This is a genomic window from Proteus sp. fly-1089, assembly GCF_040138965.1.
Lineage (GTDB): Bacteria > Pseudomonadota > Gammaproteobacteria > Enterobacterales > Enterobacteriaceae > Proteus > Proteus vulgaris_B.
Map to the genome: position 1 here is coordinate 1 of NZ_JBEETS010000007.1, position 230,686 is coordinate 230,686.

At 38.5% G+C, this 230,686-nt stretch carries 206 protein-coding genes and 2 tRNA genes; 91 read left to right on the forward strand and 117 right to left on the reverse strand.

Annotation, left to right across the window (positions count from 1 at the left end):
• Window positions 1-191 precede the first annotated feature (191 nt).
• From ABN080_RS14335 to acs, 5 genes are all read right to left on the reverse strand, one after another.
• Window positions 192-332: a hypothetical protein gene (locus tag ABN080_RS14335; protein WP_196554471.1), complete on the reverse strand. Its 141-nt coding sequence runs from the start codon at window positions 330-332 to the stop codon at window positions 192-194.
• Window positions 333-583: 251 nt separating this feature from the next.
• The gene (locus ABN080_RS14340; RefSeq protein WP_340894387.1) at window positions 584-2,167 is read right to left on the reverse strand and encodes a phosphoethanolamine transferase; all 1,584 of its coding nucleotides are present in this window, start codon (window positions 2,165-2,167) and stop codon (window positions 584-586) included.
• Window positions 2,168-2,574: 407 nt separating this feature from the next.
• Window positions 2,575-4,230, reverse strand: coding sequence for a cation acetate symporter (locus ABN080_RS14345; protein WP_072068967.1), 1,656 nt, complete (start codon window positions 4,228-4,230; stop codon window positions 2,575-2,577).
• On the reverse strand, window positions 4,227-4,538 hold the full coding sequence (locus ABN080_RS14350) for a DUF485 domain-containing protein (protein WP_072068966.1): 312 nt from the start codon (window positions 4,536-4,538) through the stop codon (window positions 4,227-4,229). The genes ABN080_RS14345 and ABN080_RS14350 overlap by 4 nt, the downstream gene beginning before the upstream one ends.
• A 158-nt stretch (window positions 4,539-4,696) precedes the next feature.
• On the reverse strand, window positions 4,697-6,655 hold the full coding sequence (gene acs, locus ABN080_RS14355; RefSeq protein ID WP_340894384.1) for an acetate--CoA ligase: 1,959 nt from the start codon (window positions 6,653-6,655) through the stop codon (window positions 4,697-4,699).
• A 372-nt stretch (window positions 6,656-7,027) separates the two neighbouring features.
• Here acs and sodA point away from each other — a divergent pair, with 372 nt between their 5' ends.
• Together sodA and yiiM are read left to right on the forward strand one after the other, a co-directional pair.
• Window positions 7,028-7,651: a superoxide dismutase [Mn] gene (gene sodA, locus ABN080_RS14360; protein ID WP_197269733.1), complete on the forward strand. Its 624-nt coding sequence runs from the start codon at window positions 7,028-7,030 to the stop codon at window positions 7,649-7,651.
• Between the two features lie 108 nt (window positions 7,652-7,759).
• Window positions 7,760-8,434, forward strand: a complete 675-nt coding sequence (gene yiiM, locus ABN080_RS14365) for a 6-hydroxyaminopurine reductase (protein ID WP_196554466.1) — start codon at window positions 7,760-7,762, stop codon at window positions 8,432-8,434.
• Window positions 8,435-8,510: 76 nt separating this feature from the next.
• Here yiiM and trpS read toward each other — a convergent pair whose 3' ends face one another.
• The 11 genes from trpS to ABN080_RS14420 form a co-directional block, all read right to left on the reverse strand.
• Window positions 8,511-9,539 (reverse strand): tryptophan--tRNA ligase, encoded by a 1,029-nt coding sequence (gene trpS, locus ABN080_RS14370; protein WP_072068962.1) that lies wholly within the window; start codon window positions 9,537-9,539, stop codon window positions 8,511-8,513.
• Between the two features lie 7 nt (window positions 9,540-9,546).
• A complete protein-coding gene (locus ABN080_RS14375) occupies window positions 9,547-10,251 on the reverse strand; it encodes a phosphoglycolate phosphatase (protein WP_196554465.1) in 705 nt (234 codons plus the stop codon).
• Window positions 10,251-10,922, reverse strand: coding sequence for a ribulose-phosphate 3-epimerase (gene rpe / locus ABN080_RS14380; RefSeq protein ID WP_072068960.1), 672 nt, complete (start codon window positions 10,920-10,922; stop codon window positions 10,251-10,253). The genes ABN080_RS14375 and rpe overlap by 1 nt, the downstream gene beginning before the upstream one ends.
• 44 nt (window positions 10,923-10,966) lie before the next feature.
• Complete coding sequence (dam, locus tag ABN080_RS14385; RefSeq protein WP_196554464.1) at window positions 10,967-11,782, reverse strand: adenine-specific DNA-methyltransferase; 816 nt, start codon at window positions 11,780-11,782, stop codon at window positions 10,967-10,969.
• An 82-nt stretch (window positions 11,783-11,864) separates the two neighbouring features.
• A complete protein-coding gene (locus tag ABN080_RS14390) occupies window positions 11,865-12,806 on the reverse strand; it encodes an SPOR domain-containing protein (RefSeq protein ID WP_197269734.1) in 942 nt (313 codons plus the stop codon).
• A 170-nt stretch (window positions 12,807-12,976) separates the two neighbouring features.
• Window positions 12,977-14,071 (reverse strand): 3-dehydroquinate synthase, encoded by a 1,095-nt coding sequence (gene aroB / locus ABN080_RS14395; protein ID WP_349441352.1) that lies wholly within the window; start codon window positions 14,069-14,071, stop codon window positions 12,977-12,979.
• 54 nt (window positions 14,072-14,125) lie between these two features.
• Complete coding sequence (gene aroK / locus ABN080_RS14400) at window positions 14,126-14,647, reverse strand: shikimate kinase AroK (RefSeq protein WP_036914409.1); 522 nt, start codon at window positions 14,645-14,647, stop codon at window positions 14,126-14,128.
• 580 nt (window positions 14,648-15,227) lie between these two features.
• Window positions 15,228-16,334: a type IV pilus secretin PilQ gene (gene pilQ, locus ABN080_RS14405; RefSeq protein ID WP_349441353.1), complete on the reverse strand. Its 1,107-nt coding sequence runs from the start codon at window positions 16,332-16,334 to the stop codon at window positions 15,228-15,230.
• On the reverse strand, window positions 16,331-16,861 hold the full coding sequence (locus ABN080_RS14410) for a hypothetical protein (protein WP_349441354.1): 531 nt from the start codon (window positions 16,859-16,861) through the stop codon (window positions 16,331-16,333). Before ABN080_RS14410 ends, pilQ begins: the two co-directional genes overlap by 4 nt.
• The gene (locus tag ABN080_RS14415) at window positions 16,858-17,430 is read right to left on the reverse strand and encodes a PilN family protein (protein WP_349441355.1); all 573 of its coding nucleotides are present in this window, start codon (window positions 17,428-17,430) and stop codon (window positions 16,858-16,860) included. Before ABN080_RS14415 ends, ABN080_RS14410 begins: the two co-directional genes overlap by 4 nt.
• Before the next feature lie 8 nt (window positions 17,431-17,438).
• Complete coding sequence (locus ABN080_RS14420) at window positions 17,439-18,242, reverse strand: hypothetical protein (protein ID WP_196554459.1); 804 nt, start codon at window positions 18,240-18,242, stop codon at window positions 17,439-17,441.
• 115 nt (window positions 18,243-18,357) lie between these two features.
• Here ABN080_RS14420 and mrcA point away from each other — a divergent pair, with 115 nt between their 5' ends.
• A complete protein-coding gene (mrcA, locus tag ABN080_RS14425) occupies window positions 18,358-20,892 on the forward strand; it encodes a peptidoglycan glycosyltransferase/peptidoglycan DD-transpeptidase MrcA (protein WP_349441356.1) in 2,535 nt (844 codons plus the stop codon).
• 78 nt (window positions 20,893-20,970) lie between these two features.
• On the opposite strand, the gene nudE is transcribed toward mrcA, so the two are convergent.
• Complete coding sequence (gene nudE, locus ABN080_RS14430; RefSeq protein ID WP_072068952.1) at window positions 20,971-21,519, reverse strand: ADP compounds hydrolase NudE; 549 nt, start codon at window positions 21,517-21,519, stop codon at window positions 20,971-20,973.
• 353 nt (window positions 21,520-21,872) lie between these two features.
• Between nudE and umoB the strand changes: the two genes are divergently transcribed.
• From umoB to pckA, 4 genes are all read left to right on the forward strand, one after another.
• Window positions 21,873-23,981, forward strand: a complete 2,109-nt coding sequence (gene umoB, locus ABN080_RS14435) for a flagellar biogenesis regulator UmoB (protein ID WP_072068951.1) — start codon at window positions 21,873-21,875, stop codon at window positions 23,979-23,981.
• A gap of 72 nt (window positions 23,982-24,053) precedes the next feature.
• The gene (gene hslR, locus ABN080_RS14440) at window positions 24,054-24,467 is read left to right on the forward strand and encodes a ribosome-associated heat shock protein Hsp15 (protein ID WP_072068950.1); all 414 of its coding nucleotides are present in this window, start codon (window positions 24,054-24,056) and stop codon (window positions 24,465-24,467) included.
• A 26-nt stretch (window positions 24,468-24,493) separates the two neighbouring features.
• Window positions 24,494-25,378, forward strand: a complete 885-nt coding sequence (hslO, locus tag ABN080_RS14445; RefSeq protein WP_340894365.1) for an Hsp33 family molecular chaperone HslO — start codon at window positions 24,494-24,496, stop codon at window positions 25,376-25,378.
• A gap of 204 nt (window positions 25,379-25,582) precedes the next feature.
• Window positions 25,583-27,202 (forward strand): phosphoenolpyruvate carboxykinase (ATP), encoded by a 1,620-nt coding sequence (pckA, locus tag ABN080_RS14450; RefSeq protein WP_349441357.1) that lies wholly within the window; start codon window positions 25,583-25,585, stop codon window positions 27,200-27,202.
• Between the two features lie 193 nt (window positions 27,203-27,395).
• Here the strand turns inward: pckA and ABN080_RS14455 are convergent, their stop codons facing one another.
• Both ABN080_RS14455 and ABN080_RS14460 read right to left on the reverse strand, forming a co-directional pair.
• Window positions 27,396-28,097, reverse strand: a complete 702-nt coding sequence (locus ABN080_RS14455) for a pirin family protein (RefSeq protein WP_349441358.1) — start codon at window positions 28,095-28,097, stop codon at window positions 27,396-27,398.
• Window positions 28,098-28,700: 603 nt separating this feature from the next.
• Window positions 28,701-29,915, reverse strand: a complete 1,215-nt coding sequence (locus ABN080_RS14460; RefSeq protein WP_349441359.1) for a BaiN/RdsA family NAD(P)/FAD-dependent oxidoreductase — start codon at window positions 29,913-29,915, stop codon at window positions 28,701-28,703.
• 309 nt (window positions 29,916-30,224) lie between these two features.
• Between ABN080_RS14460 and pitA the strand changes: the two genes are divergently transcribed.
• Entirely contained in the window at window positions 30,225-31,724 is a 1,500-nt protein-coding gene (gene pitA, locus ABN080_RS14465) for an inorganic phosphate transporter PitA (protein WP_196554477.1), read from the forward strand.
• 69 nt (window positions 31,725-31,793) lie between these two features.
• On the opposite strand, the gene uspB is transcribed toward pitA, so the two are convergent.
• A complete protein-coding gene (uspB, locus tag ABN080_RS14470) occupies window positions 31,794-32,126 on the reverse strand; it encodes a universal stress protein UspB (RefSeq protein ID WP_072068946.1) in 333 nt (110 codons plus the stop codon).
• Between the two features lie 405 nt (window positions 32,127-32,531).
• Here uspB and uspA point away from each other — a divergent pair, with 405 nt between their 5' ends.
• Complete coding sequence (gene uspA, locus ABN080_RS14475) at window positions 32,532-32,966, forward strand: universal stress protein UspA (protein WP_072068945.1); 435 nt, start codon at window positions 32,532-32,534, stop codon at window positions 32,964-32,966.
• A 252-nt stretch (window positions 32,967-33,218) separates the two neighbouring features.
• Window positions 33,219-34,559, forward strand: a complete 1,341-nt coding sequence (gene gdhA / locus ABN080_RS14480) for an NADP-specific glutamate dehydrogenase (RefSeq protein WP_349441360.1) — start codon at window positions 33,219-33,221, stop codon at window positions 34,557-34,559.
• A gap of 55 nt (window positions 34,560-34,614) precedes the next feature.
• Here the strand turns inward: gdhA and rsmJ are convergent, their stop codons facing one another.
• Window positions 34,615-35,379: a 16S rRNA (guanine(1516)-N(2))-methyltransferase RsmJ gene (rsmJ, locus tag ABN080_RS14485; protein WP_349441361.1), complete on the reverse strand. Its 765-nt coding sequence runs from the start codon at window positions 35,377-35,379 to the stop codon at window positions 34,615-34,617.
• A gap of 3 nt (window positions 35,380-35,382) precedes the next feature.
• Window positions 35,383-37,425, reverse strand: a complete 2,043-nt coding sequence (gene prlC, locus ABN080_RS14490) for an oligopeptidase A (RefSeq protein ID WP_284551276.1) — start codon at window positions 37,423-37,425, stop codon at window positions 35,383-35,385.
• Between the two features lie 241 nt (window positions 37,426-37,666).
• On the opposite strand from prlC, the gene ABN080_RS14495 reads away from it, so the two are divergent.
• Window positions 37,667-37,761 (forward strand) — tRNA-Sec (locus ABN080_RS14495).
• Window positions 37,762-38,080: 319 nt separating this feature from the next.
• Here the strand turns inward: ABN080_RS14495 and ABN080_RS14500 are convergent.
• Window positions 38,081-38,452 (reverse strand): YibL family ribosome-associated protein, encoded by a 372-nt coding sequence (locus ABN080_RS14500; protein ID WP_340894357.1) that lies wholly within the window; start codon window positions 38,450-38,452, stop codon window positions 38,081-38,083.
• Between the two features lie 110 nt (window positions 38,453-38,562).
• A complete protein-coding gene (gene yajD, locus ABN080_RS14505; RefSeq protein ID WP_006534437.1) occupies window positions 38,563-38,910 on the reverse strand; it encodes an HNH nuclease YajD in 348 nt (115 codons plus the stop codon).
• Window positions 38,911-39,075: 165 nt separating this feature from the next.
• Between yajD and ABN080_RS14510 the strand changes: the two genes are divergently transcribed.
• Window positions 39,076-39,609 carry a DUF2058 domain-containing protein gene (locus tag ABN080_RS14510; RefSeq protein WP_196554451.1) on the forward strand — a complete coding sequence of 178 codons (534 nt, stop codon included), beginning with the start codon at window positions 39,076-39,078 and terminating at the stop codon, window positions 39,607-39,609.
• A 101-nt stretch (window positions 39,610-39,710) separates the two neighbouring features.
• A complete protein-coding gene (locus ABN080_RS14515; RefSeq protein WP_349441362.1) occupies window positions 39,711-40,193 on the forward strand; it encodes a cold-shock protein in 483 nt (160 codons plus the stop codon).
• A gap of 10 nt (window positions 40,194-40,203) precedes the next feature.
• On the opposite strand, the gene ABN080_RS14520 is transcribed toward ABN080_RS14515, so the two are convergent.
• Window positions 40,204-40,929: an RluA family pseudouridine synthase gene (locus ABN080_RS14520; protein ID WP_349441363.1), complete on the reverse strand. Its 726-nt coding sequence runs from the start codon at window positions 40,927-40,929 to the stop codon at window positions 40,204-40,206.
• Window positions 40,930-41,064: 135 nt separating this feature from the next.
• Between ABN080_RS14520 and ABN080_RS14525 the strand changes: the two genes are divergently transcribed.
• From ABN080_RS14525 to ABN080_RS14540, 4 genes are all read left to right on the forward strand, one after another.
• Window positions 41,065-41,310, forward strand: a complete 246-nt coding sequence (locus ABN080_RS14525) for a DUF2543 family protein (protein WP_072068933.1) — start codon at window positions 41,065-41,067, stop codon at window positions 41,308-41,310.
• A 196-nt stretch (window positions 41,311-41,506) separates the two neighbouring features.
• Window positions 41,507-42,247: a MurR/RpiR family transcriptional regulator gene (locus ABN080_RS14530; RefSeq protein ID WP_072068932.1), complete on the forward strand. Its 741-nt coding sequence runs from the start codon at window positions 41,507-41,509 to the stop codon at window positions 42,245-42,247.
• 334 nt (window positions 42,248-42,581) lie between these two features.
• Window positions 42,582-44,138, forward strand: a complete 1,557-nt coding sequence (locus ABN080_RS14535; protein WP_196554448.1) for a PTS transporter subunit EIIC — start codon at window positions 42,582-42,584, stop codon at window positions 44,136-44,138.
• 12 nt (window positions 44,139-44,150) lie between these two features.
• Window positions 44,151-45,521: a class-II fumarase/aspartase family protein gene (locus tag ABN080_RS14540; protein WP_196568360.1), complete on the forward strand. Its 1,371-nt coding sequence runs from the start codon at window positions 44,151-44,153 to the stop codon at window positions 45,519-45,521.
• 87 nt (window positions 45,522-45,608) lie between these two features.
• Here ABN080_RS14540 and ABN080_RS14545 read toward each other — a convergent pair whose 3' ends face one another.
• A complete protein-coding gene (locus ABN080_RS14545) occupies window positions 45,609-46,925 on the reverse strand; it encodes a sodium-dependent transporter (RefSeq protein WP_349441364.1) in 1,317 nt (438 codons plus the stop codon).
• Window positions 46,926-47,542: 617 nt separating this feature from the next.
• Here ABN080_RS14545 and fdhF point away from each other — a divergent pair.
• Window positions 47,543-49,711, forward strand: coding sequence for a formate dehydrogenase subunit alpha (fdhF, locus tag ABN080_RS14550; RefSeq protein WP_349441365.1), 2,169 nt, complete (start codon window positions 47,543-47,545; stop codon window positions 49,709-49,711).
• A gap of 85 nt (window positions 49,712-49,796) precedes the next feature.
• Here fdhF and fdoI read toward each other — a convergent pair whose 3' ends face one another.
• Genes fdoI through fdnG form a run of 3 tightly spaced genes read right to left on the reverse strand, consistent with a single transcriptional unit; the run spans window position 49,797 to window position 54,440 of the window.
• Complete coding sequence (gene fdoI / locus ABN080_RS14555; protein WP_196554476.1) at window positions 49,797-50,456, reverse strand: formate dehydrogenase cytochrome b556 subunit; 660 nt, start codon at window positions 50,454-50,456, stop codon at window positions 49,797-49,799.
• On the reverse strand, window positions 50,453-51,382 hold the full coding sequence (gene fdxH, locus ABN080_RS14560; RefSeq protein ID WP_349441366.1) for a formate dehydrogenase subunit beta: 930 nt from the start codon (window positions 51,380-51,382) through the stop codon (window positions 50,453-50,455). The genes fdoI and fdxH overlap by 4 nt, the downstream gene beginning before the upstream one ends.
• A gap of 10 nt (window positions 51,383-51,392) precedes the next feature.
• On the reverse strand, window positions 51,393-54,440 hold the full coding sequence (gene fdnG, locus ABN080_RS14565; RefSeq protein WP_349441367.1) for a formate dehydrogenase-N subunit alpha: 3,048 nt from the start codon (window positions 54,438-54,440) through the stop codon (window positions 51,393-51,395).
• Between the two features lie 505 nt (window positions 54,441-54,945).
• Between fdnG and ABN080_RS14570 the strand changes: the two genes are divergently transcribed.
• The gene (locus ABN080_RS14570; RefSeq protein WP_349441368.1) at window positions 54,946-55,662 is read left to right on the forward strand and encodes a hypothetical protein; all 717 of its coding nucleotides are present in this window, start codon (window positions 54,946-54,948) and stop codon (window positions 55,660-55,662) included.
• 95 nt (window positions 55,663-55,757) lie between these two features.
• Entirely contained in the window at window positions 55,758-57,743 is a 1,986-nt protein-coding gene (locus ABN080_RS14575; protein ID WP_349441369.1) for an acyltransferase family protein, read from the forward strand.
• A gap of 77 nt (window positions 57,744-57,820) precedes the next feature.
• Here ABN080_RS14575 and ABN080_RS14580 read toward each other — a convergent pair whose 3' ends face one another.
• The 3 genes from ABN080_RS14580 to ABN080_RS14590 are packed head-to-tail and all read right to left on the reverse strand — an operon-like array spanning window position 57,821 to window position 60,656.
• Window positions 57,821-58,534, reverse strand: coding sequence for an MgtC/SapB family protein (locus ABN080_RS14580; protein ID WP_196554440.1), 714 nt, complete (start codon window positions 58,532-58,534; stop codon window positions 57,821-57,823).
• Between the two features lie 39 nt (window positions 58,535-58,573).
• The gene (locus ABN080_RS14585; protein ID WP_349441370.1) at window positions 58,574-59,821 is read right to left on the reverse strand and encodes an MFS transporter; all 1,248 of its coding nucleotides are present in this window, start codon (window positions 59,819-59,821) and stop codon (window positions 58,574-58,576) included.
• A gap of 13 nt (window positions 59,822-59,834) precedes the next feature.
• Entirely contained in the window at window positions 59,835-60,656 is an 822-nt protein-coding gene (locus ABN080_RS14590; protein WP_349441371.1) for an MBL fold metallo-hydrolase, read from the reverse strand.
• A gap of 345 nt (window positions 60,657-61,001) precedes the next feature.
• Here ABN080_RS14590 and ABN080_RS14595 point away from each other — a divergent pair, with 345 nt between their 5' ends.
• On the forward strand, window positions 61,002-63,206 hold the full coding sequence (locus ABN080_RS14595) for an extracellular solute-binding protein (RefSeq protein ID WP_340894337.1): 2,205 nt from the start codon (window positions 61,002-61,004) through the stop codon (window positions 63,204-63,206).
• A 70-nt stretch (window positions 63,207-63,276) separates the two neighbouring features.
• Here the strand turns inward: ABN080_RS14595 and ytfE are convergent, their stop codons facing one another.
• From ytfE to norV, 3 genes are read right to left on the reverse strand one after another with little or no spacing between them, the layout of a single operon-like run.
• Complete coding sequence (gene ytfE, locus ABN080_RS14600; RefSeq protein ID WP_349441372.1) at window positions 63,277-63,939, reverse strand: iron-sulfur cluster repair protein YtfE; 663 nt, start codon at window positions 63,937-63,939, stop codon at window positions 63,277-63,279.
• A gap of 25 nt (window positions 63,940-63,964) precedes the next feature.
• The gene (gene norW, locus ABN080_RS14605) at window positions 63,965-65,119 is read right to left on the reverse strand and encodes an NADH:flavorubredoxin reductase NorW (protein ID WP_349441373.1); all 1,155 of its coding nucleotides are present in this window, start codon (window positions 65,117-65,119) and stop codon (window positions 63,965-63,967) included.
• Complete coding sequence (gene norV, locus ABN080_RS14610; RefSeq protein ID WP_349441374.1) at window positions 65,116-66,564, reverse strand: anaerobic nitric oxide reductase flavorubredoxin; 1,449 nt, start codon at window positions 66,562-66,564, stop codon at window positions 65,116-65,118. The genes norW and norV overlap by 4 nt, the downstream gene beginning before the upstream one ends.
• A gap of 190 nt (window positions 66,565-66,754) precedes the next feature.
• On the opposite strand from norV, the gene norR reads away from it, so the two are divergent.
• On the forward strand, window positions 66,755-68,269 hold the full coding sequence (gene norR, locus ABN080_RS14615; RefSeq protein WP_349441375.1) for a nitric oxide reductase transcriptional regulator NorR: 1,515 nt from the start codon (window positions 66,755-66,757) through the stop codon (window positions 68,267-68,269).
• Window positions 68,270-68,370: 101 nt separating this feature from the next.
• Here norR and ABN080_RS14620 read toward each other — a convergent pair whose 3' ends face one another.
• The 4 genes from ABN080_RS14620 to ABN080_RS14635 form a co-directional block, all read right to left on the reverse strand.
• A complete protein-coding gene (locus tag ABN080_RS14620) occupies window positions 68,371-68,940 on the reverse strand; it encodes a molecular chaperone TorD family protein (RefSeq protein WP_197269755.1) in 570 nt (189 codons plus the stop codon).
• Between the two features lie 79 nt (window positions 68,941-69,019).
• Complete coding sequence (locus tag ABN080_RS14625) at window positions 69,020-69,919, reverse strand: dimethyl sulfoxide reductase anchor subunit family protein (protein WP_349441376.1); 900 nt, start codon at window positions 69,917-69,919, stop codon at window positions 69,020-69,022.
• Window positions 69,916-70,557 carry a DMSO/selenate family reductase complex B subunit gene (locus tag ABN080_RS14630; protein WP_072068909.1) on the reverse strand — a complete coding sequence of 214 codons (642 nt, stop codon included), beginning with the start codon at window positions 70,555-70,557 and terminating at the stop codon, window positions 69,916-69,918. Before ABN080_RS14630 ends, ABN080_RS14625 begins: the two co-directional genes overlap by 4 nt.
• Window positions 70,554-72,974 (reverse strand): DMSO/selenate family reductase complex A subunit, encoded by a 2,421-nt coding sequence (locus ABN080_RS14635; protein WP_349441377.1) that lies wholly within the window; start codon window positions 72,972-72,974, stop codon window positions 70,554-70,556. Before ABN080_RS14635 ends, ABN080_RS14630 begins: the two co-directional genes overlap by 4 nt.
• A 447-nt stretch (window positions 72,975-73,421) precedes the next feature.
• Between ABN080_RS14635 and ABN080_RS14640 the strand changes: the two genes are divergently transcribed.
• Window positions 73,422-74,207, forward strand: coding sequence for an AraC family transcriptional regulator (locus ABN080_RS14640; RefSeq protein WP_072068907.1), 786 nt, complete (start codon window positions 73,422-73,424; stop codon window positions 74,205-74,207).
• A gap of 73 nt (window positions 74,208-74,280) precedes the next feature.
• Here the strand turns inward: ABN080_RS14640 and ABN080_RS14645 are convergent, their stop codons facing one another.
• The gene (locus ABN080_RS14645) at window positions 74,281-75,780 is read right to left on the reverse strand and encodes an MFS transporter (RefSeq protein WP_349441378.1); all 1,500 of its coding nucleotides are present in this window, start codon (window positions 75,778-75,780) and stop codon (window positions 74,281-74,283) included.
• An 86-nt stretch (window positions 75,781-75,866) separates the two neighbouring features.
• On the opposite strand from ABN080_RS14645, the gene ABN080_RS14650 reads away from it, so the two are divergent.
• Window positions 75,867-76,421, forward strand: a complete 555-nt coding sequence (locus tag ABN080_RS14650; RefSeq protein WP_349441379.1) for a TetR/AcrR family transcriptional regulator — start codon at window positions 75,867-75,869, stop codon at window positions 76,419-76,421.
• Between the two features lie 59 nt (window positions 76,422-76,480).
• Here the strand turns inward: ABN080_RS14650 and ABN080_RS14655 are convergent, their stop codons facing one another.
• From ABN080_RS14655 to ABN080_RS14670, 4 genes are read right to left on the reverse strand one after another with little or no spacing between them, the layout of a single operon-like run.
• Window positions 76,481-77,236, reverse strand: a complete 756-nt coding sequence (locus ABN080_RS14655; protein WP_349441380.1) for an iron ABC transporter ATP-binding protein — start codon at window positions 77,234-77,236, stop codon at window positions 76,481-76,483.
• A gap of 1 nt (window position 77,237) precedes the next feature.
• Window positions 77,238-78,245, reverse strand: a complete 1,008-nt coding sequence (locus tag ABN080_RS14660) for an iron chelate uptake ABC transporter family permease subunit (protein ID WP_072068903.1) — start codon at window positions 78,243-78,245, stop codon at window positions 77,238-77,240.
• The gene (locus ABN080_RS14665) at window positions 78,232-79,194 is read right to left on the reverse strand and encodes an ABC transporter permease (RefSeq protein WP_349441381.1); all 963 of its coding nucleotides are present in this window, start codon (window positions 79,192-79,194) and stop codon (window positions 78,232-78,234) included. Before ABN080_RS14665 ends, ABN080_RS14660 begins: the two co-directional genes overlap by 14 nt.
• Window positions 79,195-79,203: 9 nt before the next feature.
• The gene (locus ABN080_RS14670) at window positions 79,204-80,163 is read right to left on the reverse strand and encodes a siderophore ABC transporter substrate-binding protein (RefSeq protein WP_109409029.1); all 960 of its coding nucleotides are present in this window, start codon (window positions 80,161-80,163) and stop codon (window positions 79,204-79,206) included.
• A 452-nt stretch (window positions 80,164-80,615) separates the two neighbouring features.
• Between ABN080_RS14670 and ABN080_RS14675 the strand changes: the two genes are divergently transcribed.
• The 6 genes from ABN080_RS14675 (at window position 80,616) to chbG (ending at window position 85,976) form a co-directional block, all read left to right on the forward strand.
• Window positions 80,616-80,942, forward strand: a complete 327-nt coding sequence (locus ABN080_RS14675; RefSeq protein WP_072068900.1) for a PTS sugar transporter subunit IIB — start codon at window positions 80,616-80,618, stop codon at window positions 80,940-80,942.
• Between the two features lie 94 nt (window positions 80,943-81,036).
• Window positions 81,037-82,395, forward strand: coding sequence for a PTS N,N'-diacetylchitobiose transporter subunit IIC (gene chbC / locus ABN080_RS14680; RefSeq protein ID WP_072068899.1), 1,359 nt, complete (start codon window positions 81,037-81,039; stop codon window positions 82,393-82,395).
• A gap of 60 nt (window positions 82,396-82,455) precedes the next feature.
• On the forward strand, window positions 82,456-82,803 hold the full coding sequence (gene chbA / locus ABN080_RS14685; RefSeq protein ID WP_072068898.1) for a PTS N,N'-diacetylchitobiose transporter subunit IIA: 348 nt from the start codon (window positions 82,456-82,458) through the stop codon (window positions 82,801-82,803).
• A 10-nt stretch (window positions 82,804-82,813) separates the two neighbouring features.
• A complete protein-coding gene (gene chbR, locus ABN080_RS14690; protein ID WP_349441382.1) occupies window positions 82,814-83,662 on the forward strand; it encodes a transcriptional regulator ChbR in 849 nt (282 codons plus the stop codon).
• 160 nt (window positions 83,663-83,822) lie between these two features.
• On the forward strand, window positions 83,823-85,178 hold the full coding sequence (locus ABN080_RS14695) for a 6-phospho-beta-glucosidase (protein ID WP_349441383.1): 1,356 nt from the start codon (window positions 83,823-83,825) through the stop codon (window positions 85,176-85,178).
• Window positions 85,179-85,214: 36 nt separating this feature from the next.
• Window positions 85,215-85,976, forward strand: coding sequence for a chitin disaccharide deacetylase (chbG, locus tag ABN080_RS14700; protein ID WP_349441384.1), 762 nt, complete (start codon window positions 85,215-85,217; stop codon window positions 85,974-85,976).
• A gap of 70 nt (window positions 85,977-86,046) precedes the next feature.
• Here the strand turns inward: chbG and ABN080_RS14705 are convergent, their stop codons facing one another.
• From ABN080_RS14705 to ABN080_RS14765, 13 genes are all read right to left on the reverse strand, one after another.
• A complete protein-coding gene (locus ABN080_RS14705) occupies window positions 86,047-86,403 on the reverse strand; it encodes a DUF365 domain-containing protein (protein ID WP_349441385.1) in 357 nt (118 codons plus the stop codon).
• Between the two features lie 279 nt (window positions 86,404-86,682).
• A complete protein-coding gene (locus ABN080_RS14710) occupies window positions 86,683-87,234 on the reverse strand; it encodes an Ail/Lom family outer membrane beta-barrel protein (RefSeq protein ID WP_349441386.1) in 552 nt (183 codons plus the stop codon).
• Between the two features lie 256 nt (window positions 87,235-87,490).
• On the reverse strand, window positions 87,491-87,979 hold the full coding sequence (locus ABN080_RS14715; protein ID WP_349441387.1) for a hypothetical protein: 489 nt from the start codon (window positions 87,977-87,979) through the stop codon (window positions 87,491-87,493).
• Window positions 87,980-87,996: 17 nt separating this feature from the next.
• Window positions 87,997-88,680 (reverse strand): hypothetical protein, encoded by a 684-nt coding sequence (locus tag ABN080_RS14720; RefSeq protein WP_340894307.1) that lies wholly within the window; start codon window positions 88,678-88,680, stop codon window positions 87,997-87,999.
• A 26-nt stretch (window positions 88,681-88,706) separates the two neighbouring features.
• Complete coding sequence (locus ABN080_RS14725; protein WP_349441388.1) at window positions 88,707-90,263, reverse strand: formylglycine-generating enzyme family protein; 1,557 nt, start codon at window positions 90,261-90,263, stop codon at window positions 88,707-88,709.
• Window positions 90,253-91,488 carry an ABC transporter permease gene (locus tag ABN080_RS14730; RefSeq protein WP_349441389.1) on the reverse strand — a complete coding sequence of 412 codons (1,236 nt, stop codon included), beginning with the start codon at window positions 91,486-91,488 and terminating at the stop codon, window positions 90,253-90,255. Before ABN080_RS14730 ends, ABN080_RS14725 begins: the two co-directional genes overlap by 11 nt.
• Complete coding sequence (locus ABN080_RS14735) at window positions 91,469-92,161, reverse strand: ABC transporter ATP-binding protein (RefSeq protein ID WP_349441390.1); 693 nt, start codon at window positions 92,159-92,161, stop codon at window positions 91,469-91,471. Before ABN080_RS14735 ends, ABN080_RS14730 begins: the two co-directional genes overlap by 20 nt.
• Complete coding sequence (locus tag ABN080_RS14740) at window positions 92,161-94,164, reverse strand: vWA domain-containing protein (RefSeq protein WP_349441391.1); 2,004 nt, start codon at window positions 94,162-94,164, stop codon at window positions 92,161-92,163. The genes ABN080_RS14735 and ABN080_RS14740 overlap by 1 nt, the downstream gene beginning before the upstream one ends.
• A 9-nt stretch (window positions 94,165-94,173) precedes the next feature.
• Window positions 94,174-95,181, reverse strand: a complete 1,008-nt coding sequence (locus tag ABN080_RS14745) for a hypothetical protein (protein WP_349441392.1) — start codon at window positions 95,179-95,181, stop codon at window positions 94,174-94,176.
• A gap of 3 nt (window positions 95,182-95,184) precedes the next feature.
• Entirely contained in the window at window positions 95,185-97,893 is a 2,709-nt protein-coding gene (locus ABN080_RS14750) for a putative virulence factor (RefSeq protein WP_349441393.1), read from the reverse strand.
• A gap of 2 nt (window positions 97,894-97,895) precedes the next feature.
• Window positions 97,896-100,880 (reverse strand): virulence factor SrfB, encoded by a 2,985-nt coding sequence (locus ABN080_RS14755; protein ID WP_349441394.1) that lies wholly within the window; start codon window positions 100,878-100,880, stop codon window positions 97,896-97,898.
• 3 nt (window positions 100,881-100,883) lie between these two features.
• On the reverse strand, window positions 100,884-102,359 hold the full coding sequence (locus tag ABN080_RS14760; RefSeq protein WP_349441395.1) for an SrfA family protein: 1,476 nt from the start codon (window positions 102,357-102,359) through the stop codon (window positions 100,884-100,886).
• A gap of 582 nt (window positions 102,360-102,941) precedes the next feature.
• The gene (locus ABN080_RS14765; protein WP_349441396.1) at window positions 102,942-104,465 is read right to left on the reverse strand and encodes a vWA domain-containing protein; all 1,524 of its coding nucleotides are present in this window, start codon (window positions 104,463-104,465) and stop codon (window positions 102,942-102,944) included.
• A 433-nt stretch (window positions 104,466-104,898) separates the two neighbouring features.
• Here ABN080_RS14765 and ABN080_RS14770 point away from each other — a divergent pair, with 433 nt between their 5' ends.
• The 6 genes from ABN080_RS14770 (at window position 104,899) to ABN080_RS14795 (ending at window position 110,702) form a co-directional block, all read left to right on the forward strand.
• Window positions 104,899-105,681 carry a class I SAM-dependent methyltransferase gene (locus ABN080_RS14770; RefSeq protein WP_349441397.1) on the forward strand — a complete coding sequence of 261 codons (783 nt, stop codon included), beginning with the start codon at window positions 104,899-104,901 and terminating at the stop codon, window positions 105,679-105,681.
• Between the two features lie 15 nt (window positions 105,682-105,696).
• The gene (gene nikA, locus ABN080_RS14775) at window positions 105,697-107,271 is read left to right on the forward strand and encodes a nickel ABC transporter substrate-binding protein (RefSeq protein ID WP_349441398.1); all 1,575 of its coding nucleotides are present in this window, start codon (window positions 105,697-105,699) and stop codon (window positions 107,269-107,271) included.
• 62 nt (window positions 107,272-107,333) lie between these two features.
• On the forward strand, window positions 107,334-108,260 hold the full coding sequence (opp1B, locus tag ABN080_RS14780) for a nickel/cobalt ABC transporter permease (RefSeq protein WP_349441399.1): 927 nt from the start codon (window positions 107,334-107,336) through the stop codon (window positions 108,258-108,260).
• A gap of 2 nt (window positions 108,261-108,262) precedes the next feature.
• Window positions 108,263-109,132, forward strand: coding sequence for a nickel/cobalt ABC transporter permease (gene opp1C / locus ABN080_RS14785; RefSeq protein ID WP_349441400.1), 870 nt, complete (start codon window positions 108,263-108,265; stop codon window positions 109,130-109,132).
• The gene (locus ABN080_RS14790; RefSeq protein ID WP_349441401.1) at window positions 109,110-109,925 is read left to right on the forward strand and encodes an ABC transporter ATP-binding protein; all 816 of its coding nucleotides are present in this window, start codon (window positions 109,110-109,112) and stop codon (window positions 109,923-109,925) included. Before opp1C ends, ABN080_RS14790 begins: the two co-directional genes overlap by 23 nt.
• 24 nt (window positions 109,926-109,949) lie before the next feature.
• Complete coding sequence (locus ABN080_RS14795; protein ID WP_349441403.1) at window positions 109,950-110,702, forward strand: ABC transporter ATP-binding protein; 753 nt, start codon at window positions 109,950-109,952, stop codon at window positions 110,700-110,702.
• Window positions 110,703-110,753: 51 nt separating this feature from the next.
• Here the strand turns inward: ABN080_RS14795 and ABN080_RS14800 are convergent, their stop codons facing one another.
• Window positions 110,754-111,182, reverse strand: coding sequence for a hypothetical protein (locus tag ABN080_RS14800; protein ID WP_349441404.1), 429 nt, complete (start codon window positions 111,180-111,182; stop codon window positions 110,754-110,756).
• Window positions 111,183-111,617: 435 nt separating this feature from the next.
• Here ABN080_RS14800 and ABN080_RS14805 point away from each other — a divergent pair, with 435 nt between their 5' ends.
• The 9 genes from ABN080_RS14805 to ABN080_RS14845 all read left to right on the forward strand — a co-directional run bounded on the left by ABN080_RS14805 (window position 111,618) and on the right by ABN080_RS14845 (window position 121,877).
• On the forward strand, window positions 111,618-113,204 hold the full coding sequence (locus ABN080_RS14805; RefSeq protein WP_197269768.1) for an FGGY-family carbohydrate kinase: 1,587 nt from the start codon (window positions 111,618-111,620) through the stop codon (window positions 113,202-113,204).
• Between the two features lie 50 nt (window positions 113,205-113,254).
• On the forward strand, window positions 113,255-114,901 hold the full coding sequence (locus ABN080_RS14810; RefSeq protein ID WP_072068876.1) for a signal transduction protein: 1,647 nt from the start codon (window positions 113,255-113,257) through the stop codon (window positions 114,899-114,901).
• 10 nt (window positions 114,902-114,911) lie between these two features.
• Window positions 114,912-115,841 carry a dihydrodipicolinate synthase family protein gene (locus ABN080_RS14815; RefSeq protein WP_072068875.1) on the forward strand — a complete coding sequence of 310 codons (930 nt, stop codon included), beginning with the start codon at window positions 114,912-114,914 and terminating at the stop codon, window positions 115,839-115,841.
• 22 nt (window positions 115,842-115,863) lie between these two features.
• The gene (locus ABN080_RS14820; protein ID WP_349441406.1) at window positions 115,864-116,916 is read left to right on the forward strand and encodes a sialidase family protein; all 1,053 of its coding nucleotides are present in this window, start codon (window positions 115,864-115,866) and stop codon (window positions 116,914-116,916) included.
• A 20-nt stretch (window positions 116,917-116,936) separates the two neighbouring features.
• Entirely contained in the window at window positions 116,937-117,911 is a 975-nt protein-coding gene (locus ABN080_RS14825; RefSeq protein ID WP_231619347.1) for a tripartite tricarboxylate transporter substrate binding protein, read from the forward strand.
• 61 nt (window positions 117,912-117,972) lie between these two features.
• Window positions 117,973-118,434, forward strand: coding sequence for a tripartite tricarboxylate transporter TctB family protein (locus tag ABN080_RS14830; RefSeq protein ID WP_072068872.1), 462 nt, complete (start codon window positions 117,973-117,975; stop codon window positions 118,432-118,434).
• A 19-nt stretch (window positions 118,435-118,453) separates the two neighbouring features.
• Window positions 118,454-119,971: a tripartite tricarboxylate transporter permease gene (locus tag ABN080_RS14835; protein ID WP_072068871.1), complete on the forward strand. Its 1,518-nt coding sequence runs from the start codon at window positions 118,454-118,456 to the stop codon at window positions 119,969-119,971.
• A 54-nt stretch (window positions 119,972-120,025) separates the two neighbouring features.
• Window positions 120,026-121,030 carry a LacI family DNA-binding transcriptional regulator gene (locus ABN080_RS14840; RefSeq protein WP_340894274.1) on the forward strand — a complete coding sequence of 335 codons (1,005 nt, stop codon included), beginning with the start codon at window positions 120,026-120,028 and terminating at the stop codon, window positions 121,028-121,030.
• A 256-nt stretch (window positions 121,031-121,286) separates the two neighbouring features.
• Window positions 121,287-121,877, forward strand: coding sequence for a DUF4291 domain-containing protein (locus ABN080_RS14845; RefSeq protein WP_349441409.1), 591 nt, complete (start codon window positions 121,287-121,289; stop codon window positions 121,875-121,877).
• 47 nt (window positions 121,878-121,924) lie between these two features.
• Here the strand turns inward: ABN080_RS14845 and metF are convergent, their stop codons facing one another.
• Complete coding sequence (gene metF, locus ABN080_RS14850) at window positions 121,925-122,824, reverse strand: methylenetetrahydrofolate reductase (protein ID WP_072068868.1); 900 nt, start codon at window positions 122,822-122,824, stop codon at window positions 121,925-121,927.
• Window positions 122,825-123,101: 277 nt separating this feature from the next.
• Between metF and ABN080_RS14855 the strand changes: the two genes are divergently transcribed.
• Window positions 123,102-123,455 carry a DUF488 domain-containing protein gene (locus tag ABN080_RS14855; protein WP_196554405.1) on the forward strand — a complete coding sequence of 118 codons (354 nt, stop codon included), beginning with the start codon at window positions 123,102-123,104 and terminating at the stop codon, window positions 123,453-123,455.
• A 123-nt stretch (window positions 123,456-123,578) separates the two neighbouring features.
• Here the strand turns inward: ABN080_RS14855 and glpD are convergent, their stop codons facing one another.
• From glpD to gntX, 6 genes are all read right to left on the reverse strand, one after another.
• Entirely contained in the window at window positions 123,579-125,072 is a 1,494-nt protein-coding gene (gene glpD / locus ABN080_RS14860) for a glycerol-3-phosphate dehydrogenase (protein WP_349441411.1), read from the reverse strand.
• Between the two features lie 287 nt (window positions 125,073-125,359).
• Window positions 125,360-126,118, reverse strand: coding sequence for a DeoR/GlpR family transcriptional regulator (locus ABN080_RS14865; protein WP_006534541.1), 759 nt, complete (start codon window positions 126,116-126,118; stop codon window positions 125,360-125,362).
• A gap of 38 nt (window positions 126,119-126,156) precedes the next feature.
• Window positions 126,157-126,996 carry a rhomboid family intramembrane serine protease GlpG gene (gene glpG, locus ABN080_RS14870; RefSeq protein ID WP_196554403.1) on the reverse strand — a complete coding sequence of 280 codons (840 nt, stop codon included), beginning with the start codon at window positions 126,994-126,996 and terminating at the stop codon, window positions 126,157-126,159.
• Window positions 126,997-127,015: 19 nt separating this feature from the next.
• Entirely contained in the window at window positions 127,016-127,342 is a 327-nt protein-coding gene (glpE, locus tag ABN080_RS14875; protein ID WP_072068864.1) for a thiosulfate sulfurtransferase GlpE, read from the reverse strand.
• Between the two features lie 179 nt (window positions 127,343-127,521).
• A complete protein-coding gene (nfuA, locus tag ABN080_RS14880; protein ID WP_072068863.1) occupies window positions 127,522-128,100 on the reverse strand; it encodes a Fe-S biogenesis protein NfuA in 579 nt (192 codons plus the stop codon).
• Between the two features lie 60 nt (window positions 128,101-128,160).
• Complete coding sequence (gene gntX / locus ABN080_RS14885) at window positions 128,161-128,853, reverse strand: DNA utilization protein GntX (RefSeq protein WP_196554402.1); 693 nt, start codon at window positions 128,851-128,853, stop codon at window positions 128,161-128,163.
• A 36-nt stretch (window positions 128,854-128,889) separates the two neighbouring features.
• On the opposite strand from gntX, the gene bioH reads away from it, so the two are divergent.
• On the forward strand, window positions 128,890-129,660 hold the full coding sequence (gene bioH, locus ABN080_RS14890) for a pimeloyl-ACP methyl ester esterase BioH (RefSeq protein ID WP_349441413.1): 771 nt from the start codon (window positions 128,890-128,892) through the stop codon (window positions 129,658-129,660).
• A 44-nt stretch (window positions 129,661-129,704) separates the two neighbouring features.
• Here the strand turns inward: bioH and ABN080_RS14895 are convergent, their stop codons facing one another.
• The 6 genes from ABN080_RS14895 to yihI form a co-directional block, all read right to left on the reverse strand.
• Window positions 129,705-130,163 carry an OsmC family protein gene (locus ABN080_RS14895; protein WP_072068860.1) on the reverse strand — a complete coding sequence of 153 codons (459 nt, stop codon included), beginning with the start codon at window positions 130,161-130,163 and terminating at the stop codon, window positions 129,705-129,707.
• Between the two features lie 181 nt (window positions 130,164-130,344).
• The gene (locus ABN080_RS14900) at window positions 130,345-130,575 is read right to left on the reverse strand and encodes a FeoC-like transcriptional regulator (RefSeq protein ID WP_072068859.1); all 231 of its coding nucleotides are present in this window, start codon (window positions 130,573-130,575) and stop codon (window positions 130,345-130,347) included.
• A 19-nt stretch (window positions 130,576-130,594) separates the two neighbouring features.
• Window positions 130,595-132,922: a Fe(2+) transporter permease subunit FeoB gene (gene feoB / locus ABN080_RS14905; RefSeq protein WP_349441415.1), complete on the reverse strand. Its 2,328-nt coding sequence runs from the start codon at window positions 132,920-132,922 to the stop codon at window positions 130,595-130,597.
• A 48-nt stretch (window positions 132,923-132,970) separates the two neighbouring features.
• Window positions 132,971-133,207 (reverse strand): ferrous iron transporter A, encoded by a 237-nt coding sequence (gene feoA / locus ABN080_RS14910; protein ID WP_036914344.1) that lies wholly within the window; start codon window positions 133,205-133,207, stop codon window positions 132,971-132,973.
• A gap of 409 nt (window positions 133,208-133,616) precedes the next feature.
• Window positions 133,617-135,062 (reverse strand): DUF4026 domain-containing protein, encoded by a 1,446-nt coding sequence (locus ABN080_RS14915; protein WP_196554400.1) that lies wholly within the window; start codon window positions 135,060-135,062, stop codon window positions 133,617-133,619.
• 235 nt (window positions 135,063-135,297) lie between these two features.
• Window positions 135,298-135,795: a Der GTPase-activating protein YihI gene (gene yihI / locus ABN080_RS14920; RefSeq protein ID WP_072068857.1), complete on the reverse strand. Its 498-nt coding sequence runs from the start codon at window positions 135,793-135,795 to the stop codon at window positions 135,298-135,300.
• A gap of 188 nt (window positions 135,796-135,983) precedes the next feature.
• On the opposite strand from yihI, the gene ABN080_RS14925 reads away from it, so the two are divergent.
• Window positions 135,984-137,456 (forward strand): glycosyltransferase family 39 protein, encoded by a 1,473-nt coding sequence (locus tag ABN080_RS14925; RefSeq protein ID WP_196554398.1) that lies wholly within the window; start codon window positions 135,984-135,986, stop codon window positions 137,454-137,456.
• A gap of 2 nt (window positions 137,457-137,458) precedes the next feature.
• Window positions 137,459-138,007 carry a GNAT family N-acetyltransferase gene (locus ABN080_RS14930; protein WP_072068855.1) on the forward strand — a complete coding sequence of 183 codons (549 nt, stop codon included), beginning with the start codon at window positions 137,459-137,461 and terminating at the stop codon, window positions 138,005-138,007.
• Between the two features lie 49 nt (window positions 138,008-138,056).
• On the opposite strand, the gene ABN080_RS14935 is transcribed toward ABN080_RS14930, so the two are convergent.
• The 4 genes from ABN080_RS14935 to yefM form a co-directional block, all read right to left on the reverse strand.
• The gene (locus ABN080_RS14935; RefSeq protein WP_072068854.1) at window positions 138,057-138,368 is read right to left on the reverse strand and encodes a monooxygenase; all 312 of its coding nucleotides are present in this window, start codon (window positions 138,366-138,368) and stop codon (window positions 138,057-138,059) included.
• Window positions 138,369-138,447: 79 nt separating this feature from the next.
• Window positions 138,448-139,806: an NCS2 family permease gene (locus ABN080_RS14940; protein ID WP_072068853.1), complete on the reverse strand. Its 1,359-nt coding sequence runs from the start codon at window positions 139,804-139,806 to the stop codon at window positions 138,448-138,450.
• 156 nt (window positions 139,807-139,962) lie between these two features.
• Window positions 139,963-140,217, reverse strand: a complete 255-nt coding sequence (locus ABN080_RS14945; protein ID WP_349441416.1) for a Txe/YoeB family addiction module toxin — start codon at window positions 140,215-140,217, stop codon at window positions 139,963-139,965.
• Window positions 140,214-140,465 (reverse strand): YoeB-YefM toxin-antitoxin system antitoxin YefM, encoded by a 252-nt coding sequence (yefM, locus tag ABN080_RS14950; protein ID WP_072068851.1) that lies wholly within the window; start codon window positions 140,463-140,465, stop codon window positions 140,214-140,216. Before yefM ends, ABN080_RS14945 begins: the two co-directional genes overlap by 4 nt.
• A gap of 191 nt (window positions 140,466-140,656) precedes the next feature.
• Between yefM and ABN080_RS18270 the strand changes: the two genes are divergently transcribed.
• On the forward strand, window positions 140,657-140,995 hold the full coding sequence (locus ABN080_RS18270) for a DUF1240 domain-containing protein (protein WP_502935118.1): 339 nt from the start codon (window positions 140,657-140,659) through the stop codon (window positions 140,993-140,995).
• 2 nt (window positions 140,996-140,997) lie between these two features.
• Window positions 140,998-141,402 (forward strand): DUF1240 domain-containing protein, encoded by a 405-nt coding sequence (locus ABN080_RS14955; RefSeq protein ID WP_349441417.1) that lies wholly within the window; start codon window positions 140,998-141,000, stop codon window positions 141,400-141,402.
• Window positions 141,403-141,652: 250 nt separating this feature from the next.
• Here ABN080_RS14955 and ABN080_RS14965 read toward each other — a convergent pair whose 3' ends face one another.
• The 11 genes from ABN080_RS14965 to greB form a co-directional block, all read right to left on the reverse strand.
• On the reverse strand, window positions 141,653-142,399 hold the full coding sequence (locus ABN080_RS14965) for an amino acid ABC transporter permease (protein ID WP_349441418.1): 747 nt from the start codon (window positions 142,397-142,399) through the stop codon (window positions 141,653-141,655).
• Between the two features lies 1 nt (window position 142,400).
• On the reverse strand, window positions 142,401-143,138 hold the full coding sequence (locus ABN080_RS14970) for an amino acid ABC transporter permease (RefSeq protein WP_115351110.1): 738 nt from the start codon (window positions 143,136-143,138) through the stop codon (window positions 142,401-142,403).
• 107 nt (window positions 143,139-143,245) lie between these two features.
• Window positions 143,246-144,085, reverse strand: a complete 840-nt coding sequence (locus tag ABN080_RS14975; protein WP_197269777.1) for an ABC transporter substrate-binding protein — start codon at window positions 144,083-144,085, stop codon at window positions 143,246-143,248.
• A 215-nt stretch (window positions 144,086-144,300) separates the two neighbouring features.
• The gene (gene phoU / locus ABN080_RS14980) at window positions 144,301-145,035 is read right to left on the reverse strand and encodes a phosphate signaling complex protein PhoU (protein ID WP_196554392.1); all 735 of its coding nucleotides are present in this window, start codon (window positions 145,033-145,035) and stop codon (window positions 144,301-144,303) included.
• 14 nt (window positions 145,036-145,049) lie between these two features.
• The gene (gene pstB, locus ABN080_RS14985; protein ID WP_006534565.1) at window positions 145,050-145,826 is read right to left on the reverse strand and encodes a phosphate ABC transporter ATP-binding protein PstB; all 777 of its coding nucleotides are present in this window, start codon (window positions 145,824-145,826) and stop codon (window positions 145,050-145,052) included.
• Between the two features lie 30 nt (window positions 145,827-145,856).
• Window positions 145,857-146,759, reverse strand: a complete 903-nt coding sequence (pstA, locus tag ABN080_RS14990) for a phosphate ABC transporter permease PstA (protein WP_072068844.1) — start codon at window positions 146,757-146,759, stop codon at window positions 145,857-145,859.
• Window position 146,760: 1 nt separating this feature from the next.
• Window positions 146,761-147,720: a phosphate ABC transporter permease PstC gene (gene pstC / locus ABN080_RS14995; RefSeq protein ID WP_072068843.1), complete on the reverse strand. Its 960-nt coding sequence runs from the start codon at window positions 147,718-147,720 to the stop codon at window positions 146,761-146,763.
• Between the two features lie 81 nt (window positions 147,721-147,801).
• Window positions 147,802-148,842: a phosphate ABC transporter substrate-binding protein PstS gene (gene pstS / locus ABN080_RS15000; protein WP_072068842.1), complete on the reverse strand. Its 1,041-nt coding sequence runs from the start codon at window positions 148,840-148,842 to the stop codon at window positions 147,802-147,804.
• A 209-nt stretch (window positions 148,843-149,051) separates the two neighbouring features.
• Window positions 149,052-150,392 carry a two-component system sensor histidine kinase EnvZ gene (gene envZ / locus ABN080_RS15005; protein WP_349441419.1) on the reverse strand — a complete coding sequence of 447 codons (1,341 nt, stop codon included), beginning with the start codon at window positions 150,390-150,392 and terminating at the stop codon, window positions 149,052-149,054.
• The gene (ompR, locus tag ABN080_RS15010; RefSeq protein ID WP_036933800.1) at window positions 150,389-151,111 is read right to left on the reverse strand and encodes an osmolarity response regulator transcription factor OmpR; all 723 of its coding nucleotides are present in this window, start codon (window positions 151,109-151,111) and stop codon (window positions 150,389-150,391) included. The genes envZ and ompR overlap by 4 nt, the downstream gene beginning before the upstream one ends.
• A gap of 150 nt (window positions 151,112-151,261) precedes the next feature.
• Window positions 151,262-151,741 (reverse strand): transcription elongation factor GreB, encoded by a 480-nt coding sequence (gene greB / locus ABN080_RS15015; protein WP_006534574.1) that lies wholly within the window; start codon window positions 151,739-151,741, stop codon window positions 151,262-151,264.
• Between the two features lie 180 nt (window positions 151,742-151,921).
• Between greB and ABN080_RS15020 the strand changes: the two genes are divergently transcribed.
• The 5 genes from ABN080_RS15020 to hemN all read left to right on the forward strand — a co-directional run bounded on the left by ABN080_RS15020 (window position 151,922) and on the right by hemN (window position 158,668).
• Window positions 151,922-154,258, forward strand: coding sequence for a Tex family protein (locus ABN080_RS15020; protein ID WP_349441420.1), 2,337 nt, complete (start codon window positions 151,922-151,924; stop codon window positions 154,256-154,258).
• A 469-nt stretch (window positions 154,259-154,727) separates the two neighbouring features.
• Complete coding sequence (locus tag ABN080_RS15025) at window positions 154,728-155,402, forward strand: CsgG/HfaB family protein (protein WP_072068839.1); 675 nt, start codon at window positions 154,728-154,730, stop codon at window positions 155,400-155,402.
• 18 nt (window positions 155,403-155,420) lie between these two features.
• Complete coding sequence (locus ABN080_RS15030; protein ID WP_371032846.1) at window positions 155,421-155,780, forward strand: DUF4810 domain-containing protein; 360 nt, start codon at window positions 155,421-155,423, stop codon at window positions 155,778-155,780.
• Window positions 155,777-156,433, forward strand: a complete 657-nt coding sequence (locus ABN080_RS15035; protein WP_072068837.1) for a DUF799 domain-containing protein — start codon at window positions 155,777-155,779, stop codon at window positions 156,431-156,433. Before ABN080_RS15030 ends, ABN080_RS15035 begins: the two co-directional genes overlap by 4 nt.
• Window positions 156,434-157,294: 861 nt before the next feature.
• Window positions 157,295-158,668 carry an oxygen-independent coproporphyrinogen III oxidase gene (gene hemN, locus ABN080_RS15040; protein ID WP_349441421.1) on the forward strand — a complete coding sequence of 458 codons (1,374 nt, stop codon included), beginning with the start codon at window positions 157,295-157,297 and terminating at the stop codon, window positions 158,666-158,668.
• A gap of 19 nt (window positions 158,669-158,687) precedes the next feature.
• On the opposite strand, the gene glnG is transcribed toward hemN, so the two are convergent.
• From glnG to glnA, 3 genes are all read right to left on the reverse strand, one after another.
• Complete coding sequence (gene glnG, locus ABN080_RS15045) at window positions 158,688-160,112, reverse strand: nitrogen regulation protein NR(I) (RefSeq protein ID WP_196554387.1); 1,425 nt, start codon at window positions 160,110-160,112, stop codon at window positions 158,688-158,690.
• Window positions 160,113-160,122: 10 nt separating this feature from the next.
• Complete coding sequence (glnL, locus tag ABN080_RS15050; RefSeq protein ID WP_196554386.1) at window positions 160,123-161,169, reverse strand: nitrogen regulation protein NR(II); 1,047 nt, start codon at window positions 161,167-161,169, stop codon at window positions 160,123-160,125.
• 183 nt (window positions 161,170-161,352) lie between these two features.
• Window positions 161,353-162,762: a glutamate--ammonia ligase gene (gene glnA / locus ABN080_RS15055; RefSeq protein ID WP_349439491.1), complete on the reverse strand. Its 1,410-nt coding sequence runs from the start codon at window positions 162,760-162,762 to the stop codon at window positions 161,353-161,355.
• A gap of 359 nt (window positions 162,763-163,121) precedes the next feature.
• Between glnA and typA the strand changes: the two genes are divergently transcribed.
• From typA to rluF, 5 genes are all read left to right on the forward strand, one after another.
• Window positions 163,122-164,957 (forward strand): ribosome-dependent GTPase TypA, encoded by a 1,836-nt coding sequence (typA, locus tag ABN080_RS15060; RefSeq protein WP_072068832.1) that lies wholly within the window; start codon window positions 163,122-163,124, stop codon window positions 164,955-164,957.
• A gap of 476 nt (window positions 164,958-165,433) precedes the next feature.
• Entirely contained in the window at window positions 165,434-166,051 is a 618-nt protein-coding gene (gene yihX / locus ABN080_RS15065) for a glucose-1-phosphatase (protein WP_349441422.1), read from the forward strand.
• A 67-nt stretch (window positions 166,052-166,118) separates the two neighbouring features.
• The gene (dtd, locus tag ABN080_RS15070) at window positions 166,119-166,556 is read left to right on the forward strand and encodes a D-aminoacyl-tRNA deacylase (protein WP_072068830.1); all 438 of its coding nucleotides are present in this window, start codon (window positions 166,119-166,121) and stop codon (window positions 166,554-166,556) included.
• A 36-nt stretch (window positions 166,557-166,592) separates the two neighbouring features.
• A complete protein-coding gene (gene fabY / locus ABN080_RS15075; protein ID WP_072068829.1) occupies window positions 166,593-167,507 on the forward strand; it encodes a fatty acid biosynthesis protein FabY in 915 nt (304 codons plus the stop codon).
• 194 nt (window positions 167,508-167,701) lie between these two features.
• Window positions 167,702-168,583: a 23S rRNA pseudouridine(2604) synthase RluF gene (gene rluF, locus ABN080_RS15080; RefSeq protein ID WP_196554384.1), complete on the forward strand. Its 882-nt coding sequence runs from the start codon at window positions 167,702-167,704 to the stop codon at window positions 168,581-168,583.
• A gap of 81 nt (window positions 168,584-168,664) precedes the next feature.
• Here rluF and ABN080_RS15085 read toward each other — a convergent pair whose 3' ends face one another.
• The 4 genes from ABN080_RS15085 to ABN080_RS15100 form a co-directional block, all read right to left on the reverse strand.
• Entirely contained in the window at window positions 168,665-168,904 is a 240-nt protein-coding gene (locus ABN080_RS15085) for a hypothetical protein (protein ID WP_197269784.1), read from the reverse strand.
• A gap of 87 nt (window positions 168,905-168,991) precedes the next feature.
• Window positions 168,992-170,668 (reverse strand): AsmA family protein, encoded by a 1,677-nt coding sequence (locus tag ABN080_RS15090; RefSeq protein ID WP_349441423.1) that lies wholly within the window; start codon window positions 170,666-170,668, stop codon window positions 168,992-168,994.
• Window positions 170,669-170,774: 106 nt separating this feature from the next.
• Entirely contained in the window at window positions 170,775-171,323 is a 549-nt protein-coding gene (locus tag ABN080_RS15095) for a hypothetical protein (protein ID WP_349441424.1), read from the reverse strand.
• Window positions 171,324-171,477: 154 nt separating this feature from the next.
• Window positions 171,478-172,869: a uracil-xanthine permease family protein gene (locus ABN080_RS15100; protein WP_197269786.1), complete on the reverse strand. Its 1,392-nt coding sequence runs from the start codon at window positions 172,867-172,869 to the stop codon at window positions 171,478-171,480.
• A 241-nt stretch (window positions 172,870-173,110) separates the two neighbouring features.
• Here ABN080_RS15100 and gltS point away from each other — a divergent pair, with 241 nt between their 5' ends.
• The gene (gltS, locus tag ABN080_RS15105) at window positions 173,111-174,325 is read left to right on the forward strand and encodes a sodium/glutamate symporter (protein WP_072068823.1); all 1,215 of its coding nucleotides are present in this window, start codon (window positions 173,111-173,113) and stop codon (window positions 174,323-174,325) included.
• A 150-nt stretch (window positions 174,326-174,475) separates the two neighbouring features.
• On the opposite strand, the gene recG is transcribed toward gltS, so the two are convergent.
• The 6 genes from recG to ABN080_RS15135 all read right to left on the reverse strand — a co-directional run bounded on the left by recG (window position 174,476) and on the right by ABN080_RS15135 (window position 181,324).
• Window positions 174,476-176,563 carry an ATP-dependent DNA helicase RecG gene (gene recG / locus ABN080_RS15110; protein ID WP_349441425.1) on the reverse strand — a complete coding sequence of 696 codons (2,088 nt, stop codon included), beginning with the start codon at window positions 176,561-176,563 and terminating at the stop codon, window positions 174,476-174,478.
• 4 nt (window positions 176,564-176,567) lie between these two features.
• The gene (gene trmH / locus ABN080_RS15115) at window positions 176,568-177,290 is read right to left on the reverse strand and encodes a tRNA (guanosine(18)-2'-O)-methyltransferase TrmH (protein ID WP_349441427.1); all 723 of its coding nucleotides are present in this window, start codon (window positions 177,288-177,290) and stop codon (window positions 176,568-176,570) included.
• A 2-nt stretch (window positions 177,291-177,292) separates the two neighbouring features.
• Entirely contained in the window at window positions 177,293-179,419 is a 2,127-nt protein-coding gene (spoT, locus tag ABN080_RS15120; protein ID WP_072068820.1) for a bifunctional GTP diphosphokinase/guanosine-3',5'-bis pyrophosphate 3'-pyrophosphohydrolase, read from the reverse strand.
• A gap of 29 nt (window positions 179,420-179,448) precedes the next feature.
• Complete coding sequence (rpoZ, locus tag ABN080_RS15125; RefSeq protein WP_006534607.1) at window positions 179,449-179,724, reverse strand: DNA-directed RNA polymerase subunit omega; 276 nt, start codon at window positions 179,722-179,724, stop codon at window positions 179,449-179,451.
• 54 nt (window positions 179,725-179,778) lie between these two features.
• The gene (gmk, locus tag ABN080_RS15130; protein ID WP_072068819.1) at window positions 179,779-180,402 is read right to left on the reverse strand and encodes a guanylate kinase; all 624 of its coding nucleotides are present in this window, start codon (window positions 180,400-180,402) and stop codon (window positions 179,779-179,781) included.
• A 304-nt stretch (window positions 180,403-180,706) separates the two neighbouring features.
• Complete coding sequence (locus ABN080_RS15135) at window positions 180,707-181,324, reverse strand: trimeric intracellular cation channel family protein (protein ID WP_072068818.1); 618 nt, start codon at window positions 181,322-181,324, stop codon at window positions 180,707-180,709.
• Window positions 181,325-181,460: 136 nt separating this feature from the next.
• Between ABN080_RS15135 and ABN080_RS15140 the strand changes: the two genes are divergently transcribed.
• Complete coding sequence (locus ABN080_RS15140) at window positions 181,461-182,747, forward strand: YidR family protein (RefSeq protein WP_349441428.1); 1,287 nt, start codon at window positions 181,461-181,463, stop codon at window positions 182,745-182,747.
• Window positions 182,748-182,926: 179 nt separating this feature from the next.
• A complete protein-coding gene (locus tag ABN080_RS15145) occupies window positions 182,927-183,367 on the forward strand; it encodes a selenium binding protein (RefSeq protein WP_349441430.1) in 441 nt (146 codons plus the stop codon).
• 80 nt (window positions 183,368-183,447) lie between these two features.
• Here ABN080_RS15145 and glyS read toward each other — a convergent pair whose 3' ends face one another.
• Together glyS and glyQ are read right to left on the reverse strand one after the other, a co-directional pair.
• Window positions 183,448-185,520: a glycine--tRNA ligase subunit beta gene (gene glyS / locus ABN080_RS15150; RefSeq protein ID WP_115351126.1), complete on the reverse strand. Its 2,073-nt coding sequence runs from the start codon at window positions 185,518-185,520 to the stop codon at window positions 183,448-183,450.
• Between the two features lie 9 nt (window positions 185,521-185,529).
• On the reverse strand, window positions 185,530-186,435 hold the full coding sequence (gene glyQ / locus ABN080_RS15155; protein ID WP_004246832.1) for a glycine--tRNA ligase subunit alpha: 906 nt from the start codon (window positions 186,433-186,435) through the stop codon (window positions 185,530-185,532).
• A 237-nt stretch (window positions 186,436-186,672) separates the two neighbouring features.
• Here glyQ and ABN080_RS15160 point away from each other — a divergent pair, with 237 nt between their 5' ends.
• Complete coding sequence (locus ABN080_RS15160) at window positions 186,673-187,233, forward strand: DNA-3-methyladenine glycosylase I (protein WP_349441431.1); 561 nt, start codon at window positions 186,673-186,675, stop codon at window positions 187,231-187,233.
• A 194-nt stretch (window positions 187,234-187,427) separates the two neighbouring features.
• The gene (locus tag ABN080_RS15165) at window positions 187,428-188,687 is read left to right on the forward strand and encodes a valine--pyruvate transaminase (protein WP_349441434.1); all 1,260 of its coding nucleotides are present in this window, start codon (window positions 187,428-187,430) and stop codon (window positions 188,685-188,687) included.
• 265 nt (window positions 188,688-188,952) lie between these two features.
• On the opposite strand, the gene ABN080_RS15170 is transcribed toward ABN080_RS15165, so the two are convergent.
• Window positions 188,953-190,611 carry a putative transporter gene (locus tag ABN080_RS15170; RefSeq protein WP_197269791.1) on the reverse strand — a complete coding sequence of 553 codons (1,659 nt, stop codon included), beginning with the start codon at window positions 190,609-190,611 and terminating at the stop codon, window positions 188,953-188,955.
• A 382-nt stretch (window positions 190,612-190,993) separates the two neighbouring features.
• Here ABN080_RS15170 and ABN080_RS15175 point away from each other — a divergent pair, with 382 nt between their 5' ends.
• Window positions 190,994-191,329, forward strand: a complete 336-nt coding sequence (locus tag ABN080_RS15175) for a YceK/YidQ family lipoprotein (RefSeq protein WP_349439485.1) — start codon at window positions 190,994-190,996, stop codon at window positions 191,327-191,329.
• Window positions 191,330-191,403: 74 nt separating this feature from the next.
• On the opposite strand, the gene ABN080_RS15180 is transcribed toward ABN080_RS15175, so the two are convergent.
• On the reverse strand, window positions 191,404-191,709 hold the full coding sequence (locus ABN080_RS15180) for a DUF5339 family protein (RefSeq protein ID WP_197269793.1): 306 nt from the start codon (window positions 191,707-191,709) through the stop codon (window positions 191,404-191,406).
• Window positions 191,710-192,009: 300 nt separating this feature from the next.
• On the opposite strand from ABN080_RS15180, the gene ABN080_RS15185 reads away from it, so the two are divergent.
• From ABN080_RS15185 to ABN080_RS15220, 8 genes are all read left to right on the forward strand, one after another.
• Window positions 192,010-192,086, forward strand: a tRNA-Pro gene (locus ABN080_RS15185).
• Window positions 192,087-192,962: 876 nt separating this feature from the next.
• Window positions 192,963-194,570 carry a dipeptide ABC transporter periplasmic-binding protein DppA gene (gene dppA / locus ABN080_RS15190; RefSeq protein WP_197269794.1) on the forward strand — a complete coding sequence of 536 codons (1,608 nt, stop codon included), beginning with the start codon at window positions 192,963-192,965 and terminating at the stop codon, window positions 194,568-194,570.
• Window positions 194,571-194,723: 153 nt separating this feature from the next.
• Complete coding sequence (dppB, locus tag ABN080_RS15195) at window positions 194,724-195,743, forward strand: dipeptide ABC transporter permease DppB (RefSeq protein WP_072068808.1); 1,020 nt, start codon at window positions 194,724-194,726, stop codon at window positions 195,741-195,743.
• A gap of 10 nt (window positions 195,744-195,753) precedes the next feature.
• A complete protein-coding gene (dppC, locus tag ABN080_RS15200) occupies window positions 195,754-196,656 on the forward strand; it encodes a dipeptide ABC transporter permease DppC (protein ID WP_349441435.1) in 903 nt (300 codons plus the stop codon).
• A 12-nt stretch (window positions 196,657-196,668) separates the two neighbouring features.
• Window positions 196,669-197,652, forward strand: coding sequence for a dipeptide ABC transporter ATP-binding protein (gene dppD, locus ABN080_RS15205; protein WP_072068806.1), 984 nt, complete (start codon window positions 196,669-196,671; stop codon window positions 197,650-197,652).
• Window positions 197,645-198,646, forward strand: a complete 1,002-nt coding sequence (gene dppF / locus ABN080_RS15210; protein WP_349441437.1) for a dipeptide ABC transporter ATP-binding subunit DppF — start codon at window positions 197,645-197,647, stop codon at window positions 198,644-198,646. The genes dppD and dppF overlap by 8 nt, the downstream gene beginning before the upstream one ends.
• Before the next feature lie 523 nt (window positions 198,647-199,169).
• Window positions 199,170-199,880, forward strand: coding sequence for a HAMP domain-containing protein (locus ABN080_RS15215; RefSeq protein ID WP_109409039.1), 711 nt, complete (start codon window positions 199,170-199,172; stop codon window positions 199,878-199,880).
• Between the two features lie 174 nt (window positions 199,881-200,054).
• Complete coding sequence (locus ABN080_RS15220) at window positions 200,055-201,569, forward strand: insulinase family protein (protein ID WP_340894211.1); 1,515 nt, start codon at window positions 200,055-200,057, stop codon at window positions 201,567-201,569.
• Between the two features lie 103 nt (window positions 201,570-201,672).
• Here ABN080_RS15220 and ABN080_RS15225 read toward each other — a convergent pair whose 3' ends face one another.
• The 4 genes from ABN080_RS15225 to ABN080_RS15240 form a co-directional block, all read right to left on the reverse strand.
• Window positions 201,673-202,683, reverse strand: a complete 1,011-nt coding sequence (locus ABN080_RS15225; RefSeq protein WP_349441438.1) for a serine hydrolase domain-containing protein — start codon at window positions 202,681-202,683, stop codon at window positions 201,673-201,675.
• Between the two features lie 79 nt (window positions 202,684-202,762).
• Window positions 202,763-202,972 (reverse strand): 2-hydroxymuconate tautomerase family protein, encoded by a 210-nt coding sequence (locus ABN080_RS15230; RefSeq protein ID WP_196554369.1) that lies wholly within the window; start codon window positions 202,970-202,972, stop codon window positions 202,763-202,765.
• 70 nt (window positions 202,973-203,042) lie between these two features.
• Window positions 203,043-204,062 carry an inner membrane protein YhjD gene (gene yhjD, locus ABN080_RS15235; RefSeq protein ID WP_196554368.1) on the reverse strand — a complete coding sequence of 340 codons (1,020 nt, stop codon included), beginning with the start codon at window positions 204,060-204,062 and terminating at the stop codon, window positions 203,043-203,045.
• A 327-nt stretch (window positions 204,063-204,389) separates the two neighbouring features.
• Entirely contained in the window at window positions 204,390-204,779 is a 390-nt protein-coding gene (locus ABN080_RS15240) for a DUF1090 domain-containing protein (protein ID WP_164526823.1), read from the reverse strand.
• A gap of 180 nt (window positions 204,780-204,959) precedes the next feature.
• Here ABN080_RS15240 and ABN080_RS15245 point away from each other — a divergent pair, with 180 nt between their 5' ends.
• From ABN080_RS15245 to fic, 5 genes are all read left to right on the forward strand, one after another.
• The gene (locus tag ABN080_RS15245) at window positions 204,960-205,802 is read left to right on the forward strand and encodes a 23S rRNA (adenine(2030)-N(6))-methyltransferase RlmJ (protein ID WP_072068799.1); all 843 of its coding nucleotides are present in this window, start codon (window positions 204,960-204,962) and stop codon (window positions 205,800-205,802) included.
• Window positions 205,803-205,946: 144 nt separating this feature from the next.
• Window positions 205,947-207,302, forward strand: coding sequence for a glutathione-disulfide reductase (gene gorA, locus ABN080_RS15250; RefSeq protein ID WP_349441439.1), 1,356 nt, complete (start codon window positions 205,947-205,949; stop codon window positions 207,300-207,302).
• 638 nt (window positions 207,303-207,940) lie between these two features.
• Complete coding sequence (locus tag ABN080_RS15255; protein WP_349441442.1) at window positions 207,941-209,362, forward strand: NAD(P)/FAD-dependent oxidoreductase; 1,422 nt, start codon at window positions 207,941-207,943, stop codon at window positions 209,360-209,362.
• A gap of 44 nt (window positions 209,363-209,406) precedes the next feature.
• Window positions 209,407-209,904 (forward strand): RidA family protein, encoded by a 498-nt coding sequence (locus ABN080_RS15260; protein WP_072068788.1) that lies wholly within the window; start codon window positions 209,407-209,409, stop codon window positions 209,902-209,904.
• Window positions 209,905-210,039: 135 nt separating this feature from the next.
• Window positions 210,040-211,116: a protein adenylyltransferase Fic gene (gene fic / locus ABN080_RS15265; RefSeq protein WP_349441443.1), complete on the forward strand. Its 1,077-nt coding sequence runs from the start codon at window positions 210,040-210,042 to the stop codon at window positions 211,114-211,116.
• 62 nt (window positions 211,117-211,178) lie between these two features.
• Here fic and ABN080_RS15270 read toward each other — a convergent pair whose 3' ends face one another.
• Window positions 211,179-212,159 carry a LacI family DNA-binding transcriptional regulator gene (locus ABN080_RS15270; protein ID WP_164526821.1) on the reverse strand — a complete coding sequence of 327 codons (981 nt, stop codon included), beginning with the start codon at window positions 212,157-212,159 and terminating at the stop codon, window positions 211,179-211,181.
• 216 nt (window positions 212,160-212,375) lie between these two features.
• On the opposite strand from ABN080_RS15270, the gene ABN080_RS15275 reads away from it, so the two are divergent.
• The gene (locus ABN080_RS15275; protein WP_197269797.1) at window positions 212,376-214,037 is read left to right on the forward strand and encodes an alpha-glucosidase; all 1,662 of its coding nucleotides are present in this window, start codon (window positions 212,376-212,378) and stop codon (window positions 214,035-214,037) included.
• Between the two features lie 43 nt (window positions 214,038-214,080).
• Here the strand turns inward: ABN080_RS15275 and mobB are convergent, their stop codons facing one another.
• A complete protein-coding gene (gene mobB, locus ABN080_RS15280; protein ID WP_196554363.1) occupies window positions 214,081-214,611 on the reverse strand; it encodes a molybdopterin-guanine dinucleotide biosynthesis protein MobB in 531 nt (176 codons plus the stop codon).
• 11 nt (window positions 214,612-214,622) lie between these two features.
• Window positions 214,623-215,207: a molybdenum cofactor guanylyltransferase MobA gene (gene mobA / locus ABN080_RS15285; RefSeq protein WP_196554362.1), complete on the reverse strand. Its 585-nt coding sequence runs from the start codon at window positions 215,205-215,207 to the stop codon at window positions 214,623-214,625.
• 220 nt (window positions 215,208-215,427) lie between these two features.
• Between mobA and ABN080_RS15290 the strand changes: the two genes are divergently transcribed.
• The 4 genes from ABN080_RS15290 (at window position 215,428) to polA (ending at window position 220,790) form a co-directional block, all read left to right on the forward strand.
• On the forward strand, window positions 215,428-215,697 hold the full coding sequence (locus ABN080_RS15290; RefSeq protein WP_196554361.1) for a YihD family protein: 270 nt from the start codon (window positions 215,428-215,430) through the stop codon (window positions 215,695-215,697).
• A 14-nt stretch (window positions 215,698-215,711) separates the two neighbouring features.
• Window positions 215,712-216,707: a serine/threonine protein kinase gene (locus ABN080_RS15295; RefSeq protein WP_196554360.1), complete on the forward strand. Its 996-nt coding sequence runs from the start codon at window positions 215,712-215,714 to the stop codon at window positions 216,705-216,707.
• 20 nt (window positions 216,708-216,727) lie between these two features.
• On the forward strand, window positions 216,728-217,351 hold the full coding sequence (gene dsbA, locus ABN080_RS15300; protein WP_072068781.1) for a thiol:disulfide interchange protein DsbA: 624 nt from the start codon (window positions 216,728-216,730) through the stop codon (window positions 217,349-217,351).
• Between the two features lie 640 nt (window positions 217,352-217,991).
• Entirely contained in the window at window positions 217,992-220,790 is a 2,799-nt protein-coding gene (polA, locus tag ABN080_RS15305; protein ID WP_349441445.1) for a DNA polymerase I, read from the forward strand.
• Window positions 220,791-220,842: 52 nt separating this feature from the next.
• Here the strand turns inward: polA and ABN080_RS15310 are convergent, their stop codons facing one another.
• Together ABN080_RS15310 and def are read right to left on the reverse strand one after the other, a co-directional pair.
• Window positions 220,843-221,301, reverse strand: a complete 459-nt coding sequence (locus tag ABN080_RS15310) for a hypothetical protein (protein ID WP_349441447.1) — start codon at window positions 221,299-221,301, stop codon at window positions 220,843-220,845.
• A 169-nt stretch (window positions 221,302-221,470) separates the two neighbouring features.
• Window positions 221,471-221,989, reverse strand: coding sequence for a peptide deformylase (def, locus tag ABN080_RS15315; RefSeq protein WP_072068779.1), 519 nt, complete (start codon window positions 221,987-221,989; stop codon window positions 221,471-221,473).
• A 286-nt stretch (window positions 221,990-222,275) separates the two neighbouring features.
• On the opposite strand from def, the gene spfP reads away from it, so the two are divergent.
• Complete coding sequence (spfP, locus tag ABN080_RS18275) at window positions 222,276-222,323, forward strand: small protein SpfP (RefSeq protein ID WP_438361642.1); 48 nt, start codon at window positions 222,276-222,278, stop codon at window positions 222,321-222,323.
• Window positions 222,324-222,474: 151 nt separating this feature from the next.
• Here the strand turns inward: spfP and yihA are convergent, their stop codons facing one another.
• Window positions 222,475-223,107, reverse strand: a complete 633-nt coding sequence (yihA, locus tag ABN080_RS15320) for a ribosome biogenesis GTP-binding protein YihA/YsxC (RefSeq protein WP_109408929.1) — start codon at window positions 223,105-223,107, stop codon at window positions 222,475-222,477.
• 270 nt (window positions 223,108-223,377) lie between these two features.
• Between yihA and ppiA the strand changes: the two genes are divergently transcribed.
• The 3 genes from ppiA (at window position 223,378) to argD (ending at window position 226,229) form a co-directional block, all read left to right on the forward strand.
• A complete protein-coding gene (ppiA, locus tag ABN080_RS15325) occupies window positions 223,378-223,947 on the forward strand; it encodes a peptidylprolyl isomerase A (RefSeq protein ID WP_349441449.1) in 570 nt (189 codons plus the stop codon).
• A gap of 374 nt (window positions 223,948-224,321) precedes the next feature.
• Window positions 224,322-224,897: an aminodeoxychorismate synthase component II gene (locus ABN080_RS15330; protein WP_196554357.1), complete on the forward strand. Its 576-nt coding sequence runs from the start codon at window positions 224,322-224,324 to the stop codon at window positions 224,895-224,897.
• A gap of 117 nt (window positions 224,898-225,014) precedes the next feature.
• On the forward strand, window positions 225,015-226,229 hold the full coding sequence (gene argD / locus ABN080_RS15335; RefSeq protein WP_349441451.1) for a bifunctional acetylornithine/succinyldiaminopimelate transaminase: 1,215 nt from the start codon (window positions 225,015-225,017) through the stop codon (window positions 226,227-226,229).
• Window positions 226,230-226,325: 96 nt separating this feature from the next.
• Here argD and crp read toward each other — a convergent pair whose 3' ends face one another.
• Complete coding sequence (gene crp / locus ABN080_RS15340; protein WP_004246872.1) at window positions 226,326-226,958, reverse strand: cAMP-activated global transcriptional regulator CRP; 633 nt, start codon at window positions 226,956-226,958, stop codon at window positions 226,326-226,328.
• A gap of 313 nt (window positions 226,959-227,271) precedes the next feature.
• On the opposite strand from crp, the gene ABN080_RS15345 reads away from it, so the two are divergent.
• A complete protein-coding gene (locus ABN080_RS15345; RefSeq protein ID WP_197269801.1) occupies window positions 227,272-227,679 on the forward strand; it encodes an OsmC family protein in 408 nt (135 codons plus the stop codon).
• A gap of 88 nt (window positions 227,680-227,767) precedes the next feature.
• Here the strand turns inward: ABN080_RS15345 and ABN080_RS15350 are convergent, their stop codons facing one another.
• From ABN080_RS15350 to ABN080_RS15360, 3 genes are read right to left on the reverse strand one after another with little or no spacing between them, the layout of a single operon-like run.
• Window positions 227,768-228,637, reverse strand: a complete 870-nt coding sequence (locus tag ABN080_RS15350; protein ID WP_072068774.1) for a phosphoribulokinase — start codon at window positions 228,635-228,637, stop codon at window positions 227,768-227,770.
• Between the two features lie 60 nt (window positions 228,638-228,697).
• Window positions 228,698-228,919 carry a YheU family protein gene (locus ABN080_RS15355; protein ID WP_036933921.1) on the reverse strand — a complete coding sequence of 74 codons (222 nt, stop codon included), beginning with the start codon at window positions 228,917-228,919 and terminating at the stop codon, window positions 228,698-228,700.
• Window positions 228,916-229,896: a hydrolase gene (locus tag ABN080_RS15360; protein WP_072068773.1), complete on the reverse strand. Its 981-nt coding sequence runs from the start codon at window positions 229,894-229,896 to the stop codon at window positions 228,916-228,918. The genes ABN080_RS15355 and ABN080_RS15360 overlap by 4 nt, the downstream gene beginning before the upstream one ends.
• A 99-nt stretch (window positions 229,897-229,995) precedes the next feature.
• Between ABN080_RS15360 and ABN080_RS15365 the strand changes: the two genes are divergently transcribed.
• On the forward strand, window positions 229,996-230,601 hold the full coding sequence (locus tag ABN080_RS15365; protein WP_072068772.1) for a LysE family translocator: 606 nt from the start codon (window positions 229,996-229,998) through the stop codon (window positions 230,599-230,601).
• Window positions 230,602-230,686 lie beyond the last annotated feature (85 nt).

Below are 230,686 nucleotides of genomic sequence, written 5' to 3' on the forward strand. Positions count from 1 at the left end.
CATGTGAGAGTAGGGAACTGCCAGGCATTAAATAAGACGAGAAAGCCAACCCAATGGGTTGGCTTTTTTGCGTTTGGGGTTTTTTAACACATACATTAATCGCTAATTAATTGAATTTAATCGTGACTATATAGAAAAAAGACTAAAGGTATGAGTCGCATATTTTATTTAGAGTATTAATAAGATAATTGCTAAATAATACCTTGTCCCCAACGAGAAAATTGCTCAATACCCATCCGGTTTAATATATAACGAAACCAAACACTGTAATTTTGTGCGTTCTCTTCAATATCTTGATAAAGAGAATCGAGAGAGATCCAGCGATAATTCATTACTTACTGTTGTTATATTATCCGCAGTAAAATAGCTACTCTTCATGTTGTTAAATTTATTTATGGCACTTCATTAGTAAATTATCTTTTATAAGCATCAATATCACTTAATTTGATGCCTAGTATTCTGTTTTTTTATTTATCGTTATCTCAGACGGATGTTATTAGAAGTAAATAATGAAGATATAAAAACACACTCTTTATATTGAGTGCATTCTTTATTTAGGTTTAGATATTTTTTAATGAATATGTTATTGAGGTTCTTGTTCTTCAGAACTCAATAAATCGTAATTCAAGAGATTTTTATTACCATCAATGACCATTATTGGTGATATGGATTGATAACAATCATTTAATGGCGAGTAGCATTTATTGGGAGAAGTATGTTCTATGCCAAGCCAACTACTTAATAACCAATAATTATTTGCGGTTGAATAAGGCTTGCTCAAAACCTCATTACTCATTATTGGTTTTATTGTAGAGGGGCTATACCAAATGAACAAAGGAATATCGTAAGCTTCTTTTCGTGGTGTATTTACACCATGATGATAACGAACCTCTCTATTCTTATCGATGCGCTGTAAAGCATGATCTGCAAAGTATAGAATAGATGAGGGTTTATCTTTTACTTTTTCAATAATGTTATTAATTAACTTATCTGTATAAGCGATAGAGCTGTCATAACAATTATCATCTTCTTGTTGTGTAAATTTTTTTAAATCTTGATTTGGAAATCGGTTACAAGCAGGTTCATGGCTACCATAAGTATGCAAAATAATAAATTTTTTCTGTGTAGATGGTTCATTAAGTGCTTTATCTAAATAAGGAAGTAGCTCTTCATCATAGCCAATAAAATCATTCCACTTTTTATTCTGTGCCATATTAGCAATGACCGAGATTACACTTGTCTTTTGATTCCCTTTCCCTTGATTACTTAACCAATAAGTTTTAAATCCAGCATGATTAGCGAGGGAAACAATATTATCAGCGTAATGATTTTTATCCTGTAATTGCTCTAATCCTATATTTGATAGAGAAATTGGTACAGAAAGAATGGTTACAGGGGCAGGAGAGTAAACATTCTCAAAAAGAATTAGATTATTTTTTTCTTTCATTAAATTTGGAGTTGTATCATGAGGATAACCATAAATACCTAAATGGTCACGTCGGACAGATTCTCCAATAATAAGAATATAAATCTCTGTATCATCATCCTTTTTACTATATTGATAATTAACTTTTTGAGAAGCAATTCTTTTTATTTGACGATTTTCATGAAACGTTCTAACCAGTGCTGCTGCATTATAAAAAGGTGTATTTAAAAGAGTATATTCAGAGACTAATTTAGTCTTGTTATCATTTCTTAATGCTAAGTTTTTATATATAGGAATAATCGCTATTAATATAATAATCGCAATAACACTATTTATCGTAGTTTTTAAATGAGAAAATCGAGCGCTTTTATGGATAAGAAAATAATAAATAGAGAAGCTACAGATATAAAATAATACGTAATATTTATTATAAGAAAGCATACCAACAGTCTCACTGCCGTTAGTATTTATAAACGTTTCTGCGATAGACGAGGAAAATGCAATATCGTGTTCACGATAGAAAAATAGAGAAATAGACAGATTTAAAGACCATAGTGCACTAATTATAAATGTTACTATTTTTCCTAGAATTGAACGATAAATTCCACTACACATCAGCATAAGTAGCCAACCGATGAGAACAATATAAAGCTTTTGTTCTATGTACAACGTTGAGCCACCAAGTATTGCTGGTGTTATAGATAAAAGAAATAAAAGTATGTAATAAGTTAGTCGAGACATAATCTATTTAAAACTGTCACCTCTTCTTATGTAGAACAAAAAGTTAACCATTTACCTTTTGACAATACAAGGCTTGTTTAACTGAAATGTGTCTGAATTTAGTATTATTACGACTTTTCTAGCTTTTTTGTATTATTAATAAAGTTATACAGTGAATAAATAATAATAAATTTTCTTTGTAATATGTTGATTTTATTTTGTTTTTTATTTCCTTTAGTGAAAAAGAGTTAATAAACAGCAAGCTATTAAAATAAACGTATAGATATGTATTTAAAAATTAGATTTATTCTAAATAAGTAAAGGGGGATAAATATGATCGGAATGTATATCAATAAAATAAAAGTGCCCTTCTTTTTTATAAAAGAATGAGCACTTTTGTCGTAAATTGTTAGTGGTTTTTATGACTTTTAGTGATCTTTACCTTGTTCAATTCCTAAGCCAATTTGAGAGCGAATAAATTGTGCTTGAAACTTCGCTTTTTCTTGCTCACCTAAAGATGATTTATCTGTAATTGAAAAAATCCATGAAACAACAAATGCTATTATCATTGAAAATAATGCTGGATACTCATAAGGATAGATAGGTTTTTCGTGACCTAAAATACTGACCCAAATTGTTGGCCCTAAGATCATTAATGTTACGGCTATTAATAAACCAGACCATCCCCCAGCTACAGCGCCACGTGTTGTTAGCCCTTTCCAATACATTGATAACAAAATGATTGGGAAGTTACAGCTTGCGGCTATTGAGAAAGCGAGTCCTACCATAAAGGCAATGTTTTGCTTCTCAAATAGAATACCTAAACCAATAGCGACTATCCCCAATATCACAACAGTTACTTTAGATACATTAAGTTCTTTACGTTCATCAGCATGGCCATTTTTAATGACGTTAGCATAAAGGTCATGAGAAACAGCTGATGCACCGGCTAAAGTCAACCCTGCAACAACAGCTAATATAGTGGCAAAAGCAACCGCAGAGATAAAACCTAGGAAGAAATTACCCCCAACAGCATCAGCAAGATGAACTGCCGCCATGTTTGTGCCACCAATTAAAGCGCCAGTGGCATCTTTGAACACAGGATTAGGGCTAACGAGTAGGATAGCGCCGAAACCAATGATAAAAGTAAGAATATAGAAATAGCCGATAAAACCTGTTGCATAGAAGACACTCTTACGGGCTTCTTTGGCATCACTAACCGTAAAGAAGCGCATGATGATATGAGGAAGTCCTGCTGTACCAAACATTAATGCAAGACCTAAAGAAAGTGCAGAAATAGGATCAGAAACTAAGCCTCCTGGGCTCATAATTGAGGCTCCTTTTGAATGCACATTTACAGCTTCTTTAAATAAGGTATTGAAATTAAAATCTACCGCTTTCATGACCATAACAGCCATAAAACTTGCACCAGCGAGTAATAAAATAGCTTTGATGATTTGTACCCATGTCGTTGCTAACATGCCGCCAAATAACACATACAGCACCATGAGAATACCGACGAGTACCACAGCAATATGATAGTTTAAGCCAAAAAGTAGCTCGATTAGTTTTCCTGCGCCGACCATTTGTGCAATCAGATAAAGAGCCACCACAACTAAAGAGCCTATAGCAGAGAGTGTTCTAATAGGCTTAGGGCTTAATCGATAAGAGACGACATCAGCAAAGGTATAACGTCCTAAATTACGTAAACGTTCAGCAATAATAAAAAGAATAATCGGCCAGCCGATGAGGAATCCTATTGAATAAATCAGACCATCGTAACCAGAGGTATAAACGAGTGCGGAAATCCCTAAAAAGGATGCTGCTGACATAAAATCGCCTGCAATAGCCATCCCATTTTGAAAACCTGTTATTTTTCCTCCAGCCGTATAATAGTCTGAACGTGAACGAGTACGTTTAGAGGCCCAATAAGTGATATAAAGCGTTAAACCGACAAATATCAGAAACATAATAATAGCCTGAATATTCATCGGTTGTTTCTCACCACCTTCCGTTATTGCAGCCGCATAAACAACGGTTGAAGAGAGGAGAAATAGGCTTATTGTGTAGAGTAATTTGCTCATTTTTCTACCTCTTCAATAATCTCGCTTGTTAGTTTGTCATACTCTGTATTGGCTTTTACAACGTAAATACCAGTTAATAAAAATGAAGTAATAATTAATCCGATGCCAATAGGAATACCTCGTGTAATGTAACTCCCCTCATACAAGGGAGTGCCGAGCCATTGTGGATAGAAGGCAATAAGTAAGATAAATGAAACATACATAACGAGTGTAATAATTGAAAGTGTCCATGAAAAACGACTACGTTTTTTAACCAGTTCTTTAAAGCGAGGGTTATTTTCTATCTCTTGATAAATATTGGCATTCATCAGAGTTCTCCTCTATATAATTGTTTGGTTGATCACTTTATTTAGAGGCTTAAATCCCCCGCATTCCATGATTTTCAGGTAAGAGAGCCTAGCAAAGGCATTTTCATGCCTTTGCAGTGTCGTATCACGTTTTTAAATGACAGTTATATTGTTGTATGTTAAGCGGTAAGTGATAGAGACTGTTTTTCTTCTAACAGTTTCTCTACAACACCTGGATCGGCGAGTGTTGAGATATCTCCGAGGTTAGTTGTGTCACCAGAGGCAATTTTACGCAAGATGCGTCGCATAATTTTCCCCGAGCGCGTTTTGGGTAAAGAATCTGTCCAGTGAAGAATATCAGGTGTTGCAATTGGCCCTATTTCTTTACGTACCCAGTTACGGACTTCTGTATAAAGCTCAGGTGTTGGCTCTTCACCATGATTTAACGTGACATAAGCATAAATAGCTTGCCCTTTAATATTATGAGGAATACCCACTACTGCTGCTTCAGCAATCTTAGGGTGAGCAACGAGGGCAGATTCTATTTCTGCTGTTCCTAATCGGTGGCCTGAAATATTCAGGACATCATCAACACGTCCTGTTATCCAATAGTCACCATCTTCATCACGGCGAGCACCATCACCAGAAAAATACATTCCTTTAAAGGTTGAAAAATACGTCTGCTCAAAGCGATCATGATCACCAAAAAGCGTTCTTGCTTGACCAGGCCAAGAATCAACAATCACCAAGTTACCTTCACAAGCACCTTGTTGTATTTCTCCCATATTATCGACAATGGCGGGCTGAACACCAAAGAAAGGTCGTGTTGCAGAACCTGGTTTTAAGTCCATGGCACCAGGTAATGGGGTTATCATGAAACCACCAGTTTCTGTTTGCCACCATGTATCAACAATCGGGCATTGGCTTCGGCCCATTTTCTGATAGAACCATTCCCAAGCTTCAGGGTTAATAGGTTCACCTACAGAGCCAAGAATGCGTAGAGAAGTGCGTTGAGTTCCTTCAATCGCTTTATCGCCTTCAGCCATTAATGCACGAATTGCGGTAGGAGCTGTGTAAAGAATATTGATTTGGTGCTTATCAACGATTTGAGCCATACGGTTAACTGCTGGGTAATTAGGTACACCTTCGAACATGACTGTTGTTGCGCCATTTGAAAGCGGGCCATACAGTAAGTAACTATGGCCTGTTACCCAACCCACGTCAGCAGTACACCAATAAATATCACCTTCATGATAATCAAAGGTGTATTTAAACGTCATTGAAGCATAAACAAGATAGCCTCCGGTAGTATGTAACACACCTTTAGGTTTACCTGTTGAACCCGATGTATACAGAATAAAGAGTGGATCTTCTGCATCTATAGCTTCGATATCACACTCAGTACTTACACCTTGAATAATCTCATCCCACCAAATATCACGACCTTCAATCCATTGTTCGGTATTTCCTGTTCGGCGAAGTACAACAACATGATTAATCGGCGGAATATCGGCATGATTTAATGCATCATCGACATTTTTCTTTAGAGGAATAGCACGACCTGCGCGCAAGCCTTCATCAGCAGTGATAACTAATTTGGCTTTTGAATCAATAATACGACCAGCAACGGCTTCTGGTGAGAAACCACCAAAAATAACAGAGTGGATTGCACCAATACGAGTACAAGCGAGCATAGCAACTGCTGCTTCAGGTACCATCGGCATATAAATCGCCACAACATCGCCTTTTTTAATTCCTAGATTTTTTAATACATTAGCGAATTGGCAAACATCTTGGTGGAGTTGTCGGTAAGTGATTTTTTTCGACTCATTAGGTGAGTCACCTTCCCAAATAATTGCAGTTTGATCACCCCGTGTTTTAAGGTGGCGGTCAAGGCAATTTTGGCTGATGTTTAGCTGTCCATCTTCAAACCAGCGAATGCGTACATGGCCTGGATCAAATGAAGTGTTTTTTACCACAGTATATGGTTTTATCCAGTCAACAATTTTTCCTTTATCTGCCCAAAAGGCCTCAGGATTTTTGATAGATAATTCATAGTCTTTTTGGTATTGCTCTTTATTAATCAGGGCGTGTTCTGCAACGGTTGCAGGAATATGATGTTGGTTTATTTTTGTCATAATAGTTCTCCTCACTATTGTTAATACTATGTCAAAAAGTCGTTAACAAAAGAGGGGAAATAAAAATTGTTTCTTTTTTGCGCAGAAGATCACGAATTAATGGAAATGCTTTTCATGGAATGTTCAATTAGTGCTAAAGCAAGGTGTGCATTATTTAGCTTTATTTATCTTGTTTAATAGAATTATTATTTAATAAAAGGCTTTTAAATTAAAATAATATACTGTGAAAATTAATTAACGAGTGCTGAATAAAAAAACCACAAAAATAATATGGATATGATAATGATTTTCATTAACGTTTTTTTCACTATAATGAAATGAAAAGATAAATCACATGATGTGATCCAAGATAAAACAGCACTGGAGATTAATATGAGCTATACATTACCTGCACTGCCTTATGCTTACGATGCATTAGAACCTCATTTTGATGAGCGCACAATGGAAATTCACCATACAAAGCATCATCAAACTTATGTGAATAATACCAATACTGCATTAGAAAAATTACCTGAACTTGCTGGTTTAGATATTGATGAACTAGTTAAAAATCTTCATAAAGTACCCGCTGATCAACGTACATTCTTACGTAATAATGCAGGTGGCCACTCAAATCACTCTTTATTTTGGAAAGGTTTAAAATTAGGAACCCAATTACAAGGCTCACTAAAAGAGGCGATTGAACGCGATTTTGGTAGTGTTGATGCTTTTAAAGAGTTATTTGAAAAAGCAGCGGCTAGTCGTTTTGGCTCTGGCTGGGCATGGCTGGTATTAAAAGACGACGGTAAGTTAGCCGTTGTTTCTACAGCCAACCAAGATAGCCCATTAATGGGGGAAGAGTTAGCGGGTGCATCTGGCTATCCAATTGTTGGGTTAGATGTGTGGGAACATGCTTATTACTTGAAATATCAAAACCGACGCCCTGATTATATCAAAGCGTTCTGGTCAGTTGTGAACTGGGATGAAGCGCAAAAACGTTTTCAGAGCAAAGCATAATTGAATTGATAATTTCTTTTCTATTTTCAATGCCGACAATTGTCGGCATTGTTTATTTTGAACACTCTCTTTACTATGGGTCATTGTTTTCTGTTTAGGTAGTGAGCCATGCGTTATTTTCCTAGTGTTTTTATCGGCAACATCACAACAACGTCTAATGGATTTACCAGTGCGATCACCAAAAGGCTGGTGGATGGTCATATCAAACTCACTTCTCTGGGATTAGAAGGAGATGAGCAAGCAGAAAAGAGCTTTCACGGTGGCCCTGATCGCGCACTTTGTCACTATCCTAAAGAACACTATCTTTATTGGGCTGAGCAATTCCCACAATTGATGGATTTTCTTCATGCTCCTGCATTTGGTGAAAATATCTCAACAACAGGTATGACTGAAGAAAATGTTTTTATTGGTGATATTTACCAATGGGGAAATGCTTTTATCCAAGTTACACAACCTCGCTCTCCTTGCTACAAACTTAATACAGTGACAGAAGTCAGTAACTTTTCGCAAATTATGCAAGATAGTGGTTATTGTGGTTGGTTATATCGTGTTGTGAGTACAGGAGAAACAGGTAGCCATCATCCTCTAGTCTTGGTTTCAAGAAACAGTGATATCTCTGTTAAAGAAGCGATTTCAATTGCTTTTCATATGCCTTTTGATGAAGAACTTTATCGTCGTCTATTAGGTGCAGCAGGATTATCTGCGAGTTGGAGCAAAACTATGCAGTTAAGACTGCAAAATCAAACTATTGAGAGTTTTAATCGGCGCTTGTTTAAAGAATAAATAGTTAATTTTCTCTTTACTAAAAAAAACACCTCTCTAAAAATAGGCGAGGTGTTTTTTATGTATTAACAGAAAATTACGGATGAGCAATAAACCCGATTGCGTCATAAACCTTGTCTAAGGTTGCTTGAGCGCGAGCTTTAGCTTTGTCTGCACCTTCTTTCATGATTTTATTAAGTAGAGCATCATCATTACGGAATGTGTTAAATCGTTCTTGAATGTTGGCTAGCATTTCAGAGACAGCATCTGCGACAGCACCTTTTAGATGACCGTACATTTGGCCTTCAAATTCAGCTTCTAATTCAGGAATCGTTTTACCTGTTACACCTGCTAAAATATCTAGTAAGTTAGATACACCCGCTTTGTTTTCAAGGTCGTAAATAACACGAGGTGGCTCTTCTGAGTCAGTCATTGCCCGTTTGATTTTTTTAGCTGCCGCTTTTGGATCTTCAAGCAATGCGATAACGTTATTACGGTTATCATCAGATTTAGACATTTTTTTAGTTGGATCTTGTAATGCCATAACACGCGCACCACCTTTTGGAATAAAAGGATCTGGTACAGTGAAGATATCGCCATAAATAGCGTTAAAACGCTGAGCAATATCACGGCTTAATTCAAGATGTTGTTTTTGGTCAATACCAACAGGAACTTGATTTGTTTGATAAATAAGAATATCTGCTGCCATTAATACAGGATAATCAAATAATCCAGCGTTAATATTTTCAGCATGACGTGCTGATTTATCTTTAAATTGAGTCATACGGCTCAATTCACCAAAATAGGTGTAACAATTGAGTGCCCAGCTTAATTGAGCATGTTGTGGAACATGTGACTGAACAAAAATGGTGCTTTTTTCTGGATCAATACCACAAGCAAGATAGAGCGCCAGCGTATCTAGCGTTCGTTTTCTTAATTCTTTTGGATCTTGACGAACTGTAATGGCGTGTTGGTCAACGATACAGTAAATGCAGTCATAATCATCTTGCATTTGTACCCATTGACGTAATGCACCCATATAGTTTCCGATAGTTAACTCACCAGAAGGCTGTGCACCACTGAATACAATTGGTTTTTTTGCCGTTTTTTCTACTGAAGTCGTCATGTTAGTTCTATTCCACAGTTGTCATTGGCGTGATGTCGAGGATTGAGAGCAAATCAGCAAAATTATCAAGTGTATAATCAGGTTTGCTATCTGCGATAGATACGCCGTAGTTATAGCCATAGGTCAAACCTACGCAAGGGCATTGTGCCTCTTGTGCTGCAATAATATCGTTGCGAGAATCCCCAACAAAAAGGAGTTCTTCCTTTTTAACACCAAATGTACCCATTGTTAAATATAATGGTGCTGGATGCGGTTTTTTTTCTTTAACATCGTCTCCTCCTAGCACCAAGGAAAAATACTTATCAATTTTCAGTTGCTGCAATAGTGGAGCTATAAATGGTGATGGTTTATTGGTGACGATACCTAATGGAATATTATGTGAAGCTAATACTTCAAGCGTTTCTTTAACGTGTGGGAATAAATCACTACCTGTTTTGACAGAAGTTGCATAATGTTCATCAAAAAGATCACGCATTTCTTTTAATAAGGTTTCTGTGACATCCTCAACGCCAGCATTATGTAAAGCACGCGTAAGCAGCATATCAACGCCATTACCCACCCAAATAGTGACATTATGTTTTCCAGCAGGAGGAAAGCCTTTTGCTTTTAATGCGTAATCTGTTGCTTCTGTAAGCCCTACTGCGCTGTCAGTGAGTGTGCCATCAAGATCAAAGGCGATAGCACGGATACCTTTGAGTTTTTTATCTATCATTACGATACCTTTTTTAATTCACGGCGCATATTGTCGATAACATGTTTATAGTCAGGCTGATTGAAAATAGCCGAGCCAGCAACAAACATATCTGCACCCGCTTGGGCAATTTCAGCAATATTATCGACTTTAACACCGCCATCAATTTCTAAACGAATGTCATAACCACCATCATCAATCATCTTACGAACTTGGCGTAATTTATCGAGAGTGTTAGGAATAAATGATTGGCCACCAAAACCTGGGTTAACAGACATCAGCAGGATAAGATCTAATTTATCCATAACATAGTCGAGATAGTTTAATGGGGTTGCTGGATTAAGCACTAAGCCTGCTTTACACCCACAGTCTTTGATTAATTGAATGGTACGGTCAACGTGGTCACTGGCTTCTGCATGAAATGAAATATAGGTTGCGCCTGCTTGTGCAAAATCAGGGATGATGCGATCAACTGGCTTTACCATTAAGTGAACATCAATAGGTGCAGTAATTCCATAGTTACGTAAGGCTTTACATATCGGTGCACCAAACGTTAGATTTGGAACATAATGGTTATCCATGACATCAAAGTGGACAACGTCAGCACCCGCAGCAAGTACTTTTTCAGTATCTTCACCAAGGCGTGCAAAATCAGCAGATAAAATAGAAGGGGCAATCAGAAAATCTTTCATCGCATTCTCCTGACAACACTCCCATTGTCGGGAGGTGTTAACGATTATTTATATAAGGCAAGTAATTCGTTCACTTTGCTACGACCGAGTGTGTTGCTACTGATTGTTCTTCTGACTTTCACACTGTGTAGCTCTTTTGCGTCTATATACCACTCTTTTGTTAACGCAGTTTCATGATTTGATATTAACACGGGTATCTGTCTCTCGTAAGCCAGCATCGAGGCAAGTTGAGCCAGATGTTCCTGCTCTTGAAAACTAAAGCTATTTGTATGGTATGACGTGAAATTTGCAGTGGGTGATAATGGCGCATAAGGAGGATCACAATAAATGACGGCACCTTTTTCTGCATTTGTCATAGTTGATGAATAGCTTTGGCAAACAAATTCAGCTTTTTGCGCTTTTTCAGAAAACCAAATTAACTCTGTTTCAGGGAAATAAGGTTTTTTGTAACGGCCAAAAGGGACGTTATATTCACCTTTGGAATTATAACGACATAACCCATTGTAGCAATGACGGTTAAGATAGAGAAATAAGACACTACGTTGATAAGGGTCAGTTGAGCGATTAAACTCTTGTCGTAGTTGATAAAATTCCTCTGCGATATTCATTTGAGGGGTAAATAATAAGCGAGCATCCTTCATAAATTTTTCAGGATGTTGCTTTACCGTATTATAGAGATGGATTAGATCACTATTTATGTCGGCAAGAATATATGAATCGTATTCTGTATTTAAAAAAACAGAACCAGCACCCATAAAAGGTTCAATTAAACAGTTACCCTCAGGTAGATGACGTTTAATATCATCTACCAAAGGATACTTACCACCAGCCCATTTTAGGAATGCGCGCTTTTTTTTCATGCCGTCCAAATTTCTCAATCGTTTCAGAGTCGCCGATTGTACTCTGTTTCAGACAGCATATCAGCGGTGAACCTCGTCTTAATTATTTTTTTAGATCCTGATGAACATGTTTCATCGGCCTAACCCAAGGTTGTTTCGCTTGTACCGGTGCAGGTAATGAAGAAACAGCCTGTTTAGCTTCGCTTATATTACGATAGTTACCATAGATGAGTACATACCAAGGGTTACCATTACGCTGAGTTTTATAGATAGCGTAGTTTCCATTGAGGTTCTTTTTAGCGAAAGCTTCTAAGGTATCTTGGCGACTTGCGCCACTTAATTGCAATGTATAATTTGAAGCTGGAATAGAACTTAAATTGCCAGCAGATAATGAGCCTGAAACAACCGGTTTAGCGGCTGGTTTAGATTGTGTTGTTGCTGGTGGTGTTACCGGCTTTGTTGGCGGTGTTTTTACTTCAGCAGGTTTTTGTACAGGTTGCACTGGCTTGGTTGCTGGTGGTTGTGTAGCAGGCTGTACGGGTTTTGTTGGTTGTGAATTTAATTGTTGCTGTTGGCCTGTTGCTTGGTTTATACCCGCTTGTTGTTGATTTAAAGAATCAACAATATCACCAGGGATCTCAACACGTTGACCTTGTGAATCAATCATCGGTGGTAAATTTTGTGAAGGGGGAGTCACCGATTGAATTTCTTGCCCAGAAATAGCTTGAGGTGTTGATGGTTGCCCATTTTCTGTAGGTGTAACGGATGACGGTTGTTGAGACAGATCGATATTTCTTTCTGTTCCAGTTGGTGACGTAGGTTCAGTTGTTTCTGGTGATTTTAATGCAGAGCTAATTGCAATAATTAACAGAATAAGCACTAGGACACCCACACCAATCATCATCTGTTGACGGGATACAGAGAAGCGTGCATTTTTTAATGGGTTGTTACGAGGTCGGTTGGTTCGACGTTCAGGTCTATCCGATGTATCAGGTTTGAGTGAATTATCACCCTTAGTTTCATTATCAGGTTTGAACTCGTCCATTATGCCCTCCGTCAGAGCGTCAAAAAGCGAAAAATATTCTATTCAGCCTTAGCCATTACCTCATAGTATAAGGATGAAACGCTTTTTCTGAAACGTTGCATTTGACAATATTAACCAGAATTATCCTTAAGTAGGCATTCTGGTTTGCTTCTAGTCAGGTAATGGGGAGCTTAATTTGCATTAATGCAAGATGTTATCGCTTTGTGGACTTGTTCGCGAGAAATATCCGCACGTAATTCAGATTGACCGATGCCTTTTGGTAAAACGAGGTGTAATTTGCCACCAGAGACCTTTTTATCTCTCATCATATGAGGTAAATAGTCATCAGGTGTCATTTCTACAGGGCCATTGACGGGGAGATTTGCTTTCTCAAGTAATTGAATAACACGTTGTGTTTCTTCTTCAGTAAATTGACCGAGTGCTTGAGAGGTTCTTGCCGCCATTACCATACCTGCTGCAACGGCTTCACCATGCAACCAAACACCATATCCCATATGAGCTTCAATAGCATGCCCATAAGTGTGGCCTAGATTGAGTAATGCACGTAAGCCACTGGTTTCTTTTTCATCTGCGGCGACAACTTCAGCTTTTAGCTCACAACAACGACGGATACAAAAAGCCATAGCTTTAGGGTCAAGCGCCAAAAGTTTATCAATATTATTTTCAAGCCAGATAAAGAAGTCTTTATCTAAAATGATGCCATATTTAATAACTTCAGCTAAACCAGATGAAAGTTCACGAGGTGGTAATGTGGCAAGGCAATCGAGATCAATAATGACAGAAGCTGGTTGGTAAAATGCACCAATCATATTCTTACCAAGAGGGTGATTAACTGCTGTTTTTCCGCCAACGGATGAGTCAACTTGTGATAACAACGTGGTAGGAACTTGAATAAAGCGAACACCTCGTTGGTAACTTGCTGCCGCAAAACCAGTTAGATCACCAATAACACCTCCGCCTAATGCGATAAGTGTAGTGTCTCGATTGTGATTTTTTTCTAATAATGCAGTAAAGACATTGTTCATGATTTCAAGCGATTTATATTGTTCGCCATCAGATAAAATCACGCTATCAACCAAAACACCTTGTTTTTTCAAGGTGTTTATTACCTTTTCTAAATAGAGAGGAGCAAGCGTTACATTCGTAACTATCATCACTTGCTGCCCTGATTTTAATGGTAAAAAAGTATCAGGTTGATGAAAAAGGCCAGAAGCAATGGTAATGGGATAGCTTCTTTCACCTAATGTGACAGTGATTTTTTCCATAACAGTGGCCTTCTTCTTATTGTCTTTACTTAACCTTATAAATAGCTGAATTTATTAGTTTTGTTCTAATAATTCAATTATTTGATTGGCTACAATTTTTGCACTCTGATCATCAGTATGAATTGTGATGTCAGCAATCTCTTCATAAAGAGGATTACGTTCTTCAGCTAATGTCTCTAAGACATCACGCACAGGTTCAACACCTTGCAATAAAGGACGTTTTTTATCACGTTGGGTACGAGCGAGTTGCTTTTCAATGTTTGTTTCTAAATAAACAACCACACCACGAGCAGATAGTCTGTTACGGGTTTCTCGCGATTTCACCGAACCGCCACCTGTAGCAAGTACAATGCCTTGCTTTTCAGTGAGTTCGTTGATTATTTTCTCTTCTCGTTGACGGAAGCCTTCTTCGCCTTCTACATCAAATACCCAACCTACATCCGCACCTGTACGCCGCTCAATTTCCTGATCGGAATCATAAAACTCCATACTAAGTTGTTGAGCTAACTGACGACCAATAGTGCTTTTGCCGGCACCCATAGGCCCAACCAGAAAGATATTACGTTTCTCTGCCATGTTTTTGGTATTACTAAGATATTCGTTAATGATAACCCGCCCCGCCAAATTCATTCAGCGACGGGACCTAAACTGAAATTTATGAGTGTTTATCTAATTCACACCTGATAACATTTGTTATCTACTCTCATAATAAGACTGAGTTCTTTCAGTAGATCGCTATAAAATAACCACATGCTGTTGCAAACAACAACATAGGATAAAAATCCCTTTGCCTACAGTACATAACAAAAACTACTAAAAAAAGTAATCATCTTTGTTGGCAACGCGAAGATTCTAACACAATTTAGTCGGAAAACTGCATCTGATAATATTGTCTTTTTCGTCATCAAGCGATCAATATTACATATAAAAAGCCCTACCTCCAAGAATAGAGGAAGTGCATAAAATGTATCCGTATTATCATTGTGATGTTTCAGGTCCACTCAAATTAGCTAACCCTTGTAAGCTAAATCGTCCTCATCGTCAAATCTATAAATACTGATTATAAGAAAAAACAATGAATAACTCTCAGTTTAACTCTAGTGATAAATGGGTAACTTTTTGTATTTTATGGTAAAAGTTTTTATCATATAAAAAGTTAGATTAATTTGGGTGTAATAAAAATAACCAATTCATGGCGACTATGCTGATCTCTTTTATGGCTAAAAAGTATCCCTAATAATGGGATAGATGATAATAAAGGGATTTTTGCTGTATGCTCTTGCTGCTTTTGTTGAAATATTCCTCCTAACATAATGGTTTCTCCATCATTAATAGTGACTTCTGTACTGATCTCTTGCTTGTCGATAGAAAGGTGTTCACTACCACCTTGAACAAGGGCGATACCCGGTGTGTTTTGACTGATTTTAAGTATTAACCTTATTTTTTTATTTCTCTGAATAATCGGGGTGACTTCCATTCCTAATACAGCCTCCTTAAATTGAACTCGAGTGGCTTCATTATCTCTGCTGACATAGGGAATTTCCGTTCCTTGTTTTATTGAGGCCGTTTTCTCATGAGCTGCTGTTAGTCTTGGACTCGCAATAATTGATAGCTGCTTTTCTTGTTCTAATGCACTTAACTCAAGTTCTAATAGGCGACCATTAATCCTGGCAATATTAAAGGCAATATAGTGAAGTGGATTTTTGGTATTTTGATGAAGCGATAATGCAGACAGCGAAGGTATTGATAAAGCAGAGTTAGGATTTATTGGTGTAGTATTAGGTATTGTCGATACTGCTTCAGTATTTGTAGTTTTTAATGCTTGTAAGCCCAATTGGGTACCTAATTCATTTAACGCATCTTGACTGCTACTGACGATATGCGCAGTGATATGAACTTGTTGTTGTGGCGTATCTTTTAATTTTAGCCAATCTGCGATTTCAGAAAGTGCTTTGTCATTATCGACAATTGAAAGGCTATTCGAGTCACTATCAGCAATGATCCGGCCTTGTTTACTTAATAGTGGGATCGCATAAGTGCTAAGTTGCTTCGCTAATGTTTCTGCATCAGCATAATTTAACGGATAAAGTCGATGGTGTAATGGTTCAATTTGCTGTGTGTCTTCCCATGGTTCTTCAGCGGATATTGAAGGTATCTTTTCATGATTAATGGCATTAGAAACGTCAGGGAAGAACGGATCTCTCAGGTGAGCCAAAACACAAGTTGTCATACATAACATTATAAAGAAAACCAATGTTTTCATGATATGCCACCTTGTTCTAATGAGAGTTCTTTTAGTGCCATCAGTGTGATTTGAATAGAAAGTAACTCTGTTTTTGTTGGAGTAATATCGAGCGAGATAAGCAATAATCCGGTTTGATTAAGGTGTTCGAGTAAAGTTAACAAGCGAGTATAAGACAAAGTAAAAGTGAGCTTATATAACGAATTAGGTGAGTTTTCCCAAGTTTCAGGGATAAAATGATAGGTAATAAGTAGGTGTTGTAGTTGCTCATGAGTTGATGAATTATTTAATGAAATATGATAATCAGCTTGTTGTGCAATAAGTGATTCAAGTGATGGTGCTGTCTCTAACGTCTTTTGATAATGATGAATACGAGAGAGCCTTTGGGTTGTTTCCATTTGCTGTTGAGTTATTTCTTGTTGATAACCGCTATAAATAAAGAAGTAATAAAGTAGAAAAATAGTCAAAGGTATTGTTAAGCTCAGTAATGTTATTTGCCACATGGCGAGAGAAATCACAAATTGTAACCATTGCACATTTATCTTCATGGTACTTCCTCGACATCTTTTTTATTCCACGGTTCGCCGATTTCCCATTTTCCCGTTAAATGAACTTCGGTATAGGACGGGGAGATTTTGCTTTGTTGTAAATGATCCAACGATAGAGTGGTAAGAATGGGGTGATGTTTAAAATGGGTTATAAAAGAGAGAGATTGTGTTTTGGGTAAAATAAGATCTAAAGAGTGGCGATTATCCGTATCAGAATAATGACTTATCCATACAGCAGCAGGGAGATAAACTTCAATAGCCTGAAAAAAGCGTATGTAATGTAAATAACGTAACCAATTTTTATAATAAAGCGAATAGCGCTGAGAGCATAAGTCGGTTTGTTCTTTCTGTTGTTGATAAATATTGAGTTGTTCGAACAAACTTTTTTCTTGTTGCTGTGTTTGAGTGTGTAATGCTGAGGCTGTATTTCGCTTTTGGGCTAAATGATAGGTGTAATAACCGCAAATTATTAGTGTGATAGTGATAAAAATTAATGTTTGATAAGTCCATATTACGATCCTTTTTCTAAATAAATTGTGGCGCCAAGGTAGGTAATTTACTTGATACATGATTTCTCCTAAGGACGTAATGCTAAACCAAGAGCGATAAGGGAAAGTGTGTTTTCTTTTGTGGTTGGTTGAAATAAATAATGGGAAAAATCAGGCCAAAGAGGCATTGAATGGCTAAATGCTGTCGCATTATCGCCAGCAAAATAGCACTGTTCTTTAGACCAATGATATTTCTCTATTAGCTGATAAATAGCGGTTTGTTGTTCTTGCTGATCTTGATAAGGAAGAGTGCCGTAATGGGGCATTTCATCATCAGATGAAACCCAAAATAGTGTGTTATTTTTACAGTAAATAAGCTTGTTTTTAGGTGAGATATTAAGGTAAGTGGCTAAATAGCGTAGCGCACACGCGGGTAAATCAATTGCAGAGAGCGCTAAGTTTATTTCAGAAAACAAGGCTATATACTTATCTAATGCGATCTTATGACACAAATGGATAGCGAGTTTGCCGTTATTTTGCCGATAGTCAAAATTAACAGGGTTTTTTGTATTTTGTGTGTAAGATGTGGCTCGTAACTGTGCTAACCGATAACATGCCGCCGATGTAAGGGAAATAAGCGGTGGCAGTGGGATTGTCTGATAACTTTCATAAATATCAGGTAATGAGAGAGTAATATTGTTAATAAAAGGGAGATCTTTGCGCCAGTTTATTAAGATATTTCTTAATTTTGTATCATCTGAATCATCATTGAGAGGTAAAGGGAATTGCCAAAATGCGCTGATCTTCCATTGTTTATTCTGCTGAAATACCAAAACAGCATTGATATGATGAGTGTTAATTTCAATACCAATCTGGTAATTGTGTGTTTCCATAAATGATATCCATATCTATTGATGAGTAATTGCCTATTTTCAAAGAGGCGTTACCTTTATACTACGCACTGTTTGTTTATAAACCGCCCAATTCACACTACATGGGAAATTTAAGGTGAAGTTCTTAAAATATTTTTTCATCTTCGTTTTGGCTTGCATAATTTTGGGAGCAGCCTCGATATACGGTATGTATAAGTATGTTGAGCCTCAGTTACCCGATGTTGCGACATTAAAAGATGTTCGTTTACAAACCCCTATGCAGGTTTTAAGTGCAGACGGAGAATTAATTGCGCAATATGGCGAAAAACGCCGTTTACCGCTAACGCTAGAGGAAATGCCTCCTCAATTAATTAATGCTTTTATCGCAACCGAAGATACCCGTTTTCGTGAGCATCACGGTATCGATCCCATTGGGATCTCGCGTGCGGTAGTTGTTGCATTAACATCAGGACAAGCTTCTCAAGGTGCAAGTACCATTACGCAACAGTTAGCTCGAAATTTCTTTTTAACGCCTGAGAAGAAATTAATGCGAAAAATTAAAGAAGCCTTTTTGGCTATTCGCATTGAAAAAGAGTTAACCAAAGATGAAATTTTAGCGCTGTATCTAAATAAAATTTATCTGGGTAACCGTGCTTACGGTGTAGGTGCTGCGGCGTATGTTTACTTTGGTAAAAGTGTGCATGATCTTAGCCTTAATGAAATGGCAGTCATTGCTGGTTTGCCTAAAGCACCTTCTACACTAAATCCACTCTATTCTTACGATCGTGCCTTAAAACGCCGTAATGTTGTTTTATTGCGTATGTATGAAGAGAATTACATCACTCGAGCACAATATGAAAGTGCAAGAGCAGAGCCTATTGTGGCTAAATACCATGCACCTCAAATTGATTTTTCAGCCCCATATCTCACTGAAATGGTGAGAATGGAGATGTATGAGCGTTATGGTGAAAATGCTTATACTGATGGCTATAAAATTTACACCACTGTTATTCGTAAAGATCAATTAGCAGCAGAAAAAGCCTTACGTGACAATGTGATTGATTATGATATGCGCCATGGCTATCGCGGTGCTCAAGAAGTCCTTTGGCGTGAAGGGCAAACGCCTTGGGATAATGATGCGATCAGTAAAAAATTAAAAGAAATTCAAACTTATGGGCCATTGATCCCAGCAGTTGTGTTATCTGCAGACGCTAAAGAAGCGAAAGTAGTTTTAAAGAATGGCGATAACATTACCTTAGATTTAAAAGCAGTTCGTTGGGCTCGTAAGTTTATTTCAGATACCGCTCAAGGCGCGACACCAACAAAAGTTGATGCAGTAGTTAATGTTGGTGAGCAAATTTGGGTTCGTCAAAATAATGATAACAATTGGGTATTAGCGCAGCTTCCAGGCGTTAATGCGGCATTTGTTGCATTAAATCCACTCAATGGCGGTATTATTGCGCTTGTAGGTGGTTTTGATTTTGAAATCAGTAAGTTTAATCGCGTTTCTCAATCATTGCGCCAAGTGGGGTCGAATATTAAACCTTTCTTGTATGCGGCTGCGTTAGATAAAGGACTTACTTTATCAACACTCCTTAATGATTTACCTATTAGTCGTTGGGATGCGGGTGCAGGTACAGATTGGCGACCTAAAAATTCACCACCAACTTATGCGGGCCCTATTCGTTTACGTCAGGGATTAGGTCAATCTAAAAACGTGGTGATGGTACGTGCAATGCGCGCAATGGGTGTGGATTATGCCGCTGATTACCTCTTACGTTTTGGTTTCCCTAATCAAAATATTGATAGAACAGAATCTTTAGCATTAGGATCACCATCATTTACACCAATGCAAATGGTACGCGGTTTTGCTGTGATGGCGAATGGCGGATATTTAATTGAGCCTTACTATATCCAACGTATTGAAAATGCAGAAGGTGAAGTGTTGTTTACTGCAGAGCCAAAAGTAGCCTGCCCAGACTGTACAGATATTCCGGTTATTTACGGCGATACCATGCGTTCTATCGCTCTATCTGATGATTATATGGAAAACGTTGCTCAATCTAATAAATCACAGCCTGTGGATGCAGCGCCTGAAATTGAATTAGAACAAGCTCCGTTAGCTGAGACTGTTAAAGAAAGCCCATACGCACCACACGTTATCAGTACACCACTGGCTTACTTAATGCATGATGCATTAAGAACAAACCTTGTGGGTGAACCGGGATGGTCTGGTACAGGTTGGCGGGCTGTTCGTGATCTAAAACGCCAAGATATTGGTGGTAAAACAGGAACAACCAACAGTTCTAAAGATGCATGGTTCTCGGGTTATGGTGCAAATATTGTTGCCACTGCTTGGATTGGCTTTGATGACAGTAGCCGTAACTTAGGACGTACTGCGGCTAGTGGGGGGGAGGCTGGCGCTAAAACAGCGCAACCTATTTGGAATGACTTTATGAAAGTCGCACTTGATGGTGTACCTGTGAATATGATGCCTGCACCAAAAGGTGTTGTTGCTGTTCAAATAGATAGAAGAACGGGTAAACTCGCCGGTGATGGCCCATCGATGAAAGAGTATTTTATTGAGGGCACACAACCCACAGAAAGAGCAAAAAGTGAAGTGGGAACACAGATTTTTGAGGATAATGGTGAATCTAACGAATTATTCTAATTAATCGAAAAAATCGGATGTAAAAATGAAGTAACCCCCAATAGTTGGGCAACCAATTACTGGGGTTTTTTTATCTATTTATTTATTTTGTAAATAGCGCTGTGCGAGAAAGAGGGCACTGACACTACGTGCTTCAGTAAAATCGGGATGATCCAGTAAGTCCATCATTTTGGCGATAGGCCAACGTACTTGAATTAGCGGTTCAGGTTCATCGCCTTCCAGTTGCTCAGGGTAAAGATCATGAGCAATGACGATATTCATTTTGCTGGAAAAATAAGAAGGTGCCATAGAAAGCTTTGCTATTTCTGTTAAAGAGTGGGCACCATAACCAATTTCTTCTTTGAGTTCGCGGTTTGCAGCTTGTAGCGCATTTTCGCCAGGATCAATGGCACCTTTAGGAAAACCGAAGTCATAATTTTCGATACCAACAGCGTATTCACGAATAAGTATAAGGTTGTCATCAATGATCGGAACAATCATAACGGCTTCGCGGTTCGCTGGTTTCATGCGTTCATAGATACGTTTTTCCCCGTTACTGAACTCCAGATTAACGGATTGGATCTGAAATAATCGAGAACGGGCGATGTTATCAATGTTTAATATATTGGGTTTTTTAAGTTCTTTCATAACAGCCCCTGGCAGAATAGAGATTAACCTGAATTTAACACATTAATGACAAAATAAATCTAACAATTAGATTTAGCTTTTAAGTGAAAATTGAGTACACTCCGCTACTAAACCTAGTTATTTATTGATTTTTTGAGAATATTATTATTTATTGATCCGCTATTTTACCTGAAGATAGCGTTGTTAGTGGATATAAAGTTGATAAGATAAATAAATTATAACGCGCCAATAAAAATATAATCTATTGTATTTAAATAAAAAATAGAACAAAAGAATAGGAATTGCCTTATGTTAGGCAGGGTTTTAAATTTGTTATTGTTACTACGCAGCATCAGTATAAGCATGGGGAAAAAATGAGATTATCAGTCATTATATTGGCTATCTTAATGATAAGCCTATTTATAATGGCCGCCTTTCTATTCTTTAAAAGAAGGCGGCTTGATGACTCACATCATCTTCCATCTCTTGCCAAACCAACTTATCGCAAGCTCACTTCAGATGACTATGGGCTTATTAGTGATTATTTATCTTATTTTGGTACGTCGGATTTTTCTTCTGGATATTCATTACAAAACTTCCCCGAAATGCCAATTAAAGGCGAAGTCGTTACAACATTAAGAAATATCGTTAACCGTTTTGCGGGCTCATCAGAAGGATTAAATCATTGGCGTTACTATATTGATGCTGTAGAAATTCACATTCCCCCACTGCTTGTTCCTTATCTTCAACAAGAAAATGTCCTCGATGTTGTGTGTACGCCATCTATCCCCATCGTAATTGGTGTTAATGGGCACTTTTTGAAAGATGAAAAAATTCATTTTTCTGCGCTGAGTTTAAAGCAACTTTCTGAACCTATCTTGGCAAATGGTTCATCCACGATCCAAAAGAATGAAGGTGATGCTGCCCATCTACTGCAAATTAGAGAAGAAACTAACGAAGAATACCGATTACATAACTCATCTGGCTTTTGGGATGGTTCTTTTGTTTGTATAGGGCTTACATTATGGCTAACGGCCCTAATGATGCCTCAGGTTTTCCTTCCTTGGATCTTAGCAATAGGAAGCTCATTTCTTGCCATTGGTATTTTCCTTATTCACAATCCTTTGATTAAACCTCGTAAGCAAGAGGTCCATTGTTTTAAAGGACGTTTAAAACGCTGGGGGCTTTTCGGTAATTTTGATCATGGGCAGGTGAAAAATGTTTCTTTAGGGGGGATTGATCTTATTTATCCACCTCATTGGGAGCCTTATATCCAAGGTTATATTGATAAAGTAACCTATTTAGAAATGTACCCTAGTCATCATGTTATAAAGCAAGGAAGTTATCTTTCATTACATGATGAAGAAAAAAATTATCCTTATAAACGGTATATTAAAAATATTATTTTCGTTTTTTGGAGCTTATTTATTATTGGCATGTTGTATCTTTATCAGCCACTTTCTCTTTCAATGAAACTCAGTTTTTCATGGCTTAAAGATACAGAACCTCATTTAGTAACCAATTTTACCGAATTAGAAACAACCGATTTGCATGTTGGGGATATTATTCAGGCGAAAGGGGTGGGTATGTGTTATATGCCACCTAATCTATCAAGTAAGAATAATAAAACTATTTTTGCACCTTTTGATTGTTCAGGTATTTACTGGAACAACAGCAATCCAATGCCGATGCCTGAGTCGAGCACAATCGAAAAAGCAGCTGCTTTATTACATATGGTTGAAGAGCAGCTTCATCCCGTTTCTAATAACCGAGTTAACCCAAGTTTAGGTCAAGCAATTACTAAATCAGGGATGAATCTTTTAGATAATTTCGATGGTATTGTGTTGAAAACACAGGATTTATGCCCGAGAGAGAACGAATGCATCCGCTTGAAAATGGCGTTAGTTAACTTGAGTAACGTCAATGACTGGGCTGCATTAGTTCAACGCGCGGAGAGTGGTAAACTAACGGGTACCAATGTTTTATTACGTGCAGTAAGTGCTGAGGCCTTGGAAAAGCTTATCGACACCACCACATCTTCTTTTATCTACCGAGAAATAGATAAAGCCGCAATTCTGTTAAATAGTCCGCCACCAGGTGGTGTGCTATTAATCAGTGATGAAAGAAAACAGCTCGTTGATTACGCGTCAAATTCAAACTCAGTGTTTGAACCCACGCCGTTAGAACAGTGGCGAGAGTTACAGCGTTTATCCGATATTTTATTACATACACCTTTTGATACGGGTGGAGTAATAACAGGTATGGTTGTTGATGCTAATGGTACGTTACAGATATTTTTACATAGCCTACCTGATTCAATGACAATGTTATATTACATCGGTAATACGTTATTATTGTTTCTTGCTATCGGGTTCTTAGTATTGAACCTATTTCTTATCATCCGGCGTCGGCGACAAAACAATCAACGCATGAATAAAATCAGTCTCTATTATGAGCACTGTTTTTATCGCCCTCCTCAGTAAGTCCCTTGTTGTGGAAGGCTATGTGTTTTCACTATCGCCTTCATAAAAGAAGTTGAAGTTAAGGAGAAAGGGATGAGTCAACCATCACAAGAAAGTGGTGTCCGTTTAGATAAATGGCTTTGGGCTGCTCGTTTTTATAAAACGCGCGCCATTGCTCGCACGATGATTGAAGGTGGTAAAGTCCATTACAATGGTGTGAGAGGCAAGCCAAGTAAAATCGTTGAAGAAGGCGCAGAAATACGTCTACGACAAGGTAATGATGAACGGACAGTAACCATTCTAATGGTGAGTTCACAGCGACAAGGTGCTACACAAGCGCAAGCACTCTATTGTGAAACACCAGAGAGTATTGCGAAAAGAGAAAAAATTGCTCTAGCGAGAAAAATGAATGCGTTAACAATGCCTCATCCTGAACGTCGCCCTGATAAAAAGGAAAGACGCACCTTACTTCGCTTCAAACAGACAAATTTACAAGAATCGGATTAACCGATTCCCTGAAATGAGAGAACGTTATGTCTAAAAAAGACTCTTTATCACGTTTTTTATTTGAAAAAAACGCGGTACGTGGTGAATTGGTCAATGTGACTGAAACCTATCAATCAATGCTTGAAAATCACCATTATCCTGAGCCAGTTCAATGTCTTCTGGGTGATTTGCTGGTGGCAACCAGTTTGTTAACAGCAACGCTTAAATTTGAAGGAGATATTACTGTTCAAATACAAGGCGATGGTCCAGTACGATTGGCTGTTATCAATGGTAATAATAATCAACAAATGCGCGGTGTGGCGCGAGTGGGCGATGATGTAAAGGCTGGAAGTACATTAAAAGAGATGATCGGGAATGGTTTTATGGTCATCACAGTAACACCAGAGAAAGGTGAACGTTATCAAGGTATTGTTGCTCTTGATGGTGAAACTATTGAAGCTTGTATTGATAACTATTTTAAACAATCAGAACAGTTACCAACTCGCGTATTTATTCGTAGTGGTATGCAAGCGGGTAAGCCTGCGGCTGCGGGAATGTTATTGCAAGTATTACCAGCATCAGAAGAGTTCACTGCGGAACATACGGCGGAACATTTTGAATTACTTACACAATTAACTCACACTATTAAGGCTGAGGAGTTATTTACGCTGGATACTAAAGAGATCTTACATCGTTTATATCACGAAGAAGATGTCACTCTTTACGAGCCTCAAGCAGTTGAATTTCATTGTACTTGTTCGCGTGAGCGCTGTGAAAATACATTAGTAACATTATCTAAAGAAGATGTGAACCACCTGTTGCAAGAACAGGGCAATATCGATATGGAATGCGAATATTGTGGAACTCATTACATCTTCACAGAGAGTGATATTCATAATATCAATAAGTTAGATGGATCTGAATTGCACTGATTCGATTTAGCAAGGTGATTTTATCAAAAGGACGCTATTTTGCGTCCTTTTTTATTCAACAATTTTTCTGTAGTTTTGTGCATTAGCTCTCGTTCTTAACATAAAAAAATTATAAATTTTCAAAATATTGATAACAATCGCTGTTAATTACTCGTAACACCCTAATATTGCTCGTAGAAAGGTCTATTTATCAGGAGCGAAACTATGAGCGTTAAAGGTCTTACCCCTAAGGATCTCCAGCAGTACGGTATTAAGGACACAAGTGAAATCATTTATAACCCAAGCTATGAGCTGTTATTTAATGAAGAAACCCAGCCAGGATTAACTGGTTATGAACGAGGCACATTAACCTCGTTAGGCGCTATTGCCGTTGATACAGGTATATTTACTGGACGTTCTCCGAAAGATAAATACATTGTTCGTGATGATGTTACTCGTGACACAGTGTGGTGGGCTGATCAGGGAAAAGGTAAAAATGATAATAAGCCACTCTCACAAGAAGTGTGGTCTGACTTAAAATCATTGGTAACCAATCAGCTATCAGGCAAACGTTTGTTTGTTGTTGATGCATTTTGTGGTGCGAATGCGGATACACGTTTAAAAGTACGTTTTATCACGGAAGTTGCTTGGCAAGCTCATTTTGTTAAAAATATGTTTATTCGCCCTGAACAAGAAGAGCTGGAAAATTTCACACCAGACTTCATTGTGATGAACGGAGCAAAATGTACAAATCCAAATTGGAAGGAACAAGGACTTAATTCTGAGAACTTCGTTGCTTTCAATTTAACTGAACGCATTCAGTTAATCGGCGGTACTTGGTACGGTGGCGAGATGAAGAAAGGTATGTTCTCTATGATGAACTACTTCCTTCCTCTTAAAGGTATGGCTTCTATGCACTGCTCCGCAAACGTTGGCGAAAGTGGTGATGTGGCTATTTTCTTTGGTTTATCCGGTACAGGTAAAACAACCCTTTCAACGGACCCTAAGCGTAAGCTAATTGGTGATGATGAGCATGGTTGGGATGATGACGGTGTGTTTAACTTTGAAGGGGGTTGTTATGCGAAAACGATCCACTTATCAAAAGAAGCTGAACCTGATATCTATGGTGCAATTAAACGTGATGCACTATTAGAAAATGTGGTTGTGTTGTCGGATGGTTCTGTTGATTTCGACGATGGCTCAAAAACAGAAAATACTCGTGTTTCTTACCCGATTTATCATATCGATAATATCGTTAAACCAGTTTCTAAAGCGGGCCACGCTAAGAAAGTGATTTTCTTAACTGCAGATGCTTTTGGTGTGTTACCTCCTGTTTCACGTTTAACGCCAGAACAAACGCAATACCACTTTTTATCGGGTTTTACCGCTAAGCTTGCGGGAACAGAACGTGGTGTAACAGAGCCAACACCTACATTCTCAGCTTGTTTTGGCGCGGCATTCTTATCTCTGCATCCAACACAATACGCTGAAGTATTAGTAAAACGTATGCAAGCATCTGGCGCAAAAGCCTATCTGGTTAATACAGGTTGGAACGGCACAGGTAAGCGTATCTCAATTAAAGATACTCGCGCTATTATTGATGCCATCTTAAATGGTGATATTGATAAGGCACCAATGAAAACATTACCTGTGTTTGATTTAGAAATCCCAACAGTGTTACCCGGTGTTAATAGTGAAATTTTAGATCCTCGTGATACTTATGCTGATAAAGCACAATGGGATGTGAAAGCAGACGATCTTGCTGATCGTTTTGTGAAAAACTTTGATAAATATACAGATACTCCAGCTGGCCAAGCTCTGACAAAAGTTGGACCAAAACGTTAATTTCTTAGAGTATTAGTAAAAAGAGTATTAGTAAAAACACCAAATTTATAGGATATGATTTTGGTGTTTTTTTATTTGAGGTATTAGAGATAAAAAAAATCCCTGAAATGCGAGAGTATTTCAGGGAGTAAAAAGGAAATAAAGTGAAACTATACTATTAGAGAAAAAGTGGCTTTAGAGGGTGATAACCCAACTATGCTTTTACAGGAGGCAAATCAAACAATAAAACTTCACTGTCTTCATCACCAACAAAACGGATCATATCTTCATCAGCAATAGCTACACCATCACTGGTGGTCGCAATTATGTCATTTATGGCTATTTTTCCTTTTACAACTTGTAGCCAAATATTGCGTCCCGCTTCTACTTGATATTGTGCTTCTTCACCTTTTTTCAGGTTCCAACGCCATAAGGTCATATCTTGGAATACTTTTAAAGAGCCATCACGGGCATCTGGCGACAAAATAAGCTGTTTACTTACTGTTGTATCAAAACGACGTTGATCGTAGCGTGGTGTGATACCGACAGTATTTGGCATAATCCAAATTTGGTAGAAATGTAGCCCTTGATCACTATTCGGATTATATTCTGAATGGGTGATCCCTGTACCTGCACTCATTATCTGAAACTCACCAGCAGGAACATTTTCTTTATTACCCATACTGTCTTTGTGCTCGATATTACCTTCAAGGACATAGGTTAAAATTTCCATGTCTTTATGAGGGTGAGTACCAAAGCCTTCACCAGGTATTACACGATCTTCATTAATCACGCGTAATGCAGAAAATCCCATAAAATCACGATCGTAATAGTTTGCGAAAGAGAAGGTATGCCAGCTATCTAGCCAACCATGATTAGCGTGTCCTCTTTCATTTGCTTTGCGTAGATAAATCATTATGTGTTTCCTTCTCATCAGTTGTTGAACACAGTTTACGCAATAGCACAAAGTAGAAAAGCGGAGGAATTTAACCTGAAGATCCAAATAATTTGAATAAAGAGAAACAAGAACATCGAATAAGTTTTAGAAAAGAAAAAAGCCAGCACCCGGCTGGCTAAATAAAACACTGGAAGCAATGTGAGCAATGTCGTTCTTTCATATCACCCTGAAGGTGGTGCGTCTGAAAGTGTTATTGATGATAATAGTTCTCAGTATCATTTGTAAAGCCTTTTTTTTAAGCAATACAGAAAAAAGCAATGAAAAGCTTTTAACTTACTGATTAACGAGTCGTTTTATTTTAATGATTTTTTAAAATAGTAATATAACCAAATAGTTAACAATATTTTTTATAAGGTTATTTGTAGGGGAAAGGACAAGAATTACACTATAAAACCAGAACAAAAGAAGGGGTATGAGCCATTTTGAGTCGCTATTCAGTGATAAAACAAAGTCCAGCTATCACTGATTGATGATAACTGGGTTTTGTTATGTAGAACTTATAAGTTTATAGAATTATAAAACCAATATTTATAACTTTAATATTGGTAAATTTATTCATTATTACTCAGAAAAAGTTGATTTGGGTGTTGAAATAAGGCTCTGAGCACAGGCATACGCCGAACTCCATGCCCATTGGAAGTTATATCCACCTAACCAACCGGTTACATCCACTACTTCACCAATGAAATAGAGTCCTTTTACTTTAGTGGCTTCCATTGTTTTAGAGGAAAGGGCTCGAGTATCTACGCCACCTAGAGTGACTTCCGCAGTACGATATCCTTCAGTGCCATTAGGCTGAACTTGCCATTCTTGTAGCAACACTGCAATTTGAGTAATACGTTCATTGCTAAGTTGAGTGAGAGGAACATCAGGTAACTGTTTATTTTCTATCATTATTTCAATAAAACGCTTTGGTAATAAGCGGGATAATGTATTTTTTAATGATTGATTTGGGTGCTCTTGGCGTTTTTCTTGTAGAAGATTTTCAAGATCAACATTCGGAAGTAAGTTAATACTTACATACTCTCCAGGTTGCCAATAACTAGAGATTTGCAAAATAGCTGGCCCTGAAAGGCCTCTGTGAGTAAAAAGAATGTTTTCTTTAAAACTCGTTCCACTTTTTGCTGTCACAATAGCGGGTACAGCAACGCCTGATAGTTGGCTAAATTGCTCAAGCTGAGGTTTATGCAGTGTAAAAGGCACTAAGCCTGCACGAGTGGGTAAAACAGGAAGACCAAATTGTTCTGCGACTTTATAGCCAAAAGGAGTAGCACCTAAACCGGGCATAGAAAGCCCACCACTGGCAATGACAACAGAAGAGGTCACAATTGCTTTTCCATCAACAAAAACAGTGAAGCTTTCATTTTTTTTCTCGATTAACGTTACCTCGCTACGTAAGCGAACACTCACTTTCCCTTTTTGACACTCAGCAAGTAATAAATCCACAATTTGCTGTGCTGAATCATCACAAAAGAGTTGGCCTAATGTTTTCTCATGATAGGCAATGTTATGTTTTTGCACTAACTCAATAAAATCCCATTGCGTATAGCGAGCAAGTGCTGACTTACAAAAATGAGGATTCTCTGATAAATAGGCTGAAGGCTCAATGTACATATTGGTAAAATTGCAACGACCGCCTCCTGACATAAGAATTTTTCGACCTGCTTTTTTACCGTTATCTAGCACTAAAACAGATAATCCTGCTTGTCCTGCTAAAGACGCACAAAAAAGCCCCGCGGCACCTGCACCTATAATTACTGTATCGTATGATCCCACAATGATGTCTCGTTCTTGGTTTTCTCTGACTACTTAATCAATGATTTTCGCGTAAGATCAGAGTATTTTTGTAAAATTATATGGAGAAATCTGCATTTTTCACCTAAATTCGTATTAGCAAGGAAAAAAATTGTCAGAAATTTACTTTTTTTTTATTTTTATTAATTAAATGATATATAAGGAATTATCTTAAAAAGGCTCTGATTTTCTTGGTTATCAAATCAAAAAAAGGTTAAATTTCGCTTCCACCGTTCGCATTTGTCGCTGATAATGCGCCGCGTTCATGTCCAACTAACTGGCTTAACGTCTATGCTACATTTGTTTACTGACCTAGAATTTCATACAGGTTTAATGTTGGTTTTAGCACTGCTTTTTGTGCTATTTTATGAAGCTATTAACGGCTTCCATGATACCGCAAATGCGGTAGCAACTGTTATCTATACTCGTGCTATGCGTGCGCAATTTGCGGTCGTGATGGCGGGTGTATTTAACTTCCTTGGAGTTTTGCTCGGTGGTTTGAGCGTAGCTTATGCTATCGTTCACTTGTTACCGACAGATCTTCTGCTGAATGTGAGCTCAGGTCATGGCCTTGCTATGGTCTTCTCGTTGCTGTTAGCTGCCATTATCTGGAACTTAGGTACATGGTATTTCGGCATTCCAGCATCAAGTTCACATACGCTGATAGGTGCTATCATTGGTATTGGTTTAACAAATGCTATCGTGACAGATTCGTCTATCGTTGATGCGTTAAACATTCCAAAAATGATCAGTATCTTCCTATCGCTCATTCTTTCTCCAATTATCGGCTTGGTTATTGCAGGCGCGATGATTTTTTTACTGCGCCGTTACTGGAGTGGTACGAAAAAACGTCGTCGTATTCACCTGACACCAGCTGAACGTGAAAAACAGGATGGTAAGCGTAAGCCACCATTTTGGACTCGTACTGCACTGATTTTATCTGCGGTTGGGGTCAGTTTTTCTCATGGCGCAAATGATGGGCAGAAAGGTATCGGTCTTATCATGTTGGTATTAATTGGCGTGGCGCCTGCGGGCTTTGTCGTCAATATGAGTGCTAGCGGGTACGATATCACCAAAACACATGATGCCGTTGTGCACTTACAGCAGTATTATGAGAAGCATCAGCCAGCATTACAGCATGCTATCGAAAATACACCAGGAGTGTCAGCACAAACTGATCCTAGTGATACCGATTTCCATTGTAACAGCGCGAGAACGCCAATTGTTCTGAATCAAACAGAACAAATGCTGGCAAATATTAGTTCTTATGATGAACTAACAGCAGACCAGCGTGCTCAAATGCGTCGATTACTAATGTGTATCGCTGATACCGCAACAGAAGTGGCTAAATTACCTGAAACTAGCGCCCAAGATGCACGGTTCTTAAAAACATTGAGTCGTGACCTGCTAAACACTGTGGAATATGCACCGATTTGGATCATTGTTGCAGTGGCATTAGCGCTCTCTATTGGGACAATGGTAGGTTGGAAACGTGTTGCAGTAACGATTGGTGAAAAAATTGGTAAAAAAGGTATGACTTATGCTCAAGGGGTTTCTGCTCAGGTAACAGCAGCAGTGTCCATTGGTGTCGCAAGTTATACGGGTATGCCTGTATCAACAACACAAGTTTTGTCATCTGCCGTTGCAGGTACAATGATTGTAGATGGTGGTGGAGTTCAATCGAAGACGATAAAAAATATCGGACTTGCTTGGATCTTAACATTACCAGTTAGCATTGGTTTATCAGGTTTACTTTATTGGATATCACTGACATTCATTGTGAATAGCTGATAAACAATAAACTACCCAAGTTTGTTTATAAACGGTGACTTTTAGTCACCGTTTTTTTGTTTTTGTCACCTACCAAATAAGCATCGCAATTAAACTTGCTACAGCCAAAATACAAAAACGGCTAACAAGATAAAATTGCCGATAAATTCGCTCGCAACGCATAATCACTTCAGGATTATGATGGTTGGTATATTGGCGTTGGTTGATGTAGCGGATAAGTCGCAATTGTTTTGAAAATTGCCCATGCATAGTAAAAAACCCATTACCATCTACTGATTGATAGAGTAACGGATCAGATTGGCGCAGTATTGTGAGTAACACCCGAATAGATGAAAAATAACGCATCATATTAATCAGGCAAAGAATACAGAGCGCCCAAAAGATAACAATGACATTAAACATAATCCCCTCCCTAGAATAATAGATTCAGAGATGAGAAAACCTTTACCCATAGAGGTTATTTTTTCTCTTATTTAAGTTTAGGTGAAATTAAGCAATAAACAAAAGTGACGTGTTCAAGTTGTTTCCTTTTTCAAAAAAATGGATAAAAAATAACTCTAAAAGGGTGTTTTTGTTGTTTTTTATACTCAATTCTCATTATTATGATGATATTGTCGGTGAATGACATCGTGATAATCTAAAATGGTGTATATTGTTATTTATCGATAGATGCTTTCTTGATGAATTTGACATAAGTTGTGATCAAGGCGACATCTAACTTTCATCTTAAAACGTTATATTTAATATATAGGATTTAGGCTTAACCGCCTTTCCAACCGATTAATCAGCTTATGGAAGGAGTTTACGATGGCTTATAAGCATATTCTAGTGGCAGTTGATTTATCCCCTGAGAGTAACGTCTTAGTACAGAAAGCTGTATCTATGGCAAAACCCTATAATGCCAAAGTTTCCTTAATTCACGTTGATGTTAACTATTCTGATCTTTATACCGGTCTAATTGATGTCAACCTCGGTGATATGCAACAACGTATTACTGATGAAACCCGTAACGCGTTAAAAGACCTCTCAGATAAATCAGGTTATGAAATTCAGGAAACCTTGAGTGGTAGCGGTGATTTAGGCCAAGTTCTGGTTGATGCGATTAAAAAATACGATATGGATTTAGTTGTTTGCGGTCATCACCAAGACTTCTGGAGCAAATTGATGTCATCAGCACGTCAATTAATTAATACTGTGCATGTTGATATGTTAATTGTTCCTCTGAAAGATGATGAAGAATAATCGCTTGCTTGTTTAAGCAAAAAAAATGCCTGCTTATGCAGGTATTTTTTTGTCTAAAATTCCTATTTTTCCTGCTGTTAAGTGGAGTCAACCTTTTTTTTTTGTCTAATTATGAAAAAAATGTCTTGAAGTGTGAATGTATTTTAATGATATATTCAAGAAGCAAAACAACATCAACCTCACAAAACCCAAAAATATTCCGAATAAATGAGGTTATGCCAACATCACATTACACAAAAAAGGAATAGCGGAATGAATATATCTGGCTCATTGTCTTCGTTTTTAGAAGGGGTAGAAAAATATAACGCTCATCAACCTGAGTATCATCAGGCTGTTCGTGAAGTTTTTACCACTTTGTGGCCTTTTTTAGAAAAAAACCCACAATATCGTGAACAATCATTACTTGAGCGCTTAGTTGAGCCTGAACGTATTATTCAGTTTCGCGTTTGTTGGTTAGATGATAAAGGGCAAGTGCAAGTTAACCGCGCATGGCGTATCCAATTTAACTCAGCTATCGGGCCTTACAAAGGTGGTATGCGTTTTCATCCTTCTGTGAATCTCTCTATCCTAAAATTCTTAGGGTTTGAGCAAACATTTAAAAATGCCTTAACGACATTACCAATGGGTGGCGCGAAAGGTGGCTCTGACTTTAATCCTAAAGGCAAAAGCCATGGGGAAGTCATGCGTTTTTGTCAGGCTTTAATGACTGAACTTTATCGTCATTTAGGGGCTAACACAGATGTTCCAGCAGGAGATATTGGTGTGGGTGCGCGTGAAGTTGGCTTTATGGCAGGCATGATGAAAAAACTGTCTAATAGTAATGAATGTGTATTTACAGGCAAAGGCCTTTCATTCGGAGGTAGTCTAATCCGCCCAGAAGCCACTGGATATGGTTTAGTTTACTTTACTAATGCGATGCTTAAACGTCATGGTATGTCTCTTGAGGGGATGCGTGTGGCAGTTTCTGGTGCAGGTAATGTAGCGCAATTCACTATCGAAAAATGCTTAGAGCTAGGCGCTAAGGTTATCACAGCATCCGATTCAGGTGGTACGGTTGTTGATGAAGCCGGATTTACTACTGAAAAACTCGCACGTTTAACTGAAATTAAAAATAATTATAGTCGTGTTGAAGAGTATGCGAAAGAATTTGGTTTAACCTATCTTGAAGGGCAACAACCTTGGGCAGTTCCTGTTGATATTGCTCTACCTTGTGCAACACAAAATGAATTAGATATAGAGGCGGCAAAAGTCTTGATCAAAAATGGCGTTAAAGCCGTTGCTGAAGGTGCGAATATGCCAACAACGATTGCAGCAACAGACGCCTTTATCGAGGCAGGTGTCCTTTTTGCACCAGGAAAAGCTGCCAATGCGGGGGGGGTTGCAACCTCTGGTTTAGAGATGGCGCAGAATGCGGCACGTTTAAGCTGGAAAGCCGAAAAAGTGGATGCTCGCTTACATCACATTATGTTAGATATTCACCATGCTTGTGTGAATTACGGTGGTGAAGGTAAGCAGACTAATTATATTCAAGGTGCGAATATTGCAGGCTTTGTCAAAGTTGCGGATGCAATGCTGGCTCAAGGCGTGCTGTAAATCTCATTGATTCTGAACGGGTGTTTAACACCCGTCAGATTTCAAACTAATTTCTTTATCCTTGTATGTCAGTGTTTACACAAGGGTAAATATCAAAACGGTGATTTTTTGTTGTTATATTGGCATGTGCAGGCTGATTATTTAATGGTTCAGCATAATCAGGACGTTTTACGACAACACGTTTTTTTGCCAAAGTCATTGCGGGTTCTAGCAGTGTATCTGCATCTTCATCAGCACCGACTAAGGATTGGAACACTCGCATCTCTTTCTTTACTAATGCGCTTTTTGCTTTATGTGGGTACATCGGGTCAAGATAGACAACATCAGGAGGAGGCGTGATCTCAGTGAGTGCTTGGGCAGAAGAAGCATGAATTAACGTCATTCTCTCTTGCATCCATTCACCAATATCAGCATCGAGATAAGCACGTTTTAAGCCATCCTCAAGTAATGCAGCAACCACGGGGTGACGCTCTACCATTCTGACTTTGCAACCAATAGACGCTAAGACAAACGCATCACGACCAAGTCCTGCGGTTGCATCAATTACATCAGGCAGGTAGTCTTTTTTGATCCCAACTGCTTTTGCCACCGCTTCACCTCGACCACCGCCAAATTTACGACGATGAGCCATGGTACCCTCTACGAAATCTACATAGATGCCACCTAATTTAGGTTCATCTTGTTTGCGTAATTCAAGGTGAGTCGGCGTTAACACTAAAGCCATTGTTTGCGTTTCGTCGTGAACTAATCCCCAACGTTGCGCTAAATCAGATAAGGCGCTGTTATCAGCGCCTTCTTCACAAAGTAAACAGATATTCACATATCATCCTTTAATGCCGTAGCCTTTAAGCATAGCATCAAGTTTTGGCTCACGACCACGGAAGCGTTTGAACAGTTCCATTGGCTCTTCAGAACCGCCACGAGTTAAAATATTATCTAGGAATGATTGGCCTGTTTCGCGATTAAAAATCCCTTCTTCGGAGAAACGAGAGAAGGCATCCGCTGCAAGCACATCAGCCCATAAATAGCTGTAATAACCTGCGGCATAACCACCTGCGAATATATGGCTAAAGGCATGAGGAAAACGAGCCCAAGGTGTTGACGGAACAACAGATACTTGATCTTTCACACTGGTTAAGGTTTCCATTACACGCGCCCCTTTTGCTGGGTCATATTCTGCATGTAAACGGAAATCAAATAGACCAAATTCTAGTTGACGTAACACAAACATTGCAGACTGATAATTTTTTGCTTTAAGCATATTATCAAGCATTGCCTGTGGTAATGGCTCGCCAGTTTCATAATGACCCGAAATAAAGGCTAATGCTTCTGGCTCCCAGCACCAGTTTTCCATAAACTGGCTTGGTAATTCAACCGCATCCCATGGCACACCGTTAATGCCAGCAACATCAGCAGTATCAATTTGCGTTAACATATGATGTAGGCCATGACCAAACTCATGGAACAGTGTGGTGACTTCGTTATGAGTAAACAGTGCAGGTTTATCACCTACAGGTTTATTGAAGTTACAGGTGAGATAAGCAACAGGGTTTTGTAGCTTGCCATCGGCATGACGCATTCTTCCCATGCAGTCATCCATCCAAGCACCACCACGTTTGTGTTCACGTGCATACAAATCAAGATAGAAGCTACCGCGCAAGGTGTTACTTTCATCGTAAAGCTCAAAGAAACGAACATCATCATGCCAAGTGTCGATGTCGTTACGCTCTTTAGCTGTTAAACCATAGATACGATGAACAACTTCAAATAAGCCACTTAAAGCACGTTGTTCAGGGAAGTAAGGACGCAGTTGCTCATCATCGATTGAAAACAGGTGTTGTTTCTGTTTTTCGCTGTAATAAGCCAAATCCCATGATTCTAATTTATCAACACCATAGTGCTCTTTTGCAAATTGGGTGAGTTCAGCTAACTCTTCTTTACCTTGTGGGTGAGCGCGTTGTGCTAAGTCAGTTAAAAAACTAAGGACTTGTTCTGGAGACTCTGCCATTTTAGTGGCAAGTGACTTTTCAGCATAATTTTTGAAACCAAGGAGTTGAGCGAGTTCGTGGCGTAATGCAAGGATCTCAGCGATAATTTCGCTGTTATCCCACTGACCTGCATTTGGGCCTTGATCAGAGGCTCGCGTACTATAAGCGATACTCATCTCTTTTCTTAGTTCACGATTATCAGCATATGTCATGACAGGCAGATAGCTTGGCATATCAAGCGTTAATAGGTAGCCTTCTTGCTCTTTGGCTTGTGCGATAGCTTTTGCAGCATCAATAGCACTTTGAGGCATACCGGATAAATCTTCTACATCAGTAATTAGTTTAGACCAACCCATCGTTGCATCTAATACGTTATTTCCATATTTAGCGCCTAACTCAGACATACGCGCGCTGATTTCACCAAAACGCTGTTGTTTCTCTTTGGGTAAGCCGATACCTGATAATTCGAAGTCACGTAATGCGTTTTCAATCGCTTTTTTTTGTGGTTGAGTTAGTGCATTAAAATTAGCACTTTCTTTAATTGATTTATAAGCTTGATATAAGCCTTCATGTTGTCCCATCCATGTACTGAATTCAGACAGCAATGGTAAACTTTGCTCATAGGCTTCACGTAGTTCAGCACTATTTTTGACAGAGTTTAAATGGCTGACTGGAGACCAAACACGAGAAAGTTTATCGCCCGCTTCTGCTAATGGCTGGCAAAGGTTATCCCAGTTAAATTGAGTATTTTCAGCCAGTAATTTTTCAACTGTTTCACGGTAAGTTGTTAACACTTCTTTTAATGCAGGAACAACATGTTCTGGTTTGATCTGGGAAAATGCAGGTAATCCCGTTGTGCTAAGTAATGGATTTGACATAAAAAACATCCTGTATTTTGGTTTGCAGTGACGTAAAACACACCACTGAGTTTATTCGTTATAGATAGTAAGATGAGGATGAAACTGTATAAGTTCAATAGTATCGCGGTAATTATCCGAAGTTTTACTCAAAAACGGGATTATTTTATTTGAAAGGGGTTTTATTGATTTGATGCACTTGGGATTAAAAATAATTCAGCGTATAATCATCCCGTTATTTCCTTTTGACCCATTCAAAAATGGAAGATCATCGTCCCCGGTGGGGCGGCTGGACTTCAAATCCAGATGGGGCCGCCAGCGGTCCTTGGCAGGTTCGACTCCTGTGATCTTCCGCCACTTCTTATTTCATCACTTCTTTCTAATAAAGCATCTAATTCTTTCTTTATCATATTGTTTTTCATAGTATTGCATAACGTATAGAGAGTGGAGGCAATTCGATGAGCGAAAATTTTTCTAAAGCACCAAAGGGCGAATATTGCAGTACTGAAAGATTTGCTGAAAAGAGGTAAGCAGAAGAAGTAGCTTTCTAGTTTGCGTGATGCTTTGCTTCCTAATCTTCTCTCCGGATAACTAACGGCTCATAATAACGGATATATATTAAGAACCAGTTAGTATTAGCTGATTTTTACAGGTTTTAGTTGAATTGATTTTCTAACTAGAAATCAGTCTTAGAAAAACCGGTCATACCATCTAGCTCCATTTCGCGCCCTAATGCGGTCATTGGATGGACAATTATCAGGCCCCGTACAGTTTTCTTCAGCTTGCCAATATCCGCTTGTTCTTTCTTAGTAATGAGGCGTTTGAATGGCATATCTTCTAATTTTTGTGCTTCTTTACTGAGTTTGTTGTTACGTACTGCTTTCAGACGAGCGATTTCAGTTTCCAGTTCTACTTTTTCTTTTTCAAACTCTGCGTATTTTTCCGCTTTTTCCGCTTCATCTGGCAACGAGATATTTGCCATTTTATGACGAATAAGATCTAAACGGTCGCTAAGGAGTTTGATTTTTGCTTTTTCGATTTCTTTCATTATTAATTAACCATGAACAAGTTTCTTGTTGGTAAGTATACACCATTCTATATAGGGGCGTGAGAAGGGGGATAGATAGTCTGCTTTGCATCAAAGCAGACATTGCATCACTATTTTTTCTTATTAAGCATCGACTTTAAATCAGCAAAAGGATTATAGGTTGCTGCACCTACATCATCTTGTGCATCTTCACCAGCGACAACAGTTGTGCCGTATTGGTCTGCTTCTGTATATTTAGAGTGTTCGTGATCATGGCAAAACAGACATAATAATTCCCAGTTACTGCCGTCTTCTGGGTTATTGGTATGGTCGTGATCAATATGATGAACGGTTAGTTCACGCAAGTTTGAGTAAACAAACTCACGAGCACAACGTCCACATACCCACGGGTAGATTTTCAGTGCTTTTTCACGGTAGCCACTTTCCAACCGTGCATAGTTTTTTGGGATCAGAGCCATTGTTAGTATTACCTGTTATAGAAAGCGTTTTACGATAGTGTTTCCAATATACTCTGAATGCCATGATAGGTTCAAATGTTGCTATCTTCATTTCTTACAACCTGATGCACTCTTAGAAATTACAGGTATAATTTCATAAATTCTTGAGCAAATTTAGGCATAAAAATGGCAAAACTTACCTTACAAGAGCAAATGTTAAAAGCAGGGCTTGTGACCAGTAAAAAAATGGCAAAAGTCCAAAGAACGGCAAAAAAATCACGAGTTCAAGCGCGAGAAGCAAGAGAAGCCGTAGAAGAAAATAAAAAGGCTCAACTTGAGCGCGATAAACTGCTTAGTGAGCAACAAAAACAAGCGACTTTATCTAAAGAATATAAAGCGCAAGTTAAGCAACTTATTGAGATGAATAGAATTACGCCAACAAAAGGTGATATTGACTTTAATTTCACTGACAATAATGTAATTAAAAAAATTGCGGTGGATAAACTGACGCAATCTCAATTAATTAGTGGACGTCTTGCTATTGCTCGTCTGGATAATGCAAATAAAACGGAGTACGCGATTATTCCAGCCAGTGTTGCAGATAAAATTACACAAAGAGACGTGGACTGTATCTTGTTAAATAACGCACTGAGCGAGACAGAACAAGATGAAGACGATCCTTATGCTGATTTTAAAATCCCAGATGATTTAATGTGGTAGTAAGTAACGTAGCTTATTAACTCAAAGGCATAGTCTGTATAAGCATTGTGCTTTATACTGCATCTGGAAATTTTTGTAGATAAACGATTAAGTAGGCGATAATGGCAATGAATGGAATAATCACAAAGTGGTTTGAAGATAAAGGTTTTGGATTTATTAAAGATGAAAACGGGGATAACCGTTATTTTCATGTGATTAAAGTTGCCAACCCTGCTTTGATAAAAACAGATGCAAATGTCACGTTTGAGCCGACCACCAATACCAAAGGCCTGTCTGCTTATGCGGTTAAAGTGATCCCAGACAGCAAATACGTTTATATTGCAGGTGAACGCGTTAAATTGACATCAATTAAATCATTTCGAATTTATAGCGAAGATGTGCCTGCAGATACACATATCAATAAAGAAAATACCGTACTTTCTGTTGGTACTTTAATGAATAGCATCAGACCAAAGTCAGCGGATGGTGCGACTAATATGCGCACGTTGAGAAAGCTGGCGATCACCACAATGCACGGAACAGAGATAGTTTTTACTGAAGATGAACTTGATATCGATGAAACAATAAAAGCGCTTAAACTGTAAATATCGATATTTAAAACGGGCTCTCGCAACGCGCTTTTATTGGTGCTTGGCTAATAGGGTGAATAAAATGAAGCTCACTCGCATGAAGCATAAGTCGCGGAGTCCGTTCAGTTCTTTTAGTTTCTTTTATTTTTTTATTCAAGCAATAGTCGCTCCCACCATATAAATCACAACCTAAAATAGGATGGCCTATAAACTGGCTGTGGATACGAAGTTGATGAGTTCTTCCCGTTTCAGGGGTAAATTGTACCCGCGTTAGAGGCAATAACGTCCTATCTTCTAACATATGATAAAAACGCTCAATAACGTGATAACCAGAGCGAGCTGGCTTTCCATTAATAGGGCAAATAGACATGCGTGGGAACAGAGCTGGATCTTTTGCAATTGGAGCATTAATCACTCCTTCATTTTCTTTCAAATGACCACACAGTAGTGCGTTGTATACCTTGGTTACACTGCGTTGGCTAAATTGCTGACACAAAAGCGCATTGATTGCTTTATTGAGTGCCACAACCATCAATCCAGATGTACCAAAATCAAGTCGATGAACAAGCGTACATCCCGGAAATAGCTTCACTAATCGATAATGTACCGAGTCGATATTTTGTGGGTTTTTTCCTGATAAACTCAATAGTCCTGTCGGTTTATTGATAAGGACTAAGTACTCGTCTTGATAAAGGATCTCGATTTCATCATGGCAAGGTGGGGCAATAAAAGTATCGATAATCGTAGACATCAGCCTATCCGCAGAAAAAGAAGAAAGTGGATGATAGCGAATTTTAGGTTAACAGGCGAATGTAGAGATATACTCTTAGTAATTTTATAGTAATTGAATATGACGAGTATTAACGTTAATCCTTGGGGAGAATTTATGAACAATGAAATCCATTTTAAATATTATGACATGGTAGAAGAGTATTCACTGGAATCAACCGATCCTGTTGCTGAAGCAGAAGAAGATGGGCTTGCTCTCTATTTTCAATTATTACTCACTCGATTAATGAATAACGAAGAAATTAGTGAATCGGCACAACAAGAGATGGCAAAAGAAGCGGGTATTAATAAAAAACGCATTGACGATATTGCGATGTTTCTTAATCGCTGGGGTAATGAATAGCACGTATTGGGCTCATTGATCGTGGGCTCAATAATCTCTCAATTCACAAAAAATAACTCTGTTCCTACATAACTGTATGATTTAACGTATACTCGTTATCTATTTTATTGCACATAAGCGCACGAAAAGAGCTGGCATATTTTTGGGATGTTCGCTCCTTTATAGAGTGTTTTATATTCAATTGGTTGGGTGAGATATGCTGGATTTCTTAAAAAATTATGACAATTTAACGATCAGCGAAAAAAAAGTATTAAAATATCTCACCGATAATATTGCGGATATACCCTATTTAAATATTAATGATTTAGTTGCAAAAACTTTTGTATCAAAAACGGTGATTATTAATTTATCGCAAAAATTAGGATTTAGTGGATTTAAAGAGCTTAAATTCCAAATTAATAATTATATCTTGGCTCAAAATAAAGTTGAGAAAACGAGTACCGCCTCTTATAAAAAGCAATTAGAAAAGAATATTAATAAAACATTTACCTTAATTAATGAAGAGCAAATTCGGGAATGTGCGAAAACCTTACGTCACTCTAGGAATATTTTTATTGTTGCAAGGGGAACGAGTAAAGCAGTCGGTTATTACCTTGAACACCTTCTGTTTGCTTTGGGACTACATTGCTTTTTTATTAATGATTACAACTTATCTGACTCGTTTACTCGTCTTGTTAATGAAGATGACACTGTTATCTTTATTTCCCTTTCTGGTGGCACAAAAAAAATTATAGAAACAGCAAAAATTGTACAGTTAAAAGATGCTAATATTATTAGTATGACCGCATTTAATACCAATGAATTAACCAGTTACGCAAGTCATGCTCTGTTTTGTTTTGCTGATAATCACGATACAAAAAAAGATGATACTAAATCACGTATTGGCTTTTTCATGCTGGTGGATTTACTGATAAATGAGCTAGAAACACTACTTTAAATTCTAATAAACTGATCATTCTATTAGTTAAATATTCTTTTTATTCTTAATGTGTAAAAAGCATTAATCTATCTGATGTAAAATATTCATATGTTATTTTAAAATAGTCTTATTTTTCAATATTAATATTAATATTAATATCTAGGTTCAATCTTCATTTCTGAAATAAAAAATTGTTTATTATTTATTAATTGAATCGTTTATTAAAAAGACCTAAGTCATGAAAAATGACCTGAGATAATATTTAAAACCGCCACGTCATTCATTTCCTATAATCCCTAAGTTAGAGTACCTCGGTAATTCTTTTATATTCGAGAAGTCATAAGGAAAAAATATGGCCAGGAAAAAGTTCAGCGAGTCTATTCAGCGCTTTGGTAGAACCCTACTTCTACCAATCGGTGTATTAGCGCCTATCGGTATGATCTTGGGGATCAGTGGTGCTTTAGTTCAGTCTTATATGATTGCACGCTTTCCTTTCTTAGGTAATGAAACAGTCAATGCTTTATTAGTCAGTATCCGTTCTATTGCAGGTGTGGTGTTTGACAATATTCCACTTTTATTTGCAATGGGGGTGGCGTATGGAATGAGCCATAAAGATAAAGGGATTGCGGTCTTTGCCTCTGTGGTGGGCTATTTAACCTTGATAAGTACAATCAATATCTGGTTGGTATTGACTGGAAAGCTGGCTGATCCTGCCATTATGACGCAGGTTGGGCAAATTAAGGTTCTGGGTATACAAACCATGAATATTAGTGCTGCCGGAGGGATTATCACAGGATTAATCGCTGCATGGGCTACCGATAAGTTTTATAACCTTGAATTGCCAACAGCATTTGCCTTCTTCTCTGGGAAAAAATCTGTCGCCATTATTATGGTCGGATTAATGATTGGCGTGGGTGCATTGTTACCATTTATTTGGGAAGTATTAGTCATGGGCTTAACTAAGCTCTCGGCTGTCTTCTTAAGTCCTGTTGGGCCTTTCTTTACTGCGGGTGGTGAGCGTCTATTTATCCCATTTGGTTTACACCACGTCTGGAATGTTCTGTTTAGATTTACCGAGGCTGGTGGTTCTTATGTGATTGATGGGCAAACCTATGTAGGTGTTGTTCCAGCAATGACAGAAGTATTATTTAACCAAGGCCCAAGTAGTGAATATTGGGCAATGATGCCAAGCCTGACGCGTTTTATGGCTCAGCAACAAATGTTGGTTACATTGTTCTTATTCCCTGCGATTGCATTAGCAATTTATAAAACCTCGAAAAAAGAGAACCGTGCTGAAGTTAAATCGATGCTAGTGACGATGGTTTTAACTGCAATGTTAGGTAACGTAACCGAACCTCTTGAATTTACCTTTGTCTTTATCGCACCGTTACTTTATTTAATTTACGCGATTATCGTGGGTATTGGCGCAGTTCTACTCTCTTTTGCTGGTGTTGCAATTGGTTATATTCGAGGCACAGTCTTTGACTTCACTATCTTTGGTTTACTCTACGAACATACTAATTGGATCTTCTTAGTGCTGATTGGTAGCACACTGGCTGTTGTGACCTACTTTATTTTCTACTGGGCTATCGTCAAATTTGATATCAAAACCCCAGGTAGAGAAGAATCAAGCAATATGAAAAACACGCTAATCAAAGAAAAACGTTATGGCGAAATTGCAGAAATCTTAATTCAAGCGTTAGGTGGCAAACAAAACATCCGTAATGTTGATAACTGTATTACACGATTACGTATTGATATTAATGAAGTAAATCAAATAGACAAAGAATTAATGTTGGAGTCTGGCTGTACAGCATTCTTCTTTCCAGCAGCAAACCATGTCCATGTCGTTTATGGCCCTAAAGTTGAATTTGTTCGCAATGCTGTTGATGACGCAATGAAGAAATAAAAAGGATACATGATGAGAGCGTTATACGATTCTAAAAGTAAAACAATCGACGATCGCGGTATAAAAAATCTGCTGTCCAATGAAGCTAAATATTCAACTTGGTTGATGTTTGAAGCCATGTTAGCGCAAGCACAAGCTGAATACGGTTTTATTCCACAGTCTGCCGCAGATGAAATTAAAGAAAAGGCGATTATTGAGAATATCGATTTTGAAGAGATGAACCGTATTTATCAAAAAATCGGTCATGGCTTTGTGCCTTTTTTAAAAGTACTGGTGAATGCATGCTCTGAAGAGAGTGGTAAATATGTGCACTATGGCATTACCACACAAAATATACAGCAAAGTTCACAGCTGTATATGATGAAAACAGTACACAATAAGTTCATGTTATTACTAAGCGAAATTATTGAAAATTTATCTAATCTTGCTGAAAAAACAAAACATATGGTGATGGCAGGTAGAACACACGGTCGTCATGCTATTCCTATTACTTATGGGTATAAAGTTTCAGTGTGGATCAGCGATTTTATTGATTGCTACCAGCGTATGAAAGAGAGTGAGAAACGTGTATTCACCATTATGATGGGGGGTGCAGTAGGTGCTTTTAATTCAATGCCAGAAGTGGGGATGAAAGTACAAAAACGCGTTGCTGAATTAGTGGGTATGCAAGCAATGGAAGTCCCATCACGTAATCTAAGTACGCATAAATTAGAATATATGATGAACTTGGCACTGATGGCTAACATCTGCCATAAAATTGGTGAAGAAGTGTATAGCACCACGTTAGAAGAAATTGCTGAGGTTTCTGAAGGATTCACAAAAGGTACTGTCGGTAGTAGTACAATGCCTCATAAAATTAATCCCAAATTAGCCAAAGGAATTATCGCTAACTCACAGAAACTGTACTCATTACCGAATGTAGGAATGTACTCTGCGGTAAGACCTTATGAAGGTGACAGCAGCTCTTATATGTTATTTGATGGCTTAATTGAAGAAGCGTTAGAATTAACAACAGAAATTCTATTAAGAACGGAAGAGCTTTCAAGAACCATCGTTCCTCATGAAGAGAGAATGCTACATAACGTGATGAGAAATAAAGGGTTAGATAATACCGAATACGTTATGATGAAAATGGCAGAAAAATTAGGCAAAGATAAAGCGCATTCACTGTTATATGAAGAAGCGATTAAAACGGCAGCAGATGGTGAAGATTTTTATACTAACTTGATGAAGAACGAAACTATTACTGCAGCTTTCAATGCAGATGAAATCAAGGCCATGCTCGATCCTCGTTCTTATATCGGTTTATCCGTTGAACTTGCTGAAAAAGAAGCAAAACGTGGATTAGCGATTTCTCAAGAAATTAAACAAAGTTATAAATAAGTAGTAAAAAACATCAAGTATCCATAAATAAATCATTATCAGTTAAGTCGAGAGCCACTCATTTTGAGTGGCTCTTTTTGCTGATGACTAACCAATCAACCCATGGACTAAAATAATACCGATACATATTGGACCAATATAACGCCATACCACTAATAAGCATTGACGTTTTAATCCAGCGATATTTTCAGGAATAAATGCATTCGCTCTACGTGACCAACCAAAGATCAAACACATTGCAATACCGAACAGTGGCATCAAAATATTAGAAGTCAGATAATCTAATAAATCAAAGACGGTTTTGCCCCCCAGCGTCACATCACTCATCGGTCCAAAAGATAATGACACTGGAATACCCATCAACATAATCGATGCGGTTACGACTAACCCTGCACGACGGCGTGTCCACTGAAAACGCATCTGTACGTAAGCGACGATATGTTCCAGTAATGAAATTGCAGAAGTTAACGCTGCCATTAATAACAAGACAAAGAACGTCACGGCTAAAATGTTGCCACCGGGTAAGTGAGCAAAATAAACTGGCATGGTCATAAAGGTTAAGCCAGGGCCTGCATTAGGCTCTAAGCCTGCGGCAGATAATGCAGGGAAAATCATTAATCCGGCAAGTACACACACCATACAAGACAGAATAACCACCCACATGCTGGAGTTAGCGATACCTTTGTTATCCGCTAAATAAGCACTGTAAGTGATGTGAATACCTAAACCGATAGACAGTGAGAAGAAGGCTAACCCTAACGCATCCAATACGCCTTGAGGGGTTAATTTACTAAAATCAGGGTATAAAAATAATTTTAAACCTTCAGATGAACCGGGTAAGCTCATACCAACGACTATCAATAAAATCATAATGATAAATAACATCGGCATCATGATTTTAACGGCTTTTTCTAATCCGCGTTGTACACCGGCTAAAACCACAAAACAGGTTAATCCCGCAAAGGCAAGGTGAGCCAAAATAGGCCATAAGGGATCACTAATAAAGCGGGTAAAAATACCCGTTAATTCAGCGCTATCTGTAATATTCAACTGGCCTGTTGCTGCCATAACGGTATAGCCAATTGTCCAACCACCAACAACGCTATAGAAGCTGTAAATACACCATGAACTGAATACACCAATAACGCCAATGATAACCCAATTACGCCCCATCATTTTCTTAAAGGCATTGACCGCTTCAGCATGTGTGCTACTACCTAAGATATTCTCAGCCAGTAATACCGCAAGCCCGATAATAAAACTGAATAATAAGAAGACGATTAAGAATGCGCCTCCTCCATTATTGGCGGCAACATAAGAAAACTTCCAGATTGCGCCAATACCGATTGCAGAGCCTGCGGCTGCTAAGATATGGCCGACTCGTGATGTCCATTGTTGGCTCATTTTGCCCCCTGATTTATTTGATTAGTTATGGAGGATATAACCATACAATTACTTATTGAGAAGACGTTGTGACTCATCATCCTTATGGTAAAACTCAACATCATAGAAACTCCCCTAAAAATAATTTCACCAGTAAGGGGCACAACAAAAAAGCCACCTGACTGGTGGCTTTTGCAAAAAAATGAACGTGCTCGGCCACCTAAAGAAGGAGTAGTAGGTTTAGGCCTAAGAGTCGGTTATTGGTGTTCATATTCATTTTTTTGCTCTTTATTGAAATGGATATTATTGCAATGCAATATGAAATATTGTTTTTCAAAATGCGCGTTTATTATTTATATCATAAATTCAAACTAAAGAAATAAATTTTATTAGAATTCAGTGTTAATTTTTATTTCTAAATGTTTTCCTGATGCCAATGGTTGGAGGTTGTAAGAAAGTTATGGAATTAGCCTTGTTTGTATAAGGCGAGCATCGGCAAAAATGTCGAAATGGTTATTAAATATTATTTTATTTTTATATCTTATTGATTATCTTTTAAAAATTAATTGGCACAATTCCTGCTTAATTCAAAGTTCTTTATGACTCTTTTACTCCCTAGTTAGGGGAAAGGATATCAAATGAACAAAATCAACTCCGTCTGTCCTTATTGTGGCGCTGGCTGCAAAATCAATCTCTGTGTCGAAAATGGTCGCATAATCAAAGCCGAAGGTGCCAATGGTGTCACCAATCAAGGCGAACTTTGCTTAAAAGGGCTATATGGTTGGGATTTCCTTAATGACAACAAATTGCTGACAGCCAGAATTCATGAGCCGATGATCCGCCGACAAAAAGGGGCTGGTTTTGAAATTGTGAGTTGGAATGAAGCTATTCAATTTACGGCAAAAAAGTTACTGGAAATAAAAGAAAAATACGGTGCGAAATCCATTATGTGTACGGGTTCTTCTCGTGGTACAGGGAATGAAACCAACTTTGTGATGCAAAAATTTGTGCGTGCAGTATTAGGTAATAATAATGTCGATTGTTGTGCCCGTGTTTGTCATGGGCCTTCTGTTGCTGGTTTACAAGAAACATTAGGCAATGGAGCTATGAGCAACTCTATTGCTGATATTGAAGATTCAGATTGCTTATTAGTGTTTGGCTATAACTGTGCAGATTCTCATCCTATTGTGGCGCGTCGTGTGGTTAAAGCGAAACAAAAGGGTGCCAAAATTATTGTTTGTGATCCTCGTAAAATCGAAACCGCTAAAATTGCTAACCAATATTTACCATTAAAAAATGGTACTAATATGGCGTTAGTCAATGCCTTCGCATACACGCTAATTGATGAAGATCTCTATGATAAAGACTATGTGAGCCAATACACAGAAGGCTTTGAAGAATATAAAAAACAACTCGCAGACTATAGCCCTGAAGCTGTGCAAGATATTGTCGGCATTCCTGCTATTGAAATTCGTAAAGCAATGCGTACTTATGCGGGTGCTAAAACGGCCACTATTATGTGGGGAATGGGCGTCACACAGTTTGGTCAAGCGGTTGATGTGGTAAAAGGCTTATCAGGTCTTGCGCTATTAACGGGTAATTTAGGTAAACCACATGTTGGTGTTGCGCCGGTTCGTGGACAAAATAATGTTCAGGGTGCCTGTGATATGGGTGTTTTACCAAATATGTTTCCGGGATACCAGTATGTGACTGACGAAGAAACCCGTCAGAAATTTGCACAAGCATGGAATATTCCTGTTGAACAACTCGATCCAGATGTGGGATATCGCATTACCGAAGTTCCTCATTTAGCCATTGAAGGTAAGGTGAAAGCTTACTACATCATGGGTGAAGATCCACTTCAAACCGAAGCTGATTTAGGTTTAGTCAGAAAAGGGTTTGAAGCTCTCGATTTTGTCGTAGTTCAAGATATCTTTATGACTAAAACCGCAGAGCAAGCTGATGTGATTTTACCGTCAACCAGTTGGGGGGAACATGCCGGTATCTTTACCTGTGCTGATAGAGGCTTTCAGCGCTTTGAAAAGGCAGTTGAACCTAAAGGCAATGTAAAACGAGATTGGGAGATCATCAGTTTACTCGCCACGGAAATGGGCTACCCGATGTCTTATGAAAATAACGAAGAGATCTGGAATGAAGTTAGGGAGCTTTGCCCACTCTTCTTTGGAGCAACCTACGAAAAATTAGCAGGTTTAGCCCATATTCAATGGCCTTGTACTGATATTGAAGATATGGGTACGCCTTATTTATATTCAAATAACCACTTTAATACACCTTCAGGTAAAGGTTTGTTATTTGCGACACCTTGGCGAGCACCTGCGGAATTACCCGATAGTGATTATCCAATGATTTTGTCTACTGTGCGTGAAGTTGGGCATTATTCTTGCCGTTCGATGACAGGTAACTGTAAAGCATTGGCATCACTTGCAGATGAACCGGGTTATGTTCAAGTTCATCCTGATGTGGCGAAAGAAGCGGGTATTTGTGACCAAGAAATTGTCTGGGTTGAATCTCGCCGCGGTAAAGTGATGTCTCGCTGTAATGTAAATGAAACCATTAATAAACAGGCTATTTATATGACCTATCAATGGTGGATTGGGGCATGTAATGAGCTGACTCAGGATAATCTTGATCCTGTTTCAAAAACACCTGAAACAAAATATTGTGCGGCTAAAGTGATTAAAATTGCCGATCAAAAATGGGCAGAAAGCCAAGTTTCTCAACATTATCATACAATGAGAAGTCGCTTAATTAATTTAGTGGAGCAAGCAAAAACAGCGACACATTAAATTGAGCATATATTAAAAATAGAAATGGAGGCAATTAAGCCTCCATTTTTTCTCACATCTATTTTATAGAAATAAAAGCAGTTTATTATTTTTGGTTTAATTTACTTTCTGCTTCTTTTTTTTCTTCTTCTAAAATCTCACGATACCAACGCGGGTGATGTTTTTTCGCCCAACCTCGCGTTACCCAGCCTTCAATCATGCTACGAATTGAACCTTTTACCCAAAACGCGGCATAAGCATGAACAATCACAGTAATGATCAGTACGATGGCGGACAGTGAGTGAGCCAGTAAAGCAATGCGAATAACAGGAATAGAGAAATAATCAGCAAAATAAGGTCGCCAAATAATTATTCCACTAATGGTCAGAACAATAAGGCTGAGACTTAATGTCCAATAAATTCCTTTTTGACCTAAGTTGTAATGCCCAATATCGCCGGCTTCTTCATTTTGTAGCACTTTATGGATATTTTTTGCCCACACTAAATCATCTTTATCTACAGAGTTATACTTGAAGTATCTAAAAAACATAAAGATAAAGAAAAATACCATCGCAGCACCCGTAAATGGATGCAGTAAACGCGAAAGCTGCGGTGTGCCCAAAATATTCATAAACCAGTTTAGAGATGGGAAGAAAAAGCCCAGCCCACTAAAGGTAGTAAAGACAAAGAAAATCGCCACAACCCAGTGATTGATTCGCTCTGAGGCAGTATGACGAAGGATTTTATCGCTTTTCTTCTTCATTATTTCTGCTCCTCTTTATTCACTGAATGTTGTGATGCTTCCATCTCTTTTTGTGCCTCTTCTTCATCTTCTTTGGTGGTGTGATTAGGACCAATACCTAAATAATGGAACATGGCACCCGCAAATGTTGCCGCAAAACCAACTGCCGCTAATGGTTTCCAAATGCCTTTCCAGAATTTTACCGTTGAGCTAATTTCTGGGTTTTCAGGTAAACCATGATACAAATTAGGTTTATCAGCATGATGAAGGACATACATTACGTGTGTACCACCCACGCCTTGGGGATCGTATAAACCCGCTTTGTCGTAGCCTCGGGTATTTAGCTCGGCGACTCGTTCGTTGGCAAGATGCGTCATTGCCTCTTTAGAGCCAAAGTGAATGGCACCTGTCGGGCAAGTTTTTACGCAAGCGGGCTCTTGACCGACTTCAACGCGATCAACACACAATGTGCATTTGTAAACGCGATTATCTTCTTCATTAATACGAGGGACATCGAAAGGACAACCCGCAATACAGTAGCCACAACCAATGCAGTGCTCTGATTGGAAATCAACAATACCGTTAGCGTATTGCACAATGGCACCTTCTGCTGGGCATGCTTTTAAACAGCCCGGATCAGCGCAGTGCATACAGCCATCTTTACGAATTAGCCACTCTAACTTGCCGTTTTCTTCAACTTCAGAAAATCGCATTACTGTCCATGATTTTGCCGTTAAGTCAGTTGGGTTATCGTAAACACCAACGTTAGTGCCAATTTTATCGCGAATATCGTTCCATTCAGAACAAGCCACCTGACAGGCTTTACAGCCAATACAGGTAGTAACGTCGATAAGTTTTGCCACTTCTTCTTTAAAATCGCGCACCTGTGGTGCAGGTGTGAGGGAATTGGTGGCAGAACGACGAATAATATCTTGAGATTGCAATGACATCAGTTTCCCCTTATGCCTTTTCGATATTGACTAAAAACGCTTTATATTCAGGTGTGAATGAATTTGCATCACCCACTGATGGCGTTAATGTATTGGCAAGGAAACCTTTGCGAGTCGCACCCTCAAAGCCCCAGTGACAAGGAATACCGATAGTATCGACTACTTTGCCATTAATCGTCAGCGGTCTAATACGCTTAGTGACAACGGCTTTAGCCTTGATATAGCCTCGTTTAGCACTGACTTTGACTTCATCACCTGCCACAATGCCTTTTCGTAACGCTAGTTGTTCGCCAATTTCGATAAACTGATCAGGCTGTGCAATGGCATTGATTAATGAATGTTTTGTCCAATGACGGAATAACTCAGTAATTGAATAGGTTGTCGCCACAAAAGGGAATTCATCGGCTTTGCCTAAATGTTCTGCATCATAACTGTATAAACGCGCGACTGGGTTACGAGAGACGTTCGGGTGCAGAATATTTTCTTCTGTTGGTGATTCAAACGGCTCGTAGAATTCAGGGAATGGACCATCAGCCATTTTATCAACCGCAAATAAGCGTCCCATACCTTCGGGTTGCATAATAAAAGGACCTACACCGCTATTAGGTGCTGCGTTGCTATAGTCTGGTACATCAGGACCAACCCATTGATTGCCATTCCATTTGATTAATTGGCGTTTTTCATCCCACGGTTGACCTTGTGGATCAACGGATGCGCGGTTATATAACACACGGCGGTTTTGAGGCCATGCAAATGCCCAACCCGGTGTACAGCCTAATCCTGAAGGATCGGCGTTATCGCGGTTCGCCATTTGGTTACCTTTTTCAGTCCAGCAACCGGAATAGACCCAACAGAAACTGGCGGTTGAACCGTCTGATTTTAGCTGGTGGAAACCGTCAAGTTGTTGTCCTTTTTTAAACAACAATTTGCCTGTATCGTTGTAGATATCTTGCATCGCTTGACCATTAGCTTCTTTCGCCACTTCTTCAGGCTGAGGATCGTAAGGGTCAACGTAGTTCCAAGAGAGATTCATTACAGGTTCTGGGCAAACACCGCCTTCTTCACGATAAAGCTCCCGCAGACGCATTAATAAATGACCTAGAATTTTACCATCATGCCATGCTTGCGCTGGTGGTTTAGCGCCCGCCCAGTGCCATTGTAGCCAGCGACCTGAGTTAGCAATTGAGCCGTTTTCTTCAGCAAAGCAAGATGACGGTAGACGAAATATCTCTGTTTGAATATCCGTTGGGGTAACATCGTTCATTTCTCCGTGGTTTTGCCAGAAGTTAGAAGATTCTGTTACTAACGGATCGATAACGACCATATATTTCAATTTGGCTAATGCGGCGCTACATTTATTTTTATCTGCAAAGGCAGCTAATGGGTTAAAACCTTGAACGATATAGCCATTCATTTTCCCATCGATCATCAATTGGGTTTGCGCCATGATGTCGTAGCTTTTATCCCATTTGGGTAACCAATGATATCCCCACTCATTTTCTGCTGTTGCGTGTTCACCCCAGAAGCTTTTTAGCAAACTAATAAAGAAATCAGGGGTTCTTTTCCAGTAGTTAACTTGGTCTGCAACCACAGTTTTTGGTGTCACTTGGGATAAGTAAGTCTCTAATGAGGTCTGTTTTTCATTCGGCAGAGGCATATAACCCGGTAGGTTTAATGATAATAAACCCAGATCGCTATAACCTTGAATATTAGAGTGCCCACGTAACGCATTTACACCGCCACCCGGCATACCCACGTTGCCTAATAATAACTGGATCATACCTGCTGCACGGATAGTTTGAGCACCACCGGTATGATGTGTCCAACCTAGGGCATACAAAATAGTTGAGGTTCGGTCTTTTACACTAGTAGAGGCAAGGGCTTCACAGATATAGGTAAAATCGTCTAAAGGTGTACCACAAAGTGTGGTGACAATGTCAGGGGTATAACGTGAAACGTGCTGTTTTAAAAGATTCCACACACAACGAGGATGTTGCAGTGAATTATCTTTTAATGCTAAGCCATTCTCATCAAGTTCATAGTGCCATGAGGTTTTATCATAGCTTTGATTTTCTTTATCAAAGCCACTGAAAAGACCTTCATCAAAGCTGTAATCTTCTCGCACAATTAAAGATGCATTAGTATAGGCTTTCACATATTCATGCTGAATTTTATCGTGTTCGATTAGGTAATTAATGACACCTAATAAAAAGGCGGTATCAGAGCCAGCACGAATAGGAGAGTAGAGATCAGCAACAGCCGCACTACGGTTAAAACGGGGGTCGACAACGATAACTTTCGCATTATTTTTAGTTTTAGCTTCGATAACCCATTTAAAACCGACAGGGTGCGCTTCAGCAGGGTTACCCCCCATGATCAGCACAACGTTAGCGTTTTTAATATCAACCCAGTTATTGGTCATTGCACCACGACCAAAAGTTGGTGCTAATGCTGCAACGGTTGGCGCATGACAAAGTCTTGCCTGACAATCGATAGCAATCATGCCTAATGAACGAGAAAATTTATTATCTAAAATCCCTGTTTCATTACTTGCCGCAGAAGAGCAGAGCATACCGGTTGTAAGCCAACGATTAACTTCTTGCCCCTTTTCATTATGGATAACAAAGTTTTCATCACGATCTTTTTTCATTAAACGGGCGATTTTATCAATCGCTTCATTCCATGAAATACGCTCCCATTTATCAGAGCCGGGTCTACGATATTCAGGATATTTCAGGCGATTTTCACTGTGGATATAATCAACAAGCCCAGCGCCTTTCGGGCATAGAGAGCCACGGCTAACAGGATGATCAGGGTCGCCTTCAATGTGATAAATACTTTTATCAACATTTTTTGCGCCATCCCCAAGGCTATACATCAAAATACCGCAACCCACAGAGCAATAAGTGCAGTTATTACGAGTTTCAACTGAACGTAATAATTTATATTGGCGAGCGTTCGCAATAGATACTTCAGGTGCTAAGCCTAGTAATGCTGCAGATGTGCCTGCCATACCGCCAGCACAGATCTTAAAAAACGATCTCCGACTGATTTGCATCAGTGTCTCCTTGTAAATTGATAAATAACATCCCTATCGGGCGTTTAAAAAACGTCCAATAAAGATAAGATTTCATTTTTCAATCATTCAAGACAGACCTGAGTATCGTTTGTGAACTCAATGTGATGAACTACTACTTAAAATGACGAAGGAAATTATAACGAGTAAAAAAAATAAATCCATAGTAACAATATGGATAAATAATCGTATAAAAAATAACAAATTAAGATGACATTATCGAGAATTTATAATCTTTGTTCTTTTTATATATAATTTATCTGAGTGGTGTTTTTGATAAAAAATATGACGCTAATAATATTGGTTAATCTGCTATTTCAATCTATGGCTTTACTCTCTAAATAAAATATTTTCTATTCTTTTACTTTATTTTTAAATTATTAATCTCACTTGAAATACTGAATCGACTTTTAGTGATTCAATTGGGTAGTAAGCTTTATATTCAGCGCGTAACATAACGATTTTACTGGAATATAAAAGGTACTTTATGGCTTACGCATTTCTGACACAATCAACCCTTGAAAAACTCGCAACGGGCGAAGAGTGGCTAAAGCAACGTAATGATGAGAGTGTCATTGATATTAGTTTAAATGCAGGGCAGTTATTGATTGATAAGCCAGAAATTGAAGAGAGTTTTATTCCTTTTAGCCAGCAACTAACAGCTTATTGCGAACAGTTTGCACTTAAATTTCCATTTATTGAATTTGCTCAGCCACAAGAATTTCATTCCACATTATTGACGATTTTTAATCAACAAAATGAGCAGTTTAAACTGCAACGACCCGTATTATTATCGTGGTGTCATGAGGTCACAAAAATCTTTAATCAAATAAAAAGTCTCAAAATTATATTTAATAACGTTACCCTAACATCCAATGGCAGCTTGATATTAACGGGTATCTCCGAAGAATTAACACGCTTTAGGCAGCAGGTTTATCAGCAGATCCCCATTGAGAGTGAACTTTATAAAGATATTATTCATATTACTCTTGGGAGGTTAAATAAGAATACATCATCAGCAGAAATGAAGAAGCTTTATGATGAGTTAGAGCAAAACCGATCATCATTAATACATTATGCGATTAATACCCCTATTGTGATTCGACATCCTAAGTTTGTGGTGAGTAAAGGTTCACTTTCAACTGAAGTACAGATGGGTTTAACGATGGAGTTTAATCAATTATGGCCATTTCGCTGTTATTAATATTAAAGAATCATTCATCTTTTTGTGACTAAAGCGATATGGCGAATTAGTATATAATCCAGCGATTCTTTTTATTTGGATTATGTGTTTGAATTATGAATGTAAAATATCGAGCTGACATTGATGGTTTAAGAGCCGTAGCCGTTATTCTGGTTATCTTTTTTCATTTTGATAATCGCTTAATACCATCAGGATTTATTGGTGTCGATATCTTTTTTGTGATCTCTGGTTTTTTGATTTCATCAATTATTAAAAATGCATTATCACAAGGCAATTTTTCATTCCGTGATTTTTATATTCGCCGATTATGGCGATTACAACCTCTCTATCTTTTTGTATTACTTTCAGTTTTAGTTATTTCAAGTTTTTTCTATCTTCCTAGTGATTATCTTGATATCACGAATAGTGAAAAATATGCCTCTGCGTTGGTTTCTAATAAATATTTTGCAAGAGCAACAACCAGTTATGCGGCGCAAGATGCGTTATTTTTGCCGTTATTGCATACATGGTCTTTAGCAATAGAGTGGCAATGGTATCTATTTTTGCCTTTTGCACTTTATTTTCTGCATAAAATCAATCATAAAGAAAAAATAAATAATTTTTATCCTGTTGTATTTATTACAATAATTTCTTTTTCTTTAGTGTTTTTTTATCAAAAAGATCAGCCTAAAAATTATTACTTTTTTAGTACACGTATTTTTGAGTTTATGTTGGGTGTTTGTGTCGCTTATTTACCGACAAAAGTGAAGCTTCATCAAAGCGTCAGTGATGCTATTAGTCTTATTGCTTTAGGCGTGATCTTTTGGATCGCATTTCAAAAAGGGGTAATTGCGGGCTATCCTAATTTTAATACATTATATGTTTGTCTTGGTGCTGCATTAATAATTTATACCGGACAGCATGGAAATATTATTAAAAAAATACTTTCATTAAAGCCGATCGTGATCGTTGGATTATTATCTTACTCATTGTATTTATGGCATTGGCCTTTGTTCGCTATTGCGCGTTATATTGGCGTATTTAATACCGAGATACAAAAAGGGTTACTTTTAGCTTTAACATTATTACTCTCTATTTTTTCTTATCTTCTTATTGAAAAACCGTTTAGAAGAAAGCGTCTTGAGTTTAAATATTCTTTCATGTTTTTACTGATTGTACCTATTTTATTGGCGTTAGGATTAAATGCGTTGAATGAAAAATATCAAGGCTTTGGTGTTAGACTTGGGCAAAATTACGTTAATTTAGAGGCAAAACTCAATCAGTTTGATTATCAAAATCGGGATAAATGTATGAATTTTGAAGCCTCAGATCCCGATAAAATGTGCCATATTGGTGATATAGGGAGTCAGAAAAAAGCCTTTTTACTGGGTGATTCTCATGCAAATCACTACTGGGGCTTTATGGATATATTAGGTAAAGATGCCAAGATAGACGTATATGCACAAGCAACTTCATCGTGTATTACACTTCCTAATATTTATCTTTATGACTGGTCTAATCATAAAAATACAGTTTATCAACGTTGTTACGATCAGACGGCGAAATATTATCAACTTATAAAGAATAACCACTTTGATTATGTAATATTTGGGCAGGTTTGGAATAATTACGCGTCAAATCATGTCATTAATAAGATAGGTGATGTAAGAACAGTTGAAGAGTCTCGCAAACGCGTTGAGAAAGCGATGCGTGAAGCACTTGATATTATTATTACCACAGGTGCTAAACCTGTTTTTATTAAAACAGTCAATTCTATGCCAAGTGGTTTTATGACCTGTTTTTATGAAAATGCAAAATTAAGGAAAGACTTTGCAGATAATAACTGTAACCCTAAAAACTATAAAGGCGAGGGAAATACATGGATGGATCAGTTATTTGTTAAATTAAAAAAAGACTATCCAGCCTTAATTATCATCGATCCCAAAGATGTGCAGTGCGATAAAAATGTCTGTCTGACCGACATAGAAGGTGTGCCAGTTTATCGTGATGTAGGGCATATTACAGATTATGCTTCAACACTATTTGGCATGATGTATTTAGAACGTTTTGGTAATCCGCTAGTGGTAAAAAATACTCAGTAAGATAATTAATTGGTCATCAAAATAATGAAGAAATGCACTATTATCTTAGATAAAGTGCATTTCTTGTTTTGAATAGATTAATGATCCAAAGAAACAGAATGAACATATTCAAGCTGTTTTAAAGAACAATAAAATTCCGGTAAGGTAATTTTTTGTCTAACTAATAATTTTAAATTTACTTCAACGCGCTCTTTTTTAATATCGCGGATCGTTAAATTTTCAATTACATCTTTATGGCTTTTTAAGTACTCAATTAAAAGAGGTACGCCATTTTCATGAGTAAATAACATACGCACCTTTATTTTACCTAAACGTTGGTTTTTCATCTGAAATAGCACCACTTGTGGGCTAAGTTGAATAGCCATAAAAAATAGAACCGTCACAATCATGGCATGCCAATAAAAACCTGAGCCACAAGCAATACCAACACCCGCAGAAGCCCATACGATTGCGGCGGTTGTCAGGCCTGAAATTGCATCATCACGTCGATGCAATATAACACCAGCACCAAGAAAACCCACACCACTGATAATTTGTGCCGCTAATCTCATAGGATCACTACGAATGTTGTCGGAGATATTGGCGTAATATTCTGCGGATTGAATAGAAACAATAGTTAATAAACAACTCGCAACGGCAATAATGACACAAGTTTTAAAACCGACAGGCTTTCCCTTTGATTCACGCTCTAAGCCAATAAAGCCGCCCAAAATAAAGGCGGCCAGTAATTTAGCGATACTTGATAGTGATAAAGGGCCAATGCTGTCAACAAACTGAATTAATGCGTCCAAGGTTTGCTCCTAACGTTGGCTTATTCCTTTATTTTAAGACTATGATGTTGCAATGCTTTCCTGGACTTTTTTATCTTCATTATTTTTCTTTTTTGTTACATCATCTTTAAAGAAGAAGATAAAGAATATGGTTACAACGGCAGCGACTATTGCTGGATATATCCAGAATGTTGACCACTGTGGCAATGCAGCATCACCCGTTTCGGTTACGGTTGAATTAAAGATTTGACCACAAATAGTGGAAGCAAATAATAAGCCGAAACCATTAGAGACAATAAAGCGTAGGCCTTGTGCTTGAGCACGAATTTCTGGTTTGGCTTTGCGGTCAACATAGATATCACCAGCAGTAAAGAAGAAGTCCCAACATAATCCCTGCAACATTAATCCGATAACGATAAAATAAAACTCTGTATTTACCGCAGCATAAGAGAAGAATATTGAGCGAATGATCCAGCTAACTGCACCTAAAAGTAATGTAATTTTGAAGCCAAACTTCATTAAGAAGAATGACAATACAAACATAAACAGAACTTCACAGGCTATACCTATTTGCATAATAGACGCCGCATTATTAAAACCTAATGCTTTAATAAAAACAGGAATATAAGCGGAGTAAGCTGTTTTTGGGATCATTAAAATAAAGATACTAAACATTAAGATAGCGAAATAGCGGTCTTTAAATAATGAAAGAGCATCTAAACATAAAATATCACGAGCAGAGAATGGCTTACCTTTTGCTTTAGGGGGCGTATTAGGTAAGGTAAAGCAGTAGAAACCAAGTAAAACACCTACAGCAGAAGCGATATACCAAGTCATCGTACTACCAGAGAAGCCCATTTCTCCTAATATAAATCCGATAGCCATAAAACCAAACGTACCGAATACACGAATAATAGGGAAATATTTCACCCCATTAATATGGGAGAAACTAATACTATTTGAAAGCGCAGTTGTTGGATAAAACAATAATCCAATAATGAAAATTAAGAAGAGTGTCATGCCACTGTTTTGTGCCTCAATAAATTGAGGAACACAAATAATGACAGCCGCATTAATTAAATGAAGGATGCCCATGACTTTTTGTGAAGCAAAGAAACGGTCTGCCACCATACCTATAAATAATGGGGAAATAATTGTTGCGACACCTAATAAAGCGTAGGCATTACCAATAATGCTTGCCATACCATAGCTACTTAATACCAGCCCCATAGTCATATTCCACGCACCTTGCATGAAATATTGCACAAACATCATAATCAGTAAGCGAGAGGTTATTTTCATATCCATCATCGTTCTCCTCTTAATTTGTTTCTAACGTTAATCCGTCGTAGGCAACACGGATATTGTGAGGAGCACAAACAGCTTCTAATTCGTGGTGAAGCAATTTGCCACTATGTGAAATATGCGAAACAGCAATTTGTGTATCTTGATGTAAACAACCTTGTTGTTGCAGTTTTTCTTTTGCTGCAAATACGGTTTCTAGGCTCATATGATTATCGGTACGATCTTTACCATTGAGTCCATAAGTACATTCAAAAACAACGATATCAAGTGGTTTGTTCTCTAACCATTTCCATGTTAATTCAGGGAACCAACCAGAATCATGGCCATAAAAAATTACTTTGCCATCTTTTTCAATATGATAAACGTAGCAAAGCTCCCATTTCGCATGATTAGCGAGTAATGGCGTAATTTTATAACCATTTCTTTCTACGGTAACAAAAGGAATTAAGCAGTGAAAAGCAAAACGCTCTTTGCTGTAACCAGGTAAAACTTCGATGCAGCCATTAATTGCACGATCGTTACCAAAAATATGAAGGGGATGGTTAATTTCAAAACCATAACCTTCCATTCGACTAAACAGATCGCCGACATTGAAATGATCAGGATGAGTGTGGGTGAATAGAAGGCTTTCAAAATTGGTAGCATCCATTCCATCACGCATTAACTGGTAACTAAATGTAGGTGATACGTCGATTAGCATAATGTTATCGACAATGGCAGAAGAGTGAGTTCTGATATCTTTCCCACCAAGTTCTCTTGCTTTCAGGCAGTGTTCACAGCGGCAGAAGGGATTGGGTATACCTTCGGAGGCCGCCGTCCCTAAAAAATGAAGTTTCATAAGAAATCCCCTTATCCTATTGTTTTATTATGATTTTATTAACTATCTGGTGTTGATTATCTATAAGCTGTAGATTAATTTGAACGTTCCAATAATAAAATGAGGATTACCATTTGCCAATAAAGGAAGATCAGATCAGTGATCTTATTCAAATTAAATTTTCTATATATTTGATTAATATGAATATAATTTGCAATTGATATTGATAATCATTTATTTTTGATAAATAGTATTAGATTGTTTTATAAGCTATTTTAAAATGGAACGTTCAAATCAATTATCGGTAGTCGCGATAAATAATTCAGGTATGCTAGTGAAAGCAGAAATTGAGATGGAAAAAGGTCAATGGCAACGATTAAAGATATTGCAAAATTAGCGGGTGTTTCTCATGGAACGGTTTCTAACGTATTGAATAAACGTGGAAATGTAAGTGTTGAGAAGATTGAAGCTGTGTATCAAGCTGCCAAACAAATGGGTTATCAGTTAAATACACAGGCTCAACTGTTAAGAACCAATAAAAGCCATAAAATAGCCATACTTTTACCTCAATTAGTTTCTGAAAAATATGCTGTTTTCTTTAATTCCTTAAGACAATCTATTGCTCATTTTCCTGAGGTTACTTACGATCTTTTCTTAACGGATGATTTGGAAACTACAGAATTGGAGGCATTACAGAAAATTGCCGCGGGTGGTTATAAACAAGTGATCACTGTAAGTTGTCTCAAAGATGCAAATATCTATTTTGACACGTTAAAATTACCCCCTTCTCAAGTTGCATTTGTTTATCGCCAACCACTTAATACTCAACGATTTTTTACGCTAGATTTTGCTCAAGCAGTTGAAGCTATTTGCCAACAGATTGCAAAAACTACAGGTAAATTAGTGGGTATTTTTATGGGGAGTAGCGACTATTTAAATAATCAAAACTTTACCAATGAATTACAAAATCGACTTTTAGAGTATGCTCCCAATAAGAAAAATGTGGTGCTTTGTGCATCAGATGAAGAGAGCTATAAAATTGCGTTCGACTTCTTTTCTATGGAGCAAATTCCGGACCTGTTTATTGCACAAGATATTGAAAAAGCTTGTTATTTAACGCAGGCGAGTTATTTTGGTAGCCACAATGATTGCCCACCTATTTTTGCATTGAGTGATAATATTCCACCTGTATTAAAAGGGTTATATTGCTTTCCAATGAACTACGCTCAACTTGGGTTAGAAGTGATTGATGCACTCATCCAAGAAGAGGATGCGGAAATTATCGAGAATAATGTAACTTGTGTGCGTAATCAAAGTGATCATCTTTATACTTTAACGCCAGCGGTTATCAGTGAGGATAAAGCAGAGATAAGTCTTAACTTACTGATTTTACCTAGCCCTTCAACCAGTGCATTAAAAAAACTACTACCTCATTTTTATCGTCAAACAGGGATTAAAGTTAATTTAGCAATTCATCCTTACGATGAAGTGTATCAAATTTTAAGTCAGTTACATTTACATCCTTATTATGATTTATTGCGTATTGATATGGCCTGTTTTCCTTGGTTTGCGGAAAGAATATTACAGCCATTAGATAAGATTGGTAATGGATTAACGGATTTATTAAATAATTTTTCACTACCTACTCAGCAAAAATTTAGCTTAGTAAATAATGTTGCTTATGCCATGCCTTTTGATGCCAGTGCACAACTCTTATTTTATCGAAAAGACTTGTTTGAAGATCCTATTCTAAAAAGAATGTACTACGAAAAAACAGGTAATGAATTAACTGTACCGACAACATTTGAAGAATACGATAATGTGACGCAGTTTTTTACTGAGCAACATGAAGAAGGGCAATTAAGTTGCCCAATGGGGGCATCAACAACATTGGGTAGCGCGGGGTTAATTGCAACAGAGTATCTATTACGTTATTACGCCAAAGGTGGATGTTTAATAGGAAGTCATAATATTCCTAGATTAGAAATGCCTTTAGCAGGTGAAATATTAGAAGAATATTTAAAACAGTTGTCGATCACTGAGAATATTCATAATAAATGGTGGAGTGAATCGGTTAGACAATTTGAGCAAGGGCATCTTGCTATGCTTATTGCTTATATGAATTTATTTAACGATGTTGCACATAGCAATATTTTACCTAAAACAGGTTTTGCACCTGTACCCGGCAGTATTCCACAATTAGGCGGTGGCGTATTAGGGGTTTCACGTTATAGCCAAAAATCACAGTATGCAGAGCAATTTTATCGTTGGCTTTATTCCCCAATGGTTATGGATCACCTAATTTTATTAGGTGGAAACAGTAATCATAAAAATTTCAGCCATAATCAAGAGATTAGCCATCGTTATCCATGGATGACATTGGCTTATCAAGAAATTAATAAAGGAATACGAGAATCTTCGGTGCCTAATGGTAAGTTATTTAATTTACGCCAAGCCGAGATTATTATCGGGCAAGGCATTACTAATGTCGTTAATAATATTATGACGATAGACGAGACTATCGAATATATAAACCAGCGTTTGTTGATAGATACTCAAGGCGAGCGGTAGATTTTATTAACTTCAATAAGAATAAAATAGCAGGGGATAACAAAATCCCCTGGCTATCAAGATTAATCAATTACTCGCCTGATAATGCTCTTGGAAATAATAAATTATTTTCTAAGCTAATATGATTCATTAAATCGTCGATAAACTCATTAATGCCATTATAAAGCACTCGCCATGTGGTGCAGGCTTCAGGTGGTGGTGTGACATTTTTGGTAATAAATTTAATCACTTCAACAATTTCACCCGCATCATCATGTTCGTGTTCCATAACACTAATGGGGGCTCCAGCTTGGCTTCCTAAACCATTTTTTATCATAGGAAAAAGAATACGCTCTTCTTTCATCATATGGCTTGTTAGCTCATCTAATAATAGTGTCAATTGGCGAGATAACCCTTTAGGGACAGTCGGTTTTGCTTCATGAACGCGTTCTACTTTTTCTGCTTGTAGAATAAGCTCCGGTAATTGTGTTCTGTGTTTGTCGTGGTAACGAACAATAATAAAATCAATAATTTCACTTAATGGCGCTTGTCGCCAATCTTTTTCTAATGGTTGTTGTGAAAGTGCGAGTAATTTATTTTCAATTTCATCAATGTCTAATCCGACTTTCTCTGCAGATTTACTTAATGTACGTTTACCTCCACAGCAAAAGTCGAGGTTATATTGACGAAAAATAGCACTGGCACCTGAAATAGACAGGGCTAGTTGACCGAGAGTTTTATCACGTAAATTCATATCGGTATCTCGTATGTTATTTAAATTAAGCGGACAGTGCTCGCAATAAAGCAAAAGCTTCTTTTACCTGTTCTTCTGTAACCACAAAGGCACGTAATACGTCATTCTCATCAAAGCCTTTAGCGATAACACCAGATTGTGTTGTATTAATATTCCACGTTAAGTCATTACGTGCGGTTTCACCGGCAAGATGTAGAGGCATTAGTGGCGTTTTCACCCGAATAATCATTGGTGGTAAATTCAGCGGTGCATTATTTTCACCTACAAGTGATTTGGCTAAATGCATCGCACTTAATTGTATTGGCTGTAAAAATGGTAATAAATTACCGTTGATTTGTGCACAATCACCTAAGGCATAAATATCACTATTACTGCTTTGTAGATATTCATTTACCATGATCCCACGATCGGTATGTAAACCCGCAAGGTGAGCTAATTCTATATTGGGTGCGAGTCCTGTAGCGGCAATAACGCAATCAACTGTTAATTGATGATGCTGATTAAATGTCGCTAAAATACCGTTATCGGTTTGTGTTAATGACTGTAATGGTGATTTCAGCATTAAGCGTACACCAATTTCAGTAAGGCTTGATTGTAAGCGCCCACTGAGATCGGAAGGGATCAGAGAAGATAATAATTGCCCTGAAATATCAGCAAGGATCACTTCTTTGTTTGCTCGACTAAAATCCATGGCTAATTCAGTACCAATTAATCCTGCCCCTAAAATTAATATACGTTTAGCTTGGCGAATTTGTGCTTCATAAGCTCGGTACTCTTGTTGACTATTAAGCGTAAACATTAACTCATGGCCTGAAATAGCAGGGCAATAAGTTTTCGCTCCAGTGGCTAATACCAATTTATCGTAATACCATTGTTCACCTTTGGCACTCTGGATCCGTTTTTCATCCGTATTAATATCGACAATTTGCGTATATGGATGGATCGCGAGTTGATACTGTTGTGCAAACTCTTGGGCTGTTTGTTTGGTTAAATCATTTGCACATTGAGCTTGGCTAATAACATGGCTTAAATCTGGCTTGTTATATTCATCAATACTGTCTGATGCAATTAAGGTAATGGGAAGATCTGCATTAAATTTGCGAATATTTTTGACTAATTGGCGCGCAGCAAAGCCCGCGCCAATAATGACAATCCCACTATTGAGGAGGTCTGTACTCATTTTGCCTCCTTTGCAAGTGCATCAAAGACATCTTTTCCTAATGAGCATTCAGGGCATAAGAAGCTATCAGGAACTTCGCTCCATGGTGTATTAGGTTGAACGTTTTGCATTGGTTCACCTACTGCCGGATCGTAAATCCATTGGCATACACTGCATTGCATACGTGGGCCTAAGTCGATTGCTTCAACATCTGTGATAACTTCAGGTTGTGATGAGGTTGTACAACAAGGTTGAGTCGCAGGAAGTGGCGCTAAAGCCCATTGGCGTGCAAGTTCACGTCCATATTCACGACAAATTTCTTGTGCTTGCATATCTGGGCGCCATTTAGTTTTTAGTGCTAGTGCGGTTTCAAATCCAGCGTCCATTAAACGAGTTTGAATGCGGTCAACCGCGCCACCATTCCAGCCATAACTCCCGAAAGCAGCCGCTTTTTTATTACGAAAACGTAAGCCTGTCATTTCTTCAAGCATGGCGGCAATTTTTGGCATCATGACATTATTCATTGTTGATGAACCAACAAGCACACCCTTAGAACGAAACGCACTGGTGATAATGTCATTTTTATCACTTTTGGCGACGTTATAGCTTTTTACAAACACATTAGGGTCAATTTCATTGATACCTTGTGCAATGGCATCTGCCATCATGCGAGTATTGTTAGACATGGTGTCATAGAAAATAGTAATACGATCTTCTTGATAATCGGCAGCCCATTTTAGATATAATTCAACAATTTGTGTTGGATTATCACGCCATACCACACCGTGAGACGTAGCAATCATATCGACAGGTAAATTAAAGCCTAAAATTTCATTAATTTTCGGTGTTACAAGGCGGCTAAATGGCGTCAAAATATTGGCGTAATAACGTTGGCATTGTTCAAATAATTCTGTTTGGTCAACTTCATCGTTAAACAACCGTTCATCACAATAGTGCTGACCAAAGGCATCATTACTAAATAAAATCGCATCACCAGTTAAATAGGTCATCATGCTGTCAGGCCAATGTAGCATTGGCGTTTCAACAAAAATGAGTTGCTTGCCATTACCAATATCTAGGCTATCGCCTGTTTTAACGATATGAAAATTCCATTCAGGGTGATGATGATGTCCATTGATTGAATCAATGGCGTTTGCTGTGCAATAAATCGGAGTATTAGGAATAAAGGACATCAGCTCAGTTAATGCACCTGCGTGATCTTCTTCTGCATGATTAATAATAATGTAATCAATCTCTTCTAGATTAATTTGTGTTCGTAAATTTTGTACAAATTCACGACTGAATTTATGGTCAACGGTATCAATAAGCACATTTTTCTCTTCACGTATTAGGTAGCTGTTATAGCTACTACCTAATAATGTTTTGTATTCTGTGCCATGAAAATCACGAACTTCCCAGTCACGTTGCCCAACCCAATTAACATTATTTTTAACATGAATAGCCATTTTGTATTGTTCCTTCTCATTAATCTTTTCATAGGGATATGTATTGATATAATCAAGAAGCGTGCCAATTTTTATCTTGTTGTTTTAAAATGATTTTTGTTTTTGTGACTATTTATATATTGTCAATATGACTATCTTTATCATGTCAAAATGACCATAATAACGGTCATAATGACTATGAGGTGTTTTTATGGGATTTTCTGTTGATGTGTTGGCTAAAATTGCCATTGAATTACAAAAAGATGTTGGTCACCAAGATAGATTTCAGCGACTGGTGACCACACTTCGGCAGGTGCTAAATTGCGATGCCGCAGCGTTGCTTCGTTATGAGCCTCATCAGTTTATTCCATTAGCCATAGATGGCCTTGTACCTGATGTTTTAGGGCGTCGTTTTTTACTAGAAGGACATCCTCGTCTCGAAACTATAGCGCGAGCAGGGGATGTGGTGCGCTTTCCAGCGGACAGTGATTTACCCGATCCTTATGATGGGCTTATTCCAGATAGAGAACATTTAAAAGTTCATGCTTGCGTCGGATTGCCATTATTTGCTGGGCAAGATTTAATCGGCACTTTAACACTTGATGGAATGGACCCTTATCAGTTTGATACTTTCAGTGATGAAGAGCTTCGTTTAATTGCGGCATTAACTTCCGGTGCATTAAATAATGCGTTATTGATTGAACAACTCGAAAATCAAAATATGTTATTTACGCCAACCAATACGTTTAAGCCCACAGTAAAAACAGAAATTATTGGTTTATCGCCTTCGATGATGCAACTAAAAAAAGAGATAGAAATTGTTGCACCCGCAGATATGAATATTTTAGTGAGTGGCGAAACGGGAACGGGTAAAGAGCTGGTGGTTAAAGCTATTCATGAAATGTCTAATCGTGCAGATAATCCGTTAGTCTATTTAAATTGTGCAGCGCTTCCTGAGAGTGTGGCAGAGAGTGAACTATTTGGGCATGTGAAAGGGGCTTTTACCGGCGCAATTAGCCATCGTAGTGGTAAATTTGAAATGGCGGATAATGGAACGTTATTCCTTGATGAAATAGGAGAATTATCATTATCACTCCAAGCCAAATTATTGCGTGTCTTACAATATGGTGATATTCAACGAATTGGTGACGATCGTAATTTACGCGTTAATGTACGTGTATTAGCAGCAACGAATCGTGATTTATGGGAGGAAGTATTAGCGGGAAATTTCCGTGCCGATCTTTTCCATCGTTTAAGTATCTTTCCTTTGCATGTTCCGCCATTACGAGAGCGAGACGAAGATATTTTGCTATTAGTGGGGTATTTCTGCGAGCAATATCGTCAACGCTTTAATCTTACTCAAGTGATTATTAGCCCTGAATTACGCCTTTATTTATTACATTATTCTTGGCCGGGTAATGTACGTGAATTAGAACATACCATTCATCGAGCAATCGTATTAGCGAGGGCAGGGAATAAGACAGACAGTCTTATTTTACAAGTCAGTCATTTTGCTTTAGGTACAGAAAATCTAACGTATCCAATATCACAATCGTTACCTTCTAAGGAAAAAAATTTAAAAGATGCAACGGATGAATTTCAACGAGATTTAATTAAACAAGCATTACTGCGTAATAACCAAAATTGGGCGGCAACTGCACGAGAATTATCACTTGATCCGGCTAACTTACGTCGTTTAACAAAACGCTTAGGGTTAAAATCATAATAATTTAAAAAAGAATGTTCTAAACGAAAAAAGGTAATCTGGGTGCGTGGTCCAAATTACCTTAAATAATTATGTTAGGATGATAACTTGTTAATAAATTTCTATTTTCTGAATGCGTTCACCGTGATGGTTACCAGTTCTGTTAATGTGCTATAAAATTGGCTATATCCACTCATTTTTAATTTATTTAAATAGTGAGGTAGCCATGTAGTCAAATGAAGGGAAAGTAATTCATTAACCGCATCTTCTCTTTTTTCTGATGCTAATACCGCAGCTTGAAATAGCATCAAACCGATATGATCAACAGGCTCTGGAAAAGGCGTATTTACTTTTAAACGTTCCCGTTTTAAAAACTCACTCAGTGCAAGGGTAGAATCCCCTTGTAATAAACCTTCAGGATCTAAATAGGTTGACCCCCAAGGAGGAGCCGGTAAAGCATTAGGGCCAACAAAAAGATTTTGCCATTGGATTTTTAATTGCTCTGTATCGATAGAAACGGAATTAATTAAACGTTCACACAGACCGCTTTCAATTTTACAAGGCCACTGCGTTGCAAAATCCCCAGTTTTAAAAAAGTTGAGTGCGGTTTTATTGGTGTCATCATCAGGTGGGAATAAATAACAAATTCCCAATAAATTAAATGCAGCCGCATAATAAGAGAGTCTGCTCATAATTTTTGATACTTCCTTAAACAAACCCCAATTAATGAGGTTTGTTTTTTTATTATTTAAATGCCTTGCTCAATGACTACTAGTGAATTGAGTAGAAAACATAGCGCAACATAAAGTCAGCGATAATTGCGATCACACAGCCAAACGCAAAGATAGACTCAGTTGATTTACCTTGATTTTTAGGGGCTAGGAATTTCACTAAACTATAGCCACAAGCCAATATTGCAAAGGTTGCTAAGATCCAACAGGTAGTACGTAACGAACCAATGGAGTAATACACTTGAATAGGTGATAACGGGAATGTCACCGATTTTTGGCTATATAGCGTGCTAGTTAAATATTGCTCATAAAAAGGTTGATACAGTAATCGACCGATTAAGCTAAATGCCATTATTCCCCATAATTGCCATTTCCAGCGTATTGGGAAAGAGTCTTGGGGTATTTCAATACCCAACTTACTACCTATGCGTTGTAATACTTTGATCAGCAAAAAGAAAATAGCCGCGCCAAGTGTTAACATCGCACCGAAGAACATCACGTAAGTATTAGGATCCATCCATGTCAAAATGGAGGTATGGCGATAAATCGATGCCATGCAATAAATATCAAATAGCCCAATCAGAATACTGGTACTTAATAACAGCATTGAGAGTTTGCGAGTGCGCCAGAGCCATAAAAAGGTTAATCCTAGGCAACTGACAAAAATAGCAGTGACGGCGACTTCACGACTCAACCAAGCAGAAAAAACATTTCTAATGGCATTAGGAGCATTTAATGGCACACCTAAGTGAGTGATTGAGGCGATAGAACCTAAACCCGCCAATCCACAAATAACAAATAAGGCCAACAGCATAAAGCGGTAGTAGCTTTCTGCACTAAGATAATGAGAAAGGCGACGAGCAAAAAGCCCGGTTGTTAGTGCAAGACCAATGGTCGCATTCATCATAAATGTGAAGATTAATAATGACCATTCATTCATTTTCTTTCTCCCTTATTATTAATTCCGTCATTATTGGCACCCTGATGTGGGTTAATAACAAGGTTTGGATGTGTTATTTCAGGGGAAGGTAAGCCCGTGACATAATCTAAATCGCCATAACGTTCACGTAGTTCATCAATAGGGCCAAATTGGATCGCACCTAGTGGGCAAGTGGCGACACAAACTGGCTGTTCACCTTTTTGCTGTAAATCGATGCAAAAGTCGCATTTTGACATCTGTTTGGTTTCTGGATTCATTTGTGGCGCGCCATAAGGGCAAGACCACGCACAAGCACCACAACCGACACATTTGTCTGTATCTACCATGACAATGCCATCACCTTCACGCTTATGCATTGCTGTTGTTGGGCAGTTTTTAACGCAAATTGGATCGTCACAATGGTTACAAGAAATAGATAAGGTGTAAGCAAAGACATTATTGACCAGCGCGCCTTTCGGATTACGAGTATAACCACCACCTGTGATTTCATAGACACGGCGAAATTTGCGTCCGACATCAAGGTTGTTTTTATCTTTACACGCAACCTGACACGCTTTACAACCTGAACAGCGAGCGCTGTCGATATAAAACCCTAACTGTTTGCTGCTCACTGCGGGATAAACGATAAATTTACTCATGCTTTTGCTACCTCGACCAATAATGTTTGGTGAGCATTGCCGTGTGCCATTGCGGTGCTACGGGATGATGTTAATACGTTGGCACATCCACCTTGATCTATGCCTTTCGCATCAGGTTGCCACCAAGCTCCTGCTTGCAAGGCCACGACTCCAGGCATAATTCGTTGTGTTAATTTGACGGGAACCATCGTTACCCCACGATCGTTATACACTTTGACTTTTTCGCCCTCTTTAATGTTTCTGTCTTGGGCATCTAATGGGTTAATCCAGAGTTCTTGGCGCTGTACTTCTTGCAACCAAGGATTGGCAAATTGTGTTGAGTTAGCGCGGTTACGTCCTTTCCATGTGATAAGTTGTAGCGGGAATTTATCCGTCAACGTATCTTCTGGGCCCTCAATGGCAGGCACATAATGAGAAAGCGCAGGGATATCGACATTATTCATGTCATATAAGCGTTTAGAGAAAATCTCAATTTTGCCTGATGGTGTTGGAAATGGGTTATTCTTAATGTCTTGAATATTTTTCTCAAATGCCACATTTTGAGTGTGTGGACGATGTTTTAATAAATGACGACGTTTAACCAATAGCTCTTTAAAGGTTGGAATACCATCTTCAGGACGCTTAACACTTGCGTCATTAACTAAATATTCAATCCAATCGCGGTCAGTCTCTTTCCCTTCGCTAAATTGTTCACCCACACCTAATTTATCTGCAACTTCACGTAACCAATCGTAGTCAGTACGACGTTCAAATTCAGGCTCAATCACTTTTTCAGAAAGAATAATGTAGTCGCCATAACTCCATGTACCACCGATATTCCAGCGCTCTAAGAAGCTGGTTTCTGGCAGTAAAATATCGGCGTATTTTGCACTTGGTGTCAGATACAGATCACTACAGACGATAAACTCTACTTTTGATTCATCTTCAAGGACTTTCGCGGCATGAAGAATATCGGTATTTTGGTTTGTCATGTAGTTACCCGCCATTGAGAAAATCATCTTGATTTCAGTATCAAGTTTCTCTGCATTCAGTAACCCATTTTGTGGTGTGACTAAATTCTTATCTTCACAGGCTTGTACCCAGTTGGTGATATTGATTTTTGCTTTAACGGGGTTGGTTAATAGACTTGGCCCTGCGATGGTTTTACGCAGTTCAGAGTTTAATGCCATACCATAACCTGCAGCCCAACCACCACGAACACCCACATTGCCGGTGATAGTTGCAAGTAATGTTGCACCGCGTGCCGTCCGTTCACCACAAATATGGCGTTGTGGTCCCCAGCCTTGCATTAATGCCGCGGGTTTTGTGGATGCATATTCACGTGCTAATTGTTTAATAGTATCTGCGGGTACTTTAGTGATGGTTTCAGCCCATTCAGGGGTTTTCTTAATACCATCTTTTTTACCCATCAAATAGGCAACTAACGATTCATTTTCACCCACCCCTTCAGGCATTTGGTGCTCATCAAAGCCAACTGTGTACTTATCAATAAAAGTTTGGTCATGCAGATTTTCGCTTACGATGACATACATCATCGCATCCATCATGGCATTATCTGTTGTTGGCAGTAATGGGATCCATTGATCAGCTAAAGAAGAGGCAGTATCAGAATAACGAGGGTCAACGACAATAAATTTAGTGCCGTTTTTCTTCATTTTTTGGAAGAAATGGTTTGAATGTCCAAAAATAGTTTCATTGGGATTATGACCCCATAAAATCACCAGTGGTGTATTTTCTAAGGTGTCTAGCGTACTGCCACTGGCAGCAGTTCCATAAGTGTAAGGGGTGACAGCTAAGGTATTGCCATTACTAACGGAGTGATAGTTTTCCAGAAAACCTCCGGTGATATTAAACAGGCGACGTAACATATTCGCACCTGAGAAAATACCGCCAGTGACACCCGTACTTAAGCTTACAAAGCGTGATGCAGGGCCATATTGCTGGTTAATACGTTGCATATTTTGTGCAATAAGAGTGGTCGCTTCTTCCCAAGTGATACGTTCAAATTTGCCTTCGCCACGTTTACCAACGCGTTTCATTGGGTATTTTAAACGGTCTGGATGATAGACAAATTTACGATAACCGCGGCCTCGAACACAGGCACGCATAATAGGCATCTCTTCATCTAGATCAGCATCGGGACGTGTGCTAATACGGGTGACTTTGCCATCTTTCACGTGGGCACGAATATCGCATTTACCGCCACAGTCAAAGCTACTGCAAGTTGAAACAACGCGTTCACCATCTTCAGTTGTTATTGGTTTTACGGGAATAGCGTTATCTGTTGTCGCAGCAAAAGAGTTTGATGCGAGAAAAGGAAGGGTAACTAATGCTGAACTCGCTTGAATAAAGTGACGGCGGCTAACATCGTTGAGAATGCTCTTTGTATCACTATCGTGATCGGACTGATTGCTCATAATGAACTCTACCTTAAACATAATAGGCGGATCCCGATATACCCGATACTTGATATAAAGAATGTGCGTGATTTTTCTAGGCTATGAATAAAGGGAATGTCTGGTATCCGCTGCATTATTATTGAATGCATAGATAAGTGCAGCATGCTCGAAATAACATCTGCGAGAGGGATAGTAGTTGATTAATCTTTTGCCAACATTCTAAAACCAGACAATGACATTTGAATTTCAGCCTATTTACTAAGGGTGTTAAGGGCTCGTTTTTTGATTGTTAATAGGGTTTGTAAAATAGATATCAAGAAGGTTGAAATTTCACATAATACACTTTCGTTATTTATTTAAATATATAGCGATTTTAATTATATAGCTCATTATTTGCCAGTGTGTAGAGTGCGTGAGAACTGCTATATTAAAAAGGACGAAAATAAAAAGAGAGTGGCCCAAAGTGTGAGAAATGTACCGTTAAAAAGCGTTGATTCACTTGACCGAGATGTTATTGCGCTGGGTACAGACTATTTGCCCAATACGTTGCTAGAAACACATCAACATCGTCGAGCGCAATTTTTATACCCTGCTACGGGATTAATTGAAGTGAGTACAGATGATGGTGAGTGGGTTATTCCACCATCTTGTGGTGTGTGGATCCCACCAGAAACTGGGCATGAAACTCGTATGTTAGATGTCAGTACTCGAAGCTTGTATATCGAGCCTTCCGCCGCACCTCGCCATAGCAAACAATGTGAAGTAGTCAGTGTTTCCCCTCTTTTTCGTCAACTATTGCTTGAAGCTGTAGATGTGCCTGCAGAATATGATAAAAAAGGGCGAGATGGCCTTTTAATGCAGTTAATCTTATGCGAATTAGCGAAAGCAAAACCGTTACCATTTTTTGCGCCTATTCCACAAGATAGTAAATTAGCTAAATTATGCCGTGATTTTATTCGTAACCCGAAAATAGATTCTTTACCGCAACAGTGGGCAGATAGATTACATAAAAGTGAGCGCTCTTTTAGCCGTTTTTTCCGCCAACAAACAGGAATGTCGTTTTCACAATGGCGACAACAAGTCTGCTTATTGAATTCATTAACACAAATCTTATCTGGACGCGGTATTACTGAAATTGCCTTTGACTTGGGTTATAACAGTGCTGGTTCATTCTCGACAATGTTCAAAAAACAGATGGGGCAATCGCCTTCTCATTTTAGTATGGATGCGCTGGATATCGATAGGTTTTAGTTAATGTATGTATCAGATAATTATGATAAAAACGCACTTGTTAAGTGCGTTTTTGCATAATATGCCTACTCTATTAAACGATGGTTTTCCTAACAGAATGGCGTAAGCAATAAGGTAAAAAAATCAAACTAAGTGTTGTAATAATTGCGGTAGTAACTAATACCACAAAAAAGGCATTTTCAAAGGCTAAATTTGCTTGAGATATCACAAGAGAAGCTATATCAATGGGTAATTTTTCTGCCACAATCAGGGCTTCATCTAAACTGTCATAAGCTGCATCGTTGATAGCTAATGAGTCAGGTAATATCAGTTTTAAGGTATACACCGTACTCATCAAACTGCCCATAAATGTTACACCAATCACACTGCCCAGCTCATAAGCCACATCTTCAATTGAGGCCGCCATTCCTGCTTGCCTATCTGCGACACTTAACATAATTGACGTAGATGCCGTGGTAAAAATAATACCTAAACCAAAGCCGATTAAGAATAAGCTACCAATTAATACTATTGGAGATGTTGTTTGATAAATAGCAATTAACCATAGATTTCCCACTAAAGTGAGTAGAAATCCGCTGATGATCAGGCGAACTTCACCTAGCCGTGTTAAAAAATAGCCCGCTAAAGGGGATGCCAACACAGAGCCAATTGGAATAGGTAATATGGCTAATGCTGCATTTAAAGGAGTAAAACCAGTAACCAGCTGTAAACGCTGACTAAGTAGTAGTTCAATCCCAACAATAATCACCATTGAAAGTATGGCCATTAAAATACCGATACTAAAAAAGCGGTTTTTAAATAACCTAAAGTCAATCATTGGATGAGCCTGTTTACGTTGGCGTAGAGTAAATAGAGTGAGGAAAACGACGGCAATAATGGTGGCAATAGTAGCTTCATCCCACTGTGTATAAGGTTTTCCTATCTCTTTTAAGGCATAAATGGCACTGATCAAACCAATTAAGATAAGTACTGAGCTTAAATAATCGATTTTATGGCGACCATGTCCTGCAAATGTAGGAATAAGCCAAATAGAGAACGGCAAGACAATCAGCACAATAGGGACGTTAATTAAAAAGACAGAACCCCACCAAAAATGTTCAAGTAACATACCACCAATTAAAGGGCCTAAAGCCGCCCCGCCAGAAGCAACCGCAGACCAAATGCCAATCGCAATAGCTCGCTCTTGTGGGTCGCTAAAAACTTGGCGAACTATTGATAGTGTTGCAGGCATACTCATTGCAGCACCCGCGGCTAAAAAACCTCGGGAAGCAATTAAAGTGGTTGCTGTCGGTGAGAAAGCCGCACATAGAGAGGCAATTGCAAAAAGAGGAAGACCACAGATAAACAGCGTTTTATGACCAATCCTATCGGTCAGCATACCTGCTGCGGGTAATAATCCGGCAACAATTAGTGGATAAGCATTCATTATCCAAAGTTTTTCTGAAGCACTTGCGTTTAAATCATGAGTTAAACGTGGCAATGCGGTATAAAGCACGGTTACATCAACAACAATGAGAAACAGCATGCTAGATACCAAAAGTAATACTATCCAACGTTTATAATCTTTTATCATAGAAATCTCAGTTATTTTTATGTGTATTATTTTTACTAGCAGCTATAATATAAATCCATACGACCGTATTGAAAAGAGGTTTTTTTATGGGACGTCAAAGAACTATTGATAGAGAAAAATTATTAGAGGCAATCTTCGATATAGTGATGGAGCAAGGCGCTGCGGCATTAACCATTGATACTGTGGCGAAAAAAATGGGAATATCAAAAGGGGGAGTTCAATACTGTTTTAGTAGTAAAGAGGCCATGATTGATGCAATGTTTGAGCGCTGGGAGGAGTGCTACGAAACGAAATTTAAAGAAGTGATTAAAAATGACAATTCACCTGAAAATCGTGTTACTGCACATATTTATGCAACGCTGGAACATGATCAAATCTCTTTTGCTAAAGGAGCGAGTTTAATGGCTGCATTGCTACAAACGCCAGAATATCTGCAAAGTACAAAAGAGTGGTATCAACAGCGATTGGCAGGGTTAGATACAACAACAGAGGCTGGAAAACGAGCAAGGCTGGCTTTTTTGGCGACAGAAGGCACTTTTTTACTGCGTTATTTTGGACTAATGGATATTGATGACAATGAGTGGCAATCTATTTTTGAAGATATTGATTCTGAGTTACTTCAGCAAGTGAAGAGGCAATAAAAAAGCATGTTTTTAAGAGAAGAACAACATGCTTTTTATTGATGATAATGGGGCTAGAATTAGTAATACATAGCAATTAGCTTATTGTCGACCTCTTTAACGTCAACGGGTGTGTCGAAAATATCTTCGATAATGTCTGCTTTCATGATCTCTTTAGGTGAGCCGTGATAATACAGTTGTCCATTACGCATGGCTAAAATATAGTCAGAGTAAACAGAGGCAAAATTGATGTCATGAATAACGATAATAATGGTTTTTCCTAATTCATCTGCAGCTTTTCGCAGAAGTTTCATCATTATTACCGCATGTTTCATATCAAGATTATTCAGTGGCTCATCAAGCATGACATATTCTGTATCTTGGCATAGCACCATCGCAACATAGGTACGTTGACGTTGCCCACCCGATAATTCATCTAGATAGCGATGGCGAAATTCAGTTAGATTTAAAAAAGCTAATGACTCATCAATCACTTTTTTATCATCGAGTGTTAAACGGCCCTTGCTATAAGGATAACGCCCAAAGCCAACTAATTCTTCTACGGTTAAACGGCTGACGAATTGATTTTCTTGGCGCAGTATTGAGAGATTTTTTGCCAGCACATCACTATCTGTTGCCGCAACATCCATGCCGTTAACACTGACCATACCACTTTCAGGAATTAATAAACGTCCAATAACAGACAGCAGTGTGGATTTACCTGCACCATTAGGACCAATAATCGAAGTAATACCGCCACGTTGAATAGTCGTTGTAATATTATCGAGAACGGTTATATCTTGATAATGCTTTGATATCTTGCTGATTTCAATCATATTAAAGTCTTCTTAACACCAAATAGATAAAGAACATCCCACCGACAAACTCAATCACAACAGAAAGTGTTCCTGTCATTTTTAAACCATATTCTAAAACGAGTTGCCCACCAATTAAGGCGATAGTACCCAGTAAAAAGGCAACAGGCATTAAGAAACGGTGCTGACTACTACCACTGATATGGTAAGCAAGGTTAGCGACAATTAAACCTAAGAAGGTTAATGGGCCGACTAAAGCGGTCGAAACAGCGACTAAAACAGAAATCAGTAATAAGATATAAGTGGTTTGCTTGCGGTAATTAATACCAAGGTTAATCGCATTCGCTTGACCTAATGCCATTACATCAAAACTATAGCGCATCCGCCAAAGTAAGATACCGACGACAACGATAATGGCTAAAGCGCAAAAGATAAGATCAGGCGTTGCTCGAGTGAAAGTAGCAAACATGCGACCCTGTAAAATGGAGAACTCATTAGGATCCATTAAACGTTGTAATAGTGTGGCTGAACTACGAAATAACGTACCTAAGATAATCCCAATCATCAGGACTAAATTGATGTTAAAACGTACGGAGCTAAACAACCAACGATAAAGTACAACCGAAAATAGCACCAATAATGTTGATTCTAAAAAGAATTTTGATAAGTTCAACATCCATGATGCAGGCATATCGCCTTCAAAAAAGACAAACACGGTTTGTAATAACACAAACAGCGCTTCTAAACCCATTAATGAAGGAGTCAAAATACGGTTGTTGGCAATGGTTTGAAACAGGATAGTCGAAACACCAGCTGCAAATGCCACTACAATCATGGTGAGAATAATGTAGGCACGATGAGTCAGAATATAAGAGATATTGCCGTTTAGGTTTATCGTCATAAATAACACAATAGATAATAACGATGCCCCTAACAATAACCAGATGCGAGACATGGGTGAAAGGCGCATTTTCTTATGTTCGGCAGCGCCAGTACATTTGCTAATTATGGATGAATTAACTTTTTGCATAACGTTGCTGCTTTAGTAGTAAAAAAAGGAAAATGATGGCACCCACAGCGCCTAAAATAACACTGGCAGGAATTTCAAATGGGTAGCGAATAAGTCGGCCAATCACATCACACAATAAAACAATCGCACCACCACTCAAGCAAACCCACGGAATAGTTTTACGAATATTATCACCCATCACTAAGCTCACTAGATTAGGTACAATTAAGCCAAGGAAAGGTAAGGCGCCAACAACAGACACAACTACACCACTAATCAGTGCGATAATGGATAATCCAATGATCATCACCTTGCGGTAATTAAGTCCCACATTAATGGAGAATTCACGTCCCATACCAGCCACAGTAAAGCTATCAGCAACCCAACATGCCATTAACGCAAGTGCGCCAACAAGCCATAAGAGTTCATAGCGGCCTTGTAATACACTTGAAAAATCGCCACTTGTCCATGCATCTAAAGATTGCAATAAATCGAAATAAACAGCTAAGAAGATAGTCAATGCACCGATAACAGCGCTAAGCATAATCCCCACTAAAGGCACTATTAGTGTCGTTTTTAATGTGATCCTTTGTAGAAGCAACATAAATAACAAAGTACCAAGAAGGGCGAAAACGGTCGCTACCAACATTTTGGTAAAGATGCCAGCTGCTGGAAAGAGCAACATAACGACTAATAATCCAAGGCTTGCCGATTGAGTTGTTCCAGCAAGAGAGGGTTCGACAAAACGATTTTGGGTTAGTAGTTGCATAATTAAGCCTGCAACACTAATGGCACCACCGGCGAGTAATAATGATAGGGTTCTTGGAACACGGCTGATAAAAAAGATATCGCGCATATCGGGATCAGAAAAAAGCGAAGCAGGAGTAATATCTCCTGCGCCGACAAATAGACTGATCATTGAGAGGATAGCAACAAGTCCTATCCCCAATGATAAATGGAACGTTTTCATTCAGTTACTTTATTTTTTTTGATCCAGTGCTTGATTGATAGTATCCATTAAGCGAGAGTAAGTTTGGATCCCGCCGGAAATATAAATAGAGCTTGCATCAAGATAGATAACTTGGTCTTTATTCCAAGCATTTACTTTTCTTACCAGCGCATTATCAAGGACTTGTTGCGCAGGTTGTGAATCTTCACGACCAATCGCAGCGTCACGGTCAATAACAAACATCCAATCTGGGTTAAGTTTTAACAGTAATTCAGAGTTGACGATGTTGCCGTGTGAACCTGGGCTATCAAAAACATAAGCAGGTTCAAAACCTAATACGTCATAGATAAAGCCAAAGCGAGAGCCTGGGCCATACGCTGAAATCTTACCACCACTGACTAACACAACCATTGCTTTGCCAGCATCCGGTGTTTTGGCTTTTACAGTATCAATTTTACTATTGAAATCAGCCAGTAATTTTTTGGCTTGTTCTTCTTTGCCAAAAATTTGACCTAATGTTGTTGTGCGTTCAGCAAGGCTTTCGACAAAACGTTTAGGGTCGATATCCATTGAAATCGCAGGCGCAATTTCACTTAATTTCGCATACGCATCGCGAGCACGACTACCACTTAAAATTAAATCAGGCGCTGTTGTGCTGAGCTTTTCATAGTTTGGCTCGAATAACGCACCTTCATTGATGTAGTCGTTTGGGTTGGTGTATTTTTCTAAGAATTTAGGTAAATGAACATTGGTTTGTGGCAGACCAACAATAGGAGCACCTAATGCATCAATAATATCAAGGGTTTCCATATTCATCACAACCACTTTCTGTGGGTGAGCTGGAATTTCAGTTGTCCCTTGAAAATGTTCAATCGTGAGAGTTTGTTTCTCTGCTGATTGTGCTGTTGATGTGTCTTGAGCGTTATCACAACCAGCGATAACAAGTGAAGAAAGCAGTAAAAACAGTGGGCTTAATGACTTTTTAAACATTCTCTTTCCCATATTGTTGCAACACGAAATAAGACGGATCTTTACAGCAGTGGCTTAAATGTCGATCCACAAAGAAGATGATAATACCATCAAAAGTATAAAGAGTAATGATACTAATTCACATTCTCATAATAATAAAGGGTTAACTTGACTAAAATGGCGAAATTTTGCGAGAGATCATTAAAGGAAAATAAAGAACAAATTTTGTGACGTGAAAGAACTCTTAAGATTATTTGCTCAATTTGTGAAGAGTGTCAAAAGAGCAGGTCAAGGAGAGACAATTCTTAACCTATAAGAAATATCGTTAGCTAGTATCATTGCGTATACTTCATTCAAGCAGAAACAATCCTTATTTTAATCTTACTTTGGTTTCTGTACTGACACAGTAATGAATGCACAAGAGAAAACCTTGTTATCTCTAAGGTAAATCGTTGCCAATTCAAGAGGGTTTTATGCAAAAGAAATATATTTACTTATTTTGTTCTGCTGGCATGTCAACATCCCTTCTCGTGACCAAAATGCGAGCACAAGCAGAAAAATATGATGTGCCTGTGGTCATTGAAGCTTTTCCTGAAACGTTAGCTGCACAAAAAGGGCAGGATGCGGATCTGATTTTGCTGGGTCCACAAATTAGCTGGATGTTACCTGATATCCAAAAATTACTTCCGAATAAACCGGTCGAAGTGATCGATTCTCTGTTATATGGAAAAGTAGATGGCTTAGGCGTGTTAAAAGCCGCTGTCGCCTCTATTAAAAAAGCATCTGCAACAACAAATTAATTTTATTTTTTTATTATTTAAATTTTTTATTCCAGTCAAAGAGCGAATTTTTCAGCAAGCCGAGTAATTAGCGGCATTTAAAGGGTATTTTTCTATGAGTAAGTTCATTGGTTCACTTGAAAAGGTACTCCTTCCTTTTGCGGTTAAAATTGGAAAGCAACCTCACGTTAATGCGATTAAAAATGGCTTTATTCGTTTAATGCCGTTAACCCTTGCAGGGGCAATGTTTGTACTTATCAATAACGTTTTTCTTAGTTTTGGTGATGGCTCTTTTTTTTATTCTCTAGGCATCCGCCTTGATGCGTCAACAATAGAAACACTCAATGGATTTAAAGCTATTGGGGGGAATGTCTATAACGGTACATTAGGTATAATGTCGTTGATGGCGCCGTTCTTTATCGGAATGGCATTGGCAGAAGAGCGAAAAGTTGATCCAATTGCAGCAGGCTTACTCTCTATTGCTGCCTTTATGACGGTAACACCTTACAATGCAGCTGGGGCTTATGCTGTTGGCGCTAATTGGCTAGGTGGGGCAAATATTATTTCAGGGATCATTATTGGTCTTGTTGTGGCTGAAATGTTTACCTTTATTGTGCGTCGTAATTGGGTTATTCGATTACCTGATAGTGTCCCCGCTTCTGTTTCGCGTTCTTTTTCTGCGTTAATTCCCGGTTTTATTATTTTATCAATTATGGGGATTATTTCGTGGGGATTAGCGACGTATGAAACAAACTTCCATCAAATTATTTTAGATTCTATCTCAACACCATTAGCATCAATGGGTTCTGTTGTAGGTTGGGCATACGTTATTTTTACCTCTCTACTGTGGTTCTTTGGTATTCATGGTTCACTGGCACTTGCTGCACTTGATAGTGGCATTATGACACCGTGGGCATTAGAAAACGTATCACTTTATACTGAATACGGTTCAGTAGAAGCCGCTTTGGCAGCCGGTAAAACGTTCCATCTCTGGGCGAAACCGATGTTAGACTCCTTTATCTTCTTAGGCGGTACAGGGGCAACACTGGGGCTTATTATTGCAATCTTTATCGCGTCCCGTCGTGCGGATCATCGCCAAGTTGCTAAACTGGCATTACCCGCAGGTTTATTCCAAATTAATGAGCCGATTATTTTTGGTTTACCTGTGATTATGAATCCAGTGATGTTTATTCCTTTTATTCTTATTCAACCTATTCTTGCTGCAATTACTGTGACTGCTTATTACTTAGGGATAATCCCACCAGTAACAAATATAGCGCCATGGACGATGCCAACGGGGTTAGGTGCATTCTTTAATACTAACGGCAGTATTGCAGCACTGTTATTAGCGCTGTTTAACTTGGGTGTAGCAACACTGATTTATCTTCCTTTTGTCATCATCTCAAACAAAGCACAAACTGAAATTGAGAAAGAGGAGAGTGAAGAAGATATTGCCAATGCATTGAAATTTTAAGTCATAGAAAAAGAAGTGCAGAGGTTTATCTGCACTTCTTAGAGTCAAAGAGGATATACCATGTTAGATATTGAAAATGCAGTTGATAGCAGTGCTACAGAAGATGAATTTGAAGAGATAATCATGGGCCTTATCATTAATTCAGGCCAAGCACGCAGTGTCGCTTATGGTGCATTAAAAAAAGCCAAAGAAGGTGATTTTGAAGGTGCTAGAAAGTTAATGGAGCAATCACGTGAAGCCTTAAATGAAGCTCATAAAATACAGACACGTTTAATTGGTGATGATCAAGGTATCGGAAAAACGAAAGTCAGTTTAGTTTTAGTCCATGCACAAGATCATTTAATGACTTCAATGTTAGCCAGAGAGTTAGTGACAGAATTAATCGAGTTGCATGAAAAGATAAAATAAGGTGAATGCTGTGGTGGAGTCATTGAGAGCACAAAGCGAAATACGCATGGTCTATGAAGATCAGCTATTTAATGGCAGAAATTTTCATGTCTTTATTTATAATAAAACAGAAAGTGTCAGTGGACTGCATCAACATGATTATTATGAATTCACCATTGTTTTAACAGGGCGTTATTATCAAGAGATAAATGGCAAAAAGGTTTTATTAGAGCGTGGTGATTTTGTTTTTATTCCCATTGGCTCTCACCATCAGAGTTTTTATGATTTTGGTGCGACTCGTATTTTAAATGTAGGGATCAGTAAAGTTTTTTTTGATAAACATTATTTCTCGTTATTACCTTCTTATTTTATTGCCTCACAGGTTTATGAATTAAAAAATGAGTTTCTCTCTTATATTGAATCTGTTATTAGCTCATTAAATTTTCGCCATACGGAGTTTAATGAATTTATTGAAATTGTCACCTTTAATGTGGTGAACAGATTACGACACCATCGAGATAATCGTATTGAAGATGATATTCCTTTATGGCTAAGAGATACCGTAAGCGAGATGCATGATAAACAAAAATTTGGTGAAAATGCACTGGTTAATATGGTGATGCTATCAGGAAAATCACAAGAGTATTTAACACGGGCAACACGGCGTTATTACGATAAAACGCCTATGCAAATTATTCATGATATTAGAATTAATTTTGCAAAAAAACAGTTAGAAATAACAAATTATTCGATAACCGATATTGCTTTTGATTCTGGCTATAGTAGCCCAAGTCTATTTATTAAGACATTTAAGAAAATAACATCATTGACGCCGAATAGTTATCGAAAAAATTTGTGCAGTATTAAAGAAACAAACTAATTCATTATTAAGCGTAAAAAATTAATCAATAATAAAGATTGATTTTATTTGAAATAGAGAGAAAGAAGAAAATAAGCTTATTTTCTTCAGGGCTCTTTACGTCTTAATTTCGCCATTAATACACAAATAACAGCATTATTGTGCTGTATGGGAGTATTTTATGAGTCATAAATTAAAAATCGTTACCATCGGTGGTGGAAGCAGTTATACGCCTGAATTGTTAGAAGGTTTTATTAAGCGTTATCATGAATTACCAATCACTGAATTATGGCTGGTGGATGTAGAAGAAGGAAAAGAGAAGCTTGATATTATTTTTGAGCTTTGCCAACGCATGGTAAAAAAAGCGGGTATTCCTTTAACCGTTTATAAAACTCTTAATCGTCGTGAAGCGTTAAAAGATGCTGATTTTGTCACAACACAATTGCGGGTGGGTCAATTGAAAGCAAGAGAGCTTGATGAGTCGATCCCGTTAAGTCACGGCTATTTAGGACAAGAAACCAATGGCGCGGGTGGGCTATTTAAAGGTCTACGCACGATCCCTGTTATTTTCGATATTATTAAAGATGTTGAAGACATTTGCCCTAATGCATGGATCATTAACTTTACCAATCCAGCGGGCATGGTAACTGAAGCCGTTTATCGTCATACTAACTTTAAGAAATTTATTGGGGTTTGCAATATCCCAATTGGTATGAAGATGTTTATTACAGATGTTCTTAAGTTAACAGATAAAGATGAACTCTCCATTGATTTGTTTGGTTTAAATCATATGGTGTTTATTAAAGATGTCATTGTAAATGGTCAATCCCGTTTTCCTGAATTATTGGATGGTGTTGCTTCAGGAACATTAACCGCAGGCTCGGTGAAAAATATTTTCGATTTACCTTTTAGTGAAGGGCTAATCCGTTCTCTTAATATGTTGCCGTGTTCTTATTTGCTTTATTACTTTAAGCAAAAAGAGATGTTGGCTATAGAAATGGGTGAATATTACAAAGGCGGGGCTCGTGCTAAAGTAGTTCAAAAGGTCGAGAAACAACTGTTTGAGTTATATAAAGATCCTGATTTAAATATCAAACCGAAAGAGTTGGAATTACGTGGTGGTGCCTATTATTCTGATGCGGCCTGTGAAGTGATTAATGCTATTTATAATGATAAACAAGCTGAGCATTATGTGAATATTCCACATCATGGTCATATTGATAATATTCCCGCAGATTGGTCAATTGAAGTGACTGCTATTTTAGGTCGAGATGGTGCTAAACCTCATCCTCGTTTAACGCATTTTGATGAAAAAGTAATGGGATTAATTCACACCATTAAAGCCTTTGAAATCGCAGCCAGTAAAGCGGCTATTAGCGGTGAATTAAATGACGCTTTATTAGCCATGAATTTAACGCCATTAGTGCTTTCCGACAAAGATGCAGAAGTGCTTACACGTGAAATGTTATTAGCGCATAAAACCCATCTACCTCATTTTGCTAAAGCAATTGCAGAGTTAGAAAAAGCCTCTCATTAATTGTCGGCGGATAAATATAAGTAATAAGGAGACAGAATGGCTGGTTTATTGATTGTGAATGCGGATGATTTTGGGCTTAGTAAAGGTCAAAACTATGGTATTGCAGAGTGTTTTCGTTATGGTGTTGTTAGCTCAACAACGGCACTTGTCAATGCTGAGGGAATTGAACACGCAGCACAATTGCGTCATGAGTTGCCTGACTTAGGTGTTGGGCTTCACTTTACTTTGACGATGGGTAAACCACTGTCTCCTTTACCTTCTTTAACACGTGAAGGTGTATTAGGAAAATGGGTGTGGCAAATGGCAGAAGAGGGCAATTTACCGCTTGATGAAATTCGTGTTGAGCTTGACGCACAATATCAGCGTTTCATTGAGATCTTTGGTTGTGCTCCCGACCATATTGATAGTCATCACCATGTGCATATGTTTAAGCAAATTTTTCCTATTGTGGCGGAGTTTGCCAAAGAAAAGTCATTACCAATGCGGGTTGATAGACCGTTAGCACAAAAAGAAGGGATTGATACCCAAGGTGTAATAAGCAGTGATGGTTTTGATAGTCAATTTTATGGTGATGAAATTACACAAGCCCTCTTTTTAAAGGTGCTTGATGAGTCTAAAGCACGTCATGAGCAATCGTTAGAAGTGATGACGCATCCTGCTTTTGTCGATAATCCATTACGCGCAAGTGGTTATTGTTTTCAGCGTCTAACTGAACTTGAAGTATTAACAGATAGCGCATTAAAGCATGCTATTTTGGAAAGAGATTATCAGCTAGGCACGTATCAAGATTTAATGTAGTGGTTTTTAGGCAATCGGAGTCTGTGTTATTCCCCTGGTGTGGGTCTTTTGAACTATTTTGCCTCTGTTTTTATAAAGCAGAGGCATTTTTGTTTTTACGTGTTTTCATTAAGTAATAATGTAAGTGCTTCTGAAACATAACAATAAGATTGTGGTGCAGTGAAACCAGTTTTTTTAGTTTTGCAAGAGGGATCGGTTTTTCATATTCAATTATCTCTTTTAACCAAATTAGGATCCTTTTTTTATCACCAACAAGGTAGTTTTCTAATTCATCGGCTGAGATGGAAATTTTATCTAAATAGGATCGTTTTATTTCACGCTTAGTCGCTTTTTCTATTTTTTCGATATAAGCATGACCTGTAATGGATTTTTTAGGCGATGAGCTATAAATATATATTTTATTGTTTTGTATAAAATTTAATCTCACTGATTTTCGAAGCTCTATAATTTTATTACCTTCATAAATTTTTTAACGTATTTAGGCTTAATGCTAATAATAAATTTTTTTCATAATGATAAGGTATTGTCATAGATGACACAAAGTTTAGCTTTTGGGATTGAAAACTTAAGTGAAAATGTATCGACCTGATAGCACGGAATTATTCTTTAATTTAAGATAATAATTGAATGCTTAAAAAATATATTTTTCTTTGAATATAATTATAAGATAAGCACATATTATAAAATAATATGTGCTTAAGTTTATTTAAAAACGATAGCCGATATTAGCAATAAAACCGTCTAAAATGATTCGATTATCGGTATCTTTGAATTTAAAACGGCTATTTTCATATCCAACAGAAATCGAAACCATTTCTGCTGGATTAATGATTAAGCCAGCACCCCAACTAAATGCATTTTTCTTTAATTGTTTTAATTCTGAACTTTCAGATTTAAATTGAATTTGGCTCATACCTGCGGTGCCATAAACACTCATAAAATCATTTAAGCGTAATGTAGGACCCGCCATTACAGAATAATAACGTGCATTCACATCTTTAAAAAAAGTATTAACAGGTTTATTTAAATCATATTCATTTTGAGCATAAGTGGCTGTTGCTAAAATACCAAATTGTGAATTGATTTCTTGACGAATAGAAAAGACACCACCATGCATTGGATTTTGACCTGCCATTTTGACTTGTGCATAACCCGCTGAAAGTGTGGTTTTATCTAATTTAAAATCATCTTGAGCATAAACAGAAGAGGTCGATAATAAGCCACTAATAAATAAAGTTGATAATAATTTTGTTTTCATTAGTTATATCCCATAAATAAAAAACGGAGAACGTATTATGAAGCGAGGAGATTATAATAATGAGTTTGTTTTTAATGGAATAAAAAATAGTACATATACTTAAATAAGGTTATTTTATTAAAGTGTCTATTTAATTATTAATAAATTTATTAATAATTAATATAAAATAAATATAACTAGTAATAAGAATCAATAATAAAACGAAAAAGTTGACATAAAAGGAAGGCTCTCTATTCTCTAGAGAGCCTTTGAGGATTTATTTAAGTCCTAGATCACTTTGTAGACTAATAATTTGATTTTGTAAGTTCTCTAACTCAAGCTGTTTTTCCATCACTGATTTTGATGGACTGTTTTGTGCCGCCTTCATTTGCTTATCAATTTCATTGATCTGTTTTTGAATATCATTTTGCCCTTTGGTTTTTTGGCGAATTTGATTTAACAGATTATTCATTGATTGGCTTAATGCACGTTGGCTAGCTTGTTTACTTTTTAGATCTGCATTGGTCTGTTGTTTTTCTTTCTCAATCGCAGCAAGAACAGCTTTAAACTCGGTGTTTAATGCTTGTTCATTACCTAAAATCGCTTTTTTTTGTTCAATACGATTGTCATAAGTCCCTGAATAATTACAGTTAAATTTAGTAATTATACTGACATCACCCGTTGTTGGATCACAATCAGCGGGATTGGTGACACAACCGCTTAAGAGTAAGGTCATGCCAACAAGGGAAAGAGGTAAAAATTTCATTATCATCCTTTTTAACGTTAACTAAGTTTTATTGCTGTACGTTGGGTATAAAGGCTATCAAGTTCTTCTTGTAAAGAGGTTACTTGTTGTTTCATCCCATTGATTTGTTTATCAAGCTGTGCCGTTTTTAGGCCATCTTGGCGACTTTGCGCAGCAATATCACGCCATTCACCTTCACGTTTTTTCATATCCGCTAAACGAGAACGAAGTGCTGCGATATTGGCATCAATACCTTTTAATTGTTTTTCAGCTGCGACTTTATTAAGGCGTTGTTGTTTCATATCTTGCTCAATTTTTGCAAGGGCTTTTTTATCATCAGCAATAACCGCTTTCGCCGTATTAGAGGCGCTTTGTAAGCGCTGATTTTCATTTTGAATATCAGCAATCATCGAATTGAGCATCTCTTCTTTTGTCGCGTAATTTTGGCGTTTGTTGTCTAAATAGGCATTTGCACCAATACCGACACCACAGCCAGCTACAGCCGCAATGAGCATACAAGCGCCTTTATTGCTGGAGTTTGAGACTAAACAGCCTAATGCACCAATTGCCGCACCGCCTGCACAAGCAGTAATACCTGATTTGCTGAAAAACTCCATATCACTATTATTTTTCAAACGAGGATCAGTACCGTTATTACTTTGGCATCCTGATAAGGCAAGTAATGCACTAATGCCAAGTACCGCCATAAGTTGTTTGTTCATACCACACCTATTATCCCAAGTCTCTGTTATTGTTTTTTACATGCTTCGAGCCATTCATTCCGTGATACTTTACCGTTAGCCCAATATCCTTGGAGCCCCTGCATATACGTTGAAAGGTACGTATTTAAATTTGATTTACCTCTGGCTTCCATTAATTGGCGTACAACGTCAATTTGCGGTTTGACTAAAGAGGCGTCATATGTGGTTGCCATATCCACTAATGTGTCAGCGTAATAGCTCACAACAAAGTCGAGCGTTTTTTTATGGTCGTTAACTTGTTCTTGACGTCGTTCACATGTGGCATCTTTAGTGCCTGAAGGACAGTTTTTTTCATGTAATGCGATTAATCTGTCATAGAACTCGCCATCATCTTTTAATTTGGTACATAAAAAAGCACCTAATTGTAGTGAGGTACGGATAGCTTGATCACGCTGTTCATCTCGTAGTTGTGCATTTGCCCGTAAGGTATTTTTTAATTCAGCTAATTGTTTTTTCAATGCTTCATCTTGCACTTGGGTTGAGAGTGTATTCAGGCTATTGATGGAGCTATCGCTATTAGTTTTTGAGTTGTTGCTGGCTGGTTTCTCATTGCCTAATTGCTGCCACTCTTTTTCTATTTCTTTGATCTTATCGCGTGATGTTAATGCTGGAGCAACAACAGCTAAACGAAAGCCTGTGTATTTATTTTTATTCGCACCCGTATTGGTGTAATAAGGCTCTTCTTGGCGCCATGAACTGCGCATATCGCTTTCTGGGGTGAGATAACTACCACCACGCACAATAAAGCCACCCGCTTGTCCATGTAAGCGATCGAGTTTATTGAGTCTAAAAGGTTCAAACATCATTTCAGCGACATTACCCAACATGTCATGTAAGCCTAGAGGATTGGGTGATAACAAACCGGTGAGTTGTAACGAACCATTAGCGGATTGACTACCTGCTGACCAAATATAGTTTTTGGTGCCTTCTGGCATTGGAAAGCGCACATCACGAAATTCGGAGGCTGAGACTTTTAAACCGCCGCGGGCGGCAAATTCCCACTCCGTTTCTGTTGGTAATCGAGCAAAACCTTTTGCGCCATCTTCAACAGGGAGTGCTTCAGGATGTTTGCTTCTTAACCATTGGTTATATTGATCTGCAAATTGCATCGCTTCATACCAACTGATGTTCACCTTTGGTAAACGTAATTTATTGGAAGCAACAGGGCACTCTTTACCATTAATGGTGCTTTGCATGGCGTTATATTGCAGATCGGTAACGGGGTATTTTGCCATAAGGTAATAGCGGCCTTTTTCTTTACCTTTTAGTGGGAAGCTACCAGCAATATGTTCAGCTCTTGATTGTTCTAAATAACCCCATTCATCGCCTTCTTGCCCTAACGTAACGCTGTAGTCTTGTAAAGGCTGACTGAGAGGGATAGTCACTTGGCGAAAGACCATCGAACCTTCACAAGGGAATGGCAATATCACATCATCAGGTAAGGCTTTTGGGTTAACAAATTTATCATCCCATTTGGCTGATGCCATAAAACTGCTAGATAACAGCGCAAATGATAAAGTTAAAAGCGATAAATTAAATTTCACGTAAGCTCTCCGCAGGTTCAATTGAAACGGCACGTAATGCTCCAATACTGGCAACGACTAAGGCCACTAGTAAGGCGCTGCACATAGCAATCAATAGATCCCAAAACGTTAACTGGCAAACAAAGGCTTGTTCAGGTAAATGGGTGCCTAATAATGTGGTAAATAAGCGACTACCAATCCCATAAAGCCCAAGGGCTAAAATAAAGGCAACACTCGTTAATAGCAGCGCTTGCAATACAATATATAAAGAAACAGAAAATTGACGGAAACCCAGTAGGCGTAGGATCGCCATATCTTTGCGTTTGCGGTCAATATTGGCAAGAAAGGCCCCAATTAATGAGGCGATACAACCTAATAGTGAGACCCAAGCAATGACAGAGAAAATAACATTAAGAACATAACTGATTGCTTTTACAGAATCTATTTGGCTTTTTTGTGTTATCACATCAATGTGTTGTTGCCGAAACCAATCATCTAATGGTGCGATGCTATCTAAATTTTTGGCATAAAGACGAGCTTTAGCAAACTGAGTTCTTGGTTTTGCCTCAACACCTTGTGTAATACCAAAAAGAGGGGCTTGATAACCATCTCGGTAATCTTCCATTGCGACTAAAACATCAAGAGAAACAAAGGCCGCTGCTCTTGAAAATTTGCTATCACTGATAATGGCGCCCACAGTAAAGGTACGCTTTGCACGTTCATTGACGCCATTAAGTTTGCGGCTGATAAATAATCGAATGTTATCGCCGACATCAGCCTGTAATTTTTGCGCAGCATTGGCGGAGAGTACTAACGTGTCTGCATTGTTAGGTATAGCCACACCCTCTAATAAAGGATCGTTTTCTGCTGTTGGTATGATTTCTGCGTTATCAATAAAATGTTGTCCATCAATCACAATATCAGCTTGTGTATTTAAACTTCGTGTTAATGGGATAACAAAGCGGACTTCTTCTTTTTGTGCAATTTCATTAAACCAACTTTGTGGGTAATTACCATTGCCTAACATACGTATTTCAAGATTACGGGGATCGTTGAGTAGCTGATTATGAAGCTGTGTCACAATGCCATTTTTTAAGCCAAACAGCAGTAACAATGGGGCAATCACAGAAACGAGTGAAAACACAATACAGAGTGCAACTTTGCGATCGTAAATTAAGTCACGCCAAGCAAGTGAGCTGAGTAAGCCAAGACGATTAGGATTGGCACTATTGTTTGATAAAGACACTACCGCCTCCTTCGAGTTGCGCGTGATAGTGGCTAAACCCAAAACGCTTGACTAAAGACCAATCGTGACTAACAACCAGTGCAGAGATCTCCAGTTGTTTTACCATCTCTACAATGAGTGTATACAGCGTTTGTGCATTATGGGGATCAAGGGCTGCTGTGGGTTCATCAGCAAGTAATAATGCCGGCTCGTGTGCAATAGCGCGGATAAACGCTGCGCGTTGACGCTCACCAATGGAGAGTTGGCGTGGAAGGCGAGTTAACAATGGGCGTAATTGTAGATGGTCAATTGCATGATCGAGCCAAGCGGAGTGCGGTGTTAACCCCAGCATTTTGCGAGGTAATTGAATATTTTGCATAACGGTTAAAAAAGGCAGTAACCCGCCACTTTGAAGCATAAAACCCAATTTCTCTGCTCGCAATGATGCGAGTTGTGCTTGCTCATTACTTAGTACGAATTGTGTGAGAGTTAAATCATCATCGAGTTGAAAATGGGTTAATTCATCAGGGCGTAAAATAAGCCCAATCATTTCCAACAAGGTACTTTTTCCACAGCCACTTAATCCGGTTAGTGCGCCAATTTCTCCTTTTTCAAGGATTAATGAAGGAAGCGCAACACGAAAACCATGTTGCGCATCACCACGCGTAATTGCCATGCCTTCAATCTGGATCATTAAGGCAGGTTTTCCAGTGGAACAGGGTAAACGTGATCGCGTGGATCACTTTGTGGCGCAAGGGATATCCAACGATCAACATCTTCATTATAACGTTGATAATATTGTAACTTTGTATTTAATCGGCGGATAAATTTCTCTTGCTCAAGACCATCCCAGCTTTTCCAAGTCTCTTCATCTAAACCAAGCACTTCACTTAAGTAGGGCAGGTTTTCAATATATTCACCCAACAAGCCCATTTCACCCAATTTTGTCGCAGAGCCTTGTTTGATTTGATTTGGATCGTTACCCATTGTTGCCGCAATCGAACGTAAATCAGCAAACATATTGTCAGGTGAGATCAACCCTTCATTAGCAGCATTCACGATTTTTTTCATTACATCACTTAAATCGCTAAGCTCACTTTTAGTCAGTAATACTTGTACTTCTGTTGTTGGGATATTTTGCTGTAATAAGTCTCGATCACTAATCCATGCTTTAAAGACCGGAGGTGCTTTTGTACCCTGTTTTTCACCTAAATATGCTAAACGCATGGCATAACCTAAATCATGCGCATCGTTAAGTAAGGCATTAGTTTCTTTATTTTTGCTATAAGTAGGATCGGCATTTAGTGCACTGCCTACGGTGGCTTCACCGCGATAAGCGGTTTGAATTTGCGTGGTTACTGCGGTTGCAAGGCCATCGACCATTCGACCAAAACTATTTACATCCCCTGAGTTAATAGGGTAGTAAAGGGATTTGTGTAAGAACGGATTCAGCGTCAATGTCTCATATTGCGCTTGTGCAGAAGCATGATTTTTTACCCCCGATGGAGTTTTTAAGTGCAGTGTATAAAGTGCAACACCACGATAAGCGGCTTCTTGGCGAATTTGTTCAGCATCGAGCTTAGTTGATGAAAGAGGATCATCTCCCGTTAATGCCCCCGCGTCAGTGATTAAAATAACGTAACGAGCACCAAAACGTGTCCAATCAACATCATCAAGAGCTTGCATAACACCAGCATATGCATCTTCATCAAAACGACTACTTGAGACTTTTGCTTGGCGCAACTCTTTTACTTTATTTAGGAAATCAGGGCCATCTTTTACGTCATTAGGGTTTACAAACATTTTGCTGTTGTATTCCAATGCAGGGACAGCTTTGATATTAGAGCGAAATGCTACTAAACCAAATTTTACCTTATCCAACATATTGTCTTTTTCGACTTGAGCATAAACCTTCTGAATCGCTTCTTTGGTTCTATCAATATAAGGATCCATTGATATTGTTGAGTCGATAACAAACACGACAGCCGCAGAAAAACCTTGCATCATATTGTCAGCATCTTTGCTGTCTGGCGTGGTAGGTTTTGTATTGTTGGCGGTTGCATTCGTATTCTGTGCGTCTTTGCTGTCTTTGGTTTGAGAAGAGACGGAGGCGACATTGAGGACTCGCACTTTATAGCCCGCATCAGTAAAGACTTCATCTGAACCTAGTACAGGTAACAGATAAAAATTACTTTTCTGATCAATCATATAATCCGGCTCTTTAGCTAAAACAGCAGGATTGACTTTTTGATTTTTGATATCAGCTAAAAAAGGTTGATACTGTTTTTCGGGAGTAGGGCTTTCAAGTAAGCCTTCAACCGTTTGTTTATCTTTGAAAAATAGCATTGGATTACGACCCGCTGGGTTAGTAAAAGCCAGCGTTAATTGCATTTTCCATTCAGATGTGCAACTTGCATTCATCCAGCCGCTAATATGACCCAAGCTATCAGGGCCGACTTGTAGCCACTCATTAGCGCCTTGTTTTTGACGCTGATATACATAAAAACGGCTAAATGCGGGTTGTTCTTTACCTGCTGCGCCAATTGTGTCTGCCACTTGGCAACCTGGGTAGGTTAATACACGCTGATAGAGAGTCTTTTTACCCTCTTGTAATAGCGGTTTTTTCTCTTCAGCACTTGCCGGTGCTGTCAGAATTAAACCACTGAGAATAAGAGTAAGCCAATGCGCCTTTTTCATACGACTTTCCTATTTTTTCAGTGCTTCAAGACGCGCTTTTGCGTCACTGTTTTGTGAGTCATGATTAAGAACAGCTTCGTACCAATAGATAGCTGTTTCTTTGTCTGCACCAAAGCAACCTTGTGCTGATGCTGTTTCTGGATCGTATTCACGAGCATAATTTAGTGCGATTTCAACATCACCTGATTGCGCTTTATATGCATATAAACGCTGAGCAACGTCACATTGATTGTTCTGTTTAGCTTGTTCAATCGTTGTAAGAATGGTTTTGCTATCTGGTTGGCTCTGTATACAACTTTGTACAAAAGCGAGTGCCGTACCTGATTTCATATTTTCAACACTACACACACTTGGTGTTGATGATTCTGTTGTCGGTTGTGTGGCTGGTTCACCTGCTGGGTTGCCTCTTAGTAAGAAGAACCACGTTAAGATACCCGCTAAAATTAAGATCAGGATAATCGCTAAAATTAAACCAATTTTAGATTTTTTCGGTGCAGGTGGTGTTGGCCGTTGTGGCGGTTCATCTACCTTAATTTCAGGAATAATCAGCTCAGGCTCAGGCTCTTTGATTGATTCGGGTTCCGGCTCCGGTGATGTTTCGACAATGGGAGCAGGTGGAACAGTTTGAGTATCTAATGTCGCCGTTGATTTTAATGCTTCGCTTTGACCTTGTGCTTGAGAGGCTAATACACCATCACGAATACGTAGTCGCCCGATATCTTGTGTTTCGTTATCGTCTTTTAACGTAAATTGATACGCCATTTGTAAGTTGCTAACGAGGGGATCAACGAGCGTTTTATCAAGAACGATTTGATAACCATCATCAGCATCTTCAAGTGAAAGCTGGTGGAAAAAGGCATTACCTACCCATTCCCCTTTATCATTTAAGAAATAGCGATCTTGGTTACGCTGAATGCTTAAATAAACAGGGGAAGCGTCACCTTCCCAATTACGAATACTTAATACCGCAAAGCCGGGACGAGCTGGTTGTACGGGTTTTAATTCTGGATTAAACACGAATTATGACTCCACAACGGATGATTTCATGGTTTGAATGATTTGGCCTAATAGTGCGTTTTGTTCAGCACTGATCTCTCTTCCCGCAGAATGCCCTGCATTCTCAGTAATAACCGCTGATAAAGCGATAAGCCAATCAATCACAAATAAAAGGGTGTAGTTAACAGGGTTGGTGGGTAAGCGGACCAAACGCTCATCATCACCCCATTGCACGCTAGTGTTATCGGGTCTTTCAAAGATCTTATGACCCACATTGATTTTGCTATCTGGCTTCTCAACACCGTTATCTTTGAAATTAAACCAAGTAATAAAATCACCCAGTACATTATAAACGCGAGATGATTGTTGTTCGGCTAAGTCATCACGACGGGCAATGGCTTCTGTTCCTGCTAGAGTTTTCAACATACGTTGTTCAACACCAAGACGATTGATAGCTGTAATAAGTTCATCGACTAACAGCACCATAATTTCTTGGTCGATACCTAAATAGGTTAACAATGTACTGTTATCTGGCAGACTACGCAGATGGTTTATCCATAATGCCATCACTTTTTTAGGGTAGCTAACCTCATTGCCGTGGCCTTTGGGGGCTTCATCTTCTTCTGGTACCAAAGAGATTGGCGCATCGCTAAAGAGATCAAACGTTGGTTGTTCCATAGCAGCAAAGGCAGAAACTGGGGCTTGTGTTGCTTTTTTGTTGTCTGAAAGGGTATCGATAACCTCTTTTTCCTGCATATATAGGTCATAGAGAGATTTGCGAGAAGGCAACAGATAGTCGAGTAATGCACCTTGTAAATAAGGACGGCTTTGCATAAAACGCAAAATAGTCGCGGCATTACGGCGTTTTACCTGTAATTCTTCTTCACCACCTGATTGATACCATTTTTCAAGATGATGACCGATTAAATCACGTTGAATTTCTTGTAGTTGCTCATTGATTCGTTCAAGCTTTAGTGATTTTAAGGCAACGGTTTCAATATAATCAGCAAGGCGTTGCATACCACCATCGTTAAGCGACAACATGGCATCCCATGCTTGGTCTGGATCACGAATATAACGTTGGACAGTTTCATCTTCAGCAAATGTTGTTTTCATCAGATGTAATTGTGAAATACTGTCTTCATTTAGAACCGTTTCTTTGCCATTACTGATTTGAATAAACGGTGTGGGGACACCCGGTTTACGTACTAAAAAGGTATTATTAAACGCTTCACCATTGATCCAATCCGATGACATCCATTCGTATTGACCAAAGCGCTCTAACATCGCCATTTTTATCATGCCACCTTTACCCCATGATTGGCGTAATAACGCTTCATTCATGGTTAAGGAGTTGGTAATACGCATATCAAACATAGTCATCGCCCAAATCAAGCCAGAAGGGCGTTTAGCACGAGTTTGTGCATCTTTACCTTGTGTGTTATTGATCCATTCTGTGAGTACTGCGCCGACTTCTTTTACATCGGATTGTTTGTTTGATGCAGTACAAACCACCAGCACATTCATTTCTTGGTTATCGGTATAACGCTCAAACAGATAGGCGACTTTGCCTCGAAGAATAAGTTGAGCGAGTGGGTTTGCGCTATCATCATTGACTTGACGGCGCACATCCGCCATGGTTTCAACACCTAAACGTCCGCGATAACCCGGAAAATCCAGTAGCTCAACCTGTTCAAATAGTGTTTTGCTTGGTGCATCTAATAACGGTACGACTAATTCAACGGTGAGTGCAGTCAGTTCCGCTAAAGAAAGGGTTACAGGGGCATCAATACGATCACCATGAATAGGACAAATACTGATCTGGTTATCATTGGCAGTATTGAGACGTTCTAACATATCTACGTTCATAATACTGTCGTTTTGTATTAACACACCGTCTTGTTCTTTGACTAAAGAAGAAAGCGGAGCCAAAACCAAGGATGCATTGCCTAAAGAGGCAAGTGTGGTGCTAAAACGCTGATAAGCAGATGTCAGTTCTGCAATGTCGCCCCATAACACTGAAAATAACTTAGCACGTTGGGCTATGCTGAGATAAGGCGCTAATTCAATCGCTTTAGGCCAATAGGTTGTCGCTAATTTTTTCTGACTTTTTTCAGCGTGACGTTGCAGGTAATCCCATAATGAAACGACATCATCGTGTGTAATACCTGCGACAGCGGTGGCACTACATTGTGAACTTAATGAATTGATTAAACGAGAGATTTTTTCTTCATCTAATTCAAAATCAATTTTTTCCTGATTAAAGTCATACAGGTAAGCATTAGCAAGGATCTTAACAATTTCAATTTCGCTAAAAAGGTGTAGCTCTACTGGAAACTCTTGCGTACCTTTCGTTGCTTTGCGACTAAAGCGAGTGACTAATCCCGTAGCCTCTTTGCCACCCCCTGGTGGATTGATATGGTCGATAAAATCAAGAGTTTTACCTGACATGCTGGTTCTTAAACGCCCTTCTTGCCCAGCAGCAAGAGCTGAGATCAGGTACGATTTTCCTGCCTGAGATAGGCCAAAAAAGCCAACTGACATTGGGCGTTGGGTTGCTAAGCTGAGATTCTTCGCCATATTACGGCTACGACGCAGGCGATAGATAAGGCTATCAGCTTCTGTATTTAAACGAGGTGCATTGCCTCTTACTGTACTGACCCAATCAATAGCTTTGCCTGCGCCTTGATAAATGGCATCCCATTTAGCTGTTAACTGTTTTTCATCCATCATATTCATTTACCTAATACACTCCCGCTATCCAGCCAATAGGATGTTTCGCCAATACCACTGTCTGCTAACGTATTGAGTTTGAAGCTTAAACCACTCTTATTAACGCCACCTTTACCATTAATAAGCTCCATTTCTTCAATACGTAATTTTTCAGATTTGTTGTCATTATTATGGCTAGAGGCTCCGCGCTCTTCTCCTAGCTTGATATGTAATACGCTGTCCTCTTGGCTTAATTGTTGTGCCAATTTCGGATTTTTAATGCGTAATGTATAGAGTGGTGAGGCTGGCCAACGGGCATTATCTAATTGACGGAAACCTAAACGTATCCCGCCTCTGACTTCAAAATAGGTATCTGGATCAGGCTCAAACTTATCCTGAATATCTCGGTAATAAACGTCATTATCGGAAATGGTGTTGTTATTATCTAACATTCCTAAATAACGCACTGTTGAGTAAGTTTTAAAGTTACCTGTTGAGAAATAGAAGTTGAGCAAACGTGCATTTTCAGCCATTAAACACAACATCGCACCAACTGCTGCGGTTGATTTGGGATCGTCAATGCGGCCTTTTTTGTTGAACGGATACCAACCCCCCGTTTTGTAACCATGTAATGGCAATATACGAGAAGGTGGCACAGGCTGTAATACTTTTAATAGTGCTTGAATACCCGGTAAGCGAGAAGGGCGGCCTGTGAGCAGTAAAACATCACATGAGTAGTAATAAAGCACCTCACACAGCGCTTTTAAGCTACGGGTGATATTAATACGTTCACCTGAAATAAATTCAGCATGTAGTTGTGTAAAGTTAATTTGCACTGGCACGTTCAAGATAGAAAAACTTTCTCCGCCACCTAACTCTTTATTGGCAGCATCGTCAATATAACGACGCACATGCTCTGTTGGTTGGACACCTAGCAATTCTCCAAAGGTGCTGTTAATACCTTCATGAGGCATTAATGGATCGAAATTTTCGTACTGGCTTAAAATACGTAATCCAATTGGATTGAAGATTTGTAAGGTAAGCTGTTGACGCAACACTTGCTGACCTGCATCTAAACCTTCACTACCAAAAAGGGAAGACATTAGGGCATCGGCATCAGAAATGCCAATATCCGTTAATGCAGTGCGTAATGCAGGTAAAACACAAATCTGGATAATATCTAATAAAATATCATCACCCGCAATTTTGAATCCTTCGCGGAATAATTGTGTTGGAATAATTTTGACGTTGCTTCCTGTTCCCGTGTCCAATTTATAGCGAGTGATAACGAGATCGGTTGTGCCACCACCAATATCAATTGATGCAATTTTTAACGTGCTATCACCTGTTAATGCGCGGTTATCCTCACGCACTTGGCTAGCAAAAAAAGCTTCAGTACGTTCACCAAATTTAATTTGTGTTTCGTTGTATAGGTAAACTAACTGACCACAAGTGGCTTCATCCCACTTAACGTGGATATTGGGCATCGGTATACGACATTGGACATCTTTACCATCAAAATTCAGTTTTTCATCAGTTGGATCCCAATTCATTGCTTTCCAAATTAGCCCTAATGCGTTTTCCATGCATGTTTCAAAAATAGCACGCTCTGGTTTTGGCATAGCGGGTGGAATAGTCAAAATGATATTACGTAATTGACGAGGCGCACTAGCATGGCTCATTTTAAGACGCTGAGCCGGGCTGTTCATTTGTGTTAATGCCTGAGCTAACACTTCGGTTAACATCATGGTCATTAATGAACTACGCGTGTAGTTTGGCGTAAAGACAGGCATACGAAAGTCAGGCTCTAAACGGAATAACGGTTCACCGTGATCGTTAAGCAGATAGGTCATAGGTACAGCAGTTGCCAGTGGCTCTCTGTCTGTTTGACCAAAAGAGCGACTAAAGCGCCAACCTGGAGAATACGGCGAATCATCCCATAAATAACGTTTAGGGCTTGAAATACCCGTTGAGCCTTCAGTTCCTAAGCGTTGTGCTGCCATGCGGTTAGCTTCAGGGCCAACACGACCAATAGTTGGCCACATAAAGGCATTATTTCGACCACTACTGACTGAAAAGTCTTGTTTACCAAATTCCGCTTGTGCAAATTCAACACGGCTTTCAAAAGGTTCGTTGTAGATTTGATAAGGGTGGCTTAAATCACGCAATGTCATTTCATAAAGTTGAGTTAACCCTTTATTATCATTGATATGATCTTCAATTAAGATCCCACATGTACGAGAGTTACCCACATCAAGGATAAGGTCAACTTCAATGGCCGGCTCTTGTGGTTTAGTTTCATTAATTTTGATTTCAGGTAAGTGGAGTTTCTCACCTAAAATATTGAGCAAATTGAGATAATGTGCTTGATGTTGAAACTCTTTAAGCGCTTCTTCAAGTTCATCGTGATATATCTTAGTGACCGCCAGCGCTCTTTCACTAAAGACTTCCTTTAACCAGCCATCAATCCAAGGTGTTTCAAGGAAATTTTCCACCTCATAACCTAGATAAGCTAGTGCAAAAGCAACACCAGAGCGAACATCTTCTTCGTTTGGTGCTAGATAAGCCGTATTGGTGCGATTGGGTTCAATACGAGTATCAAAAGCCACGACAATGCGATGCGTATGCCCGTCTTCATCTGGCTCTGGCAGTTGGTGAAACATCATTCTCACCCAGTTATCAGGGCCTTGAGAGAATGAACGAGGCGGATTAAAGCGGAAAAATGGCACTGGCAACCAAGTGTCATTGAGTAAATTTAATGATTCATCAAGAGAGAAGCTAAATTCTGCTTCTCTCGGTGTTTGTGGTTGATTTTTCGGCGCTGGGTAAAGATAGTTATCGTCTCGCTCATTGTAGATGAGTCGCATTAACGGGCCGTTTTCACCTTTTTTAACAAACTCACCGTACTCTTTGCGCTGTGGTAGCGTAAAACCAAAATCCAGAAACTGAATATTGCTGTCACGGATAAGGGTTATTTTATCTTTATAATCGGTCAGTGGCGCTAACATGAATTAATTATTCTCCCGCTTCATTGATAATGGGAATGGCTGACTGTTCTCATATTTCCCTTGGCAATCAGCAATATTTTGGCTTCCTGGTTGGCAAATAATATTTGGCATCAAATAGTTTGAACCATCACTACACAGAGCCTGGCCTTGGTTATTTATATTCAGCCCACCTTGATTGACGGCTGCGTTAACAGGGGCTTTACAGGTCACCCCATCACTGCGTGTCATTACGACTTGTCCTTTGCCATTATCTAATTGATAGTTCAGGCTCAGTGGTTTACCTGTTTTTTGATCTTGAATACCTGCACCTGCTTTCCATTGGCCATTAAGGAATTGGGTTGAGCCGTTAGCTAGCGCATTTGCAGGAATAGTCAGTGGTGTTGTGTTATCAGCAGTGGCTGGTGGTGTGACATCTGGTGGCGCATTAGGATCAACCGGAGGAATAGCAGTATTGTTCTCATTTCCTGCATTTTGAGGAGTATCTGTTTTCGGTTGCTCATTTTGTGTTGCGGGATCAACGGGAGACACATTCGGTTGTTGCGCATCGTCGGGCGCTACTCCTTCAGGTAAAGCACCTTGGTTATTGTCTATTTGAGGATCAACCACCGGTAAACCTGTATTAGGATCAATTACTGCGCCGTTCCCATCAGTGGCATTAATCACATTTCCATTTGCATCGACGGTGCCTAATGTTCCTGTGTGAACGGTGCCTGTTGGTACGCCAACTGTATGCCCATTAGTAACCACAGTGGGGACTCTTGGCTTTTCAAGCGTAGGATCAGGTAATTTAGGCGCTTCAATATCGGGTGTTTTAATATCGATTGTCGGTAATGTGGGTGTGGAGAAACAGCCTCTTAAGAAGAAAATAGCGAGTAGAAGCAATAATAAAGGTAACAGCCACCATAAAAAACGCCACCAAGGGCGCTTTGTATCAGTAATGATGACTTTTTCTTGTACGGGTGGAACGGCTGTTGATGTTGGTGCGATTGGCGCAACAACAGGTTTTAAGCAAGCAACAGGGTCAACTCTTAGTTGTTGATTGGCGCTGACAAATCCCCAAAAGGTAATAATCGGTTGTCCATCAACAATAAAAATATGGTTTTCGTCAGGAAATTGGATTGTCTTACTGAGGAGTGCGCCAAAAAGCTGGCTTTCTTTATTTCCAGCTCTTTGTTGTTCTTGTTCGCTAAAGGCGATTAAATCATCTTGATTTTTTTTCAGCACAGCATAAGCCGCAGTACGCTCTTCTTCTGAAGCCGCTGACCAAGGGATAACAGAGCCGTCAATCGGTGAATACCAATCAATGCGTTCGCCGGTTTCATTCGGCTGAGGAATGGCAAGGCATTGAGAAATATGTACCTTTCCTCTTAAACGCAAAGTTTCACGTAGCTGCAGTGCAGAGATATAAACAGCCTGTCCATTTTCTCCCATAGGGAGGTAATTTTCTAATTTACCACTTCGTAAGAATGCTTTATTCACGACGATCATTCCGCTAGGCAAGATTATCTATGGGTAAGTTGGCTTATCCGTAAATAGGCTTTAAGGCTAAAAATAAAGATATAAAATTTATATACATTTTATATTATCAGAAATTTGGTGTCTATCTAGCGGATTATTTAGGGTTAATTAACTGATTATTATTAAAGACTTTTTTATTTTTCTTGAGTGAAAATGGGAATATTAAGATGACGATTATGTTAATTAAATAATGACGTTACAGGTTGCGCTATATTTTCTTAAATATATGGATAAAATCACCGATATATTGATTTTTACATTAAAAAATAATGAAATGGGAGAAAAAAAAGACAAAATATAAAAAGGTAAGCCATCAGGTAACATCTGGTCGTTGTGATAGTAATCACAAAATAGGTTTATTCTTAATAATGAGTGAATAAGAAAAGAAACAAGAATAAGCAATTAAAGAAGAGTCTTAAATAGATAAGATATAGCACCTACTAGCTTCAATATAATAATAAATTACGCGAAATACGTGAAAAACTTCACCCTCAATGTTGAAACAAAGAGGGTGAAATAAATATTAAAAATAGTAATCAATCATTATTTGCAGTTCTTCGGAATATAATCTTCAATTGCTTTTCGAGTCATTAAACTGACTTCATTGGCATTACGCGCTGTGAAGACTTTCCCTCCCGTTGCATTTGCCACACAGTTGCCTGCGCCTGTACCTAAAATATCAACAACGTTAATTACGGCGCGAGGATGAGCTCGTTTTAATGTTCTGGCGGCTGCGCATGGGTCTTGATCGCAAGACTCTAAACCGTCAGATAACAAGACAATAATAGTGTCACGGTTATTGCCTTTGATTAGAGAGCCTGCTCGTTGAATAGATTCGGCTAATGGTGTACCGCTATCAGGTTCAATACGTTTAATGTAGTTAAGCAATTTTGAGCGTTCATTGCCGCCGTAAGCAGGACTTGATTTCACTACACCGCAGTCTGATGCCACAACGGTAGTAATTTTCATATCTGAAGGAATACTATTAATAATCTTTGTCGCTGCATTTCTTGCTACTGTGATTCGACGAGGTTCGGCATCATAGCCCGCGAAGAGCTTTCCTGTGTTTGAAATAAAGTCTAAATCGTCTTCTGTTAAGCTCATACTCAGCGCCATTGAGCCTGAAGCATCAAAGATAATAATCACTTGTGGCGCTAGTTCTGGTGGGCGATCTGCTGGACACATTTGTTTTATCTTACTGGCTAAGCGATTTTCACAGGTTGCATTAGCTGCCTTTTCTGTTACACCCGTTTTTTTTAATTCATCTTGTACACAAGCTTCTAGTGGCGTAAGTTTTTTCACTGGCACAGGTTTTGGCACAGGTTTTGGTTCAGGAATAGGTTCAGGTACTGGAACGGGTTCAGGGATCGGCTCTGGAATAGGTTCTGGTACTGGTTCTGGCTCAGGAATGGGCTCTGGCTCAGGTACGGGCTTTGGTGGTATTACGACGGCAGGTTTTTCTTCCACAACAGGAGGAACGGCCGTGGGATCAAAACACCCTTTTAGCCAAGATGCCAATAAAATTAAAAACAGCAAGAATAAGAAGAGTAATAGCCAACGTAACCAGCGATTGCGTGTTTTGGCTGGCACATCCGCGAGTGCGGCACCCGCAGCTGCGGCACTTGCACCAGCGGTAACTTGTGCAATTGGTGGTGGTAATGGGGTTGTACGTGGCCACCATGTAATAACAGGTTGCCCATTAATCACATAGACACTTTCGCTATCAGGTAGCGTTGATGCCGTATCTAAAAGATGGCGCTCTTCATCTGTAATTCTGTTTTGCGAAGCTAATAACGCTGTTTGTGTTTTAATATCGTTAAGGCGTTCATCTAAAATACGTCTTATTTCTTGTTGTTCTTGGCCTTGTAACGAGGTCAAAGCAACAGGATTACCAGAAACAGCAGAATACCATTCAATAACGTCATCCGATTTTTTTTCTGGTGTGGCAAATAGCGCTCGATACTTAGTCGGAAAATGTTGTGTCAGCAATTGAAGTAACTGCTGTTGATGAGTTAAGGCAAAATCGGCGCGGGAAATATCAGCTGTTAATCGTGAAATTCGATTCATATTTTAGAGAGCCTTAGTGACGGCTATATTCGTTTAAAGAGAGAAATTTAAGATATCAATATTGCTGACTATAACGGTTTTATTGAAAAGGTGAAATTAAAGCGTTCATTTTTTTAATCTAAGGCAAAATAAATTTTTATAGTACTTAGGCTTTAGTTTATTGCTAAATTCGCTCAATTTATTTCTCTATTTTAACAGACAAAATAATCTATTTGCTTATTTCTCTTTTTACCCTTTAGGATGACGCCTTTATGTTAAAGGCGAAGATTACAAATCAACTAACTCTCACCATTGAGTGCTGATGAATATTGATATAGCACATAGAGTATCGACGGGTTACAAGGTATGTTACCCACACTATAAAATAGCCAAATCATTCGCTTTTGAGGGAATTTATTTCCCCTCTTTACGTAGATACAACCGTAGGTTTCTGATGACAAATAAAATAAATAATAGCCCATTACTTAATGATGTAACTCGTTACTGGAATATCAGAGCAGAAAGTTATAGTGAATCTAATCAACAAGAATTGCTGAGTGAAAAACAACAAAAATGGCGTCATTTATTATTGGGGCATGTTAAAGAGGGCGAAACTTTAAAAGTACTAGATATTGGAACTGGCCCAGGCTTTTTTGCCATTTTATTAGCGTTATCTGGACATGATGTAACAGCAATTGATGCAACTGAAGGCATGTTGCAAGAAGCCAAACAGAATGCACAAACACATCAGGTAAATATTCAATTTATTCGTGGAGATGTACATCAACTGCCTTTTGCCAATGAGCAATTTGATCTTGTTGTCAGCCGTAATGTCACTTGGAATTTAAAAGCACCACAAGTGGCGTATTCAGAATGGTTTCGTGTATTAAAGTCGGGCGGTAATTTAATTAATTTTGATGCTAACTGGTATTTACACCTTTTTGATGAGGCATATTGGCAAGGTTTTGTGGCAGATAGAGCTCGTTCAATAGAAGAACAAGTTGAAGATCACTATGTGAATACTGATACAAAAGAGATGGAGCGAATTGCGCGCCAACTTCCATTGAGTCAAATAAAACGTCCTCAATGGGACATTAATACCTTGCTAGAGATTGGTTTTAATCGATACATGATAGACACTCGCATTGGTGATTTTGTGTGGAATGAAGAAGAAAAAATTAATTATGGATCAACACCGATGTTTATGATCCACGCACAAAAAACAACATATAAATAATGAAAGGAGAATAACGTGAAGCCTTTATTTTCGGTGATCCCAACCCTGTTATTAACACTTGCATGTGTATTTCCAGCACTTGCAGATAAAAGCAATAACATACTGGATTATGCCAGCACAAAAGATATTCGTGATATTAACCCTCATCTCTACTCTGGTGAGATGGCCGCTCAAAACATGGTATTTGAATCCCTTGTATTAAATACTGAAAAAGGTGTTGCACCTTATTTAGCTCAGCGTTGGGATATTTCCCCTGACGGCAAAAGTTATACCTTTTATTTACGCCATGATGTGACCTTTAGTGATGGCGAACCGTTTAATGCCAAAGCCGTAAAATTAAATATTGAAGCTGTATTAGATAACTATGAACGACATGCGTGGCTAGAGTTAGTTCGTCAAATTGATAGCGTTGAAGTTGTTGATGAATTTACCGTTAAATTAAATTTAAAAAACCCTTACTACCCAACATTAACTGAATTAGGTTTAACTCGCCCATTCCGCTTTATTTCGCCAAATTCATTTATTAATGGCAAAACAAAAACAGGCGTTGCGAACTATATTGGTACGGGGCCTTGGGTATTAACTGAACATAAAAAAGACCAATACGCAGAGTTTAAAGTTAACCCAAATTATTGGGGAGAAAAACCTGTATTAAATGGGGTAATGTGGCGAGTGATCCCAGACCGACAAACGATGCTACTTTCTCTACAAAAGGGAGATATTCAGCTTATATTTGGTGCTGATGGCGACATGTTAGATATGGATTCATTTGAAGCCCTTATGGCATCAGATAAATTTAAAACTGAAATGAGCGCTCCAATTGCGTCTCGTGCTATTGTGCTAAACAGCAGTCGTCCAATGACATCAAACCAACATGTTCGCCAAGCATTGCAATATGCAGTCGATAAAGAGGGAATTGCACAAGGTATTTTAGCGGGCAGTGAAAGAGTCGCAGATACTTTAATGGCGCGCAGTGTGCCTTATTGTGATTTTAGCTCGCCAATCTATGCTTATCAGCCTGCAAAAGCGGTTGAATTATTAGAGGCCGCGGGCTGGGTATTACCAAAAGGTGAGATTATCCGTCAAAAAGATGGTCAGAAACTACAATTATTGCTCTCTTATAATGTGAATAACGCAGTAGAAAAAGAAATTGCCGAACTCATTCAAGATGATTTTAAAAAGATTGGTGTTGGTCTGACGATTTTAGGTGAAGAAAAGCAAGCTTATTTAGACAGACAAAAAAATGGTGATTTTGATTTACAATATTCGCTTTCATGGGGAACACCTTATGATCCCGCTTCCTTTGTTTCATCTTTTAGAATACCCGCTCATGCGGATTACCAAGGACAAAAAGGATTAGCGAATAAAGCACAATTAGATGCCATGATTGGTGAGCTATTAATTACACCTGATGAAACGCGACGTCAGGCATTATATAAAACCTTATTTACGTCATTAGCTGATCAAGCTGTCTATATCCCATTAACCTATTCTCGTACTAAGGCTATCCACCGAAGTGAATTAGAAAATGTTGGCTTTAATCCGTCTCAATATGAAATACCGTTTGAAAAAATGCATTTTAAGCCGTAGTTAAAACGCTAACTTAGATATGTGTGGCACCTTACATGAGTGTGTCACACTAATTAAACTTTATGCTACGTTATATATTTTGGAGAGTGTTGGCGATATTTCCGCTGGCACTGATGATTTCATTTATTGCTTTTATTCTGTTGGAATTAGCGCCGTCTGATCCTGCGGAAGTTGCATTACGTGTTAATGAAATTGTTCCAACCCCTGAAGCCATTGAGGGTATGCGTCATGAGTTAGGTTTAGATAAACCTTTCTTTACCCGTTATTTTTTATGGTTAATAGCAGGGCTCCAGCTTGATTTTGGTACTTCTTTTCTTACCAGAACCCCAGTTATTCAAGAGATGCTAAGAGCATTACCTCCAACGCTTTGGTTGGCTTCAACAGCCTTATTTTTTACGATTGTTTTGGCACTGCCTTTAGCATTGTGGTGTGTGGTTAAACCCCAAAGTTTTACAGATAAAAGCATTCGTTTTATTGTCTTTATTCTAACGGCTATACCGAATTATTGGCTGGGATTGCTATTGATTTGGGGAGTCGCCGTTTATTTGGATTGGTTGCCTGTCAGTGGAATGTTATCACCACAATCTGTTATTTTGCCTGCATTGGCGCTCTCTTTAGGATATATCGGTACTTATTTACGGCTGTTAAGAGGTGCGATGTTAAATCAATGGCATCAACCTTATGTCTTTTATGCCAAAGCTCGCGGATTACCGGATAACCTTATTTTACGTCGCCATATTTTACGTAATTCGTTGTATTCCAGTTTAACGGCATTGGGTATGAGTATTCCAAAGCTTATTGCCGGTACAGTCGTGATTGAGAATATTTTTGCATGGCCAGGAATTGGGCGACTATGTATCAGTGCTATATTTGGTCGTGATTATCCCATGATACAGGCCTATATCTTATTGATGTCACTGTTATTTCTCTTTTTTAATTTTCTGATGGACGTCATTCAAATGATGGCAGATCCAAGGCTAAGGAGATAATGATGTGGCAACTGTTTTGGCAACGACTTGCAAAAGACAAAAGTGCACAATTGTGTTTATTGGTGATTATGATTGTGGTTATTGCGGGAATATTCGCCCCTTGGTTAGCTCCGCATGATCCCACTTTAACTTCAATACGTTTGAAATTTAAGCCTATGAGTTTTGATTACCCGCTGGGTACGGATAATTTAGGGCGCTGTATCTTTTCAAGGTTATTGTTTGGTGTAAGAACGACGGTATTTTATGCCTTATTAGCCATGAGTGTGACATTAATGATTGGCTGGTTAATGGGCATGTTAGCTGGTTTTTTCCATGGAAAAACAGACACCTTGATTATGCGATTATGTGATGTGGTTTTGTCATTTCCAGCAGAAATTATGATCTTAGCATTAGTGGGAATAATGGGGCCGGGTATTGGTAATATCCTAATTGCCGTTATTTTAGTGAAATGGGCGTGGTATGCCAGAATGATCAGAGGGGTTGTTCGTCAATATTCCCATCGTAATTACATTGCATATGCACAGGTGATTGGTGCACCTTCTCACCATATTTTACGACGTCATTTATTACCCGTCACCTTTGCAGAAACTATTGTCTTAGCATCAACGGATATTGGTAGTGTTATTTTAATGATCTCGGCGCTCTCTTTTCTAGGGTTAGGTGTACAACCACCGACGCCAGAATGGGGAAATATGCTTAGTGAAGCAAAAAATGTCATGGTATTACACCCAGAGCAAATGTTACCCGCAGGCATTGCAATTACCCTTGTTGTTACTGCATTTAATTTTTGGGGTGATTTTTTACGTGATGTATTTGATCCGGATAATCGCCAGTCAGTAGGAGAAAAGCATGAACAACTTACTGACACTTGAGCATGTTTCTATTACTCATCAAGAAAGCGGAAAAAAGCTGATTGATGATGTCTCTTTTTCGATAAAGCAAGGACGTACATTAGCGATTGTCGGAGAAAGTGGCAGTGGAAAAAGTGTGATCAGTAAAGCCATTATGGGATTACTGCCTGAACAATTAGTCATGTCAGGGGAGATTTTCTTTGAAGGAAAGAAAATTAGTGATGAGGCGCTTTCTCAACGTCGAGCTTTATTGGGAACATCTTTAGGTTTGATTGTTCAAAATGGCATGAGTGCGTTTGATCCTTTGATGAAAATAGGCAAGCAAATTAGCCAAACTTTAATCTACCATTTTTCCTATTCTAAAAAGCAAGCTGTAGAAGAAACTGAGTTGGCATTATCTCATGTATTTCCTCATCAACTTCAATCTATTATGCAAGCATTTCCTCATCAATTAAGTGGTGGGCAATTACAACGTGTGATGATTGCGATTGCACTTGCCTTATCACCGAAATTATTAATTGCAGATGAACCGACAACGGCACTTGATGCACCTCTTCGCCGAGAAATTTTAAAATTACTCCAGCATGTCGTAACGACTCACTACTCAACACTGATTTTTATTTCCCATGACTTAGGGCTCGTTAATGAAATTGCTGATGATATTGTCGTGATGCTAGGGGGGAAAATGGTTGAATTTGGTGATAAAACTACCGTTTTAACATCTCCAACGCAGGAATATACGCGTTATTTAATAAATGCACGGCGACAGCTTTCATTACGTTTCGAGCAATTGATTAATAAAAAAACATATTAATATCATCATAATAAAAGAGACGCTATGTTATTAAATGTTGAGAATATCAGTAAGTTTTATACTCAAAGAAATAACACTTTATTCGGTGAAAAAGTGAAGGTCATTGACGCTCTTTCGTTTAATATCAATACCCAAGAAACTTTTGGTTTAGTGGGGGAAAGTGGCAGTGGTAAAAGCACCTTAGCACGTTTAATTTGTGGATTAGAATTACCAGATAGTGGCGCTATCTATTTGAATAATAAATCAGTGACAAAACGACTTCATCGTCAAGGTATTATTAGTATTGTTTTCCAAGATTATACAACATCCGTTAATCCCACATTAACGGTTGGCGAAATTATTGCTGAGCCAGTAAAAATAGTGGCTCCAAGTATTCATCATCAGGCATTAGAAAAGCTTATTTTTGCTTTTTTAGATAAAGTAGGATTACCTAAAAATTGTTATAAACGTTATATATATGAACTATCAGGTGGGCAGGCACAACGCGTATGTTTATGTCGTGCATTAGCCTCTTACCCTAAATTAATTGTATTAGATGAAGCGCTTAGCTCGTTAGATATTCCTACTCAAGTACAGATGTTAGATTTATTAAAACAGTTAAAAGATGAATTCCAATTATCTTATCTTTTTATCAGTCATGATATTCAAACAGTTGCTTACTTTTGCGATAAAGTCATGTTCTTTTTACAAGGTAAGAAGATTGAATTATGTGAGATAAATAACTTAGGTAATGTTACGCATGACTATTCTAAAAAACTTATTCAATCTGTTATCTAATTAACAAACAGCAATACTTTTAAGTATTGCTGTTTGCTGAATTTAATCTATTTAAAGATTATTCATTAAGTGTTCTTGAACGGCCTTTGCATCATTTGAGGCATTGAAATCAATACCAAAATTTAGTGTACCTTCTTTGAGTTCAATACGACGAGGCGTTGCCTTAGTACAGGTAATATTCTGTATTTTTTCTTTTACTGTTTCTTGTGCAATTTTAGAGCTTTCACAGGTATTTATGACACCTTTTAGTCCCTCACTACAATAACTATCAACCCCTATTGTTTTTAAATCATCAGCAGTAAATGCAGACCAATCAAAAGCAACTTTTATATTGGCATCACAGCTTTTATTTAAATCAACAACACGAGATTGAATATTTTCTTCAAATTTTTGGTGTAATTCTTTTTCTGCTAATGTCGCTGAAAAAGAAGAAGAGGAAATAAGTAGTAGAGAGAGACTGACAGCAATATTTTTCAACATGATCAAATGCTCCAAAAATGAATGTATAAATTTAAATTAACTTATTAAAAATAAAACAATGGGAAGTTATAACAATAGGAAGATGATTATTTTTAGTGTGTTACTTTTTTTGAATAATATTTTTAATAATTAGTGAGGTACCTTTAATAAAATCATTTTATGATAAGCCAATTAATATTTTTATAAGTATTTTTACTCAGATATTAATTAAATGTTCGTAATATTTATAACGAACATAATCGATTCAGTATTTCATTTTAATTATCAATAAAGTGAAATAAATAAATTATGATTAAAATCAATCAATTAAATTATTGATGTAGATCTACATCACAAACCAATCTTATTGTGATTGTTTTTTCGTCATGCTCGAACTAACTTGCTAACTCGAAGTAGCAAAAATTAGCATAGCGTTAGCAAATGATGAGGGTTCGCATGGAACAACAATATTTTATTGGCGTTGATGTTGGCTCAGCCAGTGTCCGTGCAGCGGTATTTGATAGCAATGGAAAGCGTTTAGGCTTTTCTGTTCGCCCTATTGCTCAATTCCGTCCTAAAACGGATTTCGTTGAGCAATCGTCCACCGATATTTGGCAGCAGGTTTGCACTACCGTAAAAGAGTCGGTGGCATTATCTGCTATTGATCCTATCCATGTGAAATCTATTGGTTTTGATGCCACTTGTTCTTTAGTCGCTGTGGATAAAGAAGGTAAAGGACTTTCGGTTTCGCCAAGCGGTAACGCTGAACAAGATATCATTATGTGGATGGATCATCGGGCCGTACAAGAAACAGTCACCATCAATCTGACCAATGATCCTTCACTGCGATATGTCGGTGGTGAAGTGAGTATTGAAATGGAATTGCCAAAAATTCTGTGGTTAAAAAATCATTACCCAGAGCGTTATCAAGAAGTATGGCGATTCTTTGATTTAGCTGACTTTTTAGTTTGGAAAGCAACATCAGGAGATGTGGCAAGTACCTGTACATTAACCTGTAAATGGAACTATTTAGCACATCAGGGACAATTTAGTGAGAGTTTGTTAGCCGATGTAGGTTTGGATGAATTATTAGAAAAAGTACCACAAACCATTCTGGCATTAGGTGAACAAGCGGGTTGTTTAGATGAATCGGTTGCCAATGCGTTTGGCTTGCACACGGGTGTCATTGTTGCTTCAGGCATTATTGATGCACATGCGGGTGGTTTGGCATTAACGGCATCACAACCTGAAGGAAGTTTGGCAATTATCAGCGGTACGTCTAACTGTCACATGATTGTGAGCCAATATCCCATTATGGTACCCGGTGTTTGGGGACCTTACTTTGGCGCGATGTTACCCGAATTATGGCTAAACGAAGGTGGTCAAAGTGCTGCTGGTGCGTTAGTTGAATGGTCTATCCGCCGTCATGAGTCATGGGCTGAATTAGAGCAAGAAGCGAATGAAAAAGGCGTTAACTACTATGCCTTATTAAACGAAGCTGTCGCTGAATTGGAAGAGAATGAACAATATCCAACCACACAGTTTCATGTTTTAGCAGATCATCATGGTAATCGTTCTCCGCGCGCCAATCCTGCTGCAAAAGGCATGGTAAGCGGGTTAACGCTGGAAAGTGGTCGTGTTGCATTGGCGCGTTATTATCTGGCGACACTGCAATCTATTGCTTATGGCACACGCCATATTATCGACACACTTGAAGATGCTGGGCATCAAATCAATCGTATTGTGATGTGCGGTGGCGCGACGAAAAATCCATTGTGGCTACGCGAATATGCCAATGCGACAGGTCGTGAAATTCATTTAGCACAAGAAGAAGATGCAGTGAATTTAGGGGCGGCATTACTAGGTGCTGTAGCCAGTAAAGCCTTTGATGATTTCTCAAAAGCTGCCAGTGCAATGGTGAGAGAAGGTGGCATTATCACACCAGATAGCGATACGTTTGCCTTCCATCAAGCTAAATATCAAGTTTATTTGCAGATGTATCAAGATCAGCAGCGTTATAACGAAATGATGTCAGATTGTTGACCTCTAATTTTTCCGATTATGAACCAAGTTTACCTTACCAGGGATATCTTATGTTGAACTTAAATCTACCAAAATTACCGACAACCATCACAGCAGGTCAGAAAGAGATCCTGATGGTCACTAACGCAGACCTACGTGAGCCTGCAAACGTAACATGCTGGCCTGTACAGAAAAAATTTGAAGATAAACTGGCCGCGGCATTAGAAGCCCAAGGTTACAAAATGAAGCGTGCTCATGAAATTAATGAAGCTCGCGGTCATGGTTTTATCAGTAGTCAGCGTGAAGGTTGCGACATGTTTGCCGCTATCGATCCTGATGCACCGGTTATCGTGTTATTAACGGCATGGCAATATTCACACCATATTGCCTCTTCATTAGCACACCATCGTGGTCCTATTTTACTGCTGGCTAACTTTGATGGTACATGGCCAGGTCTGGTAGGAATGTTGTGTTTAGCAGGAACGATGACCAGTTTAGGTAAAAATTATTCACGTTTATGGTCAGAAGAGTTTGATGATGAATTCTTTGTAGATGGCTTAGCCACTTGGTTAAAATATGGCTATGTAAATCATAAGCTTAGCTATCTTACAGATATTGCGCCAACACACAGGGTAATGGCGACAGAAGCTGGCGAAGTGGGTCGTAAAGTCGGCGAATACATAATTAAAAATAAAGAAATAATAGGTTTGTTCGATACATTCTGTATGGGAATGATTAACGGGGTCTTCCCACAACAGGCCATGATCAATATTGGTATGCCAATTGAATCCCTTTCTCAATCTGCGTTACTGGTCGAAATGGCAAAAGTACCGACAGAATTAAGAGAGGCATGTTTACAGTGGTACGAAGATAACGGAATGACGTTTATGTTTGGTCAAGATGACAAAACTGAACTCACTCGTGAGCAGGTGATGGAGCAGTGCGCCATGATGATTGCAATGGCGCGTTTCGTAAAACGTTTTGGTTTAACTGCGGTGGGTGTGCAATATCAGCAGGGCTTAAAAGATTGTTGTCCAGCGTCTGACTTTGCCGAAGGTGCTATTGGTTCAACAGCACGTTTCCCACTACCAGATGAAAACGGCGAGATTATCTGCCCTAACACGCCAATTCCTTGTATCAATGAAGTGGATATGGGAACGGCTATTCCTCAAACGATGTTATGGCGTTTATTAACATCATTAGGATTACCAGCAGAAACCACATTGCATGATATTCGTTGGGGTAGTGAGTACGAAGGAACATTCTACTGGGATATGGAGATTTCAGGATCTGTTCCTTTTGAACACCTCAAAGGTGGCTTAAAAGGTGCAACAGGTTATCGTCAGCCAGCGATGTTCTTCCCTAAAGGAGGTTCAACTATCGCAGGTCAAGGTAAAGCAGGGCGCTTGTTATGGGGTCGTGCACATTATGAAGGTACTGATGTGATTATGCATATTGGTACGGGTGTGGCGGTAGAATTACCTGAAGCAGAATTTGAACGTCGCCGCAGAGCAACCAACTACGAATGGCCATTATTAAACTGTACGTTAGATGGCGTAACGCGTGATGACCTTATGGCAGGACATCAAAGTAATCACATTACGGTGGCTTACATTGATGAAGATAAATTGGCGTTTGTGCTTAAAGCCTTTGTTGCTCAAGCATTGACTCAAGGTATTCAAGTAAAAGTGGCAGGTGATGCCATTAACCTACTGTAAGGAATTAATGATGAGTCAGCAAAAATACGTTGGTGTTTGGCCTGTTATGTTAACTCCCTTTGATGCCAAAGGGGAGATTGATTGGGCGTCGTTAGAGCGTCTTGTAGACTGGTATATTGATTCTGGTGTACATGGACTCTTTGCTGCCTGCCAATCAAGCGAAATGTTTTATTTAAGTGATGATGAAACTCAAGCACTTACTCGCTTTATCGTTGAAAAAGCAGATGGAAGAGTACCTGTAGTGGCTTCTGGTCATACTGCAACCGCATTAAGTCAGCAAAAAGAACAATTGCAGGCAATGGCAGGTACAGGTGTCGATGGCGTCATTATGATCAGTAATCGCTTAGCGCTTGTTGGTGAGTCAGATGATAAAGCGCTGGAAACACTGCAAGTCTTAACCAATGTGGTACCGAAAGAGATTGATTTAGGTATTTATGAATGTCCTCATCCTTACAAACGCTTGTTATCTGAAGAGATTGTAGAGTGGTGTGCGCAAAGTAATCGCTTTACTTTTATTAAAGATACCTGCTGTTCTTTACCAATGATAGAGCGCCGTTTGGCATTATCAAAAGGAACTCGCTTGCACTTAGCCAATGCGAACAGTCAAACGTTATTAGCATCATTCCAAGCGGGATGTCAGGCATATAGCGGTGTTATGGCTAACTTCCATCCAGAGCTTTATGTTTGGCTTTATGAAAATTGGAAGGATAAACCTGAGCAGGCTGCAGTATTAGCTGATTATTTATCAACAGCAGCAATGACCGAAACACTGGATTATCCAGCATGCGCTAAATATCATCAGCGCCTAATTGGTAACTTCAGCACTCTGGTCTGCCGTTCCCGTAATAGCAGTCAGTTTGAAAACTCATTTTTCCCTTCTGCCGTCAATAGCATGACTGCATTAGGTGAAAACATGAAAAAATGGCTTTCGTTAGATTAATTTAGGACACAGGAGTAGGAATATGCCTTTCGTGATGAAGGAAACCCAGTTTGTGCTTGATAACGCACATTCACTTTTTAATCACTGCCATGCTTCAACGATTGCGCGTGTGCCTAACTCTGAGCGTTTGTTAACCGCTTTTTTTGCTGGTGATAAAGAAGGTAGTGGTAATACTGCTATCTGGCTAGCGATAAAAGAGGGCGATCATTGGCAACACGCTCAACCTGTTGTTAAAAATCCGGGTGTTGCGCACTGGAATCCAGTTTTACATGTTGACCCATCAACAGGTAATATCTGGCTGTTTTATAAAACGGGTCCCGATGTACATAGTTGGACGACCCAATACGTTATCTCGAAGGATGGCGGAAATAGCTGGGGTTTACCGAGTGAATTGGTTTCTGGTGATGTAGCACCTAGAGGTCCTGTGAAGAACAAAGTATTAGTGATGTCGAATGGCGAGTGGCTGGCACCAGGATCGGTTGAGGATGACCAATTTTGGGATTCGTTTGTTGATATATCGAGTGACAACGGTCAGCACTGGTTGCGAGTGGATATTCCGATTGAACACCATAAAGGTGAGCTGGCGGAACATGAAATTTGGCAAGGTTTAAAGGACGATGCCTTATGGGAGACTGATCTACAACGCGTTTTTCAATGGGATGGCGTGATACAGCCAACACTATGGGAATCCCAGCCAGGGCATGTGCATGCCATGATGCGGAGTACGCGCGGTACTATTTATCGTAGCGATTCAACGGATTATGGGCGCAGTTGGTGTCCGGCTTATGCAACAATATTACCAAATAATAATAGCGGCATTGATGTCGTCTCCTTCGCAGATGGTCAACTGGCATTGGTGTATAACCCGAATTCAGGTAACTGGAGCCGTCGTTATCCTATCTCTGTCAGTCTTTCATCCGATAATGGCAGTACTTGGTCTGAACCATTCGATTTACTCGATGGGGAAGGCGAATTTTCATATCCGGCTATTATTGCTGAAAACAATACCCTACACGTGACCTTTACTTGGAATCGAAAAAACATTGTTTATCAGCAATTAATGGCTACTCAATAAAAATGTGGAGAAAGGGTTTTATGAAAAAGAGTCTACTCGCAGCGTTGGCGATTACGATGACACTGGGCATGGGGAATGCAGTTGCCCAACAGTTAACGTATCCTACAAAAAATATTGATGTTGTCATCCCGAAAAATCCGGGTGGTGGTACTGATACATCTGCTCGTACTATCATTGAATTTGCAAAAGATGTGATGCCAGCTGGACGTATCTTCGTTCCTGTGAATAAGCCTGCTGGTAATGGTTTAACTGGTCTGATTGAAGTTGCTAATGCGCGCCCAGATGGCACAAAATTAGTGATGACAACTGTTGAGTTGGCGATGTTCCCACACCAAGGGAAATCACCGGTTACTTATAAAGACTTTACCCCAATCGCAACAACCATTGCCGATCCTGTGGTATTAGTTGTTAATGCCGAATCACCTTACACCACGTTACAAGAGTTTATCGATGGCGCGAAAGCGAATCCGGGTAAACTGAAAGTAGGTAATTCTGGTATGGGTGCTATTTATCACTTAGCTGGTGTTAATATCGAGCGTACTACTGGCACTAAATTTAATCACATCCCTTATAACGAAGGTACAGGTCCTTCAATCGCAGCATTAGTAGGTAACCATATTGATGGCGTATTAACCACACCAGGTGCGGTTAAATCTCAAGTTGATGCAGGTATTTTACGTGTTCTTGGTGTAATGGATGAACGTCGTTTCCCATTATTCCCAGCTGTACCAACTTTCAAAGAAGCACTGAAATTAGACACTAACGTAAAAATGCGTGCTTGGGCTGTATTAGCAACAACCGCTAATGTACCTGATAACGTGAAGAAAGAGTTAGTGGATGCATTCTCTGAAGTGGTTCAAAAACCTGCATATCAAGAAGCACTGAAAAAACAAGGTATTATGCCTGTATTTATCACTGGTGACGATGCTTACCAAATGATGAAAGAAGACCACGAGATGTATGCTGAGTTAATTTCAACAACCCTGAAAAAATAACTTTTCTATTATTATAAACCACCCTACCTGTTACGGCAGGTAGGGTCGGGGAGATCCCGACATGACAAAAATCAATACAATCATCGGTGCGATTTCAGTGGCTTTCGGGGCACTTATTATCTATCTCTCCCGTGATATGAGCATGTTTGATGATTATGGTGTACCAGGGGAACGTTTTTGGCCTTACGGTTTAGCCATCTTATTTATTTTACTGGGGATTTTTCAATGGATTAGTATTGTGGTTGATAAAATCAAACACGTGCACAAGTCTGTTGACCTAAGTTCTACCGCAGTTAAACGCGCTTATGGTTTAGGCATCTTTATGTTGGTCTATGCCGCGGGTTTACATTTTTTTGGTTTTATTATTCCGTCATTGCTTCTTATCCCGGTCATTATGTGGCTGATGAATGAAAGAAAACCTATCGCGTTGGTCGTTATTCCCGTCGTGATGGTCGCCGCCGTTTATGTCTTCTTTGACATTATCTTTAATTCACCTCTGCCAACCTCCGTCTTTTTTGAGTAAGCGGTAAAGGAGCTTTGAGATGGAAATATTAGACGCTTTAATGGTCGTTTTCAGTCTGGAAACGATAACGATGATCCTGTTAGGGGTATTCGCGGGTATTATTATCGGTGCATTACCTGGCTTAACAGTGAATATGGGAATTGCATTGCTACTCCCATTAACATACTCCTTCCAAGGAATGACAGGGATATTACTCCTGCTAGGAATGTATTGTGGTGCCGTTTATGGTGGCTCAATTACCGCGATATTGATTAGTACACCAGGTACTCCGGCCTCTGCTGCAACAGTCTTGGATGGTTATCCAATGGCGAAAAAAGGTGAAGCGGGGCGGGCACTGGGGTTATCCACAATGGGCTCCATGTTTGGAGGGATCTTTAGTACGATTGCCTTGATTGTGATTGCACCTCAATTGGCAAAAGTAGCAACAGGTTTCTCCGCAGCTGAGTATTTCGCGCTCGCAGTATTTGGCATAAGTATTATTACCAGTGTATCATCGCAATCGATTGTGAAAGGATTAATGGGGGGAGCAATTGGTTTAGCGATTGCGACCATAGGGCTTGATCCGATGACGTCAGGACCTCGTTTTACCTTTGATACCGTTTATTTAATGGGTGGTGTTTCGTTTATTCCTATCTTGGTCGGTTTGTTTGCTTTCTCTCAAGGACTTATTAGCTTTGAAGAAGAGTACCGTGAACGTAAGCAGAAGAAAAACGAAAAAATTAACGCACGTATTCACCGAGTCTTACCAACATGGGCTGATTTTAAACGTGTATTACCAACTTATTTTCGTTCATCTGCCATTGGTACAACGATTGGTGCAATTCCGGGAACGGGCGGAGATATTTCATCATTTATCTCTTATAACGAAGCAAAGCGTTGGTCTAAACACCCTGAAGAGTTTGGTCACGGTTCACCAGAAGGTGTTTCTGCACCAGAAGCGGGTGCAAACTCCGTCACAGGCGGAACTATGGTGCCGTTAATGACCTTAGGTATTCCAGGTGATGGTGCAACCGCCATTATTATGGGTGCGTTTATGGTTCAAGGATTGGCATTGGGGCCTCAGCTCTTTACAGACAATCCCGTTGAAGTAAACAGTATCTTTATTGGCTTGATGATGGCGAATATTTTCCTCGGTATCTTAGGTTTCTTATGTATGAAACTCTTTGTTCGAGTGATGGATGTGCCACGCCGTGTATTAGTGCCTATTATCTTTGTATTGTGTAGTGTAGGTGCTTATTCTGTAAACCATAGCATCATTGATGTGTTTGTAATGATGGGGGCGGGATTGTTAGCTTATATTATGATAAAGCTCGACTTTTCCATGTCTCCTGTAGTTATCGGGATTATTTTAGGACCGATGGCTGAATCAAACTTACGTCGTGCTTTAATGATGTCTCAGGGCGACTTATCAATTCTGTATACTCGCCCAATTACAGCGACATTCTTAGGTATTGCGATACTGACGTTGATCCTACCAATTATAGGGCCTTCGTTAAAAGCAATGTGGAAGAAATGCCGAGCTAAGCCTGCTCAGTAAAGGTTAACTGGTCCTCATCATTACGATGAGGACCATATCAATGATGGAATATTAATGGCAAAAACAGTTGAACAGATTGCAAATGACCTGAATTTGTCTATTACCACAGTCAGATTGGTATTAAATGGCAAAGGTGATCAATACCGGATCAGTGCAAAAACACAAAAAAAGATAGCAGACTATGTTGAGGTGTTTGGTTATACCGTCAATCATGCGGCAAGAAGCTTAAAGCTGAATAAAACAGATACCTACGGATTGGTTATTCCTCGTCTTTCTAACCCGTTTTTTGCTGCTTTGGCTGAAAAATTAGAAATGCATTGTCACCAAATTGGTTGTCAGCTAACAATTAGCTGTACCTATGGTGATATCAAAAATGAAAATAAACTTGTTAAATCAATGGATGAACGTAATGTTGATGGCATTTTTATTGTTTCATCCAGCCGAAAAAATCAGTTACACCATGTGAAACACCGCCAAAAACCCCTCGTTTTCTTAGATAGAGATTTTTCTGTGAGTGATGCTATTTGTGTAGCATCAGATAACTGCGACAGTGGGGCTCAACTGACAAGAGCAATGATAAAGCTAGATGCGCCAATCCATTTTTTTGCGGGAGATGCGTTATTGCCCACGATTGCAGCGCGCTTACGAGGTTATGTACAAGCGATAAAAGGGCATTATGGCGATGATAGCCGTGTAACGGTCTCTTATGCAGAACATAATACGACCAAAGATGGCGAACAAATGATGAAACAGTATTTAGAGCAACATCAGAAAATACCGACTCATTTTATTGCCTCATCACTGCCTATTCTTGAAGGTCTATTGAGCGTTATTCGTCAACACGAAGGTGTTATTCCTGCTCACCTCCATATTGGTACATTCGATGATCATGTGATGTTGAGCTTTTTACCTAATAACGTGTGGTCAATGAAGCAAAATGAGGCTTTATTGGTCGAAAAAGCCTTTGAAATCATGTCTGCAAAGATAGCAGGCACTACAGTTAAATCCCCTGCATTAATAAAAACACAGCTTATCGAGCGCCTAATTTCTACCCAGTGAGTCAATTAATCTTGCTAATCTACTCACAAAGTGAGGCGAATAAGCGATTTAATTGACTCATCACTGTATAAATAAAACACAATAGGAACATTAGTCTGCTCGTTTTATTGTTATTCTTTTTTTTACTTTTATAAATGCGCGCTACTCTATTGATAGAGCTTTAACAAAAATAAGGGCTCTTGATTATCTGCGATCAGAGGCTCATAATTTAAGCGGATAGTTCCATTTTATTAATATAAAAGGATATTAAAGAAAGATGAACGATGATGTTGACCGATGTCCTGAGTGTGAAGTAAGGGCATATTATACGAATGATTTTGTTCGTGTTTATCAAGCCTATTCTAATACTATTGCTCAGAGCGCAGTCGCAAACGGAACATTTGTTTCGCCCCCTTTTAGTATGACCCGTATGACTTGGGTAAAACCTTCCTTTCTTTGGATGATGTACCGTTCTGGTTGGGGACGTAAAGACGCTAATCAAGCTTCTATTCTTGCGGTTGATATTACGCATGAAGGCTTTCAAGAGATGCTGACTCAAGGAGTTGTGAGTCATTTTGACCCAGACCGCTATACTAGCGCTGAAGCTTGGAAAGAAGCGTCAGAAACCAGTAATATCCGCATTCAGTGGGATCCTGAACGTGATATTTATCTTAATCGGCTCAGTTATCGCACCATCCAAATTGGTTTGCGAAATCAAGCAGTTGAAAAATATTGTAAAGAGTGGATTGTGAATATTACGGATATTACCGATAAGGTACATAAAATAGATGCTTGTATTGCTAATGGTGATCTCGATACCGCATACAGCCTATTGCCAGCAGAAAAACTATATCACTTTGGTGAATAATTCATCAGAATGTCACCCCGCTTTATTGGCGGGGTAATTGTGTCAATTCATGCTCTAACAAGTTCAGGACGAACACCCAGCGTGTGGCAAATAGCATAAGTTAATTCTGAACGATTAAGCGTATAAAAGTGAAAATCTTTTACCCCTTCACGACTTAAAATTTTCACCATATCAATTGCAATTGATGCACCTACCAGACTACGGGTTTCAGGATCATTCTCCAATCCATCAAACATTTTATTCATCCATCCCGGAATTTTTACATTGGTTAAACCCGCAAAGCGTTTTAGCTGTTTAAAATTAGTTACAGGCAGAATACCTGGTACAATTTCCACATCAATCCCTGTTGAAACACAGCGATCACGAAAACGTAAGTAACTTTCTACATCAAAGAAAAACTGAGTGATGGCACGATTTGCTCCCGCATCTACTTTTCTTTTTAAGTTAATTAAATCCGCTTGTGCACTTTTTGCTTCAGGGTGCACTTCTGGATAAGCGGCAACAGAAATATCGAAATTACCTACGCCTTTGAGTAAATGGACTAAGTCAGTGGCGTACATTTCTGGCTTTTGTGTGTTATCGGGCAAGTCTCCGCGTAAAGCGACAATATGACGAATACCACTTTGCCAATAATCTTGTGCGATATGCTGGAGTTCTTCACGGCTTGCATCAACACAAGTTAAGTGTGGTGCTGCTTCTAATCCTGTGCGTTCTTTTATTCCTTTAATAATAGAGTGTGTTCTATCACGCTCTCCTGAGTTTGCACCATAGGTCACAGAAACAAAGCTCGGTTTTAAGGTATTTAAACGCGCAAGAGATTGCCAAAGGATATTTTCCATCTCTTCGGTACGAGGAGGAAAAAATTCAAATGAAACTTGGATCTGGCCATCTAATTCAGCAAGATTTTGGTTAAGCGCTTCATGTTGGCTTGCGTGATAAAAGCTCATACCTGTACCTCATCAATCTTTCACTGTGTTGTTATTTTTATTTAAGTATCACTACTTATTTGCCCATCTAACCATTTAGACGTCTAGATGTAGACTCTCTTAATTAGGTTATTTAGTCAACAACTATTCGCCCTATTTTTGATGAGGATAATTCAATCAAAAGGAGAGGGAATTTCATGTTGAAAGCGACTCTATGATGAAAGTGAGTATATTGAGGGGTTAATTTTCTCATTTTTCTTCTACAATAAAACTAACTAACGTATTGATGGGAGGCGAAATGATCACCTGTAAACGTGTTTATGATGATAAAGATGGTGAGCATGAAGGTTATCGTGTGTTAGTCGATAGGCTCTGGCCAAGAGGGGTGAAAAAGACAGATTTTCATTATGATGAATGGAATAAAGGTGTTGCGCCTTCGACTGAATTACGAAAATGGTTTCATGGTGGTGGAGGGGATTTTACTGAATTCACGCAACGTTATACGCAAGAATTAATAGCTGCGCCTGAACATTGGCAATTGCTTGTCGCAATAGCGAAAGAGCAACCGTTGGTATTACTTTATTCAGGTAAAGATAAGCAACAAAATAATGCGACAGTATTAAAAGCCTTTTTGGAAAAACAGCTTAAATAGGCATCAACAGGTTATATATTGATTTTTTTACTGTGAAAAAAGAAAAAAAGTGGCGCGGTATTAGGCGCCACAAAAATTGCTAATAAAAACATCGAACAGAGTCAGAGAATATTTTTATTACTCTTATACAGTGTGTGTATTTGCCAATAGCCATTGACTAATACGTTGTTTTTGCTCGTCATTTAGCCACATGCCGAGTTTAGTACGACGCCAAATAGCATCATCCACTTCAATAACCCACTCATGTTTTACTAAATAACGTAATTCTGCTTCATACAGATTATGACCGAAGTTTTCACCCATGCCTGCTAAATCAGTAATGCCTTCAAGCAGTAATTCGGTGTTGCTACCATAAGTACGGGCAAAACGCAGTGCCAGTGCTTCTGGTAACCAAGGATGACGTTGGCGAATTAAACGTGAATAACCATCACGATCACAACCTTCTAAATTACCGCCTGGTAATTGACCATTTTTAGTCCACGGTTTACCCATGTTAGGGAAGTAAGCAACAAGTTTATCAACAGCGTGCTCACCTAATTTACGATAAGTCGTTAATTTACCACCAAATACAGATAACAGTGGTGTTTGACCATTATCATCATGAACATCTAAGGTGTAGTCACGGGTAATTGCTTGTGGTGAATCTGATTCGTCGTCACATAATGGACGTACGCCAGAGTAATCCCATACCACATCTTCTTTAGTTAACTGCTTTTTAAAGTGATCGTTATAGACTTTCAGTAAATACTGAATTTCGTTGTCATCGATAGCGACATCTTTAGGATCGCCTTTATATTCAACATCCGTAGTACCAATGATAGAGAACTCATCCATCCAAGGAATAACGAAAACAATACGGTTATCTTCGTTTTGTAAAATATAAGCTTGTGGTTCGTTATGAGCACGAGGAATAACGATATGGCTACCTTTAATTAAACGGATACCATAAGGTGATTTCAGTTTTAAGCCTTCATCAAATAAGGTTTTAACCCAAGGACCTGCTGCGTTTACTAAGGCTTTGGCTTGGTAGAGCGATGTTTCACCTGTGCGTAAATCTTTTGCTTCTACCATCCATAAATTATTTTCACGCCAAGCGCGGGTGACTTTTGTGCGTGTGCGCACTTCACCACCACGACGGACGATTTCTTGTGCGTTGAGTACCACTAAACGTGCATCATCAACCCAACAGTCTGAATATTCAAAACCGCGTGTTAATTCTGGTTTTAAAACAGAGTTTGCACCAAATTTAATACCTTTACTGCTTGGTAGGCTTACTCGTTTTCCTAAATGATCATAAAGGAACAGACCAATACGGATCATCCAAGCTGGGCGTAAGTGTGGTTGGTGTGGTAGGCGAAAGCGCATTGGAAATGCGATATGTGGCGCTAAGCGTAATAACACTTCACGCTCTGCCAATGCTTCGCTTACTAAGCGGAATTCGTAGTGTTCTAGATAACGTAAGCCACCATGAATAAGTTTAGAGCTCGCGGAAGATGTCGCACTTGCTAAGTCTTGAGCTTCCAGCATAAGTACTGAAAGGCCTCGGCCAGCTGCATCCGCCGCAATTCCAGCGCCGTTTATTCCGCCGCCGATGACAATCAAGTCTTGAGTTTTCATAACATCCTCCTACGAATGCGCGAAACAATTCTTTAATGTTCGTTTTCGCTCATAATTGTAATGAAGTTTGATGAAAATGCCAACTATATAACTGATAAAAAACATAACCGCGTGATATGGATAACAATTTATTATCATATCCACATAATTTGTGGGCTTATTGAAAATAAGCAACATTGTTAATGTATTAATAAAAAAGAGAAGAAATAGAAGGAGTTAATTGAGTTTGATGGTGAATTGATAAAAAAAAGTACCTAAAAAGGTACTTTTCGAGGGAGTTTATTCAATTAACATAATTCGAGTTGAACGTTGTGTTGTTCGACAATTTTTTGTATCCCCGCTGGTGGTTCTTGATCGGTAAATAAGTAATCGATCAGATTCATATTGCCTAAATTTACCATCGCATTACGACCAAATTTAGAATGGTCAGTCACTAACATAACACAGCGCGAATTTTCGATAATTGCGCGTTTAGTGCGAACTTCGTGGTAATCAAACTCAAGCAATGAGCCATCCATATCAATACCACTTATCCCTAAAATACCGTAATCAAGACGGAATTGAGAGATAAAATCAAGTGTAGCTTCACCGACAATCCCTCCATCTCGTGTACGCACTTCACCACCTGCAAGGATCAAACGAAAGTCTTCTTTGCCCATCAGTAATGTTGCTACATTAAGGTTGTTAGTTACTATACGGAGGTTCTTATGGTTAATAAGTGCATGTGCTACGGCTTCAGGCGTTGTACCAATATCAATAAATAGTGTTGCACCATCAGGAATTAAACTCGCCACGCGTTGCGCAATCCGTGATTTTTCATCAGACCACATAATTTTACGATCATGATAAGCGGTATTCACAGAACTTGAAGGTAATGCGGCACCACCGTGATGACGTTGGATTTTGTTCTTTTCCGCTAATTCATTTAAATCACGTCGGATGGTCTGTGGGCTGACTTCAAAATGTTCCACCAACTCTTCAGTGCTGACATAGCCCTGTAGGCGTACCAGTTCAATGATGGCATCATGTCGTTGCGTTTGCTTCACAGGTGTCCCCTAATGTTAAAAATATCATGTTAATTTTATTATGATCTACGAGATAATTGATGTCGATTATCCCACAAAGCCATCAATAAGCCGATAAGGAAGCCTGCAAAATGTGCAGCATTTCCGATAGAGTCACCTAAAACGCCCATATAACCTGCAACAATCCATAAAATTGAAAAGACGATTAAACCTGTTGGGGCGCCAATACCTTTTTCAGGATTACGTATTCCGGTTAAACCAACATAGCCAATTAATGCGTAAACAACACCAGAAAGCCCACCAAAGTTGGAATCTGTAAACAAGGATTGTGCCCAATTACTAAAGAGCGCAGAAACGAGCATGATCACAAATAATTTACTGGTACCTAATCGCTGCTCTGTTTGACTTGCGAGATACCACCACATAGCAAGGTTAAAGGCGATATGCATCAGTGAAAAATGAATAAATGCTGGAGTAATATAGCGCCAAACTTCAAGGTTTAAGCTCTCTTCATAAGGCCATGCTAAATGGAGCATGACATCATAGTCACCAACCACTTGTTGCCAGATAAAAACGAGGATACATAAAATAATCACCAGTACCGTTAACGGGCCTGAACGCTGTACCATATTTTTTACCGAAAAAGCTGGACGATATTTTATACCCGTATTTTGCGGATTGCCGGTTTGCCAACTTGCGGCTTGATAGCGCGGATGAAAGGGCTCACGTAGGAACGTGTTAAGTTCTTTTTCAACCATTTCTAACTGATGTTGGTCTTCTAACCAAAGTGAGATTTGCTGATTCTCATTTTTTGCGTGAATTCGCACACCTTTTGTTGCCATGTAATTGACAAATAAATCAGCAGCTTGAGGGTTAGAAAGCGTAATAATGTGGATCATTGACAAAACTCATCCGTCGTTATTGCAGAGACGTTATCGCTTGTGGAAACTCTCTTTGCCATGCTTCAAAACCACCATTAATACTATAAACGGTTTCAAAGCCCATATTAACCAGATATTGAGCTGCCCCTTGACTGCTGTGGCCGTGATAGCACATCACCATAACAGGAACATCAAAGTCAGCATTTTGTAAAAATTGATTTAGCGTTTCATTGGTGAGATGAAATGCATTTGTCGCATGACCAAAGCGATAACTCTGAGGATCTCTCACATCGACTAAAATAGCCGATTGAGATACCCAGAATTGATAAGCTTGTTCAATGCTAAGAAATTGAAACTTATCCATAATTGTCTTATTTATTATATTGTTAATTAATTTATTTGTTCTGAGCGAGAGAACGACACATTTATCATAACGTCAAATGGGTAAAGATAACGTAACTCTTTGTAAATGATTATTTTAATATAAAAATCCCCCATGATATCAGTGCAGGTGAATATCATAGGGGATTTGATACTGAAGGATCAGTAGTAGGAGTGTTCGCCACGTTGGTGCTCAGTTAAGTCTTTCACACCTTTTAATTCATTAGGGAACAGGTTTAATAGTTCTTTCTCGATGCCATCTTTTAAAGTGACATCAATCATTGAACAACCGTTACAACCACCACCGAATTGTAAGATAGCATAGCCATCTTCAGTGATTTCCATCAGACTCACGCGACCACCATGACCCGCTAATTGAGGGTTAATTTGTGACTGCAACACGTATTCAACACGCTCAATTAATGGTGCATCAGCATCAACTTTACGCATTTTCGCGTTAGGTGCTTTTAGGGTTAATTGTGAGCCTAGTTGGTCAGTGACAAAATCAATTTCAGCATCTTCTAAGAAAGGTGCGCTGATGTCATCAACATACGCAGAAAGTTTTTCGAACTTAATTTCAGTATCGTTTGGCTCTACGGCATCAGGTGGGCAGTATGAAACGCCACATTCAGCATTAGGTGTGCCTGGATTGATAACGAATACACGAATTTGGGTGTTGGGTTCTTGGTTAGCCAGTAGTTTGGCAAAATGCGCCTGTGCGGCATCAGTAATAATAATCATATCGTCTTGCTCAATAGTTGACTGTTCTGGTTGGTTATCATACGCCCAATTGGCGGTTAACTACAAGGTTCGACAAATCGCCCATACCTCAACAGAGCGTGCTCCCGCACGAAATAACAAGGGTACGATGGAATTTAATGTCGCACCTGTAGTGATAACATCATCAATTAGTGCCAGATTTTTCCCTGATACCGACACTGTGTTATTTAATACAAATGCATGTTTTAAATTTTGTTGCCTTTGCTTGGCATTAAGATGCGTTTGCACCAGTGTAGCACGAGTTCTTATCAGGGTATTCGGTTGATAAGCACAATTTAGCCATCTTGCCAAAGGCTTAGCGATAGCTTCTACTTGCTCAAAGCCTCTAGACCAACGGCGATGACGATGTAAAGGAACGCTAATAATTCTGTCAGGTTTCTGCACCAAATTTTCTCGCCGATGTGAAAGCCATCGCAATAGAAAAAGTCGTGCAAGACATAAAGCTATTTGAGGGCGAGGTTGGTATTTATAAAGGTGTAATAATTTATTTAATGGCGGTTGATAGTCGGTGACTGTCAACATCTGTTTCCATAGTGGGGGTGATTGTAAGCAACGCCCGCACAACATCATAGAATGATGAGAAGGATATAAGCAACAAGGGCATCGATTTTGTTGTTTTGGTAGATGTCGAATACAACTCGAACAAATACCTTTAGTATCATAATCTAAGGGTTGACGACATAGCCAACAATATCCTGCTATTGTTATCCACATAATGAACATCCTTGTAAAAGAGAAGAGAGCATAACAATGAATAAACTGTATTGGCAGACAATCGGTGAAGGAAAAACAGATCTTGTGCTACTACACGGATGGGGGCTGAATGCGCAGGTGTGGCAATCATTAATACCGAGATTAACCTCGCATTTTACACTTCATCTTGTTGATTTACCGGGTTATGGGCGTAGCCAAGGATTTTCAGCACTCACATTAAAAGAAATGGCAGAGATTGTTTTTGCAAAAGCGCCTGCTAATGCCATTTGGCTAGGGTGGTCTTTAGGTGGATTAGTCGCTAGCCGTGTTGTTTTAGATAATCCCAATAAGGTACAAGCGTTGATTACCGTAGCTTCTTCTCCTTGCTTTAGTGCACATGATACTTGGCCGGGCATCAAACCTGAGGTTTTGAAAGGATTTGAACAGCAGTTAAATGAAAATTTTCATCGCACAGTTGAGCGCTTTTTAGCACTGCAAACATTGGGTACTCAAAGTGCCCGTGAAGATATGAAAGCATTAAAATCCGTGGTATTAGAGCAACCACTCCCTTCTGTTGAGGTGCTTAATGGTGGATTAGAAATTCTACGTACTGAGGATTTACGAGAAGAATTGAAAACGTTGAGTTGTCCTTTTATTCGTTTTTACGGTTATTTAGATGGTTTAGTTCCTCGAAAAGTGGCCGAATTATTAGATACTTTTTATCCACATTCACCGTCTGTTATTTTCCGTAATGCGGCTCATGCACCGTTTATTTCACATCCTGATGAATTCGCTCAAGCATTAATGAATGTCTGCGATATCACGTGATAGGGTGCTAAAAACTGCCCATATTTGGGCAGTGATAAATCTTTTTATACGAGCACGTTCTCAAGATGAAAAGATGTCTCAAAAATAGGGGCATTCTTTATGGTGTCAGCAACAGGGCAAGTGCGTTCAATAAAAGCGATAAATGCAGCAATTTCTTCTTCGCTATTATCAGCTTGAATAAAAAAGTGTGTCGTAATTTTACTAAAGCCTAATTTGGCGTCTTTATTTTTTCCCGTAAAACCATCGGTATCTAATTCGCCTTTAACTTCAATGCGAATATCGTTGAGATTAATTTTATGCATACGCGCAAAGCTTTTGGCAACAATCCCCTTACAAGCACCTAATGTACCCAATAATGCTTCAACAGGATTCATTGCACTGTCTTTTCCACCTAATGACATAGGTTCATCAAGTAAAAATTGAAACTGGCGTGATGCACATTGCATCTGTAATCCACCTTGTTTACTGGTTGTAATGGTCGATGAAAATTCAGTTATTGGCATAATTTTATATTCTTATAAAGTGAAATAACAATAGACGTCTTTACGTCTATATTTAAAGAATTATGCCGTGATAGTTAGGAAAGTAAATCATTAAATAGGAAGATGAAAATGATTCATCTTAAGCATTAGATAAAAACCCCTACATAAAGTAAGGGTTTTTGTGATGGCATTTATCAATTTGTTAGGTTAATTGATAAAGCTTTGTCTGGCAGGCAGTGGCTTCAGGGCAACTTTTACAACTGCCTGTGAGACACTCCTCTACATCTACTTCTTGAAGCTTACCCATCAATGTGAGCCGTTCTAACATTGCTTGTACCAACGGTTCAGGCATATTGAGTTGATGGCTGATAAGACGGGCATCGGCTCGACCATTAAGGGCGATACAATCACGAACTTCTATCAAACTGGCCATCTTACCTTTCCTTTGTCACCTAGTGACAACTACCTTTTGAACAACATTGTTTAGCCAATGAAGGCTTATTGCTTAAGTTTATTGTTAGACGACTACGGGCATTACGCAACAAGATAAAGAGAATTAAGTTAAAGATCACCACGGCAACAATGGTTATGCCACTACTTTGCGGATGCTCACTAAAGGTTGCTACTTGATAGAACAGCGCTGACAATGAGTAAGCAATATTTAATCCCCAAAGAATGGAGAAAGTCATCCAGCCACGGCTTGTTTCACGGGCAATGGCACCCATTACTGAAACACAAGGTACATACAGTAAAACAAAGATTAAGTAGCTGTATGCGGCAATACCAGAGCCAAATTTAGCTCCCATGGTACCCATAGTGCCGGTATCCATTTCACCATCACCTTTACTTGCTTCAATTGGATTAGAAAGTGCGGCTAGGGTAAAGGTTTCTTTTAAGCTATCCCATGTTTCACCAAAAGCGTCACTAATTTCACCCCAAAGATCGAATTCTTCAGGATCAAAAGGCTCGTTCACAATGCTTTCCGCGGTATAAAGGGTATTTAATGTTCCTACAACCACTTCTTTTGCCATCGCCCCTGTGACTAAACCTACCGTTGCTTGCCAGTTATCGTTATGAACACCAATAGGTTGCAATAATGGTGTGATCACTTTACTGACCGATGCTAATGCAGAGTCATTGATGTTATCGGCAGGTTTACCTGAGAAGGTAAAGCTATTTAATGCACCGATAAACATACTGGCAATAATAATGACTTTACCAGCACGTATTACGAAGCCTTTTAAACGTTGCCAAGTTTGCATCAATAAGGTTTTTAGATGAGGCACATGGTAAACAGGCAGTTCCATCACGAAAGGTGAGGCTTCACCACGCATAATGGTATGTTTTAGCAGTAACCCCGTCAAAATAGCGACAACAATACCCAGAAGATAAAGCGAGAAAACCACACTCGCGCCATTTTTACCAAAGAAAGCGGCGGCAAAAACAGCAAAGATAGCTAAGCGTGCACCACAAGACATAAACGGTGCCATTAATACTGTGATTAATCGTTCTCTTGGAGCATCGAGGGTACGTGCACCCATAATGGATGGTACGTTACAACCAAAGCCGACAATCAGCGGTACGAATGATTTACCCGGCAGACCCAAAGCCTGCATCAATCTATCCATTACAAAAGCAGCTCTAGCCATATAGCCAGAATCTTCAAGGATAGATAAGAACAAGTACATCATCCCGATTTGTGGCACGAGAGGAAGAACAGTATTGATACCACCACCGACACCTTGTGCAAGGAAAATGGTTAACCATTCTGGAAAGTTAAAGGTTGCACCAATCCATTGAATACCATGAATAAAGATGGCTTCAGATCCACCTTCAAAAGCGGGTTGTAATGCACCACCGATGTTAATCGCCAAAACGAACATTAAATACATTACAAACAGGAAGATAGGTACACCTAACCAACGGTTTAATATCACTTTATCGATATTTTGTGTCAGGATATTTGGCTTAATAGACTCCATATTAATCACAGTATGACAGATGCGTTCAATATTTTGATAACGGGCATCTGCAATGACTAATTCGGGTTCATTATTGTGTTCATCTTGAATTCGCTGACGAATAGCTTTGATATCTTCGGTGGTAACTTGAGCACGCTGATGGGTATAAATATCCCCTTCTAAACACTGTAATGCCATCCACCGACGTTGCTGTAAATTAAACTCATCATGGTTAATTTTTTCAGCGAGCGCTTCGACTTCATTAAGTAACCATATTGGGTAGGATGTGAGTAATTCTTGTGGTTTTTTCTTTTCAGCAGGAAAAGTGTCAATCGCGTCTTTGAGCTTATCCATTCCCGATGCTTTTGTTGAAACCATAGGAATAACAGGGCAACCCAGTTGCTCAGACAACGCTTTGATATCAATTTGCATATCTTGATGTTCTGCAATATCGAGCATGTTTAATGCCACAATGCAGGGAATGCCTAACTCAAGAAGCTGTAATGTCAAATAAAGGTTTCGTTCAAGATTAGAGGCATCAACAACGTTAATCAGCATGTCGGCTTCATTACTTAAAATGAAATGACAGGCAATTTGCTCATCAAGCGATGTCTGTTCTGAGATTGTCGTTAAAGAGTAAGTGCCGGGTAAATCGACGAGCTCAATTTTATGATTTGTCGTTGTGAAACGACCAACTTTGCGTTCGACCGTCACACCCGCCCAGTTACCTACGCGCTGGCGAGAGCCTGTTAACTGATTAAAAAGTGTCGTTTTACCAGCATTGGGGTTGCCGATAAGGCCTATAGTGAGAGGAGTCATAATAGTGATGCCAATAGTTGTCTTGCCTGGTTGAATGAGAAATAACGATTATTTTTCGTTATGAACCACTTCGCTAAGGTTAATAAGTGCGAGATCTTTTTTTCTCAAAATGAGGGATACTCGGTGCGTTTCTATTTGAATAGGGTCACCCAGTGGTGCGATACGAATAACGTTAAACACAGCGCCAGGCAACATACCTAAAGATAGCAACTTCTGCCTGTATGCAGGGCTAATCTGAGGTGAGTAGCTCAAGATTTTATAACTGTGATTTGGGATCAGTGACATAAATCGTTCTTCCACGAATATTGATACAAAAAATAATGATACTGATAATTATTAACGTATATAAAAATTCACATAATAAGAGTCAGGATAATTATAATAAATATTTTTAATGCTAATGAGAATTATAATTATCTTTATTGGGTATAATTTAGCCTACTCTAGGCTTATCAACACTTGATTTAAATCAACCAGAGAAAAGATATTGGAAGGAAAACGAACTGTTTTCTCTATCTGTTACTAGACAAAAACAAAATGTGAAGAGTTGAGATATCAATGTAGCAACAAAATAACAATCAATTAATAATGTTAACTGATCACAAGATGAAAGTAGATTTCACTGAAATTAAAAGCGGGTTTCTCATTATTATTAAATAAGAAACCCGCATTAGGGTTATGAGATCGTTAGCTATTAGTGAGTCTGTTGGTGGCTAAAAAGCTGGTAAATATTGTTAGGGGTATAACTATTATCTTCGAATGAAACGACCCAATCTGTTATTAAATCTATATTGATAGGATAGATTTCACCTTCTTGCATCTCTTCAACATAAAATGGCACGTTGAGTAATTTGGCATAAACGATGTCTCCATCACGAGACTGTGGCACAAACCACATATGTTCAAGCTCTTTTTCTTCCTCTTCGCCATAAGGAATGCCGAACTTGATCATAAATTGCCAAGGGTTTTCAGCCTCTTCGGGTTTGTCTTTACCTAATAATTTGGAGAGAAAACCACTTTTTTTCTCAACAGATGGTTGATTGTAGTTATCAAACATAGAAACGAAGTATTCCCAGCGTCGCTTGGCTTTTTCAGACATCTCATAGGTTTCTTCATTGCTACGCAGTAGCATCATCGCTTGCTGCTCTTCATAACCTTTAAAGAAGGTTTCTAAAACAGGATTTTCTTCATTGGTTCTAAATAGCATAGAGGAAGGATGTTGATGATATTCGTCACGATCGGCTAAATCACCCAAGAAAACCCCATTGGGTGCACCTTCAGTGTCATAACGCATCTCTTCTAAAGGTCTAAGATTTTCGAGAGGTGTTGATTGATTGATATGGCGGATACCTTCTTCAAAAGGTAAGGCAACAAGATACTCTAAACCTGTTGATGTTTGTCCACAAAGCATTGGTTCTCCAAATTCGATTTGGCGATGATTAATGCTGTTGTTAACAAAGCAACGGAAGAGATCAGGAATACCATAGTAAGATTCAAGCATACTTGGAATAACTAAATCGACTTCTGTTAAGCCACAGCGTGCGAGCCCATGAGTATGGAACCAAAACATTGTTGGTGGATCGTTCTCTGTATCATAGACTGCATGAATAACATATAAGCTTTCTACTTCAGGATAGAGATCGGGGGTCTTTAATTGAAAACGGACCCACTCTGGTGTTAAGGCTTTACCTGCCGCTGATTCATCTAATGCCAAAACCATTTCGGGGGCAATAATATTTAGAAAATTCAGTTGATGACGGTAACTTGCTAAGGGATGTAACGCCTCGGTAAAGAGCGTTTCTAATAATAAATCTTGAGTAGTGGCATTTGCGTGCGCTAATAACTGCGGGGTCAGTTCATCTGTCGAATACATTGGGCGTATTTCATAATCTTCATCTCGAGGATAAAGACAGACAAAAAAATGTAATTCATTATCTCCATGTTGGCAACGATAGAAAAAACCATCATCAATATTTTCACTCAGATAATTAATTTCACCATCCGTATAATCCGTCTGCTCTTCTAGGCGTTGCTCAATAAGTGCATAGTTTAGTGGCTGTGCAGGAAAAGCCACTATACGAGAGGGCACTTTTTCTCCTTGCCCGGCTGCGATATCTAAGTACTGCTGTCTGTTATCCATATTTCTTATCACTCGTATATTAAAGATAGAAAAATAGAATATCAGGGATGATAAGAGAGGAATAGGTGGAGTTATCTGAGCTTGATAGGTTTGTTTATGTCATCACAAGAAAAGGGTGTTTTCAAACATAAATCAAATGTGAAAAAAACGGAAAAAATATAAAACTAATGGATATCAATAGTTTACTGATATCCATTAGATGTAAGGTAATCAATACAAATTATTAGCCTTTTGATTATTTACCTTTTAGTAATTGCATGATGTCTTCAGTTTTTTCTTCATCGTCATCATCTTCAAACTCAATACCGAGTTCAACCATTAATTCGTCAATACGATCAAGGGTTTTTTCAGTATAAGCCTGCTCTTCAGCGTTAAGTTTTTCACCATTTTCAAGGCGAGACAGTAATTCGTCTAAACGAGTATCGTTTTCTAACAAGTCTAATTCTTGTTCAGGTGTTAAACGAACCGGTTCTGCTTTGACGGGCGCAGGTTTTTTCTTCGCCACTTTAGGTGTATCACCCACAATCAGAGGGATTGGTTTTTTACTACCAATACGTGGATCTTTCGGTACTGTATTTTTAGTTTGGTTTTTATTTTCCATTTCCTGCTGACGGTTACCAGCAGGATTGCCACGGTGTTTCTTTTGACGTTTGCGTTCACGTCCTTCCGCGTTCAGCTCTTCACGTGTTTTTTTACGTGTTTTTGCTGCGGGCTTTCTTTTAATCATATTCATAATGGTAACTCGGTAGTGATCTTCTTGGTTGCGCAATCTATCAGAAACAAATTTTCAATAAAAGCGCAAATTTAAGACAATTTAATTTTTGCTCACGTACAATGTGCGGTTCATTTCACTATACTTTACTGTGTTGTGACATCTTTTAATGACCAAATTAAATTTATCAACTTAACTTTCTATTTATTATGACATTATCATCTGCGCAATTGCGTAAACCGGTATATTGGTGGGTTATTGGCTATGCGACACTGTGGATCTTAGTCAGCTATCTTTTTGACCCTACGGTGCCTTATGATGCCGTAGAAGCAGTCAATTGGGGTACCAATGGAGGTTGGGGTTCTCCTAAAAATCCTTGGTTTGTTGGTTTTATAATGTCACCTGCTATTTATGGCGGTGTCGATTTTAGCTTTTATTGGTATTTTATCCACTTTATTGTGATTGCTATTGGATTATTAGGTGTCTGGAATTTAGCTTATAAATTGACTCGTAACGCTAATCTTGCATGGTTTGCCATGTTAGGGCTTAATTTATCTGGCATTATTAACTTCGATATTATCCCTTATAACGATAACTATATTCTAGTCGGTTGCTGGGCTTGGGCTTTTTATTTTTTCCTCTGCGCAATCAATGACAATCAAAAATATTGGATTGGCTTTGCTATTGTTATGGGTATTGCCACAATGGGGAAATACTCATCACTAGCCTTTATGGGTTCTGTCTTTTTATTAAGCCTATTTGTACCTAAAGTGCGGGTGAGCTATCGATCGCCTTATTTTTATGTGGCGATTGCGATTTGGCTTGCTTTTGTTATCCCTAATTTTATTTGGCTATGGCAAACCGATTTTGCCGCGTTTAAATGGGTTGATTCTCAAATAGAGAGCCGTTTTAATTTGCGTACGACGCGTGCTGCGCTGACGGTTTTTTATCCTGTTATCTTGATGTGGGTTATATTACGTCTTTATGGTGGCCGTGTAAGTTGGTCTGCATCTCCAGATAGCCAATTACTGAATTTTATTTTGTTATTTCCATTAGTGATTATTTTTACTTGGTTTAGTTTTCATGAAGGGGGGCGTATCAGCGAGTGGTTACAACCCTTTATGTCGATTGCGACTGCACTTTTTGTGGGCTCAATTAGTGTCATGCCTAAACGTTCATTACGTGGCGCACTGTATGGTTTAGGTGTTTTTGGTATGTTGGTTGTTTCTGGTTATACCGTCGTACAAGCCGCTAATGTGCGTAATGCGGGTCAAAAATTTATTGGTGTAAAAACCTTTGTACAAGATGTTGAACAAGCTTGGTATCAGCATTATCACACGCCACTTGCGTATGTGGGCGGCGAGTATATGCATGAATGGGTGACTTTTTATGGCAAAGATAGACCATTATCTTCACAGCCGTGGATATTAGAAAAAAATGTACAACCGCCTAATATCTATAATCGGCATATTACGCTTCAACAATTAGAAGAGAAAGGTGTCGTATTGGTGAGTGAGGTGGGTTATTACTGTGAAAAAGCACATTTTGATGAAGGATTAAAGCACTGGCCGAGTTTAAAAATAGCCGATACTCAAGAGATAATGTTCCGTTCTGAGCCAAATGCTATTGCAGAGCCGGTTTGTATTGCATTTGTGGCTCCAAACAGTCATAAGGAAAAGTAGAAATGCGTTACGCTGATATTCAGGTTGAAACATCAAGGTTGATTTTGCGTCCCTTTGAAATGGGAGACGCTGAAAATTGGTTTAATATTATGAGTTCACCTGAAGTCACTCGCTACTGGAGCCATCTTCCTTGGCAATTACTGCAAGAAGCGCAAGAAGATATCATTCAAGATATTACCCATATGGAAAGAAAAGAGTATCTGCGCTTAGCGGTAATAGACAAAGAGACAAATGCATTAATGGGAATGTGTGTTTTCTTTAATCATTACCCTAAGTCACAACGAGGCGAAATAGGGTATTGCCTTGATACGCCATATCAAGGGAAAGGGATCATGAAGGAAGCTATGGTCGCATTTATCACGTACCTCCAAACACATTTATCTGTTCGTCGTTTAGAAGCGGATATTCATCCGAATAATAAAGCATCAGCTGCTTTATTAGCTAAATTAGGTTTTGAACAGGAAGGCTATCTTAAACAGCGTTGGATAGTGGGTGATGAGATTTCTGATTCCATTATCTTTGGTTTGTTGTTGCCCACGAAAGTAGAGTAATTGCAGAAAATAGAAAAGCACAAGTGGTATATAACACTTGTGCTTTTCGCTACTTAGCCAAAAAAGAGGCTTGATTTTTTAAACTTAAAGCTTGGTTTATTGAAAAAATATCGCCACGTACTTCTGGAATACCAAAAGATTTTAATCGGGCGCTGTGTTTCTCTAGATAAGCTTGAGCATTTTCTTTTGAATCAAAGAGATAAATCCCACCTGCTTTTTGTGTGTCTTTATTTTCAGTCCAAATTTTCCAAATAAAGCCAGGCTCTTGGTTGATTGATGCAGATAATGCATCCATAGCTTGTGTCATTTCATTATCGAAAGGACCATGATAAGGGAAATCTACTTGTAAAAGTACGTGCATAATCACCTCTTTTCTTATAAAAAACGGCACGTTATTGGTGCCGTTTGTCTGTATCATGATGTTCTTAATTTATTGAATATTAGAATAAAGAATTCAAATCAATAACATGAGTATCAATCAGTAATATTTTTAAAATAAACATTAATGAAACAATCACAACACACAGATTAATTTCTTTCCAGCGGAAAGTCCCTATCTTCATAACACAATAAGCAATAAAGCCTAGAGCGATACCTTCTGTAATTGAGAAGCTAAATGGCATCATGACTGCGGTGATAAAAGCTGGAACGGATTCAGTTAAATCATCCCATTTCACCCGCGTAAGGCTGGATGTCATTAATACACCCACATAAATTAGTGCGCCTGCTGTTGCATAGCTTGGTACCATACCTGCCAGTGGAGATAAGAAGATAGCAAGTAAGAAAAGAATACCCACAACAACCGCAGTTAAGCCTGTACGACCACCGACAGAAACACCAGAAGTACTTTCGATGAAGGCGGTTACAGACGATGTACCCATTGCAGAGCCTGCAACAGAACTTAAGCTATCGACGTATAACGCTTGTTTCATACGTGGGAATTTACCTTTGTCATCGGTTAAACCCGCTTTATCTGTCACACCAATTAATGTGCCTGAAGAGTCAAATAGGTTTACTAACATAAAGGCAAAAATCACACCAGAAAGGCCGATATCTAAGGCACCCATAATATCTACTTTACCAACAACAGTGGTGATAGAAGGAGGAAGAGAGAAAATGCCTTGGTAGGTGACATCGCCTAATAATAGGCCAATTACTGTAGTGATAACGATAGAAATAAGAATAGCTGCGTGAATATTACGTGCGGCAAGAATGGCGATAATAAAAAAGCCTAATGCACCTAATAACACGTTATGAGAGGCAAAGTTACCAATAGTGACGATGGTATCGTTGTTAGGAATAATAATACCAGAGTTTTTTAAGCCCATCATGGCGATAAAAAGGCCGATACCGCTCGTAATACCCACACGTAAACTTAGCGGAATATGCGCTATTATCCAGTAACGAATACGAAAAAGAGTCAGTAAAAATAGACCTACAGCACCCCAGAAAATCGCACCCATAGCGACTTCCCATGAATATCCCATTGCGCCAACAACCACAAAGGCAAAGAAGGCGTTTAGGCCCATAGCTGGTGCAACAGCAATAGGTAAATTTGCCACTAATCCCATTAAAATACTGCCGAAAGCCGCAATTAAGCAGGTCGTCACGAAGACGGCTTTGATATCCATATTGGCAGCAGCGAGAATTTGAGGGTTAACGAAGATAATATAAACCATCGTTAAAAACGTCGTGATACCCGCAATTAGTTCGGTGCGAGCGGTTGTGCCGTGTTCTTGTAGCTTAAACACACGTTGGAGCAAACCCTGTGAACCAGAATTTGGTGATGACATGCTCATAGACAAAAGATCCCAAAAAAAATGTTTTTCGCTTTATCCTACACAAATAAAACAATAACTGCACCTAAAAAAGTAATCGATTGCGTAGAAGGAAAATCTAAAGCTTAAAAATACTTTGAGATCCTTTAAGAGTGAAAAAGGATAAATGTAAGGAGGCTAATAGTGGTATCGACATGATGCAATTTCTATAGCGGGATCAGTAATACGGTAGATAAGGCGATGTTCATCAGTGATCCGTCTTGACCAAAAACCTGCTAAATTATGTTTCAAGGGCTCTGGTTTACCTATTCCGCTAAACGGTGTTCTTTTAATATCTTTTATGAGTTCGTTAATGCGTTTAATTATTTTCTTGTCCATTTGTTGCCAATAAAGATAACCACTCCATGATTGTTCAGAAAAAATTAATTTCATTCCGTTATATCCTTTTCTATACCTTTACCTTGGTTCAGTTCATCAATTGAATCGAGCAAATGGCGCGCATTCGCTGGAGATCGTAACAGATAAGCTGTCTCTTCTAGTGCTTGGTATTCATCAAGAGATAAAAGAACACATGGAATACCCTTTTGCCTTGTGATCATGATGGGTACTCTATCATCAATTGTTTCATTCATAATTGAAGTTAAGTTTTGTCTTGCTTCTGTATAATTTATCGTTTTCATCTTATTATCCAGTGAGTTGTATCTATTTTGATTAAATTATACACAATTTAGTGATTTAAGTACAGAAGTAAGTACTTAATGAGATGTGCGGAGATTTTTTTAGGAATAGAATAAGGAAATAGGGAATGTCAGATAATAATATAATAAAGATAATCTATGTAGTTTCAGTTTTTTTGTTCGTTGTTTTCTCAATGGAGTTATTTATTTCAATAGAAAGTTATATTCATTATTTTTCTCTCGCTGAAAAAATTAGTACCTCATTCAGAACATCTGTTTTTTTATTTACGGTACCTGCAGTTTTCTATCTTCTCTATTTATTGGTTTTTCCACCATCCAAAAAGAGGACAATAAAAGGAAGTAAAAAAATAATGTTCTCTTTTCTCTTATTTTTTATTTTTGGTGTGTTTTTTAGCTTTTTCTTTTCTTACTATGTTGAAAGAGATCTACTTTCTAAAGGTTATTTTATTTGTGAAAAAAACACTTTTGCAGAATCTAATCTCTATGTTAAATCATTAAATAGGTGTCATTAATTATGGATATTGAAACTAAAGATAAAATATATTTAATTTCATTTATTATGATCCCTCTCTTTCTCATTTGTATTTTTTTATCATTAGAGGATTATGTTGATTATTTCTTTTCAGCAGAGAAAATAAATTTTTCTTTTGTCACAGCAAGTATGCCTTTTTTATCGCCTTTTACTTATTATCTATTTTACATATTACTGATGTCCGCTATAAAAGACCAAGTAATCAAAATTAATAGCAAACTTGCGATAGTCACAGTGTTGATCTTCATTTTTGGTATTTTATTTGGCATATTTTTTAATCTCTATGTAAGATATGATCTTGTCTCCCAAGGATATTTTGTTTGTAAAAAAGGGCCCTCTTCTAAATCAAATGTTTACGTGGTGTCACCAAAACTTTGTCGTTATTAGCCTAAACTTTCTTAGTGAAACCTTTTTATCTATTTCTCCGAATAACTTCTATTTCATCAGATCTATTGAATTATTGTAAAAATAATTAAATTGAACTATGCCATATTTAACGGAATAAGTTACAGTAAAACGGTTTTAATAGCTTGGTTTTGTTAGCAAAATTATAACCTAAACCAAACTCATAAAAGTTTAAACCACTTCCCACCAGAGTCATATCGTAAACAGCCAGAAAGCCCTAATTTAATTAGTCTTAGTTAATAGGGAGTGGATATTTTCGTTTAAATGGCAACACTATTTGCCAAAAGGGGCGTTTCTCTTTTTGTGTTGAGAATAATTTAGCTACTCTATTTGCAATAATTTCCAATGAAAAACAGAGAACAAAATAGATAAACGCAACGAACAGAAAGACTTCCATTGGATAAACCATGCTACGGTTATTAACTTGTGTCGCTAAGAATGAAAGTTCACCTACACCCACCACATAAGCTAATGAAGTATCTTTAATTAAGGCTATCCACTGATTAATAAATGAAGGCACCATCATTCGTAATGCTTGAGGCAATACGATATGCCATAGCACTTGCCAGCGATTAAAACCTAACGATAATCCTGCCTGCCATTGCCCTCTTCCTATTGCCAAAATGCCGGCTTTAACGCCATGCGCAATATAAGACGATGTAATTAAAGCTAATGCACAAACTACTGTCGTGATTTCAGGTATTTCCATCCCCAGTACAACGGGTAATAAAAAATAGACCCAAAATATCAACATAATGACGGGAATAGCGCGGAAAAAACCTAAAAAAGCTGCGAAGAGGTTAACCCAGACACCTCTAAGCATCGCCAGAGCAATTCCACCCAAGGTACCTAAAATAATGGATGCAATACCAGCAATGATACTGATAAAGACGGTCAGCGCGGCACCTTCTAAAGGCCCGTCAGGATAGGCACCAAAGAGTAAGTACTGCCAGTTATCAGCAATAACAGTAAAGTCCATATTAATACCCTTGTGCTAATTTACGTTGCTGATGCCATTGTCCCCAAGCCTCCATTAAGGCTATTGCCGCAATATAGAGAATGGTTGCGACACCAAAGGCTTCAAAGGTCCGTAATGATTCGGTTTCGACTTGTCTTGATGCGTAAGAAAGCTCTGCAACACCAATAGCCATAGTCAATGATGAGTTTTTTATCACATTCATGTATTGACCCAGTAAAGGAGGCAGAGCAATACGGAAGGCTTGAGGTAAAATGACATAACGCATAGATTGCCACTGTGTTAAGCCTAGTGCTAAAGAGGCATATTTTTGCCCTTGTTTAACACCTTGAATACCGGCTCTTAGCTCTTCGGCAATAAATGGCGTTGAGTAAAATGTCAGACCCACAATGCCAGCTAAAAATTCAAAAGAAGGCCAAGAAAGTGTTACGCCTAAGAATGTAATCTCATGAGGCGAGTTTAACCACATCATGGCGCTTTGTGGCAGAATTTCTCCAGATGCAAAATACCAAAAGAATAATTGTACTAACAGTGGAGTATTACGAAATAACGATGTGTAAGCCGTGGCTAACCAGCGTAATGGTGCAAAAGTGCTATCTCTTGCAGCACTAAGGGCAAAGCTCATTAATGTTGCAATGACAATAGTCCAAAAAGAGATAAGCAAAGTAATTAGGAATCCCTTCCAGAGCCAGCTTAAATAGTGTGGCTCAAGAAGGTAATGTGATAGAAATTGCTCAAACATATAATAGGCCTATTGTAGACACCAAACCCCGCAAAGGCGGGGTAGGTGTTTTAATAAAGAAATAACTTTGCTATTGATGAAAGAAAATAGTTATTACTCTTTAAAGATTAAGATTGTGGTGTTTGCTCGGATAATGGCGCAAATTTAAAGTCACCACGAGGCTGAGCTGATTTTGTTTCAGGGCCGAACCAACGGTTATAGATCTCGTCTGCTTTGCCTTCTTTTTCTAGTCTTAATAGCGTGTTATTAATTTCATTAATTAAACGCTCTTCGCCTTTAGCGGCGGCCACAGCTTGGTATTCACGTGTAATGCTAAAAGATGACACTTCAAAATCTGCTTTTATAGCATCAGGAAGGTTGGCTAATAAGCCGACTAATTTTGCATCATCTTGTGTGATAGCTTGTACATTGCCGTTACGTAACGCAGCGAAGGCTAGAGGGGTATCGTCATAAGAGATAACTTTGGTATCAGGATAACGCTCACGTAGCGTGATTTCTTGAACAGTACCTTTATCTGCACCAATTCGCAGTGAGTGAATTTGTTCAGGATTAGTTAAAACCCCTTTACGTGCAATAAATTTTTGTCCAGTTGCAAAGTAAGGAACAGAGAAGTCTACTTGCTTAGCGCGTTCATCGGTAATGGTGAAGTTTGCTGCAATTAAATCGACTTTTTTAGAGCTTAACAGTGGAATGCGGTTTGCTGGGTTTGTTGGACGTAGCTCCAGTTTTACGCCTAAATCTTTGGCGATTTCATTGGCGATATCCGCATCATAACCGGCAAGTTTTTTGGTTTGAGGATCAATAAACCCAAAAGGAGGATTGCTGTCAAAAATCGCGATACGTACAACACCCGCTTTTTTTATATCATCTAATTTATCGGCTTTTGCAATACCAGAGAAAAGGACAGAACCTGCAATTAACACCGTTGCCAAAACACGTAGTTTCATTATTCACCCCAAAGAAAAGAATTATCATCGTTATGTTGGATATCACGCTATCAAGTTGATCTAAGTTCATAAAATAATAAAAATTGATATGGATATGCTTTTAAGGAATAAGATGAGAAAAAGCGTTGAGCAAGTACGGCATTAAATTTATGAGGGAATAAAAAAACAGCGACATAATTATCGCTGTTTGTAAGAGAAGAAAAGAAGAGAGAAATTTATTTAGTGGTATTGCTATCATCACTTTTTGTTAGCATTTTTTCTACTTGGTCGCCACCTAAATGACGGAAATCATGGCCTTTTACGTAATAGAAAATAAACTCACAAATATTCTGACAACGGTCGCCAATGCGTTCAATAGAACGCGCACAAAATAAGGCGGTTAACACACTAGGAATAGTGCGAGGATCTTCCATCATATAAGTCATTAATTGACGGACGATACCCTCGTATTCGTTATCAATCTTAGCGTCTTCACGATAGATGCGTACTGCTTCATCTAAATCCATGCGCGCAAACGCATCAAGAACATCATGAAGCATTTGTATTGCATGTTGACCTAAAGATTCTAAACTGACTAATAATGGCTGATGCTGGTGTGAAAACTTTTCAAGTGCGGTCTTACAGATTTTTTCAGCAACATCACCAATACGTTCTAGCTCAGCGATCGTTTTTGATATTGCCATAATTAAACGTAAGTCACTTGCTGTTGGCTGGCGTTTAGCAATAATTCGCATACACGCATCATCAATGGCGACTTCCATCATATTGACGTTATGATCACCTTGAATAACTTCATTTGCCAGTGCTTGGTCTTGATTGTGCATCGCTGTAATGGCTTTTTTCAGTTGCTCTTCAACAAGCCCACCCATAACCATCAGCTCAGTACGGATATGCTCTAACTCAGCATTAAATTGACCAGAAATATGCTTATTGTGATTTAAATTATCCATTTATTGCCTCGTTATCAGCCATAACGCCCAGTGATGTAATCTTCAGTTTGTTTTTTCGCAGGACGCGTAAATAACGTATCCGTATCGCTAAATTCAATTAACTCGCCTAAATACATAAATGCAGTGTAATCAGAACAACGAGCTGCTTGTTGCATGTTATGTGTCACGATAACCACGGTATATTCTGATTTGAGTTCGCTGATAAGTTCTTCAATACGACCTGTTGAGATTGGATCAAGTGCTGAACAAGGCTCATCAAGCAATAATACTTCAGGGCGAATAGCGATACCGCGTGCAATACATAAACGCTGTTGCTGACCGCCTGACAAACTATATCCACTCTGATGTAATTTATCTTTGGTTTCGTTCCATAATGCAGCCTTTGTCAAAGCCCACTGAACACGTTCGTCCATATCAGCGCGAGATAACTTTTCGAATAAGCGTACACCAAAAGCGATATTGTCATAAATTGACATCGGGAATGGGGTTGGCTTTTGGAACACCATACCAACCTTGGCTCGTAATAATGCGATATCTTGCTTATCCGTCAAGATGTTGTTGCCATCTAGCAGAATTTCGCCTTCTGCACGTTGTTCGCCATAAAGCTCATACATTTTATTAAAAGTACGCAGTAAGGTGGATTTACCACAGCCAGAAGGTCCGATAAAGGCGGTCACCTTATTTTTGGCAATATCTAAAGAGATATTTTTCAGCGCATGAAATTTACCGTAATAGAAGTTCAAGTCACGAACTTGGATTTTATTTCCTGCGTTATCATTAGCCATAATCATTCAACGTTCTCTCTTGCTTAACTTTCTGCGTTAGCCGTGCTTGCGTTTAGCAAACAGCACGCGCGCGATAATATTGATAAATAGAACACAGAGGGTGATAAGTAATACGCCAGCCCAGGCAAGTTCTTGCCACTGTGCAAAAGGACTCATGGCGAACTTAAAGATAGTCACAGGTAAGTTAGCTATCGGTTCGTTTAAGTCTGTGCTCCAGAATTGGTTGGATAGTGAAGTAAATAACAGTGGTGCAGTTTCACCTGCAATACGTGCAATCGCTAATAACACACCTGTAATAATGCCTGATACTGAGGCTTTTAAGGTGATTTTAGAGATCATCTTCCACTTTGGTGTTCCTAATGCATAAGCAGCTTCGCGTAAGCTATCAGGGACTAACTTCAACATATTTTCAGTGGTACGAATAACGATAGGAATTTGCAGTAAAGCAAGTGCAATAATACCTGCCCATCCTGAAAAGTGCTGCATTTGTGCGACCACAATGGTGTAGACAAAGAGTCCGACAACGATGGAAGGTGCTGACAGCAAAATATCGTTAATAAAGCGAGTGGTTTCAGCAAGCCATGAGCGACGGCCGTATTCCGCAAGATAAATTCCTGCAAGAATACCTAATGGTGTTCCAATTACAGTGGCCCAAAAGATGAGCAATCCACTACCGACAATGGCATTCGCCAATCCACCACCATCAGTATTTGGCGGCGGTGTCATTTCAGTGAAAAGCGCAAGGGACATACCATCAACGCCTTTTGTGATTGTTGAGAATAAAATCCACGTTAACCAGAAAAGACCAAATGCCATAGTAGAGACAGATAAAAACAGTGCGATACGGTTTTTTTGACGACGCCAAAGTTGGCGTTTATGGCGCACTCGTAGTTCGCTCTCGGTTTGAACTTGTAATGAAGAAGAGGATGTTTTAGACATATTAACGCGCTCCTTCATTCTTAGATAAACGTAATGTCATAAACTTAGAAATCGCAAGTACGATAAAGGTAATGACAAACAGAATAAGTCCTAATTCCATTAATGCTGCAGTATGTAATCCCGTCTCTGCTTCGGCAAACTCATTGGCTAATGCCGACGTGATACTGTTACCTGGCATAAACAGCGAGGCAGAATCTAATTGGTAGGTATTACCGATGATAAAGGTCACCGCCATGGTTTCACCTAAGGCACGGCCTAATCCCAACATAACGCCACCGATGACACCGTTACGGGTATAAGGCAGAACGATATTCCAAATTACTTCCCATGTCGTACAGCCAATGCCGTAGGCTGATTCCTTCATCATGACAGGTGTCTGTTCAAACACATCACGCATCACAGAGGCGATATAAGGAATGATCATGATAGCGAGGATAACCCCCGCAGCTAAGATACCAATACCAAAAGCTGGGCCTGAGAAAAGCTCACCAACAATAGGAATGGATGAAAGCACATTACCGACAGGTTCTTGGAAATAGGTTGCAAACAGTGGTGCAAAGACAAAGAGTCCCCACATACCATAAACAATACTTGGGATAGCCGCGAGTAACTCAATCGCAATACCTAATGGACGTTTTAGCCAATTAGGCGCTAACTCAGTGAGGAAAAGGGCAATACCAAAGCTGACAGGAACAGCAATAATCAGTGCGATGATTGACGTTACAATGGTACCGTAAATAGGCACTAATGCACCAAACTCTTGTGCCGGTGGATCCCACTCTTTTGTCCATAAGAATGAAAGACCAAACTGCTGAATACTTGGCCATGAGGCAAAAATCAGCGAAACAATGATACCTGTTAAAAGCAAAAGCGTAATTAACGCAGCTAGACGGACTAGTGCGCTGAAAATAACGTCCCCTCGTTTACTAGGGGCCTTTATTACCGTTGTGTGCTCGGCCATAAAGCCTCTTTTAATTTATTACCCCCTGTTAGCATAGCAGGGGGTGAACGTTAACTTATCTCTTAATGGTTGCCGGTTTTATTAGTAAATCGGTTTACCATTACTGTCTTTAATACTTGTTTTCCATGCAGCACGAATTTGTTCTACAACTTCTGCAGGCAATACTGCGTAATCTAGATTTTTCGCTTCTTGATTACCTTTGTCGTAAGCCCAATTGAAGAAATTCAGTACTTCTTTACCTTTTTCTGCATTTTGTTGTTTTTGATGCACTAAGATAAAGGTGGTTGAAGTAATCGGCCATGCGTTTTCACCTTTCTGGTTAGTCAGGTCTTGTGCAAAGCTTTTGCTCCAATCAATTTTTCTTGCTGCGGCACTAAAGCTGTCTGCTGTTGGTGCAATTGCTTCGCCATCAGCTGTGACTAATTTAGTATAAGCAAGGTTGTTTTGTTTCGCGTAAGCATATTCAACATAACCGATTGAACCTGGTACACGTTGAACGAATGCAGCGATGCCATCATTTCCTTTACCACCTAAGCCTGTTGGCCATTTAACGGTAGAGCCAGCGCCGACTTCATCTTTCCATGCATTACTTACTTTTGATAAGTAGCTAGTGAAAACGAAAGAGGTTCCTGAACCATCAGCACGGCGAATAACAGCGATATTCTGGTCTGGTAATTTTACACCTGGATTGAGTTTGGTGATGGCAGGATCGTTCCATTTTTGGATCTTGCCTAAATAAATATTACCGATAGTGTCGCCATCTAAGGTCAGCTCACCTGATTTGATACCAGGAATATTGACTGCCATAACAACACCACCAATCACAGTTGGGAATTGAAATAAACCGTCAGCTTGTAATTTGTCGTCTGCTAATGGCGCATCAGAAGCGCCAAAATCAACAGTATTTGCAATAATCTGTTTAACACCACCAGAGGAGCCAATGCCTTGGTAGTTAATTTTGTTACCCGTTTCTTTCTGATAGGAATCTGCCCATTTAGCATAAACTGGGGCAGGGAACGTTGCGCCAGCACCAGTCAGCGAGGTCGTTGCCTGCGCAGAAAGAGCGGTCATTGAAAACGCAGCGGCAATGACACTAGTCAGGGTGGTACGCATCAGTTTCATAATCCCTCCTGTGGGATAGGTAGAATAATTTTCGACATCTATCAACTTCGGTTACGGTACGCACAGACAATAGGTCAGTTAGATGACAATTAAATGTCTTAATTGTGACAGTTTTATGACAAAGTAAAAAAATGATGAAATATTTAGTGGGGGAAGAAAATACAAAGCAGAAGTAGCGGAATAAAAAAGGGCTTTATCAGAAAGAAAAATTAATCATCCTCATCATCACGCTCTTTTAATGGGAAATTAGCACGGATAAGTAATCCGCCTTTAATGCTATCATCAAGTTCAACATAACCGCCGTGAGCATCCATAATACGGCGAATAATGGATAACCCTAAACCAGCACCTGTTGAGCTACGTGCTTGTTCACCTTGAACAAAAGGTTGGAAAAGACGTTGTCGGTCTTCTTGTGGAATACCGGGGCCGTCATCTTCGACTTGAAACCATGCATATTCTTCATTTTTTCCACTTGAAACACTTATCCAGCCATGGCCATAGCGAGTCGCATTTACAATCATATTGGCAAGTGCTCGTTTTACAGCGGTAGGATTAGCCGTAATATTAATGGATTCAGGATGAAGATGATCTTCACTTATTTTGCCTGAGTTAGATTCAGCCGAAATGACTTCTTGTAATAGATTATTCATATCGCACAGTTCTAAAGACATCTCTTTACCTGTACGCATATAGTCTAGAAACTGGCCAATAATGGCATCGCAATCTTCAATATCTTTATTGATAGAGTCAGCAAGATAGCTATCTTCCGGGCTCATCATTTCAGTAGCAAGGCGAATACGAGTAAGTGGTGTACGCAAGTCATGACTGACACCTGCCATAACGAGTGTTCTATCATTATCTAATGAGCGAATGCCCGATGACATCTGATTAAATGCGCGAATGATTGATCGCATTTCAGAGGAGCCAGATTCAGGGATAGGCGGTGGAATAACCCCTTTACCGATACGACGTGCTGCATATTCTACTTCATTGAGTGGGCGATTTTGAAAACGGTTATAGAGCCAGAAAAAAGCGACAACGATAATAATAAAAATAATTGCTTGCCGATAAACCGGCAGTAAGAAATTTTGCCCTAATTCAGTAAGTGGAACGCGTATCCAAAGAGAGGGGGAAATATGTGTATTGACCCATAAAACAGGGTATTCCAGCGTGTTTTCAATCCAAATTTCAGTTTCTCCACCCAGATATTCAGACATCTGTTCACTTAAATCGTCATCGATTTTAGCCCAATAAAGTCCTTCCTCGAGAGCGGCCTCTTTATCAAAAAAAGAGATGCCTAATTCGCTATAGATTTTATTGCGCAAAGCTGGGGAGATTTTGAGTGGAGTGCCATCAACTAAAATAAGTTCTTCTGGCATTAATGTGCGTATTTCATACGCTAAAACTTTATTAAATTGCTGAAGGCTTGGCCCAACAATAAGGTGCTGCACAACGATATAACTGGCTATCAAACTAAAAAAAAGTAGCGAGATAACCAGAAATAACGAACGTGTCAGTTTATTGTGGGGGGAAAGCCTCAGCCTTCTCATTGAGCACTGGTTCCATCAGGAACAAAGACGTAACCAAGCCCCCAAACTGTTTGAATATAGCGAGGATGTGTTGGGTCCTCTTCAATCATTCGGCGTAAACGAGAAATTTGAACGTCAATTGAACGTTCCATAGCACTGTATTCGCGGCCACGAGCAAGGCTCATTAGTTTGTCACGAGAAAGTGGCTCACGAGGGTGAGATACCAGTACTTTCAATACAGCAAATTCACCACTAGTCAGAGGCATATGCTCTTCTTCGTGGAACATTTCGCGTGTACCAAGGTTTAGCTTGAATTTACCAAAAGAAATAATGGCATTATCTTGTGAAGGAGCACCCGGTAATTCGTTCGCTTGACGGCGAAGTACTGCGCGAATGCGAGCCAGTAATTCTCTTGGATTAAATGGTTTTGAGATGTAATCATCAGCACCAATTTCAAGCCCAACAATTCTATCAACCTCTTCCCCTTTTGCTGTAACCATAATAATAGGAATAGGGTTGTTTTGGCTTCTTAAGCGACGGCAAATGGATAAGCCATCTTCGCCTGGAAGCATTAAGTCGAGTACGATAAGGTGGATAGATTCGCGAGTGAGCAGACGATCCATTTGATCAGCGTTTGCAGCAGTACGGATTTGAAAACCCTGCTCTGTCAAATAGCGCTCTAGTAGTGAACGTAGACGTAAATCATCATCCACGATTAGCACTTTATAACTTTCTTGCATTTTTTAAGCTCCCGAAGTGCAAATGCTTTTTGTTAGCGAATTCTATCATCGTTAAGAATATTAAACCAAAACCAAAGAATAAATGTTAATAATTTACAGATAAAACTTGTTCTTTGGTGATAGTAAAGGTAATAAATCTATTTATTTGTCTTATTCCGAATGATATTTGATAGATAATACGCAGTAATTAACTTCACCACCTGGTGTTTGCACACTAATTTCATCATCAACTTGTTTACCAATGAGTGCTCGGGCAACAGGAGAATCTATAGAAATCCACTGTTTTGCTGGATCAAACTCATCAGGCCCCACAAGTCTGAAAGTTTTGACATTTTCGTCATCATCTTCAAGCGTGACCCAAGCACCAAAATAAACTTTTCCTTCTTGGCGAGGATCGGGATCAACAATTTTTAGCTCATCAAGACGTTTTGATAAAAAGCGAACACGTCTGTCAATTTCACGTAATCGCTTCTTTCCATAAATATATTCAGCATTTTCTGAACGGTCACCTTGTGCCGCTGCTTCTGAAACTGATTGTGTGACACGAGGGCGTTCTTCTTTCCAAAGATATTTTAGCTCTTTGTCTAAGGCATACCAGCCATCACGAGTAATATAGTTACTTTTTGCCATTACGAATTAAAACTATCATCAACATTGAATTTCATAAAGATACTATAGCGTGAATGATAAATTAATCTGTTATTTTCCTCATAATTGTCGAGTCTAATCGGAAATTTGCCAAATTTTTTTAGTGTGGCGTGTGTATAATAGCCCTCTTTAAAATTATTCCTCTCGGTAGGTAAATATATTATGAATGAATCATTAAGCCGAATTATTGCAGAAGAGCTCAAGGTTAAGCCTCAGCAAGTCCTTTCGGCCATAACGTTACTGGATGAAGGGAATACGGTGCCATTTGTTGCCCGTTACCGTAAAGAGGTCACTGGTGGGTTAGATGATACGCAACTACGTCAGTTAGAAACTCGCCTTAGTTATTTACGAGAACTCAATGATCGTCGCCAAACCATTTTAAAATCAATTGAAGAACAAGGAAAATTAACACCTGAGTTACGTTCTTCAATTAATGAAACGCAAAGTAAAACAGAGCTTGAAGATCTTTATCTTCCTTATAAGCCTAAACGCCGTACTCGTGGACAAATTGCTATTGAAAATGGGTTAGAGCCCTTAGCAGATTTGTTGTGGAATGAGCCACAAAACAACCCAGAAGATGTAGCGACCGCTTATGTCAACGCAGAAAAAGGTGTAAATGATACTAAAGCAGCTTTAGATGGCGCGCGTTATATTTTAATGGAGCGTTTTTCAGAAGATGCTGGGTTATTGGCGAAAGTTCGACAATATTTATGGAAAAATGCGCACCTTGTTTCAAAAGTTGTGGAAGGAAAAGAAGTCGAAGGAGCGAAGTTTAGTGATTATTTTGACAGTCATGAACCTATTGCCAATGTTCCCTCTCATCGTGCGTTAGCCATGTTTCGTGGCCGTAACGAAGGTATTTTACAATTATCGCTTAATCCTGATCCACAATTTGAAGAAGCACCTAAAGAAAGCTATGGTGAACAACTGATCACAGAGCATTTAGGATTACGCTTAAATAATCAACCGGCAGATAGCTGGCGTAAAGCGGTTGTAAGCTGGACTTGGCGTATTAAAGTTTTAATGCATATTGAAACAGAATTGATGAGCCAATTACGAGAAAAAGCAGAAGAAGAAGCTATTAATGTTTTTGCTCGAAATCTAAATGATTTACTGATGGCAGCACCTGCGGGTATGCGAGCCACTATGGGACTTGATCCTGGTTTACGTACTGGTGTGAAAGTTGCTGTTGTAGATAGCACTGGTAAGTTAATTGCAACTGATACGATTTATCCACATACAGGCCAAGCTGATAAAGCGGCTGCGAGTGTCGCGGCGTTATGTATTAAGCATAATGTTGAGCTGGTGGCGATTGGCAATGGTACTGCTTCTCGTGAAACCGAACGTTTTTTTGCTGAAACTGTAAAACGTTACCCAGACGTCAAAGCACAAAAGGTCATTGTGAGCGAGGCGGGAGCGTCCGTATATTCTGCATCAGAGCTTGCTGCTAATGAGTTTCCTGATTTAGACGTGTCTATTCGTGGTGCGGTCTCTATTGCTCGCCGTTTACAAGATCCGTTGGCTGAACTTGTAAAAATTGATCCTAAATCCATTGGTGTTGGCCAATATCAGCATGATGTTAGCCAAACATTATTAGCTAGAAAACTTGATACTGTTGTTGAAGACTGTGTGAATGGTGTTGGTGTGGATTTAAATACCGCGTCAGTACCATTATTAACGCGAGTTGCGGGGCTTAGCCAATCTATCGCTCAAAATATTATTAATTGGCGTGATGAGAACGGTCGCTTTATTGATAGAAAACAGTTACTCAAAGTCGCCCGTTTAGGGCCAAAAGCCTTTGAGCAATGCGCAGGTTTTTTGCGTATTCGTGATGGTGAAAATCCGCTGGATGCGTCAACAGTTCACCCAGAAGCGTATCCAGTTGTTGAAAATATCCTGCAATCTACGCAACAAAAGATTGGCGATTTAATGGGAAATAGCGCTTTGATCTCACAGGTTGATGCAAGAGCGTTTATCACAGAGAAATTTGGTCTACCAACAGTTAATGACATCTTAAAAGAGTTAGCTAAACCAGGGCGAGACCCTCGTCCAGAGTTTAAAACTGCGACTTTTGCTGAAGGTGTGGAAACAATGAATGACTTAGTTAGTGGCATGATCCTTGAAGGAACCGTGACTAATGTGACTAATTTCGGTGCATTTGTTGATATCGGTGTACACCAAGATGGTTTGGTTCATATCTCCTCTTTAGCTGACCAATTTATTGAAGATCCACATACTGTGGTAAAAACAGGTGATATTGTTAAAGTCAAAGTTCTTGAAGTTGACTTGGCTCGTAAACGTATTGCATTAACTATGCGTTTAGATGAGGTTGCTGGTGATAGTGAAAATAGACAATCATCACCAAGTAATAATCACCCTAGAAATAATAAAGGACAGAAGCCAGCTCGTAATAACCGCCAATCAACAAATAGTGGTAATAATGCGGGAAATAGTGCAATGGGTGACGCGTTAGCCGCTGCATTTGGAAAAAAACGCTAATAACACATTTAGGGTTATAGTATTAATGAGCAAGGAGCTCTAACGTTGTTGAATGTGGTGTTATGGATATTGATGACACCACATTTTTTATTTTGCCTTATTCAAGCTGTTTTGTAATAACAAAATATTGATAAAGAAGAATGCAGATTAAATTTACTCTCATTTATTCTTCATTTTTAATCGGTTTGGTTTTAATCTGACTTAAGCGATATTAAATAAAGTATCCTCTATTTCATCTCTATATTTATTTATTATGATTTTTATCATCCATTTTCTATTTTCCCCATCGCTGATTACCTTTATATTATAAATATGAGTTGATCGCCTTATAACCTTATTACTAATAAGGTTTTTAAGTGAGATTCTATGAGCTAAAACTGAGAAATCATTGCTTCTTTTTATATCAACTCTATTTTAATTAATAGAATGAATATCTGTAGGTTTATTTCACCTTTATTAGGTTATTAATATGAATTTAAATAAATTATCGCTTGGCTTGATTTTAATTTCTGCAACATTACTTGCAGGGTGTGCTTCAGAGTCTTCTCGCTCTTTAGATGTTGCTAAAGTCGCAACCTATAACACGACTTATACTGGGACAAAAAGCGCTATTTCAATTGGTAAGTTTGATAACCGTTCTAGTTATATGAATGGAATATTCTCTGATGGTGTTGATAGATTAGGAAATCAATCAAAAACCATTTTAATGACCCATTTACAACAGACCGGGCGTTTTAACGTGTTAGATCGCGCCAATATGTCTGAGTTAAAAGAAGAGGCGGGTATTAAAGGCCAAAGTCAGCAATTAAAAGGTGCAACCTATGTTATTACGGGTGATGTCACTGAATTTGGTCGTAAAGAAGTGGGTGATCGTCAATTATTCGGTATTTTAGGTCGCGGTAAAACCCAAGTTGCTTATGCCAAAGTGAATTTAAACGTTGTGAATGTAAACACATCAGAAGTGGTGTTTTCATCTCAAGGTGCGGGTGAATATGAGCTTTCTAACCGTGAAATCATCGGGTTTGGTGGAACAGCAAGCTATGACTCAACACTTAATGGCAAAGTGCTTGATCTCGCTATTCGTGAAGCAGTTAATAATTTAGTAGCTGGTATTGAGAGCAATGCTTGGCAGCCTTCGAAATAATGCTCATTTTATAAGGATATAACAATGTTAAAATCATTAATGAGCCTTGCTTTTGGTACGCTATTATTGACAGGGTGCGCAAGTGGCCCTAAACCGCTTTATAACTGGGATAGCTATCAACAAGTGGTTTATCAACATTATCAACAAAGTGAAAGTGACCCCCAAGCACAGATTGATGCATTAAAGAAAAGTATTGAACTCTCTCGTGCTAAATCATTGGGTATTCCACCGGGATTACATGCGCACTTAGGAATGTTATATGGTGCAACAGGCGCATTAGATTTAGCGATGGCTGAATTTAACGAGGAAAAAGCACTTTACCCTGAATCAGCAGAATTCATGGATCGCCTGATGAAAAACAAAGGAATGCAAAAATGAGTCGTTTATTTGCTTTAATGTGTTTTGCGTTTGCGTTGGTATTAACGGGCTGTGCTCAACCTGTCAAAACGGATTACACCGCCTTTAAACAAAGTAAGCCAAAAAGTATTTTAGTTTTAGTACCACAAAACCACACGACAGAGGTTGGTGCGGGGCATAGTTTTTTATCTCAAGTGACGTATCCTTTGGCAGAGGCGGGCTATTATGTTTTCCCGGTTGCGGTCGTTGAAGAGACATTTAAGCAAAATGGTCTATCAATGGCTGGAGATATTCACGCAGTAAGTCCGAATAAATTGCGTGAAATATTTGGTGCTGATGCGGTTTTATACTTAGATATCACTGAATTCGGCACGTCATACCAAGTTATTTCCAGTGATACACGAGTCACTGTTAGCGCTAAACTTGTTGATCTCCGTAATGGCGGTGTGTTGTGGAGCAGTTCTGCAACCGCATCAAGTACAGAGACAGAAAGTTCATCAAGTAGCTTAGTGGGAATGTTGGTTTCTGCTGTTGTGAATCAAATCGTTAATACCGTTTCAGATAAGAGTTACCAAATTGCAGGAATAACCAGTGTGCGGTTACTGTCTGCAGGTAAAGCAAATGGTATTTTATACGGCCCTCGCTCACCTAACTATGGTAAAGAAGCAGAATGATTTAATGCTATAAATTAACCATAATAAAGAAAAAGGCTCTGTTTTATGTGATCACAATAAACAGAGCCTTTCTATTTGTTATTATCAAATAATAATAATTCTTATTAGCCATTAAAGAAATGCAGGTATTTTAATCAAAGAAATTAGATTAATAACAAAGAAAATAAATAGAGGGTCATTTTTATTGAAAAGAGAAACCATCCTTGGTTGCTAGTCCGTTTCCTTCCATGGTTAATAATCCATAATTCGGTATATAAAAGAGACTGATAAAATAAGAGAATAGTCAATTAGAATAAGATAAGGTATGGGGGGATGCTATCTTTCCTTGTAATATAGCGACCTTTATTCTTTAAATGACTCTCAAATTTAAATCAAAACACGACTGAGTTGGATATTAATCAATGTTTTGTTCTAGGGTATGTAATATTATAATTTAGGTAAAGATATAATTATTACTATTATTATAATCATCGAATTACGAGAGAATAAAAAAATAATAAAATTAATATAACGAGATATTTAATTAATTTAAATCGTATTTTGAGTAATATATCGTTTTAAACTCTGGGTAAAAGTTGATAAGCGTTATTTTAAAATAATAAACTTTAACTAACATCTTGAATAAACTTAATTTATTTATGAATATCTTTAATGAGTAAGACTATTTTTGTGTAATGTGACTTATATCACATCTTGTGTTCAGGCAGGATAGCCTATCAATAAGAAGATAAGGGGATTTATACGATACCTTTTTTGATCATATTCAGTTCTCGATTTATTGGTTACACTATTCTTTCAGATATTCATAATGTCTGTTTGCTGGTATGAGATATCAGCGGTTCACTTTTGGAAGGTAGAGGCATGTCAGAACAAACAATTATTTGGGATCTTGACCTGATCCATAAGTATAACTATTCAGGTCCTCGCTATACATCATACCCAACAGCATTGGAATTTAATCAACAATATGGTGATGTTGATTTTATCAAAGCGACTCAACGTTATCCTGAGCGCCCTTTATCACTTTATATCCATATTCCTTTCTGCCATAAGCTGTGTTATTTCTGTGGTTGTAATAAAATTATTACACGGCATAAACATAAAGCAGATGAGTATCTTGATGTTTTAGAAAAAGAAATTATTAATAGAGCTCGTTATTTTAAAGACAGAAAAGTGACTCAAATGCATTGGGGCGGGGGTACGCCTACTTTTCTGGATAAGCAACAAATTAGTCGATTGGTTTCGCTATTACGTCAGCATTTTCATTTTGTCGATAATGCAGAGCTTTCTATTGAAATTGACCCGCGTGAGATTGAATTAGATGTTATCGATCATTTGCGTAATGAAGGCTTTAACCGCCTGAGTATGGGAGTGCAAGATTTTAATAAAGAAGTACAACAAAAAGTAAATCGAGAGCAAGATGAAGCGTTTATTTTTGCATTAGTAGAGCGTGCGTGTGAAGTGGGTTTTCACTCCACCAGTATTGATTTAATTTATGGCTTACCTAAGCAAACCAAAGAGAGTTTTTCCTTTACATTAAAACGTGTCATTGAATTATCGCCAGATAGATTAAGTGTATTTAATTATGCTCATTTACCTAATTTATTTGCGGCTCAACGTAAAATTAAAGATGAAGACCTTCCTTTAGCGGAAGAAAAATTAGAAATATTACAAGAAACCATTTCTACGCTAACGACAAATGGCTATCAATTTATTGGAATGGATCATTTTGCTAAGCCTGATGATGAATTAGCCGTAGCTCAGCGCAAAGGTATTTTACATCGTAATTTCCAAGGATATACCACTCATGAAGAGTGTGATTTATTAGGTATGGGTGTTTCTGCAATTAGTATGTTAGGAGATAACTATGCGCAAAATGAGAAGGTATTGAAAGAGTATTATACGCGTGTAAATAGTGAAGGTAATGCACTATGGCGAGGTTTATCACTGACTAATGATGATTGTATTCGCCGTGATGTAATTAAAACTTTAATTTGTAATTTTAATCTGCATTTTTCTGATATTGAAAAAATGCACGATATTGCCTTCCATGACTATTTTAAAGAAGATTTAGAATTACTTGTGCCAATGAAAGATGATGGTTTAATTGAAATAACAGCAGACGGAATTCAAGTAACACCTAGAGGACGTTTGCTTATTCGTAATATCTGCATGTGTTTTGATACCTATTTGCGAAATCAAATGCGCCAACGTCAATTCTCTCGTGTTATTTAAATAAAAGAGGGGTAGAGGACTAATATTCGTCTATCCCTAATTCTTTTAATTTTCGGGTTAATGTATTTCTTCCCCAACCTAATAATCGTGCGGCATCTTGTTTATGGCCTTGTGTATAGGCTAAAGCGCTGAGTAAAAGTGTCCGTTCAAACTGAGGTAATGCATTCGTTAGGATATTGTCTTTTCCTTCAGCTAATGCTTCATCTGCCCATAATGAAAGATGTTGTGACCAATGTTGAGATGAAGCAATTCGACTGACATTTTTTGCTTTCTCATCGAGTTGGCGAATTTCTTGCGGTAAGTCTTGAGGCATAATTTCTTGGCTTGCAGTCATTACCGTTAGCCAGCGACATACATTCTCTAATTGTCTTACGTTACCAGACCAGTTGTATTCCATCATTATTTGTAAACTTTGTTGATGGAGTACTTTCGCTTCCACACCAAGCTCTTTTGCTGTTTTTTGCAAAAAGTAACGTGCTAAGTTTGGAATATCTTCTGTTCTATCTCGTAGTGGCGGTAATTGAATGCGAATAACATTGAGGCGATGATAGAGATCTTCACGAAAATCACCAGCCTGAACGCGTTTTTCTAAGTCTTGATGTGTAGCGGCAATAATACGTACATCAACTTTTACAGGGGCATAGCCACCTACTCGATAAAATTGTCCTTCAGCAAGCACTCGTAGTAACCGTGTTTGAATATCAAGAGGCATATCGCCAATTTCATCAAGGAAAAGAGACCCGCCATTTGCTTGTTCAAATCGGCCTTGGCGTACTTGGGAGGCACCTGTAAATGCCCCCTTTTCGTGACCAAAAAGCTCTGACTCAATCAAGTCTTTAGGAATAGCTGCCATATTTAGGGCGATAAAAGGAGAGGAAGCTCTTGGGCTGTGCCGATGTAATGCATGCGCGACTAGCTCTTTTCCTGTGCCCGATTCCCCATTAATCAGCACACTGATTGAGGAACGAGAAAGTCGCCCAATAATACGGTAAACCTCTTGCATTGCAGGCGCTTCACCAATCATATCAGAAACAGATTGCAGAGTAGTTCCAGTCGTATTGGGCTGTTTTTGCTCGCGATAATGCGTAATTGCACGATCAATTAATGCCAATGTTTCGTCGATATCGAATGGCTTTGGTAAGTAATCAAAAGCTCCTTGTTGATAGGCATTAACAGCAGCATCGAGATCAGAATGTGCCGTCATGATAATAACGGGCAGAGTGGGATATTGTTCTTTAATTATTTTTAAAAGAGATAAACCATCAATATCAGGCATACGAATGTCTGATAACAACACATCAGGTATTTCTGTATTGAGTGCATTAAGCACATCATTCGCATGTTCAAAGGCTTTACAAGACATGCCTTCACGAGAAATGGCACGTTCAAGTACCCAGCGAATAGAGCTGTCATCATCAACAACCCATACATTTCCTTTTTGCATTGGTTATCTCCTACTTAATTGGTAAATAAATAGAAAATTCAGTATTTCCGGGCCAACTGGTAAATTCAATTTTACCTGCATGCTGATCCACTAAATTACGCGCAATTGATAATCCCAATCCATTTCCTCCTTCTCTACCGCTTACCATGGGATAAAAAAGTGTGTCTTGTAGATGAGGAGGAATACCATCACCAGTATCAATTACATCTATACGGGCAACAAGGCGATGACGTTCACCATGGAGTGTGACTTGAAAAGCAGTACGGGTACGCAAAATAATCGTCCCTCCTGTTTTTTCAACAGCTTGTAAAGCATTGCGTGTAATATTTAGGAGTACTTGTTCTATTTGATCTGGGTAATGTGATAACTCAGGTAAACTGGGATCGTAATCTTTTATCAAGGTGACATTTTCAGGACATTCGAGCGAAATAAGTTGAGCCACACGCTCAACAACATGATGAATACTCTGATATGTTTTTGTTCCCGGGTGTTGGGGACCGAGTAGTCTGTCCACCAGCACACGAAGGCGATCAGCTTGTTCAATAATGACTTGCGTATATTCTGTTAAGGCAGGATCGGGTAATGATTTTGCCAGCAATTGTGCAGCACCTCTTAACCCACCTAACGGATTTTTAATTTCATGTGCCAGCCCCCTAACCAATTCCCTCGCTGCCATCTGCTGTGCTTGTTGTATCTGCTCTTGGCTTAACCGGCGTTGACTATCCATAGGCGCCAGTTCCAGCAAAATGTGTTGTTCGGAAATAGGTTGGGCACTGAGCGACATTGTATGTGATTGGTTATTGACAACCAATATCACTTCATTGTCAGTAAAGCTTTGTCCACTCGCTAATGTTTCACGCATTAAATCAGCATCAAAAGAGTAATAACTGAATAAGGCGGTAAAAGGCGTTTCAAATAATTTTCGGCGACTTTGTGCTAAAACCTGTAACGCAGAATGATTCGCATAACAAATAATAAACTCTTTGTTGATAACTAATACTGAGTGTATCAATGAGTCCAAAATTAATGTGTTATCAGGTAAGTCTGCCGTTTCCATATTGATACCTCGTTGCACCATTTTAGTGCATCTTACCTTTATTGCATTAATGAACCAATGCGTAAGTGAATAGACGAACTCCTTAAGTGGGAGAAAAGTGCCCATCCGAAGATGGGCAAAATAGCTTCACGGCAAAAAAACAGTTTTACATCTTGGCTTAAGTTTTTATCAGTAAAATTTAACTTAAGCGCTGTAATACATTTCAAATTCAAGAGGATGTGGAGCCATACGTACACGTTGAACATCTCCACGTAATAATTCTAAATAAGCATCAATAGCATCGTCAGTAAAGACGCCACCGCGGGTTAAGAATTCACGATCGGCATTTAGTGTATTTAATGCTTCCTCTAATGAACCTGCGACAGTTGGGATCTCTTTTGCTTCTTCTGGCGGTAAGTCATAGAGGTTTTTATCCATAGCATCACCAGGGTGAATTTTATTGATAATGCCATCAAGACCAGCCATTAACTGAGCGGCAAACGCAAGATAAGGGTTTGCTAATGGGTCAGGGAAGCGAACTTCAATACGGCGTGCTTTCATGCTGGCAACCACTGGAATACGAATTGATGCCGAACGGTTACGTGCGGAGTAAGCCAACATAACAGGGGCTTCAAAACCTGGAACTAAACGTTTATAAGAGTTAGTTGTTGGGTTAGTAAATGCATTTAGCGCACGAGCGTGTTTGATAATACCGCCGATGTAATACAGCGCCATTTCAGATAATCCGCCGTATTTGTCGCCTGCGAATAGGTTTACACCGTTTTTAGACAGAGACATATGGCAGTGCATGCCTGAGCCATTATCACCTACTAGCGGTTTTGGCATAAAGGTCGCTGTTTTACCAAATACATGAGCTACATTTTGTACCACGTATTTATAAATTTGGGTTTCATCTGCTTTTTTGGTCATGGTATTGAAGCGAGTCGCCACTTCGTTTTGACCTGCTGTTGCCACTTCATGATGGTGTGCTTCAACCACTAAGCCCATTTCTTCCATAATGTTACACATGGTAGAACGAATATCTTGTGATGAATCAACAGGTGGCAGTGGGAAATAGCCACCTTTAACCATAGGGCGGTGCCCTTTGTTACCGTCTTCATATTTAGTGTTGGTGTTCCAAGCCGCTTCAATATCATTAATAGCGTAAGAAGCGCCTGAAATATCGTTTTTAAAACGAATATCATCAAACAAGAAGAATTCTGGTTCTGGCCCAAACAGTACTGTGTCTGCAATACCACTTGATTTTAAATAATCTTCAGCACGTTTTGAAATAGAGCGTGGATCGCGATCATAACCTTTCATTGTGCCTGGTTCTAGCACATCACAACGAATAATCAGGGTTGGGTCTTGAAAAAATGGGTCTAGCATTGCGGTTGTTGCATCTGGCATCAGCACCATGTCTGATTCGTTAATGCCTTTCCAGCCACCAATAGAGGAACCATCGAACATTTTTCCTTCTTCAAAGAAATCATCGTTAACCTGATGAGCCGGAATAGTAAGATGTTGTTCTTTACCGCGGGTATCAGTGAAACGTAAGTCAATATATCTAACTTTATGTTCTTCAATCATGGATAACACATGTTCAAGGGACATAGAAACTCTCCTGGCGAATGGTTTTATTGAGTGCAGTGGCCTTACACATTTTTCGGTGAATTTTTTGCTCACCTAAATTCTATTGCGAAAAGCATGCCAACTTATCTAAAAAGGGATATATACTGTATTGATGAAGTTTAGTGTAGAATATCTCCTGTGATTTTTTAATTATTGCACAAAGTTGGTGCAAATTAAGCCTAATTAGTTGCACTATTTTGGTGCAATCGAACGGATGCTACTAAATTCTGAGGCGTGAAAAGGATCACAATTCAATTAATTGCATATTGTTAAGCAATCATTATTGTGATCTTGTTTAGTCTCTCGTCTAAAGCGTGTACAATACTGCGCTTATTTCTACAATGCCTGAGGCAAATTTTGTGATCGAAAACTTGCGTAATATCGCCATCATCGCCCACGTTGACCATGGTAAAACAACTATCGTCGATAAATTACTACAGCAATCTGGTACGTTCGGTGAACGTGAAACCGTTGCTGAGCGCGTGATGGACTCAAATGATCTCGAAAGAGAGCGCGGAATTACTATTCTTGCGAAAAATACAGCGATTAAATGGAATGACTATCGTATCAATATCGTAGATACCCCAGGACACGCCGACTTCGGTGGTGAGGTAGAACGCGTTATGTCTATGGTAGACTGCGTTCTATTGCTGGTTGACGCGATGGATGGCCCAATGCCACAAACTCGTTTTGTGACACAAAAAGCATTTGCTAACAACTTAAAACCTATTGTTGTTATCAATAAAGTTGACCGCCCTGGTGCGCGTCCAGACTGGGTTGTTGATCAGGTATTTGACCTGTTCGTAAACTTAGGTGCAACTGACGAACAACTTGATTTCCCAATTATCTATGCATCTGCATTAAACGGTATTGCGGGAACAGATTACAATGACATGGCTGAAGATATGACTCCGTTATATGAAGCTATTGTCAAATATGTAGAGCCACCAAAAGTGGATCTGGAAGGTACATTCCAGATGCAAATTTCTCAGTTGGACTACAACAACTACATGGGTGTTATCGGTATCGGTCGTATTAAGCGTGGTAAGGTTAAACCTAACCAACAAGTGACTATCATCGATAGTGAAGGTAATACCCGTAACGGTAAAGTCGGTAAAGTTTTAGGCCATTTAGGCTTAGAGCGTATCGAAGTTGATGTTGCTGAAGCTGGCGATATCATCGCAATCACTGGTTTAGGTGAACTGAATATCTCTGATACGATTTGTGAAGTGGGTGCTGTTGAAGCGCTACCTGCATTAGCCGTTGATGAACCAACTGTTAGCATGTATTTCTGTGTTAATACTTCACCATTCTGTGGTCGTGAAGGTAAATTCGTGACTTCTCGTCAGATTTTAGATCGTCTGAAAAAAGAGTTAGTCCATAACGTTGCATTACGTGTAGAAGAAACTGAAGATCCAGATGCATTCCGTGTATCAGGTCGTGGTGAGCTTCACCTGTCAGTTCTGATTGAAAATATGCGTCGTGAAGGTTACGAATTAGGTGTATCTCGTCCTAAAGTTATCTTCCGTGATATTGACGGTCGTAAACAAGAGCCTTTCGAACAAGTTACTATCGATATTGAAGAACAGCACCAAGGTGATGTGATGCAAGCGATGGGTGAGCGTAAAGGCGAAATGCGTGATATGCAACCAGATGGTAAAGGACGTGTACGTTTAGACTACATTATCCCTAGCCGTGGTCTGATTGGTTTCCGTACTGAATTTATGACTATGACATCAGGTACTGGTTTACTGTATGCAACATTCAGTCATTATGATGATGTTCGTCCAGGTGAAATCGGTCGCCGTAATAACGGTGTTATGATCTCTAATGGCCAAGGTAAAGCCGTTGCTTACGCACTGTATAGCTTACAAGACCGCGGTAAATTATTCGTTACTCATGGTGCAGAAGTGTATGAAGGCCAAGTAATTGGTATTCATACTCGCTCTAATGACTTAACAGTAAACTGCTTAACAGGTAAAAAGCTAACTAACATGCGTGCTTCTGGTACAGATGAGGCGACAACGCTGACTCCACACCTGAAACAAACATTAGAACAAGCATTAGAATTTATTGATGACGATGAGTTAGTTGAAGTTACTCCGCAGTCTATTCGTCTGCGTAAGCGTTATCTGTCAGAAAATGATCGTCGCCGCGCTTATCGTAGCAAAGACTAATTCGTTATTCTGATAACATAATTCTTAGGGCGCGTTTAGCGCCCTGAGTTTATACTCGGCATACTTCACGTTACAGTAGCGTTGACTATGCTCAGTTAGTCGAGACATAGCTTATCTATTCTATGTTCTCCGGCTATCTTCATTTATCACCTGCCTGTAACTCAAATTATGTTGAGTAGATGTTGCTATAAGACGAATGCGGTGGAAACTAATCCCCACCGCATAAGTTCTCTCTTTTTCCCTGCCTTTTCTTATTTTTTATCCCTTGTCTGCATTTACAACTTAATCGTTGTACAAGTCACCAATACTATTTCGAAGCACAGATGAAAGCAGTCTCATTTTTCCTCTATCCCAATCCTTTTTTATGTTTTACAAAAAAATTAAGTGTGATTATTGTACTTTTTTAGCGTTTAAGCCTGTTCAGTAAAGCGATTTATGATTAAAGTAAAATGAGTTTTCTATTATGGAGAGGATTTATGCTTTATATCTTTGATATGGGTAATGTGATTATTGATATCGATTTTAACCGGGTATTCGCAGTATGGAGTAAACTCAGTGGTGTTCCATTAGCGAACATAAAAAAGAACTTCACCACAGGTGAGATCTTTAAATTACACGAACGCGGCAATATTACAGACATCGAATTTGCAGAAGAAATCAGCTCAGAATTAGGGATGAGCCTAAGCTTTGAGCAATTTGCTGAAGGCTGGCAAGCTATTTTTATCGCAGTTCGCCCCGAAGTTATTGATATAATGAATAAATTAAGAGAGCAAGGACATCGGGTTGTTGTGTTATCGAATACTAATCGCTTACACCAAGATTATTGGCCTGAGCATTATCCTGAAATTGCTGCTTCTGCAGATTTCCTCTATCTATCTCAAGATATTGGAATGAGAAAGCCAGATCCTGAAATCTATAAATATGTTTTACAGTCTGAAGACATTGAAGCACAAGATGCCGTTTTCTTTGATGATATAAAAGCAAATGTTGATGCAGCAATTGCAGTAGGCATGAAAGGTGTACATGTTGTTGATAAACACACAGTCATTGACTATTTCAAAGATTACGATTTTACTCTCCCAGTAGAAGAATAATGCTATCTTAAGGATAACAATAGATTGAATTTGTTATCCTTTTTTATTGATTTATTTTGGAGAGAGCATGATTGCGTTAATTCAACGAGTGACACAGGCAAACGTGGATATTGCTGGTGAAACAGTCGGCGCTATTAATCAAGGATTATTGGTTTTATTAGGTGTAGAGAAAGACGACAACGAACAGAAAGCCAAAAGACTATGTGAAAAAGTATGTGGTTATCGCATCTTTAGTGATGAAAATGACAAAATGAACCTAAATGTGCAACAAGCTGGTGGTAGTTTATTAGTTGTCTCTCAATTCACACTTGCCGCGGAAACACAAAAAGGTATGCGTCCAGGATTTTCAAATGGTGCGCCCCCAGAATTAGCGAAAAATCTCTATCACTACTTTATTGAACAATGTCAGCTACAAGGTTTAGAAACGCAAACAGGCCAATTTGCCGCAGATATGCAAATCACACTGACTAATGATGGCCCAGTCACCTTTTGGTTGCAGGTATAACGTCGAACGTATAGTCGTGTTAAAAGGAGCTCAGATATGTACCATTTACGGACACCAAAGACAGAGGCGGAATTTGATGCCTATTATGCTTTTCGTTGGGAAATGCTTCGTAAACCTCTACATCAACCTGAAGGCTCTGAAAAAGACGGTTATGACACCTTTGCTCATCACCAAATGGTTGTTGATGAAATAGGGCAACCCGTTGCAATTGGGCGACTTTATATTAATGCGGATAACGAAGGGGCTATCCGCTTTATGGCAGTACGCACTGATGCGCAAGGTAAAGGCTTAGGTACTCTTGTAGCGATGGCTTTAGAGTCATTGGCTCGCCAAGAAGGTATAAAACGGATCGTGTGTAGTGCAAGAGAAGAGTCTGTAAGCTTCTTTGAAAAATTGGGTTATGAAAATTGTGGCTTAGTTACAGGTCCACAAACGACACCCATAAAGCATTTCTTTATGAAAAAAAGTATTGAGTCCTTAGATGATATTCTTCATCGGCCTGATTGGTGTGCTGAATTACAAAAACAATGGCATCAACATATCCCATTAAGTGAAAAAATGGGGTTGCGCATTACTCAATATACTGGCACTCGTTTTTATACCACTATTCCTGAAGCAGGAAATCAAAACCCCCATCACACCATTTTTGCTGGTAGCCAATTTTCACTTGCCACCTTAACAGGTTGGGGATTGATTTGGTTATTAATGCAAGAGCATAAATTACAAGGTGATATTGTGTTGGTGGATGCCCATATTCGTTATCGAAAACCTGTTTCTGGGCGTCCTGCAGCCGTTGCTGATATGGAAAATCTAAGTGGTGATTTAGGGCGATTAGCTAAGGGGAGCAAGGCACGCATCAAGTTAGATGTCGATATTTGTGGTGATGAAGGGGTTGGTGCTGTTTTTAGTGGTACTTATATTGTTTTACCTGCACAAAATAAGCAATGTTAGGTGATTGAGGTTAATTGATTGAATTTAATTGTTTTTTATCTTTTTTGCGTTAAGGCGTGTGGATAATTAATCTATACTTTAATGCTTATCTTATTAGGTTTGCCACAAAAATTCGTCCTTTAAGGCAAGGATAATGCCAAAGTGTTTCTATCGCGATCCAATTGATGTATATTTCGCAGTTTACGGAGGGAAGCATGGACACCAATTTATCTACTCGTCTTAATAAATATATCAGTGAAAGCGGGATCTGCTCACGTCGTGAGGCTGACCGTTATATTGAGCAAGGACTTGTCCTTATTAATGGCAAACGCGCCGGTATTGGCGACCAAGTATTTGCTGGTGATGAAGTCAAAGTTAATGGTCGATTGATTGAAGCACAGGATAATTCTGAGTTGGTGCTGATTGCGCTGAATAAACCTGTGGGTATTGTCAGTACCACAGATGATGGCGAAAAAGATAATATTGTTGATTATGTTAACCACAGTACCCGTATTTTCCCAATTGGGCGTTTAGATAAAGATTCACAGGGATTGATTTTCCTAACTAACCACGGTGATTTAGTCAATAAAATCTTACGTGCAGGTAACGATCACGAAAAAGAGTACCTTGTGACAGTGAATAAACCGATCACTGATGAGTTTATTCATGGAATGGGCGCAGGCGTTCCTATCATGGGACAAAAAACCAAGAAATGTAAGGTCAAGAAAGAAGCGCCAATGGTGTTTCGTATTACCTTAGTTCAAGGATTAAATCGCCAAATTCGTCGTATGTGTGAATATTTTGGTTATGAAGTCACTAAGCTTGAACGTGTTCGTATTATGAATGTGAGTTTATCGGGATTGCCTGTTGGTGAATGGCGTGATCTGACCGATGATGAACTGATTACCTTATTTGAAGCGATTGAAAAATCAACGTCTGAAGTACCACCAAAAGCAAAACAAAGTAAACCTAAAAAACAAATCAGTAGTAATGCAAAAGCCTTGGGTATTCATATTCCTCAAACAAAAACCAAAGAAACGGAAAATAACTCTCGTAAGCGCTTTGTTCAGCCGGGTCGAAAAAAGAAAAAACGCTAATATCATCTCTGTAAATACGATAAAAACAAAAAAACACCTGGAAGGGTGTTTTTTGTTTGTTCTATTTAGGTATTAATAAAATTAGTCTAAATTCAACTCATCTAATTTGTTTTGACGACGTTCAAGCACAATCGCGGCAAGTTCGGCATCCATAACCCGTTCAATTAAGGCGTCATAGTCTTCTTTAGATAGGCAATAGAACAACGGAGTTTTGTTGTCATCACACACAAGCAGTGTGCTGTTATCTTCAAGTGCAGTTAAAGGAGATTGTTGAAATGTGTTTAAAGATATTTTTTCAGGGGAAAAATCTTCGTCAGGCATGAAAACTCCACAATAAAGAAAAGGGCAATAGCGCATTGTAACGCTTTTTATTAAGGGAGCAATCCGTGCTCCTGCGAAAGATCAATATTATAGGTGATTAATTATTTCGCCATTTTGTATTTCTGAATTGAGTATTTGTTGCTCACCTTTACTTCCAGTTAATGTGCCATTGAGTGTTGATATCACTGGAATTGCACGTAAATTACCTTTCAGTTTTAGTGTAAATTGGCCTATTTCATCAGAGTAGGTTGTTTTTAAACCTAATGTATAAGGCGTTGATAAAGGCACATTGAGTCCATTAGCAATGAGTGAGAACTGACGTTGTTGGTTAGATTGCACTAAACCTGCTGAGCCTCGCACAATACCATCACCAATAAAGGCCGAATATTGCTCAATAATTGCATTATCTTGCTGAGTGACAATATTTAGATCAGGGCGACGTAATTCAATTCTATTTAATGTTCCACTATCTGCATTTAATATAGCTGAACCTTGCCATAATCCCCATTCACCTTCTTTTGCAATAATTAAATTTTGTAGTTTTCCTGTTAATCCTGTGAATTGGAAAGGAAACTCTGGTGTGATATCAATTAAAATTGATTGGTTTATGGATAACTGTTCGATAGTAATATTTTGAATATCACTGCTGTTATCAATAGGCTTAGCTAAAAAAGCGAGCCAATCTTCAGGGAGTGTGTATAAAAGGCCTGAAAGTGTCGCTTCATGAATAGAAATAGTTTTCGAGTCTTTATTCCAATTCCCCGCAAGTTTAATTAAGCCTTTTTCATAACGTAAACTAAGATTATCAAGATTGAGTTGATTGTTTTGCTGATTCAGTTTTGCGATAAGATCAGTGAAATGTTCATCTTGGAAAACAACGTCATTTGCGTTGAGTTCACCCGTTGTGAATGTTAGATTTTTATCCCAATCAAACTGAGAAAATTGACCATCAAAACCACTTATTGCCCATTGCTTTCCTTCAGCCGTAAAATCAACAATATTAAGTGCTCTTATGCTAATGCGTGGGTATTTAGAGATTGATTGTATTAAATCACTGAAGGTTTGAGAGGATTGCCAACGTAAGCCATTCATATAAACTTCATCAAACTTCCATTGATTATTTTGATACTGACCACTTAATGAGAGTGAGCCATTAAGTAAACGCGTTCCTAGTTTTTCTATTTGAATATTATTTGGTTGATATTGACCAGAAATAATGAAATTACTGAATTCATTATTATTTATCGTGCCATTAGCAATGGAAAATTGAAAATGGCCTGCACCAATAAAATCTTCCGATGTAGGTGCCCAAGGTGTAATTCCCCCCGTCACTTTTTTCGCTTCGAAAGAAAAATCTGCATTGGTGCTGTTTAAAATCATATTTTTAAATTGCAGAATATCAGCACTTAACGGTATTGATGGAGCCTTATTAGTAAATTCAATATTGCCATTTTCTAATGTGATTTTTTGCAGGTGAGAAGGGGCGGTAAAAAATTGCCAATTAAGTCGAATCTGTGCTGATTTTGCGAATACAGTTGTTTTGTCTTGCTTAGGGTTAACAGAGAGATCATGAACAATAACTTGTTCGGGTTGCATAAGGTCATGTTCAATACCTGAGAAGCGAATATCGTAATCAGTATATTGTGTTAGCCATTCACTTGTTTTTTGCGCTCCCCACTGAGTCTGAATAAAAGCGTAAATTATGATAATAAATAAAATAACGATAAGTATCAGAGATACCATACTTTTCATCAGCCAGCGCATTGCCCTTCTCCTGTTTTATACTCCATCAAAACATTATACAGTTATGCCTGAAAATTGGGTGATGCTCAAGTATTCGTCACTATATAAAGCAAGATTATTTAACTGCTTATGCATTTATTATAGTGGATATCTTGTTTCTCAATTCGATAGTGGGTTGAGTATTTTGTTTTTGTAAATAGGTTTCAATATTACTCAATATATCTTTTATAGAATTTTTATCCTGTTGTTCTTTATCATTTAATTCTTCTTTTATTAACTTATTGCCATAGTTAATAAGTTGAGAAATGAGTTCATTAGGTTCAAGGCTACCGGAATGATAAGCATTGTAAAAATTAGGGAGAATACCCGCTTGTGTTGGTAAATATTGAAACTGATACGTTAGAAACCCCTCTTTATCTTTATATTGCTGATTATTAAGGCAAGGGTTTTGTAAAAACGTCACTAAGTCTTCTTTAATATGTTCTAAGTTAAACTCAGGGATAGACTTATTTCCTAAATATGTAAACTTATGATTTGTATTAAATAACGATAAAATAGAATCTTTGAGATAAGTAAAAAATTGCCCAATAGTTTGTATATAAAAATCTTGAGTAGATGGATGACTTTTTAAGTACTCGAGTGCAGGGTTTTTAATTGGGATCAATGGTGTAGTCATGTTATTTTCCTTTGATTTTCAGTATTGAGATAAAGATTTACCGTAACTCAAAGGGCAATACTTTTATAAAAATACCATTGGCCTAAAGATGATAAATAAAGCGCTATTTTCATAATCCAAAATAGCGCTTTACTCATTTGTTGCTAGTTAATAATTATTTTTCCGGAGGGAAAATTAGATTTAAAATAATGGCGGTTAATCCACCCGCTGCAATACCTGATGATAGCAATGTTTTTAGCCAATCAGGGGCAAATTGTAATATTTGAGGTTGTTGGGAAACCCCTAACCCTACCGCAAGTGAAATAGCAAGGATCATAATAGCTCGGCGGTTTAATGCCTCTTTAGACACAATACGTACACCGGACGCAGCTATCGTACCGAACATCACTAATGTGGCTCCGCCTAATACAGGCTCAGGAATTCGTTGCACAAATTCTGCAACAAAAGGAAATAAACCCAAAACAACCAACATGGCGGCCACAACATAGCCCACATAACGACTGGCAACACCCGTTAATTGAATAACACCGTTATTTTGACCAAAACAAGAGTTTGGGAATGTATTGAAAAATGCTGAAACCATGGAGTTAATTCCATTAGCTAATACGCCCCCTTTAATACGCTTCATATACAAAGGACCACTGACGGGTTGCTCTGAAACATCAGACGTTGCTGTGATATCACCAATAGTTTCTAGCGAAGTAATCATAAACACGAGCATTAAGGGAATAAGCAGATGCCAATCAAATGATAGCCCATAATAAAACGGTTCTGGAATAGTCATTATTGGCGTTTCTTGATGCTCTACTGGTGTTGGCAACATATCCAGTGCCCAAGCCAGAATATAACCCACAGCCATAGCTATGACTAAAGAGGCAACACGTAAATAAGGATTTTTTTGTCGATTCAGTAAAATAATAACAATGAGAACCGAGCCGGCTAATAATAAGTTCTGTGGCGAACCAAAAGTATTATTTTCAATAGCCGCATAGCCACCACCAATAGAGGTTAACCCCACTTGGATTAACGAAAGGCCAATAATCATCACGACTACACCAGATACTAAAGGCGTTATGATACGTCTTGCCAAGTGAAGTACGCGTGAAAGGACGATTTCTGTTAACGAGGCGACCATTAAAGTTCCAAAAAGGGCAGCCATCATTGTTGGGATATCAGCCCCTCCATTTTTAAGTGCTAATCCCCCCATAATTAAAGGAGCAACAAAGTTAAAGCTAGTTCCTTGAATCGATAATAATCCTGAACCAATTGGCCCCCATGCCCGAATTTGAATCAGTGAGGCAATACCCGATGCAAATAAAGACATGCTGATAATACGTTGGGTATCGTGTGCAGGTAATCCTAAGGCTTGGCAAATTAAAATTGCGGGAGTAATAACCGCGACAAACATGGCTAAAAGGTGCTGACATGCAGCAAAAAGCGTTTGAGCTAATGGTGGCTTTTCTTCTAAAGCAAAAAGAAGTTCGCTATTTTTTTTAACTGAAACATCACTATCTTTAGGCAATTTTTGATTTTCTGAAGTAACCATGGTGTGAATTTCTTATTCGACAAAAACGGTATTTTAATGATCTGCGCCACAAAAGCAATCGTTTGCGTGAAAATGATGTTATCAAAATGCATAAGAGGCGCTCACATTTTTATATGTTTTAACTTGTGTTTGTCGCCATTTTTTTTTCTAATCGGGGATACCTGCTTTTGGCGTTGTTTATGGATGAACTTAGCGTCGTAGTATTTTTATATAAAATTAACAAATAAGACGGGGTACATAAATGTATCATCTTGATGTTTATGGCACGCTGGTTGCGGCCACTTTGGTTCTCTTGATCGGACGTAAGTTAGTGAAATCTGTTCCTTTTTTAGAACGGTATACGATCCCAGAACCTGTTGCAGGTGGGCTACTTGTTGCAGTTCTTTTATTAGCATTTAAATCTTTTATGGATTGGGAAGTGAGTTTTGACCTCTCGCTTAAAGATCCATTAATGCTAGCCTTCTTTGCAACGATCGGTTTAAACGCGAACCTCGCGAGCTTAAAAGCGGGAGGAAAAGCACTTTTTATTTTCATCTTTGTTGTGGTTGGGTTGTTGCTAGTGCAAAACACAGTCGGTATTGCATTGGCGAAAATGTTAGGCCTTGATCCTTTAATGGGATTACTTGCAGGCTCGATTACATTATCGGGTGGTCATGGCACGGGGGCGGCTTGGGGTAAAACGTTCGTTGAAAGTTATGGTTTCATGAGTGCGTCTGAAGTCGCAATGGCGTGTGCAACCTTTGGTCTGGTTTTAGGTGGATTGATTGGTGGCCCAGTTGCGCGTTACTTAATCAAAAATATTCCAACACCAGGACTTGGTACTGACGATCATGAAATGCCAACGGCGTTTGAGAAACCCACCACAGGTAGAATGATTACTTCAATGGTATTGTTAGAAACTATTGCGATGATCTCTATCTGTTTAATGGCGGGCACATTTCTTTCTCAATTATTAGAAGGCACTGCATTCTCATTGCCAACCTTTGTGTGTGTCCTATTTATTGGCGTTATTTTAAGTAATAGCCTCTCAATGCTTGGTTTCTATCGTGTTTTTGATAGAGCGGTATCAGTTTTAGGCAACGTGAGTTTATCGTTATTTTTAGCGATGGCATTAATGAGCCTGAAATTATGGGAACTGGCCTCACTGGCGATCCCAATGCTGGTTATTCTAGGTGTTCAGGCGGGTGTTATGGCGTTGTACGCTATTTTTGTGACATTCCGTGTGATGGGTAAAAACTACGATGCGGCGATTTTGGCAGCGGGTCACTGTGGTTTTGGTTTAGGGGCAACGCCAACGGCGATTGCTAATATGCAAGCCGTTACGGATCGTTTTGGGCCTTCTCATCTTGCGTTCTTAGTCGTGCCAATGGTAGGGGCATTCTTTATTGATATTGTGAATGCGATAGTGATTAAACTGTATCTACTGCTACCATTCTTTACGCCTATAGCGGGATAGTTTTACCGTTATAACTTGAGAAATATTTCTGTATTAAATCGCACCCCAACGTTGTTTTTTCAGCATTGGGGTGTTTTTTATGGCATGTTCTATTTCAATATCACGCAAAATCGCATTTAACGACATGCTAAGGCGATGCAAAGAGTGATCTTATGCTTGGCTATATTGTGTCTTAGCGGGTAGCCAGCGTTCGATTAAGGCTTGCGAATGCTTAGGGTAGTGTTGATGTAAGTAACGAGCAATACGTTGTACTTCAGGAATGAGCCCTTGGTCGCGTAATAAATCAGCCACTTTAAATTGCGCATTACCTGTTTGTTTGGTACCTAAAAGCTCGCCTGGGCCACGAATTTCGAGATCTTTTTGGGCAATGACAAAGCCATCATTGCTATCTCTTAATACTTGTAATCGTAAACGCGCAGTTTGCGTCAATGGTGTTTTATAAAGTAAAACACAATGAGAGGCAATTGCACCTCGACCCACTCGACCACGTAGTTGGTGTAACTGTGCAAGGCCTAGTCTTTCAGGGTTATCAATAATCATTAAACTGGCATTAGGCACATCAACGCCAACTTCGATAACAGTTGTTGCGACTAGAAGATGTAATTCATTTTCTTTAAATGCCGCCATAACAGCTTGTTTTTCAGCAGGTTTCATTCGACCATGTACAAGCCCGACTTTAATTTCAGGAAGTGCGAGTGTAAGTTCATCATAAATTACTTGAGCTGCTTGTGCTTCAAGTACGTCGGAATCTTCAATTAATGTACAGACCCAATAAGCTTGGCGGTTCTCTTCTGTACAGGCGAGCCTAATACGCTCAATAATATCATTACGACGAGTATCGGGGATGGCAACTGTGGTTACTGGTGTCCGTCCGGGAGGTAATTCATCGATGATAGAAGTATCCATATCGGCATAAGCAGTCATTGCTAGTGTTCGTGGGATTGGTGTTGCTGTCATTACCAATTGATGAGGGTGAAAACCTTGCTCTTCACCTTTCTTCCATAAAGCAAGACGTTGATGCACTCCAAAACGGTGTTGCTCATCAATAATGACTAAGGCAAGGGCGTGAAATTTTACTTGTTCTTGGAAAATAGCATGAGTGCCAATAATAATAGAAACTTCACCATTCGCAATGGCGTTTTGTTGAGCTTCGCGGGCTTTCCCTTTCTGTTTTCCTGCTAACCAACCCACTTGAATACCAAAAGGCTCGAACCATTTTCTAAATGTCAATGCATGTTGTTCTGCTAATAATTCTGTTGGAGCCATTAACGCCACTTGCTTACCATTTGCAATGGCACGTAATGCACTTAATGCTGCAACTAGCGTTTTACCTGAACCTACATCTCCTTGGATAAGTCGCATCATCGGGTAGTTTTTTTCTAAATCATTTTCAATTTCATTGACGACACGTTGCTGAGCATTTGTAGGAGTAAAAGGTAGCATTGCGAGAAATTGCTGGCGTAATGTGGAAGTGCTTGGCATAAACAGCGGTTCTGCACGATAAGATTGCGCACCCGCTCTGGCATTCAGCATGCCTAAATTATGAGCCAATAACTCTTCAAGGATAAGCCTTTTTTGTGCGGGGTGTTGCCCTTTTTCAAGCTCTGCGAAGGCGATATCGGGAGGCGGATTATGTAAAGTGCGTAATGCGGCTGCTAATGGGGGTAAACCATGAATAAATTGATCAGGCAATAATTCATTAATAGCGCAGGTATCAAGTAATTCTAACGCTTGCTCTATCAGTTTGCGCAATGATGTTTGGCGTAAGCCTTCGGTTGTGGAATAAATCGGGGTGAGTGTTTCTTGCAATTTAACCTCAGCACCTGCCACTTTAATTTTGTATTCAGGGTGGATAATTTCAGGGCCTCGGCTTCCTCGCTTTACTTCACCATAGGCGGTGACTTGTTTACCTTGAGCAAGGTTGTTTTTCATTGCTGCCGTAAAGTTAAAAAAGCGAAGCGTTAAAATACCTGAGCCATCAGAAATTTGGCAGGTCATCATTTTTCGTCGCCCAAAACTGACTTCGGTTCTTAATACTTCACCTGAGACAGTGGCAGGAATACCGGGAAGAAGATCGCTAATAGCATAGAGGTGTGTTTGATCTTCATAACGCAAAGGAAGGTGGAGTAACAAATCCTCAATAGTCACAAGCCCTATTTTTGCCAGCTTGTCTGCCTGACTTGCACCTACGCCGTGAAGAGTGGTTAAGGGGATTGCATCAAGCAGTTTTCCTTTCATGAGATCAATACTCCGTCTTTTTTAATTTCCTAAGTTGCTTTTGTGTCATTTGCATTTCTGCCCACCATGAGTCAGGTGCTTCAATTTCACCACGACCATTAATGTATGGGCGAGGCAGGCCTTTTCGACGAGAAACTTCTGCTAAGACTGGATATCCACCTTCAAATAGCAGAATTTGTTGTTGTTCTTCTGTCAAGGTGCTCTCTGTTCGATTATACATACCTGCAGCCTGACGTTGTCGTTGTGCTTCATATAAAATTAAAGCACTGGCAACCGAAACATTCAATGATTGCACCATACCCATCATAGGAACAATGATATCTTGATCGGCAAGCGCTATCGCATCTTGTGAGATACCTGTTTTTTCTTGTCCCATAATAATACAAGTTGGGCGAGTGTAATCAATCTCACGAAAGTCGACGGCTTTATCTGAGAGATGTGTCGCAAGAACTTGCATACCTTGATTACGAAAGATACCTATGGCATCAGCGATTGAGGGGTGTGTTTCTACATTGACCCAACTGTTACTTCCTGCTGCCGGTGATACAAGCATTCGCATTTTTTCTTCAGGCCAAATAGCATGAATTTTAGGAATACCCACGGCATCAGCTGTTCTTATAACAGCTGCCACATTATGGGATTTATGTACTTCTTCAAGGCAAACTGTCAGGTCAGGTTGCCGCATCGCCATCATTTGGCAGATGCGGGCATATCGAATTGAATTCATGGCTAGTTTTTATTACGACTAACGCGCAGAACGTCAGGCATGATGCGAAGTTTGCGCATGATATTGGCTAATTGAATTCGGTCTTTCGCTGTTAAGCGAATAAAAGCACAATAAACACGGCCATCTTTCTCTTCAGTATTCATGCTTTGAATACTTGAGTTTGCATCATTAATTGCAGCGGTTAAGTTTGCTAATGCACCTTGGTGGTTAATCATATCGACTTTAATTTCAGTAATGAAATCACTGTTGATCTCTTTATCCCACTCGACAGGCATGAATTTTTCAGGCTCTTTTTGATAGCCACGAATATTACGGCAAGATTCATGGTGAATAACTAAGCCTTTTCCTGGGCTAATATGTGCCACGATAGGATCACCCGGAATAGGGCGACAACATTTAGCAAAGGAGATTAATACGCCATCGGCACCTTTAATTGGCAGTTTAGGTGTTTCATCATTAGTTGCATTTGTTGGTGCGTTATCATCTTGATTTTGAGTATCAATTAATAAATTACGCGCGACAACAACACTCATGGTGTTACCTAAGCCAATCTCAGCCATTAAGTCATCAATGGAATGGAGCTTCATTCGCTTCAATTCACGCTCAATATTCTCGGCTGAAATATCAGCGAGCTTATGCTCACCTAAAGCGTGATTCAATAAACGGCGACCTAAATTAATAGAGTCTTCACGTTTTAAATTTTTCAGAAGTTGGCGAATTTTAGAACGAGCTCTTGAGCTGACGACAAAATTTAGCCAAGCTGCGTTCGGTCGTGCACCTGGAGCAGTAATAATTTCAACTGTTTGTCCTGTGCGTAGCGATTGTGAAAGAGGATAAGGTTGTCTATCAACTCTTGCGCCTACACACGCATGACCAATATCAGTATGTACAGCATAAGCAAAATCGACAGGAGTCGCGCTCGTTGGTAATTCAACAATGCGACCTTCTGGAGTGAAAACGTAGATTTCATCAGGAAAAAGATCTGATTTTACGTTTTCGATAAATTCAAATGAGCTACCCGCGCTTTGTTGCAATTCAAGTAGGCTTTGCATCCAGCGTTGAGCTCTTACTTGTGCGGTTGTGCCCGGTTGTTCACCTTGCTCTTTATAAGCCCAATGCGCTGCAACCCCCATTTCAGCCATTTGATCCATATCTTCAGTACGAATTTGCACTTCAACTGGCACACCATGAGGGCCAATAAGTGATGTATGAAGAGATTGATAGCCGTTGGCTTTAGGGATGGCAATATAGTCTTTAACTCGCCCCGGACGTGGTTTATAAAGACTGTGCATTTGACCCAATACGCGATAACAGGTATCAACTTCTTTCACGATAACGCGAAAGGCATAGATATCCATAATCGAGTGAAAGCGTTGCTCTTTTAGCAACATTTTGCGATAGATAGAGTAGAGGTGTTTTTCGCGACCGTTTACTTTACATTCAATATGCGCTTCTGTTAGGCGACCTTCAATTTCAGAGAGGATTTTATTAATCATCTCTTTGCGGTTACCTCTAGCAGCCTTAACAACTTCTTTTATAACACGGTAACGATTAGGGTGTAGCGCCTCGAAACCCAGCTCTTCAAGCTCTGTTTTGATATGATGTATACCTAAACGATGTGCCAAAGGGCTATAGATTTCGAGTGTCTCGCGAGCAATACGGCGACGTTTATCTGGGCGCAATGAACCCAGTGTGCGCATATTGTGAGTTCGGTCTGCCAGTTTGATTAAAATGACGCGAATATCTTTTACCATCGCCATAATCATTTTACGGAAATTTTCAGCCTGAGCCTCTTTTTTGTCTCTAAATTTTAATTTGTCCAGTTTAGAAACACCTTCAACAAGATCGGCCACCGTACTACCAAATAGGTTTTCGATATCTTGGAAGGTTGCAGGTGTATCTTCGATAACATCATGCAACAACGCCGCCATAAGCGTTTGGTGGTCTAATCGCATATCTGCGAGAATACACGCAACCGCAACAGGGTGAGTTATATAAGGCTCACCACTTGAACGAGTTTGTCCCTCGTGGGCATTTCGGGCGACGATAAAGGCTTTTTTAAGTTGTTCAACTTGCTCCGATGGCAAGTATTTTTGAACGATTTGATTCAGGCTTTCAAACAGGTACAAGGCAGACCTACCCCTATTTTATAAAACGATTAACGACGACCTTCCGCAATCGCTGAAACAGCTTGTAATTCTGCTGCTTCTTGCTCTTGCTGCTCTTGACGTTCACGAGCATCAAGAATTTTACCGTTAATCAGGCCTTCTTCGATCTCACGTAGCGCGACAACAGTCATTTTATCATTTTCTTCTGGAACTAAAGGATCTTTAGCGCCAACTTGTAACTGACGCGCACGACGTGCTGCGACCAGAACGAGGTCAAAACGGTTACCAATTTTTTCTACAGCGTCTTGAACGGTTACGCGTGCCATATTTGTGTTACTCCACCATTAACGAAATGACTGGGCATAATACTGAAAGTTAACTCAGTCTGCCAATAATTTGCTGATTAAATCACCATGTCGTAGCGTTTGACGATCAAGGCGTAATTTTTCTGAACGAATAATTGATTGTAAATCAGCAAGCGCAGTATTGAAATCATCATTAATCAGCAAATAATCATACTCATTAAAATGCTCCATTTCTGATACAGCTTGTGACATACGTTTTGTAATCACTTCTTCGCTATCTTGGCCACGTCCACGAAGTCGGCGGTAAAGCTCTTCTTTTGACGGTGGCAGAATAAAAATACTACGAGCTTCTGGCATCGCTTTACGCACTTGCTGTGCGCCTTGCCAATCAATATCTAAAAAAACATCAACACCACTGGCTAAGATTTCTTTGATAACTTTGCCGGATGTACCGTAGTAATTACCAAAAACACAAGCATGTTCGAGGAAATCACCACTCTCTATCATGCTTTTAAATTCTTCTTCAGTGACAAAGAAGTAATGTTCACCATGGCTTTCTCCCGGTCTCATAGGGCGAGTGGTATGGGAGACAGAAACCTGCGTGTCATATAAAGGCTGTGTTTTTAACAGCGCTTGAATAAGACTTGATTTACCCGCACCGCTTGGAGCGGAAACAATATAAAGAGTTCCTTGGATCATGATGACTTTCTGAATTTGACTGGAGAATTAAGTATAAATACATGTTTAGGGAGCAAATCCCCCATATAGTATACACATACAATGAATGACATACAGTGCCCATGTTTAATACAGGGCTATTTTTTTCTTATTATGTTCTCTTTTTTAATTAGAAAATAAGAGAAAAATTAAACTATGCCAATATTAACATACAATTAAAGGCTCAGTGATAGGAATTACCTTTTATCATAATAGTGAAAAGAGATTATATTTTGAGATACCCCACAGAATCAAAAATAACCGCTGTTGTTAAAACAGCGATTCGTTAATCTTGATTCTCGTAATTAAAGACAGGTAGGCCCAATTTATAACGAATAGCGAGAAGTCGAGCCGTTAACCCAGCAACAAGGGTAATGATGATAATAACGTCTCTTGGTAATGGTGTATAAAACAGTAATCCCATATAAAGCCACGCAGCACCAAAAGCGATACCGGCATAAATTTCTTTTTGGAAAACTAAAGGAATGGTATTACAGAGCATATCCCTTAATACACCACCAAAAGCCCCTGTAATCACCGCGGCAATAGCAGCAATAATTGGGCCATATTCCATATCGAGTGCGATTTGTGCGCCGATAATAGAGAAAACCATTAGGCCGATGGCGTCTAGGATAAGGAAGAGTCGCTGTAAGTGTTTCATCATGGGGGCAACCCACATGGTGATAACAGCAGCACATGCAACAGTGACGATATATTCAGGGTGTTTTACCCAACCCAGTGGGTAATGGCCGAGTAGAATGTCTCTGACAGAGCCACCACCAATGGCAGTTGCAGAGGCGATAATAATTACGCCAAAAACATCCATTTTACGACGGCCAGCAGCAAGCGCACCCGTCATGGCTTCTGCAGTAATACCAATAATATAGAGAACACTAAGTAACATGATTTTCTAATTTTCTGACTATTTAGTGAGGATAGAGTAATTACCTTGCGAAAAAGTCTCGACTGAATTTTTTTAGTGCCAGGTAAAATTAATTAGTTTTTATAATGTGGAAATTTATTTCCCGATAAGGATAAATATGTCTTTTCAGGAACACCAGATTACGTTTGATAGCCGTCATCATCAGTTAACCAATATAAATGTTTGGACACCAGATAGCCAGTGGTTAGTCTATGATGTACGTCCCAATGGAGGATCTTTTACAGGTCTAACCATAGAAAAAATTCATGCGAAAACAAAACAGCAACAGATAATTTACACTGCAAAACAAGGAGCACATGTTGGTGTGGCTACAGTATGCCCAACTGAACCTGTGCGTTATGCTTTTATTCATGGGCCTGAAAATCCAGATGATGAATGGCATTATGATTTTCATCATCGTCGCGGAGTGATTGTCGATGAGTCAGCGCAAAAGCGCGCTTTTAATATCGATGCATGCTCACTGACCTCCCCATATCAAGCTGGTGCATTACGTGGGGGGACTCATGTTCATGTATTTAGCCCTGACGGTTTACGTTTAAGTTTTACATATAACGATCATATTATGCATGAATTGGGTAGTGAATATGATCAACGTAATGTGGCGGTTGCTGTGCCACTAAAAGCGGTAAATGTCGCTAAAAAACATCCTCGTGAATATGATGGTGAATATTTTTGCACTGTAATAAGCCAAACTGTTGCTCATCCACAAAGGGGAAGTGACGAAATTAATAAAGCTTATGAAGAGTGTTGGATTGGTACTCAAGGCTATACAAAGGCTGATGGTTCACTACAACGCTGGGCAATTGCGTTTATTGGCGATACCGTGAGTGAACAAGGCGATAAAGTTTCTGATATTTTTTTAGTGGATTTACCTGATGATAATCACGCTTTCAGTATTGAAGGTGATAAGCCATTGGCAGGAACCGACACAACAATGCCAGCGGTGGCTAAAGGTATTTATCAAATACGGCTAACAAATACAGCTAATAGAAAATACGCAGGTGTTTTAAATCAGCCTCGCCACTGGCTAAGAAGCTCCCCAAAAGGCGATGCCATTGCTTTTTTAATGAAAGATGATAGTGGTGTTGTGCAGTTATATACAGTCTCGCCAAGTACGAAAGAGATAAAACAAGTTACCTCTCAGAATTGGGATATTCAGTCAGCCTTTACATGGAATAGTAACGGACAATATATCACCTTTATTTGTGATAACAGTGTGATGTTATGTAATGCAAAAACGGGTGAACTAACACGATTAACAGAAAAAACAGCACAAGCACCAAGTAGTGATGCAGTCGTATTCTCTCCGAATGACCAATATATTGCATTTATGCGTGATGTTGATGGTTATCGCCAGATATTTACAGTAGAGACCGGAATTTAATATTAAACAAATAAGAGTATTAATATCATTATTAATACTCTTATTTTAATAAAAAATTTCTTGATGTTCTAAATAAAAATTAAGTTAGGTCCCTAATGAAAAATGATATTTTTCAAAGTTAATAATTAATTAAAATAGAATGGATTTTATTTTGTTCATTATTAAAGGGGATAAATATTATGTATGAGGAATATACAACGCAAGCTTTACCTCCTAAAAAGTATAGAGAATTACTCGGAACTTGTTTTTGTGTATTTAATTCAAATAATAACTTTGTTATAGAAAACATCTTAAGATTAGATAAAAAATATTCTTGGCATATACTTATTGATAAAGAAACAGGACAGTTACTTGATGATGTAAAACAAACGATTAATCAAATATCAGGTCTCGAAATAGCTGATCGATTTTATGAAGTCATGGAAATGAGAAATAGGTTAGTACATTCATATCAAGTTAGTGCAGAAGATTGTGATGTTTCTGATGATGAAGATAATCAAATATTAGCGACAAAATACAGCAATGGTAAACAAGAATATATTACAGAAGATTTTTTATTTTATTTTATAGATAAAAATAAGGAATTATCAGAACGACTCTATGAGTTAAGAGATTTATAATTAAGTGTCTATTTTCATACTTATAAAAAACCGATACCCTATAAGAGTATCGGTTTTTATTTCAAACAATATTCTATTCTTTATTGTAAAACAGAAATATCCGCGACTTTTAAGAACAGTTCACGTAATTGGCTTAACATGGTTAAACGGTTGATACGAACCGCTTCGTCTTCATCCATCACCATAACTTTATCAAAGAAGTTATTGACCACATCACGTAATGAAGCTAGTTCAACTAATGCTTCTTGATATTTACGCTCTGCAAATAATGGTGCCAACTTATCTTGTAATACAGAAAGATTAGCCGCTAATTGAACTTCTTCTGGTGCTTTTAATACGGAAGCTAAAACAGTGTCATTCAGTTTTACGTTAGCAGATTTTGCTAAGATATTAGAAACACGTTTATTGGCTTCTGCTAAAGCAGAGGCTTCTTCTAATGTACGGAAATAAGTTACTGCTTTAACACGAGCATTGAAGTCAGCAGGTTGTGTTGGACGACGTGCTAATACAGCTTGAATAGTATCAATGCTGTAACCTAATTCTTGATACCAAGAACGGAAACGACCTAACATAAATTCAACTACATCACTAACGACATTTTTATTCGTCAGTTTGTCACCGTAAAGGCGAACAGCTTCTTGCGTTAATTCTTCAATATCTAACGGTAAATCTTGCTCAACGATAATACGTAAAACACCCAATGATGCACGACGTAGAGCAAATGGATCTTTATCCCCTTTCGGATGTTGACCAATGCCGAAAATACCCGCAAGTGTGTCCATCTTCTCTGCGATAGCGAGGGCGCTAGCAACAGGATTAGAAGGTAATTCATCGCCTGCAAAACGAGGCTGATATTGTTCTTTTAGTGCAACAGCAACTTCTTCGGCTTCACCATCATGACGTGCATAATGCATACCCATAACACCTTGAGTATCTGTGAATTCGAACACCATATTGGTCATTAAGTCACATTTTGACAATAAACCTGCACGGGTTGCTTTATTAACATCAGCACCCATTTTGCTCGCAATAAAGCCAGCTAATGCTTGAATACGGTCTGTTTTATCACGCAGTGTGCCTAAATCTTTCTGGAATAATACGGTTTCAAGGCGTGGTAAGTTATCTTCTAAACGTTGTTTTCGGTCAGTTTTAAAGAAGAACTCTGCATCAGCTAAGCGAGGACGTACTACTTTTTCGTTACCACTAATGATCTGTTGTGGATCAGAAGATTCAATATTAGTGACGAAAATAAAGTTAGGTAACAACCCACCTTGTTTATCATAAACAGGGAAGTATTTTTGGTCACCTTTCATGGTGTAAACCAGTGCTTCAGCAGGAACGGCAAGGAATTTTTCCTCAAATTTTGCTGTTAACACAACCGGCCATTCAACCAATGAAGTGACTTCTTCCACTAAGCTATCGCTTAAATCTGCGATACCGCCAAGTTTTTCAGCAGCAAGACGAGCATCATGAAGAATAATTGATTTACGCGTTTCGTAATCAGCAATAACTTTTCCGCGCTCATAAAGAATTTCAGGATACTGATCTGCATTATCAATAGTGAACTCAGCTTCACCCATAAAGCGATGACCACGAATAATACGATCGCTTTGGATACCTAAAATTTCACCATCAATAACAGTATCACCTAATAATAAAGTGACAGTATGAACAGGACGTACAAAGTGAGTTTCTTTATCGCCCCAGCGCATTAATTTGGGAATTGGTAATTTGGATAATGCTGTGCTTACCATGCCAATCAGTAATTGGTTAACAGCTTCACCTTTTACTTCTGCACGATAAAATAACCACTCGCCTTTATCTGTTGATAAGCGTTCTGCCTGGTCAACAGTAATGCCATTACCTCTTGCCCAACCTTCAGCTGCTTTGGTTGGTTTACCTTCAGCGTCAAATGCTTGAGCAATTGCAGGACCACGTTTTTCAATGGTTCTATCTGCTTGCGATTTCGCCATATTAGCTACTTTAATGGCTAAACGGCGAGGTGCTGCAAACCAAGATACATCACCATGAGTGATATTGGCGTTGTCCAGCTCTGCAGTAAAATTAGCAGCAAAAGATTCGGCTAAAGAACGAAGCGCTTTCGGCGGTAATTCTTCCGTGCCGATTTCCACGAGGAAAGTCTCAGTTGTCATGATAGCCTCTTACTTTTTACACATAGGGAAACCAAGCGCTTCACGAGAAGCATAATATGCTTCAGCAACCGCTTTGGTTAAAGTACGGATACGTAAAATATAACGCTGACGCTCTGTCACAGAGATAGCTTTACGTGCATCCAATAAGTTAAAGGTGTGTCCTGCTTTTAAGATACGTTCATAGGCAGGTAAAGGCAGAGGTTTTTCTAACTCTAACAACTCGCGGGCTTCTTTTTCATACTGTTCAAAGCAAGAGAACAAGAAGTCTACATCAGCATATTCAAAGTTATAGGTTGATTGCTCAACTTCGTTTTGATGATAGATATCACCGTAGGTGGTTTTACCTAATGGTCCATCACACCAAACTAAATCATAGACGCTATCTACGCCTTGAATATACATGGCAAGGCGCTCTAAACCGTAAGTAATTTCGCCTGTAACAGGTTTACACTCTAATCCACCCACTTGTTGGAAGTAGGTAAATTGCGTGACTTCCATGCCGTTGAGCCAAACTTCCCAGCCTAAGCCCCAAGCACCGAGTGTTGGGTTTTCCCAGTTATCTTCTACAAAACGAATATCATGGATAGTTGGGTCTAAACCTAACTCTCTTAAAGAGCCAAGATACAGTTCTTGAATGTTATCAGGTGATGGCTTAATGATAACTTGGAATTGGTAATAGTGCTGTAAACGGTTAGGGTTTTCACCGTAGCGTCCGTCAGTTGGGCGACGTGAAGGTTGTACATAAGCCGCAGCAATAGGCTCTGGCCCTAATGCTCGTAAGCAGGTCATTGGGTGTGATGTGCCGGCACCCACTTCCATATCTAATGGTTGGACAATGGTACAGCCCTGGCGAGCCCAGTAATCCTGTAGTGTCAGGATAAGACCTTGAAAGGTTTTGGTATCAAACTTTTGCATGTTATATCCGCATGGCGATACATAGAATAAAAAGAAAGGTTTCAGTATACCTTCTAGACGAAAGATATACAGCAAGGAATGCGGGCAATTTTCCCTCGATCAAAAAAATAATCCTTTAATTGACTTTATGACTATGCTCAAAGAATTAGATTGAATTTTTTTTCACCTATTTACATGTATATTTATACAGTATATAAGTAATGCTATTGAAAGTTATTGATAACAAGGAATGAGTGAATGAGTAAACAACGTTGCGATTGGGTAACCAATGATCCTGAATATTTGGCATATCACGACGATGAATGGGGAAAACCTGAACGAGATAAATACAAGCTTTTTGAAATGATTTGCCTTGAAGGCCAGCAAGCCGGGCTATCTTGGTATACCGTACTCAAAAAAAGAGAGGGTTATCGTCGCTGTTTCTTTGGTTTTTTACCTGAAAAAATAGCCAAAATGACAGAGAAAGATATTGAAGCTCTATTACAAGACCCCGCGATTATCCGTCATCAAGGAAAAATTAATGCCATTATTAATAACGCGCGTGTTTTTATGGCAATGGAAGAGCAAGGTGACGATTTTAGCCAGTTTATTTGGCAATTTGTTGATAATAAACCAATTGTTAATCAGTGGGATGATATATCCCAAGTACCTGCGTCTACTGAAATCTCAGATAAGATGGCAAAAGCGTTAAAGAAAAAAGGCTTTAAATTTGTTGGTACAACAACTTGCTACGCTTTTATGCAAGCTGTTGGTATGGTGAATGACCATATTCTTTCTTGTTTTTGTCGTAAAGAATAGAGTGAAAACACCAATAAAAAGTAAAATGTGAGTTGAGTTATCTTTAACTTAATAATTTATTAGTTTTATATTTCAATATTTAAACCTGTATTAATATTCCTATTTTATCATTTCTATTATAACTATTGATGCAGATTAAAGCTCGCGGTATGGTATTTCTTAACGAGAAAGCAACATAGAAGATACCTGCAAAGATGACTCAATTATCACAATTCGGGCAAAAATTTGCTCAGCATTCAGGCATTGCTCGCTTGATGCAAGATTTAAACGAAGGAATACGGACACCCGGTGCCGTGATGTTGGGAGGCGGTAATCCTGCGCATATTCCTGAAATGGACAACTATTTTCGCCAGTTACTTAAAGAGATGACAGAAAATGGCACGTTAAGTGATGCAGTTTGTAACTATGATGGCCCGCAAGGCAAAGATGCTATGTTACAAGCGTTGGCGGTATGTTTAAAAGAGAAGTTAGGCTGGAATATTTCGGCAAAAAATATTGCATTAACCAATGGTAGCCAAAGCGCTTTTTTCTATTTGTTCAATTTATTAGGCGGAACAACCCCTGCAGGCAAGAAACGTAAAATTCTTTTTCCTATAGCACCTGAATATATCGGTTATGCCGATTCTGGATTAGAAGAAGATCTGTTTGTTGCAAATAAGCCAACTATAGAAATGTTGCCAAATGGGCAATTCAAATACCATGTTGATTTTGCTCATCTTGAAATTGGTGATGATATTGCGGCTATTTGTGTTTCTAGACCAACAAACCCAACGGGTAATGTTATTACCGATGACGAAGTTGAAAAGCTAGAGGATTTAGCTAAACGGCATAATATCCCTCTGATTATAGATAATGCTTATGGTGTTCCTTTCCCAGGTATTATTTTCACTCAAGCAACACCTCGTTGGAATGACAATACAATTCTTTGCATGAGCCTGTCTAAGTTAGGTTTACCCGGCGCACGTTGTGGCATTATCATCGCCAGTGAAGAGTTGATTTCAGCCATTACAAATGTGAATGGCATTATTAGTCTTGCACCGGGTGGAATTGGACCAGCAATGGCATTAGAAATGCTAAAACGTGATGATTTGATGCGACTATCTCAAGAGGTAATTGGGCCTTTTTATCATCAGCGTGTGCTTGAAACCATTGATATTATTCGCCGTTACTTACCTGAAGAACGTTGCCTTATTCATAAACCTGAAGGCGCTATTTTCTTGTGGCTATGGTTTAAAGACTTGCCTGTTTCTTGTGAAGAGTTATATCGTCGTTTGAAAAAACGTGGTGTATTAATGGTGCCGGGACATTACTTCTTTCCAGGATTAGAAGATTCATGGGATCATGCTCATCAATGTATGCGTATGAATTACGTACCTGAGCCTGAATTGATAGAGAAAGGAATAAAAATTCTGGCTGAAGAAATCGAGAACATCTATCAGCCAGTGAATATCTAATAAAAATGCCCCTTCAGCGAGAAGAAGGGGCAAAGACAATAACGAGGACTTTTGAGCATAAGTTTGACGGAAAGAAATTGATTACTAAACATTTAGCAATCCGTCTCAATCTAAATTTCTTAGCACGAGAACTATTAAAACAGACAATGATAAAATCTATGGCTTAAATAAGAGCCATTCATGGCCTTAATTATTCCTCTGCTAAGCAAAATGTGGATTTTAGTAACATATTTGGTTCAACTGATTAATATATTTATTATTTTTGCTACAAACTCCAGATGATAAGTGCCATTAATTGTGGCGTTATTATGCGTAAAAACATCGCTAAAGGATAAACGGTGGCATAAGAAAGTGCAGCAGCTCCACTTGAGCTATGTATTGAGTTTGCAAAGGCCAGAGCAGGTGGATCGGTCATTGAACCTGCTAACATTCCGCAAAGAGTTAAGTAATTAAGTTTAAAGAAGATCCTAGCTATGATCCCCACAATTAATAACGGTAATAGTGTAATAAGAATACCATAGCCAATCCAACTCAGTCCTTGGCCATAAATTAAGGTTTCAACAAATTCACCACCAGAATTTAGTCCTACTACGGCAAGAAACATGACAATGCCTAATTCACGTAATGCTAAGTTTGCACTTGGCGGCATAAACCAATAGAGCTTACCGAATGTCCCAATACGCCCTAAAATTAAGGCAACAACAAGAGGGCCACCAGCTAATCCTAATTTAAGGGCTACAGGAATACCGGGAATGAAAATAGGAATAGAACCAAGTAAAACCCCCAATCCAATACCAATAAAAACAGGTAGCATTTGAACTTGCTCTAATTTTTGACGAGCATTACCTAACAGGACCGTAATCGCCTCTATAGATTCAGGACGACCAACAACATTAAGAATATCCCCAAACTGCAACATGCTGTTATTGCTTGGAATTAGTTCGATACCGGCGCGGTTTAATCGAGTTACGACAACATCGTATTTTCTTTTAAGATCAAGATCTTTTAAACGCTTACTGAGTACGGAATCATTCGTTACAACGATCCGTACTGATTGTAGTAAATTGGTTGATGTTGAGAGCGATGCGTCAACTTCTTCGCCTAATACAAGGCGTACTTTATTAAGATCTTCTTTCGAACCAACAATATGCAATAAATCTCCTAACTGAATAATCGTTGATGGCATCGGCACCATAATATTATCACCACGTTTTAAACGAGAGCATACAATGGCGTCTTCATTGAGTAGTGGAATATCTTGCATTAATAAACCATCTAAATTGGGATTTTTAATGGCAATATTAATGGTATGTAGTGCCTCTTTAGTACTATTTTGCTGGTTACTAAAGGTTTTCGCTTCTTCATCAATGTTGATTTTAAAAAATACACGAATAAGCCACATAACTAACAATATGCCACAAATTCCCATAGGATAAGCCATAGCATAGCCCATCCCCATTTGCCCGACTAAAGCGGGATCAATATGTAAATCAGTGAGTATCTGTTGCCCAGCACCCAAAGATGGAGTATTGGTGACAGCACCAGAAAAAATACCCAAAATAATAGGCAAGGGAACATCAAATAAACGATAAATTGAGGCGGTGATGATAGAACCAAGAAGAATAATGAAAATTGCAAAGGCGTTGAGTTTTAATCCAGAAACACGTAATGAAGAGAAAAAGCCAGGGCCAACTTGAATACCGATGGTATAAACAAAAAGAATAAGACCGAATTCTTGAATAAAATGAAGAGTTTGTGCGTTGAGTAAAAGGTTATAGTGTTGAGCAAAATGCCCAATAATTATGCCACCAAAAAGAACGCCACCTATCCCTAGGCTGACTCGATAGATTTTGATATTGCCAATCCAAAGACCTAGAGCGCCTGCTAATGACAACATCACCATTGTTAATGCAATATCACTCATAAAAAAGATCCTATACTCAAAAAAATAAAAAAATTGAGCTAAAACGATAAACCTATTTTGGCAAAGAACAAAGAAAGTCGCTGTGCCTTATCGCACAGATTCGGCATATATAAAGATCAAAAAAATAAGAAAGATAAATATAGAGTTAAAATGTTCTTTTAAAATAAAGATGGTTGAATTTTAATATCAGGGAAACATAATAATTAGTAATGTTATTATGTTTTTTTAATTAGATATAATAATATTTTTTACGCATACTTATTTATTTAATTATTGAAAAATTAAGCTATTTTATATCATCTTTCTCTTGTTCTATAAGAGAAAACAGGTTTAACTATATGATAAAAAGCATTGACTCCTGATCTTGTTTTATAGGTGCCCTATGATATTTAGAAAGACGAGTAAAAATTTAACATTAATCGCATTTTTCATGACTCTGTTGACGGGGTGCTCTAGCGTTATGACACATGCTGGTCCGAATAAAGAGCTTTATTCAGGGACAAAGAATAATATGGCAATGCTAAAAGATGATGAAACTGGGTGGGCAATGAAACCCCTTGTTCTTTTAGATTTTCCTTTTAGTGCAGTATTAGATACTTTATTACTGCCTTATGATTATTATACCAAGAGTGATGATAAAAGTGATAACTCACCAAAAGAGCGAATAAAAAGATTAGAAAGTACAACGGCAGATAATAATTATGAAAATAAGAATTAATATCAAAATAATGACTAAATAACGAATAAGTAATTCTATCTAGTCATTATCTGCTTATTTAACTATTTATAGGGCTATTTATTTAACACTGTTTCTTCTTTAGGGCCGAACATTTTATTAAGGCTATTAAGCTCTTGCATTTCTTTATCACATATTACTTTTTGTTCTGTTAGCGGCGCTGCCATTATCTGTTTTTTGCTTTGTTCAAAATTCCCCTTAATTTCGGGTATATTATGCTTTAGGTCTTCACGTTGAGAAATATACTGAATAAATTTGTCTGCTTCCTTAAAGTACACTCGGCAAGCATGTGCCATGGATGCTTGGGTTGGAAGTGTGGTTAACAACAGGAGTAATGCGAGACTCCACCAATATTGTTTCATTCTCTAAACTACCCATTTTATTTGACATAAGTGAATTATATAAAAAGCATATAAAATAAACGATAGTATTAACGAATAAATTTTTTATTTTTTCTTGTTTTTTATCAGCAATGTAAAGAAAAACAGAACTTGCAGAGAATATAGAAGAAGTTGATTGTTATAGTTACGCTAAAAGTAGATGGTTTTTATGATAAAAAAGTTAAAAATCAATCATTTTGGTTGAAAACCATACGAACAGTCAGGAGATACTAAAAAAGTATTGACGCAATGGGTTTCTGGCAGTAAGATGCACCTCGTTTTCGGCGAGTAGCGCAGCCTGGTAGCGCAACTGGTTTGGGACCAGTGGGTCGGAGGTTCGAATCCTCTCTCGCCGACCATATTAAGAAACCCCGCTTTTAAAGCGGGGTTTTGTCGTTTTAGCCCTTCCAAAATAAATTGATGCACTAAGATGTGTCAGTTTTCATCTTACTTTTTCGCCATAATAGTATTTTCTCTCTTGCTCATCTTACTGTTAGCCTGACACTCCATTTCCTTATTAATTTCAAGAACAAAAACATGTGGAAATATTTTCCATAATGAAAGGAAATACTTGATAGCTTCTGCTTTTGATTTAGTCAGGATGATAAAGCCGTTCAGTTATCAGGCTTATTTAAAAATAGCTTTATTAACTGCTAATAAGAAACCTAGAAACCATCATCTTAATTCAATATTAATGGGCAATGGAACGTCTGATAATTATCAAAAAATATGAATTTTCTACTATTAAAAAATCAAAACTATTAATAACACACTGAACCTAATGCACTTGTCTAGTTGAGTGGTTTGTTAAGTGCGTTGCTTTGGGATTTTTCACTCTAATGGCCTTATTTGTGCCAAAGTCAGGATACTCTGATCGTATGATTATTTTTCTTCTATAACAGAATAAAGCACCAAGTTCTTTGTTTCATTTCAAAATATTCGTTCAATATTTAAGCGGTTAATCACAAATCATAGCTTTTTTTAAAACAGTCATTTTACTTAAGGATTTCTTAATGTGTGGTTTTATTGACTAGATATTAGTCAGAGACTTATTTTTTTATTCTGATTTTGTTCGATATTCGTTTCATTTATGTTTATAACTTGTTCTTTTTACGGAGTAGACCCTTATTGACGTAAGGGGATACAGTTGGTTAATTGAACAATGACAAAATAAAAAGGCATTCCGTTTTTAAACAGGAAGCCAAAACACAACAGAACAATTTCGGAGAGTAATGATGAAAAGCTCCAAAAAACAGACAGGAATTTTAACCGCGACAATCGGGCTACTTGCATTAGCTGTTTCTGCGGGCGTGCAGGCAAAAACATTAGTATATTGCTCCGAAGGTTCACCTGAAGGATTTAACCCTCAGCTATTTACCTCTGGAACAACCTATGATGCAAGTTCAGTACCTATTTATGATCGTTTAGTGGAATTTAAACTGGGTACAACGGAAATCATTCCAGGACTCGCTGAAAGTTGGGATGTGAGTGATGATGGTAAGGTGTATACCTTTCATTTGCGTAAAGGGGTAAATTGGCATAGTAGCAAAACCTTTAAGCCAACCCGTGAATTTAATGCAGATGACGTAATGTACACGTTTATGCGCCAAATGGACCCACAACATCCTTACCATAAAGTGTCTGGGGGAAGTTACGAATACTTCTCAGGAATGGATATGAACAATATGATCGAGAAAATCGAAAAAATTGATGATCATACCGTTCGTTTTGTTTTAACACGTTCAGAAGCGCCTTTTATTGCTGATATGGCAATGGACTTTGCATCCATATTATCTGCGGAATATGCCGATAATATGATGAAAGCAGGAACACCTGAAAAAGTAGATTTAGATCCTATTGGTACAGGGCCTTTCCAATTACAACAATATCAAAAAGATTCTCGTATTCTTTATAAAGCAAATGATCAATATTGGGGTAAAAAACCAGACATTGATCGTTTAGTTTTCTCTATTACACCTGATGCTTCTGTGCGTTATGCTAAATTGCAAAAAGGTGAGTGTCAGGCAATGCCTTTCCCAAATCCTGCTGATATTGCGAAAATGAAACAAAATAGCGATATCAATCTATTAGAACAACCGGGTTTAAACGTGGGTTATATCTCTTTTAACGTTGAGAAAAAACCACTGGATAACCAAAAAGTTCGCCAAGCATTAAGCATGGCTGTGAATAAAGACGCGATTATCGAAGCGGTTTACCAAGGTGCGGGCCAAAAAGCGAAAAACCTCATTCCACCAACAATGTGGGGTTATAACGACGATATCGTTGATTATGAATATAACCCTGAAAAAGCCAAAGCACTGCTAAAAGAAGCAGGTCTTGCAGATGGTTTTACTATCGATTTATGGGCAATGCCTGTACAGCGTCCTTATAATCCAAATGCCCGTCGTATGGCTGAAATGGTACAAGCGGATTGGGAAAAAATTGGTGTTAAAACCAAGATTGTCAGTTACGAGTGGGGTGAATATCTCAAACGTGCTAAATCCGGTGAACACCAAGCAGTAATGATGGGTTGGACTGGGGATAATGGAGATCCAGATAACTTCTTTGCGACATTATTTAGCTGTGCTGCGAAAGAGCAAGGTTCAAACTATTCTAAGTGGTGCTATAAGCCATTTGAAGATCTGATCCAACCTGCACGAGTAGCGTCTGATCATGAAAAACGTGTCGAGCTTTATAAACAAGCTCAAGTCGTTATGCACGATCAAGCTCCTGCACTGATTATTGCTCACTCTACGGTATATGAGCCAGTGAGTAAAAAAGTAGAGAACTATGTGGTTGATCCATTAGGTAAACATCACTTCGAGAATGTCTCTCTGAAATAATAGCAATACCTTACTTAAGTACGGTGTCTTTCTTCGTGAAAGGCACCGCTATTCCATAATAAAGAATACATTCAGTACACTGTGGGCGCAGGGGATTTTCTCCTGATTTATCAGCGCTATCTTTTAGCTGATGTTTGAAAAGAGAATTAGGATATGCTGCAATTTATCCTTCAACGTTTGGGACTTGTTATCCCTACGTTTATCGGAATTACATTACTTACGTTTATTTTCGTGCATCTTATTCCCGGTGATCCGGTCATGATTATGGCGGGTGAACGTGGTCTATCTCCAGAGCGTCATGCTTATTTAATGGCAGAATTAGGGCTGGATAAGCCGTTATGGCAACAATATCTCAATTACTTAAATGGTATTCTTCATGGTGATTTGGGAATTTCATTAAAAAGCCGCATTCCTGTTTGGGATGAATTTTTACCTCGCTTTAAAGCCACTTTAGAACTTGGCGTTTGTGCCATGATTTTTGCAGTTTCTGTCGGCATTCCTGTGGGTGTGCTGGCTGCGGTAAAACGTGGTTCTATCTTTGATCATACCGCGATTAGTGTGTCATTAGCAGGTTATTCCATGCCAATCTTTTGGTGGGGGATCATGCTAATCATGCTGGTGTCTGTGAAATTAGATTTAACTCCCGTGTCAGGGCGGCTTGCTGATAGTGTCTTTTTAGATGATAGCAATCCATTAACGGGCTTTATGCTTATTGATACTCTTATTTGGGGAGAAGAAGGCGACTTCATCGATGCTGTCCATCATATTATTTTACCTGCCATTGTATTAGGAACTATTCCTTTAGCGGTTATTGTGCGTATGACTCGTTCATCTATGCTTGAAGTATTAGGTGAAGATTATATCCGTACGGCAAGAGCAAAAGGTTTGAGTCGTGCTCGTGTCATTCTTATTCACGCATTACGCAATGCGATGTTACCTGTTGTCACCGTTATTGGATTGCAAGTCGGAACAATGCTGGCTGGTGCAATTTTAACGGAAACTATTTTCTCATGGCCGGGTTTAGGTCGCTGGTTAATCGATGCCTTACAACGACGAGACTACCCTGTGGTTCAAGGTGGTGTACTTTTAATTGCAACGATGATTATTTTTGTCAATCTGTTGGTTGATGTTCTTTATGGCATTGTGAATCCACGTATTCGCCATAAAAAATAAGGAATGCATAATGACTGAAAATAAAGTTACACCGGTCATCAATGCACCGGCTCCTATGACCCCCTTCCAAGAATTTTGGTACTATTTTAAACAAAATAAGGGCGCAGTTGTTGGATTAATTTATATCGTAATTATGTTGCTGATTGCGTTATTTGCAGGCTTTCTTGCACCTCACGCACCGAATGAGCAATTTCGTGATTTCTTATTAGCGCCTCCTGTTTGGCAAGAAGGGGGAAGTTGGCAATTTATTCTAGGCACTGATGATGTTGGCAGGGATATTCTTTCTCGTTTAATGTTTGGTGCTCGTCTTTCATTATTAGTTGGCTGTATCGTTGTCGTACTGTCACTTATCTTAGGAATTATTCTAGGGCTAGCTGCGGGTTATTTCGGTGGTCTTGTGGATATCGGCATTATGCGAGTGGTCGATATTATGTTGGCATTACCCAGTTTATTATTGGCATTAGTGCTGGTAGCAATTTTTGGGCCTTCTATCGTCAATGCGTCTATTGCACTGACTTTTGTTGCTTTACCTCATTATGTTCGATTAACACGAGCTGCTGTTTTAATTGAAGTAAACCGTGACTATGTTATTGCATCTCGCGTCGCTGGTGCGGGGTCAATGCGCCAAATGTTTATCAATATTTTACCTAACTGTCTCGCACCTTTAATCGTTCAAGCGTCTTTAGGTTTTTCTAATGCAATCTTAGATATGGCAGCATTGGGCTTTTTAGGTATGGGCGCTCAGCCTCCAACTCCTGAGTGGGGAACTATGTTATCTGACGTGTTGCAGTTTACACAAAGTGCATGGTGGGTTGTGACGTTCCCTGGTCTTGCTATTTTGTTTACTGTGCTTGCCTTTAATTTAATGGGTGACGGTTTACGAGATGCGCTTGATCCGAAATTAAAGCAGTAACGGAGTAAGAAGATGGCATTATTAAATATTAATCAATTATCTGTTCACTTTGGTGATGAAGATACTCCGTTTAAAGCGGTAGACAGAATTAGCTATCAAGTTGAAGAGGGGCAAGTTGTTGGTATTGTTGGAGAATCAGGTTCAGGTAAATCTGTGAGCTCATTGGCTATTATGGGGCTGATTGATTTTCCGGGGCGAGTGAGTGCTCAAGAGCTTTATTTTGATGGTAGAGATTTAATGAAAATCTCTGAATCAGAGCGACGTAATTTGGTGGGGGCTGATGTCGCAATGATTTTCCAAGATCCAATGACCAGCCTAAACCCCTGTTTTACGGTTGGTTATCAAATCATGGAAGCATTAAAAGTTCATCAAGGCGGAAGCCGAAAAACACGTAAACAACGTGCTATCGACCTTTTAACGCTGGTGGGTATTCCTGATCCTGCTTCACGTTTAGATGTATATCCACATCAACTTTCTGGCGGTATGAGTCAGCGAGTGATGATTGCAATGGCGATTGCTTGTCGTCCTAAATTATTGATTGCTGATGAACCGACAACGGCTCTGGATGTGACTATTCAGGCGCAGATCATAGAACTGTTGCTTGATTTACAAAAACAAGAAAATATGGCGCTAGTGCTTATCACTCACGATTTAGCATTAGTGGCAGAAGCCGCCGACACCATTATTGTGATGTATGCGGGGCAAGTAGTGGAATCAGGGAAGGCATCAGAAATTTTTAAATCACCTCGCCATCCTTATACACAGGCGCTATTAAGAGCATTACCTGAATTTGCCAGCAACAAAGCGCGATTAGCTTCATTATCTGGGGTCGTACCGGGTCGTTATGATAGACCAACAGGATGTTTACTTAATCCTCGTTGCCCTTATGCTCATGATGAATGCTATAAAACCGAACCTGCCTTAAGAGAATTGGGAACACATCGCGTGAAATGCCATACACCGTTAGATAATGCAGGGAGACCCACACATGGCTGAAGTTAATCCAAATGTCACTATTCCCTTATTAAAGGCGGTCAATTTAGCCAAGTATTACAATGTTAAAGGGGGACTGTTTTCAAAAGAGAAAACAGTGAAAGCGCTCGATGGTGTTTCGTTTGAGTTAGAGCGTGGTAAAACCTTGGCGGTTGTTGGTGAATCAGGTTGTGGAAAATCGACATTAGGTCGATTATTAACCATGATTGAAATACCCACTTCAGGGGAGCTTTCTTACCGTGGGCAAAATCTGTTAATCAAAGATAAATCAGCAGAGAAATTGCGTCGCCAAAAGATCCAAATTGTATTTCAAAATCCTTATGGATCATTAAACCCTCGTAAAAAGGTGGGACAAATTCTAGAAGAGCCACTTTTGATCAATACGACACTTAACGTATCTGAACGTAAAGAAAAAGTATTATCAATGATGGCAAAAGTAGGATTGAAAACAGAGCATTATAGCCGATATCCTCACATGTTTTCTGGTGGTCAACGTCAGCGTATTGCTATTGCTCGTGGTTTAATGCTTGAACCGGATATTGTGGTGGCGGATGAACCTGTTTCTGCTCTCGATGTTTCAGTGCGTGCTCAAGTTCTAAATTTAATGATGGATCTTCAACAGGATATGGGGCTTTCTTATGTCTTTATTTCCCATGATCTTTCCGTTGTTGAGCATATTGCAGATGAAGTTATTGTGATGTATTTAGGCCGTTGCGTAGAAAAAGGGACTAAGGCTCAAATTTTTGAAAATCCTCAGCATCCTTATACACAAGCTTTGTTATCAGCAACGCCAAGATTAACACCGGAATTAAGACGTGAACGCATTAAATTAACAGGAGAATTGCCAAGCCCGTTAAATCCACCACCAGGATGTGCTTTTGCAGCACGTTGCCGTCGTGCATTTGGGCCATGCAGTCAATTACAGCCAACTTTAAAAGATTATAATGGCCAACTTATTGCTTGTTTTGCTGTTGAGCAAGATAACTTAGCACTTTAAATAAAAAAGAATATTTTTAATCAAAAAGGAGCGATATATATAAAAAATATTGCTCCTTTTTTAATTATATTAATTCGAACCAAATCAGATAATCCAATTGTGATTTAATAAATATTAAATGTTATTTTATATAAATCTCTTTAAATATTAAGTGTGCTGGTATTAAAAATAAAAAATATTTATATATATAAAATATAATTATTCTTTTATTTTTGTTTTTAAAATCTTAATAAGATTTTTATAGATTTAAACTTGCATGGCATTGTGTTTTTTAGTGAATTATATTCTATAATCAAAATAATATGGCAATATCGTAGTTAAAAAAGTTAAATCCAGCGTTTATCTCATTTTACTATTTTTATCTTACAACTATACTCAAATAATAATAATTATATATTTATCTACCATTATTTTAATGGATAGGCAGTTTTTATCGCGCTATTTTCTTTATTGAGAGTGATACATAATCTAAAAAATACAGTATAATCACTTTGTTCAAGTAAGTATATTGGAAATAGCAATGATGAAACCTCATCTTAAACATTCATTAACAATAAAACAGATGGCCGCAGTTGCGGGCGTTACGTTGGTGACTATTGCTATTTTTATCAGTATTCAACTTGTCTATTTGATAGATCAACGCCGTGAAGATTATCAAAATCAGCTTTTTAATGCGGGTGTCAGTATCCAGCAACCGCTTGCTGATGCATTGTTACGATCAGATTTAAATGATGCCAAAAAACAGATAATTGGGTTAAAAGCAACGGGTATTCTTGGTAAAGCGATAGTGATGCAACCTGAGAATATTCAGGTGATGAACTTAGATTTTGCACCCAAAAAAGACGTTTCTGATTTCTCAAGCTGGCTTTTTGGTATCCCTGTTGAGGCTGTTATTCCATTACAGCCATTAGGTATTACTTCAACAGATGATAAGTCTTATACTGGCTATCTTATTTTACAGGCTGACACAAACCGTTTTTATCGCTTTGCCAGCAATACTGTCGCACTAATGTTAACTACATATCTGTTAATGGGGCTTATTCTAACGGTTGCAATTAGCTGGTGTATCAATCGTATTGTGGTGAAACCTTTACGCCAAATAGCCGTTACTCTTAATAAAGATAGCCAAGTTTCTGCTTTATCTTGTCCAGAATCACATCGTGATGATGAGATTGGTTTGCTGGTTAAAGGATATAATCATCAAAAATCTGATCAAAAATTGCCGAAGGTCTGAACCTTCTTACACCATAATGAGTCTAATCACTATAGTGATTTCATTTCATGTTTCTGTGGTGACAAAGAATGATAATACAAAAAATAGACATCAAACATCTAACATGTCTTTTGGCGCTTATTGTTAAACCTCATAAGTGGTTTAATACCAAGGATTAATAAAACAGAGGTTCACATGCAGGGTGTAATGACACGAATTTTATTGGGAAGCGTTATGTTTGGCGCTGTTGTTTGCCAAGTTCAGGCCGAAGCTTTACAGCCTGATCCTGCTTGGCAAGAAGGGCGACTAGCAAATGGTTTTCAGTGGCAAATCTTACAAACACCGCAACGCCCTAATGATAGAATACAAATTCGTTTATTAGTGAATACAGGTTCTTTATCAGAGAAAAGCAGTGAAACGGGTTTTTCATCCTTAGTGTCTAAACTCAATGTATTGGAAAATACAGGTCTGACACCAGAGAAGCGCGATAACTTATGGAAAAATGCGTTAGATCCAGATTATCCGTTACCGCCAATGATCGTTTCATATGATTTTACGGTTTATAATCTAAGTCTGCCAAATAACCAACCTGAACTATTAAAAGATGCTTTTGCATTGCTTGCGGGAATTGCTAAACCTGCGCAATATACTGAAAATGCAGTTCGTAATGCTGTTCAGTCACCACTTCCTGTCGTCACATTCCCACTTAATATTGAAGATCCTATTTGGCGTTCACGTCTTGAAGGCTCTAATCTAAAAGGCCACAACCCTGGTAAACCAGTTAATCAGTCAGTTAATACAAAAGAATTATCAGATTATCAACAGCGCTGGTATACCCCTGATATGATGACGCTTTATATTGCTGGCAATGTTGATAATCGAGTATTGACCGAAAGTATTAATCAGGCCTTTTCATCTCTATCTGGAAAACGAGTTACCCCTGTTCCAGTACCGATGTTGGCAGATATGAAGCCTGAAACATTATATGTACAAGAGCCCATGCGATCTAAAGATCAAATTTCTTTAATTTGGGATCTAGATTGGTCGCCAGTAAAAGACTCTGATACGTTAAATAAATATTGGCTAAGCGATTTAGCACGCGAAGTGATCTTTGTTCATTTAGGTCGTAGCCTCGAACAACGTAAAGAAAATGACAGCACGCAAGTTAACATTGATTGCAGAGTACAATATCAGCGCGCCAGTTGTTCTTTGAATGTTGATACCGCGACGGCTAATATTCCAGCGTTAGCATCATGGGTGGGTGAAGAATTAGGTCATTTGCGTAATCAAGGCATTAGCGATGAGTTATATAAAGAGCTTCAACAAGAGAAACAGCTTCAGTTAACACAGCTTTTTGCCCGTTATGCAAAAACAAGTACGGCTATTTTAATTAATCAGCGTTTGTTATCACAACAAAGTAATATTATTGATATTCCTCCTGAGCAATATCAACGTTTACGCCAAGCATTTTTAGCTGGTTTAACTAAAGAAACCTTAAATCAGGAGCTTTCAAGAGTATTGTCTGAAGATATTACTTTTGTATTAACGCAAAGTGGTGAAACACCTACCGTAAATTTAGGTGAATTACGTATTCAATTTGAAAAGCAAGTTCATCCAGAAGTGGTAAATACACCTGTTTCAGTGCCTGCCAATACGGCGCCAAATAAAACAGTGGAAGCACCTACAGTGACAACTCCAGCAAAGAAATAGCCATAAAATAAGTCGCTGGGCTGATATAAAAAACTAACGGTTTATAAAATTAAAAAAGCCAAAAGTGTTATTAATACATTTTTGGCTTTTTGCTTTTTTAATATTAAAGGCGTTTAAACGCTTCTTTAATTATATCAGTTAATGCTTCACGGTTATTTCTTTGAGTTGTAAAGCCTGCGATAGCAATCTGTTTTTCTGGCAAATAACAAGCTATAGAACCCCAATACCCTAGATGATAATAAAGAGTACCTAAACGCGTCTCTTCAGCCATCAATCCTAAACGATAATTTGCAGCACCAGTATGTGAGCCTTGCCATTTCATTTCTTTTAAGGTGGATGGATGTGTATACACTCTATCTTCAAAGAGATCTGCTGTGAATTTAGCTAATTCAAGCGTTGTCATCACAAGACCTCCACCACCAAAAGTATCCATTGAGGCATCAATGTGAGTACCTTCATGTTCATCGGCAAATTGTCTAGCGCGAATTTTCTTGGATATGGGTTGTGGCTCCAGACCTTCCCACCATGTTTGCGGTAAATCTAAGTCTTGAAAATGTAATAATTCACGAACTGCTGTAGCCATATTTTTTCTCATAAATTGAGAAAGAATATCTCCTAATAAAATGTATCCAGTATCTGAATAAATAAAGCGTTTTCCAGCAGGGATGATGGGAAATCCTTGGTGAGTATAATGCGCTATCTGTTCTTCTCGAGTCCACTGATGGGTGGGATTATTTATAACCTTTTCAAGGTAAGCTTCATTAGCGTGATCAAATAATCCACTACTATGGCTTAATAAATGGCGCAATGTGATAGTGTTAAGATCATACCCAAGTTCTGATAATGTTTGTTGATAATGGGGACTTAGATATTTTGTTATCTTATCATCAAGAGACAAGGCATCTTGTTCCCATAAACGTAAAAAAGCGGCTGCAAGAAAGGTTTTTGTATTGCTTGCGATCCGAAAAGGAGTATCTACAGTTAATTTTTTCTGGGTACTTTCATCGGCAAATCCATGTGCCATACCAAAAGGGTATTGAATGCCGGCACCTGTAATATAAATAGCGCTCGCTGAGGGTAAGGCATGAAAAGCATCAGTCATTGATTGAACCATAGTTACGTCCTTATCTATCAGGAAAATAAATCAGCAAAAAGGGTGTACTTGGCACCCTTATTTATTTTGCAATTATTCATTATTTATTTTTTGTCGCAGCTCGTAATTCTGTTACGGTTTTACCGCCTATTCCCCAGTTATCTGTTTCTACTTCATCGATCACAACAACGGTGGTCGCTGGGTTTTTGCCTAAGATATCAACCAAGAGTTGTGTCGCACCCGCAATAAGTTGTTCTTTTTGTTCAGCAGTTGCACCTTCGCGTGTGATTTTAATATTAACGTATGGCATTTTTTTTCCTTATTACGTTATTGATAGGCGGTTAATGCAGGGGATTAACCATTGTAGTTTTATCATAAAATTAAGATATTGATTGCGTTTTAGTCAGCTGTTCTTTACGCATATTCGGGCCATCAGTGGCGATCCATGCGGCACAAAAGAGCGTTAATCGAGCAAAAAAGTAGAAGAAAGCCATTAAGCCTATTACCGAACCAAATGCGGCACCTGAAGGTGAGCTCGCTATTCTTGGTAGCATCCATGTCATTACGGATTTTAAAATTTCAAAGCCAATAGCGGCGATAAGCGTGCCTTTCATAAGAGAAACACGTTTAGGTTGATGGCGAGGCAAAATCCATAATATCCACAAGAATAGTAAATAGTTTGCAGTAATGGAGATTGTTAGGCCGATGGTTGTCCATGCTGGTGTTAACCATTCAATGCCATCTAATCCTAAAGTATGAACAATCATTCTTTGGGCTGATCCCGCAACAGAAGTGAGTGTTATAGTGACAATTAATGCAAAGAGTAAGCCAATCAGCGCTAAGAAATCACGGAAATAACGGAAATAGATTTTTTCTTGCTCTTCTTTATTTCTTTCCCAAACGAGTCGTGATTGCGCTAAAATGGCCTGACGTAAGTTACCAACCCAATTAACACCAGAATAAAGAGCAATTGCTAAACCCGTTAAACCGACAGTTGTACGTTGACGAACAGCGGTATCAATACTTTGTTGAACGGTTGCTGCTAACGTTGGATCGTCGATACTATTTGCTACACCAGTAATTAATTTAGCGAGTAAATCGGGATTTGAGGCTAAAATAAAACCGGCACAGGCAAAGGAAAGCATTAATACAGGGATTAATGATAAAAATGAGAAATAAGTGATAGCAGCCCCAAACTGATTTCCCATTCTATCAGTGAAGCGTTCTGCGGCACGAATAAGGTGTGCAATAAAAGGAATATTGGTAATGAAATTACTTATTTTTATCCCAATACCGATGGCTTTTTTTCCACCATGTAATCCTTTTTCCAGCCCTTTTTTCAGTGGCTGAGTCAGTTGAGTTTTTTCATCTGCTGTTTTTTGTTGCTGCTCTTCTGACATATATCCTCTTTAATTAGATCAGTCCATTTTTAATAAATTAGTGGTATTACTATAGTTTCTACTCAAAAATAGCATAGCTTAATTTCTATTACATACCTTATGCTTATTGTAATTAGCCTCTGATTTAGATGATGTAATTGTTTGTTCTGGTTTAAGTGTAGATGATGAACTATTAAAAGGCGTGATCACCTTGCACTTAATTAAGAATACAAAACCAATACAGTAATTCTGAATTGGTTGAGTTTAATTAGAAAATGGCTACTCGCGTATTGTTCTATTCTTTATTTCATAGGCAAATAAGGAGTAGGCATTCATTTATGATGACAATTATTTTGTCAGTAGATTTAATTCATCTTCAATGGCTTTTAATTCTGCTTTTTCTTCAGCCAGTTTTCTTTCTTGTTTGGCGATTTTATCTGTATCACCTTTAAGTTGAGCTTCTTTTAATTCAAGTTCACGCTCTTTGATATCAAGTTGTTTTTCACGTAATTCAAGGCGTGTGTTTTCAACCACTTTTTCGGGTGTGCAATAGCGCTCAACATTTTGTAATGCTCGTTCTAAGCCTTGTAGGCGGTATTGATTACCGTGTGCTTTCGCATATTCTATTTGTTTTTGGATATTTTGTTTTTTAATTTCGCAACCATTGATTGAGGTGTTGGCATACGCACTGCTAACGGACAGTGTTAATGCAATTGCGGTAAAGAGTATTTTTTTCATTTTAACATCCTATTTAATCTTAAGTGAAATATAGGATTATCATAACGACTGAATGCTAAGACACAACGTTTCTTTCGCTTTCAATGAAGAAGTTCAGCTTTTTCTGATACACTGAACTTAATCAAGCTTTCAGAGTAAATTCACTACTAAGCTATACTTATTTCTAACGGAAGATAAAGAATGCTGAGCTATCGCCATAGTTTTCATGCTGGCAACCACGCCGATGTTTTAAAACATATTGTTCAAACACTCATCATTGAGTCTTTAAAAGAGAAAGAAAAACCGTTTCTTTATCTTGATACTCATGCTGGCGCTGGACGTTATCAATTAACCAATGCTCATGCAACTCGCACTGGCGAATATCTAGAAGGGATTGCACGCTTATGGCAACAAGATGAAGTGCCAGAGCTTATTTTACCTTACCTTGAAGCCGTTGGAGAATTAAACTCAAATGGTGAACTGCGTTATTACCCAGGTTCTCCTTTATTAGCAGGAAAACTATTAAGAGAACAAGATTCCTTAGTATTAACAGAATTACACCCAACAGATTACCCTCTATTACGCACAGAATTTTCTCGTGATCCGCGAGTTAGAGTTTCTCGAGAAGATGGTTTTGGCCAATTGAAATCTAAATTACCACCCGCAAGTCGTCGTGGATTCGCATTAATTGATCCTCCTTATGAGCTTAAACAGGATTATTCTGCTGTAGTGAAAGGTGTTGTGGAAGGTCATAAACGCTTTGCAACGGGAACATATGCGATTTGGTATCCAGTGGTTCATCGCCAGCAAATTAAACGTATGCTAAAAGAGCTTGAAGCAACGGGTATTCGTAAAATTTTACAAATTGAGTTAGCAGTAAAACCTGATAGTGATCAATTAGGTATGACAGCATCAGGTATGATTGTGATTAACCCACCTTGGAAGCTAGAGTCACAAATGAAATCAATATTACCTTGGTTACATAAAATATTAGTTCCTGAAGGTATTGGTCATACATCAGTTGAATGGGTTGTACCAGAATAAGCATCCTTATTATTGTTTTTGCCTATTACTGTAAAAGCTAAAATCTGACGTGCTATGTATTAAACTTTGTCATAATAGACTTTATGACATGAAAGACTTAGCCTGTGAGTTACCTATTTTTCTACAGATAAATGGATCAGAGAAATGACGAGCAAACATTACGATTATATCGCCATTGGTGGCGGTAGTGGCGGTATCGCATCAATTAATAGAGCTGCAATGTATGGCCAAAAATGTGCATTAATTGAAGCGAAAGCATTAGGTGGCACTTGTGTTAATGTGGGCTGTGTACCTAAAAAAGTGATGTGGCATGCAGCGCAAATTGCCGAAGCTATTCATCAATATGGCCCTGATTATGGTTTTGATACGACGGTTAACCGTTTTGATTGGGATACGCTAATTAGTAGCCGTTCTGCTTATATTGACCGTATTCATCAGTCTTATGACCGTGTATTAGGTAATAATAAAGTTGATGTTATCCAAGGATTTGCTCGTTTTGTTGATGCTAATACGATTGAAGTCAACGGGGAGAAAATTACTGCCGATAATATTCTGATTGCAACAGGCGGTCGTCCTGTTCAACCTAATATTCCAGGCGCCGAATATGGCATTAATTCTGATGGTTTCTTTGAGCTAAAAGCATTACCAAAACGTGTTGCTGTCGTTGGTGCTGGTTATATTGCAGTAGAACTTGCTGGTGTGTTAAATGCTTTAGGAAGTGAAACACATTTATTTGTACGCAAACATGCTCCACTGCGCAATTTCGATCCATTAATTGTTGAAACTCTGCTTGAAGTGATGGAGAGCGAAGGACCTAAGCTACATACTCACGCGATCCCTAAAGCTGTGATCAGAAACTCAGATGGTAGTTTAACGCTACAACTGGAAAACGGCACAGAACAGACCGTCGATACTTTAATTTGGGCAATTGGTCGCGAGCCTGCAACTGATAACCTAAATCTGGCAGTAACGGGCGTTGAGTTAAATGAAAAAGGTTATATCAAAGTCGATAAATTCCAAAATACCAATGTAAAGGGAATTTATGCTGTGGGTGATAATACTGGTGCGGTTGAATTAACCCCAGTTGCAGTTGCTGCAGGCCGTCGCCTATCAGAGCGTTTATTTAACAATAAACCTAATGAGCACTTAGATTATTCGAATATCCCTACAGTTGTCTTTAGCCATCCAGCTATTGGTACTGTTGGTTTAACAGAACCTCAAGCTATTGAGCAATACGGTACTGATCAAGTGAAAGTGTATAAATCCTCTTTCACTGCAATGTATAGTGCCGTCACTCGTCACCGCCAACCTTGTCGTATGAAACTCGTTTGTGTTGGTGCAGATGAAAAAATTGTGGGTATTCATGGCATTGGTTTTGGTATGGATGAGATGCTACAAGGTTTTGCTGTTGCATTAAAAATGGGTGCAACGAAAAAAGACTTTGATGATACTGTGGCAATTCATCCAACTGCGGCTGAAGAATTTGTCACCATGAGATAAGCAACAAGAGTGCTGATTTCAATTTAGCGAGATAAAAGGCTAGAGTTTACGCTCTAGCTTTTTTATTGTGGTTTTTCTGTATCAAATATTTTTTTCCTTCAAAGCTTATTCAATCTCTTTCTTATCCCATCTTATTTTGTATTTAGTCACCTACATTTCCACAACAGCATATTCATCTACATATTGATGAATAAACCCGACATTAAGTGAAATTATCCATTTTGTAAGAAAAGTGACTACATAGTCATTATTGACTCTTTTATTTATGTAATCGTGCGGTGCTTTAGCTTGTTTTGTAAACAGTAATTTACAGAGTATCTTCATCATTTGTATCAAAATGTTAATTATTTAAACAATTATATTTTCTGTTAATAATTTATTCTATTAATGTGAATTTTCTTATTTATCAATAAATAAGAGTGTTTTTCTTTTGTGGGCAATTCAATAAATGATGAGTTTCTATGAGAAAAAACGATTAAAGTAACCATATTGTATCTATGGATATTATTATTCTAGTAAATGATTAACAAATAATTATAATTATTAACATTATAATGAACTATGGTATTATTCAACTTTAAAGAAATAAACGAATAACATTATAAATATAAATGGTAAATCCATTACTGAGGTAGAAGATGAAAATTTCAAGGAGAAAGCTGCTTTTAGGTGTTGGTGCTGCGGGTGTTTTAGCCGGTGGTGCTGCGCTAGTTCCAATGGTTCGCCGTGATGGCAAATTCGTTGAAGCTAAGTCAAGAGCATCGTTTGTTGAAGGTACCGAAGGTGCTCTACCTAAAGAGTCTGATGCTGTTATTATTGGTGGTGGTATTCAAGGTATCATGACCGCTATCAACCTTGCAGAACGTGGCATGAGTGTCACTATTTTAGAAAAAGGTGAGATTGGTGGTGAACAATCAGGCCGAGCATACAGCCAAATTATTAGTTATCAAACATCACCAGAAATTTTCCCATTACATCATTACGGGAAAATCTTATGGCGTGGCATGAATGAGAAAATTGGTGCAGACACCAGTTATCGTACACAAGGCCGCGTAGAAGCACTTGCTGATGAAAAAGCGTTTGATAAAGCCCAAGCATGGATCAAAACAGCAAAAGGATCTGCCGGATTTGATACACCATTAAATACTCGCATTATTAAAGGTGAAGAGTTATCAAACCGCCTTGTTGGCGCACAAACACCATGGACTGTTGCCGCATTTGAAGAAGATTCAGGCTCTGTTGATCCAGAAACAGGAACACCAGCATTAGCGCGTTACGCTAAGCAAATTGGCGTGAAAATCTACACCAATTGTGCGGTAAGAGGCATTGAAACTGCTGGTGGTAAAATTTCTGATGTTGTAACAGAAAAAGGTGCAATTAGAACATCTCATGTTGTTCTTGCTGGTGGTATTTGGTCACGTTTATTTATGGGGAACATGGGCATTGATATTCCAACGCTGAATGTTTACTTATCACAACAACGTGTATCTGGTGTACCTGGCGCACCTCGTGGTAATGTGCATTTACCAAATGGTATTCACTTCCGCGAACAAGCTGATGGAACTTATGCGGTTGCTCCACGTATTTTCACAAGCTCTATCGTCAAAGATAGCTTCTTGTTAGGGCCTAAATTTATGCACCTGCTTGGTGGCGGTGAGCTACCATTAGAATTTTCTATCGGTGAAGACTTATTTAATTCATTCAAGATGGCAACCTCTTGGAAATTAGATGAAAAAACACCGTTCGAACAATATCGTATTGCAACAGCAACACAAAATACTGAGCACTTAGATGCGGTCTTCCAAAGAATGAAAACGGAATTCCCAGTATTTGAAAAATCACAAGTTGTTGAACGTTGGGGAGCAGTTGTGAGTCCAACCTTTGATGAGTTACCGATTATTTCTGAGGTCAAAGAATACCCAGGTCTGGTTATCAATACTGCGACTGTATGGGGTATGACTGAAGGTCCAGCAGCAGGTGAAGTGACTGCTGATATCGTAACAGGTAAGAAACCCGTTATTGATCCAACACCATTTAGTATGGATCGCTTTAAGAAGTAATAACCCCTTGTTTTACTGTAAATTAAACATATTAAGGAGTTTTCATGCGCTATAAAAGTTTACTTGTTGCCCTACCTTTTATTTTTGGTGTAGCAAGCGCAAATGCAGCGGAGAATGTTGTGCATCATAAATTAGACGGCATGCCTATTTCAGAAGCAGTTGAAATTAATGCAGGCAACAATCTGGTTTTCTTAAGTGGTAAAGTCCCTACTAAGAAATCAGCAAATGCACCAGAAGGTGAATTAGCTTCTTATGGTAATACAGAAGAACAAACCATTAATGTTTTAGAGCAAATCAAAACTAACTTGAATAATCTTGGTCTTGATATGAAAGACGTTGTTAAGATGCAAGTATTCTTAGTTGGTGGTGAAGAAAATAATGGCACTATGGACTTTAAAGGTTTCATGAACGGCTACTCTAAGTTCTATGATGCTTCAAAGACTGATCAACTGCCAGCACGCTCAGCGTTCCAAGTTTATAAACTGGCGAATCCTGCATGGCGTGTAGAAATTGAAGTTATCGCTGTTCGTCCTGCAAAATAAGAACGATAGTTTTTACTCTATTTCGACGTAAAACATAATCAAATAAAATGCTAAAGAGGGGAAACTTTCTTTGGCATTTTTTATGGTATCGATATGTTATGGTGATATATCGATAAAATTGGTTTTTATAAACATATGAGCTGGTCTCCTAAAATACCCTATAACGATCTCCCACTCTTACCTCCAGATCTGGAACTCATTGAAACGCGAGAAATATTAAAAGCGTGCATCAATGCGCGTTCGGCAATTGCTGAGTTGAAAACTGCGGGGGAGTTAATTCCTGATCAGGAATTATTGATAAATATCCTTTCAATATTGGAAGCAAAAGACTCTTCACGAATCGAAAATATTGTAACAACCAGTGATCAGCTTTTTCAGTATATTGACTATCAAGCCCGTGCTGATCCTGCAACTAAAGAAGCGCTTCGTTATCGCACTGCTCTTTATGATGGTTATACTCATCTTGAAACTTATCCACTCTGCACTAACACGGCGATAGCAATCTGCACCAAATTACGCGCAATACAAACTGATGTAAGAAAAACCCCAGGTACCGTATTACGTGATCAGAATAAGCATGTAGTGTATACGCCACCAGAGGGTGAAGAAGCTATTCGTAATTTGCTGTCAAATTGGGAGCGTTTTATACACAATGAAGATGATCTAGACCCATTAGTAAAAATGGCTATTGCACATTATCAGTTTGAATGTATTCATCCATTCCCTGATGGGAATGGCAGAACGAGTCGAATACTCAATATTTTGTATTTAATTCAAAGCGGATTACTGACATTACCTATTCTTTATTTATCTCGCTTTATCTTGGAAAAGCGAGATGATTACTACATGCTTTTACGTAAAGTGACAGAAGAAGGAGATTGGGGATCTTGGATATTATTTATGTTAAAGGCTGTTGAAAACACATCTCAATGGACAACTAATAAAATATTATCTATACGTCAATTAATGGAAGAAACAATGGACTATGTGCGTGAAAACCTTCCTAAAATATATACTCATGAGCTAGTTCAAGTCCTTTTTACACAACCCTATTGCCGAATTGATAATCTTGTTCAACAGGGGATAGCTAAACGGCAAACTGCATCAGTATATCTCAAGCAATTAGTTGAAATTGGTGTATTGGAAGAAATGAGTGTTGGTCGTGAAAAACTGTATCTCAATACAAAATTACTACAAGAGTTAAATCAATAACATTTTTATTGCCTCTCTAACTTAGAGGCAATAAGAGAATAATTGGCTTCATAATATAAGTCCTAACTACTTTCACCTTGAATAAACTTCACTGGAATAACAGAGACGTTATCTGTTATTTCTTTATTTTCAATTAATGCACTAATTACTTCTACACTTTTTTCAGCCAGTTGTTCAAAGGGCTGTTCAATACAGGTTAATTGGCGCAGCGTTTGATTTAGCCAAGGGCTTCCGTCGTAAGCAACGATTTTCAATTGCTCTGGGATGGCAATATTTCGTCTGGTTGCTTCATTAAATAATGCCATCGCGGGAATATCAGCAGCAAAGATAGCATCAATATTGGGATGTTGTGTCAGTATTTTTGTCGCAAATGTATGGAAGTAATCTTTCTCTTCTTCTTTCCAATTTACTTTTGCAGGAATAGGCGTAATACCGGCTTGAAGTAATGTGTCTTTAAACGCTACACAACTTTGATAAGAGGGTGTGGAAGATAAATAGCTGGAATTATCTTCGATGTAGAGGATTTTTTTGCAACTTTTTTGAATAAGGTGTTCTGCGGCTAATCGACCACCAGTATGGTGATCAGAACAAACCAATGGAATATCAAGAAGATGACGGTCAAGTGTTACTACTGGTTTTTGAATGTGCTGATATTCTCTGTCATCCAATAGTAGATACTCTGCAATAATACCGTCAATCTGACCTCGTTTGAGCATATCAAAAAATATACGTTCGCGTACTTTGCTATTTTGTGTTGCGCATAACATCATGCTATAGCCCTTCTCGGCGAGTTTATTTTCAATAAAACGAGTTACTGTTGCAAAATAAGGATACTCAAGGCTATTAATAATGACGCCAACAACAGCACTCTTTTGTTGATATAAATTTCTTAGCCAGGTATCGGGAATATAATCTAATTCCTCTACCGCTTTTTTTATTTTTTCTCGTGCCGTTTGAGAAACATAGCCACTGTTATTTAGCGCTCTTGAAACAGTGCTTGCGGCGACATTAGCTTTTTTTGCGACATCACGGATCCCGGCCATTGAATATGCTGTTGCTCCTTTCAATTAGTTGATTGTCTAATATATCTTAATCTGATTAAGACAAAATCCTCTTTAATGAGGTAATTGTGTTTTTTTAGTATGAGCTATTTCACATTTTAGTATGTTAATTACCTTATCCGCTATTTTAGTGCCTATAGTATCTTATATTAAATATGGAACAGTTCCATATATAGTGATTACCTTGGTGAGGTGAATATGTCTAATAATTGGTGGAAAGAAGCAGTGGTCTATCAAATTTATCCTAAAAGTTATTACGATAGTAATGGTGATGGTATTGGGGATTTAGCAGGGATCACAGAAAAATTAGATTATATTCAATCACTAGGCACTAATGTTATTTGGTTATGTCCTATTTTTAAATCACCTATGAAAGACAACGGTTATGATATTGCTGATTATTCTGTTGTTGATCCTATTTTTGGTGATAATAAGGTATTGGATAAACTGATCAATGAAGCTAAAAAACGTGATATTAAAATTCTATTAGATTTAGTATTAAATCACTCTTCAGATGAACACCCTTGGTTTAAAGCAGCAATCGAAGATCCTAATAGCCCTTATGCGGATTATTATATTTTTAAACAATGGGATAAACCGACTCCACCTAATAATTTACGTACTTATTTCGATTGCTCTGTTTGGAGCCGCGTAGGAAATACTGACCGATGGTATTTTAATTCATTTGGCCCAGAGCAGCCGGACTTAAATTGGGAAAATCCACAATTACGTAAAGATATTATCGATATGATAAATGTCTGGATCAAAAAAGGTGTTGCTGGATTTCGTATTGATGCGATTGGTAATTTAAAAAAATCCCCTGAAGCATTATCTGAATATCAATTTGAACCTGATAAAGATGATGGTTCCGCTTCTTTAGTGCCTTGGGTTCTGAATCAACCAGGAATTGATAAGTTTTTAACTGAATTAGTTGAGAATACTTTTAAGCCTGCGAACAGTATGACGGTTGCAGAAATTGATGTGCCAGAAAAAGATTTACGAGCCTATGTCGGCGAAAATGGTTATTTCTCCATGGTGTTTGATTTTAGCATTGCCGATTTAGATATCCGCAATGAAAAGCCATTTACAATTAATCCCATTACAGGTGAAAGATTAAAACCTGTATTTATCAAAAGCCAATTAGATACTCAAAGAGTAGGATGGGGAGCACCTTATTTAGAAAATCACGATCAGCCTCGTTCATTAAATAAATTTCTCCCTAAAGGTGCGATTACCCCCATTAGTGCCAAAATGTTAGCAACGTTTTTATTAACGCAACGGGGCACGCCTTTTATTTATCAAGGGCAAGAAATCGGTATGACAAATTGCCCGATGACATTGGAAGAGCATGATGATTTACATGTGTTTAAATTACACGAGTGGGGCAAGAAATTAGGTTATAGCGATAAGCAAATTATTGAATATTTTAATGAACGCAGTCGTGATAATTCAAGAACGCCTTTTCAGTGGAATAGTGATATTAATGGGGGTTTTAGTACAGGCAAACCATGGTTAAAAGTTAATCCTAATTATACGCAGATTAATGCAGAGCAAGAGACTGAAGATAAGCACTCTCTTTTTGCCTATTACCAACAATTAATTGCATTAAGACGCCATTCAGAAATCAGCGATATTTTAATTTATGGTGAGTTTTCACCTTTATTCTCGCCTGAAAATGTAATTGCCTTTAAGCGTACTTATCAAAATAAATCAGTCAATATTTACTGTAATTTTAGTGGAGATGAAAAATCACTGACGCTTAAAGCGAAACAAATTTATCTGCATAACAGTCCAATAGTTGAAGATGTGCAAGGGCATCTTATTCTTCAACCTTATCAGGCTATTATTTTTAATGAGTAGCCAATGAGTTGTTATAGATACTCACTGAAAAATAGAGCGCCTTTTATGGCGCTTTATGATTAATGCGTTTCAGCCAATCTGCAATAAATTGTGCGATAGCTTCTGGGTTATTGATATCTAATAGTGGAAAATCAATATTCAAATTGCAATCACTGGCGACAGCAATTACATGTTCATCCAGTAACTCATTAAAATTACGCTCGTTAATATGGCGATAAAGGGCAATTTTAGGAATAGTTTCACCTTTAAAGCCCTCCACTAAAATCAAATCTAATTTGCTGGCATCAAAGCGAGAGGCAAGATAATAAAGATCCAATTCAGGTAATTCGGGTGTTTCAGTCATTAATGCCCAGCGTTGTTGGCTTGCAACTAATGTCTGGTCGGCACCTGCTTTTCTGAGTTCATAGCTGTCTTTTCCAGGTTTATCAACATCCATATCGTGATGAGTGTGTTTTATCATTCCTACACGAATTTCTTTTTTACGTAATTGTGGGATAAGTTGCTTGAGTAGTGTGGTTTTACCGGTTCCACTCCATGCGGTGATCCCTAAAAGAGGTAAGTCGAGTTGTGCCATATTTTTCACTCCTATTTTTTTAATTGGTTGGCTTTTGCAATATCGTCAGGGGTGTTTAAGTTAATAAAAGCACTGGCTTGATCAGCAAATAAAACGGGGTGTGCATTTATCTGTTTCATAAACAGCATTAATTTTCGATCACCTTGTGCTAAATAGGCTTCTAGCATAGGAATAATGCTACGATTCAATAGTGCTAGTGTAGGGTGCTCTCTTTCACCATCATCAACATAAACAGCCAAAGATTCTCCTTTTTGTTCATAGAGTGTCTCAACTAAATTGAGTGGAAAATAAGGCACATCACAAGGCACAAAGGCAACCCAAGGTGTGGATGCTTGCTTTAATAGTGTCAGCATACCGGCCAAGGGGCCGGAAAATCCTTCTATTTCATCAGTAATAACAGGATATTGGCTTTGGCGATATTGCTCTAGATTTCGATTAGCACTAATCAATATGCCATCAACTTGGGGAGCTAGTTTTTGGGCAATGTGGAGGTATAAAGGTTGTCCATGCAGAATTTGTAGCCCTTTATCCGCGCCGCCCATTCGAGTTGCTTGGCCTCCAGCGAGTATGCCACCTGTAATATTCTTCTTTTTCATATTCAATATTTGTGAATGAATTGGCTAAAATTTACGAACGATTTTTATCAAGCAAAGACGATATACTAATAAAAAGTCTCGACTTAGTGAGATTTCATATAAAGCAACAGCAATTTTTATCAAAAAAGCGTAATCTTTACGCATATTGACAGAGGTTTCCTTTTTCTATCAGATAATAATTGGTACTTTGTTGTTGTCATTAATAATAAGGATTTTTTGTATGAAATGTCACCGTCTTAATGAAGTTATGGAATTACTGCATCCAGTTTGGGAAGAGAATTCTGATTTAAACTTAATTCAATTATTGCAGAAACTGGCTAATGAAGCGGGTTTTAAAGGTCAATTATCTGATCTGACTGATGATATTTTGATTTACCATCTGAAAATGCGAGATTCAGCACCAACAGATGTTATACCAGGACTAAAAAAAGATTACGAAGAAGATTTTAAAACCGCTATTTTACGCGCCCGCGGTGTAATTAAAGATTAAGTTCAGGATAGAAAATGGAAATATCTGCCTCATTTAATTTTCAGGGACTTTCACCTGATAACATTTGGGATGCATTAGTTAAAATCGGTTTTTATCCTGAATCAGGGTTAACTGAATTAAATAGTTATGAAAATCGTGTTTTTCAATTTATGGATGAACATAGACAGCGTTATGTGGTGAAATTTTATCGCCCTCAGCGTTGGTCATATGAGCAAATAAAAGAAGAACATGAATTTGTTTTAGCACTAAAGGAAGCTCAAGTATCAGTTGCAGCCCCTTTAATCATTCATAATGAGACAGTCCATCTTTCTGATGACGGGTTTTATTTTGCATTATTTCCTAGTATTGGTGGAAGGGCATATGAAACGGATAACTTATTTCAACTAGAAGAAGTAGGACGCACATTAGGGCGCATTCATCAAATAGGTAGAAAAAAGAGTTATCAGTATCGCCCAACCCTTTCTATTGCAGAATATCTGATGGCACCAAAATTAGAATTTGAAAATAGTGCATTAATTCCTAATAACCTTAGGTCTCAGTTTATTGAGGTGATTGATAAACTTATTCATGAAGTGAGTCCCCGAATAGAAGACTCCACATGGCAAATATTACGACTACATGGGGATTGCCATCCCGGTAATATATTGTGGCGTGATGAAGTTGTAATGGTTGATTTTGATGACTCTCGGATGGGAGCCGCAGTACAAGACTTTTGGATGTTATTAAATGGTTCAAAGCAAGAGCAAATTATACAATTAGATACAATCCTTGAGTCTTATTATGAATACCAAGATTTTGATTTACGAGAATTGTCATTAATTGAACCGCTAAGAGCGATGAGAATGGTGCATTATCTTGCATGGGTATTAAAGCGCTGGAATGATCCGGCCTTTCCAAGAGCTTTTATTTGGTTTCAAGAACAAGATTTTTGGTTTAAACAATTAGCCTTATTCAAGGGACAAGTGGAGCAATTAAATGAGCCTCCTTTACAACTTAGCCCAATGTATTAATTCTTAGGAGACGATGAAACATGAAAAAGATTTGGTTGGCGTTAGCAAGTATGGTGTTAGCATTCAGTGTATCTGCTGCAGATATTTCTGAAGGAAAACAATATACTAATCTTTCCAAAACTGTCAATGCAGCGCCGGACGTTGTTGAGTTTTTCTCTTTTTATTGCCCACATTGTTACCAGTTTTCTGAAGTCTATAAAGTCAATAGCACTGTTGAAAAGAACGTACCAGAAAATACCAATATGGTTCGCTATCATGTTGATTTTTTAGGGCCTTTAGGCAAGGACTTGACCCGTTCTTGGGCTGTGGCAATGGCATTAGGTGTTGAAGATCAAGTTTCTCCTGCTTTATTTAAAGGTATCCAAGAAACTCAATCTATTCGTTCTGTTGATGATATCCGCAATACTTTTATTAATGCTGGTGTTAAAGGCGAAGACTATGATGCAGCAATGAATAGCTTCGTCGTTAATTCCTTAGTGAGCCAACAACAAAATGCTGTCGCTGATTTCCAAATTAATGGCGTGCCAGCTATGATCGTTGGTGGTAAATACAAGATGAAAAATGATGGTATTAGTGCTAAATCACCAGAAGAATATGCGAAAACATATTCTGATATTGTGAATCAATTATTGTTAAAAAAATAGTATAGGCTTAATTCTTTCTTATATGGATTAAGTAAAAATATATAGTTTTTATATGGAAAATAGCACTCAGTAAATAAGAGTGCTATTTTTTTTGCTTTCATAAATTTGTCATAATATAACTATCCACATTAATGAAAAATGTTTTTATTAAATTATAATATCTTAATAAATTCGCTAAGTGATTGATTTTTTAATTGTGTTAATAAAGTAAAAAGAAAGGTAACTTATTAATATAGAGAGAATTAAAAAACTACTCACAGAGTTATCCACAGGTTGTTGTGAGGTTTGTTGGATAGTTGAAATCTTAATGGGAAAAAAGTGACACTAATATGAACGTTAATATTAATGATGAATCAATGACGCTATCCTAAATCGTTTTTAAACAAAGTTGTCAATGTGATTTTTAGCCTTTATTTTTAATTAAGAATAGATTAATAGAAAGGGCTTTTGATTAAAATTTGTTTTAATTAATATTAAGTTATCATTAGCACTTATTCTTTTCGGTTAAATTCTGTTAACAATAAATAATTGACCTTTTACGCCGAATTTCCACATTTAAGAACAGGTAATATTCGTCTATTGGGCTGTGATGTGGCATTCTAGTCATATCAACGAACCTCAGAACAATGATGAACAGATTATGGTCCAGATAGCAGAAAACCCCTTTATCCTTGTAGATGGCTCCTCATATCTTTATCGCGCCTATCATGCTTTTCCACCGCTAACTAATAGTCAAGGTGAACCAACTGGTGCGATGTATGGCGTGTTGAACATGTTACGTAGTTTGATAATACAGTATAAACCAAGCCATGTTGCGGTTGTGTTTGACGCTAAAGGTAAAACATTCCGTGATGAATTGTATGAGGAATATAAATCTAACCGTCCTCCAATGCCGGATGATCTACGCGAACAAATAGCACCTTTACATGAAATGGTACAAGCAATGGGCTTACCTTTGTTATCTATTTCAGGTGTGGAAGCAGACGATGTCATTGGAACACTGGCACTAAAAGCTGCTGCTGACGGACGTGATGTCCTAATAAGCACAGGTGATAAAGATATGGCACAGTTAGTGACGCCAAAGATCACGCTTATTAACACTATGACCAACGTTATTTTAGGTCCCGATGAAGTTAAAGAAAAATATGGCGTCCCTCCTGAACTGATTATTGATTTCCTTGCATTAATGGGGGATTCATCAGATAACATTCCAGGAGTCCCTGGTGTCGGTGAGAAAACTGCATTAGGGCTTTTACAAGGTATTGGTAGTTTAAACGATATTTATCAACAGCTTGATAATATCGCAACGTTGAGTTTCCGTGGCGCTAAAACACTTGGCGCTAAAATGGCAGAGCATGAGAAAGTGGCAAAACTTTCTTATAAGCTGGCAACGATTAAAACGGATGTTGAGCTCGATAAAACGTTTGATGATTTAGTGGTTAATGAGCCAAATTTAGATCAATTATTAGAGATGTTCACGCGTTATGAATTTAAACGCTGGATAAGTGATCTGCAAAATGGTGGCTGGTTAGCACAACGTAGCACTCATAAAGTTGCGGTGCCTTATAGCTCTGACGTCGCAAAACCCAAAGAAGCATCTATATCGGCTAATTTTCCTGTGATCACACAAGAGAATTATGAGGCGATATTAACGCACGAAAGCTTAGCGCACTGGGTTGAGCTTCTTAAAAAAGCCCCAGCATTTGCATTTGATACAGAAACTGACAGCTTAAATAATATTGATGCGCGTTTAATTGGAATGTCGTTTGCGATAGAGCCAGGTAAAGCGGCTTATATCCCGTTACGTCATGAGTATTTAGATGCACCAGACCAACTTCCTGTGGATGATGTTCTTGCAGCATTAAAGCCTATTTTAGAAGATAAAAATATCTTAAAGATTGGGCAAAACTTGAAATTTGACCGTGGCATTATGGAAAATGAAGGCATCGAGTTAAACGGTATCCATTTTGATACGATGTTGGAATCTTATGTGCTAAATAGTGTTAGTAATCGTCATGATATGGATACACTAGCTGAAAAACATTTAAACCATAAAACTACCACGTTTGAAGAAATTGCGGGTAAAGGTAAAGGGCAACTAACTTTCAATCAAATTGAGGTTGAACAAGCAACGCTATATGCAGCTGAAGATGCCGATATCACTTTATTACTCCATCAAGCGCTGTATCCTCAAATAGAAGCTATTGAACCGCTTAAACATGTTTACCGCGATATTGAGATGCCATTAGTACCTGTGCTTTCTAGAATGGAACGCAAAGGAGTATTAATTGATGCTCAAGTTTTAGCCGTTCAATCTCAAGAAATCACACAACGTTTAGCTGAAATTGAAAAAGAAACGTTTGCACTAGCTGGCCAAGAATTTAATCTCTCTTCACCTAAACAGTTACAAGAAATCTTATTTGATAAACTGCAATTACCTGTTATCAAGAAAACCCCGAAAGGGGCACCATCGACGAATGAAGAAGTATTAGAAGAGTTAGCGCATAGCCATGAGTTACCACGTTTAATTTTAGAACATCGCGGACTTGCGAAACTAAAATCTACCTATACTGATAAATTACCATTAATGGTGAATAGTAAGACAAAGCGTGTACATACTTCTTATCATCAAGCTGTGACGGCAACCGGTCGTTTGTCATCACGAGATCCTAATCTTCAAAATATTCCAGTGAGAAATGAAGAAGGGCGCCGTATACGCCAAGCCTTTATTGCACGTGAAGGATTTAAAATTGTTGCAGCCGACTATTCACAGATTGAGTTGCGGATAATGGCGCATTTATCGCAAGATAAAGGTTTGTTAGATGCTTTTGCTCAAGGTAAAGATATTCACCGTGCAACCGCATCTGAAGTGTTTGGCATACCTTTAGAGGAAGTGACCTCTGAACAACGTCGTAGTGCGAAAGCGATCAACTTTGGTCTTATTTATGGCATGAGCGCATTTGGCTTATCTCAACAAATTGGTGTTGAGAGAAGAGAAGCTCAACGTTATATGGATCTCTATTTTGAGCGCTATCCTGGCGTATTGGATTATATGGAGCGCACTCGTAAACAAGCTTCTGAGCAAGGCTATGTTGAAACGTTGGATGGTCGTCGCCTCTATTTACCTGAAATTAATTCAAAGAATGCAATTCGTCGTAAAGCTTCAGAACGTGAGGCTATTAATGCACCAATGCAAGGTACTGCTGCTGATATCATCAAAAAAGCAATGATTGCCGTAGATCATTGGATTTGTAATGAATGCCCTGATGATGTGCATATGATCATGCAAGTACACGATGAATTAGTGTTTGAAGTGCGAGGATCTTATTTAGAGAAAGCAAACACCATGATCCACAAATTGATGGAAGGTAGTATGGAATTAGCTATTCCATTAAAAGTCGAAGTGGGTGTGGGTAATAACTGGGATGAAGCACATTAATTTTTAATATTATTCTTTAATAGAAAGGGCACAGAATTGTGCCTTTTCTTGTTTAAGCTTTAGTGTCAGGAGTAAGCTCTGATTCTTCAAATTCAATAAAATCTTCGTGCAAACCTTGGATTAGCCTGCCTGTTGTTGTGCCTGTGTCATCAAGTTCCATCAAAGACCAACCTACGTTGCCATTAACACTATAAAGATAGCCTTCATCAAGCATATCAATTACCTTACCAATAATTGATTTACCATAGGCATGGAGTAATTCTTTAAGTTCTTGTTTATCAAATTGGGACGCTAGTTTTTGATATATCTCGGTGGCCTCATCAGAGTAAATATCCATTTCACTGATATTTTCCTCAACATCACGATAGATATCGGTGAGTCCTTTTAACACAAGGAAGCGTGCAAACTGTGGAATATTTTCTTGTAATTCACTATTTGCCCATGATTTTGGGTTTGTTGCACCAGCTGCTTTGAGTTGTTCACATAAATCCATAAATTGACTATTTTCCATTTTTACCTCAATTGATGTGCTAATAAGATTTATATTTATTGTATAAGTGATGGCAAGAAAAACAGCGAGAATTTATCTGTATTAAGGTAGGAAAAAGAAAAGCTCGGTTAATTGCCGAGCTTTTTTATGTCAAAACTTATCAAAATGTGAAAAAGAGATAAGTGAATAATTAAGCAACTTGTGAATCGATCAGCTTGCTTAATTTCTTCTGTTTTTTCTCAATACGTTGGCGTTTTAACGGAGACAAATGGTCAATAAAGAGTTTGCCATCAAGATGGTCTAACTCATGTTGAATACAGCCTGCAAACAAATCGGAGGCTTCAAGTTCAATTTCATCACCATTTCTATCTAATGCTTTCACCTTTAAGAAGCGGTAACGCTCTGTTGGGGCAAAAGAATCAGGAATAGATAGACACCCATCCATCATATCCATCACTTCATCTTCAGTGCTGATAATTTCAGGATTGATTAGGGCAATCGGTTGATCTCGGTTTTCAGAAACATCAATAACAACAATGCGTTTAGATACATTAACCTGAGGTGCCGCTAAGCCAATACCTCGTTCTGCGTACATGGTTTCAATCATGTCATCGATTAATGTGCGTATTTCGTTATCTACTTTTTCCACTGGTACTGCAACTCTGCGCAGACGCTCATCGGGAAAACGCAGCAGCGTTAATACAGCCATGGATACCTCATTTTATCGCTAATTACATATTTACTACGGTCTCGCGGTAAGCGTATCACAAAATCATTAAGGAGAAACCGCACCTTTTGTGTGATTTGTTCTAATTTTAATCATATTCATCTAGGTGATTAAAGTCTCATAATTATGTAATTAAACTACATTTATTTATGGTTTGAATACATAAAGACGTAGCTGAATCGTGTCTGCATGTGAAAAAAAATTACAAAAGGGCTTTTATTAACCAATAAAATAGAGTACATTATCTCTCGTAGGGTACAGAGGTAAGATGTTCTATCTTTCAGACCTTTTACTTCACGTAATCGGATTTAGCTGAATATTAGCTGCCCCAGTCGACTTTATTTCGACTGGGGCATTTTTTTGCCTAAAATTTGCTGAAGTGGTTTATGCTAGAAGTGAAAGGGGAAAGGTAATTTTCCCCTAATCAATAAAAGAATAGTCAGTTTCTGGATAGGAAAAAGAAGAGATTAAACGTTATTGTCATTTACAGGCGCTTCTTCTTTGCCTGAGTACCATTCATTAAGTGTGTTACGTAGCTTATCAATACCAATTTTTTTCAATGATGAAAAATATTCGATACGAATATCACCGACTTTACTTGCTAGTGCATCACGTACACTCATCAATTGTTGTTTACGGGCACCAGATGCCAGTTTATCGGCTTTAGTCAGTAAGACGAGTGTAGGAAGTTCAGACTCAACAGCCCAGTCAATCATTTGCATATCGAGGTCTTTTAGTGGATGACGAATATCCATTAAAATAACCACACCTTTTAAGCACTCTCTTTTTTGTAAGTACTCGCCTAAAGAACGTTGCCATTTGCGCTTCATTTCTTCAGGAACTTGAGCATAACCGTAGCCAGGTAAATCGACTAAGCGTAAACCCTCTTCAATTTGGAACAGATTGATTAATTGAGTACGACCTGGGGTTTTACTGGTTCTTGCTAACCCATTTTGTTGGGTTAATGCATTTAAAGCACTGGATTTACCGGCATTAGAGCGACCCGCAAAGGCAATTTCAATCCCTGTATCTGGTGGTAAATGGCGGATATCAGGCGCACTGATGATGAAATGTGCTTTTTGGTAATTAAATTGGGCCATTATGGTATAAACCTCTCTGAAATAATGCGGCTTCTCATGCATACTCATTTCAATTCTGCGTGAGAAAGAATATCTAAAATATCTATTTGCTCTATTTTGGCGCAATTTAATGACTTATAACAGAGCTTAAAAATTAAAATTTACTCTGTTATGACGTAATTAGACTTATTAAGCGTAAATAAAGGTAAATGATTGGCACTATTTACCTCAGCGAATTAGAATCCCTGCATATTAAGTAAGTTGTAGACTATTAAAGTAAAGGATCCCTGCATGTTAAAACGTTTTCTTGTCACCTTCGTTACCGCTTGCACTTTAACAACAGCGACTTTTGCAATGGCAACGGGAGAAACCTTCGTTAAATTAGTCACCTCTGAAGGCAATATTGAAATATCACTGGATAATAAAAAAGCCCCAATAACAACGAAAAATTTTATTCAGTATGTCGAAGATGGATACTATAACGGCACAATTTTTCATCGTGTTATCCCCGGTTTTATGGTTCAAGGCGGTGGTTTCACCGCTGATTTGCAACAAAAGCAAACCAGAGCACCTATTAAAAATGAAGCAGATAATGGGTTACGTAATGTAAAAGGCTCTATTGCTATGGCACGTACGTCGGATAAAGATAGTGCAACCAGCCAATTCTTTATTAATGTGGCTGATAATGCCTTTTTAGATCACGGGCAACGTGATTTTGGTTATGCCGTATTTGGTAAAGTTGTAAAGGGTATGGATGTGGTTGATAAAATTTCACAAGCACAAACCCGCAATATCGGTCCTTACCAAAATGTGCCAGTAAAAACGGTTACTATTTTATCTGCTGAAGTCGTAAAAGAATAAACGCATTATTAGGATAGGATATTTACGTATTCTAATAAGATAAAATGCATATAAACCGGAATGGAAGTATTCATTCCGGGATTTTTAGTACGAAAAAAATATTTTTTATCGTCTGTTTTTTCGTGTGATCTCCTGCAATAAGTATTCATTACACTATTAATCACTGTATTCATCATCAATTACCGTCATTATTGTTATTGCGCAATAAATCAGCAGATTTTCTTGCTTACTATTCATATTTTATACCTGTGCTATGATAATCGGCTTTGTTGTACCCAAGTCGGTTAAACAACGAGCTATTTTGGCAAATATACACTCGCTTTAAAATAGTAATAAAATAGATAATGATAAGAAAATCAGTCGGATAGGCTAATATGCTGTTACTTATTGATAATTACGACTCGTTTACCTACAACCTCTATCAGTATTTCTGTGAATTGGGTGCTGAGGTTGTTGTTAAGCGTAACGATGAGATTGACCTTAAAGAGATAGAAAAGATGATGCCAGCACATCTTGTTATCTCGCCAGGACCTTGTACTCCTGATGAAGCAGGGATCTCTCTTGAGGCTATACAGCGGTTTGCCGGTGAAATCCCTATTCTTGGCGTTTGTCTTGGACATCAAGCAATAGGACAAGCTTTTGGTGCATCTGTTATCAGAGCACGAGAAGTTATGCATGGTAAAAATTCATTGATACATCATAACCAACAAGGTGTTTTTAAAGGACTTAATCGCCCTTTAAGTGTAACGCGCTATCACTCTTTAGTGATAGATGCTACGACGCTACCAGTGCCTTTTGAAGTAACGGCATGGAGCCAACATGATGGAAATGTTGATGAAATTATGGGAATTCGCCATCGTACACTTCCAATTGAAGGGGTTCAATTTCACCCAGAAAGTATTTTAAGTGAACAAGGGCATGAGTTATTAAATAATTTTCTTAAATATTAATAGGATAGTATTTAAATAGCGAAATAACACCTTTTTATACAAAACCACATTTGATTTTTTATTCATATTTAGTGATTATATTTTCATATTGAATATGAATAACGATCAGGTGGGGTAATGACAAAGCAAAGTATCAACCGGGCAACTTACGATCAAGTAATGTTGCCAATTTATTCACCCGCAGAGTTTATTCCTGTCAAAGGAATGGGTAGCCGTGTTTGGGATCAGCAGGGAAAATCGTATATTGATTTTGCTGGTGGTATTGCTGTTTTAGCACTGGGGCATGCTCATCCTGGCCTTAATCAAGCCTTGAAAGAACAAAGTGAGCAGCTTTGGCATGTTAGCAATATATTTACTAATGAACCTGCATTACGTTTAGCGCAAAAATTAATAGATAACACATTTGCGGAACGTGTCTTTTTTGCTAATTCAGGTGCAGAAGCGAATGAAGCCGCATTTAAATTGGCTCGTCATTATGCCATCACTCGCCATAGTCCTTATAAAACTAAAATTATTGCTTTTCATCATGCATTTCATGGCAGAACTCTGTTTACAGTATCTGTCGGTGGGCAGCCTAAATATGCAGATGGTTTTGGTCCTAAGCCTGCAGATATCGTGCACGTTCCTTTTAATGACTTAGATGCGGTTAAAGCGGTAATGGATGATCACACTTGTGCCGTTGTACTAGAACCAGTTCAAGGTGAAGGTGGCGTAACGGCGGCAACACCTGAGTTTATGAGAGGGCTACGTGAGCTGTGCGATAAGCATCAAGCACTACTTGTTCTTGATGAAGTACAAACAGGTATGGGGCGTACAGGTAAGCTTTTCGCTTATATGAACTATGATGTGATACCAGACATTATTACAACCGCAAAAGCACTAGGAAGTGGTTTCCCTCTCAGTGCGATGTTAACAACACATGAGATAGCTTCTGCAATGGGTGTAGGGACTCATGGTACAACTTATGGAGGTAATCCACTCGCTTGTGCAGTGGGCAATGTCGCATTTGATTTAATTAATACGCCTGAGGTACTTGAGGGTGTAGAAAAGCGTTATCAATGGATTGTAGATGAGCTCACGGCAATAAACCAAACCTACAACGTCTTTTCGCAAATCCGTGGACAAGGATTATTGATCGGTGCACAACTCGCACCACAATATGAAGGTAAAGCCAAAATACTATTAGGATTAGCTGCAAAGCATGGTTTAATGATGTTAAATGCAGGCGCTGATGTTATGCGTTTTACGCCATCATTAATTATTACCCAAGAAGAGCTACAAGAAGGAATGGTAGCATTAAAAGCGGCTATTGCGGAGTTTGTAAAAGAATAGTCCTTATTATAAACCCCATCACAAGAATGGGGTTTATACAGATCTTTTTATCAATAGCCCTTTGTATCGGGCTATTGTTTGTTCGGGCGGGGAAACTTAGCGAGTCCCGTAAACGACGATTGTTTTACCGTGTGCAGAGATCAGGTTTTGATCTTCCAACATTTTCAGAATACGGCCTACAGTTTCGCGTGAACAACCAACGATTTGACCGATTTCCTGACGTGTAATTTTAATTTGCATGCCATCAGGATGCGTCATAGCATCGGGTTGTTTTGCTAAGTTTAGTAAGGTTTGTGCAATACGACCTGTTACATCAAGGAAAGCAAGGTTACCTACTTTTTCTGATGTGGTTTGTAATCTGTTCGCCATTTGAGCTGACAGGCGCATCAGAATATCAGGGTTAACCTGAATTAATTGGCGGAATTTTTTATAGGAAATTTCTGCTACTTCACAGGCTGTTTTTGCTCTAACCCATGCACTACGTTCTTGATCTTCTTCAAATAATCCAAGTTCACCGATGAAATCCCCCTGATTCAGGTAGGAGAGGATCATTTCTTTCCCTTCTTCATCTTTAATAAGAACAGCCACGGAACCTTTAACAATATAATAAAGTGTTTCCGCTTTCTCACCTTGGTGGATCAGCGTGCTCTTGGATGGATATTTGTGAATATGGCAGTGTGACAAAAACCATTCAAGAGTCGGGTCTGTTTGCGGCTTGCCGAGAACCATTCGCGTTATCCTCTGTACGTTAAATGCAGCCTTTCAAAACGGATGGACTCCCTTTTGAGACAGCGTGCTTAAAAATCCTATCTTGACCTATTAACTTCCTGAGAACACGGTAAGTTAATATGGAGTAGATTATAATAAATGAGAAAATAATGCATTGATCTTAACCACTATCATCAAGCAGATATTGTTTTTAACACAATTAGTGCATTAAGTCTCGTTTTACGCAGTCAGCATAATAAACCTATTTGCTAATTGCTAGTTGAATTATGAGAATGTACTCTTTTAGTTTCTGTCATGTTTAGAGGGAAAATAAATGGAAGCACGAGTTAAGTGGGTTGAAGATTTATCTTTTGTTGGTGAGTCTTCATCAGGTCATCAAATAATGATGGATGGGAACTCTGGCGATAAAGCACCAAGCCCAATGGAAATGGTCTTAATTGCTGCGGGGGGATGCAGTGCGATTGATGTCGTTAGTATTTTACGCAAAGGGCGACATCAAGTCACTGATTGTGAAGTAAAATTAACATCAGAGCGTCGCGAAGAAGCCCCTCGTTTATTTACTGATATCAATTTACATTTTATTGTTTCAGGTAAAGAACTCACAGATAAAATTGTTGAGCGAGCTGTTCAATTATCTGCAGAAAAATATTGTTCCGTCTCTTTAATGTTAGGAAAAGCAGCTAATATTACACATTCATTTGAAATAAAAGATACTGAGTAAATTTGATATTTTAAAATAAATTTTAATCAGGAAATAATATCCCTTAAATAAGGGGATATTATTTTTATAAAAATAGAGTTTATTTTTGTTAACTGATCTTTTCGCCATTTAATAATTTTTTGACTAATGGCGCCATAATTAATTCCATCGCTAATCCTAATTTTCCACCAGGCACCACAATCGTATTTATTGTTGACATAAATGAGCCATGCAACATTGCCAGCAAATAAGGAAAATCAATATCAGTTAAGCCTCTAAAGCGAATAACAATAAAACTTTCATCAAGAGTTGGGATAGCTTTAGCTGAGAATGGGTTTGATGTATCGACGGTAGGGACTCGTTGAAAGTTGATGTGAGTACGCGAAAATTGCGGAATGATATAGTTAATATAATCATCCATTGAGCGCACCACTGAATCTCTTACGGCTTCTTGTGAATGACCCCGTTCAGTTGTGTCTCGGATAAGTTTTTGTATCCACTCAAGGTTAACGATAGGGACAACACCCACTAATAAATCAACATGCTGTGCGACATCATGTTCATCAGTGACAACACCTCCGTGTAATCCTTCATAAAAGAGTACATCGGTATTATTGGGTAATGATTCCCATGGTGTAAAAGTTCCTGGTAATTGATTGTAGGGCGTCGCTTCATCATAAGAGTGTAAATATTTACGTGATTGGCCCTGTCCTGTTTCGCTATAGTGGCTGAATGTGGAACTCAGTAGGCTAAAATCATTTGCTTCAGGGCCAAAATAGCTAATATGTCGCCCTTGTTCTTTGGCTTTCCTTATCGCCATATCCATTTCAGGGCGAGTATAGCGATGAAAACTATCTCCATCAATTAAAGCAGAATGTGCATTAAGTTGTTGGAATATCTTACGAAAAGCTTGGCTCGTGGTAGTCGTTCCTGCTCCACTTGAACCAGTAACCGCGATGATAGGATGTTTGACTGACATAGATTATCCTTTTGCAAATAAGGTTAGCCCTTATTGGTGGCGATATTGCGCTCTGGGTGATCAATCAGAGCGAAACTGCGATGCAGGCATAATATTGACGCTTTCATGAAGTTCTGACCAAACTAACACGGCTTCACCGGATTTAAGTTGTTTTTTTACGTCGGCGACTTTTTGTTCTAGCGTCTTCTCTTGGATACCATAATCAGTGCCTTCTCGTAAAACGAAACTTTCAATAAGATTGTCTAGTGTCTCAGTGGAAAGTTCGTTCCAAGGTATTATCATTTGGTTTTCTCCAAATAAGCGGACAACCAGTCAGGTATCCGATTTTCAAGCCACATCACGGGTTTAGAAAGCTTGCCACTAACAAAACCCACATGCCCGCCAAATTCAGTAAGTTGATATTCAATATTATTCGGTAGTGTTGTGATATCAGGAATAACATCCGCAGACATAAAAGGATCATCTTTAGCGTGAATAATCAGTGTTGTTTTCTTTATTTTATTTAATAAAGGCAAAGCACTGCATTGACGATAGTAATCAAGGGCATCTTTGAACCCATGAATTTTAGAGGTAATCAGATCGTCAAATTGGCGTAGCTTTTTGATGGATTTTATTGTCAACAAACTAATTGGCAATGATTCAGGATAGCGGATCAGCTTGCGTGTTGCGTTATTTTTTAGTCCTTTTAATAGATACCATTGGTAAAAACGGGAAAAACCATGCTCAATTTTAGCTGAACAAGGCTCTAACATTAATGGTGCTGATACAATAACAGCTGCATCTACAACGGCATTTTCACCACTCTCAGCAAGGTAATAAGCGAGCATGTTACCTCCAAGAGAGTAGCCAACAGCCGCTGTTGGCTGTTCACCAAATTCCTTTTTTAGCCAATTTAAAAAGTAGCGAGCATCTTCGGTTTCACCTGAGTGATAGATGCGTTTTTGTCTATTGGGTTCGCCACTGCATCCTCTAAAATGCATCACAACACTTAGCCAGCCTCTCTCTTTTGCTGCTGATAACATGCCATGAACATAAGGACTGCTAAAGCTTCCTTCTAAACCATGAAAGATAACTAGCCTTGGCTTATCGAGAGCCATTTTAGGATCTTCACTCCATGCCAAATCGACAAAATCATTATCAGGAAGGTTTAGTCGTTGCCAGTAAGGCGTTAATAGTGGTGTTCTACGCACTATTCGTGGTAAAAGCGTTTGTAAATGTGGATTTTTAGCCCAACGCATTGGATTAAAGTATTGAGACATATTTTCCGTCTATCAAAATGAATTAACACTTGTTTGCTAAATAACATACTGCTATTTTCGGTGAAAATAAAACATCTGTCACATCTTTGAGCGCTCGCTATGACAATTAGCCTTATTTTTTCTTTAACTATTTTCTTGTTTATTGCTGCTATCACACCTGGACCCAACAACTTATTACTTACTTCATCAGGCGCTAATGTCGGTTTTAAAGGCTCATTAAAGCTTATGGCGGGTATTATGCTGGGAATGCAATGTGTTTTACTTAGCTCGGCATTTGGTGTGGCTGCATTACTGATTATTTATCCTGCATTGCATATAGGATTAAAGATAATCGGGAGTGCATACTTACTTTGGCTTGCTTGGAAAACAGCGACATCATCTTATCAACGTTTAGATATCCCTGCAAAAACGCCACAAGCAGTAAGTTGGTTTCAAGGTGGATTATTACAATTTCTCAATCCTAAAGCGTGGATGATGGGATTAGGGGCAGTTGGGAGCTTTAGTTTATCTGGTGATGCCTATTTTAGCTCAATTATCGCGATGAGCATTGTGATGGTGATAGTGAATTTTGTTGCAGGCATTGTTTGGATTTTAGGGGGAACCTTAATCAGCTTATTTTTACAAAGCAGAAGGTCTTGGTTTATTTTTAATATTTCAATGGGATTATTAACAGCGCTCTGTGTTCCTTTGATTTGGATTGAATAAATAGCTATAAATCAATGAGTAACTTAATTATTTTGATTTAAATAATGCTTTTTTAAGTTTGGTTGACATGATTGTTCTCAACACC

Excerpts from the sequence above, each read along its gene's own strand:
- chbC (WP_072068899.1), top strand. The coding sequence starts at position 81,037 with ATGAGTAAGTTCATTGGTTCACTTGAAAAGGTACTCCTTCCTTTTGCG.
- yihA (WP_109408929.1), bottom strand. The coding sequence starts at position 223,107 with ATGGCCCAATTTAATTACCAAAAAGCACATTTCATCATCAGTGCGCCT.
- yihX (WP_349441422.1), top strand. The coding sequence starts at position 165,434 with ATGCTTTATATCTTTGATATGGGTAATGTGATTATTGATATCGATTTT.
- ABN080_RS14845 (WP_349441409.1), top strand. The coding sequence starts at position 121,287 with ATGAACGATGATGTTGACCGATGTCCTGAGTGTGAAGTAAGGGCATAT.
- glnA (WP_349439491.1), bottom strand. The coding sequence starts at position 162,762 with ATGTCCCTTGAACATGTGTTATCCATGATTGAAGAACATAAAGTTAGA.
- norW (WP_349441373.1), bottom strand. The coding sequence starts at position 65,119 with ATGAGTACAGACCTCCTCAATAGTGGGATTGTCATTATTGGCGCGGGC.
- ABN080_RS14975 (WP_197269777.1), bottom strand. The coding sequence starts at position 144,085 with ATGAAACTACGTGTTTTGGCAACGGTGTTAATTGCAGGTTCTGTCCTT.
- ABN080_RS14935 (WP_072068854.1), bottom strand. The coding sequence starts at position 138,368 with ATGCACGTACTTTTACAAGTAGATTTCCCTTATCATGGTCCTTTCGAT.
- feoA (WP_036914344.1), bottom strand. The coding sequence starts at position 133,207 with ATGTCACTGATCCCAAATCACAGTTATAAAATCTTGAGCTACTCACCT.
- pckA (WP_349441357.1), top strand. The coding sequence starts at position 25,583 with ATGAGCGTTAAAGGTCTTACCCCTAAGGATCTCCAGCAGTACGGTATT.
- ABN080_RS14520 (WP_349441363.1), bottom strand. The coding sequence starts at position 40,929 with ATGTCTACGATTATCGATACTTTTATTGCCCCACCTTGCCATGATGAA.
- polA (WP_349441445.1), top strand. The coding sequence starts at position 217,992 with ATGGTCCAGATAGCAGAAAACCCCTTTATCCTTGTAGATGGCTCCTCA.
- ABN080_RS14855 (WP_196554405.1), top strand. The coding sequence starts at position 123,102 with ATGATCACCTGTAAACGTGTTTATGATGATAAAGATGGTGAGCATGAA.
- ABN080_RS15255 (WP_349441442.1), top strand. The coding sequence starts at position 207,941 with ATGAAAATTTCAAGGAGAAAGCTGCTTTTAGGTGTTGGTGCTGCGGGT.
- ABN080_RS15365 (WP_072068772.1), top strand. The coding sequence starts at position 229,996 with ATGACAATTAGCCTTATTTTTTCTTTAACTATTTTCTTGTTTATTGCT.
- greB (WP_006534574.1), bottom strand. The coding sequence starts at position 151,741 with ATGGCAAAAAGTAACTATATTACTCGTGATGGCTGGTATGCCTTAGAC.
- envZ (WP_349441419.1), bottom strand. The coding sequence starts at position 150,392 with ATGAGAAGGCTGAGGCTTTCCCCCCACAATAAACTGACACGTTCGTTA.
- ABN080_RS14635 (WP_349441377.1), bottom strand. The coding sequence starts at position 72,974 with ATGAGCAATCAGTCCGATCACGATAGTGATACAAAGAGCATTCTCAAC.
- ABN080_RS14350 (WP_072068966.1), bottom strand. The coding sequence starts at position 4,538 with ATGAATGCCAATATTTATCAAGAGATAGAAAATAACCCTCGCTTTAAA.
- ABN080_RS14590 (WP_349441371.1), bottom strand. The coding sequence starts at position 60,656 with ATGAAACTTCATTTTTTAGGGACGGCGGCCTCCGAAGGTATACCCAAT.
- ABN080_RS15260 (WP_072068788.1), top strand. The coding sequence starts at position 209,407 with ATGCGCTATAAAAGTTTACTTGTTGCCCTACCTTTTATTTTTGGTGTA.
- ABN080_RS14535 (WP_196554448.1), top strand. The coding sequence starts at position 42,582 with ATGGCCAGGAAAAAGTTCAGCGAGTCTATTCAGCGCTTTGGTAGAACC.
- ABN080_RS14930 (WP_072068855.1), top strand. The coding sequence starts at position 137,459 with ATGCGTTACGCTGATATTCAGGTTGAAACATCAAGGTTGATTTTGCGT.
- ABN080_RS14970 (WP_115351110.1), bottom strand. The coding sequence starts at position 143,138 with ATGTTTGAGCAATTTCTATCACATTACCTTCTTGAGCCACACTATTTA.
- ABN080_RS14675 (WP_072068900.1), top strand. The coding sequence starts at position 80,616 with ATGCAAAAGAAATATATTTACTTATTTTGTTCTGCTGGCATGTCAACA.
- ABN080_RS15160 (WP_349441431.1), top strand. The coding sequence starts at position 186,673 with ATGAGTAAACAACGTTGCGATTGGGTAACCAATGATCCTGAATATTTG.
- ompR (WP_036933800.1), bottom strand. The coding sequence starts at position 151,111 with ATGCAAGAAAGTTATAAAGTGCTAATCGTGGATGATGATTTACGTCTA.
- pilQ (WP_349441353.1), bottom strand. The coding sequence starts at position 16,334 with ATGAAAACATTGGTTTTCTTTATAATGTTATGTATGACAACTTGTGTT.
- ABN080_RS15165 (WP_349441434.1), top strand. The coding sequence starts at position 187,428 with ATGACTCAATTATCACAATTCGGGCAAAAATTTGCTCAGCATTCAGGC.
- ppiA (WP_349441449.1), top strand. The coding sequence starts at position 223,378 with ATGTTAAAACGTTTTCTTGTCACCTTCGTTACCGCTTGCACTTTAACA.
- ABN080_RS15090 (WP_349441423.1), bottom strand. The coding sequence starts at position 170,668 with ATGCGCTGGCTGATGAAAAGTATGGTATCTCTGATACTTATCGTTATT.
- ABN080_RS14695 (WP_349441383.1), top strand. The coding sequence starts at position 83,823 with ATGAGTCATAAATTAAAAATCGTTACCATCGGTGGTGGAAGCAGTTAT.
- yiiM (WP_196554466.1), top strand. The coding sequence starts at position 7,760 with ATGCGTTATTTTCCTAGTGTTTTTATCGGCAACATCACAACAACGTCT.
- ABN080_RS14410 (WP_349441354.1), bottom strand. The coding sequence starts at position 16,861 with ATGAAGATAAATGTGCAATGGTTACAATTTGTGATTTCTCTCGCCATG.
- phoU (WP_196554392.1), bottom strand. The coding sequence starts at position 145,035 with ATGGATAATTTAAATCACAATAAGCATATTTCTGGTCAATTTAATGCT.
- uspB (WP_072068946.1), bottom strand. The coding sequence starts at position 32,126 with ATGTTTAATGTCATTGTTATCTTTTGGGCGCTCTGTATTCTTTGCCTG.
- ABN080_RS15020 (WP_349441420.1), top strand. The coding sequence starts at position 151,922 with ATGAATGAATCATTAAGCCGAATTATTGCAGAAGAGCTCAAGGTTAAG.
- yefM (WP_072068851.1), bottom strand. The coding sequence starts at position 140,465 with ATGAAAACGATAAATTATACAGAAGCAAGACAAAACTTAACTTCAATT.
- ABN080_RS15230 (WP_196554369.1), bottom strand. The coding sequence starts at position 202,972 with ATGCCATACGTTAATATTAAAATCACACGCGAAGGTGCAACTGCTGAA.
- ABN080_RS14720 (WP_340894307.1), bottom strand. The coding sequence starts at position 88,680 with ATGAACAAACAACTTATGGCGGTACTTGGCATTAGTGCATTACTTGCC.
- ABN080_RS14455 (WP_349441358.1), bottom strand. The coding sequence starts at position 28,097 with ATGATTTATCTACGCAAAGCAAATGAAAGAGGACACGCTAATCATGGT.
- ABN080_RS14415 (WP_349441355.1), bottom strand. The coding sequence starts at position 17,430 with ATGTATCAAGTAAATTACCTACCTTGGCGCCACAATTTATTTAGAAAA.
- pstC (WP_072068843.1), bottom strand. The coding sequence starts at position 147,720 with ATGGCCGAGCACACAACGGTAATAAAGGCCCCTAGTAAACGAGGGGAC.
- fdnG (WP_349441367.1), bottom strand. The coding sequence starts at position 54,440 with ATGCAAATCAGTCGGAGATCGTTTTTTAAGATCTGTGCTGGCGGTATG.
- ABN080_RS14660 (WP_072068903.1), bottom strand. The coding sequence starts at position 78,245 with ATGCAAAAAGTTAATTCATCCATAATTAGCAAATGTACTGGCGCTGCC.
- ABN080_RS14900 (WP_072068859.1), bottom strand. The coding sequence starts at position 130,575 with ATGGCCAGTTTGATAGAAGTTCGTGATTGTATCGCCCTTAATGGTCGA.
- crp (WP_004246872.1), bottom strand. The coding sequence starts at position 226,958 with ATGGTTCTCGGCAAGCCGCAAACAGACCCGACTCTTGAATGGTTTTTG.
- gmk (WP_072068819.1), bottom strand. The coding sequence starts at position 180,402 with ATGATCCAAGGAACTCTTTATATTGTTTCCGCTCCAAGCGGTGCGGGT.
- ABN080_RS14500 (WP_340894357.1), bottom strand. The coding sequence starts at position 38,452 with ATGAAAGAAATCGAAAAAGCAAAAATCAAACTCCTTAGCGACCGTTTA.
- ABN080_RS14810 (WP_072068876.1), top strand. The coding sequence starts at position 113,255 with ATGTTGAACTTAAATCTACCAAAATTACCGACAACCATCACAGCAGGT.
- aroK (WP_036914409.1), bottom strand. The coding sequence starts at position 14,647 with ATGGCAGAGAAACGTAATATCTTTCTGGTTGGGCCTATGGGTGCCGGC.
- ABN080_RS14835 (WP_072068871.1), top strand. The coding sequence starts at position 118,454 with ATGGAAATATTAGACGCTTTAATGGTCGTTTTCAGTCTGGAAACGATA.
- ABN080_RS15225 (WP_349441438.1), bottom strand. The coding sequence starts at position 202,683 with ATGGTTCAATCAATGACTGATGCTTTTCATGCCTTACCCTCAGCGAGC.
- gorA (WP_349441439.1), top strand. The coding sequence starts at position 205,947 with ATGACGAGCAAACATTACGATTATATCGCCATTGGTGGCGGTAGTGGC.
- chbA (WP_072068898.1), top strand. The coding sequence starts at position 82,456 with ATGTTAGATATTGAAAATGCAGTTGATAGCAGTGCTACAGAAGATGAA.
- norR (WP_349441375.1), top strand. The coding sequence starts at position 66,755 with ATGGGATTTTCTGTTGATGTGTTGGCTAAAATTGCCATTGAATTACAA.
- dppD (WP_072068806.1), top strand. The coding sequence starts at position 196,669 with ATGGCATTATTAAATATTAATCAATTATCTGTTCACTTTGGTGATGAA.
- ABN080_RS15135 (WP_072068818.1), bottom strand. The coding sequence starts at position 181,324 with ATGTTACTTAGTGTTCTCTATATTATTGGTATTACTGCAGAAGCCATG.
- ABN080_RS15330 (WP_196554357.1), top strand. The coding sequence starts at position 224,322 with ATGCTGTTACTTATTGATAATTACGACTCGTTTACCTACAACCTCTAT.
- ABN080_RS14540 (WP_196568360.1), top strand. The coding sequence starts at position 44,151 with ATGAGAGCGTTATACGATTCTAAAAGTAAAACAATCGACGATCGCGGT.
- trpS (WP_072068962.1), bottom strand. The coding sequence starts at position 9,539 with ATGACGACTTCAGTAGAAAAAACGGCAAAAAAACCAATTGTATTCAGT.
- ABN080_RS14830 (WP_072068872.1), top strand. The coding sequence starts at position 117,973 with ATGACAAAAATCAATACAATCATCGGTGCGATTTCAGTGGCTTTCGGG.
- ABN080_RS14915 (WP_196554400.1), bottom strand. The coding sequence starts at position 135,062 with ATGGATAACAGACAGCAGTACTTAGATATCGCAGCCGGGCAAGGAGAA.
- dppC (WP_349441435.1), top strand. The coding sequence starts at position 195,754 with ATGACTGAAAATAAAGTTACACCGGTCATCAATGCACCGGCTCCTATG.
- gdhA (WP_349441360.1), top strand. The coding sequence starts at position 33,219 with ATGAATATATCTGGCTCATTGTCTTCGTTTTTAGAAGGGGTAGAAAAA.
- ABN080_RS14345 (WP_072068967.1), bottom strand. The coding sequence starts at position 4,230 with ATGAGCAAATTACTCTACACAATAAGCCTATTTCTCCTCTCTTCAACC.
- norV (WP_349441374.1), bottom strand. The coding sequence starts at position 66,564 with ATGGCTATTCATGTTAAAAATAATGTTAATTGGGTTGGGCAACGTGAC.
- ABN080_RS15240 (WP_164526823.1), bottom strand. The coding sequence starts at position 204,779 with ATGAAAAAAATACTCTTTACCGCAATTGCATTAACACTGTCCGTTAGC.
- ABN080_RS14770 (WP_349441397.1), top strand. The coding sequence starts at position 104,899 with ATGACAAATAAAATAAATAATAGCCCATTACTTAATGATGTAACTCGT.
- ABN080_RS14650 (WP_349441379.1), top strand. The coding sequence starts at position 75,867 with ATGGGACGTCAAAGAACTATTGATAGAGAAAAATTATTAGAGGCAATC.
- pstA (WP_072068844.1), bottom strand. The coding sequence starts at position 146,759 with ATGTCTAAAACATCCTCTTCTTCATTACAAGTTCAAACCGAGAGCGAA.
- uspA (WP_072068945.1), top strand. The coding sequence starts at position 32,532 with ATGGCTTATAAGCATATTCTAGTGGCAGTTGATTTATCCCCTGAGAGT.
- ytfE (WP_349441372.1), bottom strand. The coding sequence starts at position 63,939 with ATGAATTTACGTGATAAAACTCTCGGTCAACTAGCCCTGTCTATTTCA.
- ABN080_RS14795 (WP_349441403.1), top strand. The coding sequence starts at position 109,950 with ATGTTATTAAATGTTGAGAATATCAGTAAGTTTTATACTCAAAGAAAT.
- ABN080_RS18270 (WP_502935118.1), top strand. The coding sequence starts at position 140,657 with ATGGAGTTATTTATTTCAATAGAAAGTTATATTCATTATTTTTCTCTC.
- argD (WP_349441451.1), top strand. The coding sequence starts at position 225,015 with ATGACAAAGCAAAGTATCAACCGGGCAACTTACGATCAAGTAATGTTG.
- rpe (WP_072068960.1), bottom strand. The coding sequence starts at position 10,922 with ATGAAAGATTTTCTGATTGCCCCTTCTATTTTATCTGCTGATTTTGCA.
- nudE (WP_072068952.1), bottom strand. The coding sequence starts at position 21,519 with ATGAAAGAACTTAAAAAACCCAATATATTAAACATTGATAACATCGCC.
- ABN080_RS14595 (WP_340894337.1), top strand. The coding sequence starts at position 61,002 with ATGGCAACGATTAAAGATATTGCAAAATTAGCGGGTGTTTCTCATGGA.
- gntX (WP_196554402.1), bottom strand. The coding sequence starts at position 128,853 with ATGTGGATAACAATAGCAGGATATTGTTGGCTATGTCGTCAACCCTTA.
- glpD (WP_349441411.1), bottom strand. The coding sequence starts at position 125,072 with ATGAAAACTCAAGACTTGATTGTCATCGGCGGCGGAATAAACGGCGCT.
- bioH (WP_349441413.1), top strand. The coding sequence starts at position 128,890 with ATGAATAAACTGTATTGGCAGACAATCGGTGAAGGAAAAACAGATCTT.
- rluF (WP_196554384.1), top strand. The coding sequence starts at position 167,702 with ATGGACACCAATTTATCTACTCGTCTTAATAAATATATCAGTGAAAGC.
- ABN080_RS14805 (WP_197269768.1), top strand. The coding sequence starts at position 111,618 with ATGGAACAACAATATTTTATTGGCGTTGATGTTGGCTCAGCCAGTGTC.
- ABN080_RS14740 (WP_349441391.1), bottom strand. The coding sequence starts at position 94,164 with ATGAAAAAGGCGCATTGGCTTACTCTTATTCTCAGTGGTTTAATTCTG.
- ABN080_RS15310 (WP_349441447.1), bottom strand. The coding sequence starts at position 221,301 with ATGGAAAATAGTCAATTTATGGATTTATGTGAACAACTCAAAGCAGCT.
- rpoZ (WP_006534607.1), bottom strand. The coding sequence starts at position 179,724 with ATGGCACGCGTAACCGTTCAAGACGCTGTAGAAAAAATTGGTAACCGT.
- feoB (WP_349441415.1), bottom strand. The coding sequence starts at position 132,922 with ATGACTCCTCTCACTATAGGCCTTATCGGCAACCCCAATGCTGGTAAA.
- ABN080_RS15355 (WP_036933921.1), bottom strand. The coding sequence starts at position 228,919 with ATGATAATACCTTGGAACGAACTTTCCACTGAGACACTAGACAATCTT.
- ABN080_RS14840 (WP_340894274.1), top strand. The coding sequence starts at position 120,026 with ATGGCAAAAACAGTTGAACAGATTGCAAATGACCTGAATTTGTCTATT.
- ABN080_RS14570 (WP_349441368.1), top strand. The coding sequence starts at position 54,946 with ATGGCTTACGCATTTCTGACACAATCAACCCTTGAAAAACTCGCAACG.
- recG (WP_349441425.1), bottom strand. The coding sequence starts at position 176,563 with ATGAAAGGAAAACTGCTTGATGCAATCCCCTTAACCACTCTTCACGGC.
- ABN080_RS14420 (WP_196554459.1), bottom strand. The coding sequence starts at position 18,242 with ATGGAAACACACAATTACCAGATTGGTATTGAAATTAACACTCATCAT.
- ABN080_RS14645 (WP_349441378.1), bottom strand. The coding sequence starts at position 75,780 with ATGATAAAAGATTATAAACGTTGGATAGTATTACTTTTGGTATCTAGC.
- ABN080_RS15100 (WP_197269786.1), bottom strand. The coding sequence starts at position 172,869 with ATGGTTACTTCAGAAAATCAAAAATTGCCTAAAGATAGTGATGTTTCA.
- ABN080_RS14755 (WP_349441394.1), bottom strand. The coding sequence starts at position 100,880 with ATGTTAGCGCCACTGACCGATTATAAAGATAAAATAACCCTTATCCGT.
- ABN080_RS14825 (WP_231619347.1), top strand. The coding sequence starts at position 116,937 with ATGAAAAAGAGTCTACTCGCAGCGTTGGCGATTACGATGACACTGGGC.
- pstB (WP_006534565.1), bottom strand. The coding sequence starts at position 145,826 with ATGATTATGGCTAATGATAACGCAGGAAATAAAATCCAAGTTCGTGAC.
- ABN080_RS15350 (WP_072068774.1), bottom strand. The coding sequence starts at position 228,637 with ATGTCAGTCAAACATCCTATCATCGCGGTTACTGGTTCAAGTGGAGCA.
- pstS (WP_072068842.1), bottom strand. The coding sequence starts at position 148,842 with ATGAAACTGATGCGTACCACCCTGACTAGTGTCATTGCCGCTGCGTTT.
- ABN080_RS15295 (WP_196554360.1), top strand. The coding sequence starts at position 215,712 with ATGGAAATATCTGCCTCATTTAATTTTCAGGGACTTTCACCTGATAAC.
- yihI (WP_072068857.1), bottom strand. The coding sequence starts at position 135,795 with ATGAATATGATTAAAAGAAAGCCCGCAGCAAAAACACGTAAAAAAACA.
- ABN080_RS15345 (WP_197269801.1), top strand. The coding sequence starts at position 227,272 with ATGGAAGCACGAGTTAAGTGGGTTGAAGATTTATCTTTTGTTGGTGAG.
- hslR (WP_072068950.1), top strand. The coding sequence starts at position 24,054 with ATGAGTCAACCATCACAAGAAAGTGGTGTCCGTTTAGATAAATGGCTT.
- fdxH (WP_349441366.1), bottom strand. The coding sequence starts at position 51,382 with ATGTCATTGCAATCTCAAGATATTATTCGTCGTTCTGCCACCAATTCC.
- ABN080_RS14655 (WP_349441380.1), bottom strand. The coding sequence starts at position 77,236 with ATGATTGAAATCAGCAAGATATCAAAGCATTATCAAGATATAACCGTT.
- ABN080_RS14625 (WP_349441376.1), bottom strand. The coding sequence starts at position 69,919 with ATGAATGAATGGTCATTATTAATCTTCACATTTATGATGAATGCGACC.
- metF (WP_072068868.1), bottom strand. The coding sequence starts at position 122,824 with ATGAGCTTTTATCACGCAAGCCAACATGAAGCGCTTAACCAAAATCTT.
- ABN080_RS14790 (WP_349441401.1), top strand. The coding sequence starts at position 109,110 with ATGAACAACTTACTGACACTTGAGCATGTTTCTATTACTCATCAAGAA.
- ABN080_RS14665 (WP_349441381.1), bottom strand. The coding sequence starts at position 79,194 with ATGAAAACGTTCCATTTATCATTGGGGATAGGACTTGTTGCTATCCTC.
- yhjD (WP_196554368.1), bottom strand. The coding sequence starts at position 204,062 with ATGTCAGAAGAGCAGCAACAAAAAACAGCAGATGAAAAAACTCAACTG.
- ABN080_RS14335 (WP_196554471.1), bottom strand. The coding sequence starts at position 332 with ATGAATTATCGCTGGATCTCTCTCGATTCTCTTTATCAAGATATTGAA.
- nfuA (WP_072068863.1), bottom strand. The coding sequence starts at position 128,100 with ATGATTATTATTACTGATGCCGCACAGGCGCATTTTGCCAAACTACTG.
- ABN080_RS14390 (WP_197269734.1), bottom strand. The coding sequence starts at position 12,806 with ATGGACGAGTTCAAACCTGATAATGAAACTAAGGGTGATAATTCACTC.
- ABN080_RS15290 (WP_196554361.1), top strand. The coding sequence starts at position 215,428 with ATGAAATGTCACCGTCTTAATGAAGTTATGGAATTACTGCATCCAGTT.
- ABN080_RS15175 (WP_349439485.1), top strand. The coding sequence starts at position 190,994 with ATGATATTTAGAAAGACGAGTAAAAATTTAACATTAATCGCATTTTTC.
- hslO (WP_340894365.1), top strand. The coding sequence starts at position 24,494 with ATGTCTAAAAAAGACTCTTTATCACGTTTTTTATTTGAAAAAAACGCG.
- glpE (WP_072068864.1), bottom strand. The coding sequence starts at position 127,342 with ATGGATAAGTTTCAATTTCTTAGCATTGAACAAGCTTATCAATTCTGG.
- dppB (WP_072068808.1), top strand. The coding sequence starts at position 194,724 with ATGCTGCAATTTATCCTTCAACGTTTGGGACTTGTTATCCCTACGTTT.
- dtd (WP_072068830.1), top strand. The coding sequence starts at position 166,119 with ATGATTGCGTTAATTCAACGAGTGACACAGGCAAACGTGGATATTGCT.
- chbG (WP_349441384.1), top strand. The coding sequence starts at position 85,215 with ATGGCTGGTTTATTGATTGTGAATGCGGATGATTTTGGGCTTAGTAAA.
- ABN080_RS14340 (WP_340894387.1), bottom strand. The coding sequence starts at position 2,167 with ATGTCTCGACTAACTTATTACATACTTTTATTTCTTTTATCTATAACA.
- glyS (WP_115351126.1), bottom strand. The coding sequence starts at position 185,520 with ATGACAACTGAGACTTTCCTCGTGGAAATCGGCACGGAAGAATTACCG.
- yajD (WP_006534437.1), bottom strand. The coding sequence starts at position 38,910 with ATGGCTCTGATCCCAAAAAACTATGCACGGTTGGAAAGTGGCTACCGT.
- ABN080_RS15145 (WP_349441430.1), top strand. The coding sequence starts at position 182,927 with ATGTATGAGGAATATACAACGCAAGCTTTACCTCCTAAAAAGTATAGA.
- ABN080_RS14545 (WP_349441364.1), bottom strand. The coding sequence starts at position 46,925 with ATGAGCCAACAATGGACATCACGAGTCGGCCATATCTTAGCAGCCGCA.
- dppF (WP_349441437.1), top strand. The coding sequence starts at position 197,645 with ATGGCTGAAGTTAATCCAAATGTCACTATTCCCTTATTAAAGGCGGTC.
- ABN080_RS14815 (WP_072068875.1), top strand. The coding sequence starts at position 114,912 with ATGAGTCAGCAAAAATACGTTGGTGTTTGGCCTGTTATGTTAACTCCC.
- ABN080_RS14710 (WP_349441386.1), bottom strand. The coding sequence starts at position 87,234 with ATGAAAACAAAATTATTATCAACTTTATTTATTAGTGGCTTATTATCG.
- fabY (WP_072068829.1), top strand. The coding sequence starts at position 166,593 with ATGTACCATTTACGGACACCAAAGACAGAGGCGGAATTTGATGCCTAT.
- ABN080_RS14895 (WP_072068860.1), bottom strand. The coding sequence starts at position 130,163 with ATGCCAATAACTGAATTTTCATCGACCATTACAACCAGTAAACAAGGT.
- ABN080_RS14925 (WP_196554398.1), top strand. The coding sequence starts at position 135,984 with ATGACATTATCATCTGCGCAATTGCGTAAACCGGTATATTGGTGGGTT.
- ABN080_RS14630 (WP_072068909.1), bottom strand. The coding sequence starts at position 70,557 with ATGAGTAAATTTATCGTTTATCCCGCAGTGAGCAGCAAACAGTTAGGG.
- ABN080_RS14965 (WP_349441418.1), bottom strand. The coding sequence starts at position 142,399 with ATGGACTTTACTGTTATTGCTGATAACTGGCAGTACTTACTCTTTGGT.
- ABN080_RS14750 (WP_349441393.1), bottom strand. The coding sequence starts at position 97,893 with ATGATGGATGAAAAACAGTTAACAGCTAAATGGGATGCCATTTATCAA.
- ABN080_RS14715 (WP_349441387.1), bottom strand. The coding sequence starts at position 87,979 with ATGAAATTTTTACCTCTTTCCCTTGTTGGCATGACCTTACTCTTAAGC.
- ABN080_RS14955 (WP_349441417.1), top strand. The coding sequence starts at position 140,998 with ATGGATATTGAAACTAAAGATAAAATATATTTAATTTCATTTATTATG.
- aroB (WP_349441352.1), bottom strand. The coding sequence starts at position 14,071 with ATGGAAAAAATCACTGTCACATTAGGTGAAAGAAGCTATCCCATTACC.
- fic (WP_349441443.1), top strand. The coding sequence starts at position 210,040 with ATGAGCTGGTCTCCTAAAATACCCTATAACGATCTCCCACTCTTACCT.
- def (WP_072068779.1), bottom strand. The coding sequence starts at position 221,989 with ATGGCTGTATTAACGCTGCTGCGTTTTCCCGATGAGCGTCTGCGCAGA.
- ABN080_RS14945 (WP_349441416.1), bottom strand. The coding sequence starts at position 140,217 with ATGAAATTAATTTTTTCTGAACAATCATGGAGTGGTTATCTTTATTGG.
- ABN080_RS14765 (WP_349441396.1), bottom strand. The coding sequence starts at position 104,465 with ATGAATCGAATTTCACGATTAACAGCTGATATTTCCCGCGCCGATTTT.
- typA (WP_072068832.1), top strand. The coding sequence starts at position 163,122 with ATGCCTGAGGCAAATTTTGTGATCGAAAACTTGCGTAATATCGCCATC.
- ABN080_RS14820 (WP_349441406.1), top strand. The coding sequence starts at position 115,864 with ATGCCTTTCGTGATGAAGGAAACCCAGTTTGTGCTTGATAACGCACAT.
- ABN080_RS15215 (WP_109409039.1), top strand. The coding sequence starts at position 199,170 with ATGAAACCTCATCTTAAACATTCATTAACAATAAAACAGATGGCCGCA.
- glnL (WP_196554386.1), bottom strand. The coding sequence starts at position 161,169 with ATGGAAACGGCAGACTTACCTGATAACACATTAATTTTGGACTCATTG.
- fdhF (WP_349441365.1), top strand. The coding sequence starts at position 47,543 with ATGAACAAAATCAACTCCGTCTGTCCTTATTGTGGCGCTGGCTGCAAA.
- mobA (WP_196554362.1), bottom strand. The coding sequence starts at position 215,207 with ATGAAAAAGAAGAATATTACAGGTGGCATACTCGCTGGAGGCCAAGCA.
- dsbA (WP_072068781.1), top strand. The coding sequence starts at position 216,728 with ATGAAAAAGATTTGGTTGGCGTTAGCAAGTATGGTGTTAGCATTCAGT.
- ABN080_RS15140 (WP_349441428.1), top strand. The coding sequence starts at position 181,461 with ATGTCTTTTCAGGAACACCAGATTACGTTTGATAGCCGTCATCATCAG.
- ABN080_RS14735 (WP_349441390.1), bottom strand. The coding sequence starts at position 92,161 with ATGATCCAGATTGAAGGCATGGCAATTACGCGTGGTGATGCGCAACAT.
- ABN080_RS14670 (WP_109409029.1), bottom strand. The coding sequence starts at position 80,163 with ATGTTTAAAAAGTCATTAAGCCCACTGTTTTTACTGCTTTCTTCACTT.
- opp1B (WP_349441399.1), top strand. The coding sequence starts at position 107,334 with ATGCTACGTTATATATTTTGGAGAGTGTTGGCGATATTTCCGCTGGCA.
- ABN080_RS15025 (WP_072068839.1), top strand. The coding sequence starts at position 154,728 with ATGAATTTAAATAAATTATCGCTTGGCTTGATTTTAATTTCTGCAACA.
- ABN080_RS15035 (WP_072068837.1), top strand. The coding sequence starts at position 155,777 with ATGAGTCGTTTATTTGCTTTAATGTGTTTTGCGTTTGCGTTGGTATTA.
- trmH (WP_349441427.1), bottom strand. The coding sequence starts at position 177,290 with ATGAATTCAATTCGATATGCCCGCATCTGCCAAATGATGGCGATGCGG.
- ABN080_RS15270 (WP_164526821.1), bottom strand. The coding sequence starts at position 212,159 with ATGGCCGGGATCCGTGATGTCGCAAAAAAAGCTAATGTCGCCGCAAGC.
- mobB (WP_196554363.1), bottom strand. The coding sequence starts at position 214,611 with ATGGCACAACTCGACTTACCTCTTTTAGGGATCACCGCATGGAGTGGA.
- acs (WP_340894384.1), bottom strand. The coding sequence starts at position 6,655 with ATGACAAAAATAAACCAACATCATATTCCTGCAACCGTTGCAGAACAC.
- ABN080_RS14575 (WP_349441369.1), top strand. The coding sequence starts at position 55,758 with ATGAATGTAAAATATCGAGCTGACATTGATGGTTTAAGAGCCGTAGCC.
- glnG (WP_196554387.1), bottom strand. The coding sequence starts at position 160,112 with ATGCAAAAAGGAAATGTATGGGTTGTTGATGATGACAGCTCTATTCGC.
- sodA (WP_197269733.1), top strand. The coding sequence starts at position 7,028 with ATGAGCTATACATTACCTGCACTGCCTTATGCTTACGATGCATTAGAA.
- ABN080_RS15095 (WP_349441424.1), bottom strand. The coding sequence starts at position 171,323 with ATGACTACACCATTGATCCCAATTAAAAACCCTGCACTCGAGTACTTA.
- prlC (WP_284551276.1), bottom strand. The coding sequence starts at position 37,425 with ATGTCAAATCCATTACTTAGCACAACGGGATTACCTGCATTTTCCCAG.
- ABN080_RS15220 (WP_340894211.1), top strand. The coding sequence starts at position 200,055 with ATGCAGGGTGTAATGACACGAATTTTATTGGGAAGCGTTATGTTTGGC.
- opp1C (WP_349441400.1), top strand. The coding sequence starts at position 108,263 with ATGTGGCAACTGTTTTGGCAACGACTTGCAAAAGACAAAAGTGCACAA.
- ABN080_RS15360 (WP_072068773.1), bottom strand. The coding sequence starts at position 229,896 with ATGTCTCAATACTTTAATCCAATGCGTTGGGCTAAAAATCCACATTTA.
- ABN080_RS14510 (WP_196554451.1), top strand. The coding sequence starts at position 39,076 with ATGGCAAAACTTACCTTACAAGAGCAAATGTTAAAAGCAGGGCTTGTG.
- ABN080_RS14515 (WP_349441362.1), top strand. The coding sequence starts at position 39,711 with ATGGCAATGAATGGAATAATCACAAAGTGGTTTGAAGATAAAGGTTTT.
- dppA (WP_197269794.1), top strand. The coding sequence starts at position 192,963 with ATGAAAAGCTCCAAAAAACAGACAGGAATTTTAACCGCGACAATCGGG.
- ABN080_RS14375 (WP_196554465.1), bottom strand. The coding sequence starts at position 10,251 with ATGATAGATAAAAAACTCAAAGGTATCCGTGCTATCGCCTTTGATCTT.
- ABN080_RS14530 (WP_072068932.1), top strand. The coding sequence starts at position 41,507 with ATGCTGGATTTCTTAAAAAATTATGACAATTTAACGATCAGCGAAAAA.
- hemN (WP_349441421.1), top strand. The coding sequence starts at position 157,295 with ATGTCAGAACAAACAATTATTTGGGATCTTGACCTGATCCATAAGTAT.
- ABN080_RS14620 (WP_197269755.1), bottom strand. The coding sequence starts at position 68,940 with ATGAGCAGACTCTCTTATTATGCGGCTGCATTTAATTTATTGGGAATT.
- dam (WP_196554464.1), bottom strand. The coding sequence starts at position 11,782 with ATGAAAAAAAAGCGCGCATTCCTAAAATGGGCTGGTGGTAAGTATCCT.
- gltS (WP_072068823.1), top strand. The coding sequence starts at position 173,111 with ATGTATCATCTTGATGTTTATGGCACGCTGGTTGCGGCCACTTTGGTT.
- ABN080_RS14800 (WP_349441404.1), bottom strand. The coding sequence starts at position 111,182 with ATGTTGAAAAATATTGCTGTCAGTCTCTCTCTACTACTTATTTCCTCT.
- ABN080_RS14940 (WP_072068853.1), bottom strand. The coding sequence starts at position 139,806 with ATGAGCATGTCATCACCAAATTCTGGTTCACAGGGTTTGCTCCAACGT.
- umoB (WP_072068951.1), top strand. The coding sequence starts at position 21,873 with ATGAGATTATCAGTCATTATATTGGCTATCTTAATGATAAGCCTATTT.
- ABN080_RS15275 (WP_197269797.1), top strand. The coding sequence starts at position 212,376 with ATGTCTAATAATTGGTGGAAAGAAGCAGTGGTCTATCAAATTTATCCT.
- ABN080_RS15085 (WP_197269784.1), bottom strand. The coding sequence starts at position 168,904 with ATGCCTGACGAAGATTTTTCCCCTGAAAAAATATCTTTAAACACATTT.
- pitA (WP_196554477.1), top strand. The coding sequence starts at position 30,225 with ATGCTACATTTGTTTACTGACCTAGAATTTCATACAGGTTTAATGTTG.
- ABN080_RS15245 (WP_072068799.1), top strand. The coding sequence starts at position 204,960 with ATGCTGAGCTATCGCCATAGTTTTCATGCTGGCAACCACGCCGATGTT.
- glpG (WP_196554403.1), bottom strand. The coding sequence starts at position 126,996 with ATGATCCACATTATTACGCTTTCTAACCCTCAAGCTGCTGATTTATTT.
- ABN080_RS15170 (WP_197269791.1), bottom strand. The coding sequence starts at position 190,611 with ATGAGTGATATTGCATTAACAATGGTGATGTTGTCATTAGCAGGCGCT.
- ABN080_RS15180 (WP_197269793.1), bottom strand. The coding sequence starts at position 191,709 with ATGAAACAATATTGGTGGAGTCTCGCATTACTCCTGTTGTTAACCACA.
- glyQ (WP_004246832.1), bottom strand. The coding sequence starts at position 186,435 with ATGCAAAAGTTTGATACCAAAACCTTTCAAGGTCTTATCCTGACACTA.
- ABN080_RS14525 (WP_072068933.1), top strand. The coding sequence starts at position 41,065 with ATGAACAATGAAATCCATTTTAAATATTATGACATGGTAGAAGAGTAT.
- ABN080_RS14585 (WP_349441370.1), bottom strand. The coding sequence starts at position 59,821 with ATGGATATGAAAATAACCTCTCGCTTACTGATTATGATGTTTGTGCAA.